The organism is Halomonas sp. M20 (assembly GCF_020622265.1).
Lineage (GTDB): Bacteria > Pseudomonadota > Gammaproteobacteria > Pseudomonadales > Halomonadaceae > Modicisalibacter.
In genome coordinates this window covers 400299-630984 of sequence record NZ_JACNMQ010000002.1, presented here as the reverse complement: position 1 = coordinate 630984, position 230686 = coordinate 400299, and the positions used below count along the sequence as shown (strand labels likewise).

General features: G+C 58.8%; 194 protein-coding genes, 3 tRNA genes and 3 pseudogenes (2 of these 200 only partly in view). 122 read left to right on the top strand and 78 right to left on the bottom strand.

What is annotated here, in order from left to right:
* Positions 1 to 31, top strand: the 3' end of a protein-coding gene (locus H7850_RS08485; protein WP_227369085.1) for an NAD-dependent malic enzyme. 1649 nt of this gene lie to the left of the window's left edge; 31 of the gene's 1680 nt are visible here — the last part of the coding sequence; its start codon lies off the left edge, out of view; its stop codon occupies positions 29 to 31.
* Between the two features lie 72 nt (positions 32 to 103).
* On the opposite strand, the gene H7850_RS08480 is transcribed toward H7850_RS08485, so the two are convergent.
* The 12 genes from H7850_RS08480 to acnA form a co-directional block, all read right to left on the bottom strand.
* Complete coding sequence (locus tag H7850_RS08480) at positions 104 to 2203, bottom strand: TonB-dependent receptor family protein (RefSeq protein ID WP_227369084.1); 2100 nt, start codon at positions 2201 to 2203, stop codon at positions 104 to 106.
* A 326-nt stretch (positions 2204 to 2529) separates the two neighbouring features.
* Positions 2530 to 3429 (bottom strand): ABC transporter ATP-binding protein, encoded by a 900-nt coding sequence (locus H7850_RS08475; protein ID WP_227369083.1) that lies wholly within the window; start codon positions 3427 to 3429, stop codon positions 2530 to 2532.
* Positions 3430 to 3432: 3 nt separating this feature from the next.
* Positions 3433 to 4539, bottom strand: a complete 1107-nt coding sequence (locus tag H7850_RS08470; RefSeq protein ID WP_227369082.1) for a FecCD family ABC transporter permease — start codon at positions 4537 to 4539, stop codon at positions 3433 to 3435.
* Positions 4536 to 5570, bottom strand: a complete 1035-nt coding sequence (locus tag H7850_RS08465; protein ID WP_227369081.1) for a FecCD family ABC transporter permease — start codon at positions 5568 to 5570, stop codon at positions 4536 to 4538. Before H7850_RS08465 ends, H7850_RS08470 begins: the two co-directional genes overlap by 4 nt.
* The gene (locus H7850_RS08460; protein WP_227369080.1) at positions 5567 to 6556 is read right to left on the bottom strand and encodes an ABC transporter substrate-binding protein; all 990 of its coding nucleotides are present in this window, start codon (positions 6554 to 6556) and stop codon (positions 5567 to 5569) included. Before H7850_RS08460 ends, H7850_RS08465 begins: the two co-directional genes overlap by 4 nt.
* Before the next feature lie 78 nt (positions 6557 to 6634).
* Complete coding sequence (locus H7850_RS08455) at positions 6635 to 7420, bottom strand: HpcH/HpaI aldolase family protein (protein ID WP_227369079.1); 786 nt, start codon at positions 7418 to 7420, stop codon at positions 6635 to 6637.
* Complete coding sequence (locus H7850_RS08450) at positions 7420 to 8622, bottom strand: type III PLP-dependent enzyme (protein WP_227369078.1); 1203 nt, start codon at positions 8620 to 8622, stop codon at positions 7420 to 7422. Before H7850_RS08450 ends, H7850_RS08455 begins: the two co-directional genes overlap by 1 nt.
* Positions 8623 to 8636: 14 nt before the next feature.
* Complete coding sequence (locus H7850_RS08445) at positions 8637 to 10466, bottom strand: IucA/IucC family protein (RefSeq protein WP_227369077.1); 1830 nt, start codon at positions 10464 to 10466, stop codon at positions 8637 to 8639.
* The gene (locus H7850_RS08440; protein WP_227369076.1) at positions 10463 to 11677 is read right to left on the bottom strand and encodes an MFS transporter; all 1215 of its coding nucleotides are present in this window, start codon (positions 11675 to 11677) and stop codon (positions 10463 to 10465) included. Before H7850_RS08440 ends, H7850_RS08445 begins: the two co-directional genes overlap by 4 nt.
* Positions 11674 to 13602: an IucA/IucC family protein gene (locus H7850_RS08435; RefSeq protein ID WP_227369075.1), complete on the bottom strand. Its 1929-nt coding sequence runs from the start codon at positions 13600 to 13602 to the stop codon at positions 11674 to 11676. Before H7850_RS08435 ends, H7850_RS08440 begins: the two co-directional genes overlap by 4 nt.
* Entirely contained in the window at positions 13599 to 14810 is a 1212-nt protein-coding gene (locus H7850_RS08430) for a hypothetical protein (protein ID WP_227369074.1), read from the bottom strand. Before H7850_RS08430 ends, H7850_RS08435 begins: the two co-directional genes overlap by 4 nt.
* Before the next feature lie 406 nt (positions 14811 to 15216).
* Positions 15217 to 17970 carry an aconitate hydratase AcnA gene (gene acnA, locus H7850_RS08425; RefSeq protein ID WP_227369073.1) on the bottom strand — a complete coding sequence of 918 codons (2754 nt, stop codon included), beginning with the start codon at positions 17968 to 17970 and terminating at the stop codon, positions 15217 to 15219.
* A gap of 522 nt (positions 17971 to 18492) precedes the next feature.
* On the opposite strand from acnA, the gene H7850_RS08420 reads away from it, so the two are divergent.
* Both H7850_RS08420 and trxB read left to right on the top strand, forming a co-directional pair.
* On the top strand, positions 18493 to 19095 hold the full coding sequence (locus H7850_RS08420) for a peroxiredoxin (RefSeq protein ID WP_227369072.1): 603 nt from the start codon (positions 18493 to 18495) through the stop codon (positions 19093 to 19095).
* A 318-nt stretch (positions 19096 to 19413) separates the two neighbouring features.
* The gene (gene trxB / locus H7850_RS08415) at positions 19414 to 20367 is read left to right on the top strand and encodes a thioredoxin-disulfide reductase (protein WP_227369071.1); all 954 of its coding nucleotides are present in this window, start codon (positions 19414 to 19416) and stop codon (positions 20365 to 20367) included.
* Between the two features lie 43 nt (positions 20368 to 20410).
* Here the strand turns inward: trxB and H7850_RS08410 are convergent, their stop codons facing one another.
* Positions 20411 to 20662 carry a SlyX family protein gene (locus H7850_RS08410; RefSeq protein WP_227369070.1) on the bottom strand — a complete coding sequence of 84 codons (252 nt, stop codon included), beginning with the start codon at positions 20660 to 20662 and terminating at the stop codon, positions 20411 to 20413.
* A 122-nt stretch (positions 20663 to 20784) separates the two neighbouring features.
* On the opposite strand from H7850_RS08410, the gene H7850_RS18245 reads away from it, so the two are divergent.
* Positions 20785 to 21249 carry a cold-shock protein gene (locus tag H7850_RS18245; RefSeq protein ID WP_319799274.1) on the top strand — a complete coding sequence of 155 codons (465 nt, stop codon included), beginning with the start codon at positions 20785 to 20787 and terminating at the stop codon, positions 21247 to 21249.
* A gap of 63 nt (positions 21250 to 21312) precedes the next feature.
* Here H7850_RS18245 and H7850_RS08400 read toward each other — a convergent pair whose 3' ends face one another.
* The 6 genes from H7850_RS08400 to map form a co-directional block, all read right to left on the bottom strand.
* Positions 21313 to 21699 (bottom strand): hypothetical protein, encoded by a 387-nt coding sequence (locus tag H7850_RS08400; RefSeq protein ID WP_227369069.1) that lies wholly within the window; start codon positions 21697 to 21699, stop codon positions 21313 to 21315.
* 8 nt (positions 21700 to 21707) lie between these two features.
* Complete coding sequence (gene dapE, locus H7850_RS08395; protein WP_227369068.1) at positions 21708 to 22874, bottom strand: succinyl-diaminopimelate desuccinylase; 1167 nt, start codon at positions 22872 to 22874, stop codon at positions 21708 to 21710.
* 51 nt (positions 22875 to 22925) lie between these two features.
* Entirely contained in the window at positions 22926 to 23951 is a 1026-nt protein-coding gene (dapD, locus tag H7850_RS08390) for a 2,3,4,5-tetrahydropyridine-2,6-dicarboxylate N-succinyltransferase (RefSeq protein WP_227369067.1), read from the bottom strand.
* Between the two features lie 27 nt (positions 23952 to 23978).
* On the bottom strand, positions 23979 to 24329 hold the full coding sequence (locus H7850_RS08385) for an ArsC family reductase (protein WP_227369066.1): 351 nt from the start codon (positions 24327 to 24329) through the stop codon (positions 23979 to 23981).
* Positions 24330 to 24467: 138 nt separating this feature from the next.
* The gene (locus H7850_RS08380) at positions 24468 to 27143 is read right to left on the bottom strand and encodes a [protein-PII] uridylyltransferase (protein WP_227369065.1); all 2676 of its coding nucleotides are present in this window, start codon (positions 27141 to 27143) and stop codon (positions 24468 to 24470) included.
* Position 27144: 1 nt separating this feature from the next.
* Entirely contained in the window at positions 27145 to 27936 is a 792-nt protein-coding gene (map, locus tag H7850_RS08375) for a type I methionyl aminopeptidase (protein WP_227369064.1), read from the bottom strand.
* 319 nt (positions 27937 to 28255) lie between these two features.
* Here map and rpsB point away from each other — a divergent pair, with 319 nt between their 5' ends.
* The 17 genes from rpsB to tilS all read left to right on the top strand — a co-directional run bounded on the left by rpsB (position 28256) and on the right by tilS (position 48676).
* Entirely contained in the window at positions 28256 to 28990 is a 735-nt protein-coding gene (rpsB, locus tag H7850_RS08370) for a 30S ribosomal protein S2 (protein ID WP_227369063.1), read from the top strand.
* 151 nt (positions 28991 to 29141) lie between these two features.
* Positions 29142 to 30011: a translation elongation factor Ts gene (gene tsf, locus H7850_RS08365; RefSeq protein WP_227369062.1), complete on the top strand. Its 870-nt coding sequence runs from the start codon at positions 29142 to 29144 to the stop codon at positions 30009 to 30011.
* 111 nt (positions 30012 to 30122) lie between these two features.
* Positions 30123 to 30863: a UMP kinase gene (gene pyrH, locus H7850_RS08360; protein WP_227369061.1), complete on the top strand. Its 741-nt coding sequence runs from the start codon at positions 30123 to 30125 to the stop codon at positions 30861 to 30863.
* A gap of 4 nt (positions 30864 to 30867) precedes the next feature.
* The gene (gene frr / locus H7850_RS08355; RefSeq protein ID WP_227369060.1) at positions 30868 to 31425 is read left to right on the top strand and encodes a ribosome recycling factor; all 558 of its coding nucleotides are present in this window, start codon (positions 30868 to 30870) and stop codon (positions 31423 to 31425) included.
* Between the two features lie 54 nt (positions 31426 to 31479).
* Entirely contained in the window at positions 31480 to 32223 is a 744-nt protein-coding gene (gene uppS / locus H7850_RS08350; RefSeq protein ID WP_227369059.1) for a polyprenyl diphosphate synthase, read from the top strand.
* Positions 32216 to 33013 carry a phosphatidate cytidylyltransferase gene (locus tag H7850_RS08345; protein WP_227369058.1) on the top strand — a complete coding sequence of 266 codons (798 nt, stop codon included), beginning with the start codon at positions 32216 to 32218 and terminating at the stop codon, positions 33011 to 33013. Before uppS ends, H7850_RS08345 begins: the two co-directional genes overlap by 8 nt.
* A gap of 15 nt (positions 33014 to 33028) precedes the next feature.
* Entirely contained in the window at positions 33029 to 34225 is a 1197-nt protein-coding gene (gene ispC / locus H7850_RS08340; protein ID WP_227369057.1) for a 1-deoxy-D-xylulose-5-phosphate reductoisomerase, read from the top strand.
* 16 nt (positions 34226 to 34241) lie between these two features.
* Complete coding sequence (gene rseP, locus H7850_RS08335; RefSeq protein WP_227369056.1) at positions 34242 to 35594, top strand: sigma E protease regulator RseP; 1353 nt, start codon at positions 34242 to 34244, stop codon at positions 35592 to 35594.
* Positions 35595 to 35744: 150 nt separating this feature from the next.
* Positions 35745 to 38078 carry an outer membrane protein assembly factor BamA gene (bamA, locus tag H7850_RS08330; protein WP_227369055.1) on the top strand — a complete coding sequence of 778 codons (2334 nt, stop codon included), beginning with the start codon at positions 35745 to 35747 and terminating at the stop codon, positions 38076 to 38078.
* A gap of 173 nt (positions 38079 to 38251) precedes the next feature.
* Positions 38252 to 39298 carry a UDP-3-O-(3-hydroxymyristoyl)glucosamine N-acyltransferase gene (lpxD, locus tag H7850_RS08325; protein ID WP_227369054.1) on the top strand — a complete coding sequence of 349 codons (1047 nt, stop codon included), beginning with the start codon at positions 38252 to 38254 and terminating at the stop codon, positions 39296 to 39298.
* A gap of 119 nt (positions 39299 to 39417) precedes the next feature.
* Positions 39418 to 39861 carry a 3-hydroxyacyl-ACP dehydratase FabZ gene (gene fabZ / locus H7850_RS08320; RefSeq protein ID WP_227369177.1) on the top strand — a complete coding sequence of 148 codons (444 nt, stop codon included), beginning with the start codon at positions 39418 to 39420 and terminating at the stop codon, positions 39859 to 39861.
* A complete protein-coding gene (gene lpxA / locus H7850_RS08315; RefSeq protein ID WP_227369053.1) occupies positions 39858 to 40628 on the top strand; it encodes an acyl-ACP--UDP-N-acetylglucosamine O-acyltransferase in 771 nt (256 codons plus the stop codon). Before fabZ ends, lpxA begins: the two co-directional genes overlap by 4 nt.
* A 2-nt stretch (positions 40629 to 40630) precedes the next feature.
* Positions 40631 to 41815: a lipid-A-disaccharide synthase gene (gene lpxB / locus H7850_RS08310; protein WP_227369052.1), complete on the top strand. Its 1185-nt coding sequence runs from the start codon at positions 40631 to 40633 to the stop codon at positions 41813 to 41815.
* Positions 41812 to 42477 (top strand): ribonuclease HII, encoded by a 666-nt coding sequence (gene rnhB / locus H7850_RS08305; protein ID WP_227369051.1) that lies wholly within the window; start codon positions 41812 to 41814, stop codon positions 42475 to 42477. Before lpxB ends, rnhB begins: the two co-directional genes overlap by 4 nt.
* A 49-nt stretch (positions 42478 to 42526) precedes the next feature.
* Positions 42527 to 46030 (top strand): DNA polymerase III subunit alpha, encoded by a 3504-nt coding sequence (gene dnaE, locus H7850_RS08300; protein ID WP_227369050.1) that lies wholly within the window; start codon positions 42527 to 42529, stop codon positions 46028 to 46030.
* A gap of 411 nt (positions 46031 to 46441) precedes the next feature.
* The gene (accA, locus tag H7850_RS08295) at positions 46442 to 47395 is read left to right on the top strand and encodes an acetyl-CoA carboxylase carboxyl transferase subunit alpha (protein ID WP_227369049.1); all 954 of its coding nucleotides are present in this window, start codon (positions 46442 to 46444) and stop codon (positions 47393 to 47395) included.
* A gap of 6 nt (positions 47396 to 47401) precedes the next feature.
* Positions 47402 to 48676: a tRNA lysidine(34) synthetase TilS gene (gene tilS, locus H7850_RS08290; RefSeq protein WP_227369048.1), complete on the top strand. Its 1275-nt coding sequence runs from the start codon at positions 47402 to 47404 to the stop codon at positions 48674 to 48676.
* Here tilS and H7850_RS08285 read toward each other — a convergent pair.
* Entirely contained in the window at positions 48655 to 50184 is a 1530-nt protein-coding gene (locus tag H7850_RS08285) for a Ppx/GppA phosphatase family protein (RefSeq protein WP_227369047.1), read from the bottom strand. The genes tilS and H7850_RS08285 overlap by 22 nt on opposite strands.
* 110 nt (positions 50185 to 50294) lie before the next feature.
* On the opposite strand from H7850_RS08285, the gene H7850_RS08280 reads away from it, so the two are divergent.
* The 7 genes from H7850_RS08280 (at position 50295) to H7850_RS08255 (ending at position 56695) form a co-directional block, all read left to right on the top strand.
* Positions 50295 to 50627 (top strand): thioredoxin family protein, encoded by a 333-nt coding sequence (locus tag H7850_RS08280; protein ID WP_227369046.1) that lies wholly within the window; start codon positions 50295 to 50297, stop codon positions 50625 to 50627.
* Positions 50628 to 50977: 350 nt separating this feature from the next.
* Positions 50978 to 52237 carry a transcription termination factor Rho gene (rho, locus tag H7850_RS08275; RefSeq protein WP_227369045.1) on the top strand — a complete coding sequence of 420 codons (1260 nt, stop codon included), beginning with the start codon at positions 50978 to 50980 and terminating at the stop codon, positions 52235 to 52237.
* A 90-nt stretch (positions 52238 to 52327) separates the two neighbouring features.
* Positions 52328 to 53815 (top strand): 4-hydroxy-3-polyprenylbenzoate decarboxylase, encoded by a 1488-nt coding sequence (gene ubiD, locus H7850_RS08270; RefSeq protein ID WP_227369044.1) that lies wholly within the window; start codon positions 52328 to 52330, stop codon positions 53813 to 53815.
* A 28-nt stretch (positions 53816 to 53843) separates the two neighbouring features.
* Positions 53844 to 54593 carry an NAD(P)H-flavin reductase gene (locus H7850_RS08265; RefSeq protein ID WP_227369043.1) on the top strand — a complete coding sequence of 250 codons (750 nt, stop codon included), beginning with the start codon at positions 53844 to 53846 and terminating at the stop codon, positions 54591 to 54593.
* 51 nt (positions 54594 to 54644) lie between these two features.
* A complete protein-coding gene (locus tag H7850_RS18105; RefSeq protein ID WP_319799273.1) occupies positions 54645 to 54770 on the top strand; it encodes a hypothetical protein in 126 nt (41 codons plus the stop codon).
* Positions 54771 to 55088: 318 nt separating this feature from the next.
* Positions 55089 to 56180, top strand: a complete 1092-nt coding sequence (locus H7850_RS08260; RefSeq protein WP_413614147.1) for a 3-deoxy-7-phosphoheptulonate synthase — start codon at positions 55089 to 55091, stop codon at positions 56178 to 56180.
* The gene (locus H7850_RS08255) at positions 56177 to 56695 is read left to right on the top strand and encodes a DUF3087 family protein (RefSeq protein ID WP_227369042.1); all 519 of its coding nucleotides are present in this window, start codon (positions 56177 to 56179) and stop codon (positions 56693 to 56695) included. Before H7850_RS08260 ends, H7850_RS08255 begins: the two co-directional genes overlap by 4 nt.
* A 17-nt stretch (positions 56696 to 56712) precedes the next feature.
* Here the strand turns inward: H7850_RS08255 and ppk1 are convergent, their stop codons facing one another.
* A complete protein-coding gene (gene ppk1, locus H7850_RS08250; RefSeq protein WP_227369041.1) occupies positions 56713 to 58929 on the bottom strand; it encodes a polyphosphate kinase 1 in 2217 nt (738 codons plus the stop codon).
* Positions 58930 to 58969: 40 nt separating this feature from the next.
* The gene (gene hemB, locus H7850_RS08245) at positions 58970 to 59977 is read right to left on the bottom strand and encodes a porphobilinogen synthase (RefSeq protein WP_227369040.1); all 1008 of its coding nucleotides are present in this window, start codon (positions 59975 to 59977) and stop codon (positions 58970 to 58972) included.
* A 207-nt stretch (positions 59978 to 60184) separates the two neighbouring features.
* On the opposite strand from hemB, the gene elbB reads away from it, so the two are divergent.
* On the top strand, positions 60185 to 60841 hold the full coding sequence (gene elbB / locus H7850_RS08240) for an isoprenoid biosynthesis glyoxalase ElbB (RefSeq protein WP_227369039.1): 657 nt from the start codon (positions 60185 to 60187) through the stop codon (positions 60839 to 60841).
* A gap of 119 nt (positions 60842 to 60960) precedes the next feature.
* Here elbB and tatC read toward each other — a convergent pair whose 3' ends face one another.
* From tatC to H7850_RS08175, 13 genes are all read right to left on the bottom strand, one after another.
* Positions 60961 to 61746 carry a twin-arginine translocase subunit TatC gene (gene tatC / locus H7850_RS08235; RefSeq protein ID WP_227369038.1) on the bottom strand — a complete coding sequence of 262 codons (786 nt, stop codon included), beginning with the start codon at positions 61744 to 61746 and terminating at the stop codon, positions 60961 to 60963.
* Entirely contained in the window at positions 61743 to 62204 is a 462-nt protein-coding gene (tatB, locus tag H7850_RS08230) for a Sec-independent protein translocase protein TatB (protein WP_227369037.1), read from the bottom strand. Before tatB ends, tatC begins: the two co-directional genes overlap by 4 nt.
* Positions 62205 to 62210: 6 nt before the next feature.
* Positions 62211 to 62483 (bottom strand): Sec-independent protein translocase subunit TatA, encoded by a 273-nt coding sequence (gene tatA, locus H7850_RS08225; RefSeq protein WP_227369036.1) that lies wholly within the window; start codon positions 62481 to 62483, stop codon positions 62211 to 62213.
* Between the two features lie 33 nt (positions 62484 to 62516).
* Positions 62517 to 62855, bottom strand: coding sequence for a phosphoribosyl-ATP diphosphatase (locus tag H7850_RS08220; RefSeq protein ID WP_227369035.1), 339 nt, complete (start codon positions 62853 to 62855; stop codon positions 62517 to 62519).
* 31 nt (positions 62856 to 62886) lie between these two features.
* Complete coding sequence (gene ubiB / locus H7850_RS08215) at positions 62887 to 64509, bottom strand: ubiquinone biosynthesis regulatory protein kinase UbiB (RefSeq protein ID WP_227369034.1); 1623 nt, start codon at positions 64507 to 64509, stop codon at positions 62887 to 62889.
* Positions 64506 to 65141: an SCP2 domain-containing protein gene (locus tag H7850_RS08210; protein ID WP_227369033.1), complete on the bottom strand. Its 636-nt coding sequence runs from the start codon at positions 65139 to 65141 to the stop codon at positions 64506 to 64508. Before H7850_RS08210 ends, ubiB begins: the two co-directional genes overlap by 4 nt.
* Positions 65142 to 65157: 16 nt before the next feature.
* Positions 65158 to 65904: a bifunctional demethylmenaquinone methyltransferase/2-methoxy-6-polyprenyl-1,4-benzoquinol methylase UbiE gene (gene ubiE / locus H7850_RS08205; RefSeq protein ID WP_227369032.1), complete on the bottom strand. Its 747-nt coding sequence runs from the start codon at positions 65902 to 65904 to the stop codon at positions 65158 to 65160.
* A gap of 108 nt (positions 65905 to 66012) precedes the next feature.
* A complete protein-coding gene (locus H7850_RS08200; protein WP_227369031.1) occupies positions 66013 to 66408 on the bottom strand; it encodes a gamma-butyrobetaine hydroxylase-like domain-containing protein in 396 nt (131 codons plus the stop codon).
* 50 nt (positions 66409 to 66458) lie between these two features.
* The gene (gene hslU, locus H7850_RS08195) at positions 66459 to 67790 is read right to left on the bottom strand and encodes an ATP-dependent protease ATPase subunit HslU (RefSeq protein WP_227369030.1); all 1332 of its coding nucleotides are present in this window, start codon (positions 67788 to 67790) and stop codon (positions 66459 to 66461) included.
* 5 nt (positions 67791 to 67795) lie between these two features.
* A complete protein-coding gene (gene hslV, locus H7850_RS08190) occupies positions 67796 to 68314 on the bottom strand; it encodes an ATP-dependent protease subunit HslV (RefSeq protein WP_227369029.1) in 519 nt (172 codons plus the stop codon).
* 319 nt (positions 68315 to 68633) lie between these two features.
* Positions 68634 to 69305: an SPOR domain-containing protein gene (locus tag H7850_RS08185; RefSeq protein ID WP_227369028.1), complete on the bottom strand. Its 672-nt coding sequence runs from the start codon at positions 69303 to 69305 to the stop codon at positions 68634 to 68636.
* A 3-nt stretch (positions 69306 to 69308) separates the two neighbouring features.
* Positions 69309 to 70994, bottom strand: coding sequence for an arginine--tRNA ligase (gene argS, locus H7850_RS08180; protein WP_227369027.1), 1686 nt, complete (start codon positions 70992 to 70994; stop codon positions 69309 to 69311).
* A 285-nt stretch (positions 70995 to 71279) separates the two neighbouring features.
* Positions 71280 to 73643 (bottom strand): primosomal protein N', encoded by a 2364-nt coding sequence (locus tag H7850_RS08175; protein ID WP_413614146.1) that lies wholly within the window; start codon positions 73641 to 73643, stop codon positions 71280 to 71282.
* A 38-nt stretch (positions 73644 to 73681) separates the two neighbouring features.
* Here H7850_RS08175 and rpmE point away from each other — a divergent pair, with 38 nt between their 5' ends.
* Positions 73682 to 73897 (top strand): 50S ribosomal protein L31, encoded by a 216-nt coding sequence (gene rpmE, locus H7850_RS08170; protein ID WP_227369025.1) that lies wholly within the window; start codon positions 73682 to 73684, stop codon positions 73895 to 73897.
* A 230-nt stretch (positions 73898 to 74127) separates the two neighbouring features.
* Entirely contained in the window at positions 74128 to 75399 is a 1272-nt protein-coding gene (locus tag H7850_RS08165; protein WP_227369024.1) for a malic enzyme-like NAD(P)-binding protein, read from the top strand.
* 11 nt (positions 75400 to 75410) lie between these two features.
* On the opposite strand, the gene H7850_RS08160 is transcribed toward H7850_RS08165, so the two are convergent.
* Positions 75411 to 76181, bottom strand: coding sequence for a YdiY family protein (locus H7850_RS08160; RefSeq protein ID WP_227369023.1), 771 nt, complete (start codon positions 76179 to 76181; stop codon positions 75411 to 75413).
* 132 nt (positions 76182 to 76313) lie between these two features.
* Positions 76314 to 78836: a penicillin-binding protein 1A gene (locus tag H7850_RS08155; protein ID WP_227369022.1), complete on the bottom strand. Its 2523-nt coding sequence runs from the start codon at positions 78834 to 78836 to the stop codon at positions 76314 to 76316.
* A 240-nt stretch (positions 78837 to 79076) separates the two neighbouring features.
* Between H7850_RS08155 and pilM the strand changes: the two genes are divergently transcribed.
* The 9 genes from pilM to H7850_RS08110 all read left to right on the top strand — a co-directional run bounded on the left by pilM (position 79077) and on the right by H7850_RS08110 (position 91999).
* Positions 79077 to 80141 (top strand): type IV pilus assembly protein PilM, encoded by a 1065-nt coding sequence (gene pilM, locus H7850_RS08150; RefSeq protein ID WP_227369021.1) that lies wholly within the window; start codon positions 79077 to 79079, stop codon positions 80139 to 80141.
* A complete protein-coding gene (locus H7850_RS08145) occupies positions 80138 to 80716 on the top strand; it encodes a PilN domain-containing protein (protein ID WP_227369020.1) in 579 nt (192 codons plus the stop codon). Before pilM ends, H7850_RS08145 begins: the two co-directional genes overlap by 4 nt.
* Positions 80713 to 81342 carry a type 4a pilus biogenesis protein PilO gene (locus tag H7850_RS08140; RefSeq protein WP_227369019.1) on the top strand — a complete coding sequence of 210 codons (630 nt, stop codon included), beginning with the start codon at positions 80713 to 80715 and terminating at the stop codon, positions 81340 to 81342. The genes H7850_RS08145 and H7850_RS08140 overlap by 4 nt, the downstream gene beginning before the upstream one ends.
* Entirely contained in the window at positions 81339 to 81875 is a 537-nt protein-coding gene (locus H7850_RS08135; RefSeq protein WP_227369018.1) for a pilus assembly protein PilP, read from the top strand. Before H7850_RS08140 ends, H7850_RS08135 begins: the two co-directional genes overlap by 4 nt.
* Before the next feature lie 191 nt (positions 81876 to 82066).
* Positions 82067 to 84223 (top strand): type IV pilus secretin PilQ, encoded by a 2157-nt coding sequence (pilQ, locus tag H7850_RS08130; RefSeq protein ID WP_227369017.1) that lies wholly within the window; start codon positions 82067 to 82069, stop codon positions 84221 to 84223.
* Positions 84223 to 84765, top strand: a complete 543-nt coding sequence (gene aroK / locus H7850_RS08125) for a shikimate kinase AroK (protein ID WP_227369016.1) — start codon at positions 84223 to 84225, stop codon at positions 84763 to 84765. The genes pilQ and aroK overlap by 1 nt, the downstream gene beginning before the upstream one ends.
* Positions 84766 to 84770: 5 nt before the next feature.
* Positions 84771 to 85877, top strand: coding sequence for a 3-dehydroquinate synthase (gene aroB / locus H7850_RS08120; protein WP_227369015.1), 1107 nt, complete (start codon positions 84771 to 84773; stop codon positions 85875 to 85877).
* 216 nt (positions 85878 to 86093) lie between these two features.
* A complete protein-coding gene (gene gltB, locus H7850_RS08115) occupies positions 86094 to 90545 on the top strand; it encodes a glutamate synthase large subunit (RefSeq protein ID WP_227369014.1) in 4452 nt (1483 codons plus the stop codon).
* 35 nt (positions 90546 to 90580) lie between these two features.
* A complete protein-coding gene (locus tag H7850_RS08110; protein WP_227369013.1) occupies positions 90581 to 91999 on the top strand; it encodes an FAD-dependent oxidoreductase in 1419 nt (472 codons plus the stop codon).
* A 68-nt stretch (positions 92000 to 92067) separates the two neighbouring features.
* Here H7850_RS08110 and H7850_RS08105 read toward each other — a convergent pair whose 3' ends face one another.
* The 6 genes from H7850_RS08105 to H7850_RS08080 all read right to left on the bottom strand — a co-directional run bounded on the left by H7850_RS08105 (position 92068) and on the right by H7850_RS08080 (position 103314).
* Entirely contained in the window at positions 92068 to 95118 is a 3051-nt protein-coding gene (locus tag H7850_RS08105) for a type III restriction-modification system endonuclease (protein WP_227369012.1), read from the bottom strand.
* Between the two features lie 113 nt (positions 95119 to 95231).
* Entirely contained in the window at positions 95232 to 96896 is a 1665-nt protein-coding gene (locus H7850_RS08100) for an RNA-binding domain-containing protein (protein WP_227369011.1), read from the bottom strand.
* Complete coding sequence (locus tag H7850_RS08095; protein WP_227369010.1) at positions 96893 to 97318, bottom strand: virulence RhuM family protein; 426 nt, start codon at positions 97316 to 97318, stop codon at positions 96893 to 96895. The genes H7850_RS08100 and H7850_RS08095 overlap by 4 nt, the downstream gene beginning before the upstream one ends.
* Positions 97315 to 99249 (bottom strand): site-specific DNA-methyltransferase, encoded by a 1935-nt coding sequence (locus H7850_RS08090; RefSeq protein WP_227369009.1) that lies wholly within the window; start codon positions 99247 to 99249, stop codon positions 97315 to 97317. Before H7850_RS08090 ends, H7850_RS08095 begins: the two co-directional genes overlap by 4 nt.
* A 34-nt stretch (positions 99250 to 99283) precedes the next feature.
* The gene (locus tag H7850_RS08085; protein ID WP_227369008.1) at positions 99284 to 99952 is read right to left on the bottom strand and encodes a DUF4391 domain-containing protein; all 669 of its coding nucleotides are present in this window, start codon (positions 99950 to 99952) and stop codon (positions 99284 to 99286) included.
* The gene (locus H7850_RS08080; protein ID WP_227369007.1) at positions 99949 to 103314 is read right to left on the bottom strand and encodes a helicase-related protein; all 3366 of its coding nucleotides are present in this window, start codon (positions 103312 to 103314) and stop codon (positions 99949 to 99951) included. Before H7850_RS08080 ends, H7850_RS08085 begins: the two co-directional genes overlap by 4 nt.
* 246 nt (positions 103315 to 103560) lie before the next feature.
* Here H7850_RS08080 and H7850_RS08075 point away from each other — a divergent pair, with 246 nt between their 5' ends.
* Genes H7850_RS08075 through eno form a run of 3 tightly spaced genes read left to right on the top strand, consistent with a single transcriptional unit; the run spans position 103561 to position 107396 of the window.
* Positions 103561 to 105213, top strand: a complete 1653-nt coding sequence (locus H7850_RS08075; protein ID WP_227369006.1) for a CTP synthase — start codon at positions 103561 to 103563, stop codon at positions 105211 to 105213.
* Positions 105210 to 106055: a 3-deoxy-8-phosphooctulonate synthase gene (kdsA, locus tag H7850_RS08070; protein ID WP_227369005.1), complete on the top strand. Its 846-nt coding sequence runs from the start codon at positions 105210 to 105212 to the stop codon at positions 106053 to 106055. Before H7850_RS08075 ends, kdsA begins: the two co-directional genes overlap by 4 nt.
* Positions 106056 to 106100: 45 nt before the next feature.
* A complete protein-coding gene (gene eno, locus H7850_RS08065) occupies positions 106101 to 107396 on the top strand; it encodes a phosphopyruvate hydratase (RefSeq protein WP_227369004.1) in 1296 nt (431 codons plus the stop codon).
* Positions 107397 to 108280: 884 nt separating this feature from the next.
* Here the strand turns inward: eno and H7850_RS08060 are convergent.
* The 3 genes from H7850_RS08060 to mutS form a co-directional block, all read right to left on the bottom strand.
* Complete coding sequence (locus H7850_RS08060; protein ID WP_227369003.1) at positions 108281 to 109021, bottom strand: Crp/Fnr family transcriptional regulator; 741 nt, start codon at positions 109019 to 109021, stop codon at positions 108281 to 108283.
* 54 nt (positions 109022 to 109075) lie between these two features.
* Complete coding sequence (fdxA, locus tag H7850_RS08055; protein ID WP_227369002.1) at positions 109076 to 109399, bottom strand: ferredoxin FdxA; 324 nt, start codon at positions 109397 to 109399, stop codon at positions 109076 to 109078.
* 121 nt (positions 109400 to 109520) lie between these two features.
* Positions 109521 to 112115, bottom strand: a complete 2595-nt coding sequence (gene mutS, locus H7850_RS08050; RefSeq protein ID WP_227369001.1) for a DNA mismatch repair protein MutS — start codon at positions 112113 to 112115, stop codon at positions 109521 to 109523.
* Between the two features lie 199 nt (positions 112116 to 112314).
* Here mutS and H7850_RS08045 point away from each other — a divergent pair, with 199 nt between their 5' ends.
* From H7850_RS08045 to H7850_RS07985, 13 genes and pseudogenes are all read left to right on the top strand, one after another.
* Positions 112315 to 112506, top strand: coding sequence for a hypothetical protein (locus tag H7850_RS08045; RefSeq protein WP_227369000.1), 192 nt, complete (start codon positions 112315 to 112317; stop codon positions 112504 to 112506).
* Positions 112507 to 112554: 48 nt separating this feature from the next.
* Positions 112555 to 112752: pseudogene (locus tag H7850_RS18315) on the top strand (hypothetical protein); the annotation flags it as partial.
* A gap of 55 nt (positions 112753 to 112807) precedes the next feature.
* Positions 112808 to 113197: a hypothetical protein gene (locus tag H7850_RS08035; protein WP_227368999.1), complete on the top strand. Its 390-nt coding sequence runs from the start codon at positions 112808 to 112810 to the stop codon at positions 113195 to 113197.
* Positions 113194 to 113430: a hypothetical protein gene (locus tag H7850_RS08030; RefSeq protein WP_227368998.1), complete on the top strand. Its 237-nt coding sequence runs from the start codon at positions 113194 to 113196 to the stop codon at positions 113428 to 113430. The genes H7850_RS08035 and H7850_RS08030 overlap by 4 nt, the downstream gene beginning before the upstream one ends.
* Before the next feature lie 126 nt (positions 113431 to 113556).
* Positions 113557 to 114048 carry a CinA family protein gene (locus H7850_RS08025; protein WP_227368997.1) on the top strand — a complete coding sequence of 164 codons (492 nt, stop codon included), beginning with the start codon at positions 113557 to 113559 and terminating at the stop codon, positions 114046 to 114048.
* Positions 114049 to 114135: 87 nt separating this feature from the next.
* The gene (gene recA / locus H7850_RS08020) at positions 114136 to 115218 is read left to right on the top strand and encodes a recombinase RecA (RefSeq protein WP_227368996.1); all 1083 of its coding nucleotides are present in this window, start codon (positions 114136 to 114138) and stop codon (positions 115216 to 115218) included.
* 35 nt (positions 115219 to 115253) lie between these two features.
* Positions 115254 to 115715 (top strand): regulatory protein RecX, encoded by a 462-nt coding sequence (locus H7850_RS08015; protein ID WP_227368995.1) that lies wholly within the window; start codon positions 115254 to 115256, stop codon positions 115713 to 115715.
* 220 nt (positions 115716 to 115935) lie between these two features.
* Positions 115936 to 118539: an alanine--tRNA ligase gene (alaS, locus tag H7850_RS08010; RefSeq protein ID WP_227368994.1), complete on the top strand. Its 2604-nt coding sequence runs from the start codon at positions 115936 to 115938 to the stop codon at positions 118537 to 118539.
* A 73-nt stretch (positions 118540 to 118612) separates the two neighbouring features.
* Positions 118613 to 119860, top strand: a complete 1248-nt coding sequence (locus tag H7850_RS08005; RefSeq protein WP_227368993.1) for an aspartate kinase — start codon at positions 118613 to 118615, stop codon at positions 119858 to 119860.
* 207 nt (positions 119861 to 120067) lie between these two features.
* Positions 120068 to 120265, top strand: a complete 198-nt coding sequence (gene csrA, locus H7850_RS08000; RefSeq protein WP_227368992.1) for a carbon storage regulator CsrA — start codon at positions 120068 to 120070, stop codon at positions 120263 to 120265.
* A gap of 80 nt (positions 120266 to 120345) precedes the next feature.
* Positions 120346 to 120438: transfer RNA gene (locus H7850_RS07995), tRNA-Ser, on the top strand.
* Between the two features lie 92 nt (positions 120439 to 120530).
* A tRNA-Arg gene (locus tag H7850_RS07990) sits at positions 120531 to 120607 on the top strand.
* A gap of 32 nt (positions 120608 to 120639) precedes the next feature.
* Positions 120640 to 120716: transfer RNA gene (locus H7850_RS07985), tRNA-Arg, on the top strand.
* Between the two features lie 83 nt (positions 120717 to 120799).
* Here H7850_RS07985 and H7850_RS07980 read toward each other — a convergent pair.
* Positions 120800 to 121741 (bottom strand): tRNA dihydrouridine synthase, encoded by a 942-nt coding sequence (locus H7850_RS07980; protein WP_227369175.1) that lies wholly within the window; start codon positions 121739 to 121741, stop codon positions 120800 to 120802.
* A gap of 159 nt (positions 121742 to 121900) precedes the next feature.
* On the opposite strand from H7850_RS07980, the gene H7850_RS07975 reads away from it, so the two are divergent.
* From H7850_RS07975 to H7850_RS07965, 3 genes are all read left to right on the top strand, one after another.
* On the top strand, positions 121901 to 122161 hold the full coding sequence (locus H7850_RS07975; RefSeq protein ID WP_227368991.1) for an OadG family protein: 261 nt from the start codon (positions 121901 to 121903) through the stop codon (positions 122159 to 122161).
* 73 nt (positions 122162 to 122234) lie between these two features.
* On the top strand, positions 122235 to 124064 hold the full coding sequence (gene oadA / locus H7850_RS07970; protein WP_227368990.1) for a sodium-extruding oxaloacetate decarboxylase subunit alpha: 1830 nt from the start codon (positions 122235 to 122237) through the stop codon (positions 124062 to 124064).
* A gap of 11 nt (positions 124065 to 124075) precedes the next feature.
* Complete coding sequence (locus H7850_RS07965; RefSeq protein WP_227368989.1) at positions 124076 to 125398, top strand: sodium ion-translocating decarboxylase subunit beta; 1323 nt, start codon at positions 124076 to 124078, stop codon at positions 125396 to 125398.
* A 43-nt stretch (positions 125399 to 125441) separates the two neighbouring features.
* On the opposite strand, the gene H7850_RS07960 is transcribed toward H7850_RS07965, so the two are convergent.
* Both H7850_RS07960 and lexA read right to left on the bottom strand, forming a co-directional pair.
* Positions 125442 to 126056, bottom strand: coding sequence for an IMPACT family protein (locus H7850_RS07960; protein ID WP_227368988.1), 615 nt, complete (start codon positions 126054 to 126056; stop codon positions 125442 to 125444).
* Positions 126056 to 126517 carry a transcriptional repressor LexA gene (lexA, locus tag H7850_RS07955; RefSeq protein ID WP_227368987.1) on the bottom strand — a complete coding sequence of 154 codons (462 nt, stop codon included), beginning with the start codon at positions 126515 to 126517 and terminating at the stop codon, positions 126056 to 126058. Before lexA ends, H7850_RS07960 begins: the two co-directional genes overlap by 1 nt.
* A 193-nt stretch (positions 126518 to 126710) precedes the next feature.
* Here lexA and ccmA point away from each other — a divergent pair, with 193 nt between their 5' ends.
* From ccmA to H7850_RS07890, 13 genes are all read left to right on the top strand, one after another.
* Positions 126711 to 127358, top strand: a complete 648-nt coding sequence (ccmA, locus tag H7850_RS07950; protein WP_227368986.1) for a cytochrome c biogenesis heme-transporting ATPase CcmA — start codon at positions 126711 to 126713, stop codon at positions 127356 to 127358.
* Positions 127359 to 128057 carry a heme exporter protein CcmB gene (ccmB, locus tag H7850_RS07945; protein ID WP_227368985.1) on the top strand — a complete coding sequence of 233 codons (699 nt, stop codon included), beginning with the start codon at positions 127359 to 127361 and terminating at the stop codon, positions 128055 to 128057.
* A gap of 12 nt (positions 128058 to 128069) precedes the next feature.
* Positions 128070 to 128819: a heme ABC transporter permease gene (locus H7850_RS07940; RefSeq protein WP_227368984.1), complete on the top strand. Its 750-nt coding sequence runs from the start codon at positions 128070 to 128072 to the stop codon at positions 128817 to 128819.
* Positions 128820 to 128821: 2 nt separating this feature from the next.
* Complete coding sequence (ccmD, locus tag H7850_RS07935; protein ID WP_227368983.1) at positions 128822 to 129022, top strand: heme exporter protein CcmD; 201 nt, start codon at positions 128822 to 128824, stop codon at positions 129020 to 129022.
* The gene (gene ccmE, locus H7850_RS07930) at positions 129012 to 129455 is read left to right on the top strand and encodes a cytochrome c maturation protein CcmE (RefSeq protein ID WP_227368982.1); all 444 of its coding nucleotides are present in this window, start codon (positions 129012 to 129014) and stop codon (positions 129453 to 129455) included. Before ccmD ends, ccmE begins: the two co-directional genes overlap by 11 nt.
* A 26-nt stretch (positions 129456 to 129481) precedes the next feature.
* A complete protein-coding gene (locus tag H7850_RS07925) occupies positions 129482 to 131485 on the top strand; it encodes a heme lyase CcmF/NrfE family subunit (protein WP_227368981.1) in 2004 nt (667 codons plus the stop codon).
* Positions 131482 to 132015: a DsbE family thiol:disulfide interchange protein gene (locus H7850_RS07920; RefSeq protein WP_227368980.1), complete on the top strand. Its 534-nt coding sequence runs from the start codon at positions 131482 to 131484 to the stop codon at positions 132013 to 132015. The genes H7850_RS07925 and H7850_RS07920 overlap by 4 nt, the downstream gene beginning before the upstream one ends.
* Positions 132000 to 132473, top strand: coding sequence for a cytochrome c-type biogenesis protein (locus tag H7850_RS07915; protein WP_227368979.1), 474 nt, complete (start codon positions 132000 to 132002; stop codon positions 132471 to 132473). The genes H7850_RS07920 and H7850_RS07915 overlap by 16 nt, the downstream gene beginning before the upstream one ends.
* Positions 132470 to 133717, top strand: coding sequence for a c-type cytochrome biogenesis protein CcmI (gene ccmI / locus H7850_RS07910; protein WP_227368978.1), 1248 nt, complete (start codon positions 132470 to 132472; stop codon positions 133715 to 133717). The genes H7850_RS07915 and ccmI overlap by 4 nt, the downstream gene beginning before the upstream one ends.
* Before the next feature lie 4 nt (positions 133718 to 133721).
* Positions 133722 to 137216 (top strand): chromosome segregation protein SMC, encoded by a 3495-nt coding sequence (gene smc, locus H7850_RS07905; RefSeq protein WP_227368977.1) that lies wholly within the window; start codon positions 133722 to 133724, stop codon positions 137214 to 137216.
* A 195-nt stretch (positions 137217 to 137411) separates the two neighbouring features.
* Positions 137412 to 138890 (top strand): cell division protein ZipA, encoded by a 1479-nt coding sequence (gene zipA / locus H7850_RS07900; protein ID WP_227368976.1) that lies wholly within the window; start codon positions 137412 to 137414, stop codon positions 138888 to 138890.
* A gap of 135 nt (positions 138891 to 139025) precedes the next feature.
* The gene (gene ligA / locus H7850_RS07895; protein WP_227368975.1) at positions 139026 to 141119 is read left to right on the top strand and encodes an NAD-dependent DNA ligase LigA; all 2094 of its coding nucleotides are present in this window, start codon (positions 139026 to 139028) and stop codon (positions 141117 to 141119) included.
* A complete protein-coding gene (locus H7850_RS07890; protein WP_227368974.1) occupies positions 141116 to 141382 on the top strand; it encodes a YheU family protein in 267 nt (88 codons plus the stop codon). Before ligA ends, H7850_RS07890 begins: the two co-directional genes overlap by 4 nt.
* A gap of 38 nt (positions 141383 to 141420) precedes the next feature.
* Here the strand turns inward: H7850_RS07890 and H7850_RS07885 are convergent, their stop codons facing one another.
* The 6 genes from H7850_RS07885 to H7850_RS07860 form a co-directional block, all read right to left on the bottom strand.
* Positions 141421 to 142293, bottom strand: coding sequence for an MBL fold metallo-hydrolase (locus tag H7850_RS07885; RefSeq protein WP_227368973.1), 873 nt, complete (start codon positions 142291 to 142293; stop codon positions 141421 to 141423).
* Positions 142294 to 142395: 102 nt separating this feature from the next.
* Complete coding sequence (gene mnmC, locus H7850_RS07880) at positions 142396 to 144429, bottom strand: bifunctional tRNA (5-methylaminomethyl-2-thiouridine)(34)-methyltransferase MnmD/FAD-dependent 5-carboxymethylaminomethyl-2-thiouridine(34) oxidoreductase MnmC (RefSeq protein ID WP_413614145.1); 2034 nt, start codon at positions 144427 to 144429, stop codon at positions 142396 to 142398.
* Positions 144430 to 144598: 169 nt separating this feature from the next.
* The gene (locus tag H7850_RS07875; RefSeq protein ID WP_227368972.1) at positions 144599 to 145816 is read right to left on the bottom strand and encodes an acetate/propionate family kinase; all 1218 of its coding nucleotides are present in this window, start codon (positions 145814 to 145816) and stop codon (positions 144599 to 144601) included.
* A 167-nt stretch (positions 145817 to 145983) separates the two neighbouring features.
* Complete coding sequence (locus tag H7850_RS07870; RefSeq protein WP_227368971.1) at positions 145984 to 147165, bottom strand: acetate/propionate family kinase; 1182 nt, start codon at positions 147163 to 147165, stop codon at positions 145984 to 145986.
* Between the two features lie 10 nt (positions 147166 to 147175).
* The gene (locus tag H7850_RS07865) at positions 147176 to 147475 is read right to left on the bottom strand and encodes a YciI family protein (protein ID WP_227368970.1); all 300 of its coding nucleotides are present in this window, start codon (positions 147473 to 147475) and stop codon (positions 147176 to 147178) included.
* A gap of 55 nt (positions 147476 to 147530) precedes the next feature.
* Positions 147531 to 148073 carry a septation protein A gene (locus H7850_RS07860; protein WP_227368969.1) on the bottom strand — a complete coding sequence of 181 codons (543 nt, stop codon included), beginning with the start codon at positions 148071 to 148073 and terminating at the stop codon, positions 147531 to 147533.
* A gap of 94 nt (positions 148074 to 148167) precedes the next feature.
* Between H7850_RS07860 and H7850_RS07855 the strand changes: the two genes are divergently transcribed.
* Together H7850_RS07855 and H7850_RS07850 are read left to right on the top strand one after the other, a co-directional pair.
* The gene (locus tag H7850_RS07855) at positions 148168 to 149055 is read left to right on the top strand and encodes a PHP domain-containing protein (protein WP_227368968.1); all 888 of its coding nucleotides are present in this window, start codon (positions 148168 to 148170) and stop codon (positions 149053 to 149055) included.
* Positions 149056 to 149124: 69 nt separating this feature from the next.
* Complete coding sequence (locus H7850_RS07850; RefSeq protein WP_227368967.1) at positions 149125 to 149745, top strand: L-threonylcarbamoyladenylate synthase; 621 nt, start codon at positions 149125 to 149127, stop codon at positions 149743 to 149745.
* A 45-nt stretch (positions 149746 to 149790) separates the two neighbouring features.
* Here H7850_RS07850 and H7850_RS07845 read toward each other — a convergent pair whose 3' ends face one another.
* Both H7850_RS07845 and H7850_RS07840 read right to left on the bottom strand, forming a co-directional pair.
* Complete coding sequence (locus H7850_RS07845) at positions 149791 to 150630, bottom strand: ion transporter (RefSeq protein ID WP_227369173.1); 840 nt, start codon at positions 150628 to 150630, stop codon at positions 149791 to 149793.
* A 72-nt stretch (positions 150631 to 150702) separates the two neighbouring features.
* Entirely contained in the window at positions 150703 to 151569 is an 867-nt protein-coding gene (locus H7850_RS07840; protein ID WP_227368966.1) for a CYTH domain-containing protein, read from the bottom strand.
* A 97-nt stretch (positions 151570 to 151666) separates the two neighbouring features.
* Between H7850_RS07840 and H7850_RS07835 the strand changes: the two genes are divergently transcribed.
* From H7850_RS07835 to glrR, 6 genes are all read left to right on the top strand, one after another.
* A complete protein-coding gene (locus H7850_RS07835) occupies positions 151667 to 152347 on the top strand; it encodes a TIGR00153 family protein (RefSeq protein ID WP_227368965.1) in 681 nt (226 codons plus the stop codon).
* A 65-nt stretch (positions 152348 to 152412) separates the two neighbouring features.
* Complete coding sequence (locus H7850_RS07830) at positions 152413 to 153684, top strand: inorganic phosphate transporter (protein ID WP_227368964.1); 1272 nt, start codon at positions 152413 to 152415, stop codon at positions 153682 to 153684.
* A 35-nt stretch (positions 153685 to 153719) separates the two neighbouring features.
* Positions 153720 to 155042: an amino-acid N-acetyltransferase gene (argA, locus tag H7850_RS07825; RefSeq protein WP_227368963.1), complete on the top strand. Its 1323-nt coding sequence runs from the start codon at positions 153720 to 153722 to the stop codon at positions 155040 to 155042.
* A 757-nt stretch (positions 155043 to 155799) separates the two neighbouring features.
* Positions 155800 to 157296 (top strand): sensor histidine kinase, encoded by a 1497-nt coding sequence (locus tag H7850_RS07820; RefSeq protein WP_227368962.1) that lies wholly within the window; start codon positions 155800 to 155802, stop codon positions 157294 to 157296.
* A 4-nt stretch (positions 157297 to 157300) separates the two neighbouring features.
* A complete protein-coding gene (locus H7850_RS07815; RefSeq protein ID WP_227368961.1) occupies positions 157301 to 157834 on the top strand; it encodes a hypothetical protein in 534 nt (177 codons plus the stop codon).
* 57 nt (positions 157835 to 157891) lie between these two features.
* Positions 157892 to 159256, top strand: coding sequence for a two-component system response regulator GlrR (glrR, locus tag H7850_RS07810; protein WP_227368960.1), 1365 nt, complete (start codon positions 157892 to 157894; stop codon positions 159254 to 159256).
* A gap of 18 nt (positions 159257 to 159274) precedes the next feature.
* Here glrR and xseA read toward each other — a convergent pair whose 3' ends face one another.
* Positions 159275 to 160597 carry an exodeoxyribonuclease VII large subunit gene (xseA, locus tag H7850_RS07805; protein ID WP_227368959.1) on the bottom strand — a complete coding sequence of 441 codons (1323 nt, stop codon included), beginning with the start codon at positions 160595 to 160597 and terminating at the stop codon, positions 159275 to 159277.
* 144 nt (positions 160598 to 160741) lie between these two features.
* Here xseA and guaB point away from each other — a divergent pair, with 144 nt between their 5' ends.
* On the top strand, positions 160742 to 162211 hold the full coding sequence (gene guaB, locus H7850_RS07800; RefSeq protein WP_227368958.1) for an IMP dehydrogenase: 1470 nt from the start codon (positions 160742 to 160744) through the stop codon (positions 162209 to 162211).
* A 6-nt stretch (positions 162212 to 162217) separates the two neighbouring features.
* Entirely contained in the window at positions 162218 to 163792 is a 1575-nt protein-coding gene (gene guaA / locus H7850_RS07795; protein WP_227368957.1) for a glutamine-hydrolyzing GMP synthase, read from the top strand.
* A 185-nt stretch (positions 163793 to 163977) separates the two neighbouring features.
* Here guaA and H7850_RS07790 read toward each other — a convergent pair whose 3' ends face one another.
* Entirely contained in the window at positions 163978 to 164814 is an 837-nt protein-coding gene (locus H7850_RS07790) for an integron integrase (RefSeq protein WP_319799272.1), read from the bottom strand.
* Positions 164815 to 165293: 479 nt separating this feature from the next.
* Between H7850_RS07790 and H7850_RS07785 the strand changes: the two genes are divergently transcribed.
* Positions 165294 to 165992 carry a hypothetical protein gene (locus tag H7850_RS07785; protein WP_227368956.1) on the top strand — a complete coding sequence of 233 codons (699 nt, stop codon included), beginning with the start codon at positions 165294 to 165296 and terminating at the stop codon, positions 165990 to 165992.
* A gap of 65 nt (positions 165993 to 166057) precedes the next feature.
* Complete coding sequence (locus H7850_RS07780; protein WP_227368955.1) at positions 166058 to 167674, top strand: DUF4435 domain-containing protein; 1617 nt, start codon at positions 166058 to 166060, stop codon at positions 167672 to 167674.
* A 163-nt stretch (positions 167675 to 167837) separates the two neighbouring features.
* On the opposite strand, the gene H7850_RS07775 is transcribed toward H7850_RS07780, so the two are convergent.
* A complete protein-coding gene (locus H7850_RS07775) occupies positions 167838 to 168845 on the bottom strand; it encodes a lipoate--protein ligase (protein ID WP_227368954.1) in 1008 nt (335 codons plus the stop codon).
* 89 nt (positions 168846 to 168934) lie between these two features.
* Here H7850_RS07775 and H7850_RS07770 point away from each other — a divergent pair, with 89 nt between their 5' ends.
* On the top strand, positions 168935 to 169618 hold the full coding sequence (locus H7850_RS07770; protein ID WP_227368953.1) for a DNA-3-methyladenine glycosylase I: 684 nt from the start codon (positions 168935 to 168937) through the stop codon (positions 169616 to 169618).
* Positions 169619 to 169796: 178 nt separating this feature from the next.
* Complete coding sequence (locus H7850_RS07765) at positions 169797 to 169997, top strand: hypothetical protein (RefSeq protein ID WP_227368952.1); 201 nt, start codon at positions 169797 to 169799, stop codon at positions 169995 to 169997.
* A 101-nt stretch (positions 169998 to 170098) separates the two neighbouring features.
* On the opposite strand, the gene H7850_RS07760 is transcribed toward H7850_RS07765, so the two are convergent.
* Positions 170099 to 171553, bottom strand: a complete 1455-nt coding sequence (locus H7850_RS07760) for a PQQ-dependent sugar dehydrogenase (RefSeq protein ID WP_227368951.1) — start codon at positions 171551 to 171553, stop codon at positions 170099 to 170101.
* Positions 171550 to 171978, bottom strand: coding sequence for a DUF2231 domain-containing protein (locus H7850_RS07755; protein ID WP_227368950.1), 429 nt, complete (start codon positions 171976 to 171978; stop codon positions 171550 to 171552). The genes H7850_RS07760 and H7850_RS07755 overlap by 4 nt, the downstream gene beginning before the upstream one ends.
* Before the next feature lie 331 nt (positions 171979 to 172309).
* On the opposite strand from H7850_RS07755, the gene H7850_RS07750 reads away from it, so the two are divergent.
* Together H7850_RS07750 and H7850_RS07745 are read left to right on the top strand one after the other, a co-directional pair.
* Positions 172310 to 173608, top strand: coding sequence for an MFS transporter (locus tag H7850_RS07750; protein ID WP_227368949.1), 1299 nt, complete (start codon positions 172310 to 172312; stop codon positions 173606 to 173608).
* Between the two features lie 57 nt (positions 173609 to 173665).
* Positions 173666 to 175399, top strand: coding sequence for a mechanosensitive ion channel family protein (locus H7850_RS07745; RefSeq protein ID WP_227368948.1), 1734 nt, complete (start codon positions 173666 to 173668; stop codon positions 175397 to 175399).
* Between the two features lie 53 nt (positions 175400 to 175452).
* On the opposite strand, the pseudogene H7850_RS07740 reads toward H7850_RS07745, so the two are convergent.
* Positions 175453 to 175608, bottom strand: a pseudogene (locus H7850_RS07740) (LysR family transcriptional regulator); the annotation flags it as partial.
* A 99-nt stretch (positions 175609 to 175707) separates the two neighbouring features.
* Between H7850_RS07740 and H7850_RS07735 the strand changes: the two are divergent.
* Positions 175708 to 176553: a PhzF family phenazine biosynthesis protein gene (locus H7850_RS07735; RefSeq protein WP_227368947.1), complete on the top strand. Its 846-nt coding sequence runs from the start codon at positions 175708 to 175710 to the stop codon at positions 176551 to 176553.
* Positions 176554 to 176781: 228 nt separating this feature from the next.
* Here the strand turns inward: H7850_RS07735 and H7850_RS07730 are convergent, their stop codons facing one another.
* On the bottom strand, positions 176782 to 178251 hold the full coding sequence (locus H7850_RS07730) for a UdgX family uracil-DNA binding protein (protein ID WP_227368946.1): 1470 nt from the start codon (positions 178249 to 178251) through the stop codon (positions 176782 to 176784).
* Positions 178252 to 178268: 17 nt separating this feature from the next.
* Positions 178269 to 179537 carry a putative DNA modification/repair radical SAM protein gene (locus H7850_RS07725; RefSeq protein ID WP_227368945.1) on the bottom strand — a complete coding sequence of 423 codons (1269 nt, stop codon included), beginning with the start codon at positions 179535 to 179537 and terminating at the stop codon, positions 178269 to 178271.
* A gap of 228 nt (positions 179538 to 179765) precedes the next feature.
* Between H7850_RS07725 and yghU the strand changes: the two genes are divergently transcribed.
* The 13 genes from yghU to H7850_RS07660 all read left to right on the top strand — a co-directional run bounded on the left by yghU (position 179766) and on the right by H7850_RS07660 (position 192412).
* The gene (gene yghU / locus H7850_RS07720; protein WP_227368944.1) at positions 179766 to 180632 is read left to right on the top strand and encodes a glutathione-dependent disulfide-bond oxidoreductase; all 867 of its coding nucleotides are present in this window, start codon (positions 179766 to 179768) and stop codon (positions 180630 to 180632) included.
* Between the two features lie 122 nt (positions 180633 to 180754).
* Positions 180755 to 181375: an NUDIX hydrolase gene (locus H7850_RS07715; RefSeq protein WP_227368943.1), complete on the top strand. Its 621-nt coding sequence runs from the start codon at positions 180755 to 180757 to the stop codon at positions 181373 to 181375.
* A gap of 243 nt (positions 181376 to 181618) precedes the next feature.
* Positions 181619 to 182890: a dicarboxylate/amino acid:cation symporter gene (locus H7850_RS07710; protein WP_227368942.1), complete on the top strand. Its 1272-nt coding sequence runs from the start codon at positions 181619 to 181621 to the stop codon at positions 182888 to 182890.
* A 142-nt stretch (positions 182891 to 183032) separates the two neighbouring features.
* Positions 183033 to 183944 carry a prenyltransferase gene (locus H7850_RS07705; protein ID WP_227368941.1) on the top strand — a complete coding sequence of 304 codons (912 nt, stop codon included), beginning with the start codon at positions 183033 to 183035 and terminating at the stop codon, positions 183942 to 183944.
* A gap of 64 nt (positions 183945 to 184008) precedes the next feature.
* Positions 184009 to 184182, top strand: a complete 174-nt coding sequence (locus H7850_RS07700) for a hypothetical protein (protein ID WP_227368940.1) — start codon at positions 184009 to 184011, stop codon at positions 184180 to 184182.
* 149 nt (positions 184183 to 184331) lie between these two features.
* The gene (locus H7850_RS07695) at positions 184332 to 185786 is read left to right on the top strand and encodes a catalase (RefSeq protein ID WP_227368939.1); all 1455 of its coding nucleotides are present in this window, start codon (positions 184332 to 184334) and stop codon (positions 185784 to 185786) included.
* A gap of 114 nt (positions 185787 to 185900) precedes the next feature.
* Positions 185901 to 186494 (top strand): GNAT family N-acetyltransferase, encoded by a 594-nt coding sequence (locus H7850_RS07690; RefSeq protein WP_227368938.1) that lies wholly within the window; start codon positions 185901 to 185903, stop codon positions 186492 to 186494.
* Positions 186495 to 186543: 49 nt separating this feature from the next.
* Positions 186544 to 187830 (top strand): alpha/beta hydrolase family protein, encoded by a 1287-nt coding sequence (locus tag H7850_RS07685; RefSeq protein ID WP_227368937.1) that lies wholly within the window; start codon positions 186544 to 186546, stop codon positions 187828 to 187830.
* A 64-nt stretch (positions 187831 to 187894) separates the two neighbouring features.
* Positions 187895 to 189214, top strand: coding sequence for a PQQ-dependent sugar dehydrogenase (locus H7850_RS07680; protein WP_227368936.1), 1320 nt, complete (start codon positions 187895 to 187897; stop codon positions 189212 to 189214).
* A 42-nt stretch (positions 189215 to 189256) separates the two neighbouring features.
* A complete protein-coding gene (locus tag H7850_RS07675) occupies positions 189257 to 189877 on the top strand; it encodes a DUF6151 family protein (protein ID WP_227368935.1) in 621 nt (206 codons plus the stop codon).
* A 3-nt stretch (positions 189878 to 189880) separates the two neighbouring features.
* A complete protein-coding gene (locus H7850_RS07670) occupies positions 189881 to 190636 on the top strand; it encodes a creatininase family protein (protein WP_227368934.1) in 756 nt (251 codons plus the stop codon).
* The gene (locus H7850_RS07665; protein WP_227368933.1) at positions 190633 to 191676 is read left to right on the top strand and encodes a mechanosensitive ion channel family protein; all 1044 of its coding nucleotides are present in this window, start codon (positions 190633 to 190635) and stop codon (positions 191674 to 191676) included. Before H7850_RS07670 ends, H7850_RS07665 begins: the two co-directional genes overlap by 4 nt.
* Before the next feature lie 79 nt (positions 191677 to 191755).
* Positions 191756 to 192412 (top strand): glutathione S-transferase family protein, encoded by a 657-nt coding sequence (locus tag H7850_RS07660; protein ID WP_227368932.1) that lies wholly within the window; start codon positions 191756 to 191758, stop codon positions 192410 to 192412.
* A 20-nt stretch (positions 192413 to 192432) separates the two neighbouring features.
* Here the strand turns inward: H7850_RS07660 and H7850_RS07655 are convergent, their stop codons facing one another.
* Positions 192433 to 193149 (bottom strand): YebC/PmpR family DNA-binding transcriptional regulator, encoded by a 717-nt coding sequence (locus H7850_RS07655; protein WP_227368931.1) that lies wholly within the window; start codon positions 193147 to 193149, stop codon positions 192433 to 192435.
* 109 nt (positions 193150 to 193258) lie between these two features.
* Entirely contained in the window at positions 193259 to 194992 is a 1734-nt protein-coding gene (locus tag H7850_RS07650) for a dipeptidase (protein WP_227368930.1), read from the bottom strand.
* Positions 194993 to 195173: 181 nt separating this feature from the next.
* Between H7850_RS07650 and H7850_RS07645 the strand changes: the two genes are divergently transcribed.
* Positions 195174 to 195380 carry a DUF3565 domain-containing protein gene (locus tag H7850_RS07645; protein ID WP_227368929.1) on the top strand — a complete coding sequence of 69 codons (207 nt, stop codon included), beginning with the start codon at positions 195174 to 195176 and terminating at the stop codon, positions 195378 to 195380.
* 40 nt (positions 195381 to 195420) lie between these two features.
* On the opposite strand, the gene H7850_RS07640 is transcribed toward H7850_RS07645, so the two are convergent.
* Positions 195421 to 196224: an acyl-CoA thioesterase gene (locus H7850_RS07640; RefSeq protein ID WP_227368928.1), complete on the bottom strand. Its 804-nt coding sequence runs from the start codon at positions 196222 to 196224 to the stop codon at positions 195421 to 195423.
* An 87-nt stretch (positions 196225 to 196311) separates the two neighbouring features.
* On the opposite strand from H7850_RS07640, the gene tadA reads away from it, so the two are divergent.
* Complete coding sequence (gene tadA / locus H7850_RS07635) at positions 196312 to 196797, top strand: tRNA adenosine(34) deaminase TadA (RefSeq protein ID WP_227368927.1); 486 nt, start codon at positions 196312 to 196314, stop codon at positions 196795 to 196797.
* Here the strand turns inward: tadA and mltF are convergent.
* Positions 196764 to 198221, bottom strand: coding sequence for a membrane-bound lytic murein transglycosylase MltF (gene mltF / locus H7850_RS07630; protein ID WP_227368926.1), 1458 nt, complete (start codon positions 198219 to 198221; stop codon positions 196764 to 196766). The two genes, tadA and mltF, sit on opposite strands and share 34 nt — an antisense overlap.
* A gap of 166 nt (positions 198222 to 198387) precedes the next feature.
* Between mltF and purL the strand changes: the two genes are divergently transcribed.
* On the top strand, positions 198388 to 202326 hold the full coding sequence (purL, locus tag H7850_RS07625; RefSeq protein WP_227369172.1) for a phosphoribosylformylglycinamidine synthase: 3939 nt from the start codon (positions 198388 to 198390) through the stop codon (positions 202324 to 202326).
* Positions 202327 to 202399: 73 nt separating this feature from the next.
* On the opposite strand, the gene H7850_RS07620 is transcribed toward purL, so the two are convergent.
* The 7 genes from H7850_RS07620 to bcsR form a co-directional block, all read right to left on the bottom strand.
* Positions 202400 to 202642: a hypothetical protein gene (locus H7850_RS07620; protein ID WP_227368925.1), complete on the bottom strand. Its 243-nt coding sequence runs from the start codon at positions 202640 to 202642 to the stop codon at positions 202400 to 202402.
* 94 nt (positions 202643 to 202736) lie between these two features.
* Positions 202737 to 206273: a cellulose synthase complex outer membrane protein BcsC gene (gene bcsC, locus H7850_RS07615; RefSeq protein WP_227368924.1), complete on the bottom strand. Its 3537-nt coding sequence runs from the start codon at positions 206271 to 206273 to the stop codon at positions 202737 to 202739.
* Complete coding sequence (gene bcsZ, locus H7850_RS07610) at positions 206270 to 207376, bottom strand: cellulose synthase complex periplasmic endoglucanase BcsZ (RefSeq protein ID WP_227368923.1); 1107 nt, start codon at positions 207374 to 207376, stop codon at positions 206270 to 206272. The genes bcsC and bcsZ overlap by 4 nt, the downstream gene beginning before the upstream one ends.
* Before the next feature lie 3 nt (positions 207377 to 207379).
* On the bottom strand, positions 207380 to 209626 hold the full coding sequence (gene bcsB / locus H7850_RS07605) for a cellulose biosynthesis cyclic di-GMP-binding regulatory protein BcsB (protein ID WP_227368922.1): 2247 nt from the start codon (positions 209624 to 209626) through the stop codon (positions 207380 to 207382).
* Between the two features lie 50 nt (positions 209627 to 209676).
* Positions 209677 to 212250, bottom strand: coding sequence for a UDP-forming cellulose synthase catalytic subunit (bcsA, locus tag H7850_RS07600; RefSeq protein WP_227368921.1), 2574 nt, complete (start codon positions 212248 to 212250; stop codon positions 209677 to 209679).
* Positions 212247 to 212960 carry a cellulose biosynthesis protein BcsQ gene (bcsQ, locus tag H7850_RS07595; protein ID WP_227368920.1) on the bottom strand — a complete coding sequence of 238 codons (714 nt, stop codon included), beginning with the start codon at positions 212958 to 212960 and terminating at the stop codon, positions 212247 to 212249. The genes bcsA and bcsQ overlap by 4 nt, the downstream gene beginning before the upstream one ends.
* Positions 212957 to 213160 (bottom strand): BcsR/BcsP family cellulose biosynthesis protein, encoded by a 204-nt coding sequence (gene bcsR, locus H7850_RS07590; RefSeq protein WP_227368919.1) that lies wholly within the window; start codon positions 213158 to 213160, stop codon positions 212957 to 212959. Before bcsR ends, bcsQ begins: the two co-directional genes overlap by 4 nt.
* A 177-nt stretch (positions 213161 to 213337) precedes the next feature.
* Between bcsR and bcsE the strand changes: the two genes are divergently transcribed.
* The 8 genes from bcsE to H7850_RS07550 all read left to right on the top strand — a co-directional run bounded on the left by bcsE (position 213338) and on the right by H7850_RS07550 (position 222743).
* On the top strand, positions 213338 to 214933 hold the full coding sequence (bcsE, locus tag H7850_RS07585; protein ID WP_227368918.1) for a cellulose biosynthesis protein BcsE: 1596 nt from the start codon (positions 213338 to 213340) through the stop codon (positions 214931 to 214933).
* A complete protein-coding gene (bcsF, locus tag H7850_RS07580) occupies positions 214930 to 215121 on the top strand; it encodes a cellulose biosynthesis protein BcsF (RefSeq protein ID WP_227368917.1) in 192 nt (63 codons plus the stop codon). The genes bcsE and bcsF overlap by 4 nt, the downstream gene beginning before the upstream one ends.
* Positions 215108 to 216769 (top strand): cellulose biosynthesis protein BcsG, encoded by a 1662-nt coding sequence (bcsG, locus tag H7850_RS07575; RefSeq protein WP_227368916.1) that lies wholly within the window; start codon positions 215108 to 215110, stop codon positions 216767 to 216769. The genes bcsF and bcsG overlap by 14 nt, the downstream gene beginning before the upstream one ends.
* A gap of 32 nt (positions 216770 to 216801) precedes the next feature.
* Positions 216802 to 218595: a DEAD/DEAH box helicase gene (locus H7850_RS07570; protein WP_227368915.1), complete on the top strand. Its 1794-nt coding sequence runs from the start codon at positions 216802 to 216804 to the stop codon at positions 218593 to 218595.
* 251 nt (positions 218596 to 218846) lie between these two features.
* Entirely contained in the window at positions 218847 to 219752 is a 906-nt protein-coding gene (locus H7850_RS07565) for a segregation and condensation protein A (RefSeq protein WP_227369171.1), read from the top strand.
* On the top strand, positions 219749 to 220636 hold the full coding sequence (scpB, locus tag H7850_RS07560) for an SMC-Scp complex subunit ScpB (protein ID WP_227368914.1): 888 nt from the start codon (positions 219749 to 219751) through the stop codon (positions 220634 to 220636). The genes H7850_RS07565 and scpB overlap by 4 nt, the downstream gene beginning before the upstream one ends.
* Complete coding sequence (rluB, locus tag H7850_RS07555) at positions 220633 to 221502, top strand: 23S rRNA pseudouridine(2605) synthase RluB (RefSeq protein WP_227368913.1); 870 nt, start codon at positions 220633 to 220635, stop codon at positions 221500 to 221502. The genes scpB and rluB overlap by 4 nt, the downstream gene beginning before the upstream one ends.
* Positions 221503 to 221726: 224 nt before the next feature.
* The gene (locus H7850_RS07550; RefSeq protein WP_227368912.1) at positions 221727 to 222743 is read left to right on the top strand and encodes an aldo/keto reductase; all 1017 of its coding nucleotides are present in this window, start codon (positions 221727 to 221729) and stop codon (positions 222741 to 222743) included.
* On the opposite strand, the gene H7850_RS07545 is transcribed toward H7850_RS07550, so the two are convergent.
* Entirely contained in the window at positions 222707 to 223660 is a 954-nt protein-coding gene (locus tag H7850_RS07545; protein WP_227368911.1) for a LysR family transcriptional regulator, read from the bottom strand. The two genes, H7850_RS07550 and H7850_RS07545, sit on opposite strands and share 37 nt — an antisense overlap.
* A gap of 41 nt (positions 223661 to 223701) precedes the next feature.
* On the opposite strand from H7850_RS07545, the pseudogene H7850_RS07540 reads away from it, so the two are divergent.
* The 8 genes and pseudogenes from H7850_RS07540 (at position 223702) to H7850_RS07505 (ending at position 229865) form a co-directional block, all read left to right on the top strand.
* Positions 223702 to 224483, top strand: a pseudogene (locus H7850_RS07540) (TSUP family transporter).
* Positions 224484 to 224952: 469 nt separating this feature from the next.
* Positions 224953 to 225339, top strand: coding sequence for a hypothetical protein (locus H7850_RS07535; protein ID WP_227368910.1), 387 nt, complete (start codon positions 224953 to 224955; stop codon positions 225337 to 225339).
* 133 nt (positions 225340 to 225472) lie between these two features.
* A complete protein-coding gene (gene csgH / locus H7850_RS07530) occupies positions 225473 to 225862 on the top strand; it encodes a curli-like amyloid fiber formation chaperone CsgH (RefSeq protein WP_227368909.1) in 390 nt (129 codons plus the stop codon).
* 17 nt (positions 225863 to 225879) lie between these two features.
* On the top strand, positions 225880 to 226464 hold the full coding sequence (locus H7850_RS07525; RefSeq protein ID WP_227368908.1) for a hypothetical protein: 585 nt from the start codon (positions 225880 to 225882) through the stop codon (positions 226462 to 226464).
* A gap of 66 nt (positions 226465 to 226530) precedes the next feature.
* A complete protein-coding gene (locus tag H7850_RS07520; RefSeq protein WP_227368907.1) occupies positions 226531 to 226932 on the top strand; it encodes a curli assembly protein CsgF in 402 nt (133 codons plus the stop codon).
* A gap of 29 nt (positions 226933 to 226961) precedes the next feature.
* Positions 226962 to 227843 (top strand): CsgG/HfaB family protein, encoded by an 882-nt coding sequence (locus H7850_RS07515; RefSeq protein WP_227368906.1) that lies wholly within the window; start codon positions 226962 to 226964, stop codon positions 227841 to 227843.
* A gap of 132 nt (positions 227844 to 227975) precedes the next feature.
* Entirely contained in the window at positions 227976 to 228179 is a 204-nt protein-coding gene (locus tag H7850_RS07510) for a hypothetical protein (protein ID WP_227368905.1), read from the top strand.
* Positions 228180 to 228755: 576 nt separating this feature from the next.
* Positions 228756 to 229865, top strand: a complete 1110-nt coding sequence (locus tag H7850_RS07505) for a glycosyltransferase family 4 protein (RefSeq protein WP_227368904.1) — start codon at positions 228756 to 228758, stop codon at positions 229863 to 229865.
* A gap of 10 nt (positions 229866 to 229875) precedes the next feature.
* On the opposite strand, the gene H7850_RS07500 is transcribed toward H7850_RS07505, so the two are convergent.
* Complete coding sequence (locus H7850_RS07500; protein ID WP_227369170.1) at positions 229876 to 230526, bottom strand: class I SAM-dependent methyltransferase; 651 nt, start codon at positions 230524 to 230526, stop codon at positions 229876 to 229878.
* Between the two features lie 127 nt (positions 230527 to 230653).
* On the opposite strand from H7850_RS07500, the gene H7850_RS07495 reads away from it, so the two are divergent.
* Positions 230654 to 230686, top strand: partial view of a C69 family dipeptidase gene (locus tag H7850_RS07495; protein ID WP_227368903.1) — the 5' portion only. 1503 nt of this gene lie beyond the right edge of the window; 33 of the gene's 1536 nt are visible here — the first part of the coding sequence; the start codon lies at positions 230654 to 230656; its stop codon lies off the right edge, out of view.

The following is a 230686-nucleotide window of genomic DNA, read 5'->3' as shown; positions in this document are numbered from 1 at the left end:
CTATCGGGATTACCGGCGCAACGCATTTTAAACCGTGCTGGAACCATCAGTAAAAAGAACGCCTCTCGACAACGTCGAGAGGCGCTCTCATCCACCGTAGGATTCAGAATTCGAGACGGCTTTCCAGTATATAGGCGCGTCCCGGCATCGGGATGCGTCCCACCGGACTGACGTCGGAGCCGCGGAAGTAGGCGTCGTCGTCCAGCAGGTTGGTCGCCGAGAGTCCCAGGTTCAGGGTGGTGTCGGCCCCCAGGCGGATATCCCGACCGATGCGGGCGTTGACCAGGGTATAGGCGGGGAGCTTGCCAGCATCGCCGTTGGCAGTCTCGTCCCCGGTATTGGCGGCATCGCTGAAACTGTCACTGACTCGGTCGACGCTCAGGCTTGCCGTCCACCGGGCCATTTCGTAGCGGGCGTTGGCATTGATGTTGTGATGCGGTGCATTGGGCAGCTCGTTGCCGGCATCGTCGCCGCTGCGCTGTTCCGTCTCGAGGTAGGTGTAGCCAAGACCCAGCGACAGGTTGTCCGTGGTTCGCCAGTCGGCCTTGAGCTCGATCCCCTGATGGCGTGTCTCGCCCAAGTTGACGAAGCGGTCATCTGCCTTGTCGAACTGGATCTGATCCTCGTAGTCGATGCGAAACAGCGTCGCTGTCGTGGTGAGTTGCGGGGTCATGTCGAAACGCGCGCCAAGCTCGTAGTTCCAGGCAGTCTCGTTGGCCACGTCGCCTTCCCGGGTGGCCTGGGCGATCTGCACCGGTACCAAGGATCGCTGGGCATTGGCGAAGACAAAGACGTCGTCGGTTGCCACGAAGCCCACCGTCAGACCCGGCAGGATCTCGCTGGTATCGTTGGTGGAGGCGCTGTCGTCGAGTTCGTCCTCGAAGTCCATGCGCACGTCTTCGTAGCGCAGGCCGGGAGTGAGCTCCAGTCGCCCGTCCATCAGGCTCAGGGTGTCACTGGCGTAGAGCGCCACGGCGTCGGTTTCCAGGTCCCAGCGGCGAACCTCGCTTTCGCTGCCGTCGTTCAGGTTTTCGCGATTGACGTCGAAGTCGACGCTTTCGTTCACGTAGCGCGCCCCCAGGGTGACGGTGTGAATGCCTTTACGCACGGTCAGACGCGGCTCAGTGCCCCAGACGTGAAATACCCGTGGTGAATCCGCCACGTGGCTCGACTCGGCCTCGGGGTCGGACCAGGCGCCGTCGCCGACCAGGTCCTGGCCGAAGAAGAAGGTGCGATCCGCGCGGTGGGCGAAGTTGCGCCAGGTGAAGTCGATGTCGTCATTAGGCTTGTAGTTCCAGGCCAGGGTGCCGCGCAGCATATCCGCTTCATAGCTGTCATGAGGCCGCTGAGAGTCGGTGCGGTCTCTTTCGTAGGCTTCGGGGCTGAGCGCACCGGGCAGCTCGGCGTCCACCTCGTAATATTGCAGGCTTGCGTCCAGGCTATTGCGGTCGTCGATGAAATACTCGGCGTCGACCAGGAAGTTGTTGACGTCGGTTTCGGAATGCTCGCGGAAGCCCTCACCCCCTTGCACGTTGGCCTGGAACTGCAGCGCCAGATCATCGTTGACGAAGCCGCCGATGCGGTAGTAGGTGTCGTGGAAGACGTGGCCGGTCTCCTCGGAGATGGTCACCCGCTCCGCAAGCGTCTGTTCTGTCTCGCCGGGAATCGGCTTGGTCAGAAAGTTGACTACGCCGCCGACGTTGTTGGGGCCGTAGTGAACCGCCGCGCCGCCGCGTACCACGTCGATGGTATCGATGCTCTGCAGGGTGACCGGGAACAGCGAGACCCCGACGTTGCTGTAGGGGCCGATGGCGATTGGATAGCCGTCCACCATCATCTTCAGGCGCTCGCTACGCAGCGGATTCAGCCCGCGCAGACTGATGTTGGGCAGCACGCCAGTGCCGGTTTCGTCGAGCACCTGAACGCTAGGCACGGAGCGCAACGCATCCTCGATGTTCAGGGCGCCACTGTCGTGCAACTGCTCGGGCTCGATCACGCTACGCGAACCGGGGTAGTCCCATACCTCTTCTTCGGTGGGGTTGCCAAGCCAGTCACCTTGAACCACCAGTGTATCGAGTTCGCTAGCTTCCTGAGCCTGGGCGCCGGCGCCGATCAGGGCGGAGACGAAGCCAACGGCGGCGGCTATGGGTGTCTTTGAGGATAGACTTGTGCGGGAAGAGCGTGGAGAGTGGGAGCGTGGCATGCGAGGTCCAATTTTGTTAATAATCTAAATGATAAGACTTCGCAATCGTATATCAATTCAGATGCATTATACAACTCAGGCTAAGAGCCCGGGGGCAATCGCAGTTAGCATTGTCAATTCGGGGCTGATTCGTCGACAGGTCTGCGAGGAGGCGCTGTGACCCCTTCCTTGGGCGCTACTTTTGCTCTCTGACCGCCATGGATGGCGGAAATGCCGGAATGGGATGGATCATTTTCCGGCCCTGGCAAAAGACCTCCTCTTCGACCTGTCCCCGGCGCCCCTCGTCTTCTCTAACTGTGCTTGCCTTATGAGGCGTCCCTTGCCTTTTAGAGCGTTGGCGGGGTGAGCGAGGAGAGCGGTACGAAGTACGGCGCGGCGGATGTCAGGGCATCGCCGTGGGCCACCGGAGTGTCATCGATGATGCGGGCGCGAATACGAAAGACGTCGGCCAGTAGCCGCTCGGTCAGCACCTCGGCGGGAGGGCCCGCCTGGACCAGCTGCCCCGAACGCATGACGACCAGCCGATGACCCACCTGGGCGGCCTGGTTGAGGTCGTGCAAGGCCATGATCACCGTGAGTCCCTGTTCGCGGTTGAGCGCCTGCAATAGCTCCAGGATTTCCAGCTGATGACCGAGATCCAGATAAGTGGTGGGTTCGTCGAGGATCAGCAGGTCCGCCTGCTGGGCCAGGCATAGCGCGATCCAGGCCCGCTGGCGCTCACCGCCGGACAGCGCCGACAGGGGGCGCCCTTCGTACCCGGCCAGACCGGTGACCCGAATCGCCCAGCGCACCTGGGCGTGGTCCTGCTCCCCGAGGGGGGCGAACAGGCGCTGATGGGGAAAGCGGCCGTAGCGTACCAACTGCTCGACGCTGAGCCCCTCCGGCGCCTGGGGATGCTGAGGCAGCATCGCCAGATGTCTCGCCAGGCGACGCCGGGGCCAGCGGTTGACTGCGCGACCATCGAGCAGCACCTCACCGGCCTGAGGCGCTGTCAGACCAGCTAGGGCACGCAGCAAGGTACTCTTGCCACAGCCGTTGGGGCCGATCAGGCAATGGATGCGAGCCGGTTCGAAATCGAGGGCCATGTTCGGCACGATGATCTTGTCGGCATAGCCTAGGCGCAGGTTTCGCACCGAGAGCCAGGGCTCCTTGGCGGTGGTTTGCCCTGGCCGCGGCTGGCCGGAGAGTGGCGTATCTGATCGGGAAGAGAGGGATAGAGAGGCCATTGTTCAGAATCTCCTGGCCAGCAGAGCGAGAAAAAAGGGCACCCCGAGCAGCGAGGTGACCACCCCGATGGGCAACTCCGCAGGCACCAGCACGAGGCGTCCGAGCAGATCGGAGACGAGCACCAGCAGGGCACCACATAGCGGGCTGACGAGGAGCTGACGCTTGAGCTTGGGGCCGACCACCAGCCGTGCCACATGCGCGACGATCAGGCCGACGAAGCCGACCGGACCGACGATACCCACGGCGCTGGCGGCGAGCAGTACCGCCACCAGCAATAGGGCGAAACGTGAGCGCTCGACGCCGAGTCCGAGGGTGGCGGCGACGTCGTCGCCAAGTTGAAGGAGGTTGGCGCCTCGTACCAGGAGCGGTAGCAGAACGAGACCGGCCGCCGTCCACGGCAGCAGCGCGGTGAGATGGGTCCAGTCGCGTCCATACAGGCTACCGGAGAGCCAGGCCAGCACCGTTTCGGTGTTAGCCTGGGCCCAGCCGGCCAGGATGCCGGTGGCCAGGGCATTGAGCAGCCCCGCCACAGCGATGCCGCACAGTACCAGTCGCACCGGGGTCGAGCCGCGATTCCAGCTCAAGCGGTACACCGCCGCCGCCGCTATCAGCCCGCCCCCAAAGGCTATCAGCGGCAGCCAGTCGAGGCTCAGGGCCGCTTTCAAATAGGGGTTGCCGTCGCCGGCAAGGCGCTCGACGGTGGCGAAGGCCAGCACTGCCGCGAAGCTCGCGCCGGCGTTGATGCCCATCACCCCCGAGTCGGCCAGAGGGTTGCGCATGACTGCCTGTAACAGCGTTCCGGCGATGGCGAAGTGGGCCCCGATTAAGGCCCCCACCAACAGGCGTGGCAGGCGTAGATTCCAGACGATGTCCTGTGCAATCGGGTCACCGACCGCCGGAGTGCCGGCGGCGAAGTCGCTGGCGCCGATCAGTGCCAGCCACACGCGGCTCGGCGACAATAGCACGGCGCCGAACAGCAGGTTGGCGAGTGCAGCCAGGAGCACTAGACCCAACAGTAGGGCGACCACGAGGCCCAGGCGATCTTTCGTCGGCGTGTTGCCGGCGGTTCGGGCTGAAGCGGGCATGGCGGCGTGCGGTGAGAGGTTCATGACATTCTCGAACGAATCAGGGCGATGAACAGGGGGCCCCCGATCAGCGCGGTGAATAGTCCTAGCGGGAGTTCCTGCGGGGCCACCAGGGTGCGGGCGAGCAGATCGCTCAGGGTCACCAGCAGGGCCCCGGTCAAGGTCGTCAGCGGTAGTGTCTGGCGCTGGTCGCCACCCGCTACAAGGCGCACCAGATGGGGAGCGACCAGGCCGATGAAACCCACCGGGCCGGCGACCGCGACCGACGCTGCGGTCAAGGCCACGGCAAGGGTCACGAACCCCAGGCGCAGCAGGGTGACCGCCCCACCCAGGGAGCGGGCCATGCTGTCTTCCAGGTGCATGAGGTTGAGCCAGCGAGCGGTGGCGAGGGCAAGCGCGAGGCCACCGAGGGCCCAGGGCAGGATCAGGCCGACGTGCGCCCAGCCGCGCCCCTGCAGGCCACCGGCCAGCCAGGTATAGAGATGCTGTGCCTGAGCGCCGGAGAATAGTAAAAAGGCGGTCGTCAAGGCCGAGGCCAGGGCGGTGACCGCCATCCCGGCCAGAGCCAGCATCAACGGCGAGAAACCGCTGCGTGCCGCGAGTAGAAACGCCAGTGTCGCGGCACCGGCGCCGCCAAGCACGCCGATGGCCGGCAGCCAGGTGACGTCTACCCGCCAGCCCACCTGGGCCATCACCACCGCCATCGCGGCGCCGGCGACGACCCCGGTGATGCCGGGCGAGGCCAGTGGATTGCGGGTCACTGTCTGCATCAACTGGCCGGCGAGGCCCAGGCTTGCGCCTACCAGCAATCCGGCGACGAAGCGCGGCAGACGCAGCTCTAAAACCAGCACCGTGGCCATGCCATCGGCTCGACCGGCCAGTACCTCGATCACTTGATGCAGCGTCAATGGCACACTGCCGGTCACCAGGGCCAATACACCGGTGGCGATGATGGCAATAATCAGCAGGATGCCCCAAAGGAGGACTCCTTTATTGCCTGGGTGTGCCAGCAAGGCCCGAGCGTTGCCGGAGGCGCTGGAGGAGGAAATACTCATGGATAGGGATGACTGGCAAGGGCGTCCGGTAGATCGGGCCGCTCGAAGGTGTCGGGATAGAGCCGCCAGGCCATCTCATCAAGGATCAGACGTCGGGCGATGGGGCCTCCGCCCTCCTTCCAGTGGAGGCCGACCTCGAATACCCGGTCGTTCTTCACCGCTTCGAGATAGGGCCATACCGGGTTGTTGGCGAAGGCGCGTTCACTGCCGGTGTCGAACAGGAAGATGATATCCGGATCCAGAGACAGCAGTCGCTCCAGGCTGATCGAGTAACCGAAGGGGATCGTCTGCTCTGGCGTCGGCGAGGCCCCCGCAGCGTTTGTCGCGTTCAGGTGCTCGAGCAGCGCGGCGCTCAGGAAATGATCGTAGTAGGCGAAGGGTGCTTCACCGGCACCGGCCAGCAGGATGGCGCTAACCCCACCCGGGGCGGCATCGCCGAGTTCGGCGATGCGCGCGTCGAAGGTCCGATTCAATGTATCGCCTGCAGCACGCTTGCCCAGCGCCGTGGCAATGCCCGTCACCGCACGCCGGCTGTCCTCTAGACTGACCACATCGAAGGCATAAAACGGAGCGATGGCCTCGAGCTGGCGGACATGGGGCTCGGTATATCGATGGATGCCGAGGATCAGATCCGGGGCGAGGGCAGAGAGCAGTTCCAGATTGGTGTTGGCGCGCTGGCCGAGGCTTCGGGTGTTGGCCAGCGGGGCGCCGAGATAGCCGGGCAATGGCTCGCTGCCAAAGGTCGAGGCGCCGACCGGCGAGACGCCGAGAGCCACCAGGGTATCGGCGGCAAAGGTCGAAATGGCCGCCACGCGCTCGGCCCGGACGGGCTCAATCGGGGTGCCTCGGTCATCGCGCAGCGTCTCGGCGCGGGCTCGTATCTGGTCACCGGTAGCGCTCGCTGCCTGGGCCAGGTCGTTTTGCCCCAGGGTCAGCGCTAGCCCTAGCACCAAGACGAGCGCTGCGCCGGCAAACGAGCGTTGCATGCATCTTCCTTTCATCAGGCGTGGGCGAAGTATGGCGATGAATTGTAAGCGAAAGAGGAATGGTTTGCATTAGTGTTATTAAGTGTCCGCTGGCGCCGGGTCGAGGTCGAAAGACGTGCGCAGCTCGCACAGCCGACGAAACAGGATGCCGCGGTCCTCGCCAACCAGAAAGCTTGTCACCCCCCGTTCCCGCCAGCGTCGATGCTGACCCTCGGCCCGGGGGATCGCACAGAACTCACGTCCCGCGCGTCGGCAGGATTCGGCCACGTGGTCCAGCGCCTGACGGACGCTGTCATGGCCCGTATCCGGACCCACCCCCAGGCTATGAGCCAAGTCCATGGCGCCCTCGAGGACCCAATCCACGCCGGGCACCTCGACGATAGCGCCGATGTTATCCACGCCGCGTTGCGATTCGATCATCACCACTACCAGAATCTCGTCGTTGGCGCGGTTCAGGTAGTCGCCGAGTGGTAGCTGCCCGAAGCCGGTGGTTCTACCCCCGGTGATCCCGCGCCGGCCGAGCGGCTGAAAGCGTGCCGCTGCGACCACCTCGCGGGCCTGGGCGGCGCTTTCGACTCGCGGTACCACCACCCCCATGGCACCGGCATCCAGGGCACGTTGAATCGCGCCGGCGTCGACGCCGGGCACCCGCACCAGAGGGGTGATGCCGGCGCATTCGGCGGCTCGGATCATGTGCTCCACAGTCTCGGGATTGACGCTCAGGTGCTCCATGTCGAGCACCACGAAGTCGTAGCCGGCATAGCCGAGCATCTCGACGAGCCAGGGGGTCGCTACCGAGTTGAGCATGCCGTAGATGCAGCTGCCCTCCTCGAGGCGGCGCTTGAGCGGATTGGTGCCGAGCATCAGGCGCTCTCCTCATCGTCGATGAAGTGCATGATCGGCGCTGGATGGCGCAGAAAGTGCTGGTGAGAAATGTTCCAGGCGTAGGCGCCGGCCAGGGTGAACATCACCAAGTCGCCGATAGCCAGGTGCTCGATCTCGACCTGGCGTGCCAGCACGTCCTTGGGCGTGCATAGCTGGCCGACAATGCTGACCCGGGTGTTGGTCAGCATGCTTTCACCGCCGCGTCCGGGCAGACGCACAAAGGGGTGATTGTGGTTCTGCGCCGCCGGGGTACGGAAATGGTGGGTGCCGCCGCGGCATACCGCGAACCATTGGCCGTGATTGCGCTTCAGATCCAGCACCTCCATCAGGTAGTAGCCGCAGGGGGCGGTCAGGTAGCGGCCGCATTCGAAGCGGATGCGGTAGCGGCGCAGGCGCGGCTCGTCGAGCTGCATCGCGAGTCCGCTGCAGAAACCCGTCCAGTCGAACTGCCGGTGGGGCTCGCGGTAGTTGATGCCGATGCCGCCGCCGACGTTGATCTGGTCGATGTCGAGGTCATGCTGCTCACGCCAGTGCTCGACCTGGCGGAATAGATCGTCAAGAAGCCTGAGCTGGGCGTCGGCATCGAGCTGATGGGAGATCAGGTGAAAATGAAAGCCGCGCAGCACGATGCTTGGGTGGTCGGTGAGGAAGGCGAGGCAGGTCTCGAGCTCCTCGGGATCGATGCCGAAGGGTGTGGGCACACCGCCCATGGTCAAGGGTGTCGAGGGCAGGTTATCGGTGGCCAGGTTCATGCGCAGCAGTACCTGCTGGCGATGCCCGCCTCGTTCGAGCAATCGGGCCAGGCGCTTGAGTTCGGTCAGGCTTTCCACGTGAATGAGTTCGACGCCGAGCTCGAGGGCGAGCGAGAGCTCCGAGACCGTCTTGCCTGGACCACCGAACAGCAACGAGACCCCGGGGAAGCGTTCGTGGATCAATGCCAGCTCGCCGTCAGAGGCGACCTCGAAGCCGGCCACCCGGCCCTCGAGAGCATCGAGTATCGGCGTCTCGGCGTTGGCCTTGACGGCATAGAACATCTCACAGCGCTCCGGCAGAGTCGCCACCACATCGTCGATGTGGCGACGCAAGGCCGGCAAGTCATACAGGTAGGCGCACAGGGGATCGTCGCTTGCCGCCTGCAGGCGAGTGGCTTCCTGGGCCATTCGGTCGAGTCGCAATTCCATCGGAGGTTCCTGGGTCATTGGGCATCGAGGGGAGAGGCGAAGGGGCTGGACAGCGGCACGTACTCGGAGGCGCGGTCGGCGCGCTTGAGTACGCGATTGAGCAGATTGGTCTTGTTGGGCCAGGGTTCGCCTTCCAGCAGGCGCTCGATCAACTGTGCGGAAGAGACATTGCCGTGGCGCTGCTGGTAACGCGTCAGACACTGCTCGAGGCAGTGCCAAAGCCGCTGCTCGAGCCTCGCGTCGTGACGTGCCAGGAAGAACACTGCCTGGGCAATGTTGTTGATCAGCAGGCAGTAACAGATGCGCTTTTCTCCTAGCGCCTGGGGGTAGCGCACCGAGGCCCTGGCGCGTTCGGAGAGGCTCGTCAGTCGTTCATCGGGCCACTGTTCGGGCAGCAGCTTGGTGCCTTCCAGATCGCGGATATAAACGTGGCTAGGCAGGCCGTGGCGTAGCCCCACCACCACGTTTTGCAGATGGGGCTCGAACACCACCCCGAGCCGGCACAGGGCGAACAGCATCGGGGGGACCAGACGTTCGATGTAGGCCTCGAACCAGACCTGTGTCGCTGTCTCCCACGATAGGCCCCGATGTCGGGCCAGACGCATGACCTCATGCTCCACCGGCGAGTCCCCCGAGGGGGTGTCGGCAAACAGCGCCGCCGCCAGCAGGGGGGTCTCGTCTTCCGCCCAGTCGGGGGTCTGGCGCAGGATCAGGCCGAAGGCTTCCTGCAGCGCAATGCGCGCCTCTAGGGGATGATCGCGAAAGTCGACGGTGACGAAGCCGGGCTCGGCCATCAGCGTCAGCCGTGGGAAGACTTCGCTCAGAACGCGGGTCTCTTCGCTTAGCAGGCGACTCACGCCGACGGCACTCTCGAGTTCGTACCAGGCGTTCTTGCGCACGCAGTTGGTCAGGCGTACATGCAGCGAGCACTTGAGAAAACGGTCGCGGCCGGGCTGAAACAGGGTGCGCACCGAGGCGGTGGGGTGCCAGGGCTCACCGGCCGGCCCCAGATCGAGTAGACGACCGCTATCGAGGGCCTGACGCACCACTGTCAGGCCGAGGAGATGCTCTACCTGCCAGGGATGCACCGGCAGCGCCCGGTAGCCGGAGGGGAGGGGGATTGCCGGTAGCTGGCGCTCGAGTTGCGCATAGGCGCTCTCATCGAAGTGCGATGCCTGATGCAGATCGGGCTCCGCCACCGCGAAGTAGTGCAACGGGAAAGCCGCGCCGAGTTCCGGGGAGTAGCGCCGAATGGCCTCGAGCGCAATGCCTTCGCGGCTCTTGGGGGTGGGATGGAAGGCGTGGCCGAAGGTCAGCGACTGCTCCGAGCGCAGATAGGCGTGCTCGCCCTGGCCCCAGTCGTCGTCCCCGGCGGCGGGGATGAACTCTTCCATCAGCGCGGCACTGTTACCGATCTGAGTCAGCAGCTCGTCGTTGAAAGGCTGATCGAAGCGCAGCGCCAGCTCGTTCAGCAGCACTCGAGCCAGGTGCTGCCAGTCCAGCGCCTGCCAGGGCTTGCCGAAGGTGGCGCCGAAGGGTTCGGAACGGTAAGTGTGATTGAGGGTGACAGAGGGGCGCTCGACCGCAATCAATAGCTGCTGAGCGCTAAGTGGCAGGGAGACTTGCAGCACATGGCCGCCCTTCAGGCGTTGGTGCTGCTGGATCACCAGCGGCCAGGCGCGAGCGCCGAAGGGACTATCCCAAGTGAGCTCGCCGGCCGGCGCTGCCACCTCACGACAATAGGCGTTGAGCAGCGCCCAGCTCGAACGAGAGCTGGCTTGGTCGCGCAGTCCCTGAGCCTTGAACGCCTGGGGAAGGGTGTCGACGGAGGAGCCAAGGATCATGTTCGCTTCCTTTGCGAAAGGGAAAGGAGGGGGCGGATAAGACTTGCAGAAAGGCTCAGGCCTAGTGCGGCCAGCACCCAGGTCGAGGCCAGCAGGGGGCTTGCCAGGCCGAAGCGCGATACCAGGATGCCGGCACCAAGACCGGCGGCGACTCCTGCCCACTTGGCGGCGGCATCGAGGCGACCGAACAGTCGCCCGGCCCGCTGCCGGCTTGCACCACTCATCAGCCGGTGGAGCGCAATAAAGGCGGCGGTCATGGCGATGCCCATCGCCAGCCGCGCCAGCCACAGGCCGACCTGCCATGGCCAACCGTTGCCATCGAGGTCGTACTGCGCCCAGCAAGTGAGCGCCATGGCAACAAGGGCGAGCGTCAGGGTGCGCTGTGGACAATGGTGTCCCAGCGCCCTTCCCAGCGGTGCGGAAAGCGCCAAATACACCAGGTGAGGCAGGCTGAACAGGATGGCCAGCGTGGTTGTGGAAAGGCCAGGAAAGCGGACCTGGAAGTCGGCGATAAAATAGGGATAAGTGACGACGCAAGCAAAGGAGAAGCCGAACTGCAGCCACAACAAGAGCCCAGGCGATACCGTTGCGGTACCGCTCGGCGATGGCGCGGCGCGGGCACCGTCGCTCGATGGTTCAGGGGGGCGAGCCGGTCTGGGGGGCAGGAAGGTCGCCACCAGGACCGCCGCTGCCAGCGGCAGCAGCGCAAGCCAGGCGTACAGAGTCAACGGGGATATCATGCCGATCAGGGTGCCGAACAGAATCGGAGCGACTACCAGGGCGGCCCGGGCAGACGCCTGCATGGCAGTGAGAGCCCGGGTCAGATGCTCCCCGGCAAGTTCGCTGGCGAGCCAGGTATTGGAGGCGGCGAAAGTGCCACCGAGCAGTCCTTGCACGGCTAGCGCCAGGGCGAAGCCACCCACCGAGTCAGCTTGGCTCGCCAGCAAGAATCCCAGGGCCAGGCCGATCTGGGCGCGGATCAAAGAGCGCCGGGCGCCGAAGCGGTCGGCGAAGCGCCCCCACCAGGGCGCCGCCAACGCGGAAAACACCGTGGGTAGCACATACAGCCAGCCGACCAGGTGAAGCTGCGTGGTGGCGAACTCCTCACTCAACAGGATGGCGAAGAAAGGCGGCATGCCCAACGCCGCCAGGGACGCCACGAAATGGCACAGCATGACACTGCGGACACGACTCCGTTCCTCTCCGCTCATGGCGCCCCCCTGGGGTCGGCAACAGGGGGCTCATGCCCGGGGCTTACCTCGCAGGCTACCTCTTTCAGAAAGTTCGGCGCAGTCCTGCCGTAGAACTTGTTGATGTCCTGGGCCCCGGTACTCGCCTTACTGGCCAGGGTGCCCGCGGTCAGCAGATACTTGGCGTCGAGGAAGTCTTCCTCCAGTAGCGCCGTCAGCGGCGAGGCGTCATCGTCCGGCAGGTCGGCCAGGCTTTGGGCCATGGCCCGGCGCACCTCGCCGTATAGCTCGGTCCGCTCGCCATGACCGCGGGCGGCCAGATGCTCGATCAGCGGCGCGATGTTGAGTTGCAGGGTGATGGTGACGAACATCTGCTCGAGCGTCCGGGGCGTCTCGCACCAGATACGCGTATCTTCGAGGGCCTCCACCAGACGATACAGCGCCGGCCAGCGCTCTTGGAGCATTGCCCGATGCAGGCGGGGCGCATCGTTGTCCTTGAGCAACAGGCGCATCTCGCCGCTCTCGCGTAGCAACAGCATCGAGTTCTGCTGGTTGGACTCCAGCGCCACCCCGTAGCGGAGCCACAGAGGCAGATGGATATCGAAGGTAAGCCGCAGATAGGCCTCGAGGAAGGCACGGATATCGGCGCCGAAGAAGCGCTCGGCCAGGTCCTCGTAGACTACTGCACCCGTGGGGCAGGCCGCGACCAGCCCCGCCACCGAGACCAGGGTGGCGTCCTCGACCGCCGGCGGATAGCGGCGCAGGATGAAGCCGAGAAACGGCTGCCCCGCAATGTGGGCGCCCTGATGCTCATCGGTGAGCAGCAGGCGCCCGGCGAGTAGCGGTTCCTGCTCGGCGATGGCGCCGAGCAGACGCTGCACCCGATGGCCATCGCCAATGGTGCTGGGTTTGATGGTACGGATGTTGCGGCTGCCCAGGGTGCGGATGGTCAGCGGCAGCTTGAGGTGCGTGGTGGGTCGTTCGGTGAGCATCAGGCTGCGCACCGACAGGGTGGGCTGCACTTCGACCGCCGTCAGCGGTGCCTTGATCACACTATTGGTCAGGCCCGCTTCCTCTAGCATGGCGTCGAGTCCTGATGCCCACAGAAAAGGATGCACGGGCAGCAACCGGTAGTCCTCCGCCAGGCGGGTATCCAGTCCCACCGCTGCCATGCTCGGCCACCAGTCGGGTCGCGCTGTATTGCTCATATGCCAGAGTGCACGTGGCACCGCCAACCAGCACAGCATGAAGCGCGGCTGGCACTCGGGAGCGAAGTGTCTGAGCGCCACCTCATCGAAGCCCAGCTTGGCGCGAGCGGTGGGATAATAAGGATGGTCCTGAAACGCCGCCAGCCGGTCATAGTGGGCAAAGCGGGTCGACCAGTCGACGGAGAGAGAGAGGGCCATGTCCTGGGCCGCACAATGGGCAAAATAATCGCGTTGGGCTTCGCGGCAGACGAGCCACTGAGCCTCGGCCTGGCGGCACTCTTCGGCGAAGGCGGTGTAGTAGTCGCTCTCTTCTGGCACCAAGCCCTCGCCGAGCCAGGCAATAAGACTGGCCGCATCCTCGAACTCCCTCGTCTCACTGGCATCTGGCATTGCGCCGCGCTGTAAGCCCATCTGCGCATCGGCCACCAGCATGGGCCCATGGCGATAGCGCCAGCGCTGCATGAAGCGCGCCGGTGTCACCGGTAGCCACAGAGTCCCCGAGGCCAGCGTTGGGATTTCGAGCCACGGGCCTGGTGTGAAGGAGCCGCCAGCTCTGGAGGACAACGCCGGCGGCAGGGTAGCCAGCACCCTTGCCTGTTGCGTGATGCCTTGAACGTCTTCACGTAGCAGGGCGTCCACTACCCGCGCCAGTACGTAGCGACGGACCTCGTCGAGGCTAGTGTCAAGAGCATGCTCATGGCAATTGGCCTCGGTCGCCGTGCTCGCGTCGCGGGTCATGGCTGAACCTCCCAGGTCAGCGAAGACAGCGTCGTCGCTACGTGCTCCTTGAGATGATCGGTGCAGTCACCGGCGGCGCGCAGCACGCCGAGGTAATCCTTGTTGGAGTGGCTCAGGGTCAGCTGTTCGCCGGGCCGACGCAGCGGGTGGAAGTCGACGAAGCCATCTTCCCAACGTCGACGAAATGCTTCAGGCGCCTGTACCAGACGACCGGAGCGGGTGGCCCGAACGTACTCGATGCGTAATTCCTTCCTGGCAATATCGAGCCTGGGTAGTGCCTCGCCCAGGTGCAAACGCAAGATGGTCTGGAAAAGCTCGATGCCAAGGGTCTCATCGAGGAGGAACTCGCGGCCATCGCCGATGGTGCGGTAGTTGATCTCGATCAGTCGTGGCCCTGTCGGCGTCAACACGAACTCGCTGTGGCAGGAACCGAAGCCGATGCCGAAGCGGCGAATCTGCTCGATGATATCGTCGATCACTGGCTGCGCGAGATCGAGCCCCCAGTGCGCGGCCAGCTCGATGAAATGTGGTGGCGGCGAAAGCTCGACGCGAAAGCCACCGAGCAACTCACATCGATCGCCGTCCCCCAGGGTTTCCAGAGTGTAAAGTGGCCCTTCCAGGTATTCCTCGATCAGCAGCGCCTGACCGGGATGGCGTCGCCAAAGATCTTCGCAGCAAGAGATCAACGCCTCGCGAGTGTCGATCCGACTGACGTCAAGGCTCGCCACACCTTCTCGAGGCTTGACCACGCAGGGGAGGGGGCATTCGGGGGCTATCTCGTCGAGCCGTTCGGGGGTCGTCACCAGGCGGTGCCAACACGGCGACAGTGCCAGTTCGTCGAGACGCTGACGCATGGCCGCCTTGTTCTTGGCCGCGAAGCACACTCGCCAATCCTTGCCCGGCAATCCGAAAGCGTCCGCCACCAGGGCCGTGGCGGCCTGCAGATGGTCGCTATGGGAAAATACCGCCTGTGGTGTGATCCCGGCTTCCTGCAGCGTTTCGAGAATGGCGATGGGGTTGAACACATCGCAGCCGAGCACTGCCTCCGGGTAGGCGATAAGGCCTTCCTGAGCGAAATGCCGACGATGATCGCTGGGTAGGTCGGTGACGATCACCGGGGCAAGCTCTAGCTCACGTGCCGCGAGCAGAAAGCCCTCATTGAGAACCTCCGTGACCACGTGGGCGACGAAGACGATCGGGTGGGGCATGGCGTTGACTCCTTGTCACTCGCAGGAGGATGCGTCAGATCCGACAGGAAGCGGATTCTTTGACGGTTCAGCGAGAGGCCATGCTAGAACAGGTATCAAATGATAATCAATAGTATTCGCATTATCAAAGACGTGCTTGCTGTATTTATTAACCTGGCTGACGCTAATTCAAGGTCGTTTTTTCAACCCTGAGCTTGTTGAAAACGATCACCATGGCAGGGGAGGGCTTTTGGAAGGAGATATCGACTAATGCAGATCGGGCGAATGCTTGCTTATCCAAAACCGGTCGTCAAGAACGGCGAAACCGGTGGTAAAGAGATAAAGCCATCTATCTAATCAGAACGCTCGGCAAGCACCAGATACAAATGGAGCAAGCCTTGCGGCTTGCTCCATCTTTTCAGCGCTATTACAACATGTTGCGCAGCACGTAGTGCAGGATGCCGCCATGCTGGTAGTAGGCCATCTCGTTGGCGGTGTCGATGCGACACTTGGCGTCCAGGGTCTTTTCCCCCTTGTCGCTCTTGATCGTCACCTTGACACTGGCGCCCGGCTTGAGATCGTTGAGGCCTTCGATAGAGAAGGTCTCGTCACCGGTCAGACCCAGAGACTTGCGATCCTCGCCTTCCGGGAACTGGAGCGGTAGCACGCCCATGCCGATCAGATTGGAGCGATGGATACGCTCGTAGGATTCGGCGATGACCGCACGTACGCCAAGTAGCCGCGTACCCTTGGCCGCCCAATCCCGCGAGGAGCCCGTTCCGTACTCCTTGCCAGCAACTACCACGAGCGGCGTGTCATCTTCGGCGTACTTCATGGCCGCATCATAGATTGCCATCTGCTCACCGGAATCCACGTGGCGGGTATAACCGCCTTCCACGTCGTCAAGCATCTCGTTTCTGATGCGGACGTTGGCGAAGGTGCCACGCATCATGACTTCATGGTTACCGCGCCGGGAGCCGTAGGAGTTGAAATCGCTGATCTCGACGCCGTGCTCCTGCAGATAGCGTCCGGCGGGACTATCGGGTTTGATCGAGCCTGCCGGCGAGATGTGATCCGTGGTCACCGAGTCACCGAGCATGGCCAGCACCTTGGCATCCTTGATGTCTTCGATGGAGTCGGGCTCCTTGCCCATGCCTTCGAAGAACGGTGGATGCTGGATGTAGGTGGAATCCTTGGACCATTCGTAGACCTTGCTCTCCGGCACCTTGATAGAGCGCCACTGCTCGTCGCCGTCGAATACTTCGGCATATTCCTTGCGGAACATGTCGGTCTTGACCTGCTCCACCGCCTCGGCGATCTCCGCTTGAGAAGGCCAGATATCCTTCAGATAGACCTCTTCGCCGTCCTTGCCCTTGCCGATAGGCTCCTTGGATAGATCGAGACGCACGTTGCCTGCCAGAGCATAGGCTACGACCAAGGGCGGTGACGCCAGCCAGTTGGTCTTGACCAGCGGATGCACGCGGCCTTCGAAGTTACGGTTGCCGGAAAGCACCGATGCCACGGTCAAATCGCCATCGTTGACCGCTTTCTCGACCGCCTCCGGCAATGGGCCGGAGTTGCCGATGCAGGTAGTACAGCCATAGCCGACCAGATTGAAGCCCAGCTCGTTCAAATCCTCCTGCACGCCGCCGGCGGCGAGGTACTCGGTAACCACCTTGGAGCCAGGGGCCAGTGAGGTCTTGACCCAGGGCTTGGTGGTCAGACCCTTTTCTACTGCCTTGCGTGCCAGCAGACCGGCAGCCAGCATCACGCTTGGGTTTGACGTATTGGTACAGGAAGTGATGGCAGCGATGACCACGGCACCGGCGTTGAGCTTGAACTCTTCGCCGTCGATCTTGCAAAGCTGGCTATCGCTACCTTCGTAGCTGCTGTGATCGTAATCGGTGACAGATTCCGATGCCGGCTGTCCGCCACCTTCCGCCTGCCATTTGTCCTGTTCTTCCTGGGACACGTCCGGCGCATCGCTTTTCATCAGCTTTTCGAAGGTCGCTTTCATATCGGAAAGCGCGACCCGATCCTGAGGGCGCTTGGGACCCGCAAGGCTGGCTTCGACATCGCCCATGTCAAGCGAGAGGGTGTCGGTGTAGATGGGCTCATGCCCTGGCTCGCGCCACAAGCCCTGCTCTTTGGCATAAGCTTCGACCAAGGCTATCTGATCGTCCTCGCGGCCGGTCAGACGCATGTAGTTCAAGGTCTGGTCGTCTACCGGGAAGAAACCACAGGTAGCACCGTACTCTGGGGCCATGTTGGCAATGGTGGCTCGGTCCGCCACGGGCATGTCCTTGAGACCGTCGCCGTAGAATTCGACGAACTTGCCGACCACGCCTTTCTTGCGCAGCATTTCGGTCACGGTCAACACCAGATCCGTGGCGGTGATGCCTTCCTTGAGTTTACCGGTGATCTTGAAGCCGATGACCTCGGGAATCACCATGGAGACCGGCTGGCCCAGCATGGCCGCTTCGGCTTCGATACCGCCCACGCCCCAGCCGAGAATGCCCAGGCCGTTGATCATGGTGGTGTGAGAATCGGTACCCACCAAGGTGTCAGGATAGGCGAAGGTCTTGCCGTCCTGCTCCTTGGTCCAGACCGTTCTGCCTAGATACTCCAGATTGACCTGGTGGCAGATGCCCGTGCCTGGCGGAACCACGCGGAAATTGTCGAAGGCCTGCTGACCCCAGCGCAGAAATTCATAGCGCTCGTGGTTACGCTCCATCTCGATGGCAACGTTGTCCTTGAACGCTGAGGGGTCACCGAAGTGATCGACCATTACCGAGTGGTCGATGACCAGATCCACCGGGGAAAGCGGGTTGATGCGGGCCGGATCGTCACCCAAGCGCTCCACGGCGTCGCGCATGGACGCCAGGTCGACGACACCGGGTACGCCGGTAAAATCCTGCATCAGAACCCGGGCAGGGCGATAGCCGATCTCGCGAGTGGAGCGCGCATCTTTCTGCCAGTCGACCAGGGCCTGCATATCATCACTGGACACGCTCTCGTCATCGGCGTAGCGCAGCTGGTTTTCGAGCAGCACCTTGAGCGTGAAAGGCAGCCGCTTGATATCGCCGAACGCTTCGGCGGCCTTGGGCAAGCTGTAATAGTGGTAGGTGGAACCTGAGGCTTCGAGAGTGCTCAAGGTATCCGGTGTCTTGTCCGTGCTCATGGAACTCCTCCTTTGCTGTCCTCGATAGTCGTGTCGCCTACTGGCGCTAGGATGCCGCTGGCAGATCGACTTGCGAGAATGCGGGTCACTTACTAATCCGAATCTTAAACGTCCGGTGCTTACTTGGCAGCTTAGCAGCATACTCTGCTAAAGAGGCCATTTGCTGCTCCCTACGACTTTTTTACATGGGCATGATAGAGGGGGATTTCAAGCACCTGCCAGTGGCGCGAGGATGTAATGCCCGCGATGAAATAAGTCAGTAGTGGCATGGGCACCCTCATCGAACCTGATGAAAACGCCTGAACCGTTTGTAACTGTGCCACTTGAAAATGCACTAGACAGACACCACATTCAGAAGTTGAACGGAAGGCTGCGAGCGCTGGAACGCTTGTATTACCGCCACTCCGATAGGTTGCTGCTATGTGGACTATTGGGGGAATCAAATTGGCAAATGTCAGTAGAGCCCCTAGTCTCGTCACCGAATTCGTTTGAAATGATCGTTTTGATCAAAAGGAGATATTCATGAGTGTATTGGTTGGACGTCAGGCTCCGGATTTCGAAGCCGCTGCTGTTCTAGGCAACGGTGACATCGTCGAAAATTTCAAGCTGTCCGATAGCAATGGCAAGCTGCGCGTGCTGTTCTTCTGGCCGCTGGACTTCACCTTCGTGTGCCCTTCGGAAATTATCGCCCATGACAACCGTCTGGCACAGTTCAAGGAGCTTGGGGTCGAAGTCATCGGTGCGTCCATCGATTCTCAGTTTTCTCACTATGCATGGCGCAAGACCTCTCCAGACGCGGGCGGTATCGGTGAAGTCGGCTTCCCGATCGTCGCCGACGTCAAGCACGAGATCGTTCAGGCCTATGGCATCGAGCATCCTGAGGCCGGTGTGGCGCTGCGCGCGTCTTTCCTGATCGACGAAGACGGTGTCGTTCAACACCAGACCGTCAACAACCTGCCCCTGGGCCGCAACGTCGATGAGATGCTGCGCATGGTCAAGGCGCTGCAGCACCACCAGAAGCACGGTGAAGTCTGCCCCGCAGGCTGGGACGAAGGCCAGGAAGGCATGAAGGATAACGCGGAAGGTGTCGCCAAATATCTGGGCACCCACTCCACGCAGCTATAAGCGTTCTTGCGTATCGGGGCGGCCTCAGGGTCGCCCTTTTTTCGTTAGACTTTGCCCGAAAAATACCTGCGCTCGTCTATACGGCGTTAAAAATTGGCTCAAAATACTCATTTACACCACGTAAACTCCGTTCTTTCGCCAATTTTTGCCTTATCTATACGTCGCTCGCTGACTTTTCAGCCGAAGCCTAGCGCAGTGTTCTGGATGACTTGAGGCATGGGCTTGTTGCATCAGGCGAACCCAGCCCTCAATTTAGTCCTGACAATCACATGCAAACGCCGCCGTTATGACGTTTGATGAGAAGCAAGAGGTCTTTACATGAGCGAGACGCGTCACGAACGTTTGATCATTCTGGGCTCCGGGCCCGCCGGTTATAGTGCCGCGGTCTATGCGGCGCGGGCCAACTTGAAGCCTCTGCTGATTACCGGTATTCAGGCCGGCGGACAGCTGACCACCACTACCGATGTGGACAACTGGCCCGGCGACGATGAAGGAGTTCAAGGGCCTGAACTCATGGAGCGTATGCGCCGGCATGCAGAGCGATTCAATACCGAGGTATTGTTCGATCATATCCATGAGGTCGAGCTGCGTAAGCCACCTTTCACGCTCAAGGGCGACAACGCCAACTACACCTGTGATGCCTTGATCATCGCTACCGGCGCCACTGCCCGCTATCTGGGCCTGCCTTCGGAACAACAATTCATGGGTCAAGGTGTGTCCGCCTGCGCCACCTGCGATGGCTTCTTCTATCGCAATCAGGAGGTCGTGGTCATCGGCGGCGGCAATACTGCTGTGGAAGAAGCGCTGTATCTGTCCAACATCGCCGCCAAGGTCACCCTGGTGCATCGTCGCGATAGCCTGCGCGGCGAAAAGATTCTCCAGGACAAGTTGTTCGAGAAAGTCGCTGAGGGCAATATTCATGTCGAGTGGAATCATACCCTCGACGAAGTGCTGGGGGACGGTTCCGGGGTCACCGGTGTGCGCCTCAAATCCACGCTGGAGGGCAGCCTCAAGGAATTATCGGTCCCTGGGGTGTTCATCGCCATCGGTCATACACCGAATACCGGCATCTTCGAAGGGCAGTTGGATATGGCGAACGGCTATATCAAGGTCAAGTCCGGGCTGGAAGGCAACGCCACCGCCACTAGCGTGCCCGGGGTCTTCGCTGCCGGTGATGTCATGGATCACGTTTATCGGCAGGCGATCACTTCCGCGGGTAGCGGTTGCATGGCGGCCCTGGACGTGGAGCGCTATCTCGACGGCATCGACTGAAGGGAGCGGGTAACCATTACCCAGCGTACGGCATGATCATCTTTCAATAATGGGGCGGCTTTTCGTGTTGTTCTGAATAGTCGCTTTCTTCCGGATCCATACTTTTCAGCCACTGATGTTGATCGCGCAAATGTGCTTGCATCAGATCGCTGAGCCGCTCCAGTTGTGCGAGTCGTTGCTCTTGCGCTGACACTGCCTGGTCGAGAGTATCCAGCCAGTATTCCTGATGGGTTATCCGGCTCTCCAGTGCTTCAAAACGCCGTTCCAGGCGGGCAAGCGTAGTTTCGTCTGTCATGCTAGAATCCTTGCGCTGTGGGACGCCGGTCATCGCGTCACCTTTGCATCTTTGCCCCATATGCGCACTCTGGTGCGAACCGGGGCGGTCTTTGTCCATCATAAAAAGAGAATCTGAGGTCCATGAATCGTAAGGTTGTAATTCGTTGTAGTCTTGTCAGTCTTCTACTTGCTGCTGTCACTCCTCTGCTGATTGCCTTGTTCATCTTGTTGTTCGACGCCCCCGTTGCCGATGCGCTGATGGAGGTGCTGGCATCGAGCGGCATGACACTGATTTACATAGCGGCCGCATTGGCAATATTCATCGCCTTGTTGATCGCAACGCTCCTCATGCATGCGTTGACTCCCAAGCTGGTCAATCTAGCGGACGTCGAGAATGACGATCGCGAGATTGGCGAGGTCAAGTGGTTCAACGTCAACAAGGGGTATGGCTTCATTACGCGTGAAGACGGCGGCGATGTCTTCGTGCATTTTCGCGCCATTCGCGGCAAGGGGCATCGTACTCTGGCCGAGGGGCAGAAAGTGCGCTATCACGTGGTGCAAAACGAACGCGGGTTGCAGGCCGACGACGTCACCGTCATTACCTGACCTGAAAATTGTCGATGCTCGATCACAGCGCTCCGTCTCCCGGCGGAGCGTTGTCGTCTCTGGCTATCGCCCCGAATCCGGCCAGTGAATGGCGCCTTCGTTGCCGTCGGAACAAACCTGCAAGAAGCGGTCGGGTTCGTCGCCGGGCTGCCAGCCGCCCAGAGAGCAGCGTACTTCGCAGCCTAGCCTCTCGACCGCTTCCCGGGCGCAGTCCACATCCCGCGGCCAAGGCGTTGCGGCACTATCGAACCAGAGGCTTGCATAGCCGTCTGCGGCATTTTCGATCAGCAGCACAGGAATGCTTTCCCCGTTCTGATGACCTTGAGTACGCCATTTACGTTTTCCGGCCGGCGCAAGGGGAGGCGCATTTAGCCGATCACCCAGCCAGGCATCGAGGCGCTTGATATCCGCCTGGGCCAGATAAATTTCGATATCGGGGTAACGCTCCATTATGGACCTCAGATGAGCAGGCGCTGGATGATCGCTTCATAGACCCGGCTTAGGGTGTCCAGGTCGGCGGCACGTACGCGTTCGTTGATTTTATGAATGGTCGCGTTGAGCGGCCCAAGCTCGACTATCTGACAGCCGAGCGTCGCGATGAAGCGCCCATCCGAGGTGCCACCGGAGGTCGAAAGCGCAGGTCTTGATCCGAGGATCTCCTCGACGCCGCCAATGGTCGCTTCGGTCAAGGCGCCTTCCTGGGTGAGAAAAGGCTCGCCGTTGAGAGTCCAGTCAAGGCGGTAATCGAGGCCATGGGCCTCAAGAATCGATTCGGCGCGTTCCCGTAGCTCTTGATCAGTGACCTCGGTGGAGTAGCGAAAATTGAAGATCACTTCCAGTTCCCCGGGAATGACGTTGGTGGCGCCAGTGCCAGAGCGAATGTTGGATATCTGGAAACTGGTAGCGGGAAAGAAGTCATTTCCGCTATCCCAATGCTCATTGCACAGCGCATCCAGGGCGGGGGCGGCTTCATGAATGGGATTGCGCGCCAGATGTGGATAGGCGACATGGCCTTGAATGCCATGCACATGCAGCACACCGCCCAGGGAGCCGCGGCGGCCATTTTTAATGACATCCCCCAGCCGCTCGCTGGAGGAGGGTTCGCCAACGATGCAGTAATCCAGACGCTCATGAGCCTCGCGCAGATGCTCGACCACCGCCCGGGTGCCATCCTGGGCGGGGCCTTCTTCGTCGGAGGTAATCAGAAAGGCGATTTTGCCCGGGTGATCCGGATGCGCGGTCATGAATCGCTCCACCGCGGTGACCATGGCCGCAAGGCTGCCCTTCATGTCCGCCGCCCCTCGACCGCAAAGCATGCCTTCGTCATCGATGCAGGGCTCGAAAGGGGGATATTGCCACTGACTTTCGGGGCCGCTGGGCACTACGTCCGTGTGACCAGCAAACGCCAGTACCGGCCCATGATGGCCATGTACCGCCCAGACGTTATCGACATCCCCAAAGGGTAGGCGCTCGATACGAAACCCGAGGTGTGTCAGGCGTTCGATCATCACGGCCTGACAGCCCGCATCGTCCGGCGTGACCGACGGGCGGCGCATCAACTCGATGGCAAGGTCGAGAGTGGGTGAGAGGGCGGTGGCGGTCAGGGCAGTTTCCGATGAGGGCATGTAGTGTCCTGAAAAGAAATGAAGCGACGCCCGCAAGGCGGGCGCCATTGATCAATTGTGTGCGTGCAGCGCCTCATTCAAGGCAATGGCGCTCTTGTTGGTCAGACACTCGATGCGACCGCTGACCGAGTTGCGGCGCAGCAACATGTCGTCCTGGTTCGCCAGTTCGCGAGCACTGACGGTCTTTACCTCCTGACCTTTCTCGTCGAGCACGGCGATCTTGGCACCGGAGGTAATATAAAGCCCTGCCTCGACGGTGCAGCGATCCCCCAGGGGAATACCGATACCGGCATTAGCACCGATCAGGCAGCCTTCGCCGACCTTGATGACGATATTGCCGCCCCCGGAAAGGGTGCCCATGGTGGAGCAGCCGCCGCCCAGATCAGATCCCTTGCCCACTACCACGCCGGCAGAAATACGGCCTTCTACCATCCCAGGCCCTTCGGCGCCGGCATTGAAGTTGACGAAGCCTTCATGCATGACCGTGGTGCCTTCACCCAGGTAAGCGCCAAGACGCACCCGGGCGGTATCCGCGATGCGCACGCCGGCGGGCACCACGTAGTCGGTCATCTTGGGGAACTTGTCGACGCAGTCAACGGAGAGCGGACGGCCCTCCATCCGGGCCCTGAGGCGACGTGACGGCAGCTCCTCGATGTCGATGGGGCCTTCGTTGGTCCAGGCGATGTTGCGCAGCACGCCGAACATGCCGCTGAGATCGACGCCATGAGGCTTGACCAGACGATGTGAAAGCAGATGCAGCTTGAGGTATACCTCCGGCACGCTTTCCGGCGCCTGATCGGATTCGAGGAAAACGGCGACCAGCGGGCGCTGACTGGCGGAAAGTGCCTCGACCAGCTCTGTCTGCTCGGCATTTCCCGCTGCCTCGAGTGCCTGGGCAAGCGCCGCGCAATGCTCCGGTAGAAAGCTGACCACGGCATTGCCGCCTGGGGCGTCCAGCGCCTTGCGAGCGGCGGCGACCAACGCGTCTTCCGGCTCGAGCAGCGGCGCCGGGTAGTAGACGTCCAGCCAGTCCCCTTGGGTGTTCTGGCTACCGATTCCGAGAGCGAAGCTCAACATAAAGATCTCCTGAATGAAAAAATCGAATCAGTGGGGCAGGTCAGCATACTCATCGTGCTTGAAGCCGACGATCACTCGGTCGCCGGTATCGAGCAGCGGGCGCTTGAGCAAGGTCGGGTTCGCCAGCATCAAGGAGCGCGCGCCCTCGGCATCATTCTTGGCGGACTGCTGATCGGCTGCATCGAGGGAGCGCCAGGTGGTGCTGCGGGTGTTCAGTAACGTTGCCAAGCCGACTCGGTCGACAAGGTGCTCAAGTAGGGTCTCGTCCAGCCCTTGTTCACGTAGATCGTGATAGCGGTAGGGTGTGTCCTGGGTATCAAGTGCCTTGCGTGCCTTGCGGCAGGTATCACAGGTCTTGATCCCGTAAAGCGTGATCATTCGAGGAGCCTCTTCGGAGAAGTGTGCAGTGGTATTGTTCGATGAAACGCCAAAAGCCGCACGAGATTTTCTAAGGCACTCGATTATAGGGAAGCGACGAAGGCGCCACAAATAAGGCAACCGAGGCTGGCGGCTGATTCAAACATCCAGCATTTCACATAGACGTTCGCGCAGACGGGCCTGATGAGCCTGATCCGTGAGCGGCGCACCAGTGCGATCGGTAATGAAGAATACATCCTCCACTCGCTCGCCCAGGGTGACGATCTTGGCTGCGGAAAGGGCGATTTCCTGCTCCATGAAGATACGGCCGACCCGGGCCAGAAGCCCCGGCCGATCCGGGGCGATAAGCTCGAGAACGGTGCGCTCGTTGGCTGGGTCCTGCTCGATCAGCACCCGGGTCGGTACTCGGAAATGCTTGAGCTGACGCGGTGTATGGCGGCTGACGATCTGGGGGTAGTCATCCGGGTCGTCGAGTTCCTCCACTAGGTGGCGTCGAATGTCTTCGAGTCTGGCAGCATCGCGGATCGGCTCGTCCTGATCGTCGAGTACGATGAAGGTATTGAGCGTCCAGTCGTTGCTTGAAGTGGCGATACGCGCATCGTGGATCGATAGATCCAGTTGATCAATGGCTGCAGCGCTGGCGGCGAACAGGTCGTTCACGGAACGAGTGTGGATGAAGACCTTGGTGCCGCCCTCACTCGAATCCTCCGCGGGCGCGCTGATCATGATCAAAGGCAGCGGGGAATCGCCATGCTCGAGGATGCCCTGGGTCTGCCAGACGATTTCGCTTGCCTGGTACTGCAAGAAGTAGTCATCCCCGAGGGTGTTCCACAAGCGCTCGATGCGCGCCACGTCGCTGCCAAGGGTGCGCAGCAGCGCCAGCGCCTCGGTACGGGTTTCGGCTATCCAATCATCGCGGTCGATGGGGTTTTCAAGCCCCCGGCGCAGTGCGCGCTTGGTCTCTCCATACAGCTGACGCAGGAGCGAAGCACGCCAACCGTTCCACAAGGTAGGGTTGGTCGCATTTATATCCGCCACCGTGAGCACATAAAGATAGTCGAGACGCATTTCATTGCTTACCTGCTCGGCAAATTCACGGATCACGTCCGGGTCGCTGATGTCTCGCTTTTGAGCGGTCATCGACATCAGCAGGTGTTGCTCGATTAGCCAGACGACCAGGCGGGTGTCCCGCGTCGACAGGCCATGACGCTCGCAGAATTCCTTGGCATCCTGGGCGCCGAGCAGGGAGTGGTTGCCGCCGCGCCCCTTGCCGATATCGTGATACAGCCCCGCGATCCACAGAAGTTCCAGCTTGGGTAGCTGCTGGATCAGCGCGGCGGCGATCGGAAATGCCTCCCGGCTGTCGGGATCACGAAAATGCTGCACGAACTTCAACAGGCGCAGAGTGTGGGCGTCCACCGTATAGATGTGAAACAAGTCGTGCTGCATCAACCCCACCGCCTGACCGAACTCCGGCAGGTACTTGCCGAGTACGCCGTAGCGATTCATGCGCCTTAGCTGACGCGACACGTTACCGCCACTGCGCAGCAGTTCCATGAACAGGCTTTGATGCCGAACATCGTCTCGGAAGGTGTCGTCGATCTGGTGGCGATGATCGCGAATCAGGCGAATGGTCTGGGCGCGCACGCCTTCGATGCCAGGATGCTGGGCCATCAGCAGGAAGAGTTCGAGCAGGGCGGCGGGGCGCCGATAAAAGACCTGGTCGTCCCGGGCCTGGATATAGCCCCCTTTTATAACAAAGCGCGCATTGAGCGGTTCGGTTTCGAGTGTTTCATCGGCCCGTAGAATGACCTCGTCGAAATGCTGCAACAGCATGTCATTGAGCCCCGCCAGTGCCGTGACATGACGATAATAGCGCTTCATGAACTGCTCTACCGCCAGGCGCTCCGGGGTGTCCTGGAAGCCGAACAGCTTGGCGATGGCACGCTGATGGTCGAACAGTAAGCGATCCTCGGCGCGGCCGGTGAGCATGTGCAGGGCATAACGCACCTGCCATAGGAAGGCCTGCCCCTGGCTGAGAATGCGCAGCTCCGAGTCGTGCATGAACCCCTGGGCCACTACGTCCTCGTAGCGTGGCAGGCAAAAATGCCGTTTGGCGACCCAGCCGATCATCTGGATATCGCGCAAGCCCCCCGGGGAGCTCTTGATATTGGGTTCTAGCTGGTACTCGGAATTGTTATGACGGCGATGCCGTGCTATCTGCTCCTGCCATTTGGCCTCGAAAAAACGATGAGAGGGCCACATGTTGCGGGAAGACAGCTGCTCGCGCATGTTCTCGCGCAGCCGATCCCGGCCAGCCAGGGTGCGCGTCTCGATCAGGTTGGTAATGACCGTGACGTCCGCTTCCGCCTCGCGTCGACAGTCCGCCAGGGAGCGCACGCTGTGACCGATCTCGAGTCCGATATCCCATAGAAAGGTAATGAACGCGCTCAAAGGCTCCCGGTAGGGCACGTCGTCTTCCCGCTCCAGCAGCACCATGAGATCGATATCCGAGTGCGGGTGCAGTTCGCCCCGCCCGTAGCCGCCCACAGCGAGCAGTGCGATACCGTCGTCTGGCCAGGCATGGCGCGACCAGGCAAGGGTGAGTAAGCGATCGAGACACCAGGCGCGGCCATGCACCAGATCCCGGATGTCGGCGCCGTCGTGAAACCGTGCATCGAGCCTGCGCTGAATGAGATTCAGGGCCTGCTTGAACAGCACTACCGGCGAGGAGCCTGTCGCAAGTTCCCGGCGTAAGTCGTCGGTATCGAAGAGCGTCTCGTCCGGCTCGAAGCGGTAGTGGTGAAGGAGCATGTCAGTTCGCAAGAAAGCTCAGATCTTCTTCGCCCCGGGGCGTCAGTATTTCGACACCGGTGGCAGTAACCAGCAGAGTGTGTTCCCACTGGGCGGAAAGGCTCTTGTCCCGGGTCACCGCGGTCCAGCCATCCCGCAGCACCTTGGTGCGATAGCCACCGGCATTGATCATCGGTTCGATGGTGAAGCACATGCCTTCGGCCAGGGCGATATCCGCCTCCGGAGCGTAGCCATCATAGTGCAGCACCTGAGGCTCTTCGTGAAACACGGCGCCGAGGCCGTGCCCGCAGAAGTCACGCACCACGGAGTAACCATTGGCTTCCGCATGCCGCTGAATTGGCTTGGCAAGATCGGAAAGACGCGCCCCGGGGCGTACTTCGGCGATGCTCCTGTAAAGGCACTCCTGAGTGATACGGCATAGCCGTTCGCCTTGGGTATTTTCGCCGATGATGAACATCTTGCTGGTATCGCCGTGATAGCCATCCGCGGTCTTGACGGTGATATCGATGTTCATGATATCGCCGCTCTTCAGCTTCTTGGCTTCGTCGGGAATGCCATGGCACACCACATGATTGATCGAGGTGCAGGTCGCCTTGGGAAAGCCGTGATAGTTGAGCGGGGCCGGCGTCGATCCCAGCTCATTGACGATGTACTCATGGCACAGACGATCCAGCTCGCCGGTGCTGACGCCGAGCTGGACATGGGGCGTGATCATCTCGAGAACGGAGGCTGCCTGACGACCGGCCTCACGCATTTTATCGATCTCGGAGGGCGTTTTGATAGGAATGTTCATGGGGTCTCGATTCGGGAAATGGCGAGCCGGTCAGACACGATTGACTGATGGTCAAAAGGCGACAACGGCTTCATCTTGGCACCATTATATGGTATAAAGCCGCGCGCTTTCCTGCAATCCAATGCATCTGCGTTCGCAGTTGTAGAGCCGATTGGGGCAAGCGTCAATGAGCTTAAATGCCTTAAAAACACACATGCACCGTCACATGGTCCCGGGTGCTGCGTAGTCGCTATCGTTGCATTTCATTGCAGCAGTCCACGATGCGCGGTCGGATCCATGGGGTGCGTGGAGGCCTAACCCGTCATATCAGGAGTCACCCATGGCACAAGTCAGCATGCGCGATCTGCTCAAGGCAGGCGCCCACTTCGGTCACCAGACCAAGTACTGGAATCCGAAGATGAGCAAGTACATCTTCGGTGCCCGCAACAAGATTCACATCATCAACCTCGAGCACACCCTACCCGCCCTCAATGAAGCGGTGTCTGTGGTCGAGAAGATGGCGGCTTCCAACAACAAGATCATGTTCGTCGGCACCAAGCGCGCCGCCAGCAAGGTCATCAAGGAAGAAGCCAATCGGGTCGGTCAGCCCTTCGTCAATCATCGTTGGTTGGGCGGTATGTTGACCAACTACAAGACCATTCGGCAGTCGATCAAGCGTCTGCGCGAACTCGAGACCATGCGCGAAGACGGTACTTTCGAGAAGCTGACCAAGAAAGAAGTCCTGATGGCGACTCGGGAGCAGGACAAGCTCGAGCGCTCCATCGGCGGCATCAAGAACATGGGCGGCTTGCCGGATGCGCTGTTCGTGATCGACGTCGACCACGAGCGTATTGCCATCAATGAAGCCAACAAGCTGGGCATCCCCGTCATCGGTACGGTGGATACCAACTCCGACCCGGACGGCGTCGATTACGTCATTCCCGGTAACGATGACTCCATTCGCGCGATCCAGATCTATGTCAAGGCCATCGCCGATGCCTGCGCCAAGTCGAAAGAAGGCCGCCCCGACGAATTCGTCGAAGTGGCCGAGAACGACGACGCCGTCGCCGAGTAACGCAGCCTGCCGGTCCGGCGTTTACCCTGCCGGACCGGGGTTGCGATCGATCAGCAGGTGATGGGGAAGCGTCTTCTCATCGCGCATGTCGAATGCCAGTGCATGACTGCATTCGACTATCCGATATCGAAATATTCAGAGGTTAATTACCATGGCAGCTATCAGTGCATCTATGGTCAAGGAACTGCGTGAGCGTACCGGTCTTGGCATGATGGAGTGCAAGAAGGCCCTCACGGAAGCCGATGGTGACATCGAAAGAGCCATCGAGGATCTGCGCAAGAACTCCGGTCTCAAGGCCGCCAAGAAAGCCGGTCGCACCGCCGCCGAAGGCGCTGTCGTGACCCGCGTGGCCGAGGACGGCAGTTTTGGGGTGATGGTAGAGATCAACTCCGAGACGGATTTCGTCGCACGAGATGACAACTTCAAGGACTTCGCCGAGAAAGTGCTGGCCAAGACTTTCGAAACCAAGTCTGACGATGTTGCCGCCATCATGGATGGCGAGATGGAAGAAACTCGCCAGCGGCTGGTGCAGAAGATCGGCGAGAATATCTCCGTGCGTCGCGCCACGGTTGCCAATGCCCCGGCAGACGGCGTGGTGGGTGAGTATGTTCACGGCGGGCGTATCGGCGTGCTGACCCTGCTCAAGGGTGGCAATGCCGAGGCGGCCAAGGACGTTGCCATGCACGTGGCCGCCATCAACCCTGCGGTAGCACGTCCGGAGCAGATGCCTCAGGAACAGCTCGACAAGGAAAAGAGCATTATCCTGGCTCAGCCGGACATGGCCGGCAAGCCCGAGCAGATCGCTGAGAAAATGGTTCAGGGGCGCCTCAAGAAGTACTTGGCCGAGAACAGTTTGACTGAGCAACCCTTCGTCAAGGACCCGAACACCACCGTGGCGGAGTACGCTAAGGCCAACGGTGGTGAGGTCGTCGATTTCATCCGCTTCGAAGTGGGTGAAGGTATCGAGAAGGAAGACGTCGACTTTGCCAAGGAAGTCATGGAACAGGCCCGTCGCAGCTGAGTCCTGATAGCCAGTTGTTAGGATGGCGTGCGCACGAGCGCACGCCATTCTGTATTCGGCAGCCAAGTCGTCACTACATCACACCAGTTCGCTGTCTTCAGGAGACTCAATATGTCTGCCACTGCCTCGCGTAATGCAAAGTCGAAGTACAAGCGGATCTTGCTCAAGCTCTCGGGTGAAGCATTGACCGGTGATGCCGAGTTCGGTATCGATCCCAAGGTGCTGGATCGCATGGCGCTGGAGATCGGGCAGCTGGTCGGCATCGGGGTTCAGATCGGTATCGTGATCGGTGGCGGCAACCTGTTTCGCGGCGCGGCGCTTCATGCTGCGGGTATGGAGCGAGTGACCGGCGATCATATGGGTATGCTGGCAACGGTGATGAACGCCCTGGCTATGCGTGATGCCCTCGAGCGCTCGAATATCCGCTCCCGGGTCATGTCCGCCATTCCCATGAGTGGCGTGGTCGAGCATTATGATCGGCGTACCGGTATTCGCTATCTCACTTCCGGTGATGTAGTCATCTTTTCCGCCGGTACCGGGAATCCGTTCTTTACTACCGATTCCGCGGCCTGTCTACGCGGTATCGAGATTGATGCGGATGTAGTGATCAAGGCCACCAAGGTCGATGGCGTCTATGATCGGGATCCGGTCAAGTATCCGGAGGCGGTGAAATACGAGCGTCTGGGTTACGACGAGGTCCTCGATCAGAAGCTGGGAGTGATGGATTTGACCGCCATCTGCCTGGTACGGGACCATGACATGCCGGTTCGCGTGTTCGACATGACCAAGCCTGGTGCCTTACTGAATCTCGTAGTGGGTGGCAAGGAAGGTACGCTGATAGATAAAGGGTGACATCGTGATCAATGACATCAAGAAAGACGCTGAAAAGCGTATGCAGAAGAGCCTGGAATCGTTACAGGCCAATCTCCACAAGATTCGTACCGGGCGCGCGCATCCCAGTATTCTGGATGCAGTGACCGTAGAATATTACGGCTCGCAGATGCCGCTCAACCAGGTGGCGAGCGTCAACGTCGAAGATGGCCGCACCCTGGCTGTAACTCCTTGGGAAAGGCCCATGGTACCCAAGATCGAGAAGGCGATCATGACCTCCGATCTGGGGCTCAACCCGACGACGGCGGGTAACGTGATTCGGGTGCCGATGCCGGCGCTGACCGAGGAAACCCGCAAGAACTATATCAAGCAGGCGCGGGCCGAGGCTGAGAACGGACGGGTTGCCGTACGCAACGTGCGTCGCGATGCCAATGGCGACATCAAGGCGCTGCTCAAGGAAAAGGAAATTTCCGAGGACGACGAACATCGTGCCGAGGATGCCATTCAGAAGCTGACCGACAAGTACGTTGCCGAGATCGACAAGCTTCTGGAATCCAAGGAACATGACCTGATGCAGGTCTGAGCGGTGGCGAACGGCTGATTCGTCGTTCGTGTTCATTTCTCCGTGCGAGCTATCATGACGTCACCGCAATCTCCCCAAGTGCCGAATCATGTCGCCATTATCATGGATGGCAATAACCGCTGGGCTCAGTCCCGGGGGTTGTCCGGTATACGTGGCCATCGTGCCGGCGTCGAGCCGGTGCGTGCCGTCATCCGTCGTGCCGCGCAACGTGGCGTGAAAGTATTGACCCTGTTTGCCTTTTCCAGTGAAAACTGGAAGCGCCCTGCAGTCGAGGTCAATGCACTGATGGAACTATTCCTGATGGTGCTCAAGCGTGAAGTCAAGAAGCTTCACGACAACGATATCCGTCTAACCATTATTGGTGAGCGCGACGAATTTTCCCGATCGATTCAACAATATGTCGAGCGCGCCGAGGCACTGACCCAGCATAACCAGGGCTTGCATCTAATCGTTGCTGCCAACTACGGCGGCCGTTGGGATGTGGCAAGCGCTGCCAGGCGCTTGGCTCAACGGGTCGAGAATGGCGAGTTGAGCGCTACGGATATCGACGAACAGCGGCTTGATGCCGAAATTGCTTCCGGTGGTGCGCCAGCGGTGGATCTGTGCATTCGTACCAGTGGCGAACAGCGTCTCTCCAATTTCCTGCTGTGGCAGCTAGCCTACTCCGAACTTCATTTCTCGCCATTGATGTGGCCGGATTTCGGCGCCGATGCCTTCGACGAAGCAGTGGATGATTTCCTACGTCGCCAGCGACGCTTCGGTATGACTCAAGAGCAGATAGAGGCCCAAGGTGCTTAGACAACGTGTGTTAACGGCGCTGGTACTCATTCCTTTGGCGCTACTAGGATTGTTCGGCCTCAGTGGTGTCGGATTTGCCCTGTTCACTGCAGTCGTGGTGCTGTTGGCCGCCTGGGAATGGGCTAATCTATCCGGGTTTTCAGCCACCTTGTCGCGCCTGGCATACGTTCTGGCGATAGCGCTGGTCATGCTGATCAGCTGGCATACGTTCATAGCGTTTGCAGCGTGGCCGCTATGGCTTGCACTGCTCGGATGGCTGGTAAGCTTCTACTGGGTGGCGACGTATCCTGACAGTCTCAAGCAGTGGTCTCGACCATGGTTGCGTTTGCTGTCAGGGGTTTGGGTACTGCTGCCCTGCTGGATCGGATTCGTACAGTTGCGCTTGAGTGGCGCGGAATGGCTGCTCTATGTGCTGTTGATCGTATGGTTTGCAGACGTCGGCGCCTACTTTGCCGGACGACGCTTCGGGCGACGCAAACTGGCTCCCAGGGTGAGTCCAGGCAAGTCTTGGGAAGGTGTTTATGGCGGCATGATTGCCACCGCCTTCCTGGCCATCGGTTTTTCCATCATTCTCGGGCTGGGTGCCGCTGGCGGCCTGGAATTGATGGTGACGACAGTGATCGTGACCTTGGTGTCGGTACTCGGAGATCTGCTTGAAAGCATGTTCAAACGAGTGCGCGGCATCAAGGATTCCGGTGATCTGCTACCTGGCCATGGTGGCGTGCTCGATCGTATCGACAGCCTTACCGCCGCGGTGCCACTGTTCGCGCTATTGCGCCTGTGGGGTTGAAATAGGTGAGACGCAATGAACAGTGAAGCCGCCTCCCGAGTGCAGACGGTGACCGTGCTCGGCGCCACCGGGTCGATTGGCAAGAGTACGCTCGATGTGCTGGCGCGCCATCCGGATCGCTTCCGGGTGCATGCGTTGACGGCCTCTACCAGTAGTGCAGCCTTGCGCGATCAGTGTCTGGTCCATCGTCCGGCGTTGGCCGTGCTGGCGGACGATCGTGACGAAGCTTGGCTGCGTGCCGAGTTGAAAGAGGCCGGGCTTGCAACGGAAGTGCGCTCCGGTGAAAAGGCTCTGGTGGAAGTGGCCGAGGCGGCTGAAGTGGACGTGGTAATGGCCGCCATCGTCGGCGCCGCCGGTTTGCTGCCGACGCTGGCAGCAGTGCATGCCGGTAAGCGCGTGCTGCTGGCCAACAAGGAGGCGTTGGTCATGTCCGGTGCGCTGTTCATGCAGGCAGTGGCACATCACGACGCCGTACTTTTGCCCATCGATTCCGAACATAATGCCATCTACCAGTGTCTACCATCGGACCGACGTAATGGTCTGACCGGCATGGGGGTCACGCAGCTGCTGCTGACTGCTTCCGGTGGTCCGTTTCGCGGCTGGAATGCCGCTCAGCTGAGCGAGATCACCCCGGAGCAGGCCTGCGCTCATCCCAATTGGTCGATGGGCCGCAAGATCTCCGTGGACAGCGCCACCTTGATGAACAAGGGGCTTGAGCTGATCGAAGCGTGCTGGTTGTTCGAAGCGCGCCCGGAGCAGATCGAAGTGGTCGTGCATCCACAGAGCGTGATTCACTCTATGGCGGCCTATAGCGACGGATCGGTGATCGCCCAACTGGGTAATCCGGACATGCGCACGCCGATCGCCTTTGGCCTCGCCTGGCCGGAACGTATTGCCGCGGGGGTGGAACGTCTCGATCTGTTCAAGGTGGCACGCCTTGATTTCGAGCCGGCAGATGAAGCGGCGTTTCCTTGTCTGCGCCTGGCCCGCAACGCCATGCTTGCCGGTGGCACGGCACCGGCACTGCTCAACGCCGCCAATGAGGTGGCGGTCGCGGCTTTTCTCGAGCGGCGCCTGGGGTTCACCGGTATTGCCAACGTCGTTGCGGCGGTGCTCGATACCTGTGAAGTGGTCGCCGCCGATGAGTTGAATGTGGTTCTCGATGAAGATGGTCGAGCGCGGCGTGTCGCCGAGCGATATCTGACACGCTGACCAAAGAGGAATGACTATGAGCGTGATACAGAACGTGCTGGCGGTCATCGTGGTGTTGGGGTTGCTGATCACCTTCCACGAGTTCGGCCATTTCTGGGTGGCGCGCCGTTGTGGAGTCAAGGTGTTACGCTTCTCCGTGGGGTTCGGCAAGCCGCTGTGGTCGCGGTTCGATCGTCATGGCACCGAGTTTGCCGTTGCCGCCATTCCGCTGGGTGGCTATGTCAAGATGCTGGACGAGCGTGAAGCGCCGGTGGCTCCCGAGGAGGAGCACCTGGCGTTCAATCGCAAGAGTGTCTGGGCACGTATCGCCATCGTCGTGGCCGGGCCGCTGGCCAATTTCATTTTGGCAGTCGTGGCTTACTGGCTGCTGTTCGTTGTCGGCACCACAACGATCGCGCCGGTGATCGGCGAAGTGGCGCCGGATTCGCCGGCGGGCCGTGCCGGTTTGAGTTCAGGTCAGGAGATTGTGGCGATCCAGGATGACCCAACCCGCTCCTGGGAGGACGTCAACCTCGAGCTGATATCCCGCATCGGATTCAATGGCACCCTCGAGGTAACGACCCGAGAAAATGAGGGCAGCGCCGCACGCAGTCACCGGGTTCAAGTCACCGATTGGTTGGCCCGGCAAGATCCACCTCAACCCTTGGGAAGCCTGGGTATCGAGCCATGGCGGCCGGATATTCCACCAGTGCTGGGGCAGGTGCTCGAGGGGGAAGCCGCTGCCCAGGCCGGTCTCGAGACTGGTGATCGCATCGTCGCGCTCAATGGCGAAGATGTAACCAGCTGGATGGATTTCGTCGAAACCGTGCGATCAAGACCCGATGAAACCTTGACGCTTCGCATCGAGCGCGATGGAACGACCCAGGAGCTTACCTTGACTCCCGGGCAGCGCGAAGCTCAGGGCGAAACGATAGGTTACATCGGCGCCGGCGTCGAAGCGGTCTCCTGGCCGGAAGAGTATCAGCGTGAAATTCGTTACGGCGCACTGGCCTCCGTGGGGCGCGCCTTGTCCCGTACCGCGGACATGACCGTGTTGACCCTTGATTCGATTCGCAAGATGCTCGTGGGGCTTATCTCTCCCTCCAATCTTTCCGGGCCGATTACCATTGCGCGTATCGCGGGTGATACCGCTCGCAGTGGTCTCGAGAGCTTCATCAGCTTCATGGCGTATCTGTCTATCAGCCTCGGTGTGCTCAATTTATTGCCGATACCGGTGCTCGATGGTGGCCACTTGCTCTATTACCTGATTGAAGCCGCGCGTGGCCGACCGGTCTCCGACGCGGCCCAAGCAGTCGGGTTACGTATCGGTATGGCCATGGTCGGCACCTTGATGCTGATGGCGATCTATTTCGATCTAATGCGTCTGTGACGGACGTATCTACAACAGTGGCGCTCTTGGCGCCCCTCGTGCCGTGGCAATCTCCTGACGAGCAGTATGACGACGCTTGTCAGTTACCCCGGGAAATGTATAAGGTGCCTGTTCAGCGAGCCGGCGGAACAACTCGAGCGAAGCGATTGCATGAAATTTAAGACCATCGGATTGGCGATAGCACTGACATTAAGCACCCAAACGGCCTTGGCAGATGAGTTCACCGTCTCCGACATTCGTGTCGAGGGACTTCAACGGGTTTCGGCGGCATCGGTATTCAATGCCTTCCCCGTGAGCGCCAACGAACGCGTAGACGAGCGGGAACTGGCGGCGGCCGCCAAGGAGCTATTCGCCACCGGACTATTCGACGATGTACAACTGGCACGCGATGGCGACGTGCTGATCATCCAGGTAGAAGAGCGCCCGTCCATTTCCCGCATCGAGATCGACGGAAACTCCCAGGTTGCCGACGAGGATCTGCGCAAGGGCATGGCAGAGGCAGGGCTGGCGGAAGGTCAGGTGTTGCAGCGCGCATCTCTGGATGAGGTACAGCGCCAGCTTGAGCAACTCTACCACTCCCAGGGGCGTTACAGCGCCAGCATCGACACCTCCATCGAGCCCGTCGATCGCAATCGGGTTCAGGTCAATATCGAGGTCGATGAAGGTGCTGTCGCCAAGATTCGTCAGATCAATATCGTTGGTAACCAGGCGTTTTCCGATGAGACATTACGGGATTTGATCGAGCTAGAGGACAGCCCGGGCTGGTTCTTCGGCTGGTTCTCCGATGATGAATACTCCCGGGAAAAACTCTCCGGCGACTTGGAAACCCTACGCTCTTACTATCTTGATCGCGGTTTCGTCAATTTCGCCATTACCTCGACCCAGGTGGCGATCAGTCCCGATAATTCAAAAATCTTCGTGACTGTGAACGTGGATGAAGAGCAGCGCTATCGTATCGGCGATATCGACTTTGCTGGCGACTTGACGCTATCCGAGCAGAAAGCGCGCTCACTGGTCACTACCTCGAGTGGTGAGATCTACTCCCGCAGTGCGCTGACTGCCTCCGCCGAGGCGCTGCGGCAGAAACTGGGCGCCGAAGGCTATGCCTTTGCCAATGTCGAAGGTATTCCGGAGGTGGCAGAGAGCGGTGATACCGTCGATGTGACCTTCCTGGTGGAACCCGGTCGGCGTGCCTATGTGCGGCGTATCAATTTCGAAGGCAATACCACGACCCAGGATGAGGTGTTGCGCCGCGAGATGACGCAGATGGAAGGCGCACCGGCCTCCACGGATCGCATCAGTCAGTCCAAGCAGCGACTGGAACGCCTCGGCTTCTTCCGTCAGGTCGATGTGGAAACACGGCCGGTGGCCGGCGAGTCGGATCAGGTTGATGTCACCTATAATGTCGAGGAGCAGCCCTCGGGATCGATATCGGCAAGTGTCGGTTATTCCCAAAGTGCCGGGGTCATCTACGGGGCTTCTCTGGCCCAGAAGAACTTCCTCGGCACCGGTAACCGAGTCAATGTAGGGGCTCAGAAGAGTGACACCTTCACCAGCGTGAATTTCGGTTTCACCGATCCTTACTGGACGCTGGACGGGGTCTCGCGAGGGTACAACCTGTTCTATCGCGAGACCGATTACGAGGACTCCGACATCTCGACCTACTCCACCGACTCCTATGGTGGCAGCATCGACTTCGGCTATCCGGTCAATGAATTCAGTCGACTCAATTTCGGTGTCGGGCTCGAGGATCTTTCCATCGAGACCTATCGAGACACGCCGGCAGAAATCGTCCAGTACACCGATGCTCAGGGCGCGGATGCTACAAGCTACAAGCTCACCGCCAGCTGGACCCGCAACAAGCTCAATCGTGGCATCATGCCGACCGCAGGCAGCTATCAGCGGGTGTCTCTGGAAACCGCCGTGCCCGGCTCCGATGCCGAGTACTACAAGATGCGCTATCGCGGTCAGAAGCTGTTCGAACTGAATTCCGACTGGTCACTCAAATTCGGTACCGAACTGGGCTATGCCGACAGTATCGGCAACGACCCTTACCCGTTCTACGAGAATTTCTATTCCGGTGGCCTGGGGTCGGTTCGAGGCTTCACGGCCAATACGCTGGGTCCCAAGACCACTGCCAGCAATTTTGGTGACGACGACACCCTCGGCGGCAACGTGCTTATCGAAGGCACGGTCGATCTGATTTACCCCTTCCCTTGGGTGGAGGATCGCCGTTCATTGCAAACCAGCGTATTCTTTGATGCGGGTAATACCTTCCTGACCGATTGCTATGCCGTACCCGATGGCGTTACATCAAATTGTGAAAGCGGGGTGGATATTGGCGACCTGCGCTACAGCGTAGGGCTGGGGCTGAACTGGTTGACGCCGGTAGGGCCGCTTACCTTCAGCATAGCCCAGCCGCTAAATGATGAAAGCGGGGACGATACCCAAACCTTCCAGTTCTCTCTCGGCCAGACGTTCTAGGCTTGGCACGGGATCGACGAAGGTAAAGGATAGCCACGTCGAGAACGGCGATACATCATGAAAGCGTATCCTCGTTCTCGCTTTAAGCAAACGATGACCCTGCCTTGTGCCGGCGAATCTACCAGGAACAAATTGCCCACTGACAACGGGTGTCGCAGGACTGGCATGCAACCATGAATAAAACCAACGGCCTTTCACTTTCATTGGCTGATCTGGCCGAGCGTCTCGGAGCGACCCTTGTCGGCGATGGCAAGCGCTGCATTGGTGGTCTCGCCACCCTAAGCGATGCGGGCTCTTCCGACATCAGCTTTCTGGCCAACAAGGCGTATCTCAAGTATCTCGCGAATACCAACGCAGCAGCTGTTCTGCTGCATCCGGCTCATGCCGCCGACTGTCCTGCCAAGACAGCACGCCTGGAACTCGATAATCCCTATCTTGCCTATGCCGAGCTCTCGCGGCTCTTCGATCCCTTGACGATGCAGGCCTCCTCTGGCATTCATGCCACGGCGTTTGTCGCCGAGGATGTGGCCGTTGGACGTGATGTCGAAGTCGGGCCCCATGCGGTGATAGAGGCAGGCGCCATATTGAATGACGATGTGATTGTTGGCGCCGGCAGTGTCGTCGGTCAGCAATCCAGCATTGGCGCCGGTTCACGACTACATGCCAACGTGACGGTCAGTCATGGCGTCGTCATCGGAAAACGGGCGATCCTGCACAGCGGGTGCGTCATCGGTGGCGATGGCTTCGGTTTTGCTCATGATGGCGGTCGCTGGCACAAGATTGCCCAGCTTGGGGGTGTCGTGCTGGGGGATGACGTCGAGGTGGGGAGCTGTTCGAGTATCGATCGCGGTGCGCTGGACGACACTCGTATCGGTAACGGCGTCAAGATCGACAGCCAGGTACAGATTGCTCACAACGTGCATGTCGGTGACCACAGTGCCCTGGCGGGTTGCGTAGGAATTGCAGGTTCGACCAGGGTAGGGCGCCATTGTATGCTCGGTGGCGGCGTAGGGCTTTCCGGGCATATCACGCTGTGCGATGGTGTACAGATCACCGGTATGAGTCTGGTGACCAACTCCATTACCGAGCCAGGCGTCTACTCCTCCGGGACGGGCGCCATGAGCAATGGCTTGTGGCGCAAGAACGCTGTGCGCTTTAAGCAACTCGACGAAATTGCCAGGCGGGTAACAAGGCTCGAGCGTCAAGGGCGGAGCGAGTAATCGGCTGCTTGATATCATAAATGCCGCTATAATCCACCGCCAAGCAAGGCAGTTCCTGGATCGCCAAACGATGCCTGCCCGTCATGAGTAGGCATTACGCACTTTTAGAGGTTGCATCGATGGTAATGGACATCAACGAGATCCGAGAATACTTGCCCCACCGCTATCCGTTTTTGCTGGTGGACCGGGTCGTAGAGTTGGGAGTGGGCGAAATAATCGTCGCCTACAAGAATGTCAGTATCAATGAGCCGTTCTTCAATGGTCATTTTCCGCATCATCCGATCATGCCCGGCGTGTTGATCATCGAAGCGATGGCCCAGGCTTGCGGTATTCTCGGCTTCAAGACGGTCAACAAGCTGCCTGCGGATGGCTATGTCTATTATCTGGTAGGTAGTGACAATGCGCGGTTCAAGCGCCCAGTCATGCCCGGCGATCAGTTGCGTCTAGAGGCGCGGGTGATTCGTGGCAAACGGGGTATCTGGAAGTTTGCCTGTCGTGCCACCGTCGATGGCGAACTGGCCTGCGAGGCAGACATCATCTGTGCCGAGAGGAAGGTCGCTTGATTCATCCCAGCGCCATCGTCGACCCTGGTGCACGTCTAGCGGACGACGTCGAAGTGGGGCCGTTCACCGTCATTGGCCCGGATGTAGAGATCGGAGCCGGAAGCCGAATCGGACCCCATGTCGTGATCAAGGGACCGACTCGGTTGGGACGGCGCACACGCATCTTTCAATTTGCATCGGTGGGTGAAGATTGTCAGGACAAGAAGTACGCCGGCGAGCCGACGCGTCTGGAGATGGGTGACGACAATGTCGTTCGCGAGGGGGCAACCCTGCATCGCGGCACCGTTCAGGATCGCGGTGTGACCACCATCGGCAGTCGCAATCTGTTCATGGCCTACACCCATGTCGGGCACGATTGTGTGATCGGCGATGATTGCATCCTCGCCAATCAGGTTACCCTCGGCGGCCATGTCAAGATCGGCAACTTCGTCATCCTGGGCGGGTTGGTCGCAGTGCATCAGTTCTGTTACGTGGGGGAGCATGCCATGTGTGGCGGTGGCTCCATCGTCACCAAGGACGTGCCTGCCTACCTGATGGTCAACGGCCATCCGGCTCAGGCCCATGGTCTGAACCTGGTGGGACTGAAACGCCGCGGGTTTTCCCGGGAGGCATTGCACGCACTGACCGATGCCTATCGGATCGTCTATCGTCAAGGACTGACCCTAGAGCAGGCGCTCGATCAACTCGATGCGAAGGAGAATAGGCCCACGGAGGTTGATATCTTCATGGCGTCATTGAAAGCGTCCTCGCGGGGAATCACGCGTTAAGGATGCGTGTCTATCTGGTAGCCGGCGAGCTGTCCGGTGATATTCTCGGCGCCGGCTTGATGCGAGCTCTGAAAGCTCAGCAGGATAACATCGAGTTCCGCGGTATTGGCGGCCCGCGCATGATCGCCGAGGGCCTCGAGAGTCTTTATCCGCTGGAAACCCTGTCGGTGATGGGGCTGGTCGAGGTGCTCAAACATCTACCTGAACTCATCAAGGTCCGGCGTCATCTCAAGCGCGACGCTCAGGCCTGGCAACCGGAAGTGATGGTCGGCATCGATGCGCCGGATTTCAACCTGGGGCTCGAGCACCAGCTGCGTGAAGCAGGCATTCCCACAGCCCATTACGTCAGCCCCTCGGTGTGGGCCTGGCGCCAAGGACGAGTCAAGAAGATCGCCCGGTCGGTGGATGCCATCCTGACCTTCCTGCCCTTTGAAGCGGCGTTCTACGAACGTCATCAGGTACCGGTCGCCTTTGTTGGGCATCCCTTGGCGGATGACATGCCATTGGTCAACGAGCGTGAGGCGACACGCAGTGCACTGGGGTTGAGCCTGGAGGCACCCCTGCTGGCCATCCTTCCCGGCTCCCGAGCCAACGAGATCCGATTTCTTGGCGCGACCTTTCTCGAGGCCGCCGAACGTCTGTGCGAGCGTATCGAAGAGCTGCAGCTGGTGATTCCCGCCGCTTCCGCTAAGCGACGCGAGGAGCTGGAAATGCTGCTGATGGACTATCCGCAGTTGCGTCATCGCACACTTTTATTGGATGGCCAATCCCGCGAATCCATGATCGCAAGCGACGCCGTACTGCTCGCCTCCGGCACGGCGGCCCTGGAGGCGATGCTGTGTCATCGGTCCATGGTGGTAGCCTACAAGATGGCGCCAACGACTCACTGGCTGGCGCAATATCTGGTCAAGACCGAGTGGATCTCGCTGCCCAACCTGATCGCCCGGGAAACCCTGGTGCCGGAGTTGATTCAGCAGGCAGCGACTCCAGAAGCCATCGCCGCTCACCTGGCCGTATGGTTCGAGGACGACGAGGGCCGTCAGGCACTGGAGAGACGCTTCGCGACGATGCATGCTTCCCTGCAGCGGGGTGCCAGCCAGCGCGCCGCGGAGGCGGTGATTGCGGTGGCCGATAGGCGAGCCCTTCCTGTGCAAGTGTTGCCCCAGACGCTAGAGAACGACGCATGACAAGCGAGACGAATCAAACGGCCACGAAGACATCGGCCAAGCAGAAGCGTAGCGGTGCCAAGGCCTTTCCTCCCCTGATCGTCGACTATACAGGCGAACGTCTGGCCGGTGTCGATGAGGTCGGTCGTGGCCCCTTGGTCGGCGCGGTCGTCGCCGCAGCGGTGATCCTCGATCCACAGCGACCCATCGCCGGGCTCGGCGACTCCAAGGCGCTCACCGAAAAACGCCGTTTGGCCCTAGACATTGAAATTCGCCATCAGGCGCTGGCCTTTGCGGTGGCGGAGGCATCCCCCTCAGAAATCGATGAACTCAACATCTACCACGCGACGCATCTGGCCATGCGCCGAGCCATCGACGGTTTGAAGGTTTCTGCCGAGTACCTGCTGGTGGACGGCAATCGTCTGCCCGGGCATCATGTTCCGGGGCAGGCGGTGATCAAGGGCGATGCCCGGCATCCGGCGATCGGCGCCGCATCGATTCTGGCCAAGGTGGCCCGGGATGCGCAGATGGTGGCACTCCATGAGCACTTTCCTGATTATGGTTTTGCACGCCACAAGGGCTATCCGACCTCCGAACACCTGGCGGCCCTGTCCCGACTTGGGCCTCTGCCGGAGCATCGCCGTTCCTTTGCGCCGGTAAGAAGGCTGCTCGGTACTCTTTAGACGTAACGATAAACCGCATCGATTTCATGCTTTGCAACGAGTCCGATTTATGACTACCCCCTTCGTCCATCTACGCGTGCACAGCGAGTACTCTCTCGTCGATGGCTTGGTGCGCCTGAAACCCCTAGTCAAGGCGACCGCCGAAACCGGTATGCCCGCGGTCACCGTCACCGACGAAGCCAACCTGTTCGGCTTGGTCAAGGTCTACAAGGCGGCCCAAGGCGCGGGGCTCAAGCCGATCATCGGCGCTGATCTGTGGCTCGAGAACGCTCACGACGCGGACCATCCTTACCGGCTAACCCTGCTGGCGATGGATGACGAAGGGTATCGCAATCTCACTGAGCTGATTTCCCGAGGCTGGATGGAAGGCCAGCGCCAGGGCCTGGCTGTCTTGAAGAAGGCCTGGGTGTTCGAACAAAGCGCGGGACTGATTGCGCTTTCCGGTGCCCGGGAAGGGGAGGTCGGGCGTTTTCTGTTAGCCGGCCACGAGGATGATGCCGGAACGCTACTCAATGAATGGCAAGCGTATTTCCCGAAGCGTTTCTATCTGGAACTGCAGCGCACCGGACGCCAGTATGACGAAGAATGCGTACACTCGTCGGTGGCTCTGGCGGCTCGCACCGGTACGCCGGTGGTAGCCACCAACGATGTGCGGTTTATCTCTCGAGAAGATTATTGGGCCCACGAAACACGAGTCGCCATCGGCGAAGGCAAGGCCCTGGATGATCGGCGTCGGGAGAAGCGTTACAGCGAGGAGCAATACCTAAAGAGCCCGACGGAGATGGCGGAGCTGTTCGCCGATATTCCCGAAGCGCTGGAAAACAGTGTGATGATTGCGGCGCGCTGCAACGTCGATGTGCGACTGGGCGAGATATTTCTGCCGGAGTTCCCCATCCCCGAGGGCATGTCTCTAGAGGAATACTTTCGCAAGATTTCCCACGACGGCTTGACCGAACGCCTCGATCAGCTCTTCGAAGGCCCCAATGCCATCTACGCGGGTCGCAATCGCACAGAACATGAGCCTGCCTACCGCGAGCGCCTGGATTTCGAACTCGACATCATCATTGGGATGGGCTTTCCGGGTTACTTCCTGATCGTCATGGACTTCATTCAGTGGGCCAAGGACAACGACGTGCCGGTGGGGCCGGGGCGCGGCTCCGGTGCCGGCTCGCTGGTAGCCTATGCCCAGAAGATCACCGATCTCGACCCGCTGGAATATGATCTGCTGTTCGAGCGCTTCCTGAACCCGGAACGTGTCTCCATGCCGGATTTCGACGTCGACTTCTGCATGGAGAAGCGCGACAGCGTCATCGAGTATGTGGCCGAGCGCTATGGCCGCAACGCGGTCTCCCAGATCGTCACCTTCGGCACCATGGCCGCCAAGGCGGTCGTGCGGGATGTGGCCCGGGCCCAAGGCAAGCCTTACTCGTTGGGCGACAAACTCTCCAAGTTGATCCCGTTCGAGGTCGGCATGACCCTGGCCAAGGCTCACGAGCAGGAAGAGGCCTTGCGCGATTATCTGACCGGCGATGAGGAAGCCCAGGAAATCTGGGACATGGCGATCAAGCTCGAAGGCGTCACCCGGGGTACCGGCAAGCACGCGGGTGGGGTGGTGATTGCCCCGACCAAGCTCACGGATTTCTCGCCGCTTTTATGCGACGAAGAGGGCAACGGCCTGGTGGTGCAGTTCGACAAGAACGATGTCGAGGAGGCGGGGCTGGTCAAGTTCGACTTCCTCGGCCTGCGCACCCTGACCATCATCGACTGGGCCCTGGAGATGGTCGATACGGTGCGGGCTCGGGACGGTGTCGGGCCGCTGGACATTACCAGCATCCCGCTGGACGATGCGCCGACCTTCACCATGCTCAAGAAAGCCGAGACCACGGCGGTCTTCCAGCTCGAATCCCGCGGCATGAAGGAGTTGATCAAACGCCTGCTACCGGACTCTTTGGAGGATATGATCGCGCTGGTGGCACTGTTTCGCCCAGGACCGCTACAGTCCGGCATGGTAGACGACTTCATCAACCGCAAGCACGGTCGCGCCGAACTCTCCTACCCGCACCCGGATTATCAGCACGAATGGCTAAAGCCGGTGCTCGAGCCCACCTATGGCGTCATCCTCTACCAGGAGCAGGTGATGCAGATCGCCCAGGTGCTGGCGGGCTACAGCCTGGGTCAAGCCGATATGCTGCGCCGGGCCATGGGCAAGAAGAAACCCGAGGAAATGGCCAAGCAGCGTGCCGGCTTCCTGGAAGGCTGTGCGGCTAACGAAATCGAGGAGAATCTTGCCGGCAACATCTTCGACCTGGTGGAGAAGTTTGCCGGATATGGCTTCAACAAGTCCCACTCCGCGGCGTATGGGCTGGTTTCCTACCAGACCGCCTGGCTCAAGACGCATTACCCGGGGCCCTTCATGGCCGCCGTGTTGTCCACGGAAATGGACAACCTGGACAAGGTGGTGCCGTTGATCGAGGAGTGCCGCAATTTGGGGCTGACGGTCACACCGCCGGACGTCAACATGGGTAGCTACAAGTTCACCGTGGATACCGAAGGCCGGGTGGTCTACGGGTTGGGCGCGATTCGTGGGGTCGGCGAAGGGCCGATCGGTGCCATCGTCGAGGCTAGGGGCGAGGGCGGCGAGTTCGCCGATCTGTTCGATTTCTGTCGCCGCGTCGATGCCAAACGTTTGAACAAGCGCACCCTTGAGGCGCTGATCCGCTCCGGCGCGCTGGATAATCTGGGGCCTTCCCGGGCGGTGCTGACCGCGGCCCAGGAAGATGCACTCAAGGCCGCTGCGCAAAGCTCGACCAATGCGAGCCTGGGCATGATCGACATGTTCGGCGAGGCCTTTGCCGAACCCGAGGCGGGTGATGGCTATCAGGCCTATCTCAATGCCCGAGAGTGGAGTGACAAGCAGCGCCTTGCGGGTGAAAAAGATACCCTGGGGCTCTATTTGACCGGGCATCCCATCGATGAGTATGAGCAGGAGCTTGCCCGCTTCGTTTCGACTCGCATCCGCGATCTCAAGCCTTCCCGGGAACCGCAGCGCGTCGCGGGTCTGGTGGTAGCGATGCGCACCATGAGGTCAAAACGTGGCGACACCATGGCCTTCATTACCCTGGATGACCGTACCGGGCGCATCGAGGCCTCCCTGTTCGGCGAGCTGTTCGACCAGGTGCGGGGCTCCCTGGCGCCAGATCAGGTGCTGATCGTCGAAGGCGAGGTGCAAAGCGACGATTTCTCCGGTGGACTGCGCCTGCGGGGCAAGGATATTACCTTGATGGTGGATGCCCGGGCTCGTTACGGCGAAGCGCTGGAGCTCTCCGTGGATGGCCGACGCCTCAACGGTCGTTTCATTTCCAGCCTGCGGGATAGTCTCGACCCTTGGCGTAACGATGCTGGTTTGCCGGTACGGGTTCGGTATTGCAACGCCGAGGCCAGCGGCTGGCTGGAATTGGGAAGCGAATGGAAAGTATCGCCTGCGGACGAACTCATGATTGCGCTACGTGAAGTCGAGGGGCAAGACGGAGTGCGCCTGAAATATCGAGGGTGAACTCTGTGTCACGTAGATTTGTCGTAGTTGATTATTGCCCAGGATCGGTGGCAGGCCTGCGCGAAGGCGCTGTGAACCCTTCCTTGGGCGCTACTTTTGCTATCTGACCGCCATGGATGGCGGGAATGCCGGAACTGCATGGAGCTTTTTCCGGCCATGGCAAAAGACCTTCGCTCCAACCTGCCACCGTCCATGCTCTACAAGTCAAGCAATTAGGGGTTATCGACGTTTGCCTTACTGCATACCCTTGTCTTGCGTCATTGAGTCAAGGTGCGATAATGCGCACCTACAGCGAGCCATAAAAGTGTATAACCATATAGACAGCTAGCCATAAGCGTGGATGTATGGGGTTACAGGGATATGACTCACAGCCAATGATGCCGGCTGCCTATTTCAACAAGCAGATGTGCCATGAATCCCAACTATCTGGATTTCGAACAGCCGATCGCCGAATTGCAGGCCAAGATTGAAGAACTGCGGCTGGTCGATAATGACAGCAAGATCAATATCAGTGACGAGATTTCACGGCTCGAAGAGAAGAGCAAGAAGCTCACCGAGTCGATTTTTCGCGACCTGACGCCTTGGCAAGTATCCCAGTTGTCGCGTCATCCGCAGCGTCCTTATACCCTCGATTACCTCGAAACTATTTTCAGCGATTTCGATGAGCTGCATGGCGATCGTCATTTTGCCGACGATGCTGCCATCGTGGGTGGAATCGCGCGGCTGGATGACAAGCCGGTGATGGTCATCGGTCATCAGAAGGGTCGTACCGTACGCGACAAGGTGAGCCGCAACTTCGGCATGCCACGGCCGGAGGGTTACCGCAAAGCCTGTCGTTTGATGGAAATGGCCGAACGCTTCAAGATGCCGGTGCTGACCTTCATCGACACACCGGGGGCTTATCCCGGTATCGGCGCCGAAGAGCGCGGCCAGTCCGAAGCAATCGCCTATAACCTGGCAGTCATGTCGCGTCTGAAAACGCCCATTGTTGCCACTGTCGTTGGCGAAGGGGGCTCCGGTGGCGCCTTGGCCATCGGGGTCTGCGATGAGCTTCAGATGCTGCAATACTCGACCTACTCGGTCATCTCTCCGGAAGGCTGTGCCTCAATCCTGTGGAAGAGCGCTGAAAAGGCCTCGGATGCGGCTCAGGCCATGGGCATCACCGCCGAACGCCTCAAGGAGCTGGGTTTCGTCGATACATTGATCGACGAGCCGTTGGGCGGGGCGCATCGCTACCCGCAGGTCACAGCGGATCGCATCAAGGAAAAACTTCTGGCAAGCCTTGAGCGTTTGCAGGGGATGGAGACAGAGGTGTTGCTGGAAAGACGTTACGAACGTCTCATGAGTTATGGAGCGCCGGCGTAAGGCGCCATGCCGCTTCAGACCCTGATCGATGGTGCCCTCGGGGACACACCCTCGAACCAACCCGTCTGGATCGCCCTGTCCGGCGGGCTGGATTCCTGCCTGCTGCTGACGCTGGCAGTGCAGGCTGCCTATCGTTCTCCTCGATCTATCTACGCTCTGCATGTCAATCACGGCCTGCAGCCCGCGGCCATCGATTTCGAGCAGCATTGTCGCAAGCTGTGTGGGTGTCTTGGTGTGCCGCTTTTCATCGAGCAGGTGCAGGTCGAACAGGGCGGTCAGGGGATCGAGGCGGCGGCTCGAGAAGCACGCTACAAGGCTTTCGCGCGTCGAGTGAGGGCTGGTGAGTCGCTGTGGCTTGCCCAGCACGCGGACGATCAGGCCGAGACGCTGCTGCTGGCCGCGCTGCGGGGCAGCGGCGTCAGAGGTCTTTCCGGCATGCCGGCAAGGCGTGAGTGGCAGGGCAGAACAGTAGAAAGGCCATTGCTGGACTGCCCTCGCAGTGTTCTCGAAGAGCAGGCTCAGGCGCTGGAGGTCGAATGGATTGAAGATCCCACCAACGCGGATACCGCCTTCGATCGCAATTTCCTGCGCCGGCGGGTCATGCCGGTATTGGTGTCTCGTTGGCCCAAGGCCCCCCATCTGCTGGCCCAGAGTGCGCGCTTGAGCAGCGAGGCAGATTCGCTGCTCGATGAGTTGGCGGCGCTGGATCTTCATGGGGTAGGCGATACGCCTCACTGTCTTCAGATCAAGCCGCTTCGCGAGCTGTCCGAACCGCGCCAACGATTGCTGGTTCGCTATGCTTGCCAACGCCTTGGTTTATCAACGCCGCCGCTAGCGCGTTTACAGACGCTGCTTGCCCAGCTCAATGTCCGCCAGGATGCTCAAATGAAGATCGAGTGGCCCGGTGCTGAGGCCCGCTGCTGGCAAGGCGGACTCTTTCTGCAAGCACCCGTCATAGAGCCGCCGATAGATTGGCAGTGCGAATGGGACGGACGTGCCGGGTTGATGACGCCGGTCGGGCGCGTCGAGCAGAGCCTCAGGCCCAGTGACGAGGCATTCGGTGATCTGCTGACATTGACCTTGCGCCGGGGCGGAGAGGCGTTGACGGTTACCGGGCGGGGTCGGCGAGACGTCAAGCGACTGCTTCAAGAGGCGGCCGTTCCTCCCTGGCAACGCCCTCAGCAGTTATTGGCTTGGCACGATGGCACGCTGGTGGCGGTGTTGGGTATTGCCACGGCGCCGGGCTGGTGGCAAACCGATCACACTGCTTCGGCGAGTTGACTGACTTCCAGCACGAAGCCTGCGGCTTTTTGATATCGCCTTTCCTGTCGGAGATCGTCGAGAAGCAGCGTTCGCTCCGCCAACTCCTCGGATAATGAAAGATGCAAGGCCTCACCTTCGACATGCAAGGTAAAGTCCCGGATGGGCTGCTCTGGACGTGAGTGATTGAAAATGACCGCCAGGCGCAACAAGCGTGACAGCCTGGCATAGCGCAAGCGAATCGAGGCAGGCTGGGTCGCAAGCTCCTTGTGTGGGAATTTACGCCGATGCGCAAGAGCCAGAAAAGCCAGCGCGCGCTGCTCTGGGCGCGAGAAGCCGGGCAAATCCGAGTTTTCGATTAGATAGGCGCCATGGCGATGAAACTTGCTATGGGACACGGCCAGCCCCAGCTCATGTAGCCAGGCACCCCAGGTTAGGAATTGATGTTGCACATCTCCAAGCTGCCACGCCTCTCGTACCTGATCGAAAGCCGTTGCGGCACTGCTTGCGACGTTGGCGGCTTGGCGCGTATCGACGGAATAACGGCGCTGTAGACCGTATAGAGTCTTGAGGCGGGAGTCTTCAGGAGTGTTGCGGCCAACGACGTCGTAAAGCACACCATCGCGCAAGGCGCCATCCGAGTAGCGCATGTAGGTCAGGTCGAAAGCCTCGAAGATCGCGCACAAGATAGCCAGGCCCGCTGGAAAGACTCTGGCGCGATCTTCCTTCAACCCCTCCATGGCGACCTTGTCGAGCCGCTTTTGCTTGATGACCCTGTCACGCAAGGCGCGCAGTCCATCCACACGGATCAACCCTTCCGGACTATCGCCGCTGGCGTTGAGAATCGAGGCGATGGCCTTGACCGTACCGCTCGAGCCAATCGGGTCGGACCAGCCGAGCTCAAGGTAGGGACGACGAATATTGGCTAGTTCGGACAGCGCGGCCAGCTCGGCCTGACGAAAATGTTTCTCGGTGATATTCCCTTCGCCAAAAAAACGACGGGTATAGGTAACACAGCCCATATGCAGGCTTTCCAAAGCCAGGGGTTCGAAACGCTCCCCGATAATGAGCTCCGTCGAGCCACCTCCGATATCCACGATCAACCGCTTACCGTAAACGTCCGCCAGAGCATGAGCTGCACCAAGATAGATCAAGCGGGCTTCTTCACGTCCGGCGATGATCTCAATCTCGTGCCCGAGCAATGCTTCGGCACGTTCGATCAAGACATGGCTGTTGTAAGCGACACGTAGGGCATTGGTGCCGACGATACGCAAGTCGGGTGAGGCAATATCTTCGATATAGGTGACGAAACGCGTCAGGCAATCAAGCGCACGCTGCATGGCGTCTTCGCTGAGGTTCCCGTTATCATCGATACCGGCGGCCAGTTGTACTTTCTCGCCCAGCTTGGCGACGACCTGCAATTGGTCATTCTCATAATTTGCAACTAACAGATGAAAGCTATTGGAGCCTAGATCGATGGCTGCCAGACGTCGTAGCTGCCCTGCGTCGGCCTGTGGCGTCCTGCGCATGAGTCGTCCCTATGTGATAATGGTGTCAGGTTGCTGGGCTCCATGGAGCTTGTCAATTATGCACGTGCATCGTTCAATGATACTGCGCAATAAAAAAGGCAATCCCGAGTATGGAAAAGACGAGCAATGCCCTGGAATGGCTTTCCGAGACGGCTCTGGAGGATGTGCTTACGCTCCCAGGCGCCACTCTCGTCGTGTTCATGGCGGACTGGTGCGCGCCGTGCCAGGCGTTGACGCCACGTCTGGATAGAGTGATGGAGCGGCAGGGCCCCCAGTGCCGTTGCTATCTCGTCGATATCGACCGCTACCCCGAAGCGACACTCAAGTACAATGTGCGCGGCATGCCTACGCTGCTACTGTTCGTCGATGGCGATCTGGAAGCATCCCGGGTGGGGGCCATAAGCGAAGAGCAGCTCGAGGCCTTGATTGCTTCAATACATTGACGACAGGGCTTGCGTTTGACGCGGAGCTTAACTACCATCGAAGCATTCGCCTGTTCCGAATATTTTTTCGATCGCAAAACGTGATCAATTTCCAAGTCGTCAGTAGCCCACTGATTTCAATCTTCGCATCCGATATATCGGTCGAACTTGAATGATATCAGGCGACAAGAACAGCGCCTTTCTCGATACCGATAGCATTCTTGGACTCCTTGTGGAGTCGCCATCCTGTGAGTCTATTGGCAAGCGAAAACCCTCAGGGCTCTGAACGCATTGTGCGGCGTATAACACCGCCTCCTGTCCTATTCCGGCGCACGCCGCCACGCTGACAAGAGCAATTTCTGAACAAACCGATGAATCTTACCGAACTCAAGCAAAAGACCGTGCCGGAACTGCTGGAAATCACTCAGCAGATGGGTATCGATAATCTGGCCCGCTCCCGCAAGCAAGATATTATCTTTGCCATTTTGAAGAAGCATGCCAAGAGCGGTGAAGACATCTATGGCGATGGCGTGCTGGAAATTCTCCAGGATGGCTTCGGCTTCCTTCGTAGCTCGGATAGCTCCTATCTTGCGGGACCCGACGATATCTATGTGTCGCCCTCCCAGATACGTCGCTTCAATCTGCGCAAGGGCGATTCCATCGCTGGCAAGATTCGCCCCCCCAAGGAGGGCGAGCGTTACTTCGCGCTATTGAAGGTCAATCAGATCAACTTCGATAAGCCCGAGAACGCCAAGCACAAGATACTTTTCGAGAACCTCACGCCGCTGTTTCCTCAGGAACGCATGTTCATGGAAATCGGCAATGGCTCCACCGAGGATCTAACGTCTCGTATCATCGACCTTACCGCGCCCATCGGTAAGGGGCAGCGGGGCTTGATCGTGTCACCGCCCAAGGCGGGCAAGACGTTGATGTTGCAGAACATCGCCACCTCGATCACCCGCAACAATCCCGAGTGCCATCTGATCGTGCTACTCATCGACGAGCGCCCGGAAGAAGTGACCGAGATGTCCCGCACCGTGCGTGGCGAGGTGGTTGCCTCGACCTTCGATGAGCCTCCCGCGCGCCACGTGCAGGTTGCCGAGATGGTCATCGAAAAGGCCAAGCGTCTGGTGGAACACAAGAAGGACGTGGTCATCCTGCTCGACTCCATCACGCGTCTGGCCCGGGCCTACAACACCGTGGTGCCTTCTTCCGGCAAGGTGCTTACCGGTGGTGTCGATGCCCACGCGCTGGAGAAGCCCAAGCGTTTCTTCGGTGCCGCGCGTAATATCGAGGAGGGCGGCAGCCTGACCATTCTTGCCACCGCGCTGGTCGATACCGGTTCGAAGATGGATGAAGTGATCTTCGAGGAGTTCAAGGGAACCGGCAACATGGAAGCCCACCTTGACCGCAAGCTGGCGGAGAAGCGCGTCTACCCGGCACTCAACATCCGCCGCTCCGGCACCCGCCGCGAGGACCTGATCGCCTCGGAAGACGAAATGCAGCGCATGTGGATCCTGCGCAAGCTGCTGCATCCGATGGACGATACCGCGGCCACGGAATTCCTGATCGATCGTCTGAAAGATACCAAGACGAATCTTGAGTTTTTCGAAGCAATGAAACGCCGCTGATCCATCCAGGATCGTATCAGTTAGCCAGGCAGTGAAAGAAGGGGCGGCATGCTATGCTGCCCCTTCTGTCGTTCGGGAGATGGTAATCGCATGAAATACAAGGATCTGCGTGAGTTCATCGCGGCGCTGGAGAAATCCGGCGAGCTCCAGCGCGTCTCCGCCGAGGTCGACCCGTACCTGGAAATCACCGAGATCTGCGATCGTACTCTGCGCGCCGGCGGGCCGGCGTTGCTGTTCGAGAACGTCAAGGGCCATGACATGCCGGTGCTGGGCAATCTGTTCGGCACGCCGAAGCGAGTGGCGCTGGGCATGGGCCAGGACTCGGTGGCCGCGCTGCGCGAAGTGGGCGAACTGCTGGCGTTTCTCAAGGAGCCGGAGCCGCCCAAGGGCTTTCGCGATGCGCTGGACAAGCTGCCGGTCTTTCGTCAGGTGATGAGCATGGGGCCGAAGACGATCAGGCGCGCTCCGGTGCAGGAGGTAGTGCTCGAGGGTGACGAGGTCGATCTCGATCGCATTCCCATTCAGCACTGTTGGCCCGGTGATGTAGCGCCGCTGGTGACCTGGGCCCTGGTGGTGACCAAGGGGCCGCACAAGGAGCGCCAGAATCTGGGAATCTATCGTCAGCAGAAGCTTTCTCGGAATCGCCTGATCATGCGCTGGCTCTCCCACCGCGGCGGGGCGCTGGATTTCAAGGAGTGGTGCGAAGCGCATCCCGGCGAGCCCTTTCCCGTGGCGGTAGCCCTGGGCGCCGATCCAGCGACCATCCTCGGCGCGGTCACGCCGGTGCCGGATACACTGTCGGAGTATGCATTTGCCGGCTTGCTGCGCGGCTCGCGCACCGAGCTGGTCAAGTGTGGGCATGCGGATCTTCAGGTGCCGGCGTCCAGCGAGATCGTGCTGGAAGGCTTCATTTACCCTGACGATACCGCACCGGAAGGCCCTTATGGCGATCACACCGGCTACTACAACGAAGTGGAGACCTTTCCGGTATTCACCGTCGAGCGCATCACCCATCGTCGCGATCCGATCTATCATTCTACCTATACCGGGCGTCCGCCGGACGAGCCGGCGATTCTCGGCCTGGCATTGAACGAAGTGTTCGTGCCGATCCTGCGCAAGCAGTTTCCCGAGATCGTTGATTTCTACCTGCCGCCGGAAGGTTGCTCCTATCGCATGGCGGTAGTGACCATGAAGAAACAGTACCCTGGCCATGCCAAGCGGGTGATGATGGGCGTGTGGAGCTTCCTGCGCCAGTTCATGTACACCAAGTTCGTGATCGTGCTGGACGACGACGTGGATGCACGGCGCTGGGAGGATGTGATCTGGGCTATCACCACCCGCATGGACCCGGCTCGTGATACGGTGATGGTCGAGAATACGCCGATCGATTACCTTGATTTCGCTTCCCCCGTGGCCGGTCTAGGATCGAAAATGGGAATGGATGCGACCGACAAATGGCCCGGCGAGACCGATCGCGAGTGGGGTGTGCCGATTACCATGGACGCTGCGGTCAAGGAAGGCGTCGATGCACGCTGGGAAGAGTTGGGCATTGTCTTGCCTGACACAACAAACCAATGAATCGCTTCGATAATCTTATGAGGACAGCATGACGGCAAGGACTCTGACCTGTCACGTGAGCGCGGTGGAAGACCTGACCCCGGATGTCTTTCGCGTACATCTGGAAGGCCGCGCCGAAGCGATGGCCCATGCCCCGGGACAGTACCTGGAACTCAATCTCGAGGGTGACATCTGGGTGCCTTTTTCCATCGCCAACGCTCATCGCGGCGATGGCGCCATCGAGTTGCACATTCAGCACTGGCCGGAGCATGACAATTCCCAGCGGTTGCGGGAATTGATTCTAAAGTCGGGAATATTGAGGGTGCGAATGCCTGGTGGTGAATGTCGCTTGGACCCGGACAGTTCGCGCCCGCTACTGCTGATTGCCGCCGGGACCGGATTTGCCCAGATGAAGGCCCTGCTGGAAGCCGCTCTCGTCGCAGACCAGGCATTGCCGGTATCGTTCTGGTGGGCGGTGCGGGAGCGTCGGGATTTCTATCTCGAAAGCCTGGCTCGGGAATGGGCCGAAACCCATTCCAACTTCTTTTTTCACGCAGTGTCAGAAACGCCTATCGAGGCAGGCTTCGAGGAAGAGCGCGTATACGGGCACCAAGGGCGTATCGATCAGGCGTTGGCGGCGAATCTGCAGGATGTTTCACAATACGATGTCTATCTGTCCGGTTCTCCGGGGATGGTCTATGCCTGCATTGATACCTTGAAGCCCTTGGGACTCAAGCTCGAGCGCGTATTTTCGGATGTCTTTTCCTACGCGCCGCGAGAATCGTCGAATCCTCATTGATGAGCTAAAATATTTCACCCCTGATGCTATTCAACGAACGGAGATACCCACGTGGCTGAGTACGATCCCAACTTCAAGGATAAAAGCGGCTTCCTGTCCCTCTTTCTTGGTCTGGTGGTGCTGATTGGCATGAGCGCCTTGCCTGCAACCATCGTTTGGGTACAGTATTTCGAATGACGGTTGCCAACCCAGGCAAGCCGTGTAGGATAGAAGAAAAATTTAGGAGCTGACCATGTTGCCTGTTTCCAGTAGCTACACCGCCATTCGCGTTCAGCCATTGCTGGCGTGTGCGTGTGCATGTTATCGGGCAGGCTATTGGCGCTGGTTTACTCGCGATGCGCTCAGCGGTCAGGTCTCGATGAACCACGTCAGATGACTTGAACCAAGAGGCGCATCCTGAATCAGCAGGGTTGCCTCCATCGCACGCATGAACCCTCCGGTGGCAACCCCATCGGGGGGTTTTTGTTGGCAATGAGCCGGCCGAGAAACATGAAGATGAACGCACAAATGCCTAGTATCGAGACCGCTATCGAATCACATCAAGCGTTGAGTAACGAACGCATAATGCCGACCCCTGACGAGCTGCGCCGCGAGCTACCGGTCGATATTGAGCTGCGCGCTCGGATCACCGCCCAACGCCAGGCCGTACGCGGCATTCTCGATGGCCATGACGACCGTCTGCTGGTGGTGGTCGGTCCCTGCTCGATTCATGATCCCAGGGCGGCGATGGAGTATGCCCATCGGCTTGCGGAACTGAGCGAGCATATCGCCGATCGGGTGCAACTGGTCATGCGGGTCTATATCGAGAAGCCGCGTACCACGGTGGGCTGGAAAGGACTTGCCTACGATCCGCATCTGGATGGTAGCGACGATATGGCTCATGGACTTCAGCTCTCCCGACGTCTGATGCGCGATGTCGCTGCCCTGGGGTTGCCGGTCGCCACCGAGCTCTTGCAACCCATGGTGGCGCCCTATTTCACGGATCTGTTGAGCTGGGCAGCCATTGGCGCACGTACCACCGAGTCTCAAGTGCATCGCGAACTGACCAGTGGACTAGAAGCGGCGGTAGGGTTCAAGAACGCCACTGATGGGGGCATCGGGGTGGCCATTGACGCCATCCGTGCCGCAGCACATCCTCAGTGCCATTTCGCCATGGATGTTCAAGGGAGACCGGTCATGCGCGAAACCCAGGGCAACCCTCATACCCATCTGGTATTGCGCGGTGGTCATGGCCAGCCTAATTACGAAAGTGCCAGTGTTGGGGCCAGCCGGCGTGCGATGCTGGAAGCCGGTCTTGTACCTCGCATCATGGTGGATTGCAGTCACGCAAATTCCCATAAAGATCATCGACGTCAGAGCGAGGTGTTGCTCGATGTGCTGGCGCAGCGCCTGGCCGGCGATGCCAGCCTGGTCGGGGTAATGCTGGAAGGGCATCTACATGAAGGCAAACAGCCACTCAATCCGGATGCACTGCGCTATGGAGTCTCGGTCACCGATGCTTGTCTTGGGTGGGACACCACAGCCGATCTGCTTTTACGTGCCGCCGAGCGGCTGCGTATCGATTCAAAGGATAACGCCAGCGCATGAGTTTTTGCTTCGAATATCATGATCCCGAGCAGTTTCGGCGTAAATCGCGTTTCATGACGATCGGCGTGACGGCTCAGTTCGTCGTTCTTGGACTGGTGTTCTCCCAGCTGTTGACGACGCGTTTTGGTTCCAGTCTGGCCATGAATGCAGCGGGAGTGCTGCTAGGACTGCTGGCGACCAGTGCCATGGTGGCGATACTGCGTCAAAAACCCTGGTTGCAGGATCAGCGCTATGCCTGGGAGCTCAAGCGTCATGTAACACGCGTGAGTGCGCATCTATCGAGGCTGCGAAAGGTCGGGCTTGAGCGCCATGATCCTGCCGCACTGGATCTGCTGGCGTTCTATCATCAAGGAATAGAGCAACTGAACGAGCTCAATGGACGCACCACGGATGATGACAGCGAGCGGCTTGCCGAGCGGTTGCGGGTACGAAAAACCCGGGAATCGTTGAACATGCCCGCCGAAGTCACTGGGCTCGATCCTCAAGCGCTGAAGGCATTTCGCACCGCTCACTGAATACCGTCTAAACCGAGTCAGGACTTGGCGGCGTAGGCATACAATAGCGTCTCCTGGGCACTGACCGGTGCCGCCTCGCCGGCTTCCTGCCTTTGGTAGCTGCCATCCTCGCGCAGCAGCCAGCTCTGGCAATTATCCACCAGATAGGTCTCCAGATCCTTGCGCACCCGCTGCGCAAGTTTCTTTTCGAGGATAGGGAAGCAGGTTTCCACCCGGTGGAACATGTTACGTTCCATGAAATCCGCGCTGGACGCCCACACTTCGGGCTTGCCGTCGTTGTGAAAGTAGAATACCCGGGTATGTTCGAGAAAGCGGCCAACGATCGAGCGCACCAGTATGTTCTCGGAGATACCTGGCACACCCGGGCGCAGGCAGCAGGTGCCGCGAATGATCAGATCGCACGTCACTCCGGCCTGGGAGGCGCGATAGAGCGCGCGAATCAATCGAGGCTCGGTAAGCGAATTGCACTTGATGATCAGATGCGTCTTCTTGCCTTTCTCCGCCAGCTTGGCCTCACGCTCGATCATCTCGAGCAGGCGCTCGTGCAATACGAAGGGCGCATGCAGCAGCAGGTCGATGTTGCGCTGCTTGCCCATGCCGGAAAGCTGCTGAAAGACCTTGTGTACGTCCTCGCAAAGCGTCTCGTGAGCGGTGAGCAGGCTGTAATCCGTATACAGCTTGGCCGTCTTGGAATGATAGTTGCCGGTGCCCAGATGCGCGTAATAACGCAGTTCGCCTTTCTCCCGGCGTACGATGTGCAGCATCTTGGCATGGGTCTTGTAGGCGATCACCCCATAGATGACGATAGCGCCGGCTTCTTGAAGCCGTGAGGCCAGGGAGAGATTGTCCGCCTCATCGAAACGTGCCCGAAGTTCGATGACGACTGTCACTTCCTTGCCTCTGCGCGCTGCATCCACCAGGGCGCTGACGATCGGGGAGTCTGCGCCGGTACGGTATAGCGTCTGCTTGATAGCCAGCACGTCGCTGTCCTGGGCGGCTTCGCGCAATAGGTCCTCGATGGGAGAGAACGACTGAAACGGGTGATGCAGCAGAATGTCGCCCTGGCGAATGGTATCGAACAGGCTGCCTTCGGACTTGAGTCCCTTGGGTGTTCCCGCCGTGAAAGGGCGGTAAAGCAGATCCGGTCGATCCATGTCGTCGATCAAGGCCATCATGCGGGTCAGATTGACCGGACCGTGGACGCGATAAAGATCCTGGGCCTCGAGTTCGAACTGTTCGAGCAGGAAGGCCGCCAGCTCGTCAGGGCAGTTATCCGCCACCTCCAGGCGCACGCCGTCGCCGTAGCGCCGGGCCAGCAATTCGCCCCGTAGCGCCGAGGCCAGATCCGACACCTCATCCGGGTCCACGCTGAGATCCGCGTTACGGGTCAGGCGAAACTGATAACAGCCATTGACCTTCATGCCCGGGAAAACCGTCTGAGCATGGGCGTGGATCATCGAGGAAAGGAAGATGTGATCCGCATAGCCTTTTTCGGCCAGTGTTTCAGGCAGGCGTATCAAGCGGGGAAGTGAACGCGGGGCAGGCAGGATCGCCAGTCCTCCCTCGCGGCCAAAGGCGTCCTTGCCTTCGAGTTCGACGATGAAGTTGAGGCTCTTGTTGACCAGCCGGGGAAAAGGGTGGGATGGGTCGAGCCCGATGGGGCTGATCACCGGCATGATCTCTTTCTCGAAGTACTCGCCGACCCATTTGCGCTGAGGCTCCGTCCATTGCGAGCGACGCCGGAAGCGGATGCGGTGCTCTTCCAGTGCCGGAATCAGCTCGTCGTTGAGTATCCGATACTGCCGCTCGATCTGCTCGTGGGTGATGCGCGCAATATCATCGAGCACCTGTTTCGGTGTCAGACCGTCGTCACCGATGTCATCACGCCCCAGGGCCAGGCGATGCTTGAGACCTGCTACTCGGATTTCGAAGAATTCATCGAGATTCGAGGAGAAGATCACCAGGAACATCAGACGATTGAGCAGCGGATGAGACGCGTCCAGCGCCTGCTCGAGTACCCGTATGTTGAACTGTAGATGCGACAGCTCACGATTGAAGTAGAGAACCGCGTCGTCCAGTTCCGCCTTCGGCGACGGTGTCGGCTTGGCGTGAATACCCGTGCGGGTGCGATTGACCCTCAAAGCCGACGTACTGGCCGCCGCCAGTGCCGGCGACGTTTTCTGTTCCTTGTTCGCATCGGTTGCTATCTTCTTGCGATCGCGCGGCTTGTCCATTCCATGATGTCCTGGTTCGGCGAGGCGCGACGCACCGCGCCTATTGTTTGATCAGTTCGGCGGCGCGTTTGGCGAAATAGGTCAGAATGCCGTCCGCCCCCGCGCGCTTGAAGCACATCAGCGACTCGAGGATCACGCTGTCGGCGTCGAGCCAGCCCTTCTCGAAGGCGGCCATGTGCATAGCGTATTCGCCGCTGACCTGATAGGCAAAGGTCGGTACCGCCAGCTCCTGCTTGACGCGTCGCACCACATCCAAGTAAGGCATTCCGGGCTTGACCATCACCATGTCGGCACCTTCGGCCAGGTCCAGAGCGACTTCGTGTACCGCCTCGTCGCTGTTGGCCGGGTCCATCTGGTAGGTACTCTTGTCCGCCTTGCCCAGGTTGCTTGCGGAGCCCACCGCATCCCGGAAAGGACCATAATAGCGCGAGGCATACTTGGCGGAGTAGGACATGATGCGAGTGTTGTGCAGCCGTTCCTGCTCGAGCACACTGCGGATGGCGCCGATGCGGCCATCCATCATGTCCGAGGGCGCCACTATGTCGGCACCGGCTTCCGCATGAGAAAGCGCCTGCTTGAGCAAGGTCTCGACGGTGCGATCGTTCTGCACGTAGCCCAGCTCGTCGAGGATGCCGTCCTGACCGTGCACGGTGTAAGGATCCAGCGCCACGTCGGTGATCACCCCGAGCTCCGGGTAGTCCTGCTTCAGTGCCCGCACGGTGCGCTGTACGAGACCGCCGGAGTTGAACGCCTCCTCGGCATATTCACTCTTGTGCTGGGCATCGATGACCGGGAAAAGCGCCAGGGCAGGAATGCCGAGCGCGGCTACTTCGCCGGCTTCCTCGAGAAGCAGGTCCAGAGATAAGCGCTCGACACCGGGCATCGAGGGAACCGCTTCACGACGCTGTTCGCCTTCGAGAACGAAGACCGGCAGAATCAGATCCGAAGGGGTCAAGGATGATTCGCGCATCATGCGGCGAGAAAAATCATCCTTGCGCATGCGGCGCAGGCGAGTGGCGGGATACTGGCGTGAGATAGAAAAGCTCAAGATTGTTTCTCCAGTCTAGGAATCGCGGACACATACTCGATCAGTCTGCTCGAATGATGTGACGATAGCGCGTCAACAAGTAGTGCCGTCCATTATATCAAGCATGGGCAACCCGGGTATGCCGGCGCCTTGTCGCACCGAGCAAGACCTCTTAGAGTAAAGCGTTAGTAAGGTGCGAATCCCGGCGTCTACTTCAAGGAGCAAGGCATGAGCAAACAGGTGGCGATCATTCTGTCAGGCTGTGGTTTTCGCGACGGCTCGGAAATTTACGAAACGACGCTGACGTTGCTGCGTCTCGATCAGTTGGGCATCGCGTACCGTTGCTTCGCCCCGGATCAGGATCAACCTCAAGTGATCGATCATGCCAGCGGCGAGCAATGTAAAGAGATCCGCAACATGCTGGTCGAATCTGCACGCTTGGCCCGGGGCGAGATCGACTCCCTCGAGGCACTGGATCCGGCGAGTTTCGATGCGGTTATTTTGCCTGGCGGCCAGGGAGTGGCGAAGAATCTTTCGAACTTTACGGAGGCCGGAGCCGACATGACGGTACTGCCGCTGTTGCGTGACAAGATCCTGGCATTCTATGAGGCTGAAAAGCCGATCGGGCTGATGTGCTACTCATCCTTGCTGGCGCCGCGACTGCTGGATGTCACCATTCCAGTGACCGTGGGTCATAATGCCAAAATTGCTGGCGCCATCAGCAGTATGGGAGGGCTGCACAAGACCTGTGCTGCCGATGATGTCGTGCTGGATCGCGAGCATCGCATCGTGACGACGCCCGCTTTCATGACGGCCAAGGGAATTGCCGAAGCAGCCTTGGGCATCTCCAAGCTGGTGGACAAAATCGATGAAATGATGCGCTGAAGCTTCTGCACTGCAAAAACCAGACTGTATGAATGGCATGCTTATAGATGGAAAGAGCCGCCAATAGGCGGCTCTTTTGTATGCTATTTAGGTCAGCATACCGCTTATAACGGTTCAAGCTATTCAACCTCGTCCGCCTCTTCTTTCTTGCGCCGACGCCCACGAAGGACCCGCCCGGCCAGGATGCCGATCTCATAAAGCAGCCACATGGGAACGGCCAACAGGCTTTGCGAGATGATATCCGGCGGCGTCATCAGCATGCCCACGACGAAGCAGCCAAGCACGATATAAGGACGTTTTTTCGACAGGCTCTCGACGGTGGTGGCACCGGTCCAGATCAACAGGAAGGTGGCGATCGGAATCTCGAAGGCGACGCCGAAGGCGAAGAACAACTTGAGCACAAAATTAAGATACTGGTTGATATCCGTCATTACCGCGACGTTCTCGGGGCCGGTATGCACGAAGAAATCGAACAGCAGCGGAAAGACCGCGTAGTAGGCGAAAGCAGCGCCGCCATAGAATAGCAGGACGCTGGACGCCAGTAACGGCACGGCCAGCACCTTCTCGTTCTCGTAAAGCCCCGGCGCGATGAAAGCCCAGAATTGATGCAGTACGAAAGGGATGGCAATGAATACCGCCACCACCAGGGTCAATTTGAACGGCGCGAGAAACGGTGAGGCAACCTCGGTGGCGATCATCTGCGACCCTGGTGGCAGCAGGGCCATCAGGGGGTCGGCAACGAAGGTGTAGATGTTGTTGGAGAACGCGTAAAGCGCCAGGAAGATCAGCAAAATCGCGACCACTGCTCGCATCAAGCGCGAACGTAGCTCGATGAGGTGTTCGATCAGCGGTGCCTGGGGCGGTTCTTCCGGCGTCTCGTTTCGCGGAGAGGGTGCGTCACTCATCGCGCCTTGGCATCCTTGTCGTTGGCGTTGGCGTTGGCAATATTGGGGGACGAGGAGGCGGTAGATTCACTCGATGTCTGCTCGGGTTCTTCCTGACCCATGCCCCGGTCAAGAGGGGCATCGATGTTTTTAGGCGCGTTCGTTTGCCTGTCAGAGGCTGATTGCGTCGACGTCTTGTCGGCACTGCTCGACCCAGAACCACCGATGAAATTTTCGACGTCCTTGCGGGTCTTGTCGAAACCACTGTCGAGTTTCTTCTGATGCTCCTCGAGTTTCTGGCGCAATTCTTCCGCTTCCAGCTGAGAGTTGATCTCACGCTGCATGTTCGAGACGGTACGCTTGATCTTGCCGATCCATAATCCCGCCGTACGAGCAGCCTTGGGTAGCCGCTCGGGGCCCAGCACCAATAGACCGACCACGCCAATGATCAGTAGTTCGAGAAAGCCGATATCGAACATGAAGGATTATTTCCGCTCATGCTTGTCTTCGACATGGTCGCTACTACGTTGCTCGGGTTTGACCTCATAGGTTTCACCCTCTTCGTCATGTCGAACCTGGCGCTGAACGCTGTCGTCCTTTTCCTTGCCATCCTTGTCGTCTTCGCTCATGGCTTTCTTGAAGCCCTTGACCGCGCCGCCAAGATCTCCGCCGACATTGCGCAGTTTCTTGGTGCCAAAGATCAAGATGATGATGCCGAGTACGATCAGCAACTGCCAAATACTGATACCACCTAACATTGAGGTTCTCCTAGTAAGGGGCCATGACCCCGTTCATTCAGCTCTGCGAGCGGCTTTTTCATCTAGTCCCGAAATGCCGAAACGTCGTGCCAGCTCGTCGAGCACCGCTCGATGATCGATATCGAGATGCGACAGCATCACCAGGCTATGAAACCACAGGTCGGCGGTTTCGGCGACCACTGCCTGATGATCCTTGTCAAGATTCTGATCACTGTCCTTGGCAGCGAGAATAGTCTCGGTTGCCTCTTCGCCGATCTTTTCGAGAATCTTGTTGAGCCCCTTGGCATGCAGCGAGGCCACATAGGAGGACGCCGGGTCGGCATGACGGCGTTCATCAAGCACATTGCTTAACCGTTCGAGTATATCGCTCATCGCGAGTTCCTTCTCGAAATCAAGTGTAGGGCTAGCGCCACAAGAGCATCAAGGTACCGATGGTCGCCGCAACCAGTACCGGCCAAGGCTGTTGGTCTGCCCATTCTATCAGCGGACGCCAGGCAAGTGCCGCGGCAATCAGCAATAGCCCCAGGCGCAAGCGCCATGTCTGGCGGGAGCTGCGGCTAAGTTGTTGACGTATGCCGGTGATGCCCTTGGCCAGGCGCGTTTGCTCTTTCTGAATGTGGCTTGCACGGCTTAAGGCATTATGGGCCAGCCCCGGTAGCTCTGGAAGCTGGCGGCTAAGTTCCGGCGCCTGCTTCTTGAAGGATTCCCATAGTCCATGGGGGCCGACACGCTCCTTCATCCAGCGTTCCAGATAGGGCCGGGCAGTCGTCCATAGATCGAGATCCGGATAGAGCTGACGTCCCAGGCCCTCGATATTGAGTAGCGTCTTTTGCAGCAGCACGAGCTGCGGCTGTACTTCCATGTTGAAACGGCGCGCCGTCTGAAAAAGCCCTAGCAATACCTGCCCGAAAGATATCTCTTTGAGCGGGCGCTCGAGAATGGGCTCGCAAACCGTACGAATAGCCGCAGCAAACTCGTTGGCTCGGGTACCTTCGCCAACCCACCCGGACTCGATGTGCAATGCGGCGACTTCGTAGTAATCCTGATTGAAAAAAGCGAGCAGGTTGCGTGCCAGATAATCCTGATCCTCCCGGGTCAAGCTGCCCACGATGCCGCAGTCGATGGCAATGTATTGAGGGTCATCGGGATGTTCGTAATTAATGAAGATATTGCCCGGATGCATGTCCGCATGAAAGAAATTGTCCCGAAACACCTGAGTGAAGAATATTTCCACCCCGCGTTCAGCAAGCTTGCGCAGATCAAAATTCTGTTCTTCCAGTGCCTGCATGTCCGCTACGGGTATGCCGTAGATTCGCTCCATCACCATGATGCGTTGACGCGTCAGCGGCCAATAGATAGCGGGAACATAGAGCAGCGGTGAGTGCTTGAAATTGCGCTTGAGCTGGGAGGTATTGGCGGCTTCCTTGCGTAGATCGAGCTCATCCAGAAGCGTCGATTCATAATCCTTGACTACTTCCACAGGGCGTAGCCTGCGCGCCTCGGGGATTCGACGAATCATGCGGGCGAAGGTGTACAGCAGGCCGATATCCTTGCGCATGACTTCTTCGATGCGCGGACGAATCACCTTTACCACCACCTCTTCGCCGGTATGCAAACGGGCCGCATGTACCTGAGCGATGGACGCCGATGCCATGGGAACCGTATCGAACTGGGCAAAGCTCGTCTCGATGGAGCATTCGAGTTCGGCTTCGATGAGCGCGCGGGCCTGTTCCCCCGGGAAAGGAGGCACCTGATCTTGCAGGCGTCTTAGCTCATCGGCAATCTCCGGCGGCAATAGATCGCGACGCGTGGACAGCATTTGACCGAATTTGATGAATACCGGCCCCAAGGCTTCCAGTGCCAGACGCAAACGCTTGCCCCGGGAGTGCGGGCCGGTTGGAACAAGACGTAAAGGAGAAAGGCGAAGCAGTAGGCGCAGCACCCCAGGCAGGCGCTCCAGAGGAATCAGCGTGTCCAGGCGAAATCGGGTCACTACCCAAAAAATGCGCAGCAATCGCAGGTTCACGCAATATCCTTCTGATGAGGGGCCAGCTTTTTCTGCAGCCGGGCAACTCGGGCTTCGAGGCGATCGGTGGCAATTTCGAGCCCGGTCAAATAATCCCTCAGCGCATCGCGTTGAGGATGGCCGGGCAACAGGCGCGCTTCCTCGAACACGAAGTCGGCGAGATCTGCGCGAAACTCACGCTGGCTGCGTAGACCAAAGCGTCCGAAGCGGCGCAGCCCCTCCGCCAAGCTATGGCTGGGCCGATCGCCGAACCACTCCGCCAGTGCGCCTTCCCAATCGAGATCGATATCCATCAAAAGAGTGCGTGCGCCTTCCAGGATGGCGACCTGGCCACGCACGGCCAAGCGGCCGGAAAACATCAGGCGTTCCAACGGCTCCCCACCCAGCAAGGCGCCTAGGGTATCGCTGTCGATTTCAACGACCGCATCGGCGTCGTTTTCCTCGGCCTGAGGCTGGTGCAACAGATTGAGGCCGTGTTCATCGAAGACGATCAGCAGGTCGACATGGGGCCTTTCCAGTCTCAGGAGTAACCGTTTGCCGGCAAGTTTTTTTAGCCGCGAAGGGGCGGCCGGATCTCGGGCGAGCATTGCATTGAGCGTTTTTTCGGCGCCACCGAACAGTAAGGTGTACATCAACGAAAAAGGATCCTCATAGCTTGATGCCACGATGCAGGGCAACGATGCCCCCGGTCATGTTGGTGTATTCCACCCGTTCGAGGCCCGCAATCTCCATCATGGTCTTGAGTGTTTCCTGATCCGGATGCATGCGGATGGACTCCGCTAGATAGCGATAACTCTCTGCATCGTTGGCAACCCATTCACCCATTCGAGGCAGCACGTTGAAGGAGTAGTTGTCGTAGACCTTCGACAGCAAGGCATTGGGCGGCTTGGAGAATTCCAATATCAACAGGCGCCCGCCGGGCTTGAGCACCCGGGTCATGGAGCGCAGGGCTGCGTCCTTGTCGGTGACATTGCGCAGACCGAAGGCAATGGTGATGCAGTCGAAGCTGTTGTCCGGAAAAGGCAGGCTTTCCGCATTGGCCTGAACGTACTCGACGTTATCGCCTACGCCGTTGTCGATGAGCTTGTCGCGCCCCACCTTGAGCATCGATTGATTGATGTCCGCCAGCACCACACGGCCATTGGGACCGACCAGCCGCGAGAACTTGAGGGTCAGGTCGCCGGTGCCACCGGCAATGTCGAGCACCTGATGGCCCCGCCGCACGCCGGCTCGCTCCAGGGCCACGCGTTTCCAGAAGCGGTGAATGCCCAACGACATGAGATCGTTCATGACGTCATAGCGGGCCGCTACCGAATGAAAGACATCTGCTACTCGGGAAGCTTTTTCCTCGAGTGCCACCTCCTGATAGCCGAAATGAGTCGTGCGTTTATCCATGTCCATCCTTGTGACTCGAATCAAAAAATGGGTATGCCGCCATTGTAGACTCGGGGAGTAGGGTTTGTCTTTCAATGCAGCTGGGCGTCAACGCAGGATGCGCTTTTATCACAGCTGCTTAAGTGGAATCCCCAGCGGCTCCCGGGAAGCCCCCGCTTCCTCGAGACGGCGCAGGTAGTCCGCCCAATTGGCTTCTTGGTTGGTAGCAAGGTCGTAGAGATAGTCCCAGCTGTAAAGGCCCGTGTCGTGGCCGTCGTCAAAATGCAGCTTGAGGGCGTAGCGGCCGGTCTGGGTGATGTTCTTCAGGCCGACATATTTCATGCCCGTCTGCAGGGTTGCGGTGTCCGGGCCATGGCCGCGTACCTCGGCGGAAGGAGAGAAGACCCGCAGGTACTCGGCACTCAGGCGATAGCTTTCGCCTTCGTCCTTGCCTTCGCCATAGCCAAGTTCGAGTTCACGATCCTGCTTGTGATAGTGCACGCGGGTGGGAATCGGGGCAGTCATCTTGATCTCCTGAAAAAGCGGCGAGCAGACCGAGCTCGCCGCAAGATGTGTCAGAGAATATACCGCGACAAATCCTCATCCAGCGCCAGTTCGCCGAGCTGGGAATCGACGTAATCCGCGTCGATGACCAGCGGGTCTGGCATGTCATTGCTCTGAAACGAAGCCTCCTCGAGTAGACGCTCCATCACCGTATGCAGACGCCGGGCGCCGATGTTCTCGGTACCTTCATTGACCTGATAGGCGATTTCCGCAATACGCGCAATGCCGTCTTCGGTGAACTCGACGGTCAACCCTTCTGTGGCCAGCAAAGCCTGGTACTGCTTGGTCAGGGCTGCGGAGGGCTCGGTCAGGATGCGGCGGAAGTCTTCCGGGGTCAGAGCGTTGAGTTCGACACGAATGGGCAAACGACCCTGCAGTTCCGGGATCAGGTCCGAAGGCTTGGACAGATGAAAAGCGCCGGAGGCAATGAACAAAATGTGATCGGTCTTGATCATGCCGTGCTTGGTGGATACCGTGGAGCCTTCGATCAGCGGCAGCAGATCGCGCTGCACGCCTTCCCGGGAGACCTCCGCCCCGCCGCCGGAATCACCGCGTTTGGCTACCTTGTCGAGCTCATCGAGGAAGACGATACCGTTCTCTTCCACCGCTTCGATGGCACGCCGCTTGATGTCCTCGTCGTTGACCAGTTTGGCGGCTTCTTCGTCTCGCAGCAGGGGCCAGGCTTCCTTGACCGTCACCCGCTTGGTTTCCGGCTTTTGCTTGCCCATGTTGGAAAACATGCTCTGCAGCTGGCTGGTCATCTCCTCCATGCCCGGAGGGCCGGCGAGGTCGAAGCCGCCACTCTGGGGAGTGATCTCGATGTCGATCTCCTTGTCGTCGAGCTGGCCCTCGCGCAGTTTCTTGCGAAAGGTTTGCCGGGTCGAAGAGTCGTCCCGCGCGCTGTCGTACTCGCTGCCACGGGGGCGCGGCAGCAGCGCATCGAGAATGCGATCCTCCGCCGCATCCTCAGCTCGGTGGCCTACTTCTTCCTTGGCCTGCTCGCGCACCATCTTGATCGCCATTTCGATCAGATCGCGAATAATGGATTCCACATCGCGACCCACATAGCCGACCTCGGTAAACTTGGTCGCTTCGATCTTGATGAAGGGCGCTCGGGCTAGCTTGGCCAGACGGCGGGCGATCTCGGTCTTGCCCACGCCGGTGGGGCCGATCATCAAAATGTTCTTGGGAGTGACTTCTGGGCGCAGCTCGTCGTCGAGCTGCATGCGCCGCCAGCGATTGCGCAAGGCAATGGCCACGGCGCGCTTGGCATCGTGCTGGCCGATGATGTACTGGTCCAGGGCGTGGACGATTTCACGGGGCGTCATCTGGGATTGATTCATGAGGCTCACAGCTCTTCGAGCTTGATCTGGTGGTTGGTATAGACACAGATGTCGGCGGCGATATTCAACGCCTTTTCGGTGATCTCCCGGGCGTCAAGCTCGGTGTTGTCGAGCATCGCTCGGGCGGCGGCCAAGGCGTAGTTGCCGCCGGAACCGATGGCGATCACTCCGTGCTCCGGCTCGAGCACGTCGCCGGTGCCACTCAATACCAGCGAGGCGTTCTTGTCCGCCACTACCAGCATCGCTTCGAGCCGGCGCAGGGCGCGATCGGTACGCCACTCCTTGGCCATTTCCACGGCGGCCTTGACCAGATGGCCCTGGTATTTTTCCAGCTGAGCTTCAAAGCGCTCGAACAGCGTAAAGGCATCGGCGGTACCGCCGGCAAACCCTGCCAAGACCTGATTGTGATAAAGGCGGCGAACCTTGCTGGCGTTGCCTTTCATTACCGTGTCGCCAAGGGATACCTGGCCATCGCCGGCAAGCGCCACTTGATCGCCGCGACGCACGGATACGATCGTCGTCATGAATAGAAACTCCCTGAAGGCAGGCCAGTCTGAAAGTATCTTGCCTGCCCGGTGGCTTTGGGCGCGCTCTCAAAAGCAAGCAGAACGCCCGGTGCAATCACTCTAGGAAGTGTGGGCGGGGGTTGCGAAAATCAAGCAACACTCTATTAGGCTTCGTCTGAAAAATCGGCGAGCGAAGTCTAGACAAGGCAAAAATTGGCGAAGACGGACCGGGCTCGCGCTCGAGTTTACGTGTTGTAAATGAGCATCTTGATCGGACTCGCGCACGAGCCAATTTTTAACGCTGTATAGACAAGCGCAGGCACTTTTCAGACAAAGTCTAGTTCTGCAGCTTGATCATCAGCGGCTCAATACCCTGAGTCACCATCAAATCCTGGGCGCGATTGAGTTCCCGCGTATCCTTGTAGGGGCCTACCTGCACCCGATGCCAGGTCTGATTGCCCTGTGCCTTGACCTCGGTGATCTTGGCCAGCAGGCCAAAGTCCTTGAGCCGCCCGGACAGGCGCTGGGCATCGGCGATATTCTTGAACGATGCCGCCTGCAGCATGTAGCTGCCGTCGCTTGCGGGCGCTGGCTGCGACTTCTTGACCGCCGTATCGCTTTCAACCACGTCCGCGACCGCCGCCGTTTTGGGTGTGTTGTCCGACTCATCGACCTTGGGGGCGATGACCTCGGATTCCGGCAGCAGCGTATAGAATTCGAAGGTCGGCATGCGAGCCTCTTCTTTCGCTGCAGGCTTCCCGGCGTTCGAGGCGCCCTTGGATGAAGCGCTCTGTGTACTGGCAGGCTTGGGGACCACCGTGGCCATGGGGGGCGAGGTTTCCTGAAAGTACTGGGACAGGGCGAAGCCGGCAATGAGACCGCAAAGGCCCCATAGCCAGCCGGGGATGCTGAAGCCACTGCGCTGCTTCTGACGCGACGAACGACGTGCGGTGGCGCCCTTCCTACGCGAGGATGGGCTCGATTTCTGACTCGTACTGCGGCTGGCCATGATTTACATCTCCTCCGGGGCGCCGACACCCAGCAAGTTCAAGCCGTTACGGATGACCTGGCGGGTCGCCAGTCCCAGCGCCAGGCGCGCATTACGCAGCGCAGCGTCATCGACCATTACCTTGACGGCGTTGTAGCAGGTATGGAAATCCGCGGCGAGATCCTGCAGATACTGAGCGATCTGCTGGGGTTCGCGGCTCGCGGCGGCATGAGAAACCACTTCGGGGAAGCGAGCAAGGCGGTTCATCAATGCCTTCTCCTGCTCTTCCACGAGCAGGGACAGATTATCGTGTGCAAGCGTCAGGTCGAAAGGGCGGGCATCCGACTCGGCGCGGCGCATCACGCTACTGATGCGGGCATGAGCATACTGGATGTAGTAGACCGGGTTGTCGTTGGACTTGGAACGGGCCAGGTCGATATCGAAGGTCAACTGAGAGTCAGCCCGGCGTGCAGCTAGGAAATATCGAGTGGCGTCCCGGCCGACCTCATCGATCAGATCCCGCAGGGTGACGTAGCTGCCGGCACGCTTTGAGAGTTTTACCTCCACCCCGGAGCGGGTCACCAGCACCATCTGGTGCAGCACGTAGTCCGGCCAGCCGGCGGGAATGCCGGCTTCAAGTGCCTGCAGCCCGGCCCGAACGCGCGTCACCGTGGAGTGGTGATCGGCGCCCTGCTCATCGATGACGTGAGTGAAGCCTCGTTGCCATTTGCCGAGGTGATAAGCCACATCGGGAACGAAATAGGTGTAGTCGCCGTCACGCTTGCGCATGACGCGATCCTTGTCGTCACCGAAGCGGGTGGTGCGCAGCCACAGAGCGCCGTCCTCTTCATAGGTATGGCCGCCGTCGATAAGTCGCTGCACCGCCTCTTCGACCTTGCCCTCGTTGTATAGCGAGGACTCGAGAAAATAGACATCGAAGGCGACACCGAAGGCCTTGAGATCCAGATCCTGTTCCCTGCGCAGATAGGCCACCGCAAAGCGACGAATCGCATTGAGATCTTCCGGGTCCGCGGCGGCGGTGACGTGCTGGTCGTCCGCATCCACGGTCTCGCCGGCGAGATAGTTTCTGGCAATATCGCTGATGTAATCGCCGCGATAGCCATCCTTGGGCCAGGCCTCGTTTTCCGGAGTCAGACCATCAATGCGCGCCTTTACCGACAGCGCCAGATTGGTAATCTGGGCGCCGGCATCGTTGTAGTAGAACTCCCGGGTAACGTCGTAACCGGTTGCTTCCAGCAAGCGGCATAGGCAATCGCCGATCGCCGCGCCGCGACCGTGGCCGACGTGCAAGGGGCCGGTCGGGTTGGCGGAAACGAACTCCACCTGCACCTTCTGGCCCATGCCTTCCAGGCTGCGACCGAAGGTGTCGCCGGCATCGAGTACCGTCGGCACGATGCGGGCAATCGCATCCGTGGCGGCAAAGAAATTGATGAATCCCGGGCCTGCAATCTCGACACGCTCCACGCTGTCACTCACCGGCAGGGCCTCGATCAGTGCCGTCGCGACTTCCCGGGGGTTACGGCGTGCCGGTTTGGCCAGCAGCATGGCCAGATTGCTGGCGTAATCGCCATGAGCCTTGTCTCGGGTTGCCTCGATCTTGATCGTCGGGTGGGCGTCGTCGGGCACGAGCCCCTGAGTCTTGAGCGCGGCCAGTGCCTGGTCGAGCAGTGAAGCAATGGTGTCTTTCATGAGAGTGCGTGGGGTGTCCTGTGGCTCTAGCGAGTATTCGTCGGCACGACGCAGGCATTGGCTTGAAGGCGTCGTTCGCGCGTAAATGTAACCTGCATTATCGACAATTGCGCCCTGGCTTTAAACCTTTGATGGTTCTTAGAGAATCGCTGAATAAATCGCCGAGTGAGATGAAGTGCAAGGCGCACGGAGCACAGAAGACGAGACATAACATGGGGTTAGGCGAGTATTCGAGCACCGCGCAACGCAGCAATTCGTTCACGCAGGCATTTACACAGTGATTTCTCAACTCAAGGTTTGCGGATCGATATCGATGGACCAGCGCACACGGCGCGCCTCCGACGAGCGTTCCAGCCAGTCGACGAGAAAGGCGCTGGCCTCGTGTAGCGCGCTGCGCTTGGCCGCAGAGAGCATCAGATGCACATGATAGCGATTCTGACGTCGCTCCATAGGAGCCGGTGCCGGCCCCAGACAGTATACGTCCAGTCCGCGTTGATCCAGCCAGCTTCGCAATGAGGTCGCCGCCGCGCTTGCAAGGGCGGTAGCTTCTGCTTCTTGGGGGCTCTCGAAGCGCAGCAATGCCATGTGGCGATAGGGCGGGAGGCCGGCGAGCCGCCGCTCTTCGAGAAGCGTGCTTGCCAGGGCGTCATAGCCGCTCTCCGCCAGCAGACGCAGATGGGGGTCGTCCGGGTGCAAGGTCTGCACCAGCACGCGGCCCGGGCGCTCGGCCCGGCCGGCGCGGCCCGCTACCTGAACCAGCAATTGGCCGCTGTGTTCGAGGGCGCGAAAATCGCTGGCATAAAGCCCCGCGTCCGCATTGACCACCACGACCAGGGTGACATGAGGCAAGTGATGCCCTTTTGCCAGCATTTGCGTACCCACCAGCAGACAGGGTTCGCCGCGCCGCACCTCGGTGAGGGCATGCTCCAAGGCATCCTTGCGTCGGGTGCTGTCCCGGTCGATACGATATATCGGGGTCTTGGGAAACAGGGCGGATAGCGTTTCTTCGCTGCGTTCGGTGCCGGTGCCGAGCGGGCGCAGGTCGGCGCTGCCGCAGTCCGCACAGAGCTCAGGGAGCCGCTCCTGGCGTTCGCAGTGATGGCAGATCAAACAAGAAGGCTGGCGATGTAGCGTCATACGGGCATCGCAGTGACGACACTCCGCCAACCAACCGCAGCCGTGGCAGGCAAGGGTTGGCGCAAACCCGCGCCGGTTGATGAAGATCAGCACCTGCCCACCTCCGGCCAGCGCTGCGCTGATGGCATCGATGCTGGGCGGGATCAGTCCCCCTTGGGTTGGTCGACCCCGCAAATCGGCGAGCTCTAGCCGGGCTGGTGCGTGATGGCTGGCCCGTCGGGTCAGGTGTAAATGACGGTAATGGCCACTGCGTGCCTTGATAAGGCTTTCGAGCGATGGCGTAGCGCTCCCCAGAAGAATGGGGATGTCGTGATGATGGGCGCGAACAATGGCCAGATCCCGGGCATGGTAACGCAGCCCTTCCTGTTGCTTGAAGGAGTTGTCGTGCTCTTCATCGACGACGATGACGCCGGGCTTTGCCAGGGGGGTGAACACCGCGGAGCGGGTGCCAATGACGATGGGCGCGCGCCCCGAGCGCGCCGCTTCCCAAGCATCCAGGCGCTCTGCATCCGTCAGGCTGGAGTGCAAGGCGACCACCGTCACGCGAAAGCGCTGGCGAAAACGCGTCAGGGTCTGAGGCGTCAGACCGATTTCGGGTACCAGTATCAGGGCCTGGCGCCCCTTGGCGATGACCGATTCGATCAGTTGCAGGTAGATTTCGGTCTTGCCGCTGCCAGTGACTCCCTGCAGCAGGCTTGCATGATAGCCATCGAGTCGTTGATGCAGCTCCGCCAGTACGCCGGTCTGCTCGCGATTGAGTACCAGGGCGGGTTCCGCAAGCAGATTGCCCCCCGGCGAGGGCGGCGGCCCGGTCAGGGGTTCTTCCTGACACGCCGCCAGCCCCTTGTCCGCCAGCCCCTTGAGCTGGGTGCGATTGAACCCTTGAGCGCTGATGACCGAGCCCACCACGCCACGCGGGTGCTGGCGCAGCAGCTCGAGCAGCTCTGCCTGGCGCCGGGCGCGGCCCAGCAGAGCGGCATCGGCGTTCTGGCCGGCTTCCGTCAATTGCCAGCGTTCCCGCGTGCGCGCTTCCAGGGGCCGGCCCTGGCGCAGCAATACCGGCAAGGCCTGATGCAGGGTGTCTCCCAGGGCGTGCTGGTAATAGCGCGCAGTGAAATGGCACAGCCATAGCCAGTCCGCGGGCAGCGGTTCGTTGTCCAGACAGGCGCCGATCGGTTTGAGGGCGCTTAATTCGAAATCGCTGGTATCGCGGCACTCGACGACGATGCCGACCACCTCGCGTCGCCCAAACGGTACTCGCACTCGCAAACCGGGTTGCCATCCCTCCCGGGGGGCAGGGTGGCAAGGCCGGTAGTCGAATAGCTTACGCAGCGGGGTGGGTACGGCGACGCCGAGTACCCTGGGTGAAGACGTTGCATATGTTGGAAGTGGCAATTGGTCTCCGGCAGTAGCTCTGCTATAATGTGCGCCCCTTGGCGAGTTGTGTATTGTGCGATAGCGCAGCCTCAGGGGGAAACCGGTTATCTCGCACCCGTGTACGGTGCTCGGCATGGACCGAGTGGCGGTACACACACAAATGAGGCTTCAAGATGAAACAAGGTATCCATCCAGATTACAAGAAAGTCACCGCTACCTGCTCCTGTGGTGCCACTCATTCAATCGGCACTACCTCTGGCGAGGACTTTTTCGTGGACGTTTGCTCCAACTGCCATCCCTTCTACACGGGCAAGCAGAAGCAGGCGACTACTGGCGGTCGCGTCGAGCGTTTCAACAAGCGTTTCGGTGCCGCTGTCAAGCGCAACTAAGCACGAACACGTTCTGTACAAAAACCCGCCATGTCAGGCGGGTTTTTTGTACCTAGCGGTCAATGCACTATTCTTGAATGGAGAGTAGCGGGCATTGGCCGTTTTATTTTCTGTGGAAAGTGTTTCCTGTTTTTATATAAAATTCAGTATAAACATGAGTTTGTGGTTAATTGTGAAGCGGTTTATTTTTCTATATCCTGAAAGAATTCTCAGAAAACTGGACAGACACCATGACGGACGTGAAGAAGCAAGCGGCACTGGATTATCACTCCCAGCCGATTCCTGGAAAACTGTCGGTCGAAATTACCAAGCCGACCTCTTCCGCCAAGGATCTGTCGATGGCTTACAGTCCAGGCGTAGCCGAACCGGTACGGGAAATCGCCAAGGATCCGGAAAATGCCTACCTCTATACCGGTAAAGGCAATCTGGTAGCGGTCATTTCCGATGGTACCGCGATCCTTGGGCTGGGCAATCTGGGGGCGCTTGCCAGCAAGCCGGTCATGGAAGGCAAGGGGGTGTTGTTCAAGCGATTTGCCGGCATCAACTCGGTGGATATCGAAATCAATGCCGAGAGCCCGCAGGCATTCATCGATACCGTGGCCCGCATTGCCGATACCTGGGGCGGCATCAATCTCGAGGACATCAAGGCGCCGGAGTGCTTCGAGATTGAGCGGACCCTCATCGAGCGTTGCAATATCCCGGTCTTTCATGACGACCAGCACGGGACCGCCATCGTCACCGCGGCGGGGATGCTCAATGCACTGGATATCGCCGGCAAGAAGATCGCCGATGCACGGATCGTGTGTCTGGGTGCCGGCTCCGCTGCCATTGCCTGCATGAAGCTGCTGGTGTCCTGTGGCGCCAAGGCAGAACATATCTACATGATCGATCGCAAGGGCGTGATCCACAGCGATCGTGACGATCTCAATCAGTACAAGGCGATGTTTGCCACCCAGACGTCGCTACGCACCCTCGATGAAGCGATCGAAGGTGCCGATGTGTTCGTCGGTTTGTCCGGCCCCAATCTGTTATCGGCGGATCAGCTCAAGAAAATGGCTGCCAGCCCGGTGGTGTTTGCCTGTTCCAATCCGGACCCTGAGATTGATCCGCAGGTGGCCAACGAAGCGCGAGATGATGTGATCATGGCCACCGGGCGCTCGGATTATCCCAATCAGGTCAACAATGTACTGGGGTTCCCGTTCATCTTTCGTGGGGCGCTGGACGTGCGTGCAACCCGTATCAATGAAGAGATGATGATCGCGGCGGTCCATGCCATCAAGGATCTGGCCCGGGAGCCGGTGCCTCAGGAAGTGCTCGAGGCTTACGAGGTCGATGCACTGGAGTTCGGCAGCGGCTATATCATTCCCACGCCGCTGGATGCGCGCTTGCTCGAGCGGGTCTCTTCTGCCGTGGCCCAGGCCGCAGTAGACTCCGGGGTGGCGCGGCGCCCTTATCCGCCACACTATCCGTTGCAGAGCGTCAATGATGTCTACGGCGGCTGATTCACTATCGATCACCAATGGTAGAGGAGCGACGCGGCCGTAGTGGTATCCGTATTCACTTGGGTATCGTCGTCATCTTCATCCTGGGGTGGATTGGAGTTGTGTTTGACTTCATGCGAGATGCGTAAGGCGAGGCTGGCATTGAGCTGAGTCGTGATGGCGGTGAAGGTGCGCGTGGTGACATTCTCCCGCGTACCTTCCACCGACAGCTCCTGTTGAAAACTCGTGCCCTCAGAAATCTGCCATTCGTAGTCCAAAGCGCCATACCCCACCGCCAGATTCTTTATTTCCCCGTTCTCTAGGGCATCGCGTCGATAACCCGGGCCGGTTTCCAGCGATAGTGTATGTTCTGGCCCGGCCAGCACTTGGCGACCGTAGCCACTGATGAAGGTCGTCTGGTAGCGATAACCGCTGAAACGCTCCTTCTCCCAGCGTGCAAAGCCGAACAAGTAGTGCGGTCCGTCGAGGTCGTAGCGCTCGCGACCGGCGATCAGATATTGTTCGGCACTGCTTTCATCATCTTCTTCGATCTTGCGCGTACTGCCGAGAAGGCTATGGGTCATTCGGCCTGTCAGCCAGGTCAGGCGCCCCTTGGCGATCAATGTCTCGCTGTCGGTATTGCCGGACAAGTTAGTGTAGCCAAGCTCTGCCTGGCCGCTGAAAACAGGCGATTCATCATCCGGCGCAGGCGGGGCATAGAATGAAGCGGCGGTTGCCTGCCTATCAGCAAGCGAAATGGCGAGCGTCAACAAAAGTGTTGGCGTAAGCCATGTGCGTGGCATGTCAAAGACTCCTAATGCATTCGTATCGGCGCGGGTGGTCAGCGCTGCCGGCGTAGAGAGACGAAGAAGGCAGGTTGAGCGGACGAGTCGTTGCGACTCGCCCGCCAAATGTTGCTGAACATGGACAAGTACTCAGAAGATCGCTTCGTAAGTACCGGTACCCTGGGATCCGCTGCGGTTTTCCAGCTCACGCTGGATGCGCCGTGGTTCGAAGTCGGGCAGGTTATCTTTCCGGAACAGCTCTTCGATACCCCCGGGTTGATCGTCATGCAATAGTAGCCCGCTGTTCGTGTCGATACGCTTGGTGACGATATCGTCAGGGCGATCGGGAACACTTTCCGGCGTGCCTTTCAAGGCCTCCTGCATGAAATCCTTCCAGATGGGTAGCGCCGCTTGAGCACCATATTCTCCGGTACTCTCGTTGCTATCTTTGCCGACCCATACCGTTGCCACCAGGTTGCTGTTGAAGCCCGAGAACCAGGCGTCGCGCTGTTCGTTGGTGGTGCCGGTCTTGCCGACGATATCGCCGCGATTCAACTCCAGCGCCCCACGGCCCGTGCCACGTTCGATCACGTCGCGCATCATGTCCCGCAGGATGTACAGCGCCTGGGGATCGACGACGCGCTCGGCGACGGGATAGGTCTTGCCGTCGATACGGGTCTGGGTGGCACCTTCCGGGCAGGAAGGGCAGGCGACGTTGGGCGTCGACTCGGCAAGCGGTTCCTGCTCGCCGGTATGCATTACCCGTTCGATATACCAGGGCGTAACCTTGAAGCCGCCATTGGCTAGCACAGCGTAGGCATTGGCCATTTCCAGCGGGGTCAGAGAGGCACTACCCAGCGCGAGAGAGAGCCCATGGGGCAGACGCCCATTGGCGAAACCGAACCGCTCCAGGAAGGCAAGCGCATTGTCCAGACCAAGCGCCTGTAGCACGCGAATGGTGACCAGGTTGCGCGAGCGATAGAGGCCTACTCTCAGTCGGGTCGGGCCACGGAATTCGCCTTCCGAGTTGCCCGGGCGCCAATCGCCTCCCATGTCGCTCATCACCACCGGCGCATCGTTGACGACGGTGGCAGCCGTCATGTTGCCTTGCTGCAACGCCGCCAGATAGATGAATGGCTTGAATATCGAGCCGGCCTGTCGATTTGCCTGGGTCGCTCGATTGAACTTGCTGTGGGCAAAGCTGAAGCCGCCTTGTAGTGCGCGAATGGCTCCGCTACGCGGTTCCAGGACGACAATCGCCCCCTCGATGCCTGGGCGCTGGGAAAGCCGCCAATTGCCTTCCTTGTCTTGCAGGATGCGGACCAATGAGCCGCGCTGAGCGATCTGCTCGGCACGCTTGGGCGCTTCACCGCGCCATTTGGGGCTGCGATATTCACGCGCCCACTCGAGTCCCTTCCAGTCCAGGGTGACGAGCTCGGCATCGCTTGTCAGTACCTGCATCTTCTGATCTTGCGTCGAGACGACGATTGCGGGCTGTAGGGGCCCTGTGACGACGGTACGATCGAGCACTTTTAGCCAGTTGCTGACATCGCCTTCGATGCCGCTGACCTGGGCTTCACTGCTCTGGGCCGCCTTGCGGGCGGTCTGTATGACCTCCGGCGATTCAGACAGCTCTTCTTCCAGGCCTTCACGCTGGGTCTTGTCCTGGGCTTCGACCAGGCTCGGCGGAATCTCGGTCTCTTCCGCGCCTCGCCATCCGTGACGAGTGTCATAATCGATCAGCCCTTGCACGAGGGCTTCCCGCGCCTGGCCTTGCAACTGGCTGTCGAGAGTGGTGTAGAGCGTGTAGCCGCCAGTATAGGCATCGTCACCGAACCGCTCGATGGCGAACTGACGCGCCATCTCGGCAATATAGGAAGCCTCGACCTCCACCTGAGCCGAGTGACGGCGCGCCGTCAGCGGCGCCTGTACCGCTTCGTTATAACGTTCAGCATCGATATAGCCCAGTTCGCGCATGCGATACAGAATCCAGTTGCGCCGGATCAAAGAGCGCTCAGGGTTGGCTAGAGGGTTGAAGGTGGAGGGCGCCTTGGGAAGACCGGCGATCATGGCTTTTTCCGCCAGAGTCAGTTCCGCCAGGGGCTTGTCATAATATGTCTTCGCGGCGGCGGCGATTCCATAGGCGCGGTGGCCCAAGAATATCTTGTTGACGTAGAGTTCGAATATCTCTTCCTTGTCGAGAATCTGCTCCATCTGCAGGGCCAGCAATATCTCGCGAATCTTGCGGGTAAAGGTCCTATCCAGGGTCAGCAGATAGTTGCGTGCCACCTGCATGGTGATGGTGCTGCCTCCGGTCTGGATGCCACCGCTTGCGGCCAGTTCGAATGCTGCCCGGGCAAGGCTCTTGGGATCGACGCCGGGGTGATCGAAATAACCATCGTCCTCTGCGGCCAGAAAGGCTTGCACCATATCCCTGGGAATGGCGTCGTAGGCGACAGGCGTCCGGCGCTCCTCGCCGAACTCACCGATCAGCTTCTCGTCCCGGGTATAAATACGTAGCGGGGACTGCAGTTCGTACCCCTGCAACTGACGCACGTCGGGCAGCCCGGGGGCGAAGTACAGAGCAGCGCCTATCACGGCCAGTACACAAGCGGCGCTCAGTGAGAGAAAGAGCCATAGGGCCGAGCCGAGCAGACGTCTGAAAAACTTCATGCAGTATCAATGTCCGTGGTAATCGAGTGACGAGCGAACGGTGGAGTGCCGCACGGTCTCAGACTGGGCATTATATAGAAAGCGCGCCATGCGAAAACCAGTAATGACATTTCCTTGTGAGGAATAAGTGTGAAAGCGTTGCCCTGACAGGCGCCTGTGTGCCTCAAAAGCGTTAATGATTTTTTCCTAGGAGCCGATAAAACCCTATACGAATGAACGCAGGTGCAAAGGGGCCACACCGTGTTAGGGCTAAAAGCGTCCCCCAGGGGACTTGTCGGTGTCGATATTACCTCGGCAACGGTCAAACTAATCGAATTGAGAAGTCGCGGCCTCCAGCGTCGAGTCGAGAGCTATGCGGTACGGCCGCTGCGGGAAGGCGCCGTCGTGGAGCGTCGTATCCGCAATATGGATGACGTCGTCGATGCCATCGGTCGCGCCGTGGAGCATGCGCAGCCGCGCAGCCGACACGCAGCCGTGGCGATTTCCCCCAATGCGGCGATTACCAAGATGCTGACGCTACCCGCGTCATTGAGCGATGAAGAGATAGAAGCTCACATCCAGCTCGAATCCGACAAGCATATTCCTTTTCCGTTCAATGAGGTTGCCTTCGACTTTCAGCGACTAGGGGCGAACGTCCGTCATCCAGACCAGCAGAATGTACTGCTGGTCGCCTGCCGGCAACAAGAGTTGGAGCAGCTCACGGATGCTGTCCTGCAGGTAGGGCTCGAGCCGGTTGCAGTGGATATCGAAACCTTCGCGCTGGAACGTGTCTGCAGTGAGTTGCATCGCCAGGTTGAGCAAGAGGCGGATGAGGGCGGATGCATCGCACTGGTCGATCTAGGGGCCAACATGAATGCCTTCCATGTGCTGCAACAGGGTCGCACGCTCTACAGCCGCGATACGGTCTTCGGCGGCCGCAAGCTGACGGATCATATTCGCCAGCGCTATGGATTGAGCTTGGATGAGGCTGGATTTGCCAAGAAATATGGCGGGCTACCTGAGGATTATACGGACCAGGTCCTGAATCCCTTCATCGATGCCGTCATTCAACAGGTCGGCCGTTCGCTGCAGCTTTACTACACCACCGGTCGTAATCCCAAGGTCAAGCACCTGATTCTGGCTGGCGGTTCCAGTGCGATCCCTGGTTTGCGTGAAAAACTTGCCGCCAGCAGTAACCTGCGGGTGGAACTGGCCAATCCCTTCACGAACATGACCGTCAATTCGCGCGTGGATGGCGCGGCCTTGAACAGCGACGCTCCGGCCCTGTTGACTGCCTGCGGGTTGGCCATGAGGTCGCGCCCATGAGTATTGAAATCAACCTCTTGCCCTGGCGCGAGGCGCAACGCGAAGCGCGCAGCCGACGCTTCGTGCTGGGAATCATGCTTATGGCACTGCTTGGCAGCGGCGGCGGCTGGGGCTTGGCGCAGTTTCATCAGCAGGCGCTGGAGACGCAGCAGCAGCGCAATCGTTTCATCGAAGCCCGAGTACAGCGTCTGGATCAGGACATCGTCGCAATTCATGACTATCAAATGCTGCGGGAGGACATGCTGGCACAGATCGAGCTGATCCGTGGCTTGCAGTTCAGCCGCCCCCAGACGGTTCGAGTGTTCAATCAACTGGTGACGAGTCTGCAGGAGGGAGTGCATTACAGCGCATTGTCTCGAGACGAGAATCGGTTGCGCTTTACCGGTCGCGCCGACACCAATCGGCAGGTATCCGATCAGCTGCGTGCGATCGCGGCCAGTGAGGTGTTCGGGATCCCTCAGTTGGCCGAAGTACAGACGGAAGAGGGCGGGACGGGTAGGCGTTTCGATCTGAGCGTCGAAGAGATTCTGCCCGGTTCCGTGCCGGAGCAACTCGCCAAGGAGGATATGCCATGAACTCCAGGGGCACGAACCTCAAGCTAGAGTGGCAGCGTTTACGTGAACTCGAGTGGCGTGAGCTGGACATAAGCGAGGCTGCCAGCTGGCCCAAGTCATTGAAGGCGATCTGCCACGGGTTGGTATTGGCAGGCACATTCGTCGCCATGAACTGGTATCTGGCGGCACCTCGGGCCGAGCAACTCGAGAGTGCCCGGGCTCAGGAGAGCGAATGGATTCAGCGTTATGAAAACAAAGCCCTCCAGGCGGCGAGTCTGCCGCTGATGCGTGAACAGATGGGCGAACTCGAAGGCCGTATGGGATTGCTGCTTGAAATGCTGCCGACCGGGGCCGAGGTGCCGGCATTGATCGACAATATCAGCGATACCGCCCATGACAATCAGTTGACCATCGATTTCATTCGCCTACGCAGCCCCGTGCTCAAGACGTTCTACACCGAGCAACCCTTCGATATTCAAGTACAGGGCGACTATCACCGCATTGCCGCTTTCCTATCCGGCGTTGCTGGACTATCTCGGATCGTCACTTTGCACGATTTCAGCCTCGTTCCGGTAGAGAAGACCGATACGCTGCGACTGTCGATGCTGGCCAAGACCTACAACCATCGACCGGAGAGCCAGCCATGAACGGCAGAATTCTCGGGCCGCTGTTGATGCTGGCGCTGGCAGGCTGCAGCGACAGCAATCTTGCCGGTCTGGAGCGTCAGCTGGATCTATTGCAAAGCCGCTCTACCGGACAGGTCGTGCCACTTCCCCAAACGCCGTTATATCAACCGGTAATCTACGGCCAGGTCGCTGATCGCAGCCCGTTCATGGTGCAGCGTTCGGACGTCGAGCAGGCTCGCAATGTAAAGACCGAGTTGGCGCCGGACAGGCGGCGCTCGAAGGACGCACTTGAAGCCTACGCCCTGGAATCGCTCATTCTGGTGGGTATCCTGCGCACCGACGGGCGAAACTCGGCATTGATTCGCGACCCGGAGGGAGGAATACATCGCCTCTATGTTGGTGAGCATCTAGGCACGGATTTCGGCCGTGTTACCCATATCGATGAACGCTCCCTACAGCTTCTGGAGATCGTGCCGAACGGGCAAGGGGGCTGGATCGAGCGCCGCGGCAATCTCGCATTGAACGATGACAACGAACATAAACGCCGAGGCTAAAGAAAAAGAAGCGCCAAGGCTTGGGCTTTGTCTGAGAAGTCGATGAGCGATGACTAGACAAGGCAAAAATCGACGAAAAGGCGGAGTTTACGCGGTGTAAATGAGTACTTTGAGTCGATTTTTAACGCTGTATGGGCGAGCGCAGGCACTTTTCAGACATAGCCTAGGAAGGCAGGTTCAGGGGAACACATATGACAACACTCATTCGCACGCTGCTAGCTGCGGCGCTGTTCAGCGCTGCCGGGCCGGTGCTGGCCCAGTCCGCGTTGATAGGCGTGGATTTCGAGCAGTCCAGCGACAATCAGCTCGAGGTCGCGCTGCGCTTCTCCGGTGGCGTACCCGAGGTGCGCAGCTATCGCATCGACTCTCCATCCCGGTTGACCGTCGACCTGTTGGAGACCGCTAGCCAGCTGGAGCAGCGCCGCTTCGATCTTGCGCTGGCCGGCGTGCACCAGCTGGTGGCCCTGGAGTCCGGCAAGCGTACCCGGCTGGTATTCGACCTCGAGCGCGCATTGCCCTACACCTTGCGTGAGCAGGGCGATGTATTGGTGGTCCAGCTCGGTAATGACGCTGCAGCGACGCCGATGCTTTCCGAGCTGATCGCAACCGGTGCCGTCATCAATGAAACGGGCGCCGAGCCGGCCAGGGAAGGCGTTTATTTTCCCAAGGCCCCATCTGGCGGTGTGGTCGATGTGGAAGTCAAGGCCGAAACTGCGGCCAGCGCCTTGCCCTTGGTGCACGGGCCTCGGGTGGAAGACATTGACTTTCGCCGCGGCGATAATGGTGCCAGCCGGCTGACGCTGACCTTCGATCGCAGTGGCGTCGATGCTCGGGTTCGTGAGCGGGAGGATCGGCTTATCGTTGCGGACATCGAGAACGTGACCCTGCCGGCATCGCTGTTCAAGATTCTGGATGTCAGCGATTTCGGTACCCCGATGCAGCGCATCGTGCCGCAGTTCGAGGGGCAAGGCGTGCAGTTGATGATCGAAGCGCAGGGCGATTATGCAATGCATTCGAGTCTCAATGGACGTGAGCTCGTCATCGAAGCCAAGCCTCGGGCCCGGACCGAACGCCCTGACGACCAGCGCCAGCGCACCGCCTATACCGGCAAGCGCATCACCCTCAATTTTCAGGACATCGAGGTACGTGAGGTGCTGGCGATCATCGCTGATTTCACCGGCCTCAACCTGATGGCCCGGGATAGTGTGCAGGGCAGTGTGACCTTGAATCTACAGAACGTGCCCTGGGATCAGGCGCTGGATCTGGTGCTTAAAAGCCATGGGCTGGCCAGTCGCCAGACCGGCAATGTACTGATCGTGGCACCAGCGGAGGAGATGGCCGCCATGGAGCGCCGGGAGTTCGAAGCTCAGGCGCAAATGCAGGAACTGGCGCCATTGACCACGGAATATCTCCAGGTGCGCTATGCCAAGGCGGATGAACTGGCTTCTCTTCTAAGAGGGGGTGAAGGGTTCGGCCTGCTCTCCGACCGGGGAAAGGTCAGTGTCGACGCTCGCACCAATACCTTGCTGATCCAGGAAACTCCGGAACAGCTCAAGGCGATCAAGTTCACCCTGGATCAGCTGGACATTCCCGTGCGCCAGGTGCAGATCGAGGCACGCATCGTTATTGCCAGAGATAGCGCCGCTCGGGAACTGGGGGTCAACTGGGGAATGTCCTCGGCCAAGCCGGTCAACGGGGCGCTGGGTAACGGCAGCAGCATGAACCTCAGTGGCGCCTCGAACGGTCAGGCGCCGAACGGCGGTCTGGCGGTGGATCTGGGGGATGATTTAAACCCTAGCAGCGTATTCAGCTTCGGCTATCTCTCCGGCGACATTCTGCTCGATCTCGAACTGCGGGCACTGGAAAGCGAAGGCAAGAGCCAGACCATTTCTCAGCCGAAGGTGATCACCGCCAACCAGAAGCGGGCCGTGATCAAGCAGGGCCAGGAAATACCTTATCAGGAAGCCACCTCCAGCGGCGCTACCAACATCGAGTTCAAGGAGGCGGTGCTGTCGCTGGAGGTCACGCCCCAGATCACCCCGGATGACCGCATCATCATGGATTTGATCATCAACAACGACGATGTGGCCGACAACAGCTTCGCCGGGGCGCCGGCCATCGACACCAACGAAATCCAGACTCAGGTGCTGGTCAACAATGGTGAAACCGTGGTTCTGGGCGGCATTCTGACCACCGATCAGCTGGAAAATCTGTTCAAGACACCGCTATTGGGTGACCTGCCATTGCTGGGACATCTATTCCGCTATACCGAACAGAGCAATCAGAAGGTAGAATTGCTAGTCTTCATCACTCCGAAAATCATCGAGGATAGGCTGGCGATTCGCTGATGCAGGGTTTTCCCAATCTTTTTCTGATCGGCCCCATGGGGGCCGGTAAAAGCACCATCGGCCGCCTTCTGGCGGCCGAGTTGCAGCGCGATTTCGTCGATAGCGATCACGAAATCCAACGGCGTTGTGGTGCCGATATTCCTTGGATCTTCGACGTCGAGGGCGAGGCCGGCTTTCGCCTGCGCGAACGGTTGATCATCGACGAGCTGAGTCAGCGTGGTGACATCGTCCTTGCCACCGGCGGTGGCGCGGTGATGCATGAAGACAATCGCCAGTTACTGCGTGAGCGCGGCACCGTGATCTATCTCTATGCCACCGTCGAACAGCAGTTGCGTCGCACCGCCAAGGATCGCAATCGCCCCCTGTTGCGCAGTCATGATCCCGAGGCGGTGCTGCGCGGCTTGTTCGAGGTACGCGATCCGCTGTACCGTGCCACCGCCGACTTGTTGATACGCACCGATCGACGTGGCACACGCTCGGTGGTCAACGACATACTGAGGCGCGTATCCCGGCTCATCGACCCATTGCAGACCAAGGCCTGAAAACCATGAAGACATCCCTTGTTCCGCCGCGCACCCTTGACGTTGCGCTCGGCGAGCGTCGCTATCCCATTCATATCGGCGCGGGGCTCTTGCATGATCCGGCGTTGCTGCGCTCCCATCTGGCCGGACGCCAGGTGCTGATCGTCACCAACGAGGCCGTGGCGCCGCTCTACCTGGAGATGCTCAAGCAAGCGCTCGGTGACGATCTCGAGGTGCGCGAGTTGATCTTGCCGGACGGCGAACAGACCAAGACCCTGGCCACGGTGTCGCGCATCTGGGATGCCTTGTTGGAAGCCGGCTTCAATCGCCGCTGCACGCTCATCGCTTTGGGCGGCGGCGTGATCGGCGACATGACCGGGTACGCGGCTGCCTGCTATCAGCGCGGGGTAGCCTTCATCCAGGTGCCAACCACCTTGTTGGCCCAGATCGATTCCTCGGTGGGTGGCAAGACCGGGGTAAATCATCCTCTGGGCAAGAACATGATCGGCGCCTTCTGGCAGCCTCGGGCGGTGATCGTCGATACCGATACCCTGGCAACGCTATCTGAGCGGGAACTGTCCGCAGGACTTGCGGAGGTGATCAAGTATGGTCTGATCGGCGATCTTCCCTTCCTGGCCTGGCTCGAAGAACACATGGCGGGGCTGCGTGGGCTCGATAGCGAACTGCTCATTGAAGCCATTCTGCGCAGTTGCAGGATCAAGGCGGACATCGTGGCCGAAGACGAGACCGAACAGGGCGTGCGGGCATTGCTCAATCTCGGTCACACCTTCGGCCATGCCATCGAGGCCCACCAGGGTTACGGCAACTGGCTGCACGGCGAGGCGGTAGGCACAGGAATGTACCTGGCGGCGCTGCTTTCCCAGCGCTTGAATTGGCTGGCTCAGGTCGAAATTGAGCGCGTGGGTGCCGTGCTGACGGCAGCGGGGCTTCCATTGAACACCCCGGCCGACATGGATGCGGCGGCATTTCTCGAGCACATGCGCCGAGACAAGAAGAATCTGGATGCCCGCATTCGCCTGGTATTGTTGCGCGGTCTTGGAGATGCCTGTCTTTACGATGAGACACCCCCTGCATTACTCGAGCAGTTTTTGCAGGAGTGCCCTAAAAAGTAATCCTTTCTTCTTTACAGAATCTTGAATGAATTCATAGCCCGCGCCTTGACGCGGGCTTTTGCATTGACGTGCCGATTCAGGGTAGTCTTGCCCTCTTGCTGGTCTTGCATGGCTTATGCATGAATCGCATAACAAAGAGCTGCACTTTCAATGCAGCGGCCTGGTTTTCCCTATCCGTTCACTTCTTGGCTATTTACATTTTTTAGAGGCACGCCCATGAGAAAAGGTCTTCATCAGCCCGGCGAGTTTCGCGACAACTGCGGTTTTGGTCTGATTGCTCATATGCAGGGCGAAGCCAGTCACGATCTTCTGAAAACAGCCATCGAATCATTGACCTGCATGACCCATCGGGGCGGTATCGCGGCAGATGGTAAGACCGGCGATGGCTGTGGGCTGCTGTTTGCTATGCCCATCGACTTTATGCGCGCGCTCGCGAAGGAAGAAATGAACATCGAGCTGGGCCAGCGCTTCGCCGTCGGCGTCGTGTTCTTCCCCGATGACGATCATCGCGAGAGCCAGGCTCGGGAAGTTCTAGAAGGCGAGCTTATCGAGCGCGGCCTGACCGTGCACGGCTGGCGCGACGTACCCACGGATGCCAGTGTTTGCGGACCCATGGCCTTGGACTGCCTGCCGCGGATTCGTCAGATCTTCGTCGAAGCCAATGACGATCGGCCCGACCCGGTATTCAACGTCGACCTGTTCATGGCGCGACGGCTTGCCGAAGAGAAGCTCAAGCACGAAGAAAACTTCTACGTCTGCTCCCTGTCGTCCCGGGTTTTGTCCTACAAGGGACTGATGATGCCGGCGGATTTGCCGACGTTCTATCATGATCTCGGCGATGCGCGTCTCGAGACCTCGACCTGCGTCTTCCATCAGCGCTTCTCGACCAATACCGCGCCCCGCTGGCCGCTGGCCCAGCCGTTTCGTTTTCTCGCCCACAACGGCGAAATCAATACCATCGAGGCCAATCGCGGTTGGGCCAATTCGCGCAAGGAAAACTTTAAAAACGACTTGCTGCCGGACATCACCCAACTCGAGGAGATCGTCAATACCGTCGGTTCCGACTCCTCGAGCATGGACAACATGCTCGAGGTGCTGCTCACCGGCGGCATGGATCTGTACAACGCCATCCGCATGATGGTGCCCCCGGCCTGGCAGAACGTCGAAACCATGCCAGGCGATCTGCGCGCCTTCTTTGAGTACAACTCCATGCACATGGAGGCCTGGGACGGGCCGGCGGGCTTAGTGATGACCGACGGCCGCAATGCGGTGTGCATGCTGGATCGTAACGGCCTGCGCCCGGCACGTTGGGTGATCACCAAAAATGGCTACATCACCTTGGCCTCGGAGATCGGTACTTACGGTTACAAGCCCGAGGACGTAGTAGCCAAGGGCCGGGTCGGGCCGGGTCAGATTCTTGGCGTGGACACCCACACCGGTGAGGTGCTGCATACCCAGGAGATCGACAACCGGCTCAAGTCCGCCTTTCCCTACAAGCGCTGGCTGAAGGATCGCGCCCAGTATCTGGAATCCGCATTGACGGAGTTGGCGCGCTTTCACCCCTTCGATGCCCAGGAACTCGCCGTCTATCAGAAGATGTTCCAGGTGACGTTTGAGGAGCGGGATCAGCTGTTGCGTCCGTTGGCGGAAAGCGGTCAGGAAGCGGTGGGCTCCATGGGGGATGACACCCCCATGGCGGTGTTGTCCCGTCAGAGCCGTGTGCTTACCGACTACTTCCGCCAGAAATTTGCTCAGGTCACCAATCCGCCCATCGACCCGTTGCGCGAAGCGATCGTGATGTCCCTGGAGACCTGCTGCGGTGCCGAACTGAACGTCTTCGAGACTACTGCGGATCATGCCCATCGCTTGATTCTCACCGCGCCGATACTGTCGCCGCGCAAGTTCACCGCCTTGGTCACCCAGGAAGACGTTGCATTTCGCAGCCAGACCCTGAGTCTGAGCTACGACCCGGAAAAGAGCAGCCTCAAGCAGGCGTTACAGGCTTTGTGTCAGGAAGCCGAACAGGCCGCCAAAAAGGGCGTGGTCATTCTGGTGCTGTCCGACGCCGATCTGCACAAGGGCTGGTTGCCGGTCCATGCCGCGCTTGCCACCGGCGCGATCCATCATCATCTGGGGCGTCTGGCGCTCAGGCCCCGGGTCAACCTGATCGTGGAGACCGGCTACGCCCGGGACGCTCACCAGATGGCGGTGCTGTTCGGTGTCGGCGCCACGGCGATCTATCCGTACCTCGCCTATCAGGTGATGGCGGACATGCATCGCAGCGGTGAACTGGTCGGTAACCCGGAGGACACGCGGGAAAACTACCGCAAGGGCCTGCAGAAAGGGCTCTACAAGATCCTCTCCAAGATGGGCATCTCGACCCTGGCCTCCTATCGTGGCTCTCAGCTGTTCGAGGCGGTGGGGCTCTCATCCGAGGTCATGGATCTGTGCTTTACCGGCATGAAGTCGCGCATCGAAGGCACCGGCTTTGCCGAATTGCAACTGCAGCAGGAGTTACTGGCGCGGGACGCCTGGTTGCCGCGCAAGACGCTGGTTCAGGGCGGCCTGCTCAAGTATGTGCACGATCACGAATATCACGCCTACAACCCGGATGTGGTGATGACCCTGCAGCGAGCGGTGCAGCAGGGAGATTACGCTCAATGGAAGAAGTTCGCCGGGCTGGTCAACGAGCGGCCGGTGGCCACTATTCGCGATCTGCTTAAACTCAAGCCGGCCCCGGAGCCGCTGCCGCTGGATGAGGTGGAGCCGGTCGAGGATTTGATACCGCGCTTCGACAGTGCCGGCATGTCTCTGGGGGCGCTTTCCCCGGAGGCCCACGAAGCGCTGGCCCAGGCCATGAACGAAACCGGTGGCCGTTCCAACTCCGGTGAAGGGGGCGAAGATCCGGCACGTTACGGCACGATTAGAAGCTCGAAGATCAAGCAGATCGCCTCGGGGCGCTTTGGCGTGACGCCAGCCTATCTGGTCAACGCCGAGGTGCTGCAGATCAAGGTCGCCCAGGGCGCCAAGCCCGGGGAGGGCGGCCAGTTGCCCGGCAGCAAGGTCAACGAGCTGATCGCCCGACTGCGTTACGCGGTGCCCGGGGTAACGCTGATCTCGCCGCCGCCGCATCACGATATCTATTCCATCGAGGATCTGGCCCAGTTGATCTTCGATTTGAAGCAGGTCAATCCCTCCGCTCAGGTGTCGGTCAAGCTGGTTTCCGAACCGGGTATCGGCACCATCGCCACCGGGGTGGCCAAGGCCTATGCGGATCTGATCACCGTCTCCGGCTACGACGGTGGCACCGCGGCGAGCCCCATGACCTCGATCAAGCATGCCGGCTCCCCTTGGGAGCTGGGCCTGCCGGAGGTGCATCAGGCGCTGCGTATCAACGGCCTGCGGGACAAGATTCGACTGCAGACCGATGGCGGGCTGAAAACCGGCCTTGATGTGGTCAAGGCGGCGATCCTCGGCGCCGAGAGTTTCGGCTTCGGCACCGCGCCCATGGTGGCCCTGGGCTGCAAGTACCTGCGAATCTGCCATCTCAACAACTGTGCCACCGGTGTCGCCACCCAGCACAAATATCTGCGTGACGAGCACTTTCGCGGCACCGTTGACATGGTCAAGCACTACTTTCGCTTCATCGCCGAGGAAGTACGCGAGCTGATGGCCATGCTTGGGGTGCGGTCGCTCACCGATCTGATCGGTCGCACTGACCTGCTCGAGGTGCTTGAAGGCGACACCGCCTCCCAACGTAAGCTCGATCTGACCCCGCTGCTCGAGAACGACCATGTACCGGCGGACGCACCGCAGTTCTGTCAGGTCAGCCGTAATGAGCCTCACGACCCCGGTGCCAAGAATCGGGAAGTGCTCGAAGCGCTGATGACGGCCATCGAGGAAAAATCCGGCGGCGAGTTCGAGTTCAATATTACCAACTGCGATCGCAGCGTAGGGGCGCGAGCCTCCGGGGAGATTGCCAAGCGCTATGGCGAAGCGGGGCTCGAGGAGGTCCCGATCATTGCGCGCTTCACCGGCGTCGCGGGCCAGAGCTTCGGTGTGTGGAACGCTCGCGGTCTGCATCTGTATCTCGAAGGCGATGCCAACGATTATGTCGGCAAGGGCATGAATGGTGGGAAGGTGGTCATCGTGCCACCGAAGAGTAGCCAATTCGAAAGCCACAAGACGGCGATCATCGGCAATACCTGCCTGTACGGTGCCACCGGCGGCAAACTGTTCGCCGCAGGGACCGCTGGCGAGCGCTTTGGCGTGCGTAATTCCGGAGTGCATGCAGTCATCGAAGGGGCCGGTGATCACTGCTGTGAATACATGACCGGCGGGGTGGTCTGCGTACTTGGTGACACCGGGGTCAACTTCGGCGCAGGCATGACTGGCGGCTTTGCCTATGTCATCGACGAGGATCGTACCTTCGTCGACAAGTACAACCACGAGCTGGTGGAGATTCATCGCGTCAACACAGAAGCCATGGAGGCCTACCGTCGCCATCTACGGGAAATGATTCAGGAATATGTTGCCGAAACCGACTCGGCTCGGGGTCATGAGATCCTTGAAGACTTTTCTGACTTCATTCGTCACTTCTGGCTGGTTAAGCCCAAGGCCGCGAACCTGCGGGAATTGCTTGCCCAATCCCAGCGTCAGCCGGAATAAGAGATAGCGTCAGCCGGAACAAGAGGACTTACTTAATGGCAAACCGTCTGAACAACGATTTCCAGTTCATCGATGTCGGCCGTCAGGACCCGCGCAAGAAGGAGGCGCGGACCCGAGCGCGAGAGTTCACCGAGATCTATGAGCCCTACAAACCCAGCGAAGCAGCCAGTCAGGCGCACCGCTGCCTGCACTGCGGCAACCCCTATTGCGAGTGGAAATGCCCGGTGCATAACTACATTCCCAACTGGCTCAAGCTGGTCAGTGAGGGCAATATTCTCGAAGCCGCCGAGATGTCTCACCGCACCAATACCCTGCCCGAGGTGTGCGGCCGGGTGTGTCCTCAGGATCGCCTCTGCGAGGGCGACTGCACCCTTAACGACGGCTTCGGCGCGGTGACCATCGGCTCGGTGGAGAAGTACATTACCGACACCGCCTTCGCCATGGGCTGGCGCCCGGACATGTCGAAAGTCACCTGGACCGACAAGCGGGTGGCGGTGATCGGCGCCGGCCCGGCGGGACTCGGTTGTGCCGATATCCTGGTGCGCAATGGCGTAAGGCCCGTGGTGTTCGATCGCTATCCGGAGATCGGCGGGTTGCTGACCTTCGGCATCCCCGAGTTCAAGCTCGAGAAGAACGTCATGGAGCGTCGCCGGGCGGTGTTCGAGGAGATGGGCATCGAATTCCGTCTCAACACCGAAATCGGCAAGGACGTGACCATCGATGATCTGCTCGCCGACTACGACGCGGTGTTCATGGGGATGGGTACCTACAAGTACATGGAGGGCGGTTTTCCCGGTGAGGATTTGCCCGGAGTGTACAAGGCACTCGATTTCCTGGTCGCCAATGTCAATCACTGCCTGGGCTTCGAGAAGGATCCGGCCGATTATATTTCCCTCAAGGACCAGCGGGTAGTGGTGCTGGGGGGTGGCGATACCGCCATGGATTGCAACCGCACCTCGATTCGCCAGGGGGCAACCAGCGTGACCTGTGCCTATCGCCGCGACGAGGGCAACATGCCCGGTTCCAAGCGGGAGGTAGCCAACGCCCGGGAAGAGGGTGTGGAGTTCTTGTTCAACCGGCAGCCGGTGGCAGTGATCGGGGAGGACAAGGTCGAAGGCGTCAAGCTGGTGCGGACACGCCTTGGCGAGCCGGACGAAAACGGACGTCAACGCCCGGAAGTGGTGCCGGGCTCCGAGGAGGTGCTGGAGGCGGATGCGGTGATCATCGCCTTCGGCTTTCAGCCCAGCGATATCGAATGGTTCGAGTCGAACGACATCGCCATCGATGAACGCGGGCGGGTGACCGCGCCGGAGCACGGTAACTTCCCCTTCCAGACCAGCAACGAGAAGATATTTGCCGGCGGCGACATGGTGCGTGGCTCGGACCTGGTGGTCACCGCTATCCATGAAGGGCGCCAGGCGGCGGAGGGGATTCTCGATTATCTGGAGGTGTGAAGCCGACCGTCACTATTGACTGTCGCAACACAAGAGCCCGATGGGTCGGGCTCCTGTGCTCGCAGCAGTTATCTCACCAAATCCATCAGCTTGTCATAAGAATCCACGACATCGTACTTCACCTTTGCCGTCGCGATGGTCTCGAAGAATTCCGTGGCACATCTGATCTTGGCCTGCTCGATTTCTCGCAGTTCTAGCGATGACATGCTGCCCTTGGTCTCGGCCACGAAGTAGACGTGCTTGACGTCATTCTCGTTGAAGGCGATGGCCCAGTCGGGATTGTAGTTGCCCACCGGTGTCGGAATGAAGAAGCTTTTCGGCAGCTTGGCGTAGACCACTACCTCCTTGCTAGTCTCGAGCTCTTCGACGAAGTCTCGTTCGATCTTGGAATCGGTCACCACATAGTCGAAGACATGACGATTGGCCTTGTAGGCGCGATCCAGCTGGTTTTCCGGCTTCTCGATGGTGAAGATTTCCCGGCTGTGCTGCTCGTTGAGGGGGTCATAGCTGATGTGCTCGACCACCATGCTGGCCTTCTGCTCGTTGATCAACCTGGCGGCCTGAGCCATGAAGTCTTCCGGACTCATCTGGTACTGCTTGAAGGTCTTCGGCTGGATATTGGAGAGAATCGCCGCTACGGTGCGGCGCGTCAGCTGCGTGGCCTCGGCTAGAAGTCCGATCAGGTCATATTGCACGGCTGAGTGAAGCGAGTTTTCGTATTTGACGCGCTCGCTTTCGTTGACGGTGAAGGCCTGCCCGCTGGTCAGGTCCTGGTAGCTGGCTTCCGCCTTCTGGGTGCCGCGCTCCACCTGGTATTCCAGGCGCTTCACCTTGAGCTTCAGGTCCAGGTAGCCCACGCATTTCTCGATCAGCTCGTTGGAGTCGAAGCTGACCGAGTATGCTGCCTTGCGGTTGATGCGCTCCCAGAGTTCCTGAAATTCCTTCTTGTGGAAGTTGTCGTTGAGCGGGTTAAGCTTGGCCTTGCGGCCGTCCTCGATGTGCGGCAGTTGGGCATTGCTGAAGACACTGTCGATCAGCTGGAAGACCTGCTGGGCATAGGGTTGCAGCGCCTCTGGCAGCTCGGCCAGGGTGCCGGCTTCCTTGGCTTGATGGTAGACGTCCGCAATATGGTCGTCGTTATCGGTGTACTCATTTTTGAGCAGGTAGCGATAGATATCTTTGGCCAACCTAGCCGTAACTTCTGTTTCTTCACCCACATCGTTGATCAGCAGTTTTCCCTTGAAATAGTCTTCATCTGCCTTGCGCGGGCGCTCGGAGAGATCGTTGCTGATATCGCGCTGCAAGGCGGTGACGAAGTCCTTGTAGCTCTCGCTGGCGACCACCGTCAGTTCGTTGATGTCGTGCACCGTCATGGGGTCGTCCATGCGGTCCCCCAGCTGGTTGACCGCCAGGCGCAGGCCGCGTCCGACCTCCTGACGCCGGGAGATGGTGTTATCGCTATGTTTCAGCGTGCAGATGACGAAGACGTTAGGGTTATCCCAGCCCTCCCTCAGCGCGGAGTGGGAGAAGATGAAGCGCGTGGGCTCCTCGAAGGAGAGCAGGCGCTCCTTGTCCTTCAGGATCAGGTCGTAGGCATCGACATCGTCGGTCTCGGTGGAGCGAGCCTTGGTCTTGGGGTCGATGAGTCGCTTGGACTTCTTGTCGATGGAAAAGTAGCCGTTGTGGGTGTTTGATGCGCTGATGCCTTTCAGGTAGCGGTTGTACGCGCTGTCTTCCAGGGTCAATACCTGGTTGAGTTGGTGGTTGTATTCCTTCTCGAACATTTCGGCGTACTCGCCCAGCACCTCACCGCCTTCATCGTACTGGCGGTACTTGGCCACCTCATCGATGAAGAACAGCGTGAGTACTTTGACGCCCTGGGAGAACAGCAGCTCTTCCTTCTTGAAGTGCGCCTTGACCGCCTCGCGAATCTGAAGCTGGCGCAGCGCCTTCTCGGTGACGTCGACGGTCACCTCCCCGGCGGTGAGCTCGACGCCGTTGGTGAAGCTGAGCTGATCGATCCGGGCGTCAATATCCGAGACGACGAAGCCCTTGTACTGATCCAGCTCACCCGATAGTTCATGAAGATTGTCGTTCTTGCCCAGCTTGCGTCGCTTACGCTTCGGGCCACTGGCCGTCTTTTGTTCATATTCAACCCAGGCCACCGGGGGCTTGTTCTTCGCCGTCTCGATGTTTTCCAGATAAAGATAGGCGTCGGTGCCGGTGAGGCCTTTGGTGGTGACACCGTGCACCGAGATCTTCTTCACCAACTTCTGGTTGTAGGCGTCCAGGGCGTCCAGGCGGTGGATCTTGTTATAGATCGTCTTGTGGGTCGCCGAGTAGCGCACGATGAACAAGGGGTTGAACTCGCTCAGTGAGCTGAGCGTCTTGTCGCCTTCCATCTTCTGCGGCTCATCGAGAAACAGGATCGGCCGGTTGGCCTTGATTACATCGATGGGGCGCCGCGACTGGAAGTCGTCCAGCTCCTCGTAGATGCGGCGGTTGTCGGCGCCACGGGAGTTGAAGGCCTGCACATTGATGACCATCACGCTGATGCCGGCATCCGAGGAGAAGCTTTCCAGGTTGTGCAGCTGCTTCGAGTCGTAGATGAAGAAGCGCGCCTTCTGGCCGTAGCTCTCCAGGAAGTGGTCGGCGGTGATCTGCAGCGACTTGTAGACCCCCTCGCGGATGGCGATGCTGGGTACCACCACGATGAACTTGCTCCAGCCGCAGCGCTGTTTCAGCTCGAACATGCTCTTCAGGTAGACGTATGTCTTGCCGGTGCCGGTCTCCATCTCCACGTCCAGGTTGTAGGGGCAGCCGGTCTTGTCATCCTTCTTCAAGCCGTCGGAGAGCGGCAGATTCTGGCGACGCTGCACAGCCTTGATATTGCTCAACAGATCGTATTCGGAGAGCTCCAGGGCGGCGTTCTTGAAGCCGGCATCGTCCTGCTCTGGCAAGGCGTACAGTTCTTGCTGACGTGGTTGCCTCTGTCGCACGGCCTCACCCGGATCGATTCGGTACTGAATGCCGCTACTAAAAGGTTGGCCGGCAAAGCAATCTACTAAAGCCTCGACGGCCCGGGTCTGGTATTCCTGAGTCTTGAACTTGAGCTTCATGCTGTTCCTTTCTGCATGCTTTCTGCATCACATTTTTTCGACCATCATGCAGAAAGAATAAACGCTTGATAATTAAGATTAAATTATAAATAGATTGAGCCTTCAGCTCTTTTTCATTCTGCAAGCGTCCAGGTAGGTTTGCCACGTGAACCTATGTTCCGGATTGCTCCACGACGTCGAAGTTTAGTCAGTAGATTGCTAATTTTATGGCGTTTTTGCTCATTTTTGAGAGCATCGCTGAGCTTGTCGGACAGTAGTGCCTCAACCTCGGCGCGGTTGGCCTGACCAAATTTTTCGAGATAATCCGTCAATAGTTTGGCGTAGAACTCATCGTCCTGAGCGCGGGTGCGAATGTAGTCCGCCTTGCCGGCAGTCGCCCCGGCCACACGAGCGGATACGTGGAAATTGGGTTTGCGCCCTTCAATTAGACCGGCTCGCTTGAGACGAGCTATCGCTTCATCAGCAATCGGCAGCTTTTTTTGTATTCGATCCAGCGCTAATACGTCAATCAGAGGCAGATCCGTTTTCTGGATTAACAGACGGCTATAAGCTGAGTCGACCACACCGCCATAAATGCTCAGCCTGACGGCACCTGGCTCGCTCAGGTCATAGTCCGGTAACGGAAGGTAACGCTTGGCTTGGCGCGAATACATGTCATGAATGCCGTAGCCCATGGTATCTATCATGTTGAGCTCCGCCATGGCCTGAGTCAGGAAGGGGTTGCGGTAGCGCCTCGGGACCCGGTGCCCTTCCAGGTAGTCGCTGGGCTCGCCATCGAAAAAGTTGCCTTCATTTTCAAACACCAGGCGGTCGGAATGCTCGATCACCACCACACGAGCATTGCGGACGTAGTCCTGATGCGCAATGCAGTTGTGTAATGCTTCCAATACGATTTTTTGGTCGTACTTGGAGACCTCGACAGGCAGCAACTCGTCCTGTGGTAGCAGTCGCAGTTGGATATTGCGAATACGCTGATACAGCTGTGTGGTGGTCAACAGAAAAGGCGGTGCGAAATGCTCATAGGCTCGCTCCGGCCCCTCCAGCTTCCAGGTCAGCTGCGTCGGATGAGGGGATAGTAGTGGTGCTGCCTCCTCCTTGCCGAGCAGGAGGATGGCCGCCCGGGTCACCTTGCCGTCCAACGTCAGCTTGGCGCGATCTAGGAAGGTCGCCAGCGGCCAGTCCTTCACTTCGCCGGTTTCAAAGCGGTTGGCGTACTTCTGGGCGAAGGATTCGCGGGCCTTGCTGACCGCCTCGGGGTCGAGATGATCGAGCGTGGCATTCGGCACCAGCTGAACGGACCAGTCGGTGGCCTCGGTCTGTCGCCGGATCGCATCCAGCTTGTCCAGGCTAAGGCTGGTCAGGCTTTCCCCGGCGCGGGCATAGTAGTGCCCTTGCCAGGCGATAGGCATCCCCATCGGCGCGGCCGGAATCTCGAACAGCAACACCCGGCCCTCTGAAGTTTGCAGCTCGTGGATGTTGCGGAAGGTGATGCTGGGCTCGGTGCCGTCGGCTATCTGCATCTTGAGCCTGTCGAGCTCACCGGAGGCTTGCCGAAACTCGGACCCCAGGATGCGTCGGGTCTTGTCGTCGATCCCAAAGACCAGCCAGGCGCTTTCACCGGCTCGCAGGTTCGCCTCATTAGCCAACGCCGAGAGGTACTTGCCCAAGTCCGAGGTGGAGAAGCCCTTGCCACCGCGCTTGAATTCGACCACCTCGCTCTCCCAGCGCTCGATCAGGGAGTGCAGCAACTGCGTCAGCGCCTGCTCGTCCATGCTCATCGGGTGAGATTACCTTGACGTTGATATTGGGCGACTTCTGGGCGAAGATCTGCTCGGCACTGCCGGAACTGGGTCGCACGGATCGAGTTGACCCGGTAGCCTACTGAAATGATGGCATCTAGATTGTAGTATTCCACCGAGCGGGAGACCTTTCGCTGGCCCTCCTGTTGAACCGTTCGGAATTTCCTAACAGTTGCCTCGTGGTCCAGCTCGCCCTCGACATAAACATTCTTGAGGTGCTCATTGATGGTGGGCTTGGTGACACCGAACAGCTCGGCGATGAGCTTCTGCGAGAGCCAGATGGTGCCATCCTCGCAGCGAGCCTCGATGCTCTGCTCACCGCTTTGCCCGGTGAAAATCAGAAATTCCGCCGTGCTGTTGCGAATCAGTTGGCTGCCCTGGCCATTTTTGCCCTTGGTCATATCACCTTCACCTCGGTATTGGGCGACTTCTGGGCGAAGACCTGCTCGACGTTGATCTTGACGCTGTCGCTGGCAAAGCCGGCATCGCGGAACACTACGCGCAGCGGCTCGTATTCGGCGAGCTGCTTGACGAATGCCTCGTCGATATCCAGGTCGAAGCAAGCGGCCAGGGCCATATACTTCTCGTCTCCATCGACGAAGAAGACGGTTTTTCCATCAAGCTCCTGGCGAGAAATGGGAAGCGAAAGGTCTACGCCCCAGTCAAGCAAGATTTGGAAGAGAAGGTCTTCAGATGTACGGCCTTTACGAATGTTATCAACAAGGCCAAGGATATCAGATTGCTTCAACCCATCCGGTGAGTACCAGATGTCATCCATATTTGAATTATCTAACTTAAAGACACGAAAACCGACATCCTTAAGCCATCCAGAGTGATGTTCGCCTTGGAGAATATTCTGACCACTTCGCCGGAGCCGCTCTTTGCCAATTTCTGCCACAGTAGTGTATCCAGCCTGGTAAGCCGCACTGCTAATTTCGCATTCTTCAGCCAGCTGAATTGCAATATGCCGTCTATTCCCACCGTCCTTAGAATTCAAGCTCATTACAGCATGACCAGTCGTAGATGAGCCCGAAAAAAAGTCCATGACCAATGCATCATGATCCCAATGAGCAGCAGCATCTAGCAGTATTTCTATATACTGAAAGGGTTTTGGGTAGCTCATAATACCCTCAGCCTCAAGGAGCCACTTCAGCTGCTCATAACCTGCTTCATTAGTAGCCCCAAATTCAACCCCATCAATTAACGAAGAAAGACCCTTAAATGAATTTTCATCAGGCGCCTTAAAAGCCCTTATTTGAAAATTAATAGTATTTACTGTAAAGGTAGCACCCTTACTAAACTGATCATCCAGATATGACTGACTCCAGACAAATGGACCTTTAACAAAAAGAGAAGTCGAGAAAAACCCATTTGAAACTTCAGTATCATCTAGAAGCTCTACAGCGCTAGAGCCATTACCATAGACTCCTTTTTCATATACTCCATCGTTTAATCTTGTTGAAATAGAGCCTTCTGGAAAAACGAGCTTCCCAACCGGGTTGGTTCTTTTTATCAATGGTTGCGATTCAGCCTCATCGGCTTTTCCACCGTAGAGCTTAATATCGGGGCTCTTACTGAAAACAAGCAACCACTCTGTAACAGAAACAATTTTTTTAGAAAGAAAGCTTCCTTTCCTCTTTTTCCTCCAAGAAACTGACCCAACAAAATTCTCACCACCAAATATTTCCTCGCAAACCTTGATTAGTCCAGACACTTCTCCATCATCGATAGAGATGAAAATGACTCCGTCATCACGCAATAAATTTTTTGCTAGACGCAATCTGGGGTACATCATGCTTAGCCAATCTGAATGGAATCTTCCACTTGTCTCAGGGTTTGCGACTAAGCGTTCCCCATGCTCATCTTTTTGCAATGAAGAATTTAAATAATCATTTACTGTTGAACAATACTTATCATGATAGACAAAATCATTCCCCGTATTATAAGGTGGATCAATATAAATAACCTTCACCTTCCCGAGATAAGTTTCTTGGAGGAGTTTTAGAGCCTCAAGGTTATCTCCCTCGATGAAAAGGTTTTTCGTATTATCAAAATCGACACTCTCTTCCCGACAGGGGCGTAGGGTCTTGGCAATGGGCGCATTGGCTGCCAGCAGGGCTTCCCGCTTGCCGGGCCAGTTGAGGTGATAGCGCTCCTGGGGCCCATCGACGATATGGTCGGAGAGCTCCTGGCGCAGCTGGTCGAAGTCGATGGCTTGCTTCACCCGCCCCTGCTCATCCCGCGCTTCCGTGACGCAGCTAGGGAAGAGCTCGGCCAGCTTGGCGATACTGTCCTCGGTCAGGTTGGGCGAGTGCATTTTCAACTTGTCCATGGTGTTGCGTGTCTCCGGACCTCTGCGGTCGTGATCAGGTGTCATAGTCGGCAATTTTCTCACGGATCGAACGCAGCTCGGCGTTGATCTCGACCTTGCGGTTGAACTGTTTTTCGTTGCGAAGGCGCTTATCGAGCTTGTCGGCATCCTTCTTTAGGGCTTCCAGGGCCCTCAAGCGCTCCAGCTGATCCGGCAGGGCTTCGCCCTCATGCGCCGGCGATGGAAGCAGGCTACGCAGCAGCTGCTGGTAGAGCTGTTTCAGATCAATGGCCGTGGGCAGCTGTTGCCTAGGCGTCTCGGCTGGCTGCCAGTCGCTGCTGGCGTAGTGGTCATCCAGCACCCATTTGCTGGGATCGGCCTGGCTGGGTCGCTTGTAGGCAGCGGTGACCCGGATGCCGCGGCCGCCATGTAGCTCGAACAGGATCGGAAAGGGAATGGCACGGTCGATGGCCCGCAGCACGTCTCGGTGCAGATCATCGCGCTTGAGGGTAATCACGAAGACCTGCAGCTCCGGCACCTCAAAGGTGCCGGGCAGGTTGAGCGTGCCATGGGCCAGCTTGGCATGCCAGGTGATCTGGGCGACGTCGTCCCGCAGGCGCTCCCGGAGCTTGGCGGTGGCCCGCACCTGCGCCAGTATGCGCTGCTTGGCCACCACGCGGCCGAGCAGCGTCTTGTGGGGGTACTGGTAGAGCGGTGCCGTCATGTCTCTTTTCCGCTCTCCCTGCTGGCTGCATGGCGCTCCGTGCCCATGTAAGTGGCTGAGCCTGCCTCACGAATGACGATAAAGGTAATCAGCTCGAAGTCGTCGAGCCCTTCGATGATATCGACTAGCGCCGTGGTCGCGCCACCGGTGAACAGGCTGTCGATGTCCCTGTCCTCCTTTACCTCGATCATCGAGCGGATGGCCTGATCCAGTAACGCCGAATAGGTGTGCATCTCCCGGCCGTCTTGGGTTTCCTCGTTGAAGGCACGATAGACGGCTTCGACGGGCTCGCTATAGCCCTTGCAGGCGGTGCGTGCCAGGTCGAGCAGGCGCTTGACCTCGGTGTAGTCGCTGATCACCTCGCCGGTGTGGCTGATGTAGACCAGATAAAAAGGGTGCAGACGGTTCTGCTGCTGTAGGCCATGCCCTTGGTGAGCTACCCGCTGATTGAGGTTGCGCAGAGTGAAGATGATCCCAGGTTTCAGGCCCTTCTCGGGGTGGGCCGGCACGACGGTGTGCAGGCCGTTGGGGAGTCGGCTCAGGTCGCCGTTCTCCTTCATGTAGCCCAGCAGGTCCATTCGGAACTCGTTCAAGCCCAGGTCGGTGATCGACACGCCGGACTTGAGGTCTTCCATCTCCACCACTTCATCCTGCAGGCGGCGCAGCTGCTCGCGACGGTAGGCGACGTCGTTGGACTGGGCATTGAGCACGTTATCGTCGCCGGTGGCGGTGACGTCGGCGATCACCATGCGGTTCTCGACCCGCTCCTTGAGGTTGATGTACTCGTCCAGGCTGATGTCCGGCCAGTAGTTGACCAGCTGGATGCTGGCGTTGGGTGAGCCGATGCGGTCGATGCGCCCGAAGCGTTGGATGATGCGCACCGGGTTCCAGTGGATGTCGTAGTTGATCAGGTAATCGCAGTCCTGCAGGTTCTGGCCTTCCGAGATGCAGTCGGTCCCGATCAGGATGTCCAGCTCGCGGGGCTCACTCGGGTAGACCATGGCCTTGCTCTTGGCCTGCGGGGCGAACAGCGTCAGCAGGCCCTGGAAGTCGTAGTGCTGGCGACTGTTGGGCATGGCGCCAATAGTCGATTTCGGCGCATCGCTGCCGGTCACCATACCAGTGTGTACGTCCTGACTCTCCAGCAGACCAGGCGCCAGATTGTCGTAGAGGTACTTGGCTGTATCCGCAAAGGCGGTGAAGATCATCACCTTGCGGTTGCCGGGGTTGATCGGCGAGGCCAGCTTGCTGGCGATTTGCGTTTTGAGGTGCTGCAGTTTGGCATCATCGGCCGGGGTGACCTTGGCCATTTCCTCCAGCAACAGTTCGATCCATACAAGGTCAGTACTCAGGTCATGCTCCCAGGATGGCAGGTCCATGTCCTCCAGGCTGATCTGGACCTTCTTGCCCACCGTGGTATCGTCCGGCATGGGGATACTGTCGTCTTCGGGGGCGGCGTCTTCGAAGGCCGCGGTGATATCCGCGAAGCTCTCCGAGCGGCCGGTAATATTGAAGGCCTCGATCTTCTTCAGGATGGTTGTGTAGCTATCCTGAAGCCCCTCCAGCGTCAGGCGAAACGCCGCCACCGAGCTCTCCAGTCGCTTGAGCAGGTTGGTGGTCATCAGGGCTTGCAAGCTCTTCTCACGGTCCACCTGCTTGAAGCTACCGCCGCCACTGGACACTTCAGTATCGTACATCTCTTCGTACTTCTTGAGGCGGCTGGGCAGGATGTAGCTGATCGGGGCGTAGACCGAGAGCTTGAGCTGGGAGAGCTGCTGAAAGATCTCGTTGAAGCCGATCACATCGGTTCGGTGGGTGAGAGGGCAGTGAAAGGAGAGCGGCTTACGCCGCTCAGGGAAACTTCCGATATCGCTGGTATCGTAGAAGGTTTCGATATGCCGGCGTGAACGGGCGATGGTCACGCTGTCCAGCAGCTCGAAGAAGTCGAAGTCCAGCGCCTGCAGGATGACACCCGTGGTGCGCTTCTCGGGCGGGAGCGCCGACCATTCGTTGAATGTGGCCTGGGCGCGCCGGAAGATGCCTTCGATGTCCTTGGCGCCGCTAAGATGGCGGGTCAGGTTCTTGGCTTCGCCCTCGTAGGCCAAGGCCAGCTGGTTCTTCAGATCGGTGAAGCGGTTGTTGACCGGCGTGGCCGAGAGCATCAGTACCTTGGTCTTCACACCCGCACGGATGACCTGGTTCATCAGCTTCTGGTAGCGGGTCTCGCGATCCTTGTAGACGTCGTTGTTGCGGAAGTTATGAGACTCGTCGATCACCACCAGATCGTAGTTGCCCCAGTTAACGCGATCCAGCGGCATGCCGAAGGATTCGCCGCGGGTGCGCTGCAGGTCGGTATGGCACAGTACGTCGTAATTCAGGCGGTCTTGGGCCAGTACGTTGGTGGTCAGGTTGCGGTTGTAGGTCAGCCAGTTGTCGGCGAGCTTCTTGGGGCACAGCACCAACACGGAACGGTTGCGCAGCTCGTAGTACTTGATGACCGCCAGGGCAGTGAAGGTCTTCCCGAGCCCCACGCTGTCGGCCAGGATGCAGCCGTTATAGGTCTCCAGCTTGTTGATGATGCCGGTGGCCGCGTCACGCTGGAAGTTGAACAGCTTCTGCCAGACGGCGCTGTCTTGGTAGCCGGTACGGTCGTTGGGCAGCACGTCCTCACTGAGGTCTTCCAGAAACTCATGGAAGATGTGGTAGAGCATCAGGAAGTAGATCCGCTCCGGCGGGTTCTCCCGGTAGACCGAAGCGATATGCTCGCGCAGCCGTTCGGTGACGTCCTCGAGCTTCTCTTCGTCCTGCCACAGCTGGTCGAAGAGGGCCATAAACTGAGAGGTATGCGCTGGCTCGCTGAAGCGGGTGACGAAGTTGGAGACCGCGTTGCCCTGCTGGTAGCCCAGATCCACTGCCGTGAAGCCCTGCAGCGGTATATAGACGGTGTCGCCGCCTGGGGCGGCAACACCGGCAAAGGGCTGCATGGCCGGCTGGCCGCGGTTGGAGCGGAAGCGAGCCTTGCGGCGCATCCAGTCGGCGCACTCACGAGCAATGGCCCGCTGGGTCAGCTTGTTCTTGAGCTGGATCTCGAACTCGCTGCCGTGGACGCTGCGCTCGCGCTCCGCCTTGGGGATGTGGAACTCACGGTGCTCCTTGCGGAACTTGTCGCTGGCCTGGTCCGGCACAAAGGTGGGTGAGGTGAAGATGAACTCGACCGAGTCCAGCGTCTCCAGCTCATCCTTGAGCGCTTCAAAGGCGTAGATCGAGAAGCAGGAGGCCGCGATCTTGAGCCGGGCGCCGGGACGCAGGGTGTCCTTCAGGTCGTCGCCGAGTAGTCGGCTGACGTTGTCGATGATCTCCACTGTACTTCCCCTACGGTTCCAACGCCGTGTCTATTTATGCGGTCTCGTTGTCTTGGATGAGATTCGTGCTCAAGCTTATATCAATGTCTAAGCATGTTGAAATGCGGCGGTCCGTCTCGGCACCCAAGCGTCGCCGCGCCAAAATTGAGCCCCCACCCCGAGTCTGCTATTCTGGCGTCCCATCCGGGCCCGATTCTCCTTGCGGCCCTTTTTCAGAGCTTCTGCTCACGATTCGACAGGTTTTCCATGACGCGATATATCTTCGTGACCGGCGGCGTTGTGTCCTCTCTCGGCAAGGGCATCGCCTCGGCCTCTCTCGCAGCGATTCTCGAGGCACGCGGCCTCAAGGTCACCATGCTCAAGCTGGACCCGTACATCAACGTCGACCCGGGCACCATGAGCCCATTCCAGCATGGCGAGGTGTTCGTCACCGAAGATGGCGCGGAGACCGATCTCGACCTGGGGCACTACGAGCGTTTCATTCGCACAAAAATGACCCAGGCCAACAACTTCACTACCGGTCGCGTCTACGAATACGTGTTGCGCAAGGAGCGTCGCGGCGACTACCTGGGCGGCACCGTGCAGGTGATTCCGCACATCACCGACGAGATCAAGCGCCGCGTCTACGCTGGTGGCGAGGGTTTCGACGTAGCCCTGGTGGAAATCGGTGGCACCGTGGGGGATATCGAATCCCTACCGTTTCTCGAATCCATTCGTCAGTTGCGCAGCGAAGTTGGCGCAAGCCGAGCGCTGTTCATGCACCTGACCCTGGTGCCTTACATCAAGACCGCCGGCGAGACCAAGACCAAGCCGACCCAGCATAGCGTCAAGGAGCTGCGCTCCATCGGCATCCAGCCGGACATCCTGATCTGCAGAAGCGAGGTGGAGCTAGAAGAGGTCGAGCGGCGCAAGATTGCGCTGTTCACCAACGTCGAAGAGCGGGCCGTGGTGCCGCTGCAGGATGCGGACACCATTTATCGCATTCCATTGATGCTGCATGAATTTGGCTTGGACGAGATCGTCTGCGACAAGCTGCGTCTCGAAGCCCCGGAAGCGGATCTCGGTGAATGGATCCACGTGCTGGATGCCAAGCTCAACCCCTTGAAGTCGATCAACATCGCCATGGTCGGCAAGTACATGGAACTGCTCGATGCCTACAAGTCGCTCAATGAAGCCTTGATTCACGCTGGCATTCAGTCCCGGGTCAAGATCAACATCGATTATGTCGATGCAGAGATCATCGAACGTCACGGCACCGAGCGCCTGGCGGGCAAGGATGCGATTCTGGTGCCTGGAGGCTTCGGTGAACGGGGCGTTGAGGGCAAGATCACGGCGGCCCGCTATGCCCGGGAGCAGGGCGTGCCCTACCTGGGCATCTGTCTGGGCATGCAGGTCGCGGTGATCGAGTTCGCGCGGAATAAAGCCGGCTGGGAGGATGCCAACTCCACGGAGTTCAGCCGGGATACGCAGCATCCGGTGATTTCCCTCATTGCTGAATGGATCACGCCGGAAGGCAAGATCGAATTGCGCGACGAGGCATCCGACTTGGGCGGGACCATGCGCCTGGGCGGTCAGGTCTGTCAGCTCAAGCCGGGCTCCAAGGCGCATCAGGCCTATGGGCTGGAGGCCATTACCGAGCGCCATCGCCACCGGTACGAGGTCAACAATCAGTTCGTTGAAGCGTTGGAAACGGCGGGGCTGGTAGTCTCCGGCAAGAGCGTCGACAATTCCCTGGTGGAAATGATCGAATTGCCGGATCACCCCTGGTTCGTGGCCTGTCAGTTTCATCCAGAATTCACCTCCACGCCGCGGGACGGACATCCTTTGTTTTCCGGTTTCGTGCAGGCGGCGCTGGAGCATAAGGCGGCGCGTTCGCGTCCGCGGGTCGAGGAATCATGAGCAAGAAAATCGTCGAGTTTGCCGGCCTCGAAGTCGGCAATGCCCGGCCGCTGACGCTGTTCGGTGGCATCAATGTGCTGGAATCCGAGGCGCTCGCCCTGGAGACCGCCGCCGCCTATGTCGAGGTTTGCGCGAAGCTGGGTATTCCCTATGTCTTCAAGGCCAGCTTCGACAAGGCCAACCGCAGCTCGATCCACTCCTATCGGGGGCCGGGTCTGGACAAGGGGCTGGCGATATTCGCCGAGGTCAAGCGTCGTTTCAATGTGCCGGTAATTACCGACGTGCATGAACCCTGGCAGGCCAAACCCGTGGCAGAAGTGGCCGATGTCATTCAGCTACCCGCTTTTCTGGCACGGCAAACCGATCTCGTGGTGGCCATGGCCGAGACCGGCGCGGTGATCAACATCAAGAAGCCCCAGTTCGTCGCCCCTCCTGAAATGCGTCATATCATCAAGAAGTGCCGAGAGGCGGGTAATGATCGCCTGCTCCTCTGCGAACGTGGCTCGAGCTTCGGCTACAACAATCTGGTGGTCGACATGCTGGGTTTCGGCGAGATGAAGCAGACCGGCTTTCCGGTCATCTTCGACGTGACCCATTCTCTGCAGCGCCCGGGCGGGCGTTCGGACAGCGCCGATGGTCGGCGTGCCCAGGTGTTCGATCTGGCCCGGGCCGGGGTCGCGGTGGGCCTGGCCGGACTCTTCCTCGAGGCCCATCCCGATCCGGACAACGCCCTATGTGACGGCCCTTGTGCGCTGCCGCTGGATAAGCTCGAGCCCTTCTTGAGCCAGCTCAAGCAGCTCGACGATTTGATCAAAGGGTTCCCCGATATTCAGGTCCGGTAACCATGGTTTTCGATAACGCTTAACGATATAGAAGGACGACACGACATGGCAGAGATCGCCGATATTCGCGCGCTGGAAGTACTCGACTCACGTGGTAATCCGACCGTGCAGGCCGAGGTCATTCTCAAGAGCGGTGTGCGCGCCAATGCTTGTGCGCCAAGTGGCGCTTCAACCGGCTCCCGGGAAGCGCTGGAACTGCGCGATGGCGATAAATCCCGCTACCTGGGCAAGGGCGTGCTCAAGGCGGTCGAGGCGGTGAATGGCAAGATTCGCGAACGCCTCGTCGGCATGGATGCTCGCGATCAGCGGGCGTTGGACAACGCCATGCTGGAGCTCGACGGCACCGATAACAAGGCTAACCTGGGTGCCAACGCCATTCTTGCGGTCTCTCTCGCTGCCGCCAAAGCCGCTGCCGCCGAGCAGGACGTACCGCTCTACGCCCATATCGCCGAGCTCTACGGTCAGCCCGGCCAGTACAGCATGCCGGTGCCGATGATGAACATCATCAACGGTGGCGAGCACGCGGACAACAACGTCGACATGCAGGAGTTCATGATCCAGCCCGTCGGCGCGCCGAATTTTCGTGAGGCGCTGCGCATGGGCGCGGAAATCTTCCACGCCCTGAAGAAGGTGCTCTCCGGGCGAGGCCTGGCCACGGCCGTGGGTGATGAAGGCGGCTTCGCCCCAGATCTGGATTCCAACGCCGAGGCCTTGGCGGTGATCAAACAGGCGGTAGCGGACGCGGGCTACGAGCTGGGTAAAGACATCACCTTGGCACTCGACTGTGCTTCCTCGGAGTTCTACAAGGGCGGCCAGTATGACCTGGCTGGCGAAGGCAAACGCTATGATGCCGCGGGATTCGTCGACTACCTGGCAGAGCTTGTCGAGCAGTACCCCATCGTTTCTATCGAGGATGGCATGGATGAATCCGACTGGGATGGCTGGAAGCTGCTCACCGAGAAGCTCGGCGACAATGTGCAGCTGGTGGGCGACGATCTGTTCGTCACCAATACCAAGATTCTCAAGCGGGGTATCGATGAGTCCATCGGCAACTCGATCCTGATCAAGTTCAACCAGATCGGTTCACTTTCCGAAACACTGGACGCGATCCGCATGGCCCAGGACGCCGGCTTCACTGCGGTGATATCTCATCGCAGCGGCGAGACCGAGGACACCACCATCGCCGACCTTGCCGTGGCCACCTGTGCCGGCCAGATCAAGACCGGCTCGCTGAGCCGCTCGGATCGCATCGCCAAGTACAACCGTCTATTGGTGATCGAGCAGGAGTTGGGCGACAAGGCACGTTATCCAGGGCTCAAGGCCATCAAAGGCCAAGGCTGAAGCGCTCTTCATGATGCCGATGTAATTGCATTGGGCTATTTTAGAAGCGTCTATTTCAGAACTGTTTACCGGCGGCACATGATGCCGCCGGCTTGTTGTGCGCGGCTCTGTTGTTCCGCCACCGTCTCCTGCCTTTCTTGATTGTCGTCAATATCTCCAGTTTTTGTAAGATATTTCCTACAAAAGCGCGACGTATTTATGGACAAAACAATACAAAATCAGCTTTATCTAACTATAATTAGAGCTAAGCTATTGTTTGCCAATTGATTTTAAAAAAACCGCTAAAGTCTGAGCTGTATCCGCCGATATTGGCCCCCGTTGCGGGGTTTTCTCGATCTGACAGAATGAATACAGGACTTCGTTAGCCAAGCGCTAACAGCAGGGAAGCAGCTAGTCGTTGGCTCGCCCGGCAGGACAGGATGTTGTGACCGGACAAGGAAGAGGCCAAGGGAAATGGGTATAAGGAATTTACCCCCAAGGAACGGCTGGGAGCGGGCGACCTTCGGGTCGCCTTTTTCGTGTCTGATGCACTTAATCACCATCTAGCAGATACGAAAAAGCCCGGCCTTCTTGGCCGGGCTTTTTGGACGCAGTTTCCTTACGTTCCTACCGAACTTCCTTGTTCAACCTTCCGTAGCACTGAGGGCAGAATCCTTCTGCCCAATAAATCCCTAGATTACGGCTTCCTGCCATGTAATCGAGCTTCCTTGTCCAACCTTCCATGGCGCCAAGAGTAGATTCCTTTACTCTTTGTTTAGCGCCCGGTTGACTCTTCCGTACTCGATGCGCGCAGTGTACGGAAATTAACCTAGTTATATAAATAACCTGGATTAACATTTAACATTCGGTAACTATTCTTTAGGCTGCGCTTATTCATCTGCCACTTACCAGGTTTGCAGCAAGGGGTTTAGCTCGTCATTGAAACGATCCGGCGTGAAGCGTGCCAGCTCGGACAGGCGGTCAATATCAAGTACTTGAAGCTTCTTGCGGGTCTTGCGCAGCAATCCCATCTCTTCGAGTTCGCTCATGGTGCGGCTAAGGTGTACTTCACTGATGCCCAGTAGCATGCTGATCTGCTTTTGCGTAATCGGGAGGCCATAGCCATTTTCTACGTCGGCGCCGATTCGCTTCAAGCGGTAATATATTTCCAACGTAAAATGCGCGATGCGCGCCTTGGCATCATGACTTAGCACGTTGACCAACCGATCCATGATGATCATCTGCTGTCGTGCGGCGGCGGCATGCAACCCCATGGCCAGCTTGGGCGAGCGACCAAAGATGTAATGCAGTCGCTCTGTGGGGAACGGACAGATTATGCCGTCGGTGAGCATGCAGGCGCTGGTGTAATGGTGCTCGAAAGTGACATCGCGAATACCCAATACGTCACCGGGAACGTAGATGTCCATTACCTGCCGCGAGCCATCCTCATTCCTGCGAAAGGCGAAGGCCCAGCCACTGCGCAAGGTATAGAGCTTCTCCGCCGCTCTGCCGGTTTCCCAGAGTTCGGTGTGTTTCTTGACATTGGTGGGATCTTCTTCCAGCTCGGCTAAAAGCCGCACATCCTCGTCGTTGAGATCGATATGATGGCTGAGGTTCTGGGTAACGCAACTTTTATAATGATCCATGTTACTTCAATCCTTTTAGAACAAGACGTAGCCATCCTCGAAGCGGTATTTTTCCTAGCGTTCGAGTTGTTCAATCTTGCCGGGTTTGCCGTCCCAGGCTTCAGCATCTTCCGGAGGATCCTGCTTCTCGGTAATGTTCGGCCACACCTCGGCAAGCTCGGCGTTGAGTTCGATGAAGTGCTGCTGATTTGCTGGCAATTCGTCCTCGGAGAAGATCGCTTCAGCAGGGCATTCCGGCTCGCACAGTGCACAATCGATGCATTCGTCGGGGTGGATCACCAGAAAGTTGGGTCCTTCGTAAAAGCAGTCGACTGGGCACACCTCGACGCAGTCGGTGTACTTGCAGCGGATACAGTTTTCGGTGACGACGAATGTCATGGTTTTTCCTCATATTCTACAAAGCCTGTTAGCAGGCTATATCATCGACATCACACCGAAAATTAATAAAAGTTAATTTTCGGCGCCATTTTAATAGGAGTCTTCGACGCGGACAAGATGCCTAGCGGGCGTTTTCCTGCCATTTATAGAGCAGAGTCAGCGCCTGGCGGGGAGTCAGTGTATCCAGATCTAGTTCGCCGACTTCCTCGACCATCGGGTGAGTCGGGCTGGCAAATAGATCCGCTTGCTGAGGCGTTGCGCCGGCAGCCTTATCGTATCGCGTAGGGTGGCGCTGGCCTTGATCGACTTCCTGCTGTTCGAGAAGGGCCAGCTTATCCCGTGCCCTGGTAATCACGGACTGTGGCACACCGGCGAGCTGTGCGACCTGCAGACCGTAACTCTGACTGGCCGGGCCGTCCTCGACACGGTGCATGAACACGATGCCGTCCTTGTGTTCCGCTGCGGTGAGATGCACGTTGGCCACTCCGTCGAGCTGCTCCGGGAGTGCGGTCATCTCGAAGTAGTGGGTGGCAAACAGGGTAAAGGCTTTTACCCGGACGAGGTGCTCGGCGCTGGCCCAGGCCAGAGACAGCCCATCGAAAGTGCTGGTGCCGCGTCCGATCTCATCCATCAGCACCAGGCTCTTCTCGGTGGCGTTGTGCAGGATGCTGGCGGTTTCAGTCATCTCCACCATGAAGGTGGAGCGCCCGCCGGCAAGGTCGTCGCTCGAACCGATACGGGTGAAGATACGATCCAGCATGCCGATCTCGGCATCATCCGCGGGCACGAAGCTACCGCAGTGGGCGAGCAGCGCAATCAACGCCGCCTGACGCATGTAGGTAGACTTGCCGCCCATGTTGGGGCCGGTGATTACCAGCATGTGCCGACCGGCATCCAGGCGCAGGTCGTTGGGCACGAAGGGCGTTTCGCTGACATGTTCGACCACCGGGTGACGTCCACCGGTAATATAGATGCCTGGCGTATCGAGTAGCTGAGGGCGGACGAAATCCAGTGCCAGGGCACGTTCGGCAAAACTGCTCAGTACATCCAGAGTGGAAAGCGCCTGGCCCGTTGCTTGCAAAGAAACAAGCTCGGCGCCCAAGGCATCGATCAGGCCTTCGTAAAGGAGCTTTTCGCGGGCCAAGGCCTTGGATTTTGCCGACAGCGCCTTGTCTTCGAACTCCTTGAGCTCAGGAATGATGAAGCGTTCCGCGTTCTTCAGTGTCTGGCGCCGAATGTAGTCCGCCGGCACGTCCCGGGCCTGGGCGCGGGGAATCTCGATGTAGTAGCCATGCACCCGGTTGTAACCGACCTTCAGCCCTGCCAGCCCGGTGCGCTCTCGCTCCCGGGTCTCGAGTTTGATCAGGTAGTCGCCGGCATGCTCCGCCAGGCCGCGAAACTCATCGAGCTCTTCATCGAAGCCCGGGGCGATCACGCCCCCTTCGCGAATGACCACCGGCGGATTGTCTATCAAGGCGCGGGTCAGAAGATCCGCTAGCGTCGGATAGGGATGGATGTACTGACGCAGGTCGTCAAGAACGCTTCCCGTATCCAGCGTTTCCAGATCCTGCTGTAACGTCGGCAGTGCATTGAGCGCGTCTCTCAGTCGTGCCAGATCCCGAGGTCGGGCGCTGCGCAGCGCGATCCGGGCCAGAATGCGCTCGACGTCTCCAATTCGCTTGAGATTCTCGTGAAGTGGCGCGTAGGCCTCGTTGCTCTGCAACAACTGCACCGCCCCCTGACGCGCGGTAATCTGTTCGCGACTGCGCAGTGGCCGATTGAGCCAGCGTTTGAGCAAACGCGAACCCATCGCCGTGGCAGTGGTGTCGAGTACGCTCGCCAGGGTGTTGTCGCCGGTACCATTGAGATTGGTGTCGATCTCGAGATTGCGCCGACTGGCCGCATCGATGATGACCGTATCGTCGCGATTTTCCACGCTCAGCGCCGTCACATGGGGCAGAGAGGTGCGCTGGGTGTCCCGGGCGTAATCGATCAGTACGCCTGCCGCGGTGATGCCATGATGCAGATGCGCACAGCCGAAACCGCGCAGATCGTTGACCCCGAATTGATCGCAAAGCAATCGCGTTGCGGATTCCAGATCGAATAGCCATTCGCTCTGGCGCTTGAGGCCGCTGCGCCCGGCAAGGCTTGCGGGCAGCTCGAGCCCCTCGGCGATCAGCAGTTCCGCAGGGTCGAGACGATGAATCTCCGCCAGTAGGTCAGCGTCGTTGTCCACTTCGAGCAGGCTGAAACGACCGCTGGCAAGTTCCAGCCAAGCGATTCCCCAGCCCCCGCGATGCCGATGCAAGGCAAGCAGGAGATTGTCGCGTCTGGCATCGAGCAGGGCTTCGTCATGCAGCGTGCCCGGGGTGACGATGCGAACGACCTTGCGCTCTACTGGCCCTTTGCTGGTAGCCGGGTCGCCAATCTGTTCGCAGATGGCCACGGACTCACCGCCTCTGACCAATCGCGCCAGATACCCTTCGGCGCTGTGATAGGGCACGCCGGCCATGGGGATCGGCTTGCCCCCGGACTGACCGCGCTGAGTTAGGGTGATATCGAGCAGTTGAGCGGCGCGTCGGGCATCGTCGAAGAACAGCTCGTAGAAATCGCCCATGCGATAGAACAGCAATACCCCGGGGTGATCCCGCTTGATCTTGAGATATTGCGCCATCATGGGCGTATGGCTGGGAGTCGTCTCGAGCGCGTCGGGCATGATGTCTGCGAATCTCTTGAGTCGATGGGCGGCCATTCTATATCAGGACGATGCGCTTTCGACAGACTGGCCCTAGCCTGGTCAACTCACGCAAACAGGTGTGAACGGCGCACTGCACGAACTCTGCGCCAGGCTGTCGATAGTGGCTATGCTGATGGGACAAAAGACGCCAACAAAAGCAAAAGGACATGGAGGCTGTATGGCAAGGATTGCCCGATGGAGTCTTGGTGCTGTGCTGGTCCTGCTGGCACTGGTCGTTGCGCTCATGTGGCTGGCGGAATCCCGCTGGGCCCAGGCGCTGTTCGAGGGTCAGATCAGCCAGTGCCTCAATGGGCGGGAAGTCGAGATCGCTGCCCACGACATCGATTGGAGCTGGCCCTTGTCGTTTTAACTCGAAGATATCCGTATTGCCAACCCGGACTGGGCGCCCGAAAAGCATATGCTCGATCTTGGGGCTCTCGAGGTCGATATTTCTCTCGCGGCGCTATTTCAGGGCAACCTCGTTCTCGAGCGACTGTATTTGAATCGGCCGTGCATCCACTTGGCCCGGCGCGAGGATGGTCGCGACAACTGGTCAAACCTGACGCCCGAGGAGAAAAAGGAAGACAAAAGCACCAGCGGGGAGCTGCCTTTCGATCTGCAAGCGATCGACATCGAACAAGGCAGGCTTACCTGCAGAGAAGAAGGATCTGGTGCGGCTGTTCGATCTAGACGGGTATTTTGCCGTCAGCGATGTCAGCGGCGACGTTCGCCTGCGTCTTGGAGAGCGAAGCATCCTATGGGCCACCCTCAAACCCCGGCGACTGGAGCTAGACGATCTGGCACCACTGTTTGGGGGTACACCGCAAACCGGCCCCGATGAGGCTGCCTCTGCCCGTCAACAGCGCCGTGCTACCAGGCAGACACAGCAAGCGGGTATCTTTACCGACGTGAAATGGAGCCTCAAGAGACTGCGGCGCATGGATGCAGACGTGGTCTACCGGGCAGACAACGTTCAGGTCGAGGACATTCCTATGACCTCATTGAAGCTCAATCTCACTCTGCCGGAGGTGGCTCGATCGACCTGGCTCGGGAGCACATGAACCTGGTGTTCGAGTCGCATTCCAAGGATGCTAGCCTGCTGGCATCCGACTCGCCGATACGCTTGCAGGGCCCCTTCGACTCGCCCGGGGTCGATTTGGTGAGTCGAGAGCTCATCTCACGAGGCGTGCTTTCAGTACTGGGCGCGCTGGTGGCGCCGCCATTGGCAATCCTGCCCTGGGTCGATCTGGGAACGGGTGAAGGCGTCGGGCCCGGGTGTGAAAAGGTGATGTGAGCGTTTCGTCGAGATTGACGTCTTGCGTGATGCTTCGGCACGGATACTGATCGAAGGTGGCGTTGAACGATCGATAAAGTTGCTGTTCTACTCTTGTCACTTATATGGACGAGTTGAGGTAATACCATGGAGCATGAAAGTGAATTAAGAGAGCTGAGTGAACGCCTGGGGGGCGCTTGTCGCCGTCAATCAGCGCAAGTGACCACCGCCGAATCCTGTACGGGGGGCGGGGTCGCCGCGGCGATCACCGATATCGCCGGTAGTTCGGACTATTTCGAGACCGGCTATGTCACTTACGCCAATGCCTCCAAGACCCGGCTGTTGAACGTATCCGACTCCCTGCTCGAGGGCTACGGTGCTGTCAGTCAGGAAACCGTGGAGGCCATGGTGAAAGGAGCCTGTCTCGAAAGTGGTGCGGATGTCGGCGTGGCGGTCAGCGGAGTCGCTGGGCCTGACGGGGGCAGCGACGACAAGCCCGTGGGGACCGTATGGTTTGCCTGGGGAGACGCCTCGCGGCAGCAGTCGACACGTTACGTGTTCGAAGGGGATCGCAGCGCAGTAAGGCATCAGGCGGTACGAGTGGCCCTTGAAGGGCTCATCGAGTGGCTTGAAAAATAGTCGGTGCCGACATTTTAAAGAGTAGGCGAGCACGATTTTTTTCGGCATAATACTGGTCAATCATACAGTTATTTTCAGGAGACCTTCATGGCTCAGGATGACAATCGTTCCAAGGCGCTAAGCGCTGCGCTCTCTCAAATCGAGCGTCAGTTCGGCAAGGGCACCGTAATGCGGCTGGGGGACACTCCCCGAGTTACCATGCCTTCCATATCCACCGGTTCCCTGGGGCTGGACATCGCCTTGGGTATCGGCGGTTTGCCTCTAGGCCGAGTGGTAGAAATCTTCGGCCCGGAGTCTTCCGGCAAGACCACGCTGACGCTCTCGGTCATCGCCCAGGCGCAAAAGCAGGGCAAGACCTGTGCCTTCATCGATGCAGAGCACGCCCTCGACCCGAGCTATGCCGAGAAGCTCGGCGTCAATCTCGATGACCTGCTGGTGTCCCAGCCGGACACAGGCGAACAGGCGCTGGAGATCTGCGATATGCTGGTGCGCTCCGGCGGCGTCGATGTGATCATCATCGATTCCGTGGCGGCCCTTACGCCGCGTGCGGAGATCGAAGGTGAGATGGGGGATTCCCACGTCGGCCTGCAGGCGCGTCTGATGTCCCAGGCCCTGCGCAAGATTACCGGCAACATCAAGAATGCCAACTGCATGGTGATGTTCGTCAACCAGATTCGCATGAAGATCGGTGTCATGTTCGGCAGCCCCGAAACCACCACCGGCGGTAATGCGCTCAAGTTCTATTCCAGCGTGCGCCTGGACATTCGTCGTACCGGCTCCGTCAAGTCTGGCGATGAGGTCACCGGTAACGAGACCCGGGTAAAAGTGGTCAAGAACAAGGTGGCGCCACCGTTCCGTCAGGCGGAGTTCCAGATTCTTTATGGCAAGGGTATCTACCATGCCGGCGAGGTCGTCGATCTGGGCGTGCAGTGCAAGCTGGTGGACAAGGCGGGCGCCTGGTACAGCTACCAGGGCAACAAGATCGGCCAAGGCAAGGCCAACGCGGCTCAATTCCTTCAGGACAACCCGGCCATCATGGACGAGATCGAAAGCGGCATCCGTGGCCAGCTGTTGAGCGCCCCGGAACCCAAGGCTGAAGCCAAGGAAGGTAAGGAAGCCGAACCCGAAGCCGCACCTCTGGATGACGGCAGCGAAGATCGCCTGATCTAAGCATGTCCGGTTTCTCGACAAGGGCAACAGGCAGCGTGAATAAGGCAGAGGGTGGCGCGTCCCCCAAGGACGACGCCATTCGCCTGCTTGCGCGCCGTGAATATTCCCGCCTCGAATTGGAGAAGCGGCTGGCGGGCAAAGGTCACGACGACGAGGCCATTGCGGAATGTCTGAATGGTCTGGCCCAGGAAGGGCTACAATCCGATGCGCGTTTTGCCGAAGTGTTCGTTCGCTCCTACATTGCTCGGGACCAAGGGCCGCTCAAGATTCGCGCGAAACTGGGTGAGCGCGGCATCGAAAGCGTTCTAGTTCGTAACGCCCTCGAGGAAGCGGACGTTAACTGGTTCTCTCTTGCCTGCGAAGCCCTTGCCAAGCGCTTTGACGATGCCGGTGATACGCCACGGGAGCGGGCTCGCCGGGAGCGCTTTCTGGCCGGACGGGGCTTCGATTTCGATCAGACCCGCCATGCGCTTTCCCACGCCTGGGATGATCATTAAACTTCCCACGCCCTCTTTTCTGTCGCTTTCCTGCTGATTGCTTCCTTGCGCTTCTTCACCTCCCCCCTTTAGTCGTTTAAAGACTGCGTTATACTAGTTCGCCACGCGACGGCCCCGGGTGGCGTCCACTTCGTGATATGCCAAGCCATCATCAGCCATCATCGATAGGCAACGACCGCCTGCCCTCAGCGCCTAAACGCTTATTTACCACGGGTTTTCTATGAAAAGCGCAGACATCAGACAGGCCTTTTTGAGCTTTTTCGAAGAACAAGGGCACAGCATCGTGCCGTCGAGTTCTCTGGTGCCGGGCAATGACCCGACCCTGTTGTTCACCAATGCGGGCATGGTGCCTTTCAAGGATGTATTCCTGGGTCGCGACCCGCGCCCTTACGTGCGGGCAACCTCGTCCCAGCGCTGCGTGCGTGCCGGCGGCAAGCACAACGACCTGGACAACGTCGGCTATACCGCTCGCCATCACACCTTTTTCGAGATGCTGGGCAACTTCAGCTTCGGCGACTATTTCAAGCAGGATGCCATCCGCTTTGCCTGGTCTTTCCTCACCGGCACCTTGGGTTTGCCCAAGGAAAAACTGTGGGTCACGGTGCACATAGGCGACGACGAGGCCGAGCGCATCTGGAAAGACGAGATCGGCATCGACCCGGAGCGGTTCTCGAAGCTCGATGAAGACAACTTCTGGCAGATGGGGGATACCGGCCCCTGTGGGCCCAGCTCGGAAATCTTCTTTGATCACGGCCCGGAGGTATGGGGCGGCCCTCCCGGTAGCCCTGAAGAGGACGGCGACCGCTATATCGAGATCTGGAACCTGGTATTCATGCAGTTCGATCGCGATGCAGCGGGCAACATGAATCCATTGCCCAAGCCTTCCATCGATACCGGCATGGGGCTGGAGCGCATCGCGGCAGTGATGCAAGGGGTGCACTCCAACTACGAAATCGATCTGTTTCAGAATCTGCTGACCGCTGCTGCCGAAGCCACCGGTCACGAGGATAATTCCGCGCCGTCCCTCAGGGTGATCGCGGATCACATTCGTTCCTGCGCCTTTCTGATCGTGGATGGCGTGCTGCCCTCCAACGAAGGCCGTGGTTACGTGCTGCGCCGAATCATTCGCCGTGCGGTTCGCCACGGCCATAAGCTGGGCGCTCGAGAGCCGTTCTTCCACAAACTGGTGGAGGCGCTGGACGCGGAGATGGGCGATGCCTACCCAGAATTGCGCAAGGCCCGCCCGCAGATCAAGAGAATTCTGCTCAAGGAAGAAGAGCAGTTCGCCCGCACCTTGGAACACGGCATGGGGCTGTTGGAGACGGCGCTAAGTGAGCTGAATGGCGATGTGCTGGCCGGCGAGACGGTGTTCAAGCTTTACGACACTTACGGCTTTCCCTTCGATCTGACCGCGGACATTTGTCGTGAGCGCGGCGTGACCCTGGATGAAGTGGGGTTTCAGCGTGAACTCGAAGCCCAGCGCGAACGGGCCCGAGCGGCCAGCCAGTTCGGTGCGGATTACACCGCAGGCCTGGAACTCGAAGGGGAGACGACCTTTAGTGGGTACGAGCATCTCGAGGACGAGTCCCGGGTCACCGCGCTGATCGATGAAGCCGGCAATGCGCTGGCCGAGCTCGGGGAAGGCGACAAAGGCGTGGTAGTACTCGATCGCACACCGTTTTATGGGGAGTCTGGTGGCCAGATAGGGGATACCGGCTATCTCGAAGGCTCGAATCTGCGTTTTCAGGTCACCGATACCCAGAAGCAAGGCGGACATCACCTGCATCATGGCGTGATGATCGAAGGTCGACTGCAGCCAGGCGCGTCGGTAACGCCTCGGGTGGACGCTGGTCTGCGCGCGGCGACGGTACGCAACCATTCGGCAACACACTTGATGCATGAAGCGCTCAAGCGTGTGCTTGGCGATCATGTGCAGCAGAAAGGCTCCTTGGTGACCGCCGAGCGGCTGCGTTTCGATTTCAGTCATTTCGAGGCAATGAGCACTGAACAGCTCGCCCAGGTGGAGACCATCGTCAATCAGCAGGTGCTGGCCAATGCGGACACTCATATCCAGCAGATGACCCTGGATGAAGCCAAGGCCAAGGGAGCGGCGGCGCTGTTCGAGGCCAAGTACAGCGATAGCGTACGGGTGCTGACCATCGGCGCCAACGACTTTTCCATCGAGCTCTGCGGCGGCACCCATGTCGCCCGCAGTGGCGACATCGGCTGTTTCCATATCCTCTCGGAGACCGGCATTGCTGCCGGTGTCCGTCGTATCGAAGCCATTACCGGCGAAGGCGCGCTGGCTTACTTTCGCGATCAGGAGGCCCGGGTTGCGTATATCGCCGAGCGTCTCAAGGCCAAGCCAGAGCAGGTGGAGCAGCGGATCGACTCGCTGCTCGAACGCAATCGTGAGATGGAAAAGGAGCTCGAGCGGCTCAAGGCCAAGCTCACTAGCGCTGCAGGAAGCGACATGCTTGGTGAGGCTATGGAAGTCGCCGGTATCAAGGTGCTGGCCAAGCAGGTCGAAGGTGTATCTGGCAAAGAGCTGCGTGGCTTGCTCGATCAGCTCAAGAACAAGCTGGGTTCCGGGGTATTAGTACTGGGGACGACCGCAGGGGATAAAGTAAGCCTGATCGCCGGAGTCACTAACGACCTCACTGCCAGGGTAAAGGCCGGCGATCTGGTCAATCATGTTGCCGCCCAGGTAGGCGGCAAGGGTGGCGGGCGAGCGGATATGGCTCAGGCAGGGGGAAGTGATGCCGCGGCCCTGCCAGAGGCGTTGAAAAGTGTACCAGCGTGGCTCAAGACCCAGTTGAACTAGCTAAGCGAGGGCTGGGGCCTCTGGTGCGGGGCTCTGGATTTTATGAATTCACGACTTCAAGGATAAATAATCTATGGCGCTATACGTACAGAAATTCGGCGGCACTTCGGTCGGTACTGTCGAGCGCATCAAGGCCGTCGCGGAAAAGGTCAAGCGGTTTCGGGAACAAGGCCATCAGGTCGTAGTGGTCGTTTCGGCAATGAGTGGTGAGACCAATCGCCTGATCGAATTGGCCGGTCAGATCAACGATGAGCCAACGCCTCGTGAAATGGACATGTTGGTTTCCACTGGGGAGCAGGTGACCATTTCACTGCTGGCCATGGCTCTGCAGAAGACGGGAGTGCCCGCCACTTCCTACACCGGTGCCCAGGTCGGGATTCGTACCGACAGCGCCCATACCAAGGCGCGTATTCAGCGCATCGAGACAGAGGATTTGCGCCAGGATCTCGAGGAGGGGCAGGTGGTTGTAGTCGCCGGCTTCCAGGGTGTCGATGAAGAGGGCAACATCACGACCCTGGGTCGCGGCGGCTCGGATACCACCGGCGTGGCCCTGGCGGCGGCGCTCAATGCAGACGAGTGCCAGATCTATACCGATGTCGATGGTGTCTACACCACGGATCCCCGGGTATGTTCCAAAGCGCAGCGTCTTGAAACCATTACCGTAGAAGAGATGCTTGAACTGGCGAGCCTGGGTTCCAAGGTATTACAGATTCGCGCCGTCGAGTTCGCCGGCAAGTACAATGTTCCCCTGCGGGTACTATCCAGTTTCGAGGATGGCCCAGGTACCCTTATCATCGCCGACCAACACGAAGAGGATTCCATGGAAGAGCCGCTAATTTCCGGTATTGCCTTTACTGCCAACGAAGCCAAACTAACGCTGCTTAATACGCCTGACGTTCCTGGCGTTGCCTGGCGCATTCTCGGCCCGATTGCCGATGCCAATATCGAAGTCGACATGATCGTGCAGAACGTGGCGCCAACGGGCAATTACACCGATTTCACCTTTACCGTGGCCAAAGGCGATTACAAGCAGACCATGAAGATCCTCAAGGAGCAGGTGCTGCCGGACCTGGGCGAAGGAGAATTGCGTGGCGACGATAACATAGCTAAAGTTTCACTTGTGGGTGTGGGGATGCGCTCCCATGCAGGGGTGGCCTCCAGGATGTTCCGCACGCTGGCAGAAGAGAACATCAACATTCGGATGGTATCCACGTCGGAAATCAAGATTTCCGTGGTGATCGATGAGAAGCAGATGGAGCTTGCCGTGCGCATGCTTCATCAGGCCTTTGGCCTGGACAAGAAAGACCCTGAGAGTGAATGAAAACGGTGAAAATCCAAACGCAGCTGTTCAAGTTCGCTCTCCGCGAATGATACATTGGACTTAGAAAGTTCATTCAAAGAGACTGTCGGGTGTAATATGCCCCAGAGAGTCAGCCTCACGGTGGCATATATCGCATGTAGGCATTGCGCTGCGAGGCTTGTTCGTATCGCAGCTAACCTTTAGGAAGAAGTTCGAAAGGAGATCAGCATGCTCATCCTGACTCGCCGGGTAGGCGAAACGTTGATGATAGGTGATGAAATAACCGTCACCGTGTTGGGTGTAAAAGGTAATCAGGTGCGCATCGGTGTCAATGCTCCTCGGGACGTTGCCGTTCATCGTGAAGAAATCTATCAGCGCATTCAGCGCGAAAAGACCGGCGGCGAAGACAACGACTCCGAGGCGTGATGGTTTGTCTGCCCAGAAATTCCTTTTCAAGGGTGGACAGCCAAGGCCGTAATCGGTAATCTACGCGCCGTGTTGATGAGGGAGAGATGGCCGAGTGGCTGAAGGCGCTCCCCTGCTAAGGGAGTATAGGGTTTATAGCCCTATCGAGGGTTCGAATCCCTCTCTCTCCGCCACTTCACTGGGTATTCTTCATAGCCAGTGCATCATCATCTTCACACCGTTGTTGAACGTGGCATGACCGCCGCATGAGCAGCATGATGATCAAGCGCCCGTAGCTCAGCTGGATAGAGTATCTGACTACGAATCAGAGGGTCGGAGGTTCGAATCCTCCCGGGCGCGCCATGTCATCATACGATATTGCTTGAATTGTTTCTGCGCCCGTAGCTCAGCTGGATAGAGTATCTGACTACGAATCAGAGGGTCGGAGGTTCGAATCCTCCCGGGCGCGCCAGTTTTAATCACCCGCCTTCATTCGAGGCGGGTGATTGCGTTTCAGCCCTCCCATTTCCTATCGCCTCTTTCTCTTGCCGATAGCTAAGCCGTGTCCAGGGTAGTCGTCAGCCCCTCCAAGAATGAGTCCAGCTGTGTCACGCGACGCAATAGCGTAAAGCGCTGCCCAGCCTGTTCGTGCCGTGCACGCATGTGATTCAACCATTGTTTAAGTAGTGAAACCACGACACGCTCGGGAAGTGTGATACGCTGCAACGCAGCATATGCGGTCAGGATTTCCGCGCGTACCTGCCAAGTGGTAGCGGGCAAGCGTTCGCCGGTGCTTTGCCAATGGCGGATGCGGCAGGCAAGAAGCGGGTCTGCCAGGGCGCCGCGACCCAGCATGGCATCCTCGCAACCCGAGAGACTGCGGGCGCGCCAATAATCCTCCAGGGACCAGATATCGCCATTGACGATTACCGGTATGTGCAGGGCCTGGCGTATCCGTGCGATCCACTCCCAGTGGGCCGGGGGGCGGTAGCCTTCGTCGCGCGTGCGGCCATGTACCACCAGATGGGCAGCGCCGCCGGCCTCTGCCGCCTTGGCGCAGTCGAGTGCCAGGCGACGATCTGAAAACCCGAGACGGATTTTGGCAGTGACGGGAATGGCGCCGGCAAGAGCGGTATGAACGGCGGATACTGCCCCTTCGACCCGGCGAGGATCGCGCAGCAAGGACGCGCCGCCATCGTGACGATTGACCGTCTTGGCAGGGCAGCCAAAATTGAGATCGAGACAGGTTGCGTTCAACTTGAGCGCTTGATGAGCATTGGCGGCAAGCGCTTCGGGATCGGAGCCGAGCAGTTGCAGGTGCACCGGCGTCCCGTTCGGTGTCGCGGCAGGGGCATGAATGAGCTCGGGACAATGCTTGTAGAACACCCGAGGTGGCAGGCGAGCATCGACGACGCGCACGAACTCCGTCACCGCCCAGTCGAAACCGGGACGTGTCGTGAGCAAGGCGCGGGCATGGGCATCGATGACGCCCTCCATGGGCGCCAGGCCAAGACGCCCAGGATGCAGTAAGTCGACCACAGGAATTTCCGCCGATGAATTTGCTAGCGCACATAAAGGCCGGCAAGTATAACAGCTACGGCCGGAACGGCATGAACGCCGTAGGCATCATCGACAATCAGCCAAGGGGTACCGCCCATGGATAACACATCACTGATGCAGGAAGGCTTGAGTCTCGTCGCGTTCGGCATGGGATTCGTGTTCGTTTTTCTGACATTGCTGGTATTTGCCACGGCATTGATGTCGCGGCTAGTGATGTCTTTCGTGCCAGCGCCAGTAGGGCAGGAAAAGTCGTCACGCTCGACGCCTGAGGGCGGCAAGGGCGCAGACAATCACGATGAAATGATCGCGGTCATCAGCGCCGCGGTAAAACGCTATCGCCAGCGCCATCGTCGCTGAGTAAACGATCTTGAGCGTACATTCAGTACGCCAGAGCACTTCAAAAAACAACGGAAACAAGGGTTCCTTTATCATGACGGAGACTCGACGCCCGCTGGGTATCACCGATGTCGTACTGCGCGACGCTCATCAATCGCTGTTCGCCACCAGGATGCGGCTTGACGATATGCTGCCGATCGCTGAGAAGCTCGATCGTGTGGGGTTTTGGTCCGTGGAGTCCTGGGGCGGGGCGACCTTCGATGCCTGCATCCGCTATCTAGGAGAAGATCCCTGGGCGCGCATCCGGGCGCTAAAGGAAGTGATGCCCAATACCCGTCAGCAAATGCTGCTGCGAGCCCAGAATCTACTCGGTTATCGGCACTATGCCGACGATGTGGTGGATGCTTTCGTCGAGCGGGCCCGGTTCAACGGCGTCGATGTGTTCCGCGTATTCGATGCGATGAACGATCCGCGCAACTTCGAACGCCCGCTCAAGGCAGTCATCGACAACGACGGTCATGCTCAGGGCGCTATCTCCTACACCGTGAGCCCGGTACACACCCTGGAGGGTTGGGTCGATCTGGCCAAGCGTCTTGAGGATATGGGCGCTCACTCTGTGATGATCAAGGACATGGCCGGACTGCTGACGCCTTACACCGCCTTCGATCTGGTCTCGCGTCTGAAGCAGAGCCTGTCGGTTCCGATCCACATGCAGTGCCACGCCACCACCGGGCTTTCCACCGCCACCATCCTCAAGGCAGTGGAGGCGGGCATCGACAATGTCGACACCGCGATCTCCTCGATGTCGATGACCTACGGCCATAGTCCTACCGAGTCCGTGGTCGCCATCATGCAGGAAACTGAGCGCGATACGGGGCTGGATCTGGCGTTGCTCGAGGATATCGCCGCCTATTTTCGCGAGGTACGCAAGAAGTACGCTGCTTTCGAGGGCTCCCTCAAGGGTATCGACTCCCGTATCCTGCTGGCCCAGGTACCCGGCGGCATGCTCACCAATATGGAAGGCCAGCTCAAGGAGCAGGGCGCCGGTGACAAGCTCGATGATGTGCTCAATGAGATTCCCAAGGTGCGCGAAGACCTGGGTTATATTCCCCTGGTCACCCCGACATCCCAGATCGTCGGCACCCAGGCGGTGATGAATGTGATGATGGGCGAGCGTTACAAGTCGATTTCCAAGGAGGTGCAGGCGCTGCTCAAGGGTGAGTACGGCGCCGCGCCGGCGCCCTTCAACAAGGAACTTCAAGCGCGAGTGCTGGAAGGAAGCGAGCCGATCACCTGCCGTCCGGCGGACAAACTCGAACCCGAGATGGACAGGCTGCGCGATGAGCTGCGCTGCAAGGCCAAGGAGGAGGATGTTCGCTTAGAGGAAGGTGAGCGCGAGATCGATGACGTCCTGACCTATGCCTTGTTCCCCCAGATCGGGCTGAAGTTTCTCAAGCATCGCGATGACCCTAGCGCCTTCGAGCCGGCACCTGGGGCACCGGACGGCCAGACGGTGGGAACGAATAACGCGACCACGCCGGCCAAGAGTGAAAGCCAAACGCCAGCCAACGGCCCCGAGACCTACACCATCAGCGTCAATGGCAAGCAGTATGTGGTCGAGGTTGCCGAAGGCGGAGATATCAGCCAGGTCAAGACCACAAGCGGGGAAGATGGCACAACGCCGACCAAGAAAGAGGCACCGGCAGCCGGAAGCGGCGCCAGTATCAGCGCACCCTTGGCGGGCAACATCTTCAAGGTCACTGTCGCCCCCGGCGATAGCGTGGAAGACGGTGACGTGGTGATCATTCTCGAAGCCATGAAGATGGAAACCGAGGTTCGTGCCAGTAAGGCCGGCACGGTATCCGAGATCAAGGTCAAGGAAGGCGACAGTGTGGCCGTAGGCGATACGCTGATCATTCTCTAAGGACAGATCTCATGGATAAATTGCTTAGTCTCTGGCAGGGCTCGGGGCTCTACAACATGAGCCCGGGCCAGGCGCTGATGATCCTGGTCGGATTGCTGCTGCTTTACTTGGCCATCAACAAGAAGTTTGAACCGCTGCTGCTGGTGCCGATCGGCTTCGGCGGCATTCTCGCCAATATTCCCGAAGCGGGATTGGCGCTGTCCGCGGCAGAGCAGGCAGCGCATCTGGCCAAGCCGATGGTGCTCGAACAGCTCTCGGCGGCGCTCGACCTTGGCCGCGACGGTGCGATGAACACCAATGCCTGGCGGGAGTCGATTGCCAATACCCTGCATGGCGATATTTCCCCGGCGATGGTGCGAGCAGCCAGCGACGTGGCGATGGATGCGGGCTTCAATCATGGCATGCTGTATCAATTTTACAGTATTGCCATCGCTTCCGGTGTTGCGCCCCTGGTGATCTTCATGGGCGTCGGTGCGATGACCGATTTCGGTCCGCTGTTGGCCAATCCGCGCACCCTGTTTCTGGGGGCCGCCGCACAGTTCGGCATCTTTGCCACGCTGCTCGGTGCGGTCGGCTTCACGACGCTTGGCTGGATGGACTTCTCGCTCAAGCAGGCTGCGGCCATAGGCATCATCGGCGGGGCGGACGGCCCGACCTCGATCTATGTCTCGAGCCTGCTGGCACCTGAGTTGCTGGGGGCGATTGCCGTGGCGTCCTACTCCTACATGGCCCTGGTACCCCTGATTCAGCCGCCGATAATGCGGGCGCTGACCACCGCAAAGGAGCGCCAGATCGTCATGACCCAGCTGCGACCGGTCTCCAAGGTGGAAAAGATCCTCTTCCCCTTGGTGCTGCTGATTCTGGTGGTACTGTTCCTGCCGGATGCGGCGCCGCTGCTGGGCATGTTCTGCTTCGGCAATCTGATGCGCGAATGCGGTGTGGTGGAGCGCTTGTCCGATACCGCTCAGAACGCGCTGATCAATATCGTTACCATCTTTCTGGGCTTGTCCGTGGGCTCCAAGCTAGTGGCGGATCGCTTCCTCTCCGTGGAAACCCTGGGGATTCTCGGGCTGGGTATCGTTGCCTTTGCCATCGGCACCGCCTGTGGCGTGCTCATGGCCAAGCTGATGAACCTGGTCAGCAAGACGCCGATCAACCCTTTGATCGGCTCCGCCGGGGTGTCGGCAGTACCCATGGCGGCGCGAGTCTCGAATAAGGTGGGCTTGGATTACAACCCGCACAACTTTTTGTTGATGCATGCCATGGGGCCGAACGTGGCCGGTGTCATCGGGTCGGCCGTCGCAGCAGGTGTCATGATCAAGTACCTGGGTTAATGGTCTACTGCGCTCGTGACGACCGCGCAAGCTCAGCGGTAACCTAGTCGAGTAGGGCGATGTTGCCTTTAAGCCGAGCTTCTAGCGGGGCGAGATCGATCGTGGTGTCGCTGGGCCAGCCGACGGTAAGAGTCACGCCGTCGCTGGTGTAATCGACGTTTTCGATGGGCGCGTCCTGCTCGGCAAACCAGGCGCGGGCCTCGGCTTCGCCGGCGAAGCCGACCTTGATGCGCAATACGCGGCGTTCGACAAAGTCGACGCTGGGCAGCGTTTCCAGTGCTTGCTGCACCACCTGGGAGTAGGCTCGGGCGAGGCCGCCGGTACCCAGTTTTGTGCCACCGAAATAGCGCGTCACCACACAGCCGATCTGGCCGAATCCAGAGCCTTCAAGCACATGAAACATCGGTCGCCCCGCGGTGCCGCCGGGTTCGCCGTCATCGGAAAAACCGATGGCGTTCTGCTCCCCGGGCGAGCCCGCAATGAAGGCGCTGCAGTGATGGCTGGCATCCGGGAAGGCGCTCCGAGCCCGGGCAAGCAGCGTATCGAATCCGACAACATTCGGTGCATGGGCTATCCAGGCGATGAAACGGCTGCGCTCGATCTCGATCTCGGCGACATGAACGTCTGCCTCGGCGAGCTTGGGGATCGGGTAGCGCATCAGGCGGCGATACTCTCGGTTCGTACCACCCCCATGACCAGTCCGAGCACCTGGACGTCGTCGTTTTTCAGGAAGATGGGTGCCATGGTCTCGTTGGCGGGCTGCAGGCGCACCCCGGATTTGTCGATATAGAGCTTTTTGAGGGTAACTTCCTGGCCATTGATCATGACCACCGCGGTCTCGCCGTTTTCGGCGCTCTCATGGCGTTCGATGATGATCACGTCGCCATCACGAATGTTGCAGTCGATCATCGAATTGCCGCGTACCCGCAGCGCATAGGTATTGCGTCGTACCATGCGGGAAGGTACCTGTACGCTGTCCTGATCCGGACACGCCTCGATGGGCAAGCCAGCCGCCACCTGGCCAAGCAGAGGGATGTCGACCAGATCGTTATCGTCGATCTCTTCCCAGGCGCCTTCCTGTAACGGAAGGTTGGGCAAGCGGTGCAGATAGTGATACATGGTCTTCTCCAGTCGCGTTGGACAATGCTCTCGCGGCATCATAGCAAGTGCCGTGCATGGCGGAAATGCGCCGGGTTCCACGCCCTTGCAACAAACGCTGCGGCGGCTGCGACGCGCTGACGCAACGCCCCGGCTGGCCGCAAAATGGCTTTCCCTGTAAAGTGCCTCGTTGATTACTTGTGGTGGGGTTCGAGTGACATTTTGTCTTGAAGCACGTGGGTTGACCTGTGAACGCGATGATCGACGCCTGTTTCAGGCGCTGGATCTGGACGTGGGGCCTGGCGAGGTGCTGCGTGTCGAAGGTCCCAACGGCAGCGGCAAGACGACACTGCTCAAGATACTTTCAGGCCAGCTGACGGATTATGAAGGTGAACTGCGCTGGTGCGGCCAGCCGATGCGCAAGGCTCGCATCGCCTTTCTCGCCAATCTTCTTTATCTGGGGCACTCTCCCGGCATCAAAACGGCGCTGACCGCTCTGGAAAATCTGGTATGGTATCAGGCGCTTAGTGGCGAGCATGGCGGTGAAGCCGAGCGTCTGGCAGTATTGGAAGAGATAGGGCTCTACGGTTTCGAGGATGTACCGGTGGCGCAACTCTCCGCGGGCCAGCAGCGCCGGGTAGCCCTCGCCCGACTGACCTTGACCCAGCGCCCGCTATGGGTGCTCGATGAACCCTTTACCGCTATCGACAAGCAGGGCGTCGCGCGGCTGGAGCAGCGTCTCCTGGCCCATGCTCGCGCCGGGGGCAGTGTAATTCTGACCACCCATCATGAGCTTGCGCCGCTTGGAGAGTTGCGACGCATCACCTTGGGGCAGGCGGAACGCAACGGGGCAGGAGTATGAATGCAGGTCATTGAACCCAAAGTGGAACTCTGGGTTGCCGTTCGCGCGACCATCAAGCGGGACATGACCTTGGTACTGCGTCGGCGCAGTGAGGTGATCAATCCGCTGGTGTTCTTTGCCTTGGTCATCACGCTGTTTCCGCTGGGTATTTCGCCGGATCCTCAGATGTTGGCCGCTATCGCGCCAGGGCTTTTATGGGTCGCGGCACTGCTTGCGACCCAATTGTCACTAGATACACTGTTTCGCAGCGATTACGACGATGGCAGCCTTGAGCAACTACTGCTTTCACCTCAGCCGCTACCAGCGCTGGTGTTGTCGAAGACGCTGGTACACTGGCTACTCACCGGCTTGCCCCTGGCCCTTATGGCGCCACTACTGGGATTGATGCTGGCGTTGCCTGGCCAAAGCTATGTAGTGCTGGCGTTTTCGCTGGCCTTGGGCAGTGCCAGTCTGAGTCTCATCGGTGCCATCGGCGCTGCATTGACCGTAGGGCTATCAAGAGGCGGCGTACTGCTGTCGCTGCTGGTCTTGCCGCTTTATATTCCGGTGCTGATCTTCGGTGCCGGGGCGGTACAAGTAGTGACTCTTGGCGGTAACGCCGCCCCGTACCTGGCAATTCTCGGCGCTCAGTTGTGCCTGGCACTAATGCTGGCACCCTGGGCCATCGCGGCGGCACTTCGCATCAGTATCAACGGTTGAGGAAGTAACGGCATGTGGGCCTTCATACACAAGCTGGGTTCGCCCAAATGGTTCTACGTCATCAGCAGCAGGCTTCAGCCCTGGTTCTGGGGGTTGGCGATTCTGCTGCTATTGGTGGGCAGTGTCTGGGGCCTTGCCTTTGCGCCCTCGGACTATCAGCAGGGCAATAGTTTTCGCATCATCTATGTGCACGTACCGGCAGCCATTCTTGCCCAGTCCTGCTTTGTCGCCATGGCGGTCTCCGGTGTCATCTTTCTGGTCTGGAAGATCAAGATTGCGGATATGGCCGCCACGGTCATCGCGCCATTCGGCGCCGCCATGACGTTTGTCGCGCTGTTTTCCGGCGCGGTTTGGGGCATGCCGACCTGGGGTACCTGGTGGGTGTGGGATGCGCGCCTGACCTCGATGCTGATTCAGCTGTTCCTGTATCTGGGCGTGATTGCGCTACGCGGTTCTTTCTCCAGCCGGGACAGCGGTGCCCGGGCGGCATCGGTGCTGGCCCTGGTGGGTGTGGTCAACATTCCCATCATCAAATACTCCGTGAACTGGTGGAACACCCTGCATCAGCCTGCAACTTTTACGCTAACCGAACGCCCGGCGATGCCAATGGACATGTGGCTGCCGCTGTTGATCATGGTGGCGGGTTTCTACTGCTTTTTCATCGCGCTGACCCTGACCCGTACTCGCAACGAGATACTGCGCCGGGAGTCCGCCAAGCGCTGGGTGCGCGAGCTTGTCGTTGATAACGGTAGGAGAGGATAATATTGGCCTTCGATTCATTCTCGGCGCTGCTGGCGATGGATGGTCATGCAGCCTATGTGTGGTCCGCCTGGGGGCTGACCGCCCTGTTATTGATTGCAAGCGCGCTTCATGCGCGCACGGAACGACGTCATCTGATGCAGAATCTCAAACGACGTCAGCGCCGGGAACATCACGCCGACCGGGGGAATGCTCATGAATCCTAAGCGCAGGCAGCGCCTCATGATACTGCTTGGACTGGCCACGTTGGCGGCGATCGCAGTGGGGTTGGTGCTGTATTCGTTAAGCAGCAATATCAATCTTTTCTTCAGCCCGGAACAGATCGCCAAGGGCGAAGCACCTCTCGAGCGCCAGATTCGTGCCGGCGGCATGGTCAAGGAAGGCAGCGTACAGCGTGACAAGGAGAGTCTCGATGTCTCCTTCGTGGTGACCGATTACGAGAACGACCTGGAGGTATACTACAGCGGTATCTTGCCGGATCTTTTTCGCGAAGGCCAAGGTGTAGTCGTGGTCGGCAAACTCGAGGAGGGCGGCATGCTGCGTGCCGGCCAGGTATTGGCCAAACACGATGAGAACTACATGCCACCGGAAGTGGCCGAAGCCATGCAGGGCAAGATGCCGACAGAAACGCTTGAATAGATCCGTTCAAGGATCCTGGAGCCCCCATGCTTAGCAAGATCATTCCCGAACTCGGTCATTTTGCGCTGATTCTGGCGCTACTCATGGCCCTGGTTCAGGCCGTGGTACCCATGGCCGGCACAATGACCCGGCGCCCTCTCTGGATGGCCTTCGCCAAGCCCCTGGCGAGTGGCCAGTTCCTGTTCCTGGCGATCGCTTATCTATGTCTGACCGCGAGCTTTCTGTTGGATGACTTCAGCGTCGCCTATGTCGCCAACAACTCCAACTCGATGCTGCCCTGGTATTACAAAACGACCGCGGTATGGGGCAGTCACGAGGGCTCGGTGCTGCTGTGGAGCCTGATGCTGGGAGGCTGGGGCTTTGCGGTTAGCCAGTGTTCAAGCCAGCTGCCCCGGGACATGGTGGCCCGGGTATTGTCGGTGATGGGCATGGTGTGTGTCGGCTTCCTGCTGTTCGTGCTGATCACTTCCAATCCCTTCGAGCGCTTGCTGCCGAACATGCCCCAGGATGGAGCCGACCTCAATCCGCTGCTGCAGGACTTCGGCCTGGTCATTCACCCCCCCATGCTCTACATGGGCTACGTGGGCTTCTCCGTGGTCTTTGCCTTCGCTATCGCCGGGCTGATCGGTGGACGACTCGATGCGGCCTGGACCCGTTGGGCGCGGCCCTGGACCAATCTCGCCTGGGCCTTTCTCACCGTGGGCATCGCCCTGGGTAGCTGGTGGGCCTACTACGAACTTGGCTGGGGCGGCTGGTGGTTCTGGGACCCGGTGGAAAACGCCTCCTTGCTGCCCTGGCTTGCGGGCACCGCCCTGATCCATTCACTTGCGGTGACGGAAAAGCGCGGCAGCTTCAAGAGCTGGACGCTGCTGCTGGCCATCACCACCTTCTCGCTATCCCTGCTGGGCACCTTCCTGGTGCGCTCCGGGGTGTTGACCTCGGTGCATGCCTTCGCCAACGACCCGGCCCGGGGCACCTTCATTCTTGTGTTGCTCGGGTTGACGGTCGGGCTTTCGCTGCTGGTATTCGCACTGCGCGCGCCCCGGGTCAGTCACAGCATCGGCTTTACCTGGCTCTCCCGGGATGCGCTGCTGCTGGTCAACAACATCCTGCTGGTGATCATGACCGTGACCGTACTACTAGGAACGGTCTATCCGCTGCTGCTCGATGCTCTGGGGCTGGGCAAGATCAGTGTGGGCCCTCCGTACTTCAATGCGCTGTTCGTGCCGCTGACCGGCCTGCTGTGCGTCTTCATGGGGCTTGGCCCGTCCTCGCGCTGGAAGCAGATGAGCGGCCGGGAGCTGTTCAAGCGTCTGCTGGGGGCCGGCATCTCTGCCGTGGTCATCGCCGCGGTGGCCCCATTTGTCTATGGCGGGCAGTGGAACCTGTGGGTGTCGCTAGGGCTGGTGATGGCGCTGTGGATCGTGCTTTCCCTGGGCCGGGATCTGTTCGACAAGGTGCGTAACGCCTCGAATCTCGGCGTTGGCATGAAGCGTCTGTCTCCCGCCTATTGGGGCATGGTAGTGGGCCACATGGGGCTGGCGGTGACCATCATCGGCGTGACCATGGTGTCGAACTACAACATCGAGCGTAACGTGCGTCTGGCGCCGGGCGATAGCGTCGAAGTCGCCGGCTATACCTTTGCTATGCAGGGCTTGCGAGAGCGCCGTGGGGCCAACTTCATCGCCGATACCGCCACCATCGACGTCAGTCGCAACGGCGAACATCGCTTCACCATGCATCCCGAGAAGCGCCTCTATCTGGCCCGGGGCATGCCGATGACGGATGTGGCGCTAAGACCCGGCCTGCTGCGGGATCTGTATGTTGCCCTGGGCGAAGATCTGGGGGATGGGTCCTGGGCGCTGCGGATTCAGTTCAAGCCCTTCGTGCGCTGGCTGTGGCTGGGGGCACTGCTCATGGCGGCAGGCGGAATGCTGGCGGTGGTGGATAAACGCTATCGGCGGGTGAAGCGCCGTGCTCAGCAACCCGTGGCCTCCGATGCATCGGGTTTCAAGGAGGCTCAGGCATGAAGCGTCGTCTGTTTCTGCTGATTCCCCTTGTGTTGTTCGTCGTGCTGGCGGTATTCCTGTATCGCGGACTGGCACTGGACCCCAGTGCGCGAGACTCGTCATTGCTGGGTCAGCCATTTCCGAGCTTTACGCTATCGACCCTGGAAGATCCGGAACGCCAGGTGGATGAATCCTTGCTCAAGGGCGAGACGACCCTGGTCAATGTGTGGGGGGAGTGGTGCCCCACCTGCAAGCAGGAAATGCCGCAGCTGCTGGCGCTGGAAAAGCGTGGCATTCGCCTGGTCGGTGTCGATTACAAGGACACGCGGGAAATGGGTCACGAATTCCTCGAGAAATTCGGCAATCCCTTCGAGGTCAACGTCTTCGACCCGGAAGGAGCGCTAGGCTTCGATCTTGGCGTCTACGGTGCTCCGGAAACCTTTCTGGTCGACGCGGACGGTATCATCCGTTATCACCATACCGGGTACATCAGACCCGAAGATATCGAGCAGACGATCGTGCCGGAGGTGGAAAAATGGCGTGCCGACTGATCCAGGCCCTGGCGCTGTTGCTTTGTCTGTCGTGGTCCGCCACGACCCTGGCGGCTATCGAAGTGCGCGAGTTCGACAGCCCCGTACAGAAGCAGCGCTACGACTCCTTGAACGGTTCTCTGCGTTGCCCTAAATGCGAGAATCAGGCTATTGGGGACTCCGAGTCCCCAATAGCCGGTGACATGCGCGAGCGCGTCTATCAGCTGCTGCAGGATGGTCGTTCCGATATCGAAATTCAGAATTACATGACCGAACGCTTCGGTGACTTCGTGCTCTATAACCCCCGGCTAACCGGACGAACCTGGCTGCTGTGGGGCTTGCCCGCCGCGCTGGTCCTGCTTGGCGCCATCATTATCGGCTTCATCGTAAGGACACGCCGGCGCGCCTCCAATCATGCGCTCAGCGCCGCGGAGCGGGAACGCCTCGATGCGCTGGTCAATCGCGAGAGGACGCAATGAATCTGTTGTGGATAGCTTTTGCTCTGCTGCTGCTGCCTGCCTTGTGGATCGTTGCCTGGCCGCTGCGACGCGCTCAGGCAGTGCGCGATGCGCAGCACGCCTATGAAGTCGAAGAGAGCAACGATGCTCAGAACGTTGCGATCTACCGCCGTCGTCTGGCCTCCCTGGAACAGGCCCTTGCCCAGGGTGAGATCGATGCCAAGCGCTTTGAAGAGAGTCGTCTGGAGCTGGATCGCAGCCTGCTCGAGGATACCGAGGCGCAGCGTCGTTCCCCCCTCAAGGCCGCGAAAGCCGGCCGGTGGGCGGTATTGGTGACGATGATTGCGCTGGTGGCCGGGAGCGTGCTCTGGTATCAGCAGGAAGGTGCCGAGGACGATCTGGTTCTGTATGCCATTCAGCATGAGGTAATGAATGCACCGGATGGCTCCAGGGCGATGCTGGTCGAGCGCCTTGAGGGTCAGATAGCGCAGCAGCCGGACAATCCCAAGCTGTGGATGGCGCTGTTTCCGCTCTATCGCGACAGCGGTCGATTCGATGCCGCAATCGATGCGCTCCAGCGGCTAATCACGCTGGAAGGACGCCAGACAGAGTTGCTGGCGCAGCTAGCGCAAATGAAGTTTTTCGCTGCGGATAGAAAGCTGACCGGCGAAGTAAAGGAGTTGGCCGACGAAGTGCTGGCCAAGGCGCCACGTCAGCCGACGGTGCTGGGGCTGCTGGGTATCGAAGCTTTCGAGGGTGGCCGCTACGAGCAGGCTATCGCCCACTGGCGCGAAGCCATTGCCGGTTTCAACGACGAGGCCGCCGCCGAAGTATTGCGTAACGGTATCGCCATCGCTCAACAGCGTCTGGGCATTACGCCGGAACGTGCCAGCGTCGTATCCAGCACCGAAAACGGGCCATCGCTTGCAGTCAAGGTCAGCCTGGAAAAAGGGCTCAAGGAACGGGTGGCCCCCGAGGATACGGTGTTCGTGGTAGCGAGGGATACCGCCGGCGAACTACCTCCTCTGGCGCTGGAGCGGGCCACCGTCGCCGATCTGCCCCTCGAGGTAACCTTGGACGACAGCGATGCCATGGCCCCCAGCGCGCGTCTTTCCCTGGTCGATGAGGTGCAGCTGACGGTGCGGGTTTCATCCTCGGGACAGGCCATGGCGCAACCCGGCGATCTGACCGGTCAGGCAGGCCCGATAAAGCTGGGCGACCGGAACGGCCCGGTTGAAATCACCATCGACCGGGTCGTAGATTGATTCAATGCGTCTGACGTCCATTCGCCTTGCGGGTTTCAAGTCCTTTGTCGATCCGGTGACGGTGCCTTTCGATGGCAACATGACCGCCATCGTCGGCCCCAACGGCTGCGGCAAGTCCAACGTCATCGATGCGGTGCGCTGGGTGATGGGGGAGTCCTCCGCCAAGACCCTTCGCGGCGAGTCCATGACCGATGTCATCTTCAATGGCTCCACGGGCCGCAAGCCGGTGGGTCAGGCCTCCATCGAGCTGTACTTCGACAACCGCGACGGCAGCATGGGCGGGGCCTATGCCCAGTACGCCGAGATCGTGGTCAAGCGGGTGGTGACCCGGGACAGCCAGTCGAGCTATTTCTTCAACAATCAGAAATGTCGGCGGCGTGATATCGCCGACCTGTTCCTGGGCACCGGCCTGGGGCCGCGCTCCTACGCCATCATCGGTCAAGGCATGATCTCGCGCCTGATCGAGGCGCGCCCGGAAGATCTGCGCTCGACCCTCGAAGAAGCCGCGGGTATTTCCAAGTATAAGGAGCGCCGCCGGGAAACCGAAAACCGCATGCGCCGCACCCAAGAGAACCTCGAGCGCCTCGACGACATTCGCGAGGAACTCGACAAGCAGCTCGAACGCCTGAAACGCCAAGCGGAAGCCGCGCGCCGCTACCAAACCCTGAAGAACGAAGAACACCGGCTCAAGGGCGAGCTTGCAGTGCTGCGCGGCCGATCGTTGCGGGCCCAGCAAGGTGAGCAGGAAAGCCGCGTACGGGAACTGGAAACCCAGGTCGAGCGGGAAATTCTGGGCAGCCGGCAGTGCGAGCGCCAGCTCGAGGAGTCCCGGCTGGAGCATGATCGGTTGGCGGAACAGCTCGAGGCTCATCAGGCACGTTTCTACGAAACCGGTGCCGCTATCGCGCGTCTCGAACAGCATCTTGAACATGCCCGGAGTCAGGAGCAGCGTCTTGCCCGGGAGCTGGAATCCGCGCGGCGCGAGCTGGTTGAACTCGATCGCCTTGGAAGCGAGGACGATACCCGGCTTGCAAGCCTCGATGAACGTCTTGAAACCCTGGGGCCAGAGCAGGAAGAAACCGCAGAGTCCCTGGCGGAACTCGATGCGGCGCTGGAAGAAGCGGAGCAGGCGTTCGAGGAGGCTCGGGAGCGCTGGGAGGCCTTCAGTGAACAGGATCGCGAAACCAGCCGTGAGGCCGAGCGTTCCCAGGATGGCGTGCGCCATTTGGAACGTCAGCTTCAGACGCTGACCGACGATGCCCAACGCCGTCGGCAGCAGCGCAGCGAGCTGCCGGAGCAGGGTGAACTGCGCGAGCGGCGGGAAGAGTTGAGCGAGCAACTGGCCGAGATCGATTTGCAGCTCAAGGAACTGGAAGCGCAGCGTGAGACGTTGCAGGCCGAACGCGCCCGGAACCGGGATACGCTTGGCGAGACTGAAAACGCGCGGGAAGATGCTCGCCAGCAACGCAGTCAGCTGCAAGGCGAACTGGCCTCCCTTGAGGCGCTGCTGGCGGCGGGTTTGAACGATGGCGGCCAGACGCTCGATGCGTTGCTGGAGCGGCACGGCTTGGCATCGGCGCCACGGCTGGCGCAGCGCATGCGGGTCGAGCCCGAGTGGGAGCAGGTGGTGTCCTGGGTGCTGGCGCCTTGGCTCAACGCGCGCCTGGTGCCGGAGATGCAGCGTCAGGTGCTTGCGGACTCTCACGGTGACAGTGAACTGGCACTGCTTACGGAGTCGCTCTATCCCGCGCCCGGTCATAGCCTTGCTGCCCAGGTCGAAGGTGCCGGCGCCGCCGGTCAGCTACTGGCCACTATCCACTGCGCCAAGGATCATGCCGACGCCTGGGCGCGTCTCGAGACGCTGGGGCCAAACGAGAGCGTGGTGACCGCGGATGGTCTCTGGCTGGGCCACGATTGGGCTCGCCGCCACGGTTCTGGCGACAACACGGACAGCATCATGACCCAGCAGCGGCGTCGGGATGCAGTCGAGGCGTCTCTAGAAGATGTCGCGGGTCGGCTCGACGAACAGGAAGCGCAGCTGGCGGAGGCTCAAAACCGGGAAGCGCAGCTCGAGGCCTCCCTGGAGCAGTGCCGGAGCAGCGAGCGGGATCAGCAGCAGCGTCGCCAGCAATTGGCGTTGCAGGAAGCCAACCTTGCGTCGCGACTGGAACATGTCGATGCGCGCCGTCGCGATCTCGACGCCGAGCTTGAGGATATCGACAAACGCCACGAAGCGTGCGCGCTGGAACTGGAACAGGCCCGCGAGCGGTGGCAGCAGGCGATGGCGCTCCTCGAACAGAGTAGCCAAGGCCGCGAAGGACTTGAGCGGGCACGTCGCGATACTCAAGAAGCCCTTGCCGGCCTGCGCAGTCGTCAGCGCCCCTTGCAGGAGCGGAGCCAGCAACTGGCGTTGGAGTATCAGCGCCTGACCACGGAGCGCAGCGGTCTCGATCAGCAGCGAATGCGCAGCAGTGAGACACGTACTCGCCTCGAAGAGAAGTGTGCCGAGTTCGAAGAGCAGCGGGAAGTGCTGCGTGAGCCCGAAGAGGAAAGCCGTGAGCAGCTGGATGAGCTTTTGCACCAGCGATCCAAAGAGGAACAGGCGCTCACCGCCTGTCGCGACGAGGCGCAGCAGCTAGCCGAGCGCCTGCGTGAAACAGAAGTTGCCCGTCAACAGCACGAGCGCAACCTGGAAGGCATCCGCAGCCGGCTCGAAGAGGCGCGCATGCAGGTCCAGGCGCTCAGGTTGAAGGCAGATGGCCAGGACGAGGCGTTAGGTGAGCTAGGTCTCGACGGCCAGGATCTCGAGGCGTCTCTTGACCCTAATGCCACCGAGTCTGCCTGGCAGACGCGTCTTGAAAATACCGGCGACAAGCTGCGACGCCTGGGTGCCATCAATCTTGCAGCAATTGAGGAATATGATCAGCAGGCGGAGCGGCGAAATTACCTCGAGGCTCAGCATGCCGAACTGAGCGAGGCTCTCGAAACGCTTGACCGGGCAATTCGCAAGATCGATCAGGAAACACGGACACGTTTCAAGCAGACATTCGATCAGGTCAATCAAGGATTTTCGCACCTTTTCCCCAAGGTCTTTGGTGGTGGTAGCGCATGGTTGACGCTGACCGGAGAGGATTTGCTGGAGACCGGCGTCGCTATAATGGCGCGTCCTCCCGGAAAGAAGAACAGCACCATTCATCTGCTCTCCGGCGGGGAAAAGGCACTGACTGCCTTGGCGCTGGTTTTCGCGATCTTCCAGCTCAACCCGGCGCCGTTCTGCATGCTCGATGAGGTGGATGCGCCTCTGGATGATGCCAATGTCGGCCGTTATGCGGCACTGGTGAAGGACATGTCAGACTCTGTACAATTCATCTATATCACCCACAACAAGATCGCCATGGAAGCGGCGGATCGATTGATGGGGGTGACCATGCAAGAACCGGGAGTTTCGCGTCTTGTATCCGTGGGAGTCGACGCGGCGGTGGCATTGGCTGAAGCATAGAAAACTTGCACAAAAAGTCTAAAAGAGTTAACAACGCTCTTATTGGTGGGGTTTGGGACAAATGAAGGGCGATTGCGTAGGGCTAAAGTAAAACTTGACATTCAAAAAAACTAGCCCATTTTCTTGGCAATCGCGTTATGCTATCGAATACACACGTCATAGGCATGGCGCCTTAGCAAACAGGCAAGACGATCCATGGAATTAAGAGAGTGGTTGATCATACTGGGGTTGGTTCTGGTGACCATCATCGTTGTCGATGGTGTACGTCGCTTGCAGCGTCAACGCAAAGTCCCCCGGCTCGATCATGGGCAGCGACATGAACCACAAGATGATAGTGGCGTGGGCGTAGATAGCGCAGCTGTTGCCAATCCTGATCCCGAGGCCGCCGCGCGAGAAGCCGAGGCCAACTGGGAGTTACCCAACGGGGGCGCTCGGGTGATCAAGCCTGCGGCTCAGCCAACGGTTGCTCCCAAGCCCAAGCTCCAGCGTCAAGAGCATCCAGGACCGTCGAAGGTCTTTTCCCGCATGGCCCAGGAGCAGGATGCGACTACCGCTGCATCGTCGCGAGCCTCCGTCAAAAGCGCCTCTACCAAGAATACACCTGTCACAAACACGGCTTTCAAAGAAGAGCAGCGCTCGCCGGAGCCCGCTGCCCCTTCGCAGGCCGCATTTCGCCCCGAAGCTGAATCAAGTGCCGACAATAAAGATCATCTGTCCCTGAAAGGCCGCGATGATGCTCAACGGCCCCCTCGGCAGAACCAGACATCATCGAGTTCTTCTGCTTACCAGACGCTTTCAGCCGTCGATGAAGGAGACGAACAAAGCGCCTTCAGTCGCACTGGTATGGCCGCTGCGCTGCGTAGTGGCGGTCAGCGTGTGTCGCAGTCGATGCAGCGAATGTCCTCCGCGTTTCAACGCCAGGACGAATCCTCGACGCCTCACCGCGAGCCCTCCCTGGGCAATACCGAGGGTTTTTCCGAGGATGCCCCTGAACGCTTCAAAGAGGAGCGTGGTGACACGCCACAGCCCCAGTACGATGCCCAGCATCAGGCGCATATCGACAGCGCACCAGTCACCGACGAGGTTGCACAGGATCAGGCGGTCGATGCACAGCCTGAAGATGCGCCGCCTCTTTCCTTGCAGGAAGAAGAGCGTGCCGCTTCTCACCCGGTAGTGGAAAAGGCGCAGCGCCATCACGTCAGCGCCGAACGTGCCAGGGAAACGCTGGCTCACGCGGAAGAAATCATCGTCATCAGCGTAATGGCACGCACCGAGGAAGGTTTCGCAGGGGCGAACCTGCTCAATCTGATGCTTGCCTGTGGCCTACGCTACAGCGAAATGGGCATCTTCCTGCGTTACGAAACCGAAGAGGCTGAAAGCGAATTGCAGTTTGCCATGGTAGATGTGGTCAAGCCCGGCACCTTCGACCTTGAAAACATGGATGATTTCTCTACCCCGGGTGTGACCTTCTTGATGCCGCTGCCAGGGGCCACGGATGCCAGCGCCGCCTTTGAAGCGATGGTGGAAACTGCCATGGTGCTGGTGCGCAATCTGGGCGGTGAACTCAAAGACGAGAACCGCAGTGTCATGACCGCGCAAACCGTCGAGTTCGCGCGTCAGCGCGTGCAGGAGTTTGGGCGCCGGCATCGGTTGCATCGCTATCAGGCCAACTGATTCGTTTGCTTTCTTGAATGCCGTATCGACGGGGCCGCCAGGCCCCGTCTTCTTTTGTAAGGGCTAACATTTTGCGAGGACCGTACGGCCCGCCTTACAATGCACTTTTACCGCGCTGAGACCGGCATAACCCGCATGAGCCAGAAGCCCCCTGAAACGCCCGAGCTTTTTGAAGAGATCGCGCAGCTGCGTACCGAACTCGATGAGGCCAACTATCGCTACTATGTGCACGATGATCCCACGCTGACCGATGCGGATTACGATCGGCGTCTGCGTCGTCTGCAAGAGCTCGAGTCCCGGCATCCTGATCTGATCGCGCCGGATTCTCCTACTCAGCGGGTGGGTGCCGCCCCCGCCGAGGGCTTTCCGGAAGTCAAACACGCCGTACCGATGCTTTCTCTGGACAACGCCTTCAACGACGAAGAAATCATGGCCTTCGTCAAACGGGTCAATGAACGCCTTGAACGGGACAGTGACGATTTGACCTTCTGCTGTGAGCCCAAGCTCGATGGGCTGGCGGTGTCTCTGGTGTATGAAAATGGCGCGCTGGTTAGTGGCGCGACTCGCGGTGACGGTCGTACCGGCGAAGGTATTACGTCGAACTTGCGCACCCTGCGCTCGATTCCGCTCAAGCTGCGCGGTGAATCGATCCCTCAACTGCTCGAGGTGCGAGGCGAAGTCTATATAAGTCATTCGGGTTTCGAGGCGCTCAATGAGCGCGCTCGGAAGGAGGGCAGCAAGGTATTTGCCAACCCCCGCAATGCCGCTGCCGGCAGCCTGCGTCAGCTCGACCCCCAGGTCACGGCACAGCGGCCTCTGGAGTTCTGCGCCTATCAGGTGGCCCGTATCGATGACTATAACGCCCCAATGACTCACTCGGCGCTCATGGCGCGTTTGCGGGAATTCGGTTTTCGTACCAATCCCGAGCTTGACCGAGTCCAGGGCAGCGCCGCGCTGCTTACGTATTGCCAGCATCTGGGCGAGAAACGCGAGCGGCTGGATTACGATATTGATGGGGCCGTCATCAAGGTGGATGAACTGCGTCTGCAGCGGGAGCTGGGCTTCGTTGCCCGGGCGCCGCGCTGGGCCATTGCCTACAAGTTCCCGGCCCAGGAGCAAACCACCTGGCTCAAGGCAGTGGAGTTCCAGGTCGGGCGCACCGGGGCGATCACGCCGGTGGCACGACTCGATCCGGTCACCGTGGCCGGTGCCCTGGTCTCCAATGCCACACTGCACAACCAGGACGAGATCGTGCGTCTTGGTGCGATGATCGGTGACCGGGTGGTCATCCGCCGCGCCGGGGATGTGATTCCTCAGGTGGTGAGAGTCATCGAGGATGAACGGCCTGAAGGCGTCTTGCCGATCGAGTTTCCCAGGCACTGTCCAGTCTGCGGTTCCGACGTCGAGCGCATCGACGGCGAGGCGGTGGTGCGCTGCCCGGCGGGGCTTTTCTGCGCTGCTCAGCGCAAGGAGGCACTCAAGCATTTCGCCAGTCGTCGCGCGCTGGATATCGACGGCTTGGGGACCAAGATCATCGACCAGCTTATCGAGCGAGAATGGGTCAAGACCCCCGCGGATCTTTTTCATTTGAAAGCGCAGGCGCTGGCGGAGCTGCCGCGCTTGGCGGAGAAATCCGCACAGAATCTGATCGATGCCCTAGAGAAATCTCGCCATACGACCTTGCCTCGATTCATCTATGCGCTGGGCATTCGCGAGGTAGGCGAGGCAACGGCGGGTAATCTGGCCCGGCATTTCGGTACCCTTGAGGCACTGATGCAGGCGGCACTTGCCGATCTTGAAGCCGTCGAGGATGTAGGGCCGGTGGTGGCCGCCCATGTGCACGCCTTCTTCAACGAGCCCCACAATCGCGAGACAGTGGCGCAACTGATCGACGCCGGGGTGCGGTGGGAAGAAGCGGAAGTGAGCGCGCGACCTCAGCCCTTGCTGGGGCAGACCTGGGTGCTCACCGGCACTCTGGAGAGCATGACCCGGGATGAAGGCAAGGCGCGGCTTCAGGCCTTGGGAGCCAAGGTTTCCGGCAGCGTCTCGAAGAAGACTGCCGGGGTGGTTGCCGGCCCGGGTGCCGGCAGCAAGCTGGCCAAGGCGGAAGAGTTGAACGTTGACGTATTCGATGAAGCGTCTTTTCTGTCCCGGCTCGCTGCTTGGGAAAGTGGGGCAAGTAGGGAAAGCGGGGAGAGCGAACAGCCCAGTAACGAGGAATCCGCATGAGCCGCTTCGTGGAAGTACCCCATCGTATGCTGCCCGGTGAGACGCTGGACGCACTGCTCGAGACCTTCGTCACCCGGCAGGGCTATGACACCACCGATACCGGGGAGGGCATGACCGGCTGGGTGACGGAGCTCAAGCGTCAGCTCGAACGCAGTGAACTCCTCGTCGTTCACGACTTGCAGACCGAGACCACCGAGATCATGACCCTGGCCCAGTGGCGGGCCTTTGGAAGGGATCTGGCGGATGATGAGGAAGAGGGCTAGGGGCTGCTAGCCCCCGGCCCCATTGTCACGGGTTTTCTTTACACGCCGTCGTAGATGATTTCGATCCAGCGGTCTGCGGTAAATGTGCCGTCGCCCCATTCTTCTTCCAGATCCGCCAAAGGCTGCTCGGCGACGGCTTCTTCGGCGCTCAGACCTTTTGACTTGAGTTTCCCAAGTCGCTGCTGAACCGTAGTCAGCATATCCCGGTAGGTTTGCACGTCCTGCTTGCTCGCCAAGGGGCCATGACCCGGAATAATGCGCGTGTCGTCATCCGCCAGCGCCAGAACACGTTCCGTCGCGGCGATCATGCCTTTCAGTGTGCCGCCGTGCGCCGTATCGATAAACGGGAAAAAGCCATTGAATACCGTATCGCCGGTATGAATGACGTTGGTGTCGCGGAAATACACGATGCTGTCACTGTCGGTGTGCGCATCGGGGACGTGCTCGATGTCGATGTCCTCGCCGTTCAGATGAAAGCTGATGTCGCGGCTGAAGGTGATGACCGGCAGAGCAGCGCCGCTCTGGGGTGCCATGGTCATGTCGAACGCCTTGATTTCGCTGCCTTCCGCAAGCCGTTGACGCACCCTTTCATGGGCGACAATGGTGCTGCCTGTTTTTCCCAGGTTTTCGTTGCCGCCGGTGTGATCGCCATGAAAATGCGTATTGATCAGAAAGGTTGGGGGACTGCCGCCGAGCGAATCGATCTCCGCCAATATCGCATCAGTCAACGGCGCGAACTTGTCGTCGATCATGAAGGTGCCGTCATCACCGATCAGCACACCAACATTGCCACCTTCGCCGGTCAACATATGGATGGGGCCGCGGACCTCGACGCTCTCGATCTGCTGAGCCCCGACGGTAGAAGTGAACGCAAGGGTTAACCCTGCAGCGAGCAATGGAAGTAAGCGCATTATGGTGTCCTTACCTAGTTTGCGGGAATAGGAATTATTTCAGATTAGATAGCAACCTGTCAGTTCAGCGTATCATTGCGCGCATGTTCTTCATGCCTATTTCTAACCGCCGCGAATGATCTCGGCGATCAACCGTCGCCCAGGATGCAGGTGATCCACGAGTTCGCGCTCCAGTGGCATGGGCTCGTTGCAGATGCGCGATGCCAGCACTTCGGCGCACAGCGGCGCACTGGCAAGGCCGCGTGAGCCATGAGCGGCGCTGATCCACAGCCCAGGGTGGTGCTGGCCGGCAACGGCCGGGGCGCGCCGTGCGTTTTTCTGTAATGCGGCGTAATCCCGGCGCCAAGCCAGTGCATCCGGTGCTGGGCCGGCATAGGGCGATTTGTCCGGGCTGGCGGCGCGTAGACTGGCGCGACCCTGCAATCGCGCTGGCTCGAATTCAACATCGTTGGCGCGCAATTCTTGCGTATAGGCGGGCAGCATGCGTTCGAACTCCCCCAGATTCGTGGCGTTGTCTGCTTCACGCAGATCGCTCTGAGTATCGCCCGGGGCAAAGGTGGCCCCGAAGGTCTGTATACCCTCAAGCACCGGCAGGGCGTAACCGCCGGCGCAGATCACCCGCGTCAGTGAAGCGATAGAAGCGTCGGAAGGTAGCTGCAGCTCGCTGACCTGACCGCGTATCGGCTTCAGCGGCAGCCACTCGAGAGGCGAGAAATCTGGCGCCTGCCAGGCATTGGCCACCACGACCTGATCGACGCTCAAACTATTCCCATCCGCCAATCCAAGCCTCCAGCCGGCGTCATGATGTTCCAGCGTCACGACCTCGGCCTGACGAAAGACAATGTCGGCATGGGCGGCAAGGCGCTGACACAGGGCCGCTGGACGCACCCAGCCGGCCCTCGGATAGTCCAGGCCGCCGTGAGTCAAAGCCACGCCGGCGCGCTGGCTGGCCTGCGCCGGCGTAACCCCTTCAACGAGGCTCGCAGGCAGCGCGTGATTACGCAGGAAGGTTGCCTGGCGTCGCGCTTCCTTGTCGGTCATGGCCAGTTGCAGCACGCCACAGTCATTCCAAAGCCAGCGCTCGGGATCGAGGCGTTCGAGCAATCGCCGGGTATACAGTAGCCCAGCCAGATAGAAACGGCTCTGCAGATTGGTCTCCGCAGCCAGTTTGACGTATAGCGCCCCCTGACGGTTGCCCGAAGCGCCGGTACCGGGCACTTCCCGGTCGATCAGCGTGATCCGCACACCGCGTCGTGCCAGCGCCTCGGCAGTACTGGCGCCGGCCAGCCCCGCGCCGACTATCGCCACATGCCGAGCTGGCTGATGAGATGGCGGTGTAAACCAGGGAGTATGCTGGCGTAAGCTATCCGATGATGGGACGGCGATATGACCGCGCAGCATCTCGCGTTTACGCCCGAAGCCTGGCGCTTTCATCCACGCGAACCCTGCCGCTTTGAGGCCGCGCTTGACGATACCCGCGCAGGTGAAGGTGGCAAAGGTCGCCTCGGGATGACTGCGATGGGCCATGGCCTGAAACAGCGCCGGCTGCCACATGTCCGGGTTTTTCGAGGGGGCAAAACCATCGAGGAACCAGGCATCGACGCATCCGTCCAGGTGCGTCAAGCACTCGACGCTGTCGCCAAGGTGCAGGTCGAGCGTTACCCGGTTGGACAGTATCAGACGATGCACGCCACGCACCGGCTCCGGCCATTGGTTGACCAGGGCGCGCGCGCGCTCGGCGAATTCGGGCCAAGCGGTCAGCGCGCGTTTCAGGTCGCCCTGGGTGAGAGGATGTTTTTCCGTGGAAACCAGATGCAGGCGTGCGCCTTCAGGCGCATGGGTATCGAAGCAGGCCCAGGCACACAGCATGTTCAAGCCGGTGCCGAAGCCGGTTTCGCCAATTACGAAAGGGCGGGTGCTCTGCCAGCCGGCAAACCGTTCGGGAAGCTGATTGCCTTGGATGAATACGTGTTCAGTCTCGGCGCGACCGTCCTGCCGCGAGAAGTAGACGTCGTCGAAGGCCAGGGAGTAGGGCGCATCGGGCATGCCGTCAGCGCCGGCCCAGTTCAGGCGGGCGCTTTCCAGTTCGGTCAACGATCCCGTCAAGTCATAAAATGGGCTGCGGTGCTCATTCACAACGGTATCTCCGATAGCGAGTGTGATCAATTATTGAACAAAATCGCCGAGCTCCCATGTCCAATGGCCTCGCGGCAAAAGCGCGCTGGCTTTCAACAGACTTACTCACAGCAACTGTGAGTAACCCTTGCGGATTTATGCACAGGGGTGAATATCCATGCTGTACGCGCTATACAGCGGCGGCTGCCGTGGCGCCCTGAGTCAAGGGACCGCGCCGAGTCAAGAGACGCGTATGTTCGGCGATGATGCCTTCTTCATCCGTGGGAATAACGAAAACCGGCAGATCGCTATCGTCGGTGCTTATACGCACTTCACCGGCCTCGTTGGCCACCGGGTCAAGACGCATGCCCAGCCAGGCAAGTTTCTTGATGACTTCTTCCCGAATCAGGGGGGAGTGCTCCCCGATACCCGCGGTGAAGACGAACCCATCCAGGCCGCCCATCTGAGCGATGAGAGACCCTGCATTGGAGACGATACTGTGCACGAACAGATCGATGGCCTCCCGGGCGTGAGGGTCGTCGCTTGCCACCAGGTCACGCATGTCGTCGCTGATGCCGGAGACGCCCAGCAGCCCCGACTCTCGGCGCAGCATCAACTCCACTTCCTGGGCATTCATGCCTTGATGGCGAATCAAATGCAGAATGAGACCGGGGTCGACGCTGCCGCAGCGCTTGCCCATCATCAGGCCGTCCAGCGCGGTGAATCCCATGGTGGTGGCGACACTATGGCCTTTGTGAATGGCGCACAGGCTGGCCCCGTGGCCCAGGTGGGCGACGATGAAGCGCCCGTTGGCTTTTGGGCCGGCATGGCGTGGCAGGGTGCTGGCGATATATTCGTAGGAGAGACCGTGAAATCCATAGCGCACCATGCCTTGCTCCGCAAATCGCCGGGGCAGGGCGAAGGTCTGGGCGACCTTGGGTTGGCTGCGGTGGAAGGCGGTGTCGAAGCAGGCAACCTGCGGGATTTGCGGCCAGGTGTCTCGAATGGCGTGAATGCCGCTCAAGTTGTGCGGCTGGTGCCCCGGCGCCAGCTCGCTCAAGCTGTGCAGGGTCTCCAACGTATCGTCATCGATCAGGATCGGGGTATCGAAGTAGCGGCCCCCGTGCACGACCCGGTGACCCGCCGCGACGATGTTCAGCGCCGGCATTTCGTGACGCAGACGTTTCAGCATCCAGCGGATCAGCGGGCCGTGGGTCTGCGGCATATCCTCTGCGTCCAGAGTTACGGTTTCCCCAGCGGCACTGCCCAGTTTGGCCTCATAAAACGGCGCGCCGCCGATACCCTCGATACTGCCTTTCCACAGCATGGTGGCGGGTGCATCGAAGGCGTAAGCAGCAGCTTTGACGGAAGACGATCCGGCATTGAGAACGAGCATGACATCTATCATTGAAAATCCTTGAAATGAAGGATGTGTAAGATCGCGGCGCGCAGTGCTAAAGCAGATGGACGTGCTGATACCGCGTTTCTTAGCAGGTTAAATGATATGTCATATTATACAAAAGTCGAATAGATAGCCCTAGTAGCGCTATTTCCGAAACCGTATTGAAAGCAGCATCAGTCGTTCATTATCAATTGTCGCGTGTCTCGGGCGATAACTGCTTCTTCGTTCGTGGCGATGACGTGGACCGGTAGCGCACTGTCCGGCGTACTGATACAGGAGGCGCCCTGAACGTTGGACTGTTCATCGACTTGTACGCCCATCCAGGCAAGGCCTTCCATGATCCGCGCGCGAATTTCAGGGGAGTGCTGCCCGATTCCGGCGGTAAAGACCAGACCATCCAATCCTTTCAGCTGCGCAATGAGAGCGCCAATCTGTGAAAGGGCGCGATAGACGAATAGCTCCACGGCATCCTTTGCCCGCGGCTCGTCGTTATCCACCAGATCGCGCATATCATCGCTGATACCCGAGACGCCAAGAAGCCCCGACTTCTGACTGAGCAAGGTGGCGACCTGGGGCAGGCTCATACCCCGATCTCGCAGCAAGTAGAGCACTACTCCAGGATCGATATCGCCGCAGCGCTTGCCCATTACCAGGCCGTCCAGGGCGGTGAATCCCATGCTGGTCGCGATGCTTTTCCGATGGCGCATGGCACAGAGACTTGCCCCGTGGCCCAGGTGCGCGACGATGATGCGGCCCTCGGCGCGTTCGCCCAAATACTCGGGTAGCACACTGGCAATGTATTCGTAGGACAGGCCGTGAAATCCATAGCGCAGCACGCCTTCCTCGGCGAGTTGATGGGGCAGAGCAAAAAGCTGCGCAATGCGCGGCTGGGTGCGGTGAAAGGCGGTATCGAAGCAGGTTACCTGAGGTATCTCGGGCCAGACCTCGGTGACCGCCTGAATGCCCGCCAGATTGTGCGGCTGATGGCTGGGCGCCAGAGTGCTGAGACCATGCAGTTCTTCTAACACCTGGGGAGTTACACGCACCGGCGCGCTGTAATTATGACCGCCATGGACGACACGGTGTCCCGCCGCGATTACATCAAGCCCCGGCTGCTCCTGTTGCAGACGCTGCAACAGCCATTCGATCAAGGGCTTATGTTTCTGCGTGATCTCCGTTGGCACGCTCGTTTGCTCACGAGCTCGACCATCCGAGCGGGATTCGTACATCGCGGTCCGGCCGATACCATCGATCTCGCCTTTCCACAGCGGTTTCTTCTTGTGCTCAGCCAGTTCGTAGACGGCTGCTTTGATCGAGGAAGAGCCGGTGTTGACTACAAGAACCACGTCCGTCATGGGCCTGACCTCAGGGCAATACCTTCTTGAACGGTTTTACTGTCACCTTGGCGTAGACGCCGGCGTCAACATAAGGATCCGCATCCGCCCAGGTGCGGGCGGCATCCAGATCCTCGAACTCGGCGATCACCAGGCTGCCGCTGAAACCGGCATCTCCCGGGTTCTCTGCATCGACGGCGGGATGAGGGCCAGCGATCACCAGGCGTCCTTCGTTACGTAGCGCTTCCAAGCGTGCCAAGTGTTCCGGACGCGCGTGCTGGCGTTTTTCCAGGCTGTCCTTCACGTCTTCACTGATGATGGCATAAAGCATGGTGGAGTCCTTTGGTGATAGTAAACGTGTGATGTTGGAGAGCGCATTGCGCTGATCAGGACCTTGGTTGAACCCTCATATGGCGACTCAGGTAAATCCCCTGGGCCAACACGAATGCAAGGGTCAGGCCCAGCATGCCAAAAAGCTTGAAGTTGACCCAGGTGGCCTCGCTGAAGGTCTTGAAAACGTAGACGTTGAGCAGTGCCATGGCCAGGAAAAAGCTGGCCCAGGCCAGATTGAGGCGTGTCCAGATCGTCTCGGGGAGCTGGATGGCCTTGCCCATCATGCGCTGGGTTAGTGTCTTGCCGCCAAACAGCGGTGAAAGGAGAAAGGCCAGGGCGAACAAGGCGTTGACCACGGTAGGCTTCCATTGGATGAAGGCTGCATCCTGGAATGCCACCGTTGCGCCGCCCAGCAGGATCAGCAGCCCCAACGTAATCAGATGCATCTTCTCGAGCTTTTTATAACGCCACCAGATGAAGGCCATCTGGGTGAGGGTCGCCGGGATCAGTACCAGCGTCGCCAGCACGATATCGCCGCTCAGGTGGTAAACCGCGAAAAAGATCGCGATGGGAAGAAAGTCCAGCAGTAGCTTCATTGCACAATCCTGTAATGAAAGGGGCGCCATTGACCCGAGTTATCGGGGCGCGCACCATGGTGCACCTATTCTGACAAAGACGCCGAGTGGCGTCATGCCCATGATGCACCTTCCCGAACGTCTCGAGGCGGTTTCCGGTCTCGACCTTCACATGCATTCCACCGCCTCGGACGGTGCGCTCACTCCCGGTGCACTGGTCGCCCTGTGCCATTCCCGGGGCGTGACCCATATGGCGCTGACGGACCACGACACCTTGGCCGGGGTCGATGAAGCAAGCACGGCGGCGGAACAATTTGGCATACGACTGTTGCCTGCCGCGGAGCTTTCTGCCCAGTGGCGGGGGTTGACGATTCATGTGGTGGCATTGTTACCCACAGGACCCAGCGTGGAAATGGACGACGCGCTAGCAGCCCAGGCCGAGGCGCGGGTCGCTCGCAGCAAGGAGATCGCTCGCCGCCTCGAAGCGATAGGGCTTGAGAATGCGCTGACCCGGGCGCGAGAGCAAGCCGGCAGCGAGCGTCCTCTGGGACGACCGGATTTCGCTCGAGCGCTGGTGGAAGCCGGCGTAGTACCGGACATGGCCACGGCTTTCAAGAAGCATTTGGGCGCCGGCAAGCGGGGCGACGTCAAGGCGCACTGGCCGTATCTTAGCGATGTGATCGATTGGACGCTCCAGAGCAATGGAGTCGCGGTGCTGGCCCATCCGCTGCGATATGGCCTGACTCGACGCAAACGCGGACTGCTACTCGACTCCTTCGCCGAGGCAGGGGGCGAGGCGGCAGAGCTGGTCAGCGGTTTTCAGAATGCGGATGTCACTCGGGATCTGGCACGTCAGCTTGACGAACGCGGCCTCTATGGCTCCTTGGGCAGCGACTTTCATTTTCCTGGTGGCCATCTGGCACCGGGCAGCATGAGTCCGGTATCTCGCTGCGATGTGTTACCGGTATGGCGCCATCCACGATTGCACGACTTTGCTGGCTGAATTCGTATAACCAGATAAGCTGGTTAATAAGTGCTATGCGAATACCCCCCCAATAAGTCAGGAGAGGTTATGACCCAGTTCTTCCAGATTCATCCAGAGAACCCGCAAAAACGCCTGATCGATCAGGCGGTCTCCATCATTCGTCAGGGCGGCGTAATCGCCTATCCCACGGACTCAGGCTATGCGTTGGGTTGTCATCTAGGAGAAAAGAAAGCCATCGAGAAGATCAAATGGCTGCGTTCCCTGGACGACAAGCACAACTTCACTCTGGTGTGCTCGGATCTTTCCGAGATCGGCACCTATGCCAAGGTCGATAACGACGCCTTTCGTCTGCTCAAGAACAATACGCCGGGCGCCTACACCTTCATTCTCGACGCCACCAGCGAAGTACCACGATTGTTGCTGCACCCCAAGCGACGCTCCATCGGCGTGCGGGTCCCGGATCACCGCATCACCCACGCCTTGCTCGAGGCCCTGGACGGGCCGCTGATGAGCGTGACCCTGATCCCGGTGGGTGAAGAGCTGCCCATGACCGACGCGGAAGAGATCCGCGAGCGTTACGACGCTCATCTCGAGCTGATCATCGATGGCGGCGCCTGTTCTTTTGAGCCTACCAGCGTGATCGACCTGCGCGAGATTCCGCCGGTTATCCTCCGGGAAGGCCGTGGCGATACCGCTCCTTTTCGCTGAGCGCTCCCGGTTTTCGGAATGCCGCCCAAGGCGGCATTTTCCCGACTAACCGGTAGGCGTTGCTGGCGTTTGCTCGTCGCCGTGCTTTTTCTTGCGCGGGTCCTCACTTTCCTCATCAAGCCAGGCGCCACAGCGTTTGCAATAGCGGGCATTCCGCTCGTGTTCTTCAAGCCCGCAGCCCGGGCAGGCTTCGTCGGAATAACGTTGATCGCGAATCGAACGCATCATCTCCGCGGAAAACACCCCGGTCGGCACGGCGAGAATGGCGTAGCCCATGATCATGACTACTGATGATAAAAGCTGTCCCACGGGCGTCAACGGCGTGATGTCGCCGTAGCCAACGGTGGTCAGGGTCACGATGGCCCAGTAGATCGCCTTCGGAATACTGGTGAAGCCTGCTTCCGGGGGTTCGATCAGATAGATCAACGAGCCGAAGATGATCACCAGCATCAGCACCGTGGAGAGAAACATCAGAATCTTGCGGAAACTGCGTCGCAGCGATTGCACCAATATCTTGCCTTCGCCCAGAAACTCCATGAGGCGCAGGACGCGAAAGACGCGCAGCACCCGCAATACCCTGATCACCAGCAGTGATTGCGCTCCGGGTATGAGCAGACTCAGCCAGGTGGGCAGGATCGAAAGTAGATCGATGATGCCATAGAAGCTTTTCAGATAGCGCAGCGGGCGGTCCAGGCAGTAGAGTCTCAGCGCCAGCTCGAGAGTGAAGATCAGCGTGAACGCCCATTCCATTCCGAAAAGCAGTGTGCCGTAGCGAGCGTGCAACGACCCGACGCTATCCAGCATGACTACGATGACGCTGATCAGAATCAAGCTGATCAAGGCGATATCGAAACTCTTGGCGAGCCGGGTGTCGGATTCGAACATGAGCTGAAAAAGCCAGGTGCGTAGGCTGACGCTTTCAGAGGATGATGGGGACGGCAAGTTGAAGCTCCTCGATCACAAGATTGTTCTTTGCAGGCTCAGGCTGTGCTGGCCAAAGGGGGCGGTCAGCCAGTCGGGTTGCATGAGCATGGCGGCCAGCACCCCCGCATGATGTCGCGTGCCAGCACTCAGCCCGTTGGCTTTTGCCAGGCTTTCGTAGATATCGATCGCCTTTGCAAGAAAGCATGGTTGCTGGGTATCGCGGTGAATATCGAGCATGCGGGAAGCATGATCGACCCGCGCAGAAGTGCTTTCGTTCTGATTTTCGAGGGCGAGATATTGCCACTGGCTCTTGCATAGCGCTGCACCACGCTCGGCCTTGCTGGCAATGGATGGACGCAGGGGGACTCGTTCGGCAAGCGTCTGAGCCAGCTGCCACAATGCAGCGGGCTTTCCGCGCTTGAGTTCGAGCTCCAGTTCGTTGATTGCAACGCGCTGCCCGGCAGCGTGAATACTCCCTTGATCGAGTGCAACCTCGATGCTGGCGCCCTCGGTTTCGAGCAGCCAACGACAGCGTTCGAAATCCGTGACAAAGCGTGGTTCGAGCGCCTCGAGGACCGTAGCGTCCAGGGCGCGCATAGGAGGCAGGTCGGCCAGGCCAGCGAGGTCGAGAGCCTCGCCTTCGATTTCCCACTCCCATTCACCGCGGACGGAAAGCCCGCCGGTGCCACTGCCCACGGTCTTGAGCGTCTGCAGGTTGCCTGTGGGTGTGCGGCGAATGCGTAGAGCGGCCCGAGCGGCTTCAAGCGCCCCTTGTGGGGTGTCGTAATAGGTGTTGGATAGCCACGCCCGACTGGGGGGTGCATCGAGCAGTTCGTGCCGCAACAGGCAGCTTGCGGCGGTGCTGCTTAGTGCCAATTTGAGTTCGACTTCTTCCGCCATCGCGTTATCCCGTTGCCACTGTTGAATGAAACTTCATGACGTTGCTCGACGCAAACATTATACTAACGACGCCATTCTCAACCCGCGACACTCTTTTATGATGACGTCCAATCCATTTTCAGCGTTGTTCGGGCGCTCGCCCTTTCAGCCGTTATTGGCTCATATCGTCAAGACCAATGAGTGCGCCGAACAGCTATTGCCTTTCTTCGATGCCGCGCTGGCGGGTAATTGGGAGGAAGCCGCCCAATATCGCGAAAAAGTGACGGTACTCGAGAACGAGGCGGATGAGCTCAAGACGCAGCTACGACTCAACCTGCCCAATACCCTGTTCCTACCGGTATCCCGCTCGGATCTGCTGGAGCTGATCAGTGTGCAGGACAAGATCGCCAATCGGGCTCGAGACATTACCGGCATCATGATGGGGCGTTCCATGGAAATTCCCGGGCCTCTGGCGACACCGATGCGCAGCTATCTGGAGATCGCCATTGCGGCGGTGGATCAGGCACGCAAGGCACTTGAGGAACTCGAATCGTTGCTCGAGTCCGGCTTCGGCCGCAATGTAGCACAGCTCATGGAAAACCTGATTCGGGATCTGCACGAACTCGAGCATCAGGCGGATGCTCAGGAAATCGCCATCCGGCGCCAGCTTTTCGACCTCGAAGAAGATCTGCCACCGGTAGATGTCATGTTCCTGTACAAGATCATCGACTGGATCGGCGATCTTGCGGATCGTGCCGAGCGCGTCGGCAGCCGACTACAGATACTGACTGCTCGCTGAATCCTGCGCTCCATTTCGGAGTGCGGATTTGCCAATGAACGCCACCCTTAAAAAAACGGCTGCCCATGTTTATCATTGAGCAATACGGTGACGTATTCATCATTCTCGCCTGTGTCTTTGGCTTCTTCATGGCCTGGGGCGTTGGCGCCAACGATGTGGCCAACGCCATGGGAACCTCCGTCGGTTCCAAGGCCATCACCATCAAGCAGGCCATCCTGATTGCGGTAATATTCGAGTTTCTCGGCGCCTGGCTTGCGGGCGGGCAGGTTACCGAGACCATTCGAAAGGGCATCATCAATCCCGAACTTCTCGTGGACGACCCCCAGCTACTGGTCTACGGCATGCTGGCATCGCTGCTGGCGGCGGGCTTGTGGCTGCTGATTGCCTCGGCTCGAGGCTGGCCGGTCTCGACGACTCACTCCATTGTCGGCGCCATCGTCGGCTTCGCCGTGGCCGGGCTTGGCGTCGATGCCGTCGGTTGGGGCAAGGTCGGTCAGATTGCCGCCAGCTGGGTGGTGTCGCCGGTGCTGGCGGGTAGCTTCGGCTTCGTGCTGTTCAAGTCGGTACAGTTATTGATCTTCGAAAGCAAAGACCCCTTTGCCGCGGCCAAGCGCTATGTGCCCGCGTATATCTTCCTGGTCGGGTTCATCGTTTCCATGGTGACCCTGGTCAAGGGGCTCTCCCATATGGGGATGGACTTGAGCTTTGGTGAAAGCCTGCTGATCGCCATCGGGATCGGTTTGGTCATCATGCTGCTGGGCATAGGCCTCGAGAATCGCATCAGCCGCGCCAAGGGCGCCAAGAACGGTGATTTTCAGTTCTCCGGCGTCGAGCGCATCTTCGGTGTTCTGATGATGTTCACCGCCTGTGCCATGGCCTTTGCTCATGGCTCCAACGATGTTGCCAATGCGGTCGGCCCCCTGGCAGCCGTGATCAGCGTTGTGCGCACCCATGGCGAAATCGGTGGCGCAGCGATTCTCCCCTGGTGGGTGCTGGTATTGGGCGGTGGCGGGATCGTTGCCGGCCTTGTCACCTATGGGCATCGCGTGATTGCAACCGTGGGCACCGGTATTACCGAACTGACCCCGAGCCGCGGTTTCGCCGCGACGCTGGCGGCGGCCACCACCGTGGTGCTGGCTTCGGGAACAGGGCTGCCGGTTTCCACTACCCATACCCTGGTGGGAGCGGTGCTTGGGGTTGGGCTGGCGCGAGGCATGGCGGCGCTCAATCTGCGGGTACTGGGCACGATCGTGCTGTCCTGGCTGATCACGCTACCCGCCGGCGCGCTGCTGGCGATCCTGTTCTTCTTCATGTTCAAGGGTATGTTCGGCAGCTGATTGGCTTGCAGTTTGCTGCTATCGAGGTGCAGGTTTTGAAGACACACTTTCCCTTCGTCGAGTGGTTTCGCAATTCGTCGCCCTACATCAATACGCATCGTGGACGTACCTTCGTCATATTGATCGAAGGCGACGCCATGATCGACGAGCGGGGCGAACAGCTCATTCAGGATCTGGCCCTGCTGCATACCCTCGGGATACGCCTGGTCGTCGTTTACGGTATTCGGCCCCAGGTCAGTCGGGCACTCGAGCAGGAAGGCGTTGTACCTGAACGGTATGAAGGGCGCTGGGTCGCCCATCGTCAGATCATGGCCTGCGTCGAGCGCGTAGCGGCACAGCAGCGCCTATGGCTGGAGGCGCGGCTTTCCCTAGGCCTGCCTAACACGCCGCTGCATGGCGTCGAGCTTATCGCGGTGTCCGGCAATCTCGTCATGGCCAAACCTCTGGGAGTGCGTCACGGGATCGATTTCGATCATAGCGGAGAGGTGCGGCGAGTGCGCAAGAGCGCGATCGATGCGCTGCTCGAGCGGGACGCCCTGGTCGTGTTGCCGCCGCTGGGATTTTCCAGTACCGGCGAAGTCTTCGATCTGGATGCCTCCGAGGTGGCTCAGCATGCCGCCATCGCCCTCAAGGCCGATAAGCTGATCCTGCTGGGGGATGCGGAGGGCCTGCATGACGCCGAGGGCCAGTTGCAGCGCCAGCTGTCGCCGGATGAAGCGGAACCGTTACGTGCCGCTGCCACGCCCGGCAGTGAGCTTGCGCGCCATTTGAGCGCAGCCTGCGGCGCGGCGCGTCACGGGGTTGGACGCACCCATCTGCTGCCCTGGCACAATCACGATGCCTTGCTGGGAGAGCTATTCACCCGGGACGGCCTGGGTACGATGATCACCCAGCACCGCTATGAGCAGCTGCGCCCCGCGGAGCTGCGAGACATTGCCGGTCTACTCGAACTGCTGCGCCCCCTGCAGGAACACGATGTATTGATCGAACGCTCCCGGGAGCGGCTCGAGCAGGAGATTGGCGACTATGTGGTTATCGAGCGCGACGGCATGATCATCGGTTGCGCGGCGCTGCATCTGGTCCCTGACTCCGCCATGGGTGAACTTGCCTGTGTCGCCGTGCATACCGATTACCGCGGCAGCGCCCGGGCAGGAGTGCTGCTGGGCGAGGTGGAACGGCGCGCCCGGCGTCACGAACTTGAGGCACTGTTTGCCCTCACCACCCATACCGCTCACTGGTTCATTGAACACGGTTTCGGTCCCGCGGATATCGACGCGCTGCCAGCGGCGCGTCGCGATGCCTACAACCACATTCGCAAATCCAAGATTCTGCTCAAACCATTGATTCGAAATGCTTGAATGGTTGATCTGAGGCGTTGAAGCGACAATGACATGCCGTTGTCGCTGGTCAGATACTCGCCAACCTCCTGTTTTCGATCGCAATGTTCAACACATGAGATTGCTCGTTGCCGTTTAGAGACGAAGCGAGGATATCTCGAACCCACTTTTTATCGAAATGGTAAGACGCACCGACGATAGCGTCGACACGGAATTTTTTAAGTATTTGTTTTTATTGTAAAATAGTGATTGTTGGCATGCCTGTCGCATTGAATCAAGTGAGCAATAGAAGGGTTTCAGCAAGTTCGAATCGTTTCTTCTGCTCTATGCGATGTGTGACTCAGGTTGCGATGAGATGGTACTGCCGATACGGCATGGAAATGTACCAATTGGGCAAGGAGGCCCGGCACGGACGCCATTCCCCCGGAAGGGGGATCAATTTAGATACGACGCCCAGGCGGCGTATCGAAGAACGAAGCACGGCGGTTCGCCGCTAGACATGAGATCGTCAGTTCCTGTCGGACATTGATGCGGTTTCATGGCTTCGGGTCCTTCGGGACCATCCGAGTTCTCGGAGGTGTCTAGACAGGTAGGCACGCGATGAGTACTCACTTGACCCTTCAGTTCCCTGCGTACCTTGGGCCGGCACTTGTCGGCCCTCTTTTTTGCAGTTTTTTTGTGCAGTTGAGATGTCTACGACTTTGCTTAGCGGCAACTCTGGTATGCTATGCAGGTAAGACTAATGTTTTCGATCCTTCTTCTGCATAGAACTGTTGCCATGACCTCAAAGGTCTCACGCCGCTGGCGTCCTCGATCACTATTACAGCTAGTACTATTAGCTTTTCTGGTAGTAATGCTGCCGATTGCCGTTCTGATGTTTCAGGCGGGCCAAGCGCTTTCTGAGCTTTCCTATCTTGCGGATATCAGCGCACGCCAGGCCGTCGAACAGACCCGGCGCGCTCGAGCGCTGTCCAATCTGGCCCTGGAAATGGAGCGTAGCGCTCGTCAGTATGCCGTCATCGAACAGCCGGGCCTGATGGACATCTATGCCTCCAAGGTGGAGGAGTATGCGGCGCTTCTCGAGGCCCAGCAGCGTCTGTTACCCGACAACGACGAAATCGCTGCCTTGAGCGATCAAATCGAAACTCTGGCGATGCTGACTACCATGACCGCCGAAGAAGTCAGCGAGAACCTGGAGGGGTTCACCAGTTTCGGGGAAAAGACCAGCGCCGTACGCGAGGCCACCAATCTACAGATCGATAACCGCATCGAAAACATCAGCGCCCAAGCGGAAGAAGTACAGCAGCGCCTATGGTTGCAGACTGCGGCACTGGTTTCGGCAAGCCTTGCCTTGATGTTGTTGTTCACCTGGTTGATCATCCGTCCGATTCGCCAGATCGAGCGCCGTATCCTGACCCTGGGCAGTGGCATGGAGCCTGCCTCGTCGAATCTGATCCAGGGGCCAGCGGAACTCGTCAACCTGGGCGAGCGCCTTGACTGGTTATCAGTGCGCTTGAGCGAGCTGGAAGCACAGAAACAGCAGTTTTTGCGTCACATGTCCCATGAACTCAAGACACCGCTTGCCAGCGTTCGCGAAGGCACCAGTCTGCTTTCCGATGGCATCGTCGGGGAGTTGACCCCGCGTCAGCTCGAAATCGTCGAGTTGATCGATAATAGCGGATTGGAATTACAAAGGCTGATCGAGCAATTACTCGACTATAATTTATTGCAGCACAATCAAACCGCCGACAACGAATGTTTCAACGTGGCGAGTCTGATACAGGAAGTGCTAGGCAAGCACCAGCTGGCATTGAGCAACAAGGGAATGGAAATCAACGCGGCGCGTACGCCCATCGAATGGATGGCGGATCGCGATCGTACGGCACGCGTGCTCGACAACCTGATTTCCAATGCCATTGCCTACGGAGAAGACGGCGGACAATTGGAAATACGCACAAGTCAACATGGTCCCACGTTGACAATTGACGTTGCCAATAGCGGCGTGCCTATTGATAGTGACGACCGAGACAAGCTCTTCGAAGCGTTCTATCAAGGGCGTGCGCGTCGAAAAGGGCCCATCAAGGGCTCCGGCATCGGGCTATCCGTGGCTGCGGATTGCGCCCGAGCGCAACAAGGTCATCTGGCACTGGTCGATGACGACACCCTGGCGGTGTGTTTCCGCCTGACACTGCCCTGGAATGGGGGAGATGTCCTCGATAACGATAATTTGACGCAGCAGACGATGCTGACGCTCGATACGAACGCAAGGAACTGAAGGTATGAAAAAGCTACCGTTGCTGGCCAGCATGCTGGCGGCTTCGCTCTTGGCGGGGTGCCATATGCTGCCTGAAATGGCCGGGGCCGATTCGAACCCGGCTGAATCGGCCCAATGCTTGTCCGATGTGCCCAGTTTGACTGCAAGCGACTGTATGCTCGGGGCCTGGGTGGATTTTGGTCTGGCCGCTCAGCGAGCCGATAATGACTGGCGCGAGCACATACTCGAACAAGTCGAAGGCGATACGCATAATGATCGTTTGGCCCGGGCCGTGGTCTATTCCTGGTCGAGCCAGGATAAGTGGAATGATGCCGCGGAACTACTAAAGGCTGATCTGTCCTCGGCGCCGAGTGAATTGCAGCCGTTGCTCAGGCAGTGGCTCAATGGCCTCGAGGCACGCAGGAAGCTGATAGGAGAAGTTTACCGAAGCGAAGCGTCGCGCCGCGAAGTGGTTCAGGAGCGTGATGATCTCGCCAAGAAACTCGACGCCTTGACGGCGATCGAGGAAAGTATCAATTCGCGTAACCAGACGCCCTGACGCCTTCGGGACGGTTATCATCGGGGGCCTGTGGTTGCGCTTTCAAGGAGTCGAAACGTGAAGCATGCCGCCCACATTCTATTGGTAGATGACGATGCCAGCCTGCTCAAGCTGTTGGGCATGCGTCTGGAGAGCCGCGGCTATCGCGTGACAACGGCGGAAAGCGGGCGCCAGGCGCTGGATAGCTTGAGCAAGACCCGGCCGGATCTGGTGCTATCGGATCTGCGCATGGACGAGATGGATGGCATGGCGCTTTTCCATCAGTTGCAAAAGGAAGCTCCAGGGCTGCCGGTCATCATCCTCACCGCCCATGGTTCGATCCCGGATGCGGTCAGCGCCACTCGTCAGGGGGTGTTCAGCTTTCTGACCAAGCCGGTAGATCGGGACGAGCTGTTCGCTGCTATCGAAGACGCCATGAGCCAGACGCCAGGTACTGCCGGCAATGGCGACAATGAATGGCGTTCTGCCATTATTACCCGAAGCCCTCATATGGAGCGCGTGCTGGAGCAGGCCCGCATGGTGGCGGGTTCCGATGTCAGCGTGCTGGTTACCGGCCCCAGCGGTAGCGGTAAAGAGCTTTTCGCCAATGCCATTCATCAGGCCAGTTCCCGGTCCGATAAACCCTTCATCGCCATCAACTGCGGCGCCTTGCCGGAGCAGCTGCTGGAAAGCGAGCTTTTCGGTCACGCCAAGGGGGCGTTTACCGGCGCGATCACCCAGCACGAAGGGCTTTTTCAGGCGGCGGATGGCGGTACGCTGTTTCTTGATGAGATCGGCGACATGCCCCTGCCGCTGCAGGTCAAGTTGCTGCGGGTGCTGCAGGATCGGCAAGTGCGCCCGCTGGGGTCGACCACCTCGATGCCCGTCGATGTGCGGGTCATTTCCGCCACCCACCGGGATCTCGACCGGGCCATGGCGGAAGGCGATTTCCGAGAGGATCTCTACTACCGCCTGAACGTGGTCAATTTGCGCTTGCCGCCGCTCAAGGATCGCGCCGAGGATGTGCCGCTGCTGGCCAAGTATCTGGTAACCCAGGCCGCCGAGCGCCATAAGCCCTTCGTCAAGGGCTTCTCCTCGGAGGCGCTCAACCTGCTGGCTTCCAGCGCCTGGCCGGGCAACGTGCGTCAGCTGGTCAACGTGGTGGAGCAGTGCGTGGCCCTGACCAGCTCGCCGATCATTCCCGAGGCGCTGGTCGCCCAGGCGCTGGTGGCGGAAGAAAATGCACTGCCTTCCTTCAACGACGCCCGGGCCAGCTTCGAGCGTAGCTATCTGATCAAGGTGCTGAAGATCACCGAAGGCAACGTGACCCAGGCGGCGCGTATCGCCGGACGCAATCGCACCGACTTCTACAAGCTGCTGGGCCGGCACGATCTGGAAGCGGGTGTATTCAAGCCTGGAGCAGCCGAGGAAGAGATCAATTAAGCACGTTACAAGGGGTGCCTAACGTTTATGACGACGCTTCACTTCTACTGACAATCTTCCCTGCGCAAGTCGCGCGCTGAGGCGTTCACCCGGGCGGGTGTCCTCGGCGCGTTTGACGACGCTACCTTCACTGTTTTCGATAATCGCATAGCCTCGGCCCAGTACCGCCAGCGGGCTTACTGCGTTCAATTCCCGCATCAGGGCATTGAGCCGATTACGCTCCACCTCAAGACGCCGGGGCAGGGCCGAATTCAAGCGTCTGCTCGCCTGTTCAAGACGCCGGCGCGACTCGGCGATCTGCTGGGCAGGATCGAAACGCGTGAGACTGCGCCTTGCCATCTCCTGGCGTTGTCGTGCCTGAGCCAGACGCTGCTGCATGGCGCGCTGTAGGCGTGCTTCAAGCTGAGCGAGATGCTGGCGTTGGCGAGCCAAGCGTTCGCCAGGATGGCGTAGCCGCGCACGCAGATAATCCAGGCGTTGGAGTTCCTGGTCGAGCCGCAGACGTTCGACGCGAACCAGGCGCTGCCGAGCATCGCTCAAGCGGCGCATCAACTCGCGCCGATCCGGTACCAGCTGTTCCGCTGCGGCGGAGGGGGTTGGGGCGCGAACGTCGGCGGCGAAATCTGCAAGGGTCACATCCACCTCGTGACCCACCGCGGACATCACCGGCAGCCGGGAATGGAAGATTGCCCGGGCCAGGTGTTCGTCATTGAAGGCCCACAGGTCCTCGAGACTGCCGCCGCCGCGGGTGATCAGCAGGGTGTCGAAGCGCTGTTCATTGTTGGCAAGGGCAATGGCGCGAATGATCGCGGGCACCGCCTCGCGCCCCTGCACCGGCACCGGTAGCAGGGTCACATCGACCAAAGGCCAGCGCGCCGCCAATACCGCCAACACATCGCGCACCGCCGCGCCGGTGGCGGAGGTAATAAGCGCCAGATGCCTGGGCGGATAGGGCAGGGGACGCGCATTGACGAACACGCCTTCGGCGGATAGCTGGTGCTTCAGGCGTTCGAAAGCCGCCAGCAAGGCACCCTGACCGGCGGGCTGCACCGCCTCGACGATCAACTGATAGTCGCCCCGGGGTTCGAACACCGAGACCCGCCCGCGGACACGAATATGATCCCCGTTGGCGAAGGGCGCGGCAAAGCGGGCACGGGTGCGAAACAGCGCGCAGCGCACCTGAGCGCGGTCATCCTTCAGGGTGAAATAGCAGTGTCCGGAGGCAGGCTTGGCCAAGCCCGACACTTCGCCCTCCACCCAGCAGTCGCCGAAGCCGCGCTCCAGCATCAAGCGGGCCTGGCGATTGAGATCGCTGACGGAAAGGGTTGTAGGATCAGCCATTAAGAAGAGGGCTCCAGCAAGATTCACCAAAGCTTACCATGCGCGCTTTCAGGTGTGCATTGAGCCGCTGGAGAGGGAGGTTTATAATATCCGGCTATCTATTTCACGCCCCTCCCTTCTCCTGCTTATTGGGTGTTGCCGACTATGCTACGTATGGCGCAAGAAGCTCTTACGTTCGATGACGTATTACTCGTTCCCGGCTATTCCGACGTTCTACCCAAGGATGTCACTCTAAGGACTCGCCTGACCCGCAATCTCCGCCTCAACATTCCGCTTGCCTCTTCCGCCATGGATACCGTGACCGAATCCCGCCTGGCCATCGCCATGGCCCAGGAAGGCGGTATCGGCATCATCCACAAGAGCATGAGCATCGCAGGGCAAGCTGCCGAGGTGCGCAAGGTCAAGAAACACGAAAGCGTGATCGTCAAGGATCCTATCACCGTCAGCCCCAAGGCCAAGCTGCAGGATCTGCTGGCCATGGCCCGGGAGTACGGTTTTTCCGGTTTTCCCGTGGTGGAAGGTGAAACGCTGGTAGGCATTGTGACCGGCCGGGACATGCGCTTCGAGCCGGATTACAGCGACAGCGTCGAGGCGATCATGACGCCTCAGGACAAGCTGATCACCGTACTCGAAGGCACGCCGCTCGAACAGATCAAGGCCAAGCTGCACGAGCATCGCATCGAGAAGATGCTGGTGGTGGATAACGACTTCCGCCTACGGGGGCTGGTGACCTTTCGCGATATCGAAAAGGCGCGCAACTACCCCTATGCCGCCAAGGACAGCGACGGCCGCTTGCTAGTCGGCGCGGCGGTGGGCACCGGTGCCGAAACCGCGGATCGCATCAAGGCTCTGGCCGAGGCCGGAGTAGATGTGATCGTCGTGGATACCGCCCACGGTCATTCCCAGGGCGTCCTCGAACGGGTTGCCTGGGTCAAGGAGCAGTTCCCGGACATTCAGGTTATCGGCGGCAATATCGCCACGGCGGCGGCGGCCAAGGCCCTGGCGGAAGCCGGCGCGGACGCGGTCAAGGTGGGTATCGGCCCGGGGTCGATCTGCACCACCCGCATCGTGGCCGGTGTCGGCGTGCCCCAGATCACGGCAGTTTCCAACGTCGCCGAGGCACTGGAGCCCTTCGATATCCCGCTGATCGCCGATGGCGGCGTGCGTTTCTCCGGAGATGTAGCCAAGGCCATTGCCGCCGGCGCCAGCTGCGTGATGATCGGCGGCTTGCTCGCCGGCACCGAAGAAGCACCGGGTGAGGTCGAGCTGTATCAGGGCCGCACCTACAAGGCCTATCGCGGCATGGGCTCCATGGGCGCCATGTCTCAGACCCAGGGCAGCGCGGATCGCTACTTCCAGGATAAGTCGGAAGGCGCGGAGAAGCTGGTGCCGGAAGGCATCGAAGGCCGGGTGCCTTACAAGGGCATGATGAGCGCCATCGTGCATCAGCTGATGGGCGGCCTGCGCGCCTCCATGGGCTATACCGGCTGCCGCAGCATCGACGAAATGCGCACCCAGCCGGAGTTCGTCAAGATCACCGGTGCGGGCTTCAACGAGTCGCATGTGCATGATGTGCAAATCACGAAAGAAGCGCCAAACTATAGGGTGGGCTGAGCCAAGATGACCGATATTCACGCCCACAAGATCCTGATTCTCGATTTCGGCTCCCAGTACACCCAGCTGATCGCCCGCCGCGTGCGAGAGATCGGGGTTTATTCGGAAGTGCGCGCCTTCGACATCACCGAAGACGAAATCCGCGAGTACAAGCCCAACGGCATCATCCTTGCCGGCGGGCCGGAGTCCGTGACGCAGCTGGATTCGCCCCGAGCGCCGCAATGCGTGTTCGAGCTAGGCCTGCCGGTATTTGGTATCTGCTATGGCATGCAGACCATGGCCGAGCAGTTGGGCGGGCGCGTCGAGGGCTCCCAAAAGCAGGAGTTCGGCTACGCGCAAATTAGCATCGACGGCGATGATGATCTATTCAAAGGGATCAAGGATCATATCGATCATGACGGCAAGGCGCTGCTCGATGTGTGGATGAGCCATGGTGACAAGGTCGCCGAAGCCCCAGTCGAATTCACCGTCACCGCTTCTACACCGAGCTGCCCGATCGCCGCCATGACCTGGCCGGAAAAGCGCTTTTACGGGGTGCAGTTCCACCCCGAGGTAACCCACACCCTGCAAGGCCAGCGCATCCTCGAACACTTCGTGCTGGATATCTGCGGCGCGGAAAGGCTCTGGACGCCAGCCAGAATTGTCGAGGACCTGAGCGCCCGAGTGCGGGATCAAGTCGGCGATCGTCATGTGCTGCTGGGGCTCTCCGGCGGGGTGGATTCCTCCGTGGTCGCGGCGCTGCTGCACAAGGCCATCGGCGATCAGCTTACCTGCGTGTTCGTCGACAACGGCCTGCTCAGAAAGAACGAAGGCGATCAGGTGATGGAGACCTTTGCCAATCACATGGGCGTGAAGGTGATTCGCGTCGATGCGGAAGACAAGTTCCTCGCCAAGCTCGAAGGCGTCTCCGATCCCGAAGCCAAGCGCAAGGCCATCGGCAACACCTTTATCGATGTGTTCGACGACGAGGCCGCCAAGATCGAGGGCGTGGATTTTCTCGCCCAGGGCACCATCTACCCGGACGTGATCGAATCCGCCGCCGGCAAGACCGGTAAGGCCCACGTGATCAAGTCGCACCATAATGTCGGCGGCCTGCCCGAGACCATGAAACTCAAGCTGGTCGAGCCGCTGCGGGAGCTGTTCAAAGACGAGGTGAGAAAGCTCGGCCTGGAACTCGGCCTGCCCTACGACATGGTCTACCGCCATCCCTTTCCGGGGCCGGGCCTCGGCGTGCGCATCCTCGGTGAAGTAAAGAAGGAGTACGCGGACATTCTGCGCGAGGCCGACGCCATCTTCATCGAAGAGCTGCACAACGCGGACTGGTACCACAAGACCAGCCAGGCCTTCGCCGTCTTCCTGCCCGTCAAATCCGTTGGCGTGGTCGGCGATGGTCGCCGCTACGAATGGGTGATTGCGCTGCGCGCCGTGGAAACCATCGACTTCATGACCGCACGCTGGGCGCATTTGCCGTACGAGCTTTTGGAGAAGGTATCGAACCGCATCATCAACGAGATTGGTGGGGTTTCGCGGGTGACCTACGACGTGAGCAGCAAGCCGCCTGCGACGATAGAGTGGGAGTGACTCCACTTAGCTCGTAAGCCTTTTGTTTCACGGTAAGAGAAAGCACGCCAATCGGCGTGCTTTTTTGTGTTTGAGAACAGAACTCGGCGAACTAAGCTGGTAAGACCACGAAAAGTCAGCAATCAAAGAGTGAAAAGACCGAGGACCTGTCGCAGGGAATGATGTCATCCCGGGCGGTAGTGTGCTTACGCCACCGGTGCCTGGCCGAGCATCAAGCGGTCCAAAGGACTATGTGTGCCGGCGAAATGCTGACCCAGTACATGGGTATAGATCTGGGTAGTCCTCACAGCACTATGCCCCAGGAGCTCCTGAACAGTGCGAATATCATAACCGGCTTCCAGCAAGTGGGTAGCAAATGAGTGGCGAAACGTATGGCATGTCACACGCTTAGTGATGCCAGAGGCTCCTTGTGCCTTACCGACTGCCTTTCGAATCACGCTGTCATGCAGGTGATGGCGGCACCAATGATTCCCGACAGGATGACGGCAGTACCCCTTGGAAGGGAAGACGTACATCCATCCTGGCTGGCGAAATGCATTGGGGTATTTCTTTCCCAAGGCGTGAGGAATCGACGGGCCTATTGCATGAAGCAAGTCTCGCTGGTGAAGTTCCTTTGCCATGCCTATTTGTGATTCAAGCCGTGGAATTACGGACCGGCCGAGTAAAGTGACGCGATCCTTGCGCCCCTTGCCATCACGGATAAGGAGTTTTCCACTAGGTATGTCGACATCCATGACGCGAAGTCGAAGACACTCATTCACACGCAGGCCGCTGCCATACAATAATTCTATGACCAGCCGGGGCGACGGCGGCAGATGTGTCAGAATACATCCGACTTCAGCCGGAGAAAGTACCACCGGCAAGCGCCGCTTCTTCGTTGCCAAAGTAAAGCCTAAGTCACCCAGTGGTTGCTCAAGGTGCTGGTTGTACAGGTAAGCCAAGCTGTTAGCGATCAAGGAAAATATGGATAATTTTGCAAATGTAATATCTATTATCTCTGGCCTTATGACCATATTCGGCATTACGGGTATGGTTAGCTGGAGTCTCACCAAAGAAGCTAACCAAAACTTACCACAAGCTACTATGTCTATTTTCGCAAAATCATTTAAATTGGCTCTTTGTATTGTGTCATTTTTATTATTCTTGGTTCTACTCCGTGAAATGCATTTCACAATTGTTCTTAATGTTGGGCAAGATTGGATGCCGGGCAGTGTAAGTGACCCTGGGTTTTGGTGGGAAAGCTCTAGTTGGTATGCATATTCTGTAAGCTATTTCATTATAGTTCTCATTGGCATTCCACTTTATTCACTTATTGCGTCTTCTATATACACATGGTCTTTGGCACCGTTTCGTACATTTTGGATTTATTTAAAAAATCGCTAACAAGGTTGTCAATCGGACGCCTTTTCCGTTGTTCGTTTTTGTGCTTGAATAGCACAAAACCAAACAACTACAAAGTCGCCGCTTACAACGGCGTTAGCCTCAAAATCAGAGATCGAATATGGAAGAAACCTGGGCGTCTGGCTCATTAGAATTGTTAAGGCATGCTGATTCGCATATTCAGCTCGATACCGCTTTTGATAGCAGGATTGCTTTCATTAGCGTTGATAATTCAGTTGAGACCTCAATCAGAACCTTCCTTTCTCTTCCAGAAAAAATATCGGGCGTGAAATTCCAACGAAAGGAAGTTGAGGAGGCTGGAAACAGCTTTCCCAAAATGGTTGATCTTTTGTTCAACAAAGCTCGGTCAAAACTAGCCGGTTTAGATGATGGTGATATTGAGCATTATCATCGAATCAGGAATCGGCTATATCATAATGGAACTGGCTTAGGCGTTGATCGCCGATACTTAGATGCTTATCGGCAAATAGCAGCCGTTCTGCTGAATAACCTATTTGGTGTGAAAGCTGACCCGAAAGGCGCAGAGGCCACACTAGAGAACCTTATACTACTGTTTAACGAAGTGGAGACATTGATTCGCAAAGCATTCGAGGATTCTGGCGTAGACACAGGCCATACGTTCAAATGGGAGATGGCAATGTGTGAAGGCGTGTTGGAAATGGAAGATATCAATCAGCTTACCGAATTACGCATGATTCGAAATACCCAAGTACATTCTACGGCAGAAAACATCGACAAGAAGCGTATTAGGCTAGGTGTTGAAATAGCTGAAACATTAATAAAAAAACTCAAAGGCTAACAAAGCGTTGCACCGGACAAACCGGTGAACGCGACGTTATGCGCTAAGAGTTCGAGAGACGAGTTATGGAAAATATGTTTACACTGCAGCTCCCTAAAGCAGGAGGCGGAACTGAGGATGTTCAAACGCGGCAAAGCCTCCTATTAATCGGTGCTAACGGGGCTGGGAAAACGCGTTTGGGGGCATGGATAGAGAGCGAGTCACCACAAAAAGAAAAGGTGCATCGGATTTCGGCACAGAAGTCGCTCTCAATGCCTGATAACACTACGCCAAAATCTATAGATTTAGCGGAAAAAGAATTGCTATATGGGCATGCAGAGGCGCAAGACGGAAACTATTGGGCCTACAAGCAAGGGCACCGTTGGGGAAGAAAGCCATCAACTTTTCTGTTAAACGATTATGAAAGGCTGATGGTATATCTATTCTCGGACCACACTGAGGAGAGCGCAAAATATTTAAACGCTTCAAAAGCTACCGATGTTAAAGTTGAGCCGCCCGTAACTAAATTAGATTTGGTAAAGAAGGTTTGGGAAAAAGTTTTTCCACACAGAGAATTGATTCTAGGGGGGGTTAGGATTCAAACCTGTGTAAAAGGTGATAAAGAAAAAGCCTATAACGCGTCTGAAATGAGTGACGGCGAAAGAGTTATTTTCTATCTTATTGGTCAATGTTTAGCTGCCTCTAAAGACGGAATAATCATTATCGATGAACCCGAACTTCACCTACATAAGTCTGTACAAGCGCCCTTATGGAGAGAAATTGAAGGGTTAAGGCCTGATTGTTTGTTCGTTTACATGACGCACGATGTAGATTTTGCTTCTTCACTGCATGAATCAAAGAAAATATGGTTGAAATCTTTTGATGGATCTAACTGGAGCTGGGAAGTAATTAATGAGGTTGAGGGGCTTCCAGAGCCACTATTGATAGAAGTTCTTGGAAGTAGAAAACCTGTCGTTTTTGTTGAAGGCGAGAATGGAAGCTACGATACATCTTTGTACAGGGCGGTACTAAGTGACTATTTGGTGGTTCCCAGTGGCTCTTGCAGTCAAGTAATTCAATTGGCAAAGGCTTTAAGAGCAAGCGAACAACTACATCATTTAGATGTTTTCGAAATAATTGATCGAGATCGCCGAATAGATCCCGAGATCGCATCTTTGCAAGAAAATGGGATTTATACCCTTGAGGTGGCGGAAGTAGAAAACCTATTCTGCGTCCCAGAAATAATTAAGGTTGTTAGCCAGAGACTGGCAAGAGACCCAGATGCCGATTGTCAATCCTCTGCTGAGTTTGTTATTAAAAAAATAAACTCAGAATTGGAGAATCAAATTTCTTTGCGCGTAGCAAATGAGATCAAATATAGATTGAATTGCTTTGACGAAGAATCTAAAGGTAAAGACGCTCTGCATGATGCGCTCTCATCTCTATGTGAAGGCATTAATGTCAATGCGCTCTATAATGATAGTGAAGCTTTGTTTACTCAGGTGGTCAATGAAAATGATTACTTGTTGGCGTTACGTATATACAATAGGAAGTCTTTGGCTCGGCAACTTAGTAACCACCTCGGTTTGGCTCACGGAGAACTAGCCGAATTCGTCGTCAGACTAGCCAATAGCGACAATAAATTAGAAATCAAAAATGCTCTAAAGGGATACTTTGGTGCTTTCGGCGAAAAAATCGCATAATTTACCGGTGAGCACAGCGTTAAGCAGGTTCAATTAGTAAAGCCATAAATAAAGAATTGCTAAGGTTAATGGGAGAATTGGAAAAATACGAATAAAGTGCTAGCGGACATTCTACCTCGCTTAAAATAAATAAAATTGCCGAAAAATAATCGATGTCGGAAAGCTATTGCTCATCCGGCCCGTAGATCAGGCCGATAAACTCGCCGCGGTCCACTTCGCCAAAATAGGGGTAGAGGTCGATGTCTTCTAGCGCGCCTTCGATGGCGCGCTTGTCGTAGCGCACGCCAATTAGGGTATCTTCGATCTCGCTGACCGGGCGTTGGCCGAAGAAGTCGCCGTAGATCTTGACGTTTTCAATGGCGCCGCCGCGCTTTACCTTGAGACGAAAATCGATAATCCCTGCGGCAAAGTGTCGGGTGCGCTGGATGTCAAAGTCCGGCGAGCGACCGTAGTTCCAGTCCCACTGGCGGTATTTTTCTTCGACCAACGTGTTGATGCTGTCCCAGTCCTCAGCAGTCAAGCGGTAGGTCTTGCGCTCGATACCATCAGGGAAAAGGCTTGCCAGTATTTTCTCTTTGAACGCTTCGGTAGAGAGCGGTGCGTCCAGAAACTCGGCGATGTTGGCAACTCGCGCCCGGGCGGACTTGTGACCCTTGGATTTGATCTTGGTCATCTTCACGTCAAGCGCCTGGGTGACTTGGCCAAGATCGCAGTCCAGCAGCAGGGTGCCGTGGTTGAACATGCGCTTGGTGGATGAGAACTGGGCGTTGCCGGAGATCTTTTTATCGCCTACCACAATGTCGTTGCGGCCTTTCATCTCGGCTGACACGCCCATGGCGTTGAGCACCTTGATGATAGGAGTGGCAAACTGCTTGAAGTTGTTCAGCTTGTCCTTGGAAAAGTCGGTTAGAAAGCTGAAATTCAGGTTGCCGTGGTCGTGATACACCGCGCCGCCGCCGGAGATGCGTCGCACGACGTGAATGCCGTGCTCGTCGATATACGCCTGATGAATCTCTTCCAGGGTGTTCTGATTGCGGCCGATGATGATCGACGGCGCGTTGATGTAGAACAGCAGATAGTCCTCGCCCGCAGGCAGGTGGCGGATGCTGTACTCCTCGATGGCGAGATTGACATGCGGGTCGGTAATGCCTTCGTTGTCGATATAGATCATGGTGAACCTGGAGGTGAATCGAAGATAATGGTCGAGAATATAGCGCCGCTACCAAGAGTCAACGACGGCACAGGCAGAGCGAGGCAGGCATGACACTGGATTACCGATGGCTCCATGACACGGTTCGCAAACGCTTCGAGTCTGACGACGACATGGAGGCCTTCCTGCCAAGGCCGCTTGCGCCTGACGAGTTGAAGCAGCTGGGAGATGATCGCTACCTTTCCGCCATGAGCCGGCGGGTATTTCGGGCCGGCATGACACACTCAGTGGTCGATGCCAAGTGGCCCGCCTTCGAGGAAGCCCTCTGGGGGTTTAACCCGGAGACGCTCGTGTTGCTCAGCCCGGAGCAGATGGACGGTTACATGAACAATGACCGCATTATCCGTCACCGCACCAAGCTGCAGACTATCCCCAAAAATGCCCAGTTCATTCTGGATATTCGCCAGGAGCAGGGCACAAGCTTTGGCGAGTTCATTGCCAACTGGCCGAGTGCCGACATCATCGGTCTGTGGCATTTATTGGCCAGGCGTGGCGCTCGACTGGGCGGACGCTCCGCTGCGGGCTTCTTGCGACTTGTCGGCAAGGATACATTTCTGCTGACCAGCGATGTGGTGGCACGCCTGGTGGCCGCTGGGGTGATTGACCAGATGCCGACGAGTCAGCGCGACAGGCAGCGTGTACAAGATGCCTTCAATGTATTGCAGCAGGTGTCAGGAAGACCGCTGTGCCAGCTCTCGGCCATGCTCTCGTTGAGTATCAACCCAAGGTTCTAACCGATGGCGGCGGGATGATGAGTCGAGCCTCGCAATTCGTGGCTAGGCTATTACACCGTGCCAGTAAAATAGCCTCGGTGGGCCGGTGACTTCGACAATGCCGTAAACGACCCTGCCGGATTCTGCGATGGGGCGTGCTATGGCCGCTTGATGGAGAATTCACTCGAAAAAGACCGATATGAGCGAACAGCCGCAAACCTTGATCTATGAAGATGCCGAGAAGGCGGTTGAGGTGCGTCTGGACGAAACCCGCGAGACCGTATGGCTGACGCTGCTGGTGGCGGAGTCCGATTCCGCCAATAAGGAAACGATGATCCGACTGATCATGAACATGCTGGCTGGTGGACATTCTCAAGTCAGCGACGAGCTTGGGGTGTAGAAAGGTCGGTATCTGGCGAGCCAGGATACGCCCAAGTGAACAATACCCCGAGGGAAGCCCTTCGAGGTATTGCACTACCCGATCAAGAACTTACGTCTTCTTTAAGAGGATGTCCCAGGCTCATCCTCGGCTGCAGCGGGTTCATCTTCAGTGGTGGTGGATCCATCCTCGGATGTGGCGGGTTCGTTGTCAGCCGAGGCAGACCCACTCTCAGACGTGGCGGGCGCTTCTTGCGGCGAATTGGCGCCATCCCGCGTCACTCGCCAGACGATGTTGGAAAGATCGTCGGCGATAATCACGGCGCCGTCCGGGGCGACGGTCACGCCGACCGGGCGACCGCGCGTCTTGCTGTCTTCAGTAAGAAAGCCCGATACGAAGTCGACAGGGTCGCCGTCAGGTTGGCCGTTGCTGAAAGGCACGAAGACCACCTTGTAGCCGACGGGATTGGCGCGGTTCCAGCTGCCGTGCTCGCCGATGAATACGCCTTCCGCGAATTCATCGCCCACGGTGGGCATGGAAAAGTCGACGCCGAGCGGCGCTCGGTGTGAGCCGAGGCTGTAATCGGGTGAAATCGCCGATTCCACCTTCTCGGGTTTCTGCGGCCGCACCCGCGAATCGACGTTCTGCCCCCAGTAACTATAGGGCCAGCCGTAGAAGCCGCCTTCTTGCACGGAAGTGAGATAGTCGGGCACCAGGTTGGGCCCGAGTTCGTCGCGCTCGTTGACCACCGTCCAGAGTTGATCCGTATCCGGCTGAATGGTCAGCGCCGTGGGGTTACGCAGGCCGGTCGCATAAGGCTTGTGCGCGCCGGTCTCGGCATCGATCTGCCATATTTCGGCCCGGTCGACTTCCGCGGCCATACCGCGCTCGGTGATGTTGCTGTTGGAGCCGATGCCGACGTAGAGAAATTGTCCGTCTGCGCTGGCGGTGAGCGCCTTGGTCCAGTGGTGATTGATCTCGGAAGGTAGCTGCGTCACTACCTCGGGCGGGCCGCTGGCCTGGGTCTGGCCTTCCTCGTAATCGAATCGCACCAGCGCATCCTGATTGGCCACGAAAAGATCATTATCGATCAGGGCAAGTCCGTAAGGCGCGTTGAGGTTTTCGGCGAAAACCGTCTGGTCCTCATAGGTGCCGTCACCATCGCTGTCGCGCAGCAGCGTCAATCGGTCGCCACTCTCGACCGAGGTGGTCCCTTTGGCCATGATAATACCGGCAATGTAATCCTTCGGTCTTGGTTTAGGGGCCTTGCCACCGCCTTTACCTTCGGCCACCAGGATATCGCCGTTGGGCAGCACCAGTGTCTGGCGCGGTACCTTGAGGTCGGTGGCGATGGCGGTAATCGAATAGCCATCGGGCACCGTGGGTTTCTGGTCGCCCCATGGCGCGGGCTCGGGCACTGTCATGCTGGGCAACAGCCCGCGCTGCGGCTCGGGCAGCGTTGGGTTGGCGCCGTAGGGTTGTTCCACTTCGGCAGCGTTGGTTGCCCCGGCGATCAGGAATATCGAAATCAAGGATGTCGAGAGCGGAGCGGCGTAGCGAATGCTGGAAAACTTCATGACTTGCCTCCAACGCTGAGACGGGAGAAACCGAGCCAGGTCGCCACGCAAGCCAGCACGGCAACGATGATCGAAAGCACGAAGCCCGTGGGCATTACGCCCCAGGCATCCCGGGTATGAACCAGCACGTTGATGAAGCCGAGTATCCAGGTGGCTAACAGCAGAAAGAAGTAAACGAGGGAAAGCCGACGACGGCCATCGGCCCGAAACAGGCCAATAAATGCACATAGCAGCGCGAGGCCGTTGAACACGAGACCGCCGACAATCAGCCAGGACGCGAAGTGAGTCCACTGTATGTAATAAGTCGATGAGTAGGCATAGTCGCTCAACGCGGCGCCAAGGAAGAGCGGCAGGGTTCCGGCAAGCAATACCCCATGAAGCGGATGCAACCCGCTTCGATAGGATCGTTCGGCAGTGGCGATCACGGCAAGCTCCTTTTGCTGATTCCTTTTACTGATCAGACGAAGACACGCCTACCAGAGCGGCTCATGCCTTCTCCTGGCAGTGATCTCGCCTCCATTCGGCTGGAGTGTAGTCGACTCGTTAGGTCTTTAACAAGTTCGTGATTGGCGGGGTTTCCAGGGTGACCTATGATGTGGACAACAAGCCATCAGCCAGCGAAAAGCGCTCTATTAGGAGTAACAGGGCCAAGTGAAGAAGGCAGCCTGATTTAAATCGGCAGGCTAATGAGAAAGCCAGTACGGTTCACCAGATTCGATCCGTTCTGTCTACTATAAGGAGCAAACGCATCACACCATGCTTCAAAAACTAAGCGTCCTTTTGCTCCCAGTGAGGCCTCTGTTAGGTGGCACGGTCGCCTTCATGGCCGGCAATAGCCTGCTCGGTGTCATACTGCCGCTTCGTATGGAAGGAGCGGATTATCCGGTTGCACTGACCGGTGCCATCATGGCGGCTTATTATCTGGGGCTAGCCTTGGGCGGATTCAGGGCCAAACGGGTTATCCGCCGGATCGGACACATCCGCGCTTTCTCAACCTTCGCTGCACTGACGGCTGCTATTTGTCTTGTCTATTCGTTCTTTTTCAACCCGGCTGCCTGGGTAGTCTTGAGGATTGTTAACGGCTTTTGCATTGCCGGAATGACGACCTCGATCGAGAGTTGGCTCAACGATCGCAGCAACAACGAAACGCGCGGGCGCGTCCTCGGCTATTACATGCTAAGTTTCTATTTGGCTGTCGCCCTTGGCCAGACGCTGGTGAATGTCTCTCCTGTCGACACCAGTGATCCCTTCATGATTTCCGCCACGCTGATCGGGTTATCGCTTATCCCCATAGCGCTCACGAGTCTGCGCGAACCAGACCTCCGCGAACTTCGTGTTCTCGGCATCGCAAAATTATATGAAGCGTCGCGGATTGGCGTAATCGGCGCTGGCGTTGGGGGGATACTTACTGGCTCCTTTTACGCCCTGGGCGTCGTCTTTGCCCGTCAAATCGGATTGAGCGTAACCGAGGCCGCCTTGTTTATGAGTGTCGTGGTGCTTGGTGGTCTCGGGTTTCAGGTGCCTATCGGCATATTGGCTGATAAGTTCGACCGAAGAGTTGTCATGTCCTGCATTCTTATCGCGGTTGGAACATCATGGGGGCTTTTGTCCAATTCGATCGCCAACGGAGTTCCCTTGGTCGTCTTAATGGTAATGGCATTGGCATTTGGCGGGGCCATCAGTAGTGTCTATCCGCTTTGTGTCGCGCAAACCTTCGATCGGTTGGACCGCAAATACTATGTCGCGGCGTCAGGGCGTTTGCTGATGGTCTACTCGATAGGCGCGGCGATCGGCCCATTGCTCGCTTCAACGCTCATGTCGATCCACGGGCCTTATTCTTTTTTCCTGTTCGAATCCGCCGTGGCAATAACGTATGCGATATTCGTGCTATTCAATGTCAAAATTGGGTCCAGGCTACCTGTCGATAGTCGGGAGAAATTCGTACCCTTGCCTGATATATCATCGGAGGCAATGAAGCTTGATCCGCGAACCGAACCGGACATTACAAGGCCGAAGGCTGAACCGGAACCTTCGGCAAAAAATTCGGATAGCTGATAGCGATCCGGTGGTAAGTGGAATACAGGGATGGCCCACTGAATTGGTAAAGTACGTATGAAGAAAAATGGCTTATGGCGATTGTGGCTGGTGGCTGCAGCGGTATTTATATTTTCCGGCTTGTGCATGGCGCAAACCCAAAACGAGGGGGGCGAGGAGACGCGCTGGTTCTCCGTGGATTCGCTGAATGCGGGGTTGGACGAGGCTCCCGAAGACGTCAAGCGAACGACACCAAGGGAGTCAGTCCGAAGTTTTCTGGAGCTAACCAAAAACGGGGAGCTTGTGAAGGCGGCCCACCTTCTCAATCTTTCCGAGCTTTCCCCAGCAGAGCAGCGAAAGCGAGGGGGCCAGTTAGCCAGGCAGCTGGCCGAGGTTCTCAAGCGTGGCGAGTGGCTCAAGGTTTCAAGCCTCCCGGGGCGTCAGGATGCCGCCATCGAGGATCCTGCGGGTCAGCATCCCCAAACAGGCGTACCACGTCGAAATCTAAAGCTGGCATCGCTCACGGCCGAAGGCGAAACCTATGATATTCGTCTAGGTAGGTATCGAGTGGACAATGAGGAGCCTGTCTGGTTGATCATGCCGGAGAGTGTTTCTTCGGTTCCTTTGCTTTATGAAGAATACGGCCCCTCCTTGTTCGAGGAGTATATCCCGGAGCGCTTCAATACCTCGTTAGGCGTTCTCAAGATTTGGGAATGGATAGCCATTCCGATCTTTCTGCTGGCAGTTGGCTTGATAGGGTTGGGCACTCACTACCTGGTCGGGTTGATGGCACGCTGGTTGCCTTCTGGTTCACCCTCCATCTTCGTCGAGCAAATTCGGATACCCATGCTGCTCATCGTCATGTCGCTGGTGACCCAGGCGGTGCTCGACTATGCGGTATCCTTCTCTGCCGTGGCCACGACTACCTTTCGCGTGTTGCTGATAGCCGTTCTTGCTTGGGGAGGGGGGGCGATCGCGCTTCGTCTCGTCGATACCCTCATGCTGAGAATGACCCGGCGGCTCGTGGAGCAGGATGGCGCTCCCAGATCCCGGGAAGATCGCAGGCTGCTGACGTCGCTCTACGCGTTGCGTCGGCTCATCATCCTGATCACGGTTACCGTTGTTTCGATCTATGTGTTGAGTAAGATCGAACTTTTCGAGACGATGGGTCTGTCTCTCCTGGCATCCGCCAGTGTCCTGACGGTGCTGGTGGGCATTGCAGGCCAGGCCGTACTCGGCAACATCCTCTCTTCGTTTCAGCTGTCGATAGCCAAGTCCATACGCATCGGTGACCTGATCATGTTTGAAGGTCAATGGTGTTATGTAGAAGGCATCTTTTATACGTTCATTCGCTTGCGTGTCTGGAATGAACGGCGCTTGATCGTGCCTGTCACGTACTTCGTCTCCAGGTCCTTCGAGAACTTGTCGGTCAAGAGTACGGTGGAGTACAGAAGCCTGGAAATGACACTTCACTTGAACGCCGATGTCCAATGCCTTAGAGAAAAGTTCTTTGAGTATGCAAAAGAGGAAGAGAATGTCATCCAACATCACAAGCTTTCGTGTTATGTGACGGGGCAAACCGAGATGGCCCAGACGATCGTGTTCTATCTCATGACCTCGGACGCTTATTCTGGCTGGATTGCCGAAATGAACGTTCGGGAGAAGTTGATGGCCTTTATTCGGGATAATCACCCCGAGTGGTGGCCAAGAGGCGTGATGGTTCTAAGCCAGCAGGATATCGCTCTCGGCGAAAGACCTAAACACCCACCCGGTAACGGTGCCGACAGCCCCGATGAAGGCCATCTGCGATAATAGAGCGGTAGGAGCGGTTGTCCGACTGATGGAGGATAGCGCGACTTCCCCTCGAATAACCGGACGCCGATGCTTTCCTCAAGTGTCTTGATGCGGTGACTGACAGCGGCGGCGGTAACGTGTAATTCATTGGCGGCAGCGCTGAAGCTGCTCAAGTGTGCGGCTGCCTCGAAAGTGCGCAGTGCGGGTAATGGGACTCGTAAAGACATGGCTTACTCCAGCTAAGCCCGAGGCCGAAAACGATATGTTTTTATTACACCTACCAAGGCCAGAATGCGAGTCACGGTTCAACGATCAGGAGAACACTCATGACTGGCATCCTCTATCGACTTTCCGCTTTCACTCATGACCCTCGGGGCGGCAATCCTGCCGGTGTCTGGTTGGGTGAAACGCTACCCGATGCTTCTACCATGCAACGTATTGCTGCAGAAGTTGGCTATTCCGAGACGGCGTTTATCGCGCCGCTCCAAGGCAAGACACGTAGTGTGCGTTATTACAGCCCCCAGGCCGAGGTGAGCTTCTGCGGTCATGCCACCGTGGCGAGTGGTGTAGTGCTAGGGCGCTTGAGCGGGGCGGGCTCCTATGAATTGAATACCGCGGTGGGCATGGTGCCGGTGATAGTACGTCAGACAGATGATGGCTGGCAGGCGTCGTTGATATCGGTGACGCCTGACTATCAAATCGCCTCGCCGGCCTTGATCGAGGAAGTATTGGCAATTCTCGGCTGGCAGTCCCCGGAGCTCGATACCGAGCTGCCGCCGGCCAAAGCCTATGCCGGAGCTTGGCATTTGGTGCTGGCGACAGCATCAAAAGCAAGACTTGAACGGCTGGACTACGACTTCGAAACGCTCAAGGCGCTAATGCTGCGAGAAAATCTGACCACGCTTCAGCTCATCTGGCGTGAGTCGACGTCGTGTTTTCATGCGCGTAATCCCTTCCCGGTGGGTGGCGTGGTGGAAGATCCGGCCACCGGTGCTGCGGCCGCGGCATTAGGCGGTTATCTACGGGAGGCAGGATTGATCAAGGCGCCTGCCAAGCTGACGGTGCATCAAGGCGTGATCATGGGGCGACCTAGCCTGCTGGAGGTCGAGATACCAAGTCATGGCGGCATACAGGTCACAGGCATGGCAGTGGATATAGCGGAGCCGGCGTAGGGTCATAAGTCATGAACAGAGGAATCGGTCGGGCTGGTGAAAACACTGGTCTGCCGTTATTGCATACAGAGCAAGACGAATTTGCTTGATTTTGATCAGCCGCCTTCATGAAAGGAGGTTGAGCTTTGTGAAATTAAAACTTCGATAAAAATTTGAAGGCAGTCGGGAATATTTAATTGGTGATCTTGGTCTCTACGGCTCACCGGGTGAACCAAGACTAGAAGCGCATCACCGGATATCCAGCGAATTCAGTTGCCCAGCGGCTACCTGCAAATCAGCCACAAAGCGCTGGAATTCCTGAGGGCTTTCGCCGCGGCGCAATAAGTAGGCTGGGTGTACGGTGACCAGGTAGTGACGACCCTGCAGTGCAAAAAGTTTGCCCCTGTCCCGGGTGACTCGTACATATGTGCCTAGCTGCGCCTGCGCGGCGGTCACACCCAGGCAGATGATGATACTCGGCTGTACTTGTTCGATCTCTGCTGCCAACCACGGAGCGCAGGCATTGATCTCTTCCTCTTGAGGGGGCTCATGCAGGCGGCGCCTGCCCTTGGCGCGAAACTTGAAATGCTTGACGGTATTGGTGATATACAGCTCTTGGCGGCGCAGACCCGCAGCGGCCAGCGCACGGTTCAGCAATTCCCCTGCCGGGCCGACGAAAGGCTTGCCGGCAAGATCTTCGTTGTCCCCGGGTTGCTCGCCGATCAGCATGATCCTGGCCGGCACTGGCCCTTCGCCAAAAACGGTTTGGGTTGCGGGCTGCCATAAACTGCAGTTGCGACAGTTGTGTGCCGCTAGCGCCAACTGCTGAATTGATCCTGATTCGCTTTGCTGTATCGCTTCATTCAGCACTTGCGCGGGTGCGGCAGGGCGCGGGCCGCAATGAAGACGCTCTGAGGATTTAGCGTCACTTGCCATGATCGCTACCCGTTTGTCGGCATCTCGAATCAGCTCGGGTATAAGCCGGGACTCCGGCAAGTTCTTCCAATACTTTTGCGGCATTTCCGCCATCATGGCCTGAATTTTCACTCGGGCTGGATTGAATATACTGCGGTAATAACAGCGCCACGTATCTTCCACGGCGTCGTCAGCGGGTGCCGATGCCTTGTCGGCCCCTTCGCTGAACCAGACCTCGCCGCTACCTTCCCAATGCGCACAGCAGTCGGGCGTCAAGATTGACCAGCACATATTGGCGAATCGACGCTGAAAAAAACCGGCTGCGTATTCGACGATGTAATGATCCGGCTCGAACCAGGCGATGTAGCGCTGATCGCCGTCTGCAATATCGACGGCACGAAAGCGCACGAATGCTTTCATTTTGTGCACGTCGCGACTCACTGCCTTGGCATAGTTCCGTAGCTGTATAACGTGCCGGTCGCCAGCGAGCTGCATGAGATGCTTCTCGCCATGGGTCAAACGCCACAGTAGCTGGTACAGCAGCGCCCAGCGGTCATCGCTACGATAGCAACTGGCAGCGCTTGCCTGGGTGAGGAAGGATTTGGGCACGCGGATTGCAGTAACGCTCGAAGATGCAGTAGCGCGTTTTTGTGTGTTGTCGGGCTGCCACAAAACCCGTTGCGGCGGCACCTCATCCATCAGCAATTGCCGCGCCCGCTGTTGCCAGCTTGAAAAGTCTGGATGGATGCGCACCGCTGTGAGGGCATTCGTGTCCGTGTCATCGAATAGCGATCTTTGCGTCATGCCGGTACAGGCCTGCGTTACAGCAGCGGTAGCTGCTGCGCGGGTGGGGTATAGCGTGCGCGCAGCTTATCGCTGTCAAGCTCAATAAGGGATGGATGATGATTGGCACAAACGATAAATGGCATCGCCTTCTTCACGCCGGCGCGCATGGCGACGAGGTCTTCCAGTCGAACTTTCTGGAACCTTCGAACTTGCAGTATTCGGTCGACGCTTTTGACGCCCAGACCAGGGATGCGCAACAGCCGGGTGCGGGAATCGCGATTCACATCGACCGGAAAGAAGTCACGATGGGCGAGGGCCCAACCTAACTTGGGGTCGACCGCTAAAGAAAGCATGCCAGGCGTCATCCCCGGGTCCGGAGACTGCGTGATTTCGTCGGCCGCGTAGCCGTAAAAGCGCATCAACCAGTCGGCTTGATACAGTCGATGCTCCCGTAGCAACGGGGGTTGTTGAGCGGGCAATCGCATTGATGCATCCGGGATGGGACTGAAAGCGGAATAATAGACCCGACGAAGCGCGTATCCGGCATACAGCGCTGACGAAGTTTGCAGAATTTGCGCGTCAGTGGAGGGTTCCGCGCCGACTATGATCTGTGTTGACTGCCCGGCGGGAGCGAAAGCCGACGGCTTGCCTTTGCCGGAACGACGCGGTTGCCGGCGATAGGCTTCCTGGTCGGCGGCAGACTCTTCGCGACGTGATCGAATACGCGCCATCGACAGTTTGATGGTGCGCTGGTCCTTTTCCGGTGCCAGCTCTGTCAGCGCCTGTTGCGTGGGCAGTTCGATATTGATGCTGAGCCGGTCCGCATAGCGGCCCGCCGCTGCCAGCAATTCACCATCTGCCTCGGGAATCGTCTTGAGATGAATATAGCCGCGAAAGTCATGGGTTTCGCGTAGCTCGCGCGCCACGGCAACCAGCTGTTCCATGGTGTAATCCGCATTGCGGATGATGCCGGAGCTCAAAAACAACCCTTCAATATAGTTGCGCTTGTAGAAATCCAGGGTCAGGTTCACGACTTCATCGACGGTAAACCGCGCGCGTCGCACATTGGAAGAATTTCGATTGACGCAGTAGCTGCACTCGTAGATGCAGAAATTCGTGAACAGAACTTTTAACAGAGAGATGCAGCGGCCGTCCGGGGCATAAGAATGGCAAATACCCATACCCTCGGTAGAGCCCACACCGCGGCCCTTCGTCGAGTTCTTGGCCTGCGAACCACTCGAGGCGCATGACGCGTCGTATTTGGCTGCATCGGCCAGAATGGCAAGTTTATCGATTAGCTTCATACTGGTTTATTATACAGTATATTTTGCGATGAACCACCTGACAAACGTCTTAACTTCCCGCCAGACCACCCCTCACTGTTACCCCAGCCGGTTGCTCGAAAGCTGCATGCTCATCGTGCACGAGCACCGTGGCGGCGGCCGGAGATAAAGTTAGCTTTGAAACAGAAACTTTAACCGACTATGGTTTGTCGCAGAGTGACGCCATTACATTGTCATCAAGGAGTCTGCATGAGCCAGGAAAACGAATATACGCCGCCGAAAGTCTGGACCTGGGAAAAAGAGAGCGGCGGCAAGTTCGCCAGTACCAACCGCCCCGTGGCCGGGCCGACCCACGACAAGGAGCTGCCCGTCGGCAAACATCCGTTCCAGCTTTATTCCCTGGCAACCCCCAATGGGGTGAAGGCCGGGGTGATGTTCGAGGAGCTGCTGGCCTTGGGGCACAAGGATGCGGAGTACGATGCCTGGCTGATCGATATCGGTGAAGGCGATCAGTTCGGCAGCGGCTTCGTTGAGGTCAATCCCAACTCCAAGATCCCGGCACTGATGGATCACACCACGACACCGCCGACCCGGGTGTTCGAATCGGGGTCGATCTTGTTGTATCTCGCGGAGAAGTTCGGTGTCTTTCTGCCCAGGGATCACGCGACCCGCACGGAAACGATGAACTGGCTGTTCTGGCAGATGGGCAGCGCACCGTACCTGGGCGGCGGTTTCGGGCATTTCTACAGCTATGCGCCGGTGAATATCGAGTACGCCATCGACCGCTACACCATGGAGGTCAAGCGTCAGCTCGATGTGCTCGATCGGCGTCTGGCCGAGACGCGCTATCTGGCCGGGGATGAGTACAGCATCGCTGATATCGCCAACTGGAGCTGGTACGGTCAGCTGGTGTTGGGAGAGGCCTATGATGCCGCCGAGTTCCTGCAGGTACAGGAATACGAGAACGTGCAGCGCTGGGCCAAAGAGATCGCTGGCCGCCCGGCGGTGAAGCGCGGGCGCATGGTCAATCGCACCTCCGGCGAGCCCGAGACGCAGCTGCACGAGCGCCACGATGCCAGCGACTTCGAGCACAAGACCCAGTACAAGCGCGGTTAGGGTTGCTGCGCATGGCGCTCAAAAAATGAAACTCGCTGAACTCGATGAACAGGGCGCCGCCATGCCATTGGCGGCGCTTGCATGAGATACCCTCCCATACCGTTTACCGCAGGCCGCACGTAATGAGTCAGGACTGGATCGCCTTTGCCAAGCAGCTTCGCTCCATCGCCCAGACCGGGCAAACCTACACCACCAATAAATACGAACTCGAGCGTTACCAGCAGCTTGAAGTGCTGACCAATCAGATGTTCGCGGTGCTGGGGGATGTGCCGATCGAGAAAGTGGAGGGCTTCTTCATTCCCGATGCGGGCTATGCCACCCCCAAGGTGGATGTGCGCGGGGCGGTCTTCGTCGACAATCGGGTGCTGCTGGTACGCGAGATCAAGGATGGCCGCTGGACTCTGCCCGGGGGCTGGGCGGACGTGAACGAAGGGCCCTCATCCTGCGTGTTGCGGGAGATTCTCGAAGAGTCCGGGCGTCATGCCAGCAACCCGCGCCTGGCAATGCTCAAGGATCGCAGCCTGCACCCTTACACGCCAGTATCCCCGGATCATCTCTACAAGCTGTTCTACGTCTGCGATCATGATGGGGGCGAGTTCGTGTCCAACAATGAAACCGACGCCGCGGATTTCTTTGCCATCGACGATCTGCCGCCGCTTTCCGAGGGCCGTACTTTGCCGGAAGACATTCATCAGTGCCGGGCGTTTCTGGAAGCCGGCGCCTCCGGCAGCTACAGCGACTGATGAGGTCGGCTTTTGATCGGCTACTGCACGCAGACTGGAGTAGGGCACCGAACAAGCGCTAGCGACGAAGATCCGTTTGATGCCATGCTGGCGCTTGATAAACCGGAGGGCTGACGGCATTTACCCTCTTCTGCATATCCATCACAATCGGCGCCATCATGGACGAGGAACCCGCATCATGGCTTCAGTACACGTTTCGCTTTTTATAGCATTACCTGCACCGACCCACGCGGGCCTCGGCCAATGAAGAAACTGCTGCGTATCTATTTCGATGCCTCGCTGATTCTTCGGGTCACCATTGCGCTGGTGCTCGGGGTAATCGTTGGACTGCTGGGTGGACAGGCCGCCGCGGATTGGTTGGCGCCTTTTGGCGATCTGCTGCTGCGGTTGCTGAAGTTCCTCATCGTACCGATCGTACTGTTCACCCTCATGGTGGGCATCAATCAGGCGAAGCTGGGCAGCATGGGGCGCATGGGCCGCAAACTGTTCGGCTATTATGTGGCCACCTCCGCGCTTGCGATCATCGTCGGGCTTTCCGTCGCGACCCTGTTCGAGCCGGGTAGTGGCTTGACCCTGGATGAAAGTGCCCAGATAGATGTGCCGGACAATCCCGGAGTGGCGCAGGTGTTGCTGGGCATCGTGCCGGACAACATCTTCTCGGCTTTTACCGAAGTAAACCTTCTGGGCATCATCTTCACGGCCTTCGTCTTCGGTATTGCACTGCTCAAGCTGCGCGCCTCCAAGAGCCACGGCGAGCTTGGCGAGCATCTTTATCGCACCATCGAAGGGCTCAATGAAATCACCCTGAAGGTCATGGCCGGCGTGCTGCAGTACGTGCCCATCGGGGTTTTCGCCATTGTCGCCGAGACCGTGGGCAAGCAGGGGATGGACACGATTCTCTCCCTGGGCAATATGGTGCTGGTGCTCTATATCGCCCTGGCAGTTCAGTTCGTCATCTATTGTTTGTTGATGCGAGGGTTCGGTGTGCGGTTACGCGGCTTTTTTCGTGAGGCGCGCACCCCCATGGCCACGGCCTTTGCTACCCAAAGCAGCACCGGCACGCTGCCGCTGACCTTGAACGCTGCCCAACGGTTGAACATACCTCGCAGCCTGTACGGGTTCAGCCTACCCCTGGGGGCCACCATCAACATGGACGGAGCGGCCATCCGCATCGCGATCTCCGCGGTCTTTGCGGCGAACGTGGTGGGGGTGCCGCTGAGTCTGATGAACATGATCGAGATCGTGCTGATCGGTACGCTCACTTCCATCGGCACCGCCGGCGTGCCCGGCGCCGGCATCGTCATGATCGCCACGGTCTTCGCCCAGGTGGGGTTGCCTATCGAAACCGTGGCGCTTCTGACCTCCATCGACGCTCTGGTCGGCATGGGGGCCACCGGGCTCAACGTCACCGGCGACCTTGTCGGCTCGTCCATCATTGCCCGCACTGAACGCAAGCGGGGGGCGATTGCTGATGCCGAGGAAGGCGAGAAAGCCGAGGTGGAATCGAGCGTCTAGTTTTCCACTGAATGACGATCAGTTGATGAACGCGATCCAGGACCGCCGATCGCCAGCCAGCTACGACATATCAGCTTTTCATTGATGGCTATTGCCAGTCGATGACAAGCTGATGCCACTTGTCATACTGAGTAGAACGTTCATGTCATCCCTCATGTCGTCATTATCGATTGCCGCGGTAACCCGCGCGACGCGTCCGAGCTTTCTGATATTGGCGCCGCTGTGTGTGTTGCTGGGAGCAAGTCTTGCGGCCAATCAGCCCATCACCCTCCACGGCCTCGACGTTGCATTGGTACTGCTCGGTGGACTGCTGGCCCACGCCGGAGTCAATCTTCTTAACGAATACGACGACTTTCGCTCTGGGCTCGATCTCATCACGCGGCGTACCCCGTTTTCCGGCGGTAGCGGCGCCTTGCCGGAGCATCCGTCTGCGGCCCCCCAGGTGTTGATGGCGGCACTTGCCATGCTTGTCGGCCTAGTGGCGATCGGGGTGTATTTTCTATGGCTGCGTGGCTGGCCGATACTCATTATCGGCGTCAGCGGCGTGTTCCTGATAATCGCCTATACCCGCTGGCTGACCCGTTCGCCGCTAGGGTGTCTGCTGGCGCCGGGGCTGGGTTTCGGGCCGATCATGGTGCTGGGCACCCTGATTGCCCTTGGCGGGCGCGTCGACGAAACGGCGCTGATCGGGGCAGCGGTGACACTATTGCTGGTCAGCGAGCTTTTGTTGATCAATCAATTTCCCGACGTGGAGGCGGATCGGCGCATTGGTCGTCGCCATTTGCCTATCGTGGTGGGCTTGCCCATCGCCTCGCGCTGGGTGGCGGGGCTGCTGCTCGGCGCTTTCGCGCTGATTGCCCTGGGGCGGCTGTACGACCTGCTGCCGGTGAATACCTGGCTGGCTTTCCTGGCGTTTCCCGCCGCGCTGTGGATTGCCTTGCGGTTGCCAAAGGCACTGAAGAACGAAGAGTCCTTGCAGAAAATCATGGGTGTCAATGTAGCCACCCTGCTGACGACATTGCTGCTGCTGGCGGTGGGCGTGTGGTTGGCATAAAGAAGGCATGTAAACGGGCTGGGCGAGGTTGCCGGTTTTTTGCGTGGCGCAATGAAAACTTCCGATGGATAGGATAAGCCTGGCCTATAAAGCTATCTCTGATGCCGTGGGTTTGTCACGCCAGCAGGCTTGCCAGCTGGGGCCTGCAGGCAATTTCAGCCTGTTCATGCTCGATGAATTCACCACGTCAATATTTCGCGCAGTGGTGCCTGCGACTTTCGATCCGCTAGACACTTAGGCTGTTTTCCCCTTACATGTATAAATGACCAAAGGCATGGGCCATCGAGTTCAGCTGACGGCGTCAACAAGCTGAACGGATGGACATGATTGTTAGCGATAGAGTGAACGTGGCCTTCGTTGTCACGTGCATATCAAGGAGATGATTTTATGGCAAATGACAATCGCAAGCCCACCACCACGGATGCCGGTATTCCGGTTTCGAGCGACGAGCACTCACTGACCGTTGGCCCGGATGGCCCCATCGTGCTGCACGATCACTATCTCATCGAGCAGATGGCGCAGTTCAATCGTGAGCGTATTCCTGAGCGTCAGCCCCATGCCAAGGGCAGCGGTGCCTTTGGTCGATTCGAGGTAACCGAGGACGTCAGCCAGTACACCAAGGCGGCGGTGTTCCAGCCGGGCACCAAGACCGACATGCTGGCGCGTTTCTCTACAGTAGCCGGTGAACGCGGCAGCCCGGATACCTGGCGCGATCCGCGCGGCTTTTCGCTGAAGTTCTATACAAGCGAAGGCAACTACGACATGGTGGGGAATAACACGCCCGTCTTCTTCATTCGTGATCCTTTGAAGTTTCAGCATTTCATTCGCTCCCAGAAGCGGCGTGCCGACAGCAATCTGCGCGACCACGACATGCAGTGGGACTTCTGGACCCTATCGCCGGAGTCTGCCCACCAGGTCACCTGGCTGATGGGAGATCGCGGTATTCCCAAGAGCTGGCGCCACATGAACGGCTACACCAGCCACACTTATATGTGGGTGAATGCCCAAGGCGAGCGCTTCTGGGTCAAGTATCACTTCAAGACCGACCAGGGCATCGAGTGCCTGACACAGGAAGAGGCGGATCGGCTGGCCGGCGAGGACGGCGACTACCACATGCGGGATCTGTTCGGAGCAATTGCGGATGGCAATTATCCGAGCTGGACCATGCAGGTGCAGATCATGCCGTTTGAGGAGGCCAAGACCTATCGGCTCAACCCCTTCGATCTGACCAAGGTCTGGCCCCACGATGACTATCCGCTGATCACGGTCGGCAAGATGACCTTGGATCGCAACCCCACGGATAACCACGCCGAGATCGAGCAGGCCGCCTTCGAACCCAACAGTCTGGTACCGGGTATCGGGCTGTCGCCGGACAAGATGCTGTTGGCCCGCGGCTTCTCCTATGCCGACGCTCACCGTGCGCGTCTGGGGGCCAACTACAAGCAGATTCCGGTGAATGCGCCCGTCGCCCCGGTACACAGTTACTCCAAGGATGGTGAGATGCGCATCAACAAGGTCTCCGACCCTGTCTACGCGCCCAACAGCAAAGGCGGCCCGGCTGCCGACCCGGAACGTTACCCGGAAGACACCACCTGGTATGCGGATGGCGAAATGGTACGTGCCGCCTATACCTTGCGCGAGGACGACGATGATTTTGGCCAGGCCAATCAGCTTGTCAACAAGGTGATGGACGATGCCGCCCGCGAGCGGCTGGTCAACAACGTGGCGGGTCATATCAAGGATGGTGTGAAAGAGCCCGTGCTCTCCCGCGTATTCGAATACTGGAAGAATATCGACAAGGATATCGGTGAGCGCATCGAGAAAGCCGTGAAGGAAGGCTGATCGCGTTTCACTCGGGCAAGCCTCAGGCCTGTTCACCGCAAGGTGAGCGGGCCTTTTTGTTGCTAGTGTTTGTTGAGAATCCGAAGTAAGCCCGAAGTTTGAGAGGAAGAGCGAGTGAAAGACACGTTGCGCACACGGGTCGTGAAGGGAAATGAGCTGGCGCCCTGGTTGACGGCGGTCGCGGATCTGCGCATAAGCGTGTTTCGCGATTTTCCTTATCTCTATGACGGCTCCCGGGATTACGAACAGATTTATCTTCGCACCTATACCGAAACCGATACCTCGATCTGCGTGCTGGCGCTGGACGGTGAGCGCGTGGTGGGCGCCTCCACGGGGCTTGCGATGGTGGATGAGACCGAAGAATTTCGTCAGCCTCTGGTCGATGCCGGCTGGGATATCGAATCGATCTTTTACTGTGCCGAATCCACGCTATTGCCCGAGTACCGCGGGCGAGGGCTGTACCGGGCCTTTTTCGACGAGCGTGAGGCTCATGCGCGTCGTCTTGGTAAACGGATAAGTGTCTTTTGTGCGGTGCAGCGCCCGGAGGATCATCCATTGCGACCGGTAGGTTATCAGCCGTTGGACAGTATTTGGCGGTATTTTGGTTATCGCCCGATACCCGATACGATGGCCACCTTTCACTGGAAAGACATCGATCAAACCCAGGAAACCGGCAAGCAACTGCTGTTTTACCAAAAGGCACTGTAGTCCTTATAAATCGGATCAATGAGCTGCAGTAGCGAAGGAGCGCTTCACCATGGAAATTGACGACTATCGTCTTGTGGGACTGCACGTCACCGACCGTTGCCTGGAGGTGCCGCTGGACTGGATGCATCCGGATGATGGCAGAACGATCTCCGTCTTCTTTCGGGAGGTGTGTGGTCCGGCGCAAAAAGAGGCTCAGCTTCCGCTGCTGGTGTTTCTTCAAGGCGGGCCTGGGGGAAAATCTCCCAGGCCGACATCGAGCGGCCCCGGCTGGTTATTGGACGCCGTAAAGAAGTATCGCGTCATACTGCCGGATCAGCGCGGCACCGGTCGAAGCAGTCGAATTACCGGTGCAACCATGAACGCGATGAAGGATGCCCAGGCGGCCGCGGACTATCTTGCTCACTTCGATGCCCACGCCATCGTCGCGGATCTGGAGCACATCAGGAAAAATGCCTATCAGGGCGCGTGCTGGGAAACCCTAGGGCAAAGCTACGGCGGCTTTCTGACCCTGAGCTATCTTTCCCATGCGCCGGAAGGCCTGGTGAAATGCTATATCGCCGGGGGACTACCGAGCCTTTCCCCCAACCCGGACGAGGTCTATCAACGCACCTACGCTCAGGTTGCAAAGAAGATGCGGGCCTACTACGCGCGCTTTCCCCAGGACGCGCAAAAGCTCAACGCTATCGCTGATTATATTCAAGTCCATCAGCCTCGTTTACCCAACGGGGACGTCCTCACCGTCCGTCGTTTCCAGTCCCTTGGGCTCATGATCGGCATGGGGAATGGGGCGGAGCGGCTGCACTGGCTGATCGAAGAGGCTTTCGTCGATGAGCGACAAAGTGCATTGAACCATCACTTCTTGCTGGAGGTGATGGTACTGACGGGCTTTGATGAGAACCCGCTGTTTGCCGCTCTGCACGAGAATATTTACGCCTCGCCGAATGCACACGGCGCCTGGGCCGCCGAGCGCGAGCGACAGCAACACCCTGAGTTTGCCGAAGATCATCGTCCGCTCTATCTCACCGGCGAAATGATCTATCCCTGGATGTTCGAGGAGATAAGCGTGCTAAGGCCTTTCAAGGAAGCGGTCGAGGTGCTTGCCCACAAGCCGCTGCCTAGGCCTTTTTATGATCCGGCGCGGTTGGCTAACAATAGTGTGCCGGTAGCCGCCGTCATCTACTTCGATGACATGTACGTGGATGTAGAGCTGTCGCTGCAAACCGCCGAAGCGGTCGAGAACCTGACCTATTGGCTCACCAACGAGTTCGAGCACGACGGCCTGCGCCAGGATTCAAAGGTCTTCGAGAAGCTGCAGTCTCTTGTGCAGGATCGATGATTTTGGCCGACACTGATTTTGGTGCTACAACAATAGCCACTGCCTGTCGGGAATGGATGCCACCATGATTTTCTTGCGTTTGATTGCCTTCGGGGTTTTTGCATTCACTCTGGCGGGCTGTAGCGAAACGGCTAAGTTGCCGGTATCCGCCGGCACTGGGCCCAATCCACAGCTACCCGAGCCCAACGAGACATTGATACCAACGGTGAATATTGCCCCGGCCGTGGGCTGGCCATCCGGCGCCAAGCCGGAGGCCATCGAAGGGGTCGAGGTGAAAGCATTTGCCGATGGACTCGATCATCCGCGCTGGCTCTACGTGCTGCCCAACGGCGATGTGCTGGTGGCGGAGACCAACCGGCCTCCGAAAGAAGGAGGCGGCATCCAGGCCTGGATCATGGGCTGGTTCATGAAACGCGCCGGTGCCGGGGGCGAAAGCGCCAATCGTATTACCCTGCTGAGAGATACCGACGCGGATGGCGTGGCGGATCAGCGCTCGGTCTTTCTCGAGGGTTTGTATTCGCCTTTTGGCATGGCCTTGGTAGAGAATGACTTTTTCGTGGCTAATACGGATGCGGTGGTGCGCTTTCCCTATCAAGAAGGCCAGACCCAAATCACCGCTACCGGCGAGAAGATCGTCGACCTGCCTGCCGGGCCGATCAATCACCACTGGACCAAGAGCCTGATCGCTAGCCCGGATGGCAGCAAGCTCTATGTCGGTGTGGGGTCCAACAGCAATGTGGGCGAGAACGGACTGGAAAGTGAAGAAGGCCGTGCGGCCATCTGGGAAATCGATCCCGAGACCGGTGAGCATCGCGTATTTGCCTCGGGGCTGCGCAACCCGGTGGGCATGGCCTGGCAGCCCAAGAGCGGTGCGCTATGGGTGGCGGTCAACGAACGAGACGCGCTCGGCAGCGACCTGGTGCCGGATTACATGACCGCAGTGAAAGACGGCGGTTTCTACGGCTGGCCGTTTAGCTATTTCGGACAGCACGTGGACGAGCGGGTCGAGTCGCAAGAACCGGTTCTTGTCGCCAGCGCCATCGTGCCGGATTACGCTCTCGGACCACATACCGCGTCGTTGGGGTTGAGCGCAGCGGAGGGCAATAGTCTGCCGGAGCAGTTCAGCAATGGCATGTTCGTCGGCCAGCACGGCTCCTGGAATCGCAAGCCCCGCAGTGGCTACAAGGTGATCTTCGTGCCTTTCGAGAACGGCAGGCCTGCTGGCGAGCCAGTCGATGTGCTGACCGGATTCATCGATGCGGATGATAAGGCGCAAGGCAGGCCGGTAAGTGTGGCCATCGATCGAGAGGGCGGTTTGCTGGTAGCGGACGACGTGGGCAACGTCATCTGGCGAGTGAGCGGCAGTGACGGTAGAGCCACGTAAAATAGACTAGGCTTCGTTTGAATTTTGCAAAGGACAGCAATCATGACTCATGCCATCGAGTGTCGATGCGGTAAGCTCAAAGGGACGCTAGGGCCCATCAAGAACTACATTCACAGCGTTTGCTATTGTACGGACTGTCAGGCATTTCCCCGGTTTCTAGGCCAGGAAAATGAGACCCTCGACACCAACGGTGGCACCGAACTCATCCAAACCACGCCAGACAATCTGACCTTTAGCGAAGGCATCGAGAATCTGGCCTGCCTGCGTTTGACCCCGAAAGGGCTGCTGCGCTGGTATGCCAGTTGTTGCAACACAACCATCGCGAATACGCCGTCAAACTACAACATGCCTTTTGTGGGCGTGGTTCATACGTGCCTGAGATATGAACCTGGCTCTTTGAATGACACTTTTGGCCCAGTGCGCATGCGGGTGTTCACCAAAAACGCCTTGTGCGAGCCCAAGCCTTCGTCCCAGGGTCTAATAGGCGGTGGCGCCCAGGCGGCGGGCATGATTGCAAAGGCGCGTCTCGATGGCAGCTATAAACGAACGCCTTTTTTTGATGGACAGTCCGGCAAGTGCATCGTCACTCCGAAAATACTCAGCGAGCAGGAGTTGAAGCGCGCCAAGACTCCCGCCAACCAGATGAATACGAAAGGGAGTTGAATCATGCGGCTGCAACTGGCCACCTGGCAGGAAGTGGAGGCCTATCTTCAGCGCTCCACGGGTATCATCATTCCCGTCGGCTCGACAGAACAGCACGGGCCCAACGGTTTGATAGGCACCGATGCGATCTGCCCGGAAGCGATTGCCTGGGCCTTGGGCGAGAGCCATGACGTCTTGATCGGGCCAACCCAGAATCTGGGTATGGCCCAGCATCATCTGGCTTTTCCGGGCTCAATCAGCCTGCGCCCCAGTACGTTGATGGCGGTGCTGAAAGACACCGTGGATTCCCTGATACGTCACGGTTTCACCCATGTGTTCTTTCTCAATGGCCACGGCGGCAATATCGCAACGATAAGCGCGGCCTTTGCCGAAATCCTTTCTGAACAAAGCCTGTCCCAGCGCAGTTCGGGCGGATCGTCGAATGACGAACTGCAGCTGTCACTGTACAGCTGGTTCACCGGGCGCCGCGGGCGCGAAATTGCCAAGGAGCTGTATGGCGATGCGGAAGGCGGCCACGCCACGCCATCAGAAGTATCGCTGTCCTGGGCGGCGCATCCTGAAGCGGTCAAGGACGTGGCCATGGCGCCGCATATTGCTCCCGGCGGCAGCGCCCAGTGCGATGCCATGACTTTCCGTCAGCGCTTTCCGGATGGCCGCATGGGATCGGCGCCGTCCCTGGCCTGCGTCGACCATGGCCGGCGTTTTCTGGAAGCCGGGGTGGAGGATGCACTGGAGGCCTATCGGGCGTTTCTAGGATGAGCGCGGGGCAAAAGCAAGATATACCTCAGGAAGTCGATCTGGACTTCGGTACGTCCTTTGAGCGTATCGACAGCTGGGTCGATGGCGCCATTCGTCTGCTGCCCAATATTGTGGTGGCGATCGTATTGCTGGCGCTATTTTACGCGTTAGGTCTACTCGTACGCCGACTCATTCGCCGTCAGTCGGTACGCAGGCAGCGCGCCAATCTGGGCGACGTGCTGGGTGGATTCATCAAATGGGTGATCGTGCTGGTGGGGTTTCTGTTTGCCGCGACCATCGTGATTCCCACCTTGAAGCCCGGTGATCTGTTTGCGGGATTGGGCGTCAGTTCCGTGGCAATCGGTTTCGCCTTCAAGGATATCCTGCAGAACTGGATGGCGGGGCTGCTTATATTGCTGCGTCAGCCCTTCAATATCGACGATCAGGTCGAGGTCAACGGTTATGAAGGCACCGTCGAGCGTATTGAAACTCGGGCCACTATCATCAGAACTTACGACAATCAGCGTATTGTGGTTCCCAACAGCGATATTTACACCAACGCGGTACAGGTCAAGACCGCCTACGAGAAGCGCCGCAGTCAGTATGATATCGGCATCGGTTACGGCGATGGCATGGACGAGGCCTGTGACGTGCTACGCCAGGCGGTGGCGAAGGTAGACGGCGTCGAAAGCGATCCGGCGCCGGAGGCGCTACCCTGGGATCTTGCTGCCAGCTGGGTGACGATCCGGGTGCGCTGGTGGAGCCATAGCCGTCGCGCCGACATGGTTCATGTGCATGCCCGGGTCATCAAGGCCATCAAACTGGCCCTGGACGAGGCGCGCATCGACATGCCCTACGACACCACCGTTCAGCTGTTTCATGACCAGACCGAGGCCACGGACGGGGATCGTGGCGCCCAGCGTGAAGGCTGGCCCGCGCCTCATGAAGGCCCGCCGCCGCCGCGCTGGAAAGTGCAGGGAGTTGTACAGGAGGAAGGAAAGCGAGGAGCGACACAGGAGAAAGTGCGGTCTCAGACGGATCGCCCTGACCAAGCTGAGTAGCGACCCATCCTGCACCAGGCACTTGTCTCATGGTGTTGTTCTACTGGAGACGTAATGTCATTCAGCTAAGGAGAGTTTCATGACTAAACCCGTTTTGTATGGGTTCAATCACAGCACCTATGTGCGCACCGTGCGCATGCTGCTGGCGGAAAAAGAAGCGGACTACGAGCAGGTACCGCTCAACGTGCTGAAAGGCGATCCGCATTCGCCCGAGCATTTGAAGCGTCATCCCTTCGGCAAGGTGCCGGTGATGGAACACGACGGTCTGCGAATACTCGAAACCAGTGCCATCGTGCGCTATCTCGATGCGGCGCTGCCTGGGCCTTCCTTTACGCCGGAAAGTATCAAGGATCGCGCCCGCATGGATATGGCGATCAACCTGGTCGATGCCTACGGCTATGCCAATGTGATTGGCACCGTGACCGCCTATCATCTTTTTCCGGACCTGTTCGGCCCGGTAAGCGATGAGGACTATGAGAAGGGCATCGAGAACTCGAAGCGGGTGCTGGCGGAGATCATGGCGATTCGCGGTGGCTCCGACTTCATCGCCGGAGATGAGCGCAGTCTGGCGGATTTCTTCCTGGCACCGATCTGCTATCAGGTCAGTTCGACACCGGATGCCGAGAAGGTATTCGACGTGCCCGGTTTTGCCGAGTGGTGGCAGCGGGTACAGGCGCTGCCTTCCTATCAGGATACCGACCCCAATTGCGCCGAGGCCGAGTTTGGATCGAAATAGGCAGTCGCCACTTCGAGACGTTATACCTCGGCGTTGTGGTAGACGTTCTGCACGTCGTCCAGATCGTTGAGCATGTCGAGAAGTTTCTCGAACATGGCCACGTCGTCACCTTCAATCGGCGTGACGGTTTGGGGGACGAACTGGATCTCGTCGGTGTCGAAGTCGATCTCGCCGAAGGCGTCGATCAGCGCTTGCTTGGTCTTGGCGTATTCCGTGTGGGGAGCGAACACGGTCAGCTTGCCGTCTTCGTTCTCGATGTCCGTGACATCCACGTCCGCTTCCATCAATGCTTCGAGGGTGGCGTCTTCGTCGCTGCCGGCAAAGACGAAAATCGCGCAGTGATCGAATAAGTGGCTGACGCTGCCCGGCGTGCCGATCTTGCTCTTGGTCTTGGTGAAACAGCCCCGCACGTCGCCGAAGGTGCGGTTGGGGTTGTCCGTCAGGCAGTCGACGATCACCATGCAGCTGCCAGGGCCGAAGCCTTCGTAGCGGGCGGGTGAAAAATCCTCGCCGCCGGCACCGGCAGCCTTGTCGAGTGCCTTGTCGATGACGTGAGAGGGCACCTGGTCCTTCTTGGCGCGATCGATCAAGCCGCGCAGGGTCAGATTGCCTGTAGGATCGGTGCCGCCGGTTTTAGCGCACACGTAAATCTCGCGGCCGTATTTGCTGTACACCTTGGTCTTGGCGTCGGCCGTCTTGGCCATGGATTCCTTGCGGTTCTGAAAGGCCCTGCCCATGTCGTGTTCCTGTAGTACGTTACTGATAAGCGCATCTTATCAAGCATGAAAAAACGGCACAGCGCTTTTTGCGCCGTGCCGAGGTTATAGACGGAGACCACGACGCATTTTAGTCGAGGGTTTCCTGATTGCCGATACGGGCCAGCATTTCCGTGAACATCTGAATGTCCAGCATCAGGTTGTCCATCTTCTTGAACTCGTTGGCGGTATGGCCAGTGTACTCCTCGCCCGGCATGGAAGGGCCGAAGTTGATGGCGTTGGGTAGCAGCTTGGCGGTGGTGCTGCCTGCGGAGGCGATGGGCTCGGCCTTCTGGCCGGTGGTATCGCCGAAGATGTTGAGCAGGGTCTTGAGCCACTCGCCTTGGGGGTCGCGCAGCATCCAGTCGCTGATCTCGATATCCACGTTCATGTCCAGGTCGTTTTGCTGTGCATAGGTCGCAAGCTTGTCATTGATGCTCTGGGCAAGTTCCTCTACGGACCGTTCGCCCTTGGGGGCCCGCACGTTGACCGCGACCCGCAGTTTGCCCTCCTGCTCTTCCAGATAGGTCGGAGTGAGGGTCAAGGGCCCCATGAAGTCGTGGTCATAGCCGACGCCCAACTTCTCGCCCTTGAAGTCCAGGCCGTAGTTGTCGTCGATGTAGTGAATGGCTCGGGTGTACTGGTTCTGCTGGAAATCCACGTCGGAATTGACCAGCATCCCGGCCATACGCGGCACTGGATTGACGCCGGATTGCGGCCGGGAGGAGTGGGCGGACTGGCCCTTGACCGTCAGGGTGACGGTATCGTCCATCACTTCAGTAGTCACCTCGAAATCGCCGCCGTTATCTTCTGCGTAAGCCTGGCCTTGAGCCTGAAGCGTTTGGCTCAGCATTTTGGGATCGTCGCTTTCGATGGTGGCGATGGAGTTGGAGGGGATCTGGTTGGTGGCCAGTCCGCCGGTGATCTTGGTAATGACCGGTCCGTCGCCATTGGCTTCGGTCATGGGGAAGTAGGTATCGATGGTGCCGAAGCCTTTCTCCGCGGTGACCGCCGGGTAACCGCTGTCCAGCACGATGTTATAGGCGGGCAGGTCGGTTTGCTGCTTGTAGTACTCGAAGCCTTCGCCGCCGGTCTCTTCCGTGGTTTCGATCATCAGCCGAATGCTGCGCTTGAGGGGAACGTCGTTCTCCTCGATGGCCTTCATGGCATAGAGGGACGCGGCGATGGAGGCCTTGTCGTCCTCGGTGCCCCGGCCGTAGATATTGCCATCCTTGATCGTGGTAGTGAACGGGTCGAGCTGGGTGCCGTCGTCGAGCACCCAGTCCTGCGGGTTGGCAGGCACGGTATCGCTGTGAGTCAGGATGCCGAAGGCTTCATCGGTGCTGCCGGGAAGCGTCACCTCGAAGATGCGATTGTCCACGTTGTTGAACTCGAGTCCGAAATCTTCGGCCTTGCTCCTCACCAGTTCGCCGAATTCGGCGATTCCCGGATTTTCGTGCTGCGGGGTGTCGCCCTGCTTGCCGGTCTTGACTGCGACCATGTCGCTCAGCAGGTCGACCACTTCATCACCGTAGTGCAGGCGCGTGTAGAGCCCCAGCAGGCGATAGACGTTGATGAAGTCGTTGCCTTCGAGGGTTTCATCCTGACGATAGCGATCGATGGCACTTTTTAACGTGTCGTTATCGGTTTTGTCCTGCACTTGCTGAAGAAAGTCATCGAAGCTCTCGAAAGAGGCATCCGCGTAGGTCCGCTGCAAATCCTTTAGCGTATCGCGCTTGATGGTATCCGTGTTCGCCGCGTTGATTGGGGCTGCCAAGCTCAGGGCCAAGGCCGATACGGTGAACATCGCAAGAGGTTTGTTCATTGGAGCTTTCCTTTTCCATGGACTTCGTGAAAGTGTGCTGTGCAAAAGATAGGCATAGAGCTTCATGCAATCCGCCTCAATCAATCATAGTTTCTAATATTAGATTCTGCAGCCTGATGAGCGCTAGCATGGTAGAAGTAGGTTGGGAGGAAAGAGCTATGCGCACCTGGAATATTAGAGAATGAAACAACCCATCACCGGCTACCACAAGGATGAAGAGGATCACTGGGTGGCGGAGCTGACCTGCGGCCATTTCCAGCATGTGCGTCACACGCCGCCCTGGGTGGTCCGGCCTTGGGTCACCACCGTACAGGGTCGAGTTTCCATGCTGGGGTTCGAACTCGAGTGCGTGAAATGCGATGCAGGCGCCCCCAGCGATAAACCGTAGTCAGAAAGGGGAGCCCAATGCACCGCTTGGGAGCGAGCCCTCACTCACGCAGTCGGATCAGTCCTTCCTGGGCGCTGGAGGCCACCAGCCGGCCCTGCTGATCGTAGATGCTGCCCCGAGTGAACCCTCGGGCGTCGCCGGCCCAGGGGCTGTCCATCTCGTACAGCAGCCAGTCGTTGACCTTGACGTCTCGATGAAACCACAGGGAGTGGTCGAGGCTTGCGATCTGCAACTTGGGATCGCCGAACTTGATGCCGTGGGGCACCAGGCTTGAGGTCAGCAGATTGAAATCGGAGCTATAGGCAAGCAGATAGCGATTGAGAATCGCATCATCCGGGAGTTCGCCGGCCAGACGAAACCACAGGCGCTTGCGAGCGACCGCTTCATCGTCGGGAAAGTGCAGAAACTCGATGGGATGACTCTTGAAGTTCATCACCTTGATACCCGAGGCCATCAACTCATCGGGACGGGCCGCTTCGGGCATCGTCGACTGATGAGACAGGCCTTCTTCCTCGCCCTGAAACGAGGCGCTGCAAAAGAAGATCGTCTTGCCGTTTTGAACGGCGCTGATGCGCCGAGTGGTAAAACTGCCGCCGTCCCGCACACGATCGACCTGGTAGATTACCGGGCGCTTGGCGTCGCCGGGTCGCAGAAAGTACCCATGCAGCGAGTGCACGCGGCGTATCGGGTCCACCGTCTGACTTGCCGCGGAAAGGGCCTGTCCCAGTACCTGGCCCCCGAACAGCTGGGGAAAGCCCAGGTCCTGGCTATGGCCCCGGAACAGGTTTTCCTCGAGGGTTTCGAGCCTTAGCAGGGCAACGAGGGTATCTAACGCATCGGTCATGTCGGTGTCTCTTTGATTGAATCTATCGAATGGCCGCAGTATCGGGGCTGCGGCATACTGGCTTGCAGGATAATAGAGAGCGATACCATGCGCAGTGATGAATTTTACATGCACCGAGCACTGGATCAGGCCCGGGAGGCACTAAGTGCCGGCGAAGTGCCCGTGGGAGCGGTACTGGTGGACCCTCGCGGCGAGATCATAGGCAGCGGCTACAACGCGCCTATTGCGAGTCACGATCCCAGCGCCCATGCCGAAATTCAGGCGCTGCGAGACGCCGCGCTGCGCCTTGGCAACTATCGCCTCGATGACTGTACGCTCTACGTGACCCTGGAGCCCTGCATGATGTGCAGCGGTGCGATCATTCATGCGCGCCTGGCAAGACTGGTCTATGCGGCAACGGAGCCGCGAGCCGGGATGGTCGAGTCCCGCGCCAATCTCATTGATCAGCCCTGGCACAATCATCGAGTGACGGTCGCAAGCGGTATATTGGCATCGCGCTCGAAGCAATTGCTGCAGACGTTTTTCGAGCAACGACGCGATCAGAGTACCGGCGGTACGATATCGAATAGTTGATGCTTTTCCACGTCGCTCGGGGCGCGCCGATTGAGCTGGTAGAACTCCTGCTGGCTTCGATTGACGTAGTTGAGAATCTCGAAATAGCGCCGGATGTTGCGCACATAGATCACCGGCTCACCGCCCCGGGCATAGCCATAACGGCCTTTCGAGTACCACTGCTTCTGCTGTAATAGCGGCAGCGCCTCGCGCACGTTTTCCCAGCGATAAGGATCGCCGCCGCGGATCTCGGCGATCTTCTGGGCATCGAACACATGCCCCAGGCCGACATTGTAGGCCGCAAGCGCCATCCAGGTGCGATCCGGCTCCTTTATCTGGGGCTGCAGACGTTTCTTTACGCTAAGCAGATAGCGCGCACCACCGTCGATGCTTTGCAGTGGATCGAGCCGGTTTGCGACCCCTACCTGCTTGGCAGTGGATTCCGTCAGCATCATCAGTCCGCGCACTCCCGTCGGAGAGGTGGCCTTGGGCTTCCAGTGAGACTCCTGATAGCCAAGCGCCGCCAGCAACTTCCAGTCGAACCCGGTCTTTCGGGCGGCTTCCTTGAAAGCGCTTTCGTACTGAGGCAGGCGTTTTTGTGCATGGCGAATGAACAGCCGAGCGCCGACGTACTCAAGATAGTCATCGTGGCCGAAATAGCGCTCGATCAAGGCATCGAGAACGCCCTGGTCACGCAGTTCGTCGAGAAAGCGATTGGCTTCCTGCAGCAGACCAAGCCCGTTGCCGGAGGGCAGCGCCCACACCAGGCTCATGGGTTTGCCCAGAGTAAAGGCGTCTTCGACGCCAGGATAGAACAGACGATTGAGCTTGAACTGGTGCTGGTAAATCACCGCCGCATCGAGTTCCTGCCGTTCGATCATGTGCAGGAGATCGGCCACCTCGAGATCGACGGACTCCTGCCAGCCAAGCTTCGGCAGGTCTGACTGCAGTTCGAGTAGTGCCGCCCTGGGGCCGGAGCCGCCTATTGCGCCCACCTTGAGTCCGATCAGATCTTCGGGCTCCCGGACCACCGGCAGATCGCGCCGATAGACCACCAATGGCTGAAGATCGAGTATTGGCCGGCTGTAATGAACGCCGGGAGGAAGCGGTCCCATGGGCAAGGCCGCAGCGCCCATATCCGCATCCCCTTGACGCAGGGTCGTCAGAACGCTGTCGATACCATCCGCGGTATCGATGGCCAGGCTCACCCCCAGATGATCGGCAAAACGACGCAATAACTCGAACTCGAAGCCGGTCGGCCCCTGGCGGCCCTGATAATAGGTGGCCGGCGTGTCCCGAGTGACTACCTGAAGAAAATCCCGGCTGCGAATTTCGTCCAGCAGGGGATCGGCTCCTTTTCGAGTGCTGTCTGTGACCAGTGTCAGTAGAACGATCAGTAACGGAATTGTCCACCAGCGCGGGTGCTGGGCTATAACCTTGTACATGGAGCATGATCGACAGTAAGGAATCAGTACCATACCGATCACCCGAGTTGCTGTCATGTCGGCTGAGTCGATGGATTTCTCGCAGCCCCTGCTTTCCAGTATCATATGGCCCTTCGCTGCCGCCGCTCGCGGCCCCATTCAGGCTTTGTGCAGAGGCTTTTCCGAGATGCTCGAACTGCGAGGCGCCCGCGCCTTTTCCGCTTTCCGTCATGCCAAACTGCTGGCCGCCCTGCGTGATCGGGTTCCTGAGGTGGACTCTTTCGACGCTGACTACGCCCATTTCATCGATCACGCAGGCGAGTTGACAGCCGAGGCTCGCAACATGCTCGAAAGCTTGCTTGATTACGGTACTCGTCGCGAAGAGAGCGACAGCGCTTCCTACAGTCATCTGTTTCTAGCCGTGCCGCGCCTGGGTACTCAATCGCCCTGGTCGTCCAAGGCCACGGATATCGCCCGCAATTGCGGCCTGAATCAAGTCCGGCGGATCGAGCGGGGCATCACCTATAAGGTGCGTTTGCGGGGGAGGCTGAGCGAGGAAGCTTTCAATACCATCATCGCCACGCTGCACGACCGCATGACCGAGTCGGTCCTGACCAACGCCTCGGATGCGATCAAGCTCTTTTCCCATCAGGCACCCGCGCCGCTGGGGCAGGTGGATATCCTGGGGGGTGGCCGCGCCGCCCTGGCGATCGCCAATGATGAATTGGGCCTGGCCCTGGCAGAAGACGAGATCGACTATCTGCTGGCGGCCTTCCAGGAGCTGGGGCGCAACCCCAGCGACGTCGAACTGATGATGTTCGCCCAAGCCAACTCCGAGCACTGCCGGCACAAGATATTCAATGCGGACTGGGTCATCGATGGGCAAGCGCAACCGCGTTCGCTTTTCAAGATGATCAAACACACCCATGAGTGCGCCGGTGACGGTATTCTTTCCGCCTACAGCGATAACGCCGCGGTCATCGAGGGCTCCACTGCCGGGCGTTTTTTCCCAACCCCGCTTACCCATGGAGAGCAGGCCCGCTACACGACCCACCAGGAACCGATTCATATCCTGATGAAGGTGGAGACCCATAATCACCCTACCGCCATCGCACCGTTTCCCGGAACGGCCACCGGCGCCGGCGGTGAAATTCGCGATGAGGGCGCGACCGGCACCGGCGGCAAGCCCAAGGCGGGACTGACCGGCTTCGCCGTTTCCAATCTGCGTATCCCTGAGTTCGTGCAGCCCTGGGAAGCCTTCGACTACGGCAAGCCCGAGCGCATCAAATCAGCCCTGGAGATCATGCTGGAGGGGCCCATCGGCGGTGCGGCCTTCAACAATGAGTTCGGCCGACCCAATCTGGCCGGTTATTTTCGCAGCTACGAGCAGGATATCGTCGGCGTCGATGGCATCGAACGGCGCGGCTACCACAAGCCGATCATGCTGGCCGGGGGGTACGGCAACATCCGCGAAGGCCATGTACTGAAAGGCGAGATTCCCGTTGGCGCCAAGCTGGTCGTAATGGGCGGGCCGGCCATGTTGATCGGCCTTGGGGGCGGGGCGGCCTCGAGCATGGCCTCCGGGCGTTCCAGTGCGGATCTCGACTTTGCTTCGGTGCAGCGAGACAACCCGGAGATGGAGCGTCGTGCCCAGGAAGTCATCGATCGCTGCTGGGGGCTGGGGGAGCGCAACCCTATTTGCTTCATCCACGATGTCGGTGCTGGCGGGCTCTCCAATGCCTTGCCGGAGCTGGTCAAGGATGGCGGGCGCGGAGGGCGATTCGAGCTTCGCGCCGTGCCCAATGCAGAGCCCGGCATGAGCCCGCTTGAAATCTGGTGCAGCGAAGCCCAGGAGCGCTATGTGCTGGCGGTGGCCCCGGAGGACGTCGATACCTTTGAGGCCCTGTGCGCCCGGGAACGCTGCCCCTATGCGATAGTCGGTGAGGCCATCGAAGCCCATCATCTGACAGTGCATGACGACCATTTCGCCACGACGCCAATCGATCTCCCCATGAGCGTGCTGTTCGGCAAACCGCCGAAAATGCAGCGCGAGTTCAAGCGCCGTAGCCTGGACGTTCCCGGGGCGGATTTCGACAATCTAGACCTGCGCGAGGCGCTGGATCGAGTGCTGCGCCTGCCGGCGGTGGCCTCGAAAAGCTTTTTGATCACCATTGGCGATCGTTCCATCACCGGCCAGGTGGCTCGGGATCAGATGGTCGGGCCCTGGCAGGTGCCGGTAGCGGATGTGGCGGTCACCACGGCAAGCTTCGATACTCATGCCGGCGAGGCCATGGCGCTTGGCGAACGCCCGCCGGTGGCGCTGATTGATCCGGCGGCAAGCGCTCGCCTGGCCGTGGCCGAGGCGATCACCAACCTGGCGGCGGCGCCCATTGCCAAACTCGGTGACGTCAAACTCTCCGCCAACTGGATGAGTGCCGCGGATCATCCCGGTGAAAATCAGGCGCTGTTTGACGCGGTACACGCGGTGGGCATGGAGCTGTGTCCGGCGCTGGGTATTGCCATTCCCGTGGGCAAGGACTCCATGTCCATGCGCACCGCCTGGCAAGAAGGCGATGGGACCGGGAAGGGTAATGTCGAGCATAAGGCGGTCACCTCGCCGTTATCGTTGAACGTGACCGGATTCGCCCCGGTGACGGACGCGCTCAAGACCCTGACCCCGCAGATACGTCTGGACCAGGATGAAAGCGATCTGATCCTGATCGATCTGGGGAACGGCCAGCATCGTCTGGGGGGCTCAGCCCTGGCCCAGGTCTATGGGCAAGTGGGCAACCTGTGCCCCGATCTGGACGAGCCGGAAGATTTGAAAGCCTTCTTCAGCGTCATTCAGGGTCTGAACGCGGACGAGAAATTGCTGGCCTATCACGACCGCAGCGATGGTGGGCTATTGGTTACCTTGCTGGAAATGGCCTTTGCTGCGCGTGGCGGGCTCGAGATCAAGCTCGACTGGCTGATCGACGATGCCTTCGAGGCGGCGAATGCGCTGTTCGCCGAGGAGCTGGGGGCGGTTATACAGGTCAATCGTCAGGATACCGAGTTCGTACTGGCCCAGTTCGCCGCGGCGGGCATCGATACCTGCGGTGTCATTGCCCGACCGCGTTACGACGATCAGATTCGCGTGACACTGTTCGAACACCCCTTGCTCGAAACCACCCGCAGCCTGGCTCAGCGTACCTGGGCCGAAACCAGCTACCGCCTGCAGGCACTGAGAGACAATCCCGACTGTGCCAAGTCCGAGTTCGACGATCTGCTCGATCTGCGCGATCCGGGGCTCTCCGCCACGCCCACCTTCGATGTGGACGAGAACGTTGCCGCGCTTTTTATCAACACGACTCGGCCGCGTCTGGCGATTCTGCGGGAGCAGGGGGTCAACGGCCATGTGGAGATGGCGGCGGCCTTCGACAAGGCCGGCTTCGAAACCATCGACGTTCACATGAGCGATATCCTTACCCGAGGTCAGTCGCTGGAGGACTTCAAGGGACTGGTGGCCTGCGGCGGTTTCTCCTTTGGTGACGTGCTGGGAGCCGGGGGCGGCTGGGCCAAGTCGGTGCTGTTCAATTCCCGGGCGAGAGAGCAGTTTGCCGAGTTCTTTGCCCGGGATGACAATTTTGCGCTAGGGGTATGCAATGGCTGTCAGATGCTCTCCCAGCTCCGGGAGCTGATTCCCGGCGCCGAGAACTGGCCGCACTTTCTGCGCAACGAATCCGAGCAGTTCGAGGCACGTCTCTCCATGGTTCAGATCGAGAAGAGCCCGTCGATCCTGTTGGCGGGGATGGAGGGGTCGCGCTTGCCGATTGCGGTGGCTCATGGGGAAGGGCGGGCCGAGTTCCGCGACAGCGCGCATCTTCGCCGTATGCAAAGCGGCGGCCAGATTGCACTGCGCTACGTGGACAATTACGGCCAGGCGACGACCCGCTACCCGGCCAATCCCAACGGCTCGCCGGCGGGTATCACCGGGCTGACCACCCCGGATGGCCGGGTCACGGTGATGATGCCGCATCCGGAACGGGTCGCCCGGGCGGTGACCAACTCCTGGCGGCCCCAGGAATGGACGCAAGATGGTGCCTGGATGCGGTTGTTTCGTAATGCGCGGGTGTGGCTAAACTAGGTTTCACTAGGCTTCCTTTGCTAGATCAAAAAAATCCGCAACCAGGCAGGTTGCGGATTTTTTCGTGTTGCGATTACTGCTTGTGGGTGGGGTTGCCTTGCTCGTCTACCGGGGCATGGCTGACACCCAGTTTGCGTTCCAAATCGTCGAGAATGTGGTTGAAGTTGTTGGCTAGGCTATCGAAACGACCGAAGTCATAATTGCATTTCTCACAAAAGACATGGTATTGGCCTTCACGGCCGGGAGGAAAGCGCTTTTCCTTGCAACCACATTCAGGACACTCGGGGCCGGTTGCGGCCTTGGCGGGAAATTTCATGAGCGTCTACTCCTCTCTAGAAGCAGGACAGGCACAATGGCCTATCCCACTCTTCAGTCTAGTGCGTGACGCAGCTTGCGTCATTGTGAGGCGATCAATCGAAATCCGCGTAAGGCGATAGTGCCGATGTGGGCAGATCAAGCTCGCCCTGCCAGCCCTCGAAGTTGTAGCGCAGGGTCAGGTTGATCATGTTCGGCGAATAGTCTTCGGCTTCTTGTACCGCGAAGCCTGCACTTGCCGACCAGTGGTCCCCCAGCCGGCGCTCGATCTGGCCACGCACTCCATAGCCGAAATCGCCCCCGGAACCGCCGGAGCGGGTGGCGTTGGCATCCGCGAGCGAGGCTACGTCACTGCCGCCCAGAGGGTAGCGCTTGCTATCGTCGCTGTCGGTCCAGGATTGTGAGATCGAGGCGCCAATCTCCCAGGACCAGTCTTCGGTGCGGCGGGCATAGGTCACCGGCAGCGCCAGGGAAATATACTGCTGAGGGCTGTAATATCCCCCTTGGCCCAGGGTATAGCCGCCGAGCTCCTTGTCGTAATGCATGTACATGGTGCTGACCCCGACGCTCAAGCGCTCGTCGGGACGATTGATCAGCTTGCGATAGACACCCCCCATGGCCCGTACGCGAGTATTGTCCTTGACGTTCTTGCCATCAAGATGATGGGCGCCGAACTTCGACCATACACCCCAGGGGCCCCCCTGATCATAGCCCAGTCCGATGCTGCCCCCGGTGGCGCGAACCCCGCCCCAGGTAGTACCGGTACGCGGATCCTCAACCCCGGCATAGGCCAGTATGGAGTCGTCCAGGGCGCGTCGGGAGACCGTGGCATCAAACCACAATGGCCCCGCGTCGCCGCTATAGGTAACGCCACCGACCACATCGGTGACTTCGAAACCCATCGGCGTGGTGCCGATGTCCACCCGCCAGGTTTCGTTGTACCAGCCGACGCCTACGCTCACCCCGGTCTGCTGCTGCTTGAAGTCGTCATTACAGCCGGCTACGGCACAGGTGCCGAAGGTGTCACGATTGAAACCGCCGATCTCACGATCCAGACGCCCCGCATCGAGCCGCACCCGATCGACCCGCAAAAGCCCGCGTCCTCCTGCCAGCGGAGTATCGATTTCGAGCATATCTATGTCTGACGTCAGCTCGGATACTCCGGAAGTGCCGCTTTCATGATCGCGCTGATGGCCGTAGCGCACCCGCGTGTTCTGGGATCGATAGACCTCGGCGGCGGAGGAGCGCAGGCTGGACACCAGCCAGTCGTCCCCCGGCAGGGCGCGGGTCTGACGCGTGAAGGCGGCGTTGCCCTCCAGCGTCTCCCGGTCGCCCAGTTCCGCAGCCACCATGGCCTGACGATAGCGTTGTAGTGCCTGGTTCGATTGCCCCCGGGCCTGAGCCAGGCGACCTGCATCCCGCAAGGTCAGGGCATCCTTGGACGCTTCTTCGTCCGCCAGCAGCTCATCCATCATGTTCTGGGCGCGCTGCGTTTCCCCCAGGGCTGCCCAGGCATTGACCTGGCGCCGCCGTGCATTGAGGGCATCCTGGGGAGGGTCGATCGTCTCGAGTTGACGTCGAGCCGCCACCCGGTCGCCTTGGGCCAGGGCCGTATCGACCAGCCCAAGGCGGGCGGCGTTACTGTCGGGATCGAGTTCCAGGGCGCGACGATAATAGGTGTCTGCCTTGGCGTCGTCGTTGCGCTCCAGAGCCCAGTCCCCCAGGCGCAGAGTGACTTCGGCGTGAGCAGGGGCACTTTGCAGCATGGCGATGGCGCTGGACTCGTTGCCTTGAGCCCGGCGCTGTTCGGCTCGGGCCAGCAGTTGGCTGCGCTCAAGACGTACCTGAAGACTCTGGATGCTATCGTCTCGCTGATCTTGTGGGATGCGCTCCAGGGCGTCGAGAGCCAGAATTTCTCGGTCGTCACTGGAAAGATAGAGTGCCTGGGCATAGCGACCCTGGGCACGTTCTTCCGGCGTGTCCAGCTGATTGAAAAGTTCGCGGAAGGCCTGGTCGGCGCTGGCCTGCCGGTTTTGAGCGGTGAGAGTATTGGCCAAGGCATAGGTGACCCAGACATCACCCGGTGCAAGTTTTCTGGCCCGGGCGAAGCGTCCGCTGGCCTCGTACCAGCGCGACTGAGCAGCCAGCTCTTCGCCTTCCGCACGCAGCAGAGCGACCTGCAAACGTCGCCGGGTGTCTTCCAGCGCCATCTGTTGATTCGGTGGCAGACTATCGATGAAATCGAGCCCCGCCTGGGGAGATTCTTCAGCGTAGAGCGAAGCCAGGCGTTCCAGAGCGGTGGTGTAACCGGGTTCGAGGCGCAGCGCCTGACGATAGGCGCGCTCGGCGCTATCGCGATTGTCGCGATAACGGGCAACATCACCGAGCCCTAGCCAGGCCTCGTTGGCCTTGGCGATCTGTTGCTGAGCCAGCTCGAAAGCCTGTTCGGCACGCCGATCGTTCCCGTTGGCCAGCGCTTCATCACCTTGCTTGATCTGTTGCCAGTAGGTAGCGGTGGCAATCAGATTGCTCCATTTATCACGGGCATAAGGGCTGTCATCGAGTTGCTCACCGCGGCGAAACAGGGCCAGCGCCTCGTCGTGACGACCTTGACGCAGACGGATGGTCCCCAGTACGCCAAGAAGCTCGATATCATCGGGGTATGCCGCCAGTGCGCGCTGAATGTCGGCCTCGCCTGCTTCACCGCCCTCGGTTTCATTACGCGCCAGACCGCGCAGACGGGCCTGGTAGTTGGGATCTGCCAGTAGATCGCGATGGCGTGTCAGGGTCTGCTGCGCTTCCTCGGCGTAATCCGTGTCGCCGAAAACCGTGAGAAACCGCTCCCAACCGGCCACGCTCTGCTCGCTTGCCTCCATCTCACGCAAGGCATCCCGCCACTGTCGAGCGGCATCCTTGCGCGAGTAGGGGTTGTCGGCGAGTTGCTCCAGGCGCATGAAAGCTTCTTCATTGCGATCCTCGCTGAACAGGAAGCGGGCCAGGGTAAATCGCAGTTCCGGACTTTGCGGATAGCGCTCATCCAGGGCCTGCAGCTCGTCGATGGCCCGAGGCGTGCCATTGGGCAATTGGGCGACCATCTGCCAGTACTCCAGCGCCAGAGGCAGCGTTGGCAGCCCTTCGGCCAGTACGTCGTCGTAGATGGTCTTGGCCTGTTCCGCCTGCCCCGTGGTCGCGAGCAGCCGGGCCTTGCTCAAGGCACTGCGCTGCTCGGGTTCGGTCAAGGCAAGATTGAGCCGGGCCAGGCGATAGGCCTCGCTGTTCGGAGCTTCTTCCGCCAGGCGCTCTACCAGACGCTGCGCTTCTTCGAGATCGTCTTCCCGTACGGCCTTGCGAACTTCGGCTTGAAGGACGCGCGGGTCGTCTGGCGCAGTGGTCTTCAACCGCTCGAGGGCCTGCTTCACCAATACATCGTTTTGCCGCGCCTCGCCCAGACGCAGCTGCTGCAGCAGCCATGCTTCCGGAGACACGGCGCCAGTGCCATTGGTTTGATTTCCATTGGGCCTGTTTTCATTGGGAATGGGCGTCACATCGGTCTGGGCATGCAGGGGCGGTGCGATCACCCCGCTAGCCAGCAAGCATAAGGAAAGAGGCCAATGGGAACGGGTCGGCTTCACGGTGAACTCCATTCGGGTTGTAGAGTGCCATCACTGGCAAAACGGTAACGCTCCTGGTCCCAGCCCAGCCCAAAGAGGGTCAGTACCTGAGCGTAATAGGCGTCTTGTGCAGGGGGATTCTCGAGCAGACGCTGTCGCTGCTCCTCAAGAAAAGGGGTATCCGCTAGAAAAGGCAATAACGCAGCGGAGAAGCTGGCATTGCCGAGATTTTCATACTCGCCGCTCTGGGCATCGACGCTTTCCGGGGGCGCACCAAGACGTTTGGTCAGCAGCGCCATGGGCGCGAAATGCACCAGTAATGCCTCACGCCCGGGGGCGTCCTCGGCCAGCATGCCCAGCCATAGATAGACCCGGATGGCGTCGTAATCGCCTTCGGCGCCATGCATCGGGTCGGCTTGCCAGCCCTCGCCAGCGCGCCAGGCGGCCCAATCCGGTGCCAATCCTTGGGGCGCCGTGCCCTTGAGCAAGTCCGGCACGTTTTCGGCGACCTCGGGCCAGGGGGCGCCCAATGCACTCAGGCGATTGAGCAGTTGGGGCGGCACATAGCTTGGATTGACGCGCCAGCGGGGCGGGTCCGCGAAGCCGTGGTTGCCGGGTAGCAGCATGGGGCCAAAACCCGTGAGATCGGCAACTTCCCGCTCGGCAATCAGGCGTGCCAGACGCGTTCCCAGTACCTGATAATCCCGGCGCTGCCATAGATCCCCGGCTTCCAGCAAGGCGTAGGCAATCCACAAGTCCGCATCCGAGGCACTGTTGGTATCCAGCACGTCCCAGCGATCCTCGCTCTCGTCGTATCCCCATAGCCAGGCAGGCAACCTGGCACCCAGGTCACTCTCGGCCAGATTGTTCTGAGTCCAGGCAAGCACTCGCTCGAAGGTGTCTTGATCGTTGGCCACCAGGGCGAAGAACAGCGCATAGGATTGGCCTTCCGACGTAGTGATCCTGCGCTCATCGGAGACATCGATCACGCGACCGTCATCGCTGATCAGCGCATTCTTGAAGCGTTCCCATTGCGGCCATTCGACGCTTGCGGCCTGAGTATTCGGGGCCAGCAGGCACAGTCCCAGCAAACAGGGCCTCAGTAGACAGAACAGTACGCGCACGGCTTAATCCTCATCCCTGCTCAGACGGCGTGTACCCAAACGACGCAGCAGTACCCACAGCATCAACGCCACCAGTAGTATCGCAACCAAGGCAATGAATGCCATCAGCTTGGGGTGAGTAGAAAGGTGGTACCACAGCCAGGTGGTCCAGGGGAGTTCGCCGACATGATAGCGTTCGCCCACCACGTCGCTGCGTACACCAGAATCCCGAATCACCGCAATCGAGCCGCGTATCTGGGAAACCATCACGGGATCGTTCATCGACTCGTTGAGCAGGCGATAGTCCCCGGGTGTGTTGGCCAGCAGGGCAACGATGCTGCGTTGATCGAAGTAGGGCGATTTCAATTCGACCAGTGCGGCGATGGGACCATGCGCGGTGACACTGATTTCACTGTCAACGTCCCCGGCAACGGCCTGCATGCTGTCGGAACTCTTGCCTTCCTTGCTGGCTGAACCCAGGCGCAGACGGCTGCGGGCATCGTCGCCCAATGCCACGATCTGATCGGTATCATCCAGGTCTTCTGGAAGCGAACCGATAGCGAGAATGTCCGCATCGGTATCTTTGGCGCTTGTCCAGTCGTCGCTGATGCTCAGCGCTACACCCGGGTAGCCGGTCTGGGCACCGATACGGCCCAGGGTATCGAACAGGGCGGTCAGCTCCAGTTCCGCGGGCGATTGGGGCATGATCACCAGGGTTTGAGAAAGATCCGCCAGTCGGCTGAAGGGGAAGCCCGCATAAGTAAAGGTGCGCAGTGCCGGCATGGACAGATAGTGCGGGTAGCTTGAGAAGTCCAGGCTCGAGCTCTTGTCGATGCTGGCCTGATGGGGCACCGAAATGAGCGGGCGACACTGCTCCTCGGAGCCGGACATGCCCACGCGACTGGCATAAGCGAAGTCGAAGCTCAGGTGATTGCGGGTACCGATCTTCAAGGCCGGAATGTTCGTTTCCTGTTCCGGCAGCAGCCAGTTCTTGAGTAGCGGCACCTGCAGCAGGCTACGCTGGCTTTCACTGCCTTCCTGATCAAGTACGAGAGACTTCAAAAACTCATCGTTGATGCTGATATCGAGCCGGGAGGTGGCGTCCTTCACCGGCTGGGTATAGCGATAATCAAGGTTCAGCTTGATCAGTTCGTTCTGCCAGATGAACAGATCCGGTGGCAGGCGCAGGTCGACGTTCAAGACGCTAGGCGTGCGGCCCTGGGTCTGCAACTGAGCCGGATAGTCGATCAGTTCGGCGAAGGTCACCGGGCGGTCCGTGGGGATCCAGGCAGGGGCATCATAGGGCTTGCGGGGGGCCAGGGTGTCGAGCCCGTCGATACGGGCGCTCTGCCCACGCAACAGCGTATTGCCCAAGGCCAGGGCCTGGGCGGCGGTCACCAGTTCCGCGTCGTCACGCCCCATCAGAACCAGCAGCTTGTCATAGGGGGAGTCGGGATGGCTGATCATCTCGATGGTGGGCCCTTCCACGGCGGGATAGTCCGCCAGTACGGCGGGCCGTTGTTCGTTGGTCGCCAGCACGATGGCGTGCCGTGCCGGAGGCGTATCGAAGGAGACCGGGAAGTGCTGCCCACGCCAACCGGCCTGGGAGCCAAAGTAAGAGGCCACAATACCGCCCGCCCGCTGAACGCCTACTGAGGGATTCTGGGCCAGCACCAAGGGAAGCTCGAGTGCCGTGTCGTCGTTGGTATCGAAGAAGGGCAATGGCAGATTGGCCAGATCGTTGGCCACGGGCAGCTTTTGCTGTTGCAGGGTCAGCGTGCTGTCGCCGGCGATGTTGATCCAGACACTGGAATGGGTGGGATCTTCGCAAATCTTGCTGTAATGGCCGACCAGTTCCAGGTTCAGGCGATTGAAGTCGCTAATCAACCGGGGGTCCAGGGATATGGTTTGCCGTTGAGCCTCCCCCGGTGCGCTTGCGTCGATAGCCACGACGCCCATCAGTTCGTCGTTGAGATACACCTTGAGATGCGACACGTCCGCCAGCAGCGAAGGCGAGGGTGTATAGCCAAGCTCCAGGGTGGCGTCGGTCACCAGTTGATCGCCACGTACCTTGAATTCGATCTGGCGTTCCGGCGACATGCCGCTCAACTCCAGCTCCTGTTGAGACAGTTTTTCCAGGCTCAGTGCGCGCTCCTGGGTCGGTGGTGCCGATAGCGCAGCGCCAGGCGCCTCCGTCGACGGGGCAGAGGATGGTTGAGCCCAAGAGGGTAGGGTGATCAGCAGAGAAAGCAGGATCCAGCGATGACGCATGTCGTGAACATTCCTATTCGATGAGACGTAATCCGTTATATGGACGGCGATCAAGATGCTTCGTATGGACGTTGGGGTATGAAAGAAGCCAGCCAGGACACCGGCGCGCGCACGCCTCGAGGCGCATGCTGGAAAAGCCGATGGTAGCCTTCGAACCCCAGGCAAATAACGTCGATCAAGCTTTTCATGGGGCGATCCGCGGGCAGGTCATCCCGCCACAAGGACCAGGTATCCGCTCGGGCGAAGGTGCACTGGATATAATCCACATGCTTGGCCAGTGGCATCTTCTCCAGTTCAAGACCGGCCCGTTCGCCGCTGGCATTGACCACTCGGGCAGCAAAGGCATGCTCCTGCCGACCGCGCTGCAACAACAGCGTAAGGTTGTCACCGGTCTTCACCAGCCCGGTGGCCGGCAGAATGATACCCAGGCCCCCCTCGGCATAGTCCTGCAGTGTGCAGGGGTAGGCGTAGCCGCCGGGAAGCTGCACCGCCCCGGGCAGCGTGACGCTGACCCGATGATTGCGTCTTACCTGGCGCGCTTCCGCCGCCACTGCAATGGCGCCCCCCAGAATCACCAGGTTGTAGAATACCCAGACCAGGCTGACCAGTACCGTGGGGATTTCATCCGCGGGGCCACTCTGTAAACGCCAGATGGCGGCCACGACCCCGGCCAGATTGAGCACGATCAGCAACAGATACGGGCGCGAAATACCCCAGTCAAAATACTGCCTGTCGACCAGGCCCCCCTTGGCAGTGACGTTGAACTTGCCCTTGCGCGGATTGATCAGCGCCACGGTGGTAGGCAGAGCGATGTACCAAGCCAGTACCGTATCGTAGACCTCGCTCCAGAAGCTGTGGCGATAGCGCCCCTGGATATGCGAATTGGTAAGCCCGGAGTGCAGCATGTGTGGGATCACGAACGCCAGCAGCAGAAGCGCCGGGGCATAGATGATGTAGGCATGCAGCAGGAGAAAGGCCAACGGGGCGGTCAGGAAGATCAGGCGCGGCACGCCTGCCAGAAAGTGCAGCATGGCATTGAGGTAGCAAAGGCGCTGGCTCAGGCGCAGGCCGGGCCCGAAAAGCGGATTGTCGAGGCGGAATATCTGAATCATGCCCCGGGCCCAGCGAATGCGCTGGCCGATGTGGGCCGACACACTCTCCGTGGCAAGACCGGCGGCTTGTGGAATGCGTAGATAGGCGGAGGTGAAGCCCTTACGGTGCAGGCGCAGCGAAGTATGCGCGTCTTCCGTGACTGTCTCCACTGCGAAACCGCCAATAGCCTCGATAGCACGGCGCTTGAGTACGGCGCAGGAACCACAGAAGAAGGCCGCATCCCATAAGTCGTTGCCATCCTGCACCAGGCCGTAGAACAGGGTGCCTTCGTTGGGCATGCGCCGAAAGCGATCGAGATTGCGCTCGAAAGGATCTGGTGAGAAGAAGTGGTGCGGTGTCTGTATCAGGCCAAGCTTGGGATCCTTGAGGAACCAGCCCATGGTCATCTGCAAAAAGGAGCGCTGGGGGACGTGATCGCAATCGAAAATGGCGATGTAGTCACCTTGGGTCACGGTCAGCGCGTGATTGAGATTGCCCGCCTTGGCATGGTTGTTGTCATCCCGGGCGATATAGCCGACGCCTACGTCCGCGGCGAAGTCGCGAAACGCCGGGCGCTTGCCGTCATCGAGCAGGTAGATGTTGATCTTGTCCTTGGGCCAGTCGAGCCCTAATGCAGCCAGTACCGTCGGCCGCACGACCTCGAGAGACTCGTTGTAGGTAGGAATCATCAGATCGACGCTCGGCCACTCCCGGGTATCCTCGGGCAAGGACACCGGCTTGCGATTAAGGGGCCACAGGGTCTGGAAATATCCTAGCACCAGCACCAGCCAGGAGTAGGTTTCGGCACCCAACAGCAACAAGCCGAAGGTCATGTCCAGGCCGTCGTCCCAATTGAGGGTGGAGGTGTAGCGCCACCAGAGATAGCGACAGGACACCGTGAGCGACAGCACTATCAGGATAAGAGTGGAGAAGCGTCCCGCCGGCAGGCGACGTACGATCAGGGCGATGACCCACAGCAACACGGAAAACAGGGCTTGCGCCGGCAGGGTAAAGGGCTGGGTGATGACCAGCAGCATCAATATGGCGGTCGTGCCCCCCATCAACGTCAATAGCCAGCAGGTGTTCCGAGTGGCAGGGCTGCTATCGGGTCTGTCGCCTTCCAACTGGCTCAGTGTAGGACGCAAGCGGCCCTCGACACGCTGCACTACCCTGTTTGCCCGAGAGAGCAGGAACTCGCGGGCACGCCGCAGTGGCTTGAATCGCTCCCGCTGAGGCGCATTCGCCGCCGAGGAGCGACGGGGACGTATGAGTAACAGCCACAGGAACTGAAGCCCATAGCGTAGAGGGTCTGCAATGCCCGGACGACGCCGCTGCAGGTGTGCAAAGTTTCCCGAATGCGACGACAGGAGGCGCTGCCAACGTTCGGACTCGAGTGGCAGGAAGCACCAGGTGACGCCCCAGGCGAGGGTCAGCAGCACTGCCGTGAGTGGTGTGGCGTCTCGTCTATCGCGCAGATGTCGATAATGGCGTTTCCATTGAGCTTGCGCGCCGGGTTGTAACCATACACTCATGCAGCTTCCTCGTGGCGAGCTAATAACCACGCTGCCAGGTTACGAATTCCTTGAGCTGCAAGGCAATCTGATCGATAGGCGGTAACGCTACGTTTGTGCGCCAGCGCTTCGAACATGGCTTCATCCCGATGAATGGTCCAAGGCAGTAGCCAATCGGAATACTGAGCCTGCCATAGAGTGTACAGATCGCTTTGCAGAAGGCTGGAAGGTGCGAAATGATTGACCAGTAGATAGTCGCTTTCTCGAAATTGCCGTCGGGCCAGCAGGACGTGACAGGCGGGATCGGCATGAGCCACGATGAGTGTCACATCCGCTGGAAAATGCTCCTGGGCGAAGGACGCTGCAGGTAGATCGAATAATACCCAGCGGTAGCTATCCTCATCGAGCTCATCGAGGCGTTGCTGCCAGTCATCGGCATGTAAGGCATTTGTAGGCACAACATGAGTATCGCTATGGCCGTAGGGTAGAAAATGCAACTGCGATCCAAGGGCGAAGGAGGCGGTATGCCAGCTCTGACCGTTGCCCACCGCATTGGCCCAGCCGTTCTCGTCACGCCAGTCATGGTTAAAATGCAGGCGCAGTAAATTATGCGGGTCAAGATCGATACACAGCACACGTTCACCGGCATCCACTAGCGCCTGGGCAAGCCCCGCAATGATGCTGCTGGCGCCCGTGCCTCCACGACACCCCTGAACGGCCACACGGATCATACGGAAGGCTCTCGCTGGGATAGGGCAATCTCAGCGAGCAAAGGCCAGCGGGTGCCGATCGTCTCGAGGCGGTCGAGTTGTGCCAGATGACGATAATCAAAATCCGGCAAGTCTGATTTTTCTAATAATGAAATAACATCTTCGTCGTATTTTTTTAATTTATTTTTCACTGCACTGTTAATGCTTCTTTCGTTAATCATGTTAAAAGCCAGTAATAGAAAATAATTGGTAAATTAAAATTATACGTAAGCTCATGTTTTCATATGGGTTTATGCTTAAAACTAAGTGCGTTCTTTGTGGGGATCGCAATTTTAAGCGTAGTAAGTTTTGTTTACAATAATAGTAATTTTATTAAGTAAATAACGGAAGCTTAATGCATGCAGGGACTGCCAGGTATTATGCAACGCCATCATTTTTCCTTAGGGTTGCAAGAGGCGTTACCGGAATTCGATGCTCTTCGCTGCCCCGGTTTCTATGCAGTGCTGGCGGACTCAAGAGGCCAGGCCGAGCGCATGGGGCAAGGTGTTCTGGTAGCCCAGCCCCGCAACACGACGGGAGACTGGATAGCGCCCGATAAGCATGCTCGGGCCTCGGTGCATGGGCTACCTGCAGACATGGGCCCCAAGGCAGTGGCGCAATGGTCTTTGCCTGGTGAGCATTTGAATGAGGCGCTTCATGCCTTGCCCGAGGATTTTTCCGGAGTGCGCCGTAAACGGGGAGAGCCCCGTCTCATCGTGCTTGAAGTACCTGCGGCGGCGCTGCTTGCATTCAAGGAGCGAACGTTGCGGCGCTGGTGCTGGCGCTGGCATTTGTGGCTTGCGGAGCGCGATGCTTGTCTGTTGCTGTTGGCGCATGGCCCCGAAAGCCTGGCATTGCGCGAACGGCTCGATACCTACAATGACGTCATCGACGGTTTGATGCATCTGCAGCCCAATGCTCAAGAAGCACAATGCCATCTACTTTATTGGCGTAGCGATCATGGCGTTTGCGGTGTGGATGACATGCTTCTAAGTCCCATCTCTATCGGCTGGCGCAGACAGAGTGATGCCGGGTCTTCTCCTCGTGGGAGCAGTGACGAACACCTGTACCTCGTTCAGCGGGCGGTAGTCGCTGACACCTCGGTTTCCCTGGCCAACTGGCAGGTTTTCGAGCAGGTTGACGAGGTCATTCTTCATGCTACACGAGCCCGGGCGGCGACGGTGATCGTCGGCGTCGAACGAAGCGAGGATGTCGATTCCTTGGCACGCAAGCTGCACGGCCTGCGCAAGTCTCGCGGTGGCGCACTCAAGCTGGTGGTTCGCGAACTCGTATCTTGCCTGCGTTACCACGATGAGCGCCTTCTGGTTCTTAGCGGCATCAACATGGTGATAAGAAGCAACGTGTCGTTTTCTCATTTCTTCAGCCGGATCGAGGCACTGCAAGGTCAGCGTTTGACGCGACCGGTGAACGATGACGTGGAAAGGCTGATCAAGGCGATGCATCCAGAGGGCATGAGTGGGCGCTGTCCGCCCGCGGCCTTTATCCATCGACTGCAAGCCTGGCTGGAGAATGATTCCGCAGCGCTGGTCTCGGGCCTTCTAGTAACGCTTGTACCCGCTGGCGGGCTTTCATGCTCACAGGCGTTTGCTCAGTGCCGGATTCACCGGCAAGGCGACATGATTACGGTGATGGAAGGGCGTCTATATCTTTTTTTGTTCGGCTGCCGGCAAAGCGATAGCGATATGGCATTGCAGCGTCTATTCGGCATGCCTATCGCTACGCTGTTCAGCGAGCGAACCATTCGTGAAGACCATGTCGTAATCGCTGAAGAAATGCAGCATCTGACGCAGCTTGGCTGGTCACAACAGCAACATCTTCCCGTCTTTACTAACGTGGAGCACGTAGGAGAAAAAACCGTCGATACCGAGAATGAGCACTACCAAAGCGTGCCCAGGCCTGCCCCCTTGAGGTTGAGCGTGGAGTACCAGAAATGAATGAACTTCTCGTGGTGATGGCGCTAGGCGGTTTTGTTCTTGGCCTTGCTATGCACTGGATATGGCGCCGCATGAATCAGGTTTGGCCACGGCGTCCGCGCTATGTATCCAGATTGGGTGTGCGACGTCGCGTAGAGGACACGAAAGGGGTGAATAACGAAGGTATGGGTGTCGATGAATTACGCTGAACAGACATTGGGTACGAGTTCTCCTTCAGTCAACCGCTACTGGCGGGGCCTGGGGGCATGGAACATATATTTCATTTTCAAGCTGGCGCTTTATTGGCAGGGCGTGATCGATTTCAACGCGCTGACCAACCTGGCCTTTGCCGCCTTCCTGCTAATGCCTTTGCCGCCTCTCTGGTTGCATCGGGCGCGTCACATCCTGGCCATTCCCATCGGCATTGCCTTGTTCTATCAGGATAGCTGGCTGCCGCCCTTCAGCCGCTTGCTGGCGCAATCCTCACAAGTATCGGCCTTCAGCTTCGACTATCTCGTGGAACTGGCCAGCCGGTTCATCAATTGGGACTGGATGGCGGTGCTGTTCGTGCTGGCGGTGGGCTATGCCTTTATCGCCGGTTGGATTCGGGTAACGGTACCCGTGATGCTGGGGCTGATCTGGGTGGCCATGCTACCGGTGCTGAGCATGATCGGTGCAACCTCCTTTCTGCCTACGACGGCAACCGCCACCACGGCGCCGGCGGGGGATGCCGCCAATGGCGTGGCTGCTGTCGAGCAAAACACGGCGCCCGCGCCTGCCCCCGCTGCCGCGCCCAAGGACCCGGAACTCGATGCCCAACTCAAGGACTTCTATGCCAGCGAGAGCGAGCGACAGGTACCGTTTTCAGCGGCGCCGTCGCAGCCCTTCGACGTTCTGATCGTCAATGTCTGCTCGCTATCCTGGGACGACATGAAAGAAGCTGGCGTCACGAATCATCCCCTGTTCGACTATCTGGACGTCGTCTTCGACAACTTCAATTCCGCGACTTCTTATAGCGGCCCTGCCAGCTTGCGTCTGCTGCGTGCCAGCTGCGGTCAGATCCCCCATGAAGAGCTCTACAGCGAGGCGCCACAGCAGTGTCATCTGTTCGAGAATCTGGCCGAACAGGGCTTCGCCACAGAGCTGGCGCTCAACCACGACGGGATATTCGATGACTATCTCAAAATGATCCGCGAGCAGGGTGGCATCGAGGCGCCGATGCTGGCCCAGGACAGCGTCGAACCCCAGATGACCGCCTTCGACGACTCCCCGATATATCGTGATCGCGATATGTTCGATACCTGGATGGCGCAGCAGGACTGGGACAACCCTACCGCCACTTTCTACAACACGGTGACACTGCACGATGGTAATCGCATCGTCGGTGAAAAGGGCTTCGCGGATTATGAACCGCTGCTGCGGCAATTGTTCGATGATCTGCTTACATTCCTGAAGCGTCTGGAAAGTGAGGGACGGCAGGTGGCGGTCTTGATCGTGCCGGAGCACGGGGCAGCCCTGAGTGGAGACAAGATGCAGTTCGCCGGTATGCGCGAGATTCCGACGCCTTCGATTACCCATGTGCCTGTCGGTGTAAAACTCACCGGCCTGAATCAGCCCAGCGACGAGGCGCCCATCCATATCGAGGCGCCGAGCAGCTATCTGGCGGTATCCGAGCTGGTCAAGCGTTTCCTGGAGCAAGACATCTATGCCCAGCAGGAAGTGGATTGGCAGGCGTTGACCGCGGATCTGCCTACCACCGAGCCGATATCCGCAAACGATGGTGTAGTGGTGATGCCGGTGAACGAGACGCCCTACATTCGCTTGAAGGGCGATGGATGGATGGCCTATCCGCAGTAGAATGACGCCCTTTGCTACATGAACGGAGCGTCATGCCGGATAGCACTATCAAGGCCATCACACCTCCAGCGCTGCGGCCTTACCAGCAACAGGCCGTGGCGCGGGTGATCGAGCATTTCCGCGCCACCGACGACCCGGCGGTGGTGGTGCTGCCCACCGGCAGCGGGAAGTCACTGGTGATCGCCGAGCTGGCGCGACTGGCTCGCGGGCGAGTACTGGTGCTGGCCCATGTGCGCGAACTGGTGGAACAGAATCACGCCAAGTACCAGGCCTATGGCTTGCAGGCGGACATCTTTAGTGCGGGTCTCAAACGCAAGGAGTCCAAACGGCAGGTGGTGTTCGGTTCCGTGCAGTCCGTGGTGCGTAACCTGGATGCTTTTGCCAATGAGCGTGACGAAGATGGCTTTACGCTGTTGGTGATCGACGAGTGCCACCGCGTGTCGCCGGACAAGGATGCAAGCTACCGCCAGGTCGTCGACCATCTGCGTCAGGCCAATCCGCGTCTCAAGATTCTCGGCCTGACCGCCACGCCGTATCGGCTGGGGCAGGGCTTCATCTATCACCGCCACCATCACGGCATGGTGCGCGGCGAGGCGGATTGCTTCTTCCAGGAGTGCGTGTTCGAGCAGCCGTTGCGGCTGATGGTCAAGCAGGGCTATCTGGCGCCGCCGACAAGAGTGGATGCTGCGGTCGAACGCTACGACTTCTCTCAGCTTGCGCCCAATGTGCGTGGCCTTTATGCCGAGGAAGAACTCAATCGCGTGGTGCGGGGCAACCGGGCCACGCCCACCATCATCGAAGAGATCATGATTCGCGCCCGTGATCGACGCGGGGTAATGCTGTTCGCCGCTACCGTGGATCATGCGGAGGAAATTCTCGGCTATCTACCTGGCGATGAGGCGGCGCTGATCACCGGGGCGACCCCCTCGAAAGAGCGCCGGCGTTTGATCGACGCCTTCAAGACACACCAATTGAAATATCTGGTCAATGTCTCGGTACTGACCACCGGCTTCGATGCGCCCCATGTCGATCTGATCGCCATTCTGCGGCCCACGGAGTCCGTAGGGCTCTATCAGCAGATCATCGGACGCGGATTGCGTCTGGCCCCGAACAAGATGGATTGTCTGATCCTCGATTACGCCGGCAATCCCTGGGATCTCTATGCCCCGGAGATTGGCGCACCCAAGCCGGACAGCGACAGCGAGCCGGTGCAGGTGGAGTGCCCGGCCTGCGGCCATGCCAATATGTTCTGGGGCAAGCGGGAGGGCGACATTGTCATCGAGCATCATGGCCGGCGCTGCCAAGGGCTTGTTGATGATGAGCAAGGAAAACGAAACCAATGCGATTTCCGCTTCCGCTTCAAGACCTGCCAGGCCTGCGGTGCCGAGAATGATATCGCTGCGCGGCGCTGCCACGGTTGCGGCGAGCGCTTGGTAGACCCGGACGACAAATTGAAAGACGCACTGCGCCTGAAAGACGCCCGAGTGCTGCGGATCAGCGGCATGCAGCTCGCCGCGACCGTGAATGGCCGCGGCCTGCCTCGACTCAAGGTGACCTATCATGACGAAGACGGTGCGACCCTGGATGAATGGTTCGCTCTGGAAACGTCTGCCCAGCGAGGCGCTTTCGCGGCGGCCTTCCTGCGTCATCATTTGCGAGCGCCGGGAGCGGATTGGCGACCAACCTCGCCGGAGGCGGTCATTGCTGAAGAGCGGCGCCTCAAGGCACCGGATTTCGTCATCGGGCGGCGAGTAGGCCGCCATTGGCAGGTGCGTGAAAAGCTGTTCGACTATGTCGGGCGCTACCGCAAGGGAAATACTGAATAGAAATGTCTGCGCACTTCAATCACTGCGTTACGCGGTGCGCGGAATCCTCACATATACCCCATATGCTCCGGTTCCTGTGCTCCGGGCGCCTTGTGCTTGAATCGCTCGTCTATTTCTTCAGCGCTTCCCACCAAGGCTGTCGCCGAGAAAAGCAGCTGCTTGCATGGCAATTCGGCATTCTGCCCAAGGCCTAGTTTCGTTACACTCTGCAGGCGCACAGCCAGCCAGGAGTGCCTGCAAGCGTGAGTGACATGTCGGATATCGTGGAATCGCCGGATCAGGCCGCCGTTCAGGAAACGGCGGCGGTCTTGGCGCGTCTGCACGATCAACCGATCACCGAGATGCCCCAGGATCTCTATATCCCCCCGGAGGCATTGCGGGTTTTCCTCGAAACCTTCGAGGGGCCGCTGGATCTGCTGCTCTACCTGATTCGACGTCATAACCTGGATATTCTCACCGTCGACGTCGCCGCTATCACGCGCCAGTACATCGAGTACGTCGAACTGATGAAGGCGATGGCGATCGAGCTGGCCGGGGAGTATCTGCTGATGGCGGCGATGCTCGCCGAGATCAAGTCGCGCACGTTGCTGCCTCGGCCGCCCAAGGAAGAGGGAGACGAAGAAGAAGAGGACCCCCGCGCCGAATTGATCCGGCGTTTGCAGGAGTACGAACGCTTGAAACTTGCCGCGGAAGGGCTGGATGAACTGCCGCGCTTGGGCCGGGACTGGTTCGGTGCCAGTGCGGGATTGCCGCCGTTGGAAACCCGCGTGGTGCATCCGGATGTCGAACTCGACGAGCTTCTGGGCGCCCTGTCGGGTATCCTGCGCCGCGCGGAGCTCAACCAGTCCCACACCATCAGCCGCGAGGTGCTCTCGACTCGGGATCGCATGCTGGCCATCATGGAGCGCCTCAACCACGAACATTTCACCTCCTTCGAGTCGTTGTTCAACCTCGAGGAGGGGCGTGCCGGGGTGATCGTGACCTTCATGGCAATCCTGGAGCTGGCCAAGGAGATGATGATCGAGATCGTGCAGAATGCGCCGCTGTCGTCGATCCATGTGAGAGCACGTCAGCCCGTGGAGGAATCAGAGGATATCGATGAGTTCGTGGCCGGTGACGACCTCGACGGCGAAAGCGCCTTCGAGGAGGACGCATGAACGACAGCGTTCGGCTCGACGAGATTCTCGAAGCGGCACTGTTGGCGGCGGGGGAGCCACTGCCGGTGGAACGCCTGGAAGGGCTGTTCGATGAACGGGAATGCCCACCCCGCAGCGATTTGCGCGATGCCCTGGCGGCACTGGCGACGCGGCTGGAGAATTCGGCCCTGGAGCTGATCGAATCCGCCTCCGGTTTTCAGGTGCGTATTAGCCAGCGCTTGTCGCCCTGGGTATCGCGGCTGTGGGATGAGCGCCCGCAGCGTTATTCCCGGGCGTTGCTCGAAACCCTGGCGTTGATCGCCTATCGCCAGCCAGTGACCCGGGGCGATATTGAGGAGGTGCGCGGTGTCGCGGTAAGCAGTTCGATCATGCGCACTCTAAGCGAACGCGGCTGGGTTCGGGTGGTCGGCCATCGCGACGTGCCGGGGCGCCCGGCGGTTTATGCCACCACCCGGCAGTTTCTCGACGACTTCGGTCTCAAGACCCTGGATGCTCTGCCACCCATGCACGAGCTCAAGGGCTTCGACATGCTCGAAGAGACCCTGTATGAAGACGAGATTGATATTCAGGGTGCGCAGGCGCATAGCGTCGATGTTTCATCGAGCGAAGAGAACGGTGACGACGAGCCGGCAGATGATGTTGTCGTTCAGCAAGAACCGCAAGAACCGCAAGAACCGCAAGAAGAGCAGCAAACGACGGCCGGGATGGCCGACGAAGACCCCCACGCCGGGATGGCGTCCGACCGGCCGAGACTCAGCTTCGCTGATCTCGAAGCGCGCTTGGCCGAACGCGCCCGTAATCCGCAGACCGTCGAGAGCGAAAGCGACGATGACGGCCTCGCGGGCGCGGAAAACTCATCAGACGAGAATACGTCCGACTCATGAACACCCCCAATACGACCACCGAAAAGCTGCAGAAAGTCCTCGCCCGGGCCGGCCTGGGTTCGCGCCGCGAGATGGAAACCGCCATCAGCGCCGGGCGCGTCAAGGTCAACGGTCAAGTCGCGACCCTGGGCGATCGCATCGAAGCGCGGGACAAGGTCACTTTTGATGATCGCCCGCTCAACCTGCGCGGCGCCGAGGAAGTGCCGCGCCGGGTCATCATGTACAACAAGCCTGAAGGCGAGCTGTGCACCCGCAAGGACCCGGAAGGCCGGCGCACCGTGTTCGATCGACTGCCACGCTTGAAGGGTGAGCGCTGGATTGCCATCGGCCGCCTGGATATCAACACCAGTGGCCTGCTGCTGTTCACCACCGATGGCGAGCTCGCCAATCGCCTGATGCACCCCTCGACCCAGGTCGAGCGTGAATACGCCGTGCGCATCATGGGCAACGTCAAGCGTGAACAGATCGTTGCCATGGTCGAGGGCGTGATGCTCGAAGACGGCCCGGCACGTTTCACCGACGTGCAGGAGTTCGGCGGCGAAGGCATCAACACCTGGTTCCATGTGGTGATCATGGAAGGGCGCAACCGCGAGGTGCGCAGGCTTTGGGAATCCCAGGGGCTCACCGTCAGCCGCTTGAAGCGCGTGCGTTACGGCAACATCTTCATCGACAAGCGCGCCAAGGCCGGTGAATGGGTCGAGTTGAGCCAGGACGAGATCGACGATCTTTCTAATCTGGCGGGCCTGGAGCCGCGCAAGGTGCCGGACATGACCCCTGAGGAACAGAACCGCTGGAGCCGGGACAAGAACAAGCGCCGCCCTGTGCGTGCGCTGCGCAAGCCCAAGGAGCCGCGGCATAGGTGGTGAGGTGTTTTGGTGATGGCGTTTGAATAAAAGGCTTGCTCCACTAATGGAGCAAGCCTTTTTACTTCCATCTTGGAAGAGTGCCCGGGGATTTTCTAACGTGTGATTCAATCCTGGTATTACCAATCGAGTTCTTCCATTGGTAGGCCATGCCGATTCATGCTTCCCGTGTTCGTGCATTCGAGACATCGAACGACGTGATTTCATGCTTACCATAGGAAACGAACATGGACCGGAAAACGACAGCATTACCCTCTCGCGTGTTGGGACAGGGCTTTTCTGTCTCGGCGATTGGCTATGGCGCCATGGGGCTCAGCGAGTTTTATGGCCCTTCGGACGATACCCAGTCCCTGGCGATGCTCGATGAAGTGGCCGATGCCGGCGTTACCCTTATCGATACGGCGGATATGTACGGTCGTGGTCATAACGAGACGCTGATCGGTCGCTTTCTCGTTGCTCGGGGCTCTGCCATGGACTCGATCCAAATTGCGACCAAATGCGGTATCGATCGGCCTGAAGAGGCGGAATACGCTCGGGGTATCAACAATCGACCGGAGTACATTCGTGCCTGTTGCGACGCCTCCCTGAAGCGCCTGGACGTCGAGCGAATCGATCTGTACTACATCCATCGAGTGGACCCGCAGGCGGATATCACCGAGACCATGGGCGCACTGAAGGGCTTGGTCGAGGAGGGCAAGATCGCCCATGTTGGCTTGTGCGAGGTCTCCGCCGCCACGCTGGAAAAGGCCCATGCGGTGCATCCGATCACCGCACTGCAAACGGAATACTCGCTGTGGACGCGGGATATCGAGCAGAGCATTCTGCCCAAGGCCAGGGAGTTGGGGATTGGTCTGGTCGCTTATTCACCTCTCGGGCGTGGCTTCCTCACCGGTCGTATCGCATCGGCTCAGGATCTGGCCGAGGGAGATTTTCGGCGCAACAATCCTCGTTTTCAGCAGGATAATCTGACACATAATCTGCAATTGCTCGGGTCGGTCAAGAAGATTGCCGAGCGCCATGCAGCAACCCCCGGGCAGGTTGCGCTTGCCTGGTTGCTGGCTCAAGGGGATAACATCGTGCCTATTCCCGGCACGCGACGCTCGCGCTATCTGCAGGAAAATCTCGCCGCCGCCGCGCTTGAACTATCGGTAGAAGACAAACGTGAACTGGAAAAGGTGTTTACCCAGGAAAGCGTGCAGGGTGAGCGTTACGGGGAGGAGGGTATGAAAGGCGTCAACGCCTGAGTGTCAATGGCAGAGAGTAGCCTGTTCACTACATCGAGTACCGCGTCGCTGCGCTCATCGGTGCGCCAGATCAGATGGACATCCATGCTCAGGCGCGCCTCGATACTATCGGTGAACGCTCGATACACCACGCCGGTGCGGCTGGCGGCCTGCATGGAACTGGGTAGAAACCCCATTCCTTCACCCGCGGCGATGCGGGCGAGTAAATCGACATGTTCCTGAGGCTCGGGCTTGCGTGGCGCAGAAAACCCCAACTGATTAAATAGGGCTTCGCAGCGATCGTAAAAGGTGGGGTTGTTGGCTCGCGGAAACCAGAATAGCGGTATGTCGGCTATATCTTTCAGGTCGATGCGCTGCTTGTTCGCAGCGGTATGGGAGGCCGGCAGCGCGACCATCATCGTGTCCTCGCCAATCTTCCGGCTCTTGAGAGCTGGGGAGGCATCGGCGAAAACGCCGACGATCGCCAGGTCGATCTGTAAGGCGAGTACACGTTCGACGAGTCGTTTGGAGTAGGCGCGTTCCTGATGAATTCCACGGTTGAATGGCGGGTTCGAGAGTAGAGCGTTTAGGGTGGGAAGCTGACTGAAATCCATTACGCTGGTCAGGCCGAGTCTGATGCTTTTCTGCTGCTGTGCTGCACTGTCACGCAACGAAGCAACTGCCTGATTCAGCCCGACAAGCAACCGATGCGCTTCATCGACGAAGTGCTTGCCGGTCGGGGTTAATGCGACCCGATGGGTATCTCGCTCGATCAACGTGACCCCCAGCAACGTTTCCAGGCTACGCACCTGTCGCGATAGCGGCGGTTGAGACATATGCAAACGCTCGGCTGCCCGCCGAAAGTTGAGTTCCTCTGCCACGGCGATGAAGCATTGTAGCTGCCGGACGGTCGGTAATCGGTTGGAGAGTATCGACATGCTAGAATTCTCTCCCCGTTTTCATGGCACTTCGCGAGCTTATGGCTGATCTACTTTGGTACCAGTATTTTTTCATCGGCCTGATCTTTGTCTGGAGTGGATTCGTAAGGACGAGCCTGGGCTTTGGTGGTGCCGTACTATCCCTGCCGTTTCTTTTGCTGGTCCTGAACGAGCCCTTGGTATTTTTGCCGTTGATTGCTGTCCATTTGATGATCTTCTCGAGCTGGATTGCCTGGCGTGGCCATCGAGAGGTACTGGTTGCCGATAACGCCGCGCAGCGGGCCGAAAGTAACATCGATTGGCGCTATCTGATCAAGGCGCTGAAGATCATGATTATTCCGAAATTGATCGGGGTCGTGGGACTGCTGACACTGCCGTCTCAGCTCATGACGAGCATTATCTTCGTCATCGTCATCGTCTATGCTATCAGCTACATATTCAACAAGCCGTTCTACAGCAAGAACCCATATGTAGATTGCATACTGTTAGCGCTCGGCGGGTACGTCAGCGGTACTTCACTGATCGGCGCGCCATTGATCGTGGCAGTATTTGCCTCCCACGTGGCCAAGCACCAACTGCGCGATACGCTATTCGTACTGTGGTTCATCTGGTACTGATCAAGATGGTGTCCTTCATCATTGCCGGTGTGGATCTGCAACTGATACACCATCTTTGGTTGCTGCCCTGTGCCTTCCTGGGTCATTTAGTCGGTGAACGCGTGCATCGCTATATAGTTGCGGCGGAAGCGTCGCTCTTCTTTCGCGTGCTGGGCGTCGTGCTGTTCATCGTTAGTGTGATAGGACTCCTGAACCCGCCGAATTGAAATAGCGTGCCTGCAATTACTAATTCGTCGCATGGAGAAGGGGTAAGAGAATTATTTTACAGTGATTGTGAGTTTTTGTTTTTAGACGTGACTTGAAAGATGTATCAGCATAACAATAGAATTTGAGGCTTTTTTTAGCACAAAAAAATACAAAATTGCCTTAAATGCGAAGAGGGTGTTTAGTTTAAAAACAATTCTAAATTATTGTAAACACTGCAAAGCACTATTTCTATAACTATTTTTAGTTAAATATTGGCATGAAAATTAATTAATCAATGTTGTATTTATAATTATTTATATAGTTATTTTTACTATTTTTCATAGTAGATAAAAGCTTTTAATTTAATGTTACAGGACGTTGACTGAGTTTTTTTTGAAGACCAGACTTTGCTAAGGCGGATGAGAGAAAAAGCTCATGCCGCCTTAGAAGGTAAAATTCAGAATAAAGTTCAGACAAGGGACAAAACCAATGAAAAAGCTATTTCTAGCAGCAAGCATCGCGGCACTCATGTCAGGCGCGGCATTCGCCGACGACAACGAAGCCTATATCAGCCAGATCGGAGACAATAACACCTTCGAATCAACTCAAGAAGGTAATGGCAACACCATCGGTTGGTCTGGAAGCGATACCCAAGGCGTGCAAAAAGGTAATTACAACACGGCTGAGCTTTTCCAGCGTGGAAATAACAACAGCATTATGAGTGCCCAGCAGGTTGGTAACGGCAACTTTGTGAGTGCCACGCAAAATGGATCCTCCAACGAGCTGACCTACAGCCAGGCCGGAAACTCCAACCAGATCGTTGCTAACCAGCGTGGCAGCCAGAACACTGCTACTATGCGTCAAAGCCGTCTGTAATAGCATAACCATATTGTTGCTGGCCTGAAGGCTTTTTGAACATTCAAAAAGCCTAATAGAAGAACGAAAAGGGTCAGATGATGCTTTCCGGGTATCGATTCGATACCCGGCTATTTAACGGTGGCAATGGGCTATGTGGGCAAGAATCCTTTCAATCCTCCTGCCTTTTGGTTTGCTGGCGATGATGCATACGCCCCTGGCAATAGGGCAGCAGGCGTTCACACAGCTCGACTGTCGTATTGTCATCGAGCGCAAGAATGGTTCAGTCTCGGCAGCAGCCATTATTCAGGCCTCGCAGCCGACCCGAGCCGACTATCAGTTAAGGACTTTGAAAATCGATGCTACGGGTTCCGGTACTTTCGAACAGTCGGGTTCGTATAACCTTGAACCAGGCGAAACAATCGAGACATCTCGTATTACCTCGAAAATTGCGCCGGATGGATGGATCGAGTTCTATCTGAATGTTAGCGAGCGTTTGACCGGTACGAGTTGTCAGGCCAAAGAGATCGTGAGCCCAATGTAGTGCAGTGGGAGGTTCAAGTGGCTAAATTTACGGCATTATCGAGATTAGGCGCGGTTCCCGCGCTGGGTCTTGCCATATTAGTTATGCTGCCAATGCCGGTTTTCGCCGATGATGAGTCGGTCTACATACGCCAGATTGTCACGGAGAAGAGGCTGGCCGTTGCCGAAGAGTCACAGGTGGCGGCTTTTTCCACTCCCGGAGTAGGCACGATCAATGAGATCGACGTGGATTTTCTGGATGAGTTGGCGCTACGGGGAAACGGTCGGCGCTCATCTACCGTTCTTCAGCGCGGACAACGCAACCGGGCGGTAGTCAGCGTAAAAGGCGGCAACAACGCAACATTTCAACGTCAGGTGGGTGTGGCGCTGGATTCCAGCATACAGGTAGCTGGAACACGAAATGTTATCGCCGTGGATCAGAAAGGGGTCGGCCTGGAGTCGGATATCAATGTGCTGGGCGCGAACAAGCAGGTTGTCCATATCCAGCGCGGGAGCAGTGCCAATAATGGTAGTGCACCTCTGTTATACACAGGGTCTAGCAAGGAAGTAGAACTCATCATCGATACGTCCCAAGGGCGAGTTACGAGACCGCTAACCAAATGAATTGGTCGCCGGTACCAAGCCAGTAGAGAAAAAACAATGTGTCATTCGAGTACAAGCCGCTTGCTTGTGGCTACCGTGGTGCTTGCCGCGGCCGGCATGGTTCAGGCTGGAGATCTGATATATCGTCCGATTAATCCTTCTTTCGGGGGTGATCCTTTCAATAGCTCCCATCTGCTGCAAACGGCCGAAATACAAAATGAATACAAGGACGATGGCTCGGAATTCGATTCCTTGTTCGAGGAGCCTTCCGCAGCGGAAGAATTTGCCGATGCTATCAATAGAACCCTGATTGGCGAGTCGGCTAATGAGCTTGCCAACGCTGTGTTCGAGCAAGGCACCCCCTCCGGGAGTTTTACCTTCGACGATGCGATGGTGTCTTATCAAACCGTCGGCGATCGAATGAAAATCACGGTGTCGGATGGTCTTCAGACCAATGTGGTTACCGTCCCCAAGCCTGATAATAAATAAAACCAAAAGAAAACAACGCAGGAAATGACATGTTAAAAAATTACGCCAAGTACCTTCTGGTGGCGACATTACTGCCACTTGGCGGATGCGCGACAGGATCCATCAACGATCCCTTTTCCTCTCCGGCAGGCTATATCAGGGCAACCCATGCCACTTCGCTCTTGAGGGATCTACCACCAGCGAAGCGGCCCGTTGATATCGCTATCTACGAATTTCCCGATCTTACTGGGCAATATAAGCCTAACGATGCATTTCCCGAATATTCCCGGGCCGTTACCCAAGGGGCCGACGCCATTCTAGTGGACGTGCTTACCGAAGTTTCTAACGGAGCCTGGTTCAACGTCGTCGAACGCCGTGGCCTGCCTAATCTTCTACGAGAGCGCCAGATCATCCAAGCGACTCGCCAGCAGTATACCGGTGAGGCTGCCGGTTTGCTGCCCCCGCTGGCGTTTGCAGGCATGCTTGTCGAAGGGGGCGTCATCGCCTATGAGACTAACCTTACTACGGGTGGTGCTGGAGCCCGTTACTTGGGAATTGGGACAAACACCGAATATCGTACCGATATGGTGACGGTGAACCTTCGCTTCGTCAGCATCAAAACGGGGCGCATCATGAATAGTATCACTACTACTAAGAAGATTTATTCGCTCTTAATGCAGGGTTCCGTATTCAAGTACGTAGCCACTGATGGGCTGCTCGAGCTCGAGACAGGCTTCACCCGTAACGACCCACCACAACTGGCGATTCGCGAGGCGATTGAGTTAGCTGTTTATACGGTCATACACGATGGTGTGCAGCAGGGAAACTGGTCGTTCAAAGATCCGAATGCTGCCAAGGAAGCAATTAATGCTTATCAAGAATATCTTAATATGAATTCTGAGTCGAAAGAGGTGGATGGCATCGAAACCTGAAAAGCCGCTATTCCTTCTTAATAAGTAGGTTGCCGTTTCTCGCTACCAAGTCACGGAATAGTCCCTATCCTTACCGGTTCGACAACCGCAGTGTTGATATTGAATCCTGTCTCTTCTAGTAAGGGACGGGGTTTGATAGATAATACCTGTGGTATTGGCACCATCAGCTGCGATAACCAGTATTCCCGATCCAGCTGGGTAGAGAGATTGGCCGATCCCGTCCTGGCGTTCCTTACCTACGCCTTCATGATCAGCGTACTGGAACTATATATTCCCACCCGCACGGTCGATACCTGGGTTGAAAAAAATGGCCAGTTGACGATGTATCACGATTGACCTGTCGAGGCATCAGAGGCCTGGGGCTGGTTAGTAGTAAGTCGCTGGTTGCGCAACCGATGGGCTCACATGCCCTGAAGATGTGCTAATACCCACTAAGCCATTGATATGGTAGAAATAAGAGGCTCTCCCTTCTAGTAAGACCCGCTTTTTCATGGCTACCCTGATATTGCCGGTAAGTGGTTGGAAAGTATTGTCATGCTAGAATCCTTCTCCCAATTTCTTCCTTCTCCCAATTTCTTCCTTTTTTCATGGGAACCTGCGAGCCCACGGCTGATCTACTTTGGTACCAGTACTTTTCATCGGACTGATCCTTGCTTGGAGTGGATTCGTCAGCACGAGCCTGGGCTTCGTTGTCCAGCATCACCTCTTTCATCGTTTATAGCGATCAAAACGAGGAAGTAGTAGCGATTAGGCGACAAGAATCTTGCATATTTTCTTAACTATTTAGTTGTTTCTTTATTAATAAATCCATGTATCTTTTGGTAACGGTTCGCGTTACTTTCAAACGCTTTTTTAAACACGATCAATCGAGAGTTCTGTCCTGTGCCAAAAATATTATTTCTAGTGAGTTCCATGCAGGGAGGCGGAGCAGAGCGTGTTGCTGCCTTGCTGTGCAACCACTGGGCTAGGCAAGGCCATGAAGTGACCTTGATGCCTACTTTCTCGGGACGCGGTGAGTGCCTCTACATGCTCGAGGAGAATGTTTGCCTTACTTATCTAGCCGATCAGGTAGGAACGACACGTCAAACACCGCTTAACCGGATCAAGCGATTAGCCTCACTTCGTCGCTTCGTTCGAGAAAGCTCGCCGGATGTCATCATCTCTTTTTTGCCTCATGTCAACGTAGCTACGTTGCTAGCCACTGCAGGTCTAAATATTCCCATTGTCGTTTCAGAGCGAACCTATCCACCGGCAAAATCTGTAGGAAAGGTTCTGGAATTCGTTCGGAAATTAGCTTATCCCCATGCGAGTGCCGTCGTCATGCAGACGGAACAAGGTCGCGAGTGGCTAGCCCAGGAGTGTCCAAGCGCGAATGGCAAAGTGATTGCAAATCCTGTGGTTTTTCCTTTGCCTGTCAGTGAGCCATCCATTCGGCCTGAGGAGGTCGTCGGTAAAGAGCGCCAAGTATTGCTCGCAGTAGGGCGCTTGGAAGAAGAAAAGGGTTTCACGAAACTTATAGAAGCGTTTGCCAAACTCGCCGAATCTTTCCCGAGCTGGGATCTCGTCATTCTAGGTGAAGGAAAAAATCGCGAGAGTCTGGAGGCACAGCGCAGTTCCCTTGATCTTGAACACCGAATACATCTTCCTGGGCGTGCTGGCAACATGGCCGATTGGTATCAGTCTGCGTCACTTTTTGTGATGAGTTCACGCTTTGAAGGTTTTCCCAATTCTCTTGCAGAAGCCATGGCGTATGGTCTGCCTGTGGTGAGTAGTGATTGCGATACAGGGCCGAGAGATATTATTCGCCAAGGCCGCGATGGTCTTCTTGTTGACCCGGAGACAGGGGTGCGCGGTTTGGCGGAGGCTCTCAGTAGTCTGATGCTGAATCCTGACTTGAGAAGTAAAATGGCCAATGCTGCAGTAGACGTTCGCGAACGCTTCGCCATATCGCATATTACTCAGCAGTGGGATGCCGTGCTGCACACTAGGCTCGACAAAGCCATGGAGGCAGAGCCCCGCTAGACGAACTGGTTCATGCTATGGCTGATGCATTTCGGCGACTTCTTGGGGATTTGTCTGCCAACAGTGCGCGAAACAGCGATCCCATCATTACTGGTTCGTTGCGCAGAATGTTAAACCCCGCGCCTTCCAATAGCGGTCGCGCCTGTCGGGTGATGTCGGTAGCGATGGCGCTGGTGACGATATTCAGCGTACGGCGCACCCAGCCTGCCGGGTGGCTGTCGGGTTGGAACTTGTCAAACACGCATAGCAGCCCATCGTCGGAAAGCACGCGATGGGCCTCGGCGAGTCCGCGAGCGGGGTCCGGCATCACCGCCAGGATAAGATGCATGATGACGACATCGAAATAATTGTCGGGATAGTCCAGCCGTTCCGCGTCCATTACCTCGGTGGAGAAGTCGAAACCGAGTTCATCCGCTCGAGTTCGAAAACGCGCCACCATGGCCGGCGAGAGGTCGGTGCCATGCAGTTCGATGTCTCGTGGCAAATAGGGTAGATCCAGACCAGTACCGGCGCCCAAAATCAATACGCGTTGCCCCGCCGTCCAATCCACCGCCTCTAATGCCTTGCGCCTTGCACGGCGAAAGGCGCGATCCGCCACCAAATCGTAGACCGGCGCGTAAAGGTTGTAACGCAGTCGGTTCCAAGCCGTGGTGTTGAGCATCATGGACTCTCGAAATGGTCGTTTTTATTCATCATCACAGTATAGCGCTACTGGACTATTCTTTTGGAAAGGCGCTGCATATGGTCATCGCCCAAGATATCGCTTGCGTTTTTTCGAGGGGATTACAATGAAAATATCGCACCTCACGAGTTCGATGCTG

Excerpts from the sequence above, each read along its gene's own strand:
- H7850_RS08095 (WP_227369010.1), bottom strand. The coding sequence starts at position 97,318 with ATGACCAAGGGCAAAAATGGCCAGGGCAGCCAACTGATTCGCAACAGC.
- argS (WP_227369027.1), bottom strand. The coding sequence starts at position 70,994 with ATGAAAGACACCATTGCTTCACTGCTCGACCAGGCACTGGCCGCGCTC.
- H7850_RS08185 (WP_227369028.1), bottom strand. The coding sequence starts at position 69,305 with ATGGCCAGCCGCAGTACGAGTCAGAAATCGAGCCCATCCTCGCGTAGG.
- H7850_RS07975 (WP_227368991.1), top strand. The coding sequence starts at position 121,901 with ATGGATAACACATCACTGATGCAGGAAGGCTTGAGTCTCGTCGCGTTC.
- H7850_RS07565 (WP_227369171.1), top strand. The coding sequence starts at position 218,847 with ATGTCGGATATCGTGGAATCGCCGGATCAGGCCGCCGTTCAGGAAACG.
- ccmB (WP_227368985.1), top strand. The coding sequence starts at position 127,359 with ATGCAGGTCATTGAACCCAAAGTGGAACTCTGGGTTGCCGTTCGCGCG.
- H7850_RS08385 (WP_227369066.1), bottom strand. The coding sequence starts at position 24,329 with ATGATCACGCTTTACGGGATCAAGACCTGTGATACCTGCCGCAAGGCA.
- H7850_RS07535 (WP_227368910.1), top strand. The coding sequence starts at position 224,953 with ATGAAAAAGCTATTTCTAGCAGCAAGCATCGCGGCACTCATGTCAGGC.
- H7850_RS07620 (WP_227368925.1), bottom strand. The coding sequence starts at position 202,642 with ATGAAATTTCCCGCCAAGGCCGCAACCGGCCCCGAGTGTCCTGAATGT.
- ccmE (WP_227368982.1), top strand. The coding sequence starts at position 129,012 with ATGAATCCTAAGCGCAGGCAGCGCCTCATGATACTGCTTGGACTGGCC.
- lpxD (WP_227369054.1), top strand. The coding sequence starts at position 38,252 with ATGAATAAAACCAACGGCCTTTCACTTTCATTGGCTGATCTGGCCGAG.
- H7850_RS08135 (WP_227369018.1), top strand. The coding sequence starts at position 81,339 with ATGAACGGCAGAATTCTCGGGCCGCTGTTGATGCTGGCGCTGGCAGGC.
- csrA (WP_227368992.1), top strand. The coding sequence starts at position 120,068 with ATGCTCATCCTGACTCGCCGGGTAGGCGAAACGTTGATGATAGGTGAT.
- H7850_RS08100 (WP_227369011.1), bottom strand. The coding sequence starts at position 96,896 with ATGAGCATGGACGAGCAGGCGCTGACGCAGTTGCTGCACTCCCTGATC.
- trxB (WP_227369071.1), top strand. The coding sequence starts at position 19,414 with ATGAGCGAGACGCGTCACGAACGTTTGATCATTCTGGGCTCCGGGCCC.
- H7850_RS08110 (WP_227369013.1), top strand. The coding sequence starts at position 90,581 with ATGGCAAACCGTCTGAACAACGATTTCCAGTTCATCGATGTCGGCCGT.
- ubiD (WP_227369044.1), top strand. The coding sequence starts at position 52,328 with ATGAAATACAAGGATCTGCGTGAGTTCATCGCGGCGCTGGAGAAATCC.
- H7850_RS08455 (WP_227369079.1), bottom strand. The coding sequence starts at position 7,420 with ATGCTCGGCACCAATCCGCTCAAGCGCCGCCTCGAGGAGGGCAGCTGC.
- H7850_RS08420 (WP_227369072.1), top strand. The coding sequence starts at position 18,493 with ATGAGTGTATTGGTTGGACGTCAGGCTCCGGATTTCGAAGCCGCTGCT.
- hslU (WP_227369030.1), bottom strand. The coding sequence starts at position 67,790 with ATGAATCAATCCCAGATGACGCCCCGTGAAATCGTCCACGCCCTGGAC.
- zipA (WP_227368976.1), top strand. The coding sequence starts at position 137,412 with ATGGAATTAAGAGAGTGGTTGATCATACTGGGGTTGGTTCTGGTGACC.
- H7850_RS08410 (WP_227369070.1), bottom strand. The coding sequence starts at position 20,662 with ATGACAGACGAAACTACGCTTGCCCGCCTGGAACGGCGTTTTGAAGCA.
- purL (WP_227369172.1), top strand. The coding sequence starts at position 198,388 with ATGCTCGAACTGCGAGGCGCCCGCGCCTTTTCCGCTTTCCGTCATGCC.
- H7850_RS07745 (WP_227368948.1), top strand. The coding sequence starts at position 173,666 with ATGAAGAAAAATGGCTTATGGCGATTGTGGCTGGTGGCTGCAGCGGTA.
- H7850_RS07920 (WP_227368980.1), top strand. The coding sequence starts at position 131,482 with ATGAAGCGTCGTCTGTTTCTGCTGATTCCCCTTGTGTTGTTCGTCGTG.
- xseA (WP_227368959.1), bottom strand. The coding sequence starts at position 160,597 with ATGGCTGATCCTACAACCCTTTCCGTCAGCGATCTCAATCGCCAGGCC.
- H7850_RS08475 (WP_227369083.1), bottom strand. The coding sequence starts at position 3,429 with ATGGCCTCTCTATCCCTCTCTTCCCGATCAGATACGCCACTCTCCGGC.
- bcsQ (WP_227368920.1), bottom strand. The coding sequence starts at position 212,960 with ATGATCCGTGTGGCCGTTCAGGGGTGTCGTGGAGGCACGGGCGCCAGC.
- aroK (WP_227369016.1), top strand. The coding sequence starts at position 84,223 with ATGCAGGGTTTTCCCAATCTTTTTCTGATCGGCCCCATGGGGGCCGGT.
- H7850_RS08155 (WP_227369022.1), bottom strand. The coding sequence starts at position 78,836 with ATGAAGTTTTTCAGACGTCTGCTCGGCTCGGCCCTATGGCTCTTTCTC.
- pyrH (WP_227369061.1), top strand. The coding sequence starts at position 30,123 with ATGTCTGCCACTGCCTCGCGTAATGCAAAGTCGAAGTACAAGCGGATC.
- H7850_RS07835 (WP_227368965.1), top strand. The coding sequence starts at position 151,667 with ATGATGACGTCCAATCCATTTTCAGCGTTGTTCGGGCGCTCGCCCTTT.
- H7850_RS07730 (WP_227368946.1), bottom strand. The coding sequence starts at position 178,251 with ATGACGCAAAGATCGCTATTCGATGACACGGACACGAATGCCCTCACA.
- ispC (WP_227369057.1), top strand. The coding sequence starts at position 33,029 with ATGAACAGTGAAGCCGCCTCCCGAGTGCAGACGGTGACCGTGCTCGGC.
- H7850_RS08005 (WP_227368993.1), top strand. The coding sequence starts at position 118,613 with ATGGCGCTATACGTACAGAAATTCGGCGGCACTTCGGTCGGTACTGTC.
- lpxB (WP_227369052.1), top strand. The coding sequence starts at position 40,631 with ATGCGTGTCTATCTGGTAGCCGGCGAGCTGTCCGGTGATATTCTCGGC.
- rnhB (WP_227369051.1), top strand. The coding sequence starts at position 41,812 with ATGACAAGCGAGACGAATCAAACGGCCACGAAGACATCGGCCAAGCAG.
- dapD (WP_227369067.1), bottom strand. The coding sequence starts at position 23,951 with ATGTTGAGCTTCGCTCTCGGAATCGGTAGCCAGAACACCCAAGGGGAC.
- H7850_RS07570 (WP_227368915.1), top strand. The coding sequence starts at position 216,802 with ATGCCGGATAGCACTATCAAGGCCATCACACCTCCAGCGCTGCGGCCT.
- H7850_RS07865 (WP_227368970.1), bottom strand. The coding sequence starts at position 147,475 with ATGCTTTATGCCATCATCAGTGAAGACGTGAAGGACAGCCTGGAAAAA.
- H7850_RS07645 (WP_227368929.1), top strand. The coding sequence starts at position 195,174 with ATGAAACAACCCATCACCGGCTACCACAAGGATGAAGAGGATCACTGG.
- H7850_RS07505 (WP_227368904.1), top strand. The coding sequence starts at position 228,756 with ATGCAGGGAGGCGGAGCAGAGCGTGTTGCTGCCTTGCTGTGCAACCAC.
- H7850_RS08085 (WP_227369008.1), bottom strand. The coding sequence starts at position 99,952 with ATGACGGCACCGCTCTACCAGTACCCCCACAAGACGCTGCTCGGCCGC.
- H7850_RS07960 (WP_227368988.1), bottom strand. The coding sequence starts at position 126,056 with ATGCGCTACCCGATCCCCAAGCTCGCCGAGGCAGACGTTCATGTCGCC.
- H7850_RS07875 (WP_227368972.1), bottom strand. The coding sequence starts at position 145,816 with ATGATAGATGTCATGCTCGTTCTCAATGCCGGATCGTCTTCCGTCAAA.
- dnaE (WP_227369050.1), top strand. The coding sequence starts at position 42,527 with ATGACTACCCCCTTCGTCCATCTACGCGTGCACAGCGAGTACTCTCTC.
- H7850_RS07685 (WP_227368937.1), top strand. The coding sequence starts at position 186,544 with ATGGAAATTGACGACTATCGTCTTGTGGGACTGCACGTCACCGACCGT.
- H7850_RS07850 (WP_227368967.1), top strand. The coding sequence starts at position 149,125 with ATGACCCAGTTCTTCCAGATTCATCCAGAGAACCCGCAAAAACGCCTG.
- H7850_RS07830 (WP_227368964.1), top strand. The coding sequence starts at position 152,413 with ATGTTTATCATTGAGCAATACGGTGACGTATTCATCATTCTCGCCTGT.
- H7850_RS07650 (WP_227368930.1), bottom strand. The coding sequence starts at position 194,992 with ATGAACAAACCTCTTGCGATGTTCACCGTATCGGCCTTGGCCCTGAGC.
- H7850_RS08445 (WP_227369077.1), bottom strand. The coding sequence starts at position 10,466 with ATGATCCTTGGCTCCTCCGTCGACACCCTTCCCCAGGCGTTCAAGGCT.
- H7850_RS08440 (WP_227369076.1), bottom strand. The coding sequence starts at position 11,677 with ATGAGCGGAGAGGAACGGAGTCGTGTCCGCAGTGTCATGCTGTGCCAT.
- H7850_RS07710 (WP_227368942.1), top strand. The coding sequence starts at position 181,619 with ATGAAGAAACTGCTGCGTATCTATTTCGATGCCTCGCTGATTCTTCGG.
- H7850_RS08060 (WP_227369003.1), bottom strand. The coding sequence starts at position 109,021 with ATGGATCATTATAAAAGTTGCGTTACCCAGAACCTCAGCCATCATATC.
- H7850_RS07845 (WP_227369173.1), bottom strand. The coding sequence starts at position 150,630 with ATGTTCGAATCCGACACCCGGCTCGCCAAGAGTTTCGATATCGCCTTG.
- fdxA (WP_227369002.1), bottom strand. The coding sequence starts at position 109,399 with ATGACATTCGTCGTCACCGAAAACTGTATCCGCTGCAAGTACACCGAC.
- H7850_RS07765 (WP_227368952.1), top strand. The coding sequence starts at position 169,797 with ATGAGCGAACAGCCGCAAACCTTGATCTATGAAGATGCCGAGAAGGCG.
- H7850_RS08140 (WP_227369019.1), top strand. The coding sequence starts at position 80,713 with ATGAACTCCAGGGGCACGAACCTCAAGCTAGAGTGGCAGCGTTTACGT.
- rseP (WP_227369056.1), top strand. The coding sequence starts at position 34,242 with ATGAGCGTGATACAGAACGTGCTGGCGGTCATCGTGGTGTTGGGGTTG.
- H7850_RS08435 (WP_227369075.1), bottom strand. The coding sequence starts at position 13,602 with ATGACCCGCGACGCGAGCACGGCGACCGAGGCCAATTGCCATGAGCAT.
- H7850_RS07545 (WP_227368911.1), bottom strand. The coding sequence starts at position 223,660 with ATGTCGATACTCTCCAACCGATTACCGACCGTCCGGCAGCTACAATGC.
- H7850_RS07655 (WP_227368931.1), bottom strand. The coding sequence starts at position 193,149 with ATGGGCAGGGCCTTTCAGAACCGCAAGGAATCCATGGCCAAGACGGCC.
- eno (WP_227369004.1), top strand. The coding sequence starts at position 106,101 with ATGGCAGAGATCGCCGATATTCGCGCGCTGGAAGTACTCGACTCACGT.
- mutS (WP_227369001.1), bottom strand. The coding sequence starts at position 112,115 with ATGCCCGACGCGCTCGAGACGACTCCCAGCCATACGCCCATGATGGCG.
- H7850_RS08280 (WP_227369046.1), top strand. The coding sequence starts at position 50,295 with ATGGAAAAGACGAGCAATGCCCTGGAATGGCTTTCCGAGACGGCTCTG.
- tatA (WP_227369036.1), bottom strand. The coding sequence starts at position 62,483 with ATGTTAGGTGGTATCAGTATTTGGCAGTTGCTGATCGTACTCGGCATC.
- H7850_RS08465 (WP_227369081.1), bottom strand. The coding sequence starts at position 5,570 with ATGAGTATTTCCTCCTCCAGCGCCTCCGGCAACGCTCGGGCCTTGCTG.
- H7850_RS07785 (WP_227368956.1), top strand. The coding sequence starts at position 165,294 with ATGGAAGAAACCTGGGCGTCTGGCTCATTAGAATTGTTAAGGCATGCT.
- H7850_RS07680 (WP_227368936.1), top strand. The coding sequence starts at position 187,895 with ATGATTTTCTTGCGTTTGATTGCCTTCGGGGTTTTTGCATTCACTCTG.
- H7850_RS08265 (WP_227369043.1), top strand. The coding sequence starts at position 53,844 with ATGACGGCAAGGACTCTGACCTGTCACGTGAGCGCGGTGGAAGACCTG.
- csgH (WP_227368909.1), top strand. The coding sequence starts at position 225,473 with ATGTGGGCAAGAATCCTTTCAATCCTCCTGCCTTTTGGTTTGCTGGCG.
- bcsG (WP_227368916.1), top strand. The coding sequence starts at position 215,108 with ATGAATTACGCTGAACAGACATTGGGTACGAGTTCTCCTTCAGTCAAC.
- smc (WP_227368977.1), top strand. The coding sequence starts at position 133,722 with ATGCGTCTGACGTCCATTCGCCTTGCGGGTTTCAAGTCCTTTGTCGAT.
- H7850_RS07695 (WP_227368939.1), top strand. The coding sequence starts at position 184,332 with ATGGCAAATGACAATCGCAAGCCCACCACCACGGATGCCGGTATTCCG.
- H7850_RS07885 (WP_227368973.1), bottom strand. The coding sequence starts at position 142,293 with ATGCGCTTACTTCCATTGCTCGCTGCAGGGTTAACCCTTGCGTTCACT.
- H7850_RS07665 (WP_227368933.1), top strand. The coding sequence starts at position 190,633 with ATGAGCGCGGGGCAAAAGCAAGATATACCTCAGGAAGTCGATCTGGAC.
- rho (WP_227369045.1), top strand. The coding sequence starts at position 50,978 with ATGAATCTTACCGAACTCAAGCAAAAGACCGTGCCGGAACTGCTGGAA.
- lexA (WP_227368987.1), bottom strand. The coding sequence starts at position 126,517 with ATGTATCACTATCTGCACCGCTTGCCCAACCTTCCGTTACAGGAAGGC.
- H7850_RS07890 (WP_227368974.1), top strand. The coding sequence starts at position 141,116 with ATGAGCCGCTTCGTGGAAGTACCCCATCGTATGCTGCCCGGTGAGACG.
- accA (WP_227369049.1), top strand. The coding sequence starts at position 46,442 with ATGAATCCCAACTATCTGGATTTCGAACAGCCGATCGCCGAATTGCAG.
- H7850_RS08285 (WP_227369047.1), bottom strand. The coding sequence starts at position 50,184 with ATGCGCAGGACGCCACAGGCCGACGCAGGGCAGCTACGACGTCTGGCA.
- gltB (WP_227369014.1), top strand. The coding sequence starts at position 86,094 with ATGAGAAAAGGTCTTCATCAGCCCGGCGAGTTTCGCGACAACTGCGGT.
- dapE (WP_227369068.1), bottom strand. The coding sequence starts at position 22,874 with ATGCCCTCATCGGAAACTGCCCTGACCGCCACCGCCCTCTCACCCACT.
- H7850_RS08145 (WP_227369020.1), top strand. The coding sequence starts at position 80,138 with ATGAGTATTGAAATCAACCTCTTGCCCTGGCGCGAGGCGCAACGCGAA.
- elbB (WP_227369039.1), top strand. The coding sequence starts at position 60,185 with ATGAGCAAACAGGTGGCGATCATTCTGTCAGGCTGTGGTTTTCGCGAC.
- bcsA (WP_227368921.1), bottom strand. The coding sequence starts at position 212,250 with ATGAGTGTATGGTTACAACCCGGCGCGCAAGCTCAATGGAAACGCCAT.
- H7850_RS07870 (WP_227368971.1), bottom strand. The coding sequence starts at position 147,165 with ATGACGGACGTGGTTCTTGTAGTCAACACCGGCTCTTCCTCGATCAAA.
- H7850_RS07940 (WP_227368984.1), top strand. The coding sequence starts at position 128,070 with ATGTGGGCCTTCATACACAAGCTGGGTTCGCCCAAATGGTTCTACGTC.
- H7850_RS07775 (WP_227368954.1), bottom strand. The coding sequence starts at position 168,845 with ATGATCTATATCGACAACGAAGGCATTACCGACCCGCATGTCAATCTC.
- H7850_RS08200 (WP_227369031.1), bottom strand. The coding sequence starts at position 66,408 with ATGACTGCCCCGATTCCCACCCGCGTGCACTATCACAAGCAGGATCGT.
- bcsF (WP_227368917.1), top strand. The coding sequence starts at position 214,930 with ATGAATGAACTTCTCGTGGTGATGGCGCTAGGCGGTTTTGTTCTTGGC.
- H7850_RS08045 (WP_227369000.1), top strand. The coding sequence starts at position 112,315 with ATGGCAAGGATTGCCCGATGGAGTCTTGGTGCTGTGCTGGTCCTGCTG.
- guaA (WP_227368957.1), top strand. The coding sequence starts at position 162,218 with ATGACCGATATTCACGCCCACAAGATCCTGATTCTCGATTTCGGCTCC.
- H7850_RS08480 (WP_227369084.1), bottom strand. The coding sequence starts at position 2,203 with ATGCCACGCTCCCACTCTCCACGCTCTTCCCGCACAAGTCTATCCTCA.
- uppS (WP_227369059.1), top strand. The coding sequence starts at position 31,480 with ATGACGTCACCGCAATCTCCCCAAGTGCCGAATCATGTCGCCATTATC.
- H7850_RS08430 (WP_227369074.1), bottom strand. The coding sequence starts at position 14,810 with ATGCCCCACCCGATCGTCTTCGTCGCCCACGTGGTCACGGAGGTTCTC.
- H7850_RS07820 (WP_227368962.1), top strand. The coding sequence starts at position 155,800 with ATGACCTCAAAGGTCTCACGCCGCTGGCGTCCTCGATCACTATTACAG.
- H7850_RS07735 (WP_227368947.1), top strand. The coding sequence starts at position 175,708 with ATGACTGGCATCCTCTATCGACTTTCCGCTTTCACTCATGACCCTCGG.
- H7850_RS07550 (WP_227368912.1), top strand. The coding sequence starts at position 221,727 with ATGGACCGGAAAACGACAGCATTACCCTCTCGCGTGTTGGGACAGGGC.
- yghU (WP_227368944.1), top strand. The coding sequence starts at position 179,766 with ATGAGCCAGGAAAACGAATATACGCCGCCGAAAGTCTGGACCTGGGAA.
- ubiE (WP_227369032.1), bottom strand. The coding sequence starts at position 65,904 with ATGGATAAACGCACGACTCATTTCGGCTATCAGGAGGTGGCACTCGAG.
- H7850_RS07675 (WP_227368935.1), top strand. The coding sequence starts at position 189,257 with ATGACTCATGCCATCGAGTGTCGATGCGGTAAGCTCAAAGGGACGCTA.
- recA (WP_227368996.1), top strand. The coding sequence starts at position 114,136 with ATGGCTCAGGATGACAATCGTTCCAAGGCGCTAAGCGCTGCGCTCTCT.
- hslV (WP_227369029.1), bottom strand. The coding sequence starts at position 68,314 with ATGACGACGATCGTATCCGTGCGTCGCGGCGATCAAGTGGCGCTTGCC.
- H7850_RS08460 (WP_227369080.1), bottom strand. The coding sequence starts at position 6,556 with ATGCAACGCTCGTTTGCCGGCGCAGCGCTCGTCTTGGTGCTAGGGCTA.
- H7850_RS08160 (WP_227369023.1), bottom strand. The coding sequence starts at position 76,181 with ATGCCACGCACATGGCTTACGCCAACACTTTTGTTGACGCTCGCCATT.
- bcsE (WP_227368918.1), top strand. The coding sequence starts at position 213,338 with ATGCAGGGACTGCCAGGTATTATGCAACGCCATCATTTTTCCTTAGGG.
- H7850_RS08090 (WP_227369009.1), bottom strand. The coding sequence starts at position 99,249 with ATGGACAAGTTGAAAATGCACTCGCCCAACCTGACCGAGGACAGTATC.
- H7850_RS07815 (WP_227368961.1), top strand. The coding sequence starts at position 157,301 with ATGAAAAAGCTACCGTTGCTGGCCAGCATGCTGGCGGCTTCGCTCTTG.
- tatB (WP_227369037.1), bottom strand. The coding sequence starts at position 62,204 with ATGTTCGATATCGGCTTTCTCGAACTACTGATCATTGGCGTGGTCGGT.
- H7850_RS08175 (WP_413614146.1), bottom strand. The coding sequence starts at position 73,643 with ATGCCGAGCACCGTACACGGGTGCGAGATAACCGGTTTCCCCCTGAGG.
- H7850_RS08450 (WP_227369078.1), bottom strand. The coding sequence starts at position 8,622 with ATGGAATTGCGACTCGACCGAATGGCCCAGGAAGCCACTCGCCTGCAG.
- H7850_RS08400 (WP_227369069.1), bottom strand. The coding sequence starts at position 21,699 with ATGGAGCGTTACCCCGATATCGAAATTTATCTGGCCCAGGCGGATATC.
- H7850_RS07670 (WP_227368934.1), top strand. The coding sequence starts at position 189,881 with ATGCGGCTGCAACTGGCCACCTGGCAGGAAGTGGAGGCCTATCTTCAG.
- H7850_RS08165 (WP_227369024.1), top strand. The coding sequence starts at position 74,128 with ATGACGGACGTGAAGAAGCAAGCGGCACTGGATTATCACTCCCAGCCG.
- H7850_RS08030 (WP_227368998.1), top strand. The coding sequence starts at position 113,194 with ATGAACCTGGTGTTCGAGTCGCATTCCAAGGATGCTAGCCTGCTGGCA.
- ccmI (WP_227368978.1), top strand. The coding sequence starts at position 132,470 with ATGAATCTGTTGTGGATAGCTTTTGCTCTGCTGCTGCTGCCTGCCTTG.
- ppk1 (WP_227369041.1), bottom strand. The coding sequence starts at position 58,929 with ATGGACAAGCCGCGCGATCGCAAGAAGATAGCAACCGATGCGAACAAG.
- H7850_RS07700 (WP_227368940.1), top strand. The coding sequence starts at position 184,009 with ATGGATAGGATAAGCCTGGCCTATAAAGCTATCTCTGATGCCGTGGGT.
- kdsA (WP_227369005.1), top strand. The coding sequence starts at position 105,210 with ATGAGCAAGAAAATCGTCGAGTTTGCCGGCCTCGAAGTCGGCAATGCC.
- H7850_RS18245 (WP_319799274.1), top strand. The coding sequence starts at position 20,785 with ATGAATCGTAAGGTTGTAATTCGTTGTAGTCTTGTCAGTCTTCTACTT.
- acnA (WP_227369073.1), bottom strand. The coding sequence starts at position 17,970 with ATGAGCACGGACAAGACACCGGATACCTTGAGCACTCTCGAAGCCTCA.
- H7850_RS07980 (WP_227369175.1), bottom strand. The coding sequence starts at position 121,741 with ATGGAGGGCGTCATCGATGCCCATGCCCGCGCCTTGCTCACGACACGT.
- oadA (WP_227368990.1), top strand. The coding sequence starts at position 122,235 with ATGACGGAGACTCGACGCCCGCTGGGTATCACCGATGTCGTACTGCGC.
- H7850_RS07500 (WP_227369170.1), bottom strand. The coding sequence starts at position 230,526 with ATGCTCAACACCACGGCTTGGAACCGACTGCGTTACAACCTTTACGCG.
- guaB (WP_227368958.1), top strand. The coding sequence starts at position 160,742 with ATGCTACGTATGGCGCAAGAAGCTCTTACGTTCGATGACGTATTACTC.
- H7850_RS07840 (WP_227368966.1), bottom strand. The coding sequence starts at position 151,569 with ATGGCGGAAGAAGTCGAACTCAAATTGGCACTAAGCAGCACCGCCGCA.
- H7850_RS07715 (WP_227368943.1), top strand. The coding sequence starts at position 180,755 with ATGAGTCAGGACTGGATCGCCTTTGCCAAGCAGCTTCGCTCCATCGCC.
- tsf (WP_227369062.1), top strand. The coding sequence starts at position 29,142 with ATGGCAGCTATCAGTGCATCTATGGTCAAGGAACTGCGTGAGCGTACC.
- H7850_RS07965 (WP_227368989.1), top strand. The coding sequence starts at position 124,076 with ATGGATAAATTGCTTAGTCTCTGGCAGGGCTCGGGGCTCTACAACATG.
- aroB (WP_227369015.1), top strand. The coding sequence starts at position 84,771 with ATGAAGACATCCCTTGTTCCGCCGCGCACCCTTGACGTTGCGCTCGGC.
- pilQ (WP_227369017.1), top strand. The coding sequence starts at position 82,067 with ATGACAACACTCATTCGCACGCTGCTAGCTGCGGCGCTGTTCAGCGCT.
- tilS (WP_227369048.1), top strand. The coding sequence starts at position 47,402 with ATGCCGCTTCAGACCCTGATCGATGGTGCCCTCGGGGACACACCCTCG.
- H7850_RS07770 (WP_227368953.1), top strand. The coding sequence starts at position 168,935 with ATGACACTGGATTACCGATGGCTCCATGACACGGTTCGCAAACGCTTC.
- fabZ (WP_227369177.1), top strand. The coding sequence starts at position 39,418 with ATGGTAATGGACATCAACGAGATCCGAGAATACTTGCCCCACCGCTAT.
- H7850_RS07915 (WP_227368979.1), top strand. The coding sequence starts at position 132,000 with ATGGCGTGCCGACTGATCCAGGCCCTGGCGCTGTTGCTTTGTCTGTCG.
- mltF (WP_227368926.1), bottom strand. The coding sequence starts at position 198,221 with ATGTACAAGGTTATAGCCCAGCACCCGCGCTGGTGGACAATTCCGTTA.
- H7850_RS07660 (WP_227368932.1), top strand. The coding sequence starts at position 191,756 with ATGACTAAACCCGTTTTGTATGGGTTCAATCACAGCACCTATGTGCGC.
- H7850_RS08260 (WP_413614147.1), top strand. The coding sequence starts at position 55,089 with ATGAACGCACAAATGCCTAGTATCGAGACCGCTATCGAATCACATCAA.
- H7850_RS07515 (WP_227368906.1), top strand. The coding sequence starts at position 226,962 with ATGTTAAAAAATTACGCCAAGTACCTTCTGGTGGCGACATTACTGCCA.
- H7850_RS07725 (WP_227368945.1), bottom strand. The coding sequence starts at position 179,537 with ATGAAGCTAATCGATAAACTTGCCATTCTGGCCGATGCAGCCAAATAC.
- tatC (WP_227369038.1), bottom strand. The coding sequence starts at position 61,746 with ATGAGTGACGCACCCTCTCCGCGAAACGAGACGCCGGAAGAACCGCCC.
- H7850_RS08210 (WP_227369033.1), bottom strand. The coding sequence starts at position 65,141 with ATGTACACCTTACTGTTCGGTGGCGCCGAAAAAACGCTCAATGCAATG.
- scpB (WP_227368914.1), top strand. The coding sequence starts at position 219,749 with ATGAACGACAGCGTTCGGCTCGACGAGATTCTCGAAGCGGCACTGTTG.
- alaS (WP_227368994.1), top strand. The coding sequence starts at position 115,936 with ATGAAAAGCGCAGACATCAGACAGGCCTTTTTGAGCTTTTTCGAAGAA.
- H7850_RS07780 (WP_227368955.1), top strand. The coding sequence starts at position 166,058 with ATGGAAAATATGTTTACACTGCAGCTCCCTAAAGCAGGAGGCGGAACT.
- H7850_RS08220 (WP_227369035.1), bottom strand. The coding sequence starts at position 62,855 with ATGAGCGATATACTCGAACGGTTAAGCAATGTGCTTGATGAACGCCGT.
- H7850_RS07925 (WP_227368981.1), top strand. The coding sequence starts at position 129,482 with ATGCTTAGCAAGATCATTCCCGAACTCGGTCATTTTGCGCTGATTCTG.
- rpsB (WP_227369063.1), top strand. The coding sequence starts at position 28,256 with ATGGCACAAGTCAGCATGCGCGATCTGCTCAAGGCAGGCGCCCACTTC.
- H7850_RS07790 (WP_319799272.1), bottom strand. The coding sequence starts at position 164,814 with ATGCCGAATATGGTCATAAGGCCAGAGATAATAGATATTACATTTGCA.
- bcsR (WP_227368919.1), bottom strand. The coding sequence starts at position 213,160 with ATGATTAACGAAAGAAGCATTAACAGTGCAGTGAAAAATAAATTAAAA.
- ligA (WP_227368975.1), top strand. The coding sequence starts at position 139,026 with ATGAGCCAGAAGCCCCCTGAAACGCCCGAGCTTTTTGAAGAGATCGCG.
- H7850_RS07860 (WP_227368969.1), bottom strand. The coding sequence starts at position 148,073 with ATGAAGCTACTGCTGGACTTTCTTCCCATCGCGATCTTTTTCGCGGTT.
- H7850_RS07640 (WP_227368928.1), bottom strand. The coding sequence starts at position 196,224 with ATGACCGATGCGTTAGATACCCTCGTTGCCCTGCTAAGGCTCGAAACC.
- bamA (WP_227369055.1), top strand. The coding sequence starts at position 35,745 with ATGAAATTTAAGACCATCGGATTGGCGATAGCACTGACATTAAGCACC.
- H7850_RS07760 (WP_227368951.1), bottom strand. The coding sequence starts at position 171,553 with ATGAAGTTTTCCAGCATTCGCTACGCCGCTCCGCTCTCGACATCCTTG.
- H7850_RS08075 (WP_227369006.1), top strand. The coding sequence starts at position 103,561 with ATGACGCGATATATCTTCGTGACCGGCGGCGTTGTGTCCTCTCTCGGC.
- map (WP_227369064.1), bottom strand. The coding sequence starts at position 27,936 with ATGAACATTCCTATCAAAACGCCCTCCGAGATCGATAAAATGCGTGAG.
- H7850_RS08380 (WP_227369065.1), bottom strand. The coding sequence starts at position 27,143 with ATGCTCCTTCACCACTACCGCTTCGAGCCGGACGAGACGCTCTTCGAT.
- rluB (WP_227368913.1), top strand. The coding sequence starts at position 220,633 with ATGAACACCCCCAATACGACCACCGAAAAGCTGCAGAAAGTCCTCGCC.
- H7850_RS08105 (WP_227369012.1), bottom strand. The coding sequence starts at position 95,118 with ATGAAGCTCAAGTTCAAGACTCAGGAATACCAGACCCGGGCCGTCGAG.
- H7850_RS08025 (WP_227368997.1), top strand. The coding sequence starts at position 113,557 with ATGGAGCATGAAAGTGAATTAAGAGAGCTGAGTGAACGCCTGGGGGGC.
- tadA (WP_227368927.1), top strand. The coding sequence starts at position 196,312 with ATGCGCAGTGATGAATTTTACATGCACCGAGCACTGGATCAGGCCCGG.
- H7850_RS08255 (WP_227369042.1), top strand. The coding sequence starts at position 56,177 with ATGAGTTTTTGCTTCGAATATCATGATCCCGAGCAGTTTCGGCGTAAA.
- rpmE (WP_227369025.1), top strand. The coding sequence starts at position 73,682 with ATGAAACAAGGTATCCATCCAGATTACAAGAAAGTCACCGCTACCTGC.
- H7850_RS07750 (WP_227368949.1), top strand. The coding sequence starts at position 172,310 with ATGCTTCAAAAACTAAGCGTCCTTTTGCTCCCAGTGAGGCCTCTGTTA.
- H7850_RS07855 (WP_227368968.1), top strand. The coding sequence starts at position 148,168 with ATGCCCATGATGCACCTTCCCGAACGTCTCGAGGCGGTTTCCGGTCTC.
- H7850_RS07705 (WP_227368941.1), top strand. The coding sequence starts at position 183,033 with ATGTCATCCCTCATGTCGTCATTATCGATTGCCGCGGTAACCCGCGCG.
- H7850_RS08470 (WP_227369082.1), bottom strand. The coding sequence starts at position 4,539 with ATGAACCTCTCACCGCACGCCGCCATGCCCGCTTCAGCCCGAACCGCC.
- bcsB (WP_227368922.1), bottom strand. The coding sequence starts at position 209,626 with ATGCGTCATCGCTGGATCCTGCTTTCTCTGCTGATCACCCTACCCTCT.